The organism is Halorubellus litoreus (genome assembly GCF_037081675.1).
GTDB classification, from domain to species: Archaea; Halobacteriota; Halobacteria; order Halobacteriales; family Natrialbaceae; genus Halorubellus; species Halorubellus litoreus.
Genome location: NZ_JAZAQL010000001.1, coordinates 1111052 through 1330821 on the forward strand (window position 1 = coordinate 1111052; position 219770 = coordinate 1330821).

The following is a 219770-nucleotide window of genomic DNA, read 5'->3' on the forward strand; positions in this document are numbered from 1 at the left end:
CGACCGCGACCACACCGCAACAGCGACCGCGACCACACCGCAACAGCGACCGCGACCACACCGCAACAGCGACCGCGACCACACCGCAACAGCGACCGCGGCCGCCACCGCGACAACGACCGCGACGGCGTGCCAGCAGCGACCCTGGGAGGCGACTGCGCCTGACTGCACCGCGAGGTTTACGTCTCATGTAAACTTCGTCGTCGTGGCGAGCGCGAGTTCACCCGGTCGGTTGCCGCTCGCCGCGTCGATGGGGCTGAGCTGGACCCCCACTGCGACCGCGACCGTACCGGACGCCGCCACTGCGGCCGCGACCGTACCGCACCTGCAGTTCCCCTGCTCGGGCGCGCTTGCGCGGTGCTGCGCGCCCCTCGCGGCCGAGTGGTTGTGGTGGTCGCGAGCGTGGGACGTTCGGAACAGAATTTTATGTTGCTTGGTATCGTCTATCATGGTATGAGCCAGTCCGAGGAGCGCGGCGACGTCAAGTTCGGCACGAAGGTGTACAGCGACGACGGCGAGTTGCTCGGGCACGTCCGCGGGTTCGACGAGCACGGGTTCTACGTGACCGCGGAGGACGGCGTGGAGGGCTGGAGTATCGAGCACTCTCGCGCGGGCCACGACTTCGGTGAGGCGGAGTTGATGTGGCGGTGCTGGGAGTGCGGCGAGATGGGGCGGCTCGACGGCGACCTCCCGGAGGCGTGCCCGAACTGCGGGACCGAGCGCGAGGACATCTACTACTGGACGGAGGACTGAGCGCGACCACCGCAGCGAGCGGGGTCGCCGCGAACTCGGCCCTCGGCCCCGAGGGGACGAGAGCGTTTTTCTTCCCCGACGCCGGTAGCTCCCAGTATGGACATCGTCGTCTTCGGCGCGGGGAGTCTCGGGTCGCTACTCGGTGGGGTGCTGGCGCGCGAGCACGACGTGACGCTCGTCGGCCGCGACCCGCACGTGTCGGCGGTCCGCGACGCCGGACTGCGCGTCGAGGGCGCGTTCGAGGCGACGACGACCCCGGACGCGACGACGGACGGCACCGACCTATCGGGTGACGTCGCGCTCGTGACCGTGAAGGCGTTCGACACCGCCGAGGCAGCGAGTGCGCTCGCGACCGGCGACTTCGACGCGGTCTGCTCGCTCCAGAACGGCATGGGGAACGAGGAGACGCTCGCCGACGCACTCGACTGTGAGATTCTCGCTGGCACCGCGACCTGCGGTGCGATACGCCAGGCGCCGGGCGTCGTCGAGTGCACGGGCCGCGGCGAGATCGTCGTCGGCGCGGCCGACGGCGGCGACTCGCCCATCGCCGAGTCGCTCGCGGCGGCGTTCGACGCGGTCGGCTTCGACTGCGAGGCGGTCGCGGACATGCCGCGACGCCTCTGGGCGAAGCTCGCGGTGAACGCCGGCATCAACGCGGTGACGGCGCTCGCGCGCGTCGACAACGGCGCGCTGCTTTCCGGCGACGCGAACGACCTCGCTCGCGCCGCCGCCCGGGAGACGGCCAGGGTGGCGAGAGCGCGGGACGTCTCGCTGTCGAACCGCGAGGCCGTGGCGCGCGTCGAAGCCGTCGCCGAGGGGACGGCGACGAACACCTCCTCGATGCGCCAGGACGTCGAGGCCGAGCGACGCACGGAGGTCGACGCCATCAACGGCTACGTCGTCGACGCGGCCTGCGAGGCGCGCCGCGAACTCGACCTCGACGTCCCCGTGAACCGCACACTCACGAGCCTCCTGCGGGCGTGGGAGGACGGCGCGGGCGTCCGCGAGAGCTGATCGGCTCGCCGGCGTCCACGAGAGCTGACCGCGGTTCGGCGTCACCAGAACCGGCGGCCGAGCGGCCGCCGGACGCGCTGCAGCCAGTCACGTCCGGTACGTCACCCAGAACGCGGCGACGCCACCGAGGACGAGTGCGAACACGTAGCTCTCGAGGCGGTAGAGCGTCGCGACGGCGGCCGCGGTCCCGTTCGTCGTCGCGGTGAGGCTCACGAGCAGCCCGATGAGTGCGCCCTCGACCGCCGCGAGGCCGCCGGGCGTCGGGACGAGCCCGGCGATCGTGCTCGCGGGCACGATGAACAGCACCATCAGGAGACCGACGGGGGCGCCGACGGCTTCGACCGCGAACCACATCGGGAGCGCGAACAGGAGCCAGCCGACGTAGGAGAACGCGAGCGCGACGAGGAGCTGTCGGGGTTCGCTCGCGATGCGCTCGACGCTCTCGTAGAACCGCTCGATGCGGTTGCGCGCGCCCTCGACCGTGACGCGGCTCGTGACGTTCGTCAGCGGCTTCACGATGGCGAGCACGAGCGATTCCACGGCGTCCCGCCAGTGCCAGCCCGCCCAGACGATACCGGGGACGCCGACCGCCATCGCGCCGAGCGCGACCGCGAGTCCGTCCGCGGTCCCGTTCCCGCCGAACCCCGACGAGAGCACGAGGTACGCCGTCCCGACCGCGGCGAAGTTGAAGAACGGCAGGAGGTTGAGGAGGTCGGCGGTGACGACGCTCGCGAGGCTCTGCTCGTAGTCCGCCTCCGTATCCCGGGAGAGGACGTACGCGATGAACGGCTCGCCGCCGGCCTGCCCGAGCGGCGTGACGTAGTTCGCGAACGTCGCCGCGAAGTACGTCACGACGAGCTTGCGGTACGGCGCGTCGATGTTCCCGACGCGCAGCACGACCTGCCACGCCTTCCCCCACGCCATCAGGCCGAGCGCGGTCGACAGACACCCGAGCGCGACGTAGACGGGGTCCGCACTCCGAAGTTCCGCGAGCGCCGCGCGCCACCCGATCGCGGTCGCGAGGATCGCCAGCAGCGCGATGGCGATACCGAACCCGACCACCATCTTCACGATCGTCTGCCGGCCGAACACGTCCGCGAGCGAGCCCTCAGTGCGCGTCACGAGTGTCGTCCTCCTGGCATACGTTCTCCTCCGTCCGCTGCCGGTCGGTCGTCCGTGCGTCGGTAGCCGTCAGCCAAGGTTACTCGAGGTATCCGAGGTCCTGCAGGCGGTCCTTCGCGTCGTCGCTCATGTCCGAGAGGACGTCGTCGTCCTCGACGGACTTCCACTCGCCGCCGCGGCGCTCCTCGAACGCGGCGAGCGCCGCCTCCGTCGCCTCCATGGCGGCTTCGTCGAGGTCGCTCGCGTGCTCGCGAGCGTCGCCGGCGAGGTCGACGTTCTCGCCGGGGTCGTCCTTGAGCCGGTAGAACTCGTCGGCGATGCGTTCGTTCCGGACGTACTTCGCGTCCACCCGGCGACCGGCGCGCATCCGCGAGTAGAACCGCGAGTCCTCGTCGAGCGTGATGCCCGCCGAACTCGCCTTCTGCTCGAGTTGCTTGAGTTCGACGACGGGCCGATAGTACTCGACGAACGCGTACTCGCCGCGGTCGCGGTCCGCGCCCTCGTACGCCGGCTCGTCGAACGTCCGGTGGTCGTCGCGCAGCAGCGACCGCGTCGCCTCGAAGTCCCGCGCCTGCGGGTCCCGCGTCAGGGCCGCGGGGTCGGCGTCCGCATCCGGTGCGGTCCCGGCGTGGTCGAGGACGGTGTGGTAGAGGTCGAGCATCTCGAACTGCTCGTCGTACCGGCCCGCGCCCAGGTCGGGGTGCTTGACCATACAGGGAACGTTCACGAGCGGGTCGTAGATACAGAACTCGTGGCCGTACAGGTCGTGCTCGCCGAAGAGTTCGCCGTGGTCCGCGCAGACGACGACCATCGTGTCCTCCCAGACGCCCTCCTCGCGCATCCACGAGAACAACCGGTCGAGTTGCGCGTCCATGTGCCGTATCTCGGCGTCGTACAGCCCCTGGAGGTCCGCGAACTCGTCGTCGTCGATGTCGCGGGCGCCACAGTTGTACTCCTTGGAGTTCTGGCAGACCTCCGTGGAGTCGACGCCCGGCGCGAACTCCTCGGCGTACTCCTCGGGCGGGTGATAGGGGAGGTGGGCGTCCATGAGGTTGATGAACTGGAACCAGTTCTCGCCGTCCGCCTCGGCGTCAGCGATGAAGGATTGGGTCTTGTCGATGACCTCGGGCGTCTTCGAGTCCGCACCCTCGCCGCTCGCGGTGTACTCGTGGATCTTGTTCCCGACGCTCACGAGGTAGTCCGCGACCTTCCGCAGGTGGTCGTTGTCGTTCATCGTCTTCCAGACGCTCGCGAGCGGCCCGGAGAGGAAGTCACCGGGCATCACCTCGAAGAAGTTGTCCTGGTCGTCGAACCCGTCGGTGAGGTGCGTGTAGGGCGTGATCCACGCGTTCGACGAGTAACACGCCGACCGATGGGTGGAAGAGAGGGACTGGGCGAGCGTCGTGGCGTCCTCCAGGTACGGGTTCTCCTGGCTGGCGCCGTGCTCGCTCGGGTAGAGGCCCGTGAACATCGACGCGTGCACGGGGAGCGTCCACGGGGCGGGAGAGATCGCTTGCTCGTAGACGGCCGCCTCGTCGGCGAAGTCCTCGAGCGCGGGCGTCGTCGGGCGGTCGTGGTCGTAGACCGAGAGGTGGTCCTTCCGGACCGTGTCCAGCACGACGAAGAGAACGTTCCGCCCGGAGTCGGTGCGGTCCATACCGGCTTTCGAGTGAAGCAACGACTAAGAACTGTTGTTTTCGCCGAGCGTTCGCGCGCCGGCGAGAACACGCGCGTGAACCGCCGAGAGCGCGTCGACGCGTCGGTGAACCGACCATCGCGCCACGGGGATGACGGTCGCTGTCGGGGGTTCGGCGTCGCGAGGAGGAGTGGTCGGCGCGCTCGAAGTCAGAACGGCGCCTGCGGGCCTTCGTCGCCGTCGCCGTCGTCGTCGCCCTCGTGGCCGGGGAACGACGGGCTCATGCCGCCGCCACCGCCGCCGCCGTCCATGCCGGTATCTGCGTGCACGGTCTCGATCTCGGGGATCTCCTTGACCATCCGGGACTTGATCGCCTGGATCGTCATCGGGGAGATACCACAGCCCGAGCACGCGCCGCCGAGCTGGATGGAGACCTCGCCGGTCTCGCGGTCGAGGTCGGTGATGGCGGCGTTCCCGCCGTGCATCTGGATCTGGGGGAAGTTACGGCGGAGGAAGTTCGTCACGCGCTCCTCGAGGTCGTCGCCGTCCTGGGTCTCCGTACTCATGGTGCGGACTAGCCCGTGAACGGGCTTAGGCCTTTGGACTGACGCGTTCGGCTCCGGGGTCTTGGACTGACGCGTTCGGCTCCGGGGTCCGGCCGCATCTCGGGGTCGACCGTCGGCGGTCGGGACGCCCGTGGCGACCGACAGCGCGCTCAGTCGCCGCTCGCGGGTGCGGGCTCGGAATCAACCACTCAGTCGCCGCTCGCGGGTGCGGGCTCGGAATCAACCACTCAGTCGCCGCTCGCGGGTGCTGGCTCGGGGTCGGCACCGGCGCGAGCGAGCGTGCCGCGGATCGTCGGCGTGAGGCGGTACGAGGCGTACGCGAGCCCGAGGCCGAGCGCGAGGTCGGTCAGCCAGTGGATGCCGAGGTAGAGCGTGGACGCGAGCACGACGCCCGTGACCGTCCAGCTCGCGCGCTCGTAGCCCCGTGGGGCGTGGAGGGATGCGCTCGCCGCGAGGCCGGCGTGCAGGCTCGGGAGCGCCTTCTGGAGCGTGTCGACGTTCAGCATGAACGCCTGTATCGGGCCCGTGGACTCGTAGAGGACGGGCTGGACGGCGTCGAGGTAGTAGCCGGTGACGCCGACGGGGACGAAGTAGAAGAACGGTATCGAGACGACGATCGTCATGGTGTACGTGACGACGTAGTCGAGCGCTCGGGACCGTCCCTGCTGGCGCTTCAGCGCGACGTACGTCCAGAGGAGGAACGCGGGGTACGCGAGTAGGTAGCACGCGACGAAGAACGTCGTGAGTGCGGGATGGACGAACGGCTGGAAGAGCGCGACGGTGCCGCCTTCGATGGCGTGCACGAGGTCGGTTCGGAGCGGGTACGGCGACAGTTCCGACGCCATCCCCGCGACGGCGGAGACGAGAAGCGGGACCGCGATGTAACTACAGTCGCGGCGGTCGAGTGGAGGGCGCATCGCTGGAACCTCCTCAGCGGACCGTTGAATATCTGTTGTTTGATTTGTCCAGGCTTCGAGACGAGACCGGGCGCGAAGGCGACGGCCGGTGACGCTCGACCGGTATCAGACGCTGAAGACGCGCTTGAGTTCGGTCTTTATCTCGTCGAGGTACGCGTCGAGGACGGCGTCGAACTTCTCGCGGTCGGCGAGCACGCCCTCCAGGCGGTCGTAGGGGTCGTCGGGGACCTCGATGGTGAACTCGCCGTCGCCCTCGTAGTGCGGTTCGCTCTCGTTGAGGACCTGCTGGTCGATGGCGTGCACGAGCTCGGCGTCGTACTGTTCGTTCACGCGGTTGAACGCGTTCTTGTACGCCTGCTGGAGCTTCGGGAAGTAGTCGACGTACTTCTCCTCCTCGAACGTCTCGGGGTCGAGGTCGGTCATGGTGGCGTGTCGGGGGCCGCGAGTGAAAAGTGAGGCGTTTCGCGCCCCGGCTATCAGGACTCGATGCGGGCGGTTCGGTCGCGTCGAGCGCCAGCAGAGGTGAAATCGTCGTTTCAGCTAGTCTACGTGTTATGGTCGTGGCGGTGCATCCTCGTCGTATGTCCCCGCACAGTAGACGGACGGTCCTCTCGCTCGCGACCGCCGCGACGGCGGCGCTCGCGGGCTGCAGTGGTCGCATCGCAGACCTCCCTTCGTTATCCGACGACGGCGACGGGCGAGGGGTCGACGACTGGCAGTACTCGCCGGGCGACCTCGGCGGCGACGGCGGCGCCGGCGGCGGGTCGAACGTCACGTACCAGGCGTCGGCCGCTGGCGCGTCCGCCGACAGCGCGAGCGTCGGGCTCGCCGCGGGCGGTGCGAAGGACGCGAACACGTTCCGGCGGAACGTCGAGAACGACTACCTCCCCATCCCGTCGTCGCTCTCCTACGAGGGATTGTTCTACGACTACTACTTCGATACCGGCGACGGCGGGGCGTGCAGCGACCTGTTCTGTCCGCGGTACGCGCCCGCGGTCACCGCCGACCCGCTCTCGGGCGAGACGGAACGCTACCTCTCGGTCGGCCTGAACTCTGGGCTGGACGCGGACTCGTTCGACCGGAAGCGCCTGAACCTCGTGCTCGTCCTCGACGTCTCCGGGTCGATGGGGTCGTCGTTCGACCGCTACTACTACGACCAGTACGGGAACAAGCAGACCGTCGAGGACGCCGGTAGCGAGTCGAAGATGGCAGTCGCGAAGGACGCGCTCGCGTCGCTCACGGAGAAGCTCCGGCCGGGCGACCGCCTCGGCGTCGTCCTCTACAACAGCGGTTCCGCGGTCGCGAAACCCCTGAATCCCGTCGACGAGACCGACATGGACGCCATCCGCGGCCACATCCGCGAGGACGTCCAGCCCGGCGGCGGTACGAACCTCGACGCCGGCATGAACGACGCGCTCGACCTCCTCGAACCGCACGCCGACGCGGACCAGACGACGTACGAGAACCGCATGATCGTCCTGACGGACGCGATGCCGAACGTCGGCATGACGAGCGACGAGGGACTGCGCGGTCGCCTCGAGACCGCTGCCGTGGAGCGGAACGCGCACGCGACGTTCGTCGGCGTCGGCGTGGACTTCAACACCGAGATCGTCGACGAGATAACGAGCGTCCGCGGCGCGAACTACTACTCGGTGCACTCGCCCGCGCAGTTCCGCGAGCGCGTCGTCGAGAACTTCGAGTACATGGTGACGCCGCTCGTCTTCGACCTCTCCCTCGAACTCGACGCCGACGGCTACGAGATAGAGACGGTGTACGGGTCGTCGGCGGCCGACGAGTCCACCGGCGAGATGCTCTCGGTGAACACGTTGTTCGCGTCCCCGACGTCGGACGGGAAGACGAAGGGTGGCGTCGTGCTCGCGAAGGTCTCGCGGACCGCCGACGCGTCCGGCGACGCGTCGCTTCGACTGCGCGCGAGCTGGGCGGACCGGACCGGCGAGCGGAGCGAGCGCGAGACCACCGTCGAGTTCCCGAGTGGCGGCCCGGAGCAGTTCGCGAACTCGGGCGTCCGGAAGGCCGTCCTGCTCTCGCGGTACGCCGACCTCCTGAAGAGCTGGATGGTCGCGGAGCGCGAGCGCGACGGCGAACCCGAGAGCGACGGCGTCCCCGTGTACGACGGCGACCACCTCGGCGAGTGGGAACAGCAGAGCGAGCCCCTCACCGTCTCGAGCGCGTACCGCGAGCGCTTCGCGTCGTTCGCGGACCACCTCGAGCGAGAGATGGACGTCCTCGGCGACGACGCGCTCGAACAGGAGCTCGAACTCCTCGAGACGCTCGCCGCGTACGGGACCGCGACCGACTCCCGTCGGGCGTCGTCCCGTGTGTGAGCGACTAGCCGCCGTCGGTCGTGGGGGCGTCGGCGCGCGATTCCGCAGGCTCCGAGCTGTCGGTCGATTTCGCACGACGACAGACGTACGTGCCGGCGAGCCGGTCGCCGAGCGTGCGGTTCCCGCTGGACGCGAGCGCCGTGAGGCCACCAGGGGCGTACGCGAGGAGCGCCCCGGCCGGCCGGAGGAGGTTCCGGACGACCACGGCGCGACCGGACGGGAGGTCGTGACTGTCGTCGACGACGACGAGTCCGAGCAGATACTTGCCGACGGTCATGCCGAACCGCCACTCGAGGAATGCGTGGTAACCGCCGACCGCGAGCATCCAGATGGACAGGATGCCGGCGAGTTGCACGCCGAGCGAGCCGTCGACGAACGGCTCCCCAGCGACGCCGACGAGGGCGACGAGACCCATGAACCACAACGTACCGGCGAGCACGAGGTCGACGAGCGCCGCGACGGCGCGTCGCCCGAGGACCGTGCGTTCGCTTCCCGGGACGACCGCCGGTGGCGTGCGGAAGTCCCGAGCGTTCGGGAGGTCGACGTCGTCGCGCTCGCTCGCCTCGAAGTCCGCGTGCGTCGTCCCGTCGCCGCGCCAGTTCGACAGGTGGACCGACGGCACCGCGAGGCCACGGTCGCGGGCGAGCTGGACGACGCCGCCGACGTGCGCCTTCCCCGTGACGATGACTGCGTCGTCGTAGCCCTCGTCGGCCGAGAGTCGCCTGGCGCGCTCGACCATCGCCTCGTTCCGCCGGTCGACGGTCCGGAATATCGTGACGAGCGCGACGACGAGGGCCGCAAAGAGCACCACGGCGAACACGTTCGAGAGCGCGATCGCCGCGACGACCCCCGCGAACCCGACGGGAACCAGCGCCATCGCGGCGTAGCGGTGGCCGCGCCGCCTGACCAGGACCGGGAGGAGTCCGCTGACGACGACGAGTCCGATACCGACCGGCACGCGGACCGGCTCGAGCGCGAGTGCCGGTGCGAGCAACGCCCAGTTCGCGAGCGAGTGGACGAGGTTCCCCTCGAGGAGTTGGCGGTTCGGGTGGTCGTCGACGGCGTGGAGCGCGACGTCGTGGTCGTCGACGACGCGGCGCGCGGCGACGAGTTCCGTCTGGAACAGGTCGCGGTTGAACAGGAGGTACAGTGGCGAGTACGCGACGGCCTGGAAGGCGAGCATCCCGAGGAGGTAGAGTGGCGCGCGCAGGAGGAGTTCGACGTACTCCAGTGCACTCGCGGGGTCCGTCGGGTACTCGATGAAGATGGCGTCGGCGTCGGCAGTGAACGCCCGCAGTTCGCGCGTCACCTTCTCGGGGTCGTCGACGTGGATGACGCCGAACGGCCGGAGCGCGGCGAGCGAGGACATACGCCCCGTAACGACCCTCGCCCATAAAATCCACCGGGTTCGCCCGCGGAATCATGCGTCGTCGGACTCGACGCTCGTCAGAGCCGTCCGGGCCGGCCACGCCACAGCCGGCTCAAAACGCGACCACCCCATATTCGATATCGCGGCTATAGGTTTATGGAATAGATGGCGTCGAACTGCCCGCACTTGATCGGACCGGCGCGAAACAGCCGACACCCGTCGAAGAACCCGACAGCCGGCAGGCTCGTCGACGATTACGCCACGCCAGCCCATCCACGCAGCACGACCGGCACCAACTGCCCACGAATCCCCCGAGGACCACCCACGATCGACCACAGAGCGCCAGCCGTCCACGGCCGCAGACCACTCCAACTCCGTTCCGCTCCGCCAACGTCAGACAACGTACCCCAACACCTCCGCCCCGACCCTCCACGGCAACCCTTTCCGGCCACGCTCGACCGCTCGACCCACTACGCCCCGACCGCTCCACCCCACTACGCCCCGACCGCTCCAACCCACTACGCCCCGACCGCTCCAACCCACTACGCCCCGACCGCTCGATCTCATCCTCACCCACTCACGTCTCAGTCCGCACGACACCCTGGTCCGACCAGCCGATACCTCCGCAAAACGACGGTCGCTGGAGTCACTCGCCGGGACCGCGCCGATGACCGCCACCTTCGAGTTGCGCGTACTCGCGTCGCTCGGGAAGACCGTCGACCGAGACCGACGACCTCTGGGATTCGCGGCCGCTCTCACGTCCGCATTCGTGGGTTCGAGAACGACGGAGGACCGCGTCGACTCCGATCCCAGTCTCGCGGGGGACGCGGCGAGGAGAGGAGCCACGGCCGGTTCCCGGCCGGGCAGTCCGCGAATCGAGCCGTCCTGGAGCTCGCTCGCGCGAGTCGCGAGTGCTCTCACTTGCGGCTCGCGACCGCAACGAGGCGGCGGCCAGAATCGGCGTTTCGAGGACGTCTGCAGCAGTGCAGACGCGTTCGGGGAGGTTCGCGTGCTGCACCCACCATCGAGCTAATAAACCAGTAGCCGCGATACAGAATCGTCCAGATGGTGGTGTGGGCCGGTCTGCGGGAACGGCGTCGCTGGGGTTCGAGATTGTCGAGAACGAAGGTCTGGGTGCGGCTGGCGGGTTAGACGAGGAGTTGGACGTCCGCGTCCACCATGTCGCCGAGTGCGCTGGCGGCGCCGACGCCGGTGGTGACGCCGTCGAAGAAGTCGTCCTCGTCGTAGTCCATGAGGTCGATCGTCATCTGGCACGCCTGGAACTCGACGCCCATGTCGAGGCTCGTGTCGATGAGCTCCTGGATGGACGCGGTGTCGTTGTCGGCGATGCGTTTCTCCATCATCTTCGTCGTGAGCCGGTCCATGCCGGGGAGTGCGCCGATGGCGTTCGGCATCGGCATGTTCGGGTTCCCGACGGCGCTGAGCTGGAGGTTCTGCGAGCGCTCCTCGTGGAGGATGTCCAGCCCCCAGAACGTGTGGAAGACGGTGACGTCCCACCCGAACGCGGCGGCGGTGCTCGCGAGGATGAGCGGCGGGTACGCCATGTCGAGCGTGCCCTTTGTCGCGATGATGACCATCTTCCCCTGGTCGTCGCCGTCGTCGGTGCGGACGTCGGCGAGCTCGTCCTCGAGTTCGTCGATGCGAGCCTCGAGTGCGGCGACGTCCTCGGGTGCGACGCTGCCCGCGGCGGTCGCGGCGGCGTCTTCCGTCTCGCTGGGGTCGGTGTCGGTGCTCATGTCACTCGGTCTTCCGGACGTAGTGCGTGTACACGTCGTCGCCCTCGACCTGATCGAGGAGTTCGACGCCGTTCGTGGTGTCCGCCCAGCCCGCGATGTCGCTCATCGAACCGGAGTCGGTCGCGACGACCTCGAGGACGTCGTCGACCGCGAGGTCGTCGATGGCCTGCTTGGTCTTGACGACCGGCATCGGGCAGTTCTCTCCTTTCACGTCGAGCGTCTCGGTGGCACTGATGTCTACACTCATCGTTGTGTGTACACCACAATATTGCACTATGCACTAAATATCTGACGGTGCCGGACGAGCGTTCACGGACGCGGGAGAATCACAGGGTCGTCCTCGAGTCGCCCGAATACAACATCTAGAGCCATTCATGCTCGCGTAGAGCGTGTGTTCGGGGGGCGTGCGACGCTGGAGGTGCGCTTCTGAACGAGAGATAGTATTGTGGATGTTGCGTACAACTATCCAAACCGTTAAGTGCGACGGTCGGATACACTCGACCGAAGATGAGCGAGCAACTGTTCCCAGAGACGGACGCTACCGTCGACAGCATCGACGCCGAGACCCTCTTCGAGCAGGTCGAGGACGACGACGACGTGACCCTCCTCGACGTGCGCGCCAGCTCGGAGTACGACGACTGGCACATCGACGGCGAGAACGTCGACGTCGCGAACGTCCCGTACTTCGAGTTCCTCGACGACGTCGACGACGACCTCCTCGACCGCGTGCCCGACGGCGACCCGGTCGTGGTCGTCTGCGCGAAGGGCGGCGCCAGCGAGTACATCGCCGCACAGCTCGAAGACAACGGGTTCGACGCCGTCAACATGGACGGCGGCATGAACGAGTGGGCGCGCCTCTACTTCGCGACCGAGGTCGACGCGGACACCGACGCGACCGTCCTCCAGTACCAGCGGCCTTCGAGCGGGTGCCTCTCGCACATGGTCGTCTCCGACGGCGAGGCGCTCGTCGCCGACCCGCTCCGCGAGTTCACCGACCGCTACGTCGCCGACGCCGCCGACCACGGCGCGGAGCTACGGTACGCGGTCGACACCCACATCCACGCCGACCACATCAGTGGTGCGCGCGAACTCGCCAACGAGGTCGAGAGCGTCGAGGCGGCGTACCCGCAGGCGTCGCTCGACCGGGGCGCGGCGTTCGACCCCGACGTCGTCCTCGAGGACGGCGACGAACTCGCGGTCGGCGACGTCGCCGTCCAGGCCGTGTTCACGCCCGGGCACACGACCGGGATGACGAGCTACCTCGTCGACGACGCCGCGCTGTTCACCGGCGACTTCCTGTTCACGGAGAGCGTCGCCCGCCCCGACCTCGAGGACGGCGACGAGGGCGCGCCCGACGCCGCACGCCTGCTCTACGATTCGCTGCAGACGCTCCGCGAGTTCGACGACGACGTCGTCGTCGCACCCGGGCACTTCTCCGACGCGGCAACGCCTGCCGCCGACGGCACGTACACCGCCACGCTCGGGGAACTGTTCGACGAGATGAGCGCGCTCTCGATGGACAAGGAGGATTTCGTCGACTTCGTCCTCAGCGACATGCCGTCGCGGCCGGCGAACTACGAGGACATCATCGCGACGAACCTCGGCGAACAGGACCCGGACGCCGACGAGGCGTTCGAGCTCGAGCTCGGCCCGAACAACTGCGCGGCCAGCAAGGACGCGATGACCGAGTAGGATGCTCGAGACTCTCTTCCCGAACGGGATCGCGCAGTACGCGATCGGTGGCGCGCTCGTCGGGCTCGGCGTCGTCATCATCTACGTCGGCACCGGTATCATCGCGGGGGCGAGCACGTTCCTGGAGTCGACGTGGTCGTACGTCTCGGACCTGGACCGGTTCCAGCGCCGGAAGTACGTCGCGTCCCGCGACTGGCGCGTGGTGTTCACGCTCGGTATCGTCCTGGGGGCGGCCGCGTACACGGCCGCGACCGGTGACTTCAGTTACTCGACGCGCGTGGAGCCGTGGCGGCTCGTCGTCGGCGGGTTCCTCGTCGGCGTCGGCACGCGCCTCGGGAAGGGGTGCACGAGCGGGCACGGCGTCTGCGGCGTCGGGTCGCTCTCGCAGACGTCGCTCGTGAACGTCGCCACGTTCCTCCTGGTCGCGATCGGGACCGCGCAGCTGGTGTTCGCGATGGGGGTGCGGCCATGAGCGCCGAGCCCCAGGACCGCGGGCTGGCGTTCAACCTGCTCATCCTCGCTGGTGGGCTGGTGTTCGGCGTCGGGCTCGCGGTGAGCGAGATGGCGAAACCGGAGGTCGTCCTGAACTTCCTGCAGTTCGAGGACTTCGGGCTCGTGTTCGTGATGTTCGGCGGGAGCATCGTCGCGGGCGCGTCGTTCTGGCTGCTGAGCAGGACGGGGCGGGCCGCGCCGTTGACGGGCCGCGAGTACGCGCGTCGCCTGAAGTCGTTCGACCGGAACGTCCTCGCGGGCGGCGTCGTCTTCGGCGTCGGCTGGGGGCTCTCGGGTATCTGTCCGGGTGCGGCGTACGCGAGCGTCGGCATCGGGAACCTCACCATCCTCTGGGCGATCGGTGCGATGTTCGCCGGCGCGTACGCGCAGGCGCTCTGGCGGCAGTGGAGCGCGAGCGACGCGGACGCGGCGACGACGACCGCCGACTGACCTGCTACGTCGTTGGACCCGGTTCGGTTCCCTTCTCGCGCAGGGCGCTACGGCTCCCAGTCTCATTCTTCTCCTGATTCCCTGCGTCTGCGCACGGCGTTCGGGATGACCCGGACGTTTCGACGAGCTGCGCGTTCGATCCTTCGACCATCGGTCGCTCACCCGGGTGACCGTCGTATCAGTCGTTCTTGGTCGTTCCATCATCACACTTTCGTGGTGACGAGCGTTCTCGCTGTCGTCGCGGTGGGAGACGGGTCACTGGGACAGGTCTCGTGCGCGCGCCGGTGGTCGCTCGGGCGCGCGGCCGGGCTCCGGGTCTCGCTCGGGCGCGCTCTCGGGCGGGTCGTTCGGGGTGTCGAATCGTCAGTGAGGCGTCGGGTTCGGGCGGTGTAGTCATGCGTAAGTTATGGATGGCGATGGGTTGGGTAGCGAGATATAGTATTGTACGCTCTTCCCAAAACCGTTAAGGCCCGCTGTCGGCTACGGTCGACTGCACAGAAATCCATGCTCCACACAATACTGAAGCAGGTGGTCGTCGATGTTCGGCATTGAGATCTCCCAGGGCGTCGTCGACGGGGCGACGCTCATCGGCATCGTACTGCTCGAAGCGATACTCCTCTACGTCGGCTACGGCGCCCTCGAGAAGCTCCTCGGGCCGCGCCTCACCGCGTTCCTCCGGGGTGACTGACCATGGAGGTCTTCGGGGTCGCACTCTCGCTGCTCGTGATGTTCAGCGGCTTCGGCCTCCTCATCGGCCTCCTCTTCGGGTTCTTCGGGATGGGCGGGTCGTTCCTCGTCACGCCCGCACTCCTCGTCATGGGGTACAAGACCGACGTCGCGGTCGCCTCAGGGCTCGCGTTCGTCTTCGGGACCTCCGTCATCGCGACCCTCAAGCACCGCGACCTCGGGCAGGTCGACTACAAGCTCGGCGTGCTCATGATCGCCGGCACGACCGCCGGCATCGAGGTCGGGAAGATCGGGTTGCACTGGCTGCAGGACATCGGGCTCGCGAACACCGTCGTCAGCGTCTCCTACGTGTTCCTGCTCGGCGCCATCGGGGTGTTCATCACGTACAACGCCGTCAAGGGCGACGACGACGGCGGCGTGAGTCACGACGCCGGCGACGACGAGGAACTGGACGCCGACGACATCCCGGACATCGCGAAGAAGATACAGTCCTACCGCGTCCCGCCGATGATGAAGCTCCGCGGCGGCGTGCGCGTCTCGCTGTGGATGATCCTCAGCGTCGCGTTCCTCACCGGCCTCCTCTCGGGGTTCCTGGGGGTCGGCGGCGGGTTCATCCGGATGCCCGCGTTGTTCTACCTCATCGGCGTCCCGGTGCCGGTCGCGGTCGGGACCGACCTCTTCGAGATCGTGTTCTCGGGCGGTATTGGGAGCTTCCTGTACGCCATCGACGGCGCGGTCGACCTCACCATCGTCGCGCCGCTGCTCGCCGGGAGCGCCCTCGGCGCTCGCATGGGCGCGGCCGCGACGAGCCTCGTCGAGGAGTCCGAGATCAAGGTGTACTTCGGCGTGATGCTCCTGCTCGGCGCGACCGCGGTCGCGGTCCGCGAGATCGGCGGCATCGTCGAGATGCCCGTGCTCGACCTCGTGAGTCTCGCCATCATCGTCGGCGCGGCACTCCTCGTGAGTGGCGCGGTCGTCGTGAGCTCGATCCGCGAGCTCCGCGCCGAGGGGACGCGCCCGACCGCGCAGACCGCGGACTGACCGCGTCGCGCGCGTCGACCACGACACCGTTTCTCGCCGCTTTCTCCGCCGGCAGCCGACGCCATCGTTCCCTCGCGCGGTCGCTCCATCCTCCGGGCTCGACGACGCCCGTGCGCGGTGTTGCACACACCGAACAAGACTTTTAGGCGCAGAGTGCGAAGGCCAAGTAACGATGGCAAACTCGATGCAGGAGTACCTCCAGCAGGACATGGAGTGCGAGGGGCTGCTGGAGTGCATCCACGGACTGAAAGAGCTCGACCGGGAGGTCTACATGACGATCGTGGACAGTCCCGAACCGTTGACCGTCGACGAGGTCGCCGACCGCGTCGACCGCGAGCGCTCGACCGCGTACCGCGCGGTCAAGCGCCTCCAGCAGACCGGATTCGTCCAGCAGGAGCAGGTGAACTACGACCAGGGCGGGTACTACCACGTCTACAAGCCCGTGAACCCGGACGACGTCGCGGACGACATGCAGTCGATGCTCAACGAGTGGTACGCGAAGATGGGGACGCTCATCGGCGAGTTCCGCGAGAAGTACGACGAGCAAGCGACCACGCAGGAAGCGACCGCGGCCGGCGAGTGACGTCCACGGACGGTTCGACGACCAGCGAGTCGTCGTCGGACGCCGAGTCAGCGCCGCATAGCAAGTCGTCGTCGGACGCCGAGTCAGCGCCGCATAGCAAGGCAGCGTCGCATAGCGACGCCTCCGTCGACGATGCTGGCGTGGACCCGACGGCCGGTGCGGCCCGGGACCTCGGCCGCGGGCTGTTCGAGGAGGAGATGGGACCGGGGTCGTCGCTCGCGCACCTCTACCGCGGCGAGATACACCGGATGAAGTTCTGGCGCGAGCGCCTGGACCGGACGACGAACTGGGCGGTGACGACCATCGCCGCCATCCTCACGTTCTCGTTCTCCAGTCCCGACCACCCGCACTATCTGTTGCTCGCGGGGTCGGTGATGCTCGGTATCTTCCTCGTCATCGAGGCGCGCCGATACCGGGGGTACGACGTGTGGCGGAGCAGGGTGCGCGTCCTCCAGGAGAACGTCATCGCGCACGGATTGGACCCGCGAGAGCAGGTGCGGGACGAGCGCTGGCGCGAGCGCCTGAGCGACGACTACCGCGAGCCCACGTTGAAGATATCCGCGGAGGAGGCGCTCGCGCACCGGTTGCGTCGCGTGTACCTTCCGTTGTTCTCGGTGCTCGTCGGCGCGTGGGTGGTTCGCGTGACCGTGATGGCGACCGCCGGGTGGCCGACGAGTGCGGCGATCGGGACGATACCGGGACGCGTGACGACGGCCGTGGTCGTGCTCGCGTACGCGGCGCTGTTCGCGGTGTCGTTCCGGCCGCGCGAGTGGCAGGCGGAGGCGGAGCTGCGGACCGAGGACCTCTCTGCGTGGGACGACCGACACTGACCGCGTTCGTGCGTCCTCAGACGACCGGCACTGACCGCGTTCGTGCGTCCTCAGACGACCGGCACTGACCGCGTTCGCGCATCCCCAGCGTTGACCGTATTCTCGCGCCCCCAGCGCTGACCGCGCTCGCGCTTCGAGCGCTCGCGGCGCGTGCCGTGTTCCTAGTCGACGTCGGCGAGGGCGCGATAGATGCGGTCTCGTTCGAGGTACGCGAGGAGGGTCGCGCCGCCGGCGGCCGCGAGGAGAACGGCGGTCGTGGCGTACGCGTCGGTGGCGACGCCAGCGCCGGCGGTCGTGAGCACGAGGTAGCCCGGGAACCGACCGAGGACGGAGACGAGCGCGACGTCGCGGGCGTCGAGCCCGAGGAGGCCGGCGGCGAAGCAGACGACGTCGTCGGGGACGCCCGGGACGAGGAACACGAGGAACGTCGCGAGGAGCCCGCGGCGGTCGACGATCGCGTCCAGTGACGTGAGCGCGTCGTCGTCGACGAGCCGTTCGACGCGCTCGCGGCCGAGTGCGCTCGCGAGGCGGACGGCGACGTACGTCCCGATGGTCGCTCCGAGGAGGCTGTACGCGACCCCGCGCCACGGCCCGAACAGGTAGCCGGCGAGGAACGCGAACGTCTGCCCGGGGATGGGTGCGACGACGACCTGCATCGCTTGCGCGAGGACGAACGTCGCCGGGGCGAGCGGGCCGGTCGACAGCACGAGCGCGCGGAGGGACTCGAGCGACGTGACGTCCGCGAACGCGCGTCCGAGCGCGGCGACGAGGACGGCGACGAGCACCGCCAGCGCGGCTGCGTACGCGAGGACGCGACCGCGGTCGACGTCCGGCGCGAGGAGCGAGAGACGCGGCACGGGTCCGCGTTCGCAACGCGGGCGCTTGAACGTACGTGCCGAGGAGGGTGTCGAGAAGGCGAGAAGGGTGCCGAGAATGCGAGCGTGCGAGCGACGGCGTTCCGACATCGAGCGGCGCCGGGGTCAGTCGCGGAGGCGATCTGCGAGGTGTCGCGCCGGCTCCTCGAGCGGCCCTCGGCCGAACAGCGCGACGACGACGCCACCGCCGGCGTCGAACACGAGGTCGAGCACGGAGTCCTCGAGGCCGTACACGACGAGCACGGGCTCGAACCCGCCGGCGATGGCGAGCTGGCGCATCGCCTCCTCGCCGACCTCCCAGACGACGCCGGCGGCGAGCGCGAACGCGACGACGTACGCGCCGAGGAACGGTTGCGGGATGTAGATGCGGCGGTCGTGTTCGTCGAACGCGGTGACGACGACGTACCCGACGCCGGCGACGACGCTCGCGGACAGCACGTGCGTGAGGTGGTCCCACCACCAGACGTCGTCGTAGAGCGCGACCATCCCGACGCCGTGCAGGAGGACGGCGACGGCGACGTACGCGGCGGTCCACGGTGGGAGCGGGACGTCAAGGTCGCGTCGGATGACGCCCGGGAGGTACGAGACGGCGAGCGCGCCGGTGGCGTTCACGATGACGGAGACGTTCCGCGTGAACGCGCCCACGACGAGGACCGCGACGATGCCGGCGCGCGCGGCTCGCGTGACCTGTCGCGGGTCCAGGAGCGCGCTGCGGAGGGAGTGCACGCGCTCGGGTACGACACGCGGTGACAAAAAGGTGCAAATACTCGCAGTCCCTACCAGACTATCTATGATGGGGACGACACACGCGTTGGCTGGGGCGTTCCTCGGGGCGGCGATAGCGGTGGTCGCGCCCGAGTTCGCGGCGGTCGTGGTGGTGGCCGCCGTCGCGGGGAGCGTCGCACCGGACCTCGACATCTACCACGGGCATCGACGGACGCTGCACTATCCCGTGTACGGGTGGCTGGTGGCGGCGCCAGCGGTCGCGCTCGCGATGGCGGTGCCGTCCGCGTGGACCGTCGGTGCGGCGACGTTCCTCGCGGCGGCGGCGCTGCACGCCGGCATGGACGTCTTCGGCGGCGGGCTCGAACTCCGGCCGTGGGAAGCCGGGAGCGAGCGCGCGGTCTACAGTCACTATCACGGCGCGTGGCTCGAACCGCGACGCCTCGTGCCCTACGACGGGTCGCCGCACGACCTCGGGCTCGCGGGCGCGTTCGCCGTGGTGCCCGCGACGACGCTCCCGGAGCCGGTTCCGGCGTTCGTCGCCGCGGTCCTCGCGGTGTCGGTCGCGTACGTCGCGCTCCGCAAGCGCCTGGCCGCGCTCTGGGCGACCGTCGCTCGCGCGCTCCCCGCACCCGTCGCACCGTACGTCCCCGAGCGCTTCTACGACTGACCAACGACCTGTCGCGCGCTCACCTTCCTCTCCTCGAGAACGCGACCACCCAGTCGCAACCATGTCTACGTTCCCCACACGTCCCGTCAGAGTCGACCCAACCCATATGACCCGAATTGTGGACTATGAGCGGGGCGTACCCCTATTATAAACCGCTTTAGTCGCTATCGAGTGAGTACTCGGTGATGGCCGACAAGTCACAGCGGGTTGCTGACGTCGTATCGCGGCGGAAGTTCATCGCGACATCCGGCGTGGCCGGTGCCACGGCGGTCGCCGGCTGCATGGGGGACTCGGGCGGCGAAGACACGGAAGCGTCCGACGACGACTCGTCGGGTGGCGAGTCGACGACGGCGCAGAACGACGACTCCGGAAGCGGTTCCTCGTCGAGCGGTCCGACGACGCTGACGTCCGGTGGGTCGTCGACGGTGTACCCGATCATGAACACGGCGGCGTCGTACTGGAACGCGAACCGGCCCGCCAGCGACTCGGAGTACTGGCCCCACGGCGAGTACGGCATCGAGACGGACAAGGCCCTCGCGGACTACTGGGGTGGCCTCTACGGGTTCCAGGGCGAGGACGGCGACCCGCCGTTCCAGTTCACGGTCGGCCTCTCGCACTCCGGGACGGGCGTCGAGAAGGTCATGAACGGCCAGCACGACATCGGGAACTCCTCGGGGAACGTCGAGGACGAACTCCCCGACCGCGACTCCTACGACGACTTCGTCGACCACGTCGTCGGCGTCGACGGCCAGCCGCTCGTCGTCAGCCAGGAGATCGCCGACGCCGGCGTCGACGAGATCACCGGTGACGAACTCAAGGGCCTCTACAAGGGCGAGATCACGAACTGGAGCGAACTCGGCGGCCCCGACAAGGAGATTCAGGTGCTCGGGCGCGTCAAGGGCTCCGGGACGCGCACCAGCTTCGTCGCGAACGTCTTCGGCAACCCCGAAGAGGACACCTCGGTCGCGAACCGCTTCGGGCAGAACCAGCGCCTCGCGCAGGCGATCGCGCAGGCCGACAACGCCATCAGCTACCTCGCGCTCGCGTTCATCGACACCAGCGGTCTCTCACCCATCGCACTCGAATGGGAGGGCACCACCTACAGCTACCAGGACGACCAGAACGGCCTCGACTCCAAGGCCTACCCCCTCTCGCGTGACCTCCACTGCTACACGTGGCAGGGCACCAGCAAGCAGGAGGCCGCCGTCATCCGCATGGTCCTCAGCGACTTCGGCCAGGACACCTTCGTGAAGCCGAACAACTACTTCGCGCTCGGCAAGCGCCGCCAGGAGGAGCAGCTCGCGAAGCTCCCCGAGCCCTCGAACTGAGCAGGCGACCAGCTAGACCGATTCGCGGGCGTCGGTCGTCGCGCCACCACGCGTCATCCCACGTCACCGTGCCACCGCCCGCGCTTCTCTTTCGACGCCAACGCCCCAGAGAGCGACAGCGTCGGTCTCTGCGGTCAGAGGAACCGCGAGGAGGTGTCAGCCGAGTTGCTCGCCGACGATGCGGTCGGCTTCGGCGACGAACGCGTCGCGTTCCCCGCGTGGGATGGTCGCGCCCGCCGCGACGTCGTGGCCGCCGCCGTCGCCGCCGACCGCGCGCGACGCCTCCTGCATGACCGCCGAGAGGTCCAGTCCCTGGCGGACGAGCGCGTGCGTCCCTCTGGAGGACACCTTCACGTGCTCGTCGTCCTCGTTCGCGAACGCGAGGATGGGGCGGTCCCTGGCGACGCCGTCGGCGCCGAGCGCCATCCCGGCGACGATGCCGACGATGGTCTCGCGGATGCGGTCGTCCGCGTCGAACCACTGCAGGTGCTCCTCGTACGTGACGCCCTCGTTCTCCACGAAGTTCACGCCCTCGCTGAGGTTCCGCCGGTGGTTCCGGAGGAGTTCGCGAGCGCGGTCGAGCGCGCCGGTGCGGTCGCCGAGGCAGACCGCGAGCCCGACGTCGGCGCGCTCGTAGCGCGCGGTCGCGTTCAGGAGCGTCGAGAACTCGCTCGCGTCGTGGAGTTCGGTGCCCGTCGACTCGTTCGGGAACGTGTACGCCATCGAGACGAGGTCGTCGATGCGGTGCGACGGGACGCCCCGTCCGATGGCGTGCTTGATGAGTGCGCTCGTGATCGTCTGTCGCTCCTCGAAGGAGAGGTCGACCCACGTCCGCCAGTCACCGTCCCGGTAGCATTCGACGTCCAGTCCCTTCAGGAACGACTGCGCGCCGCGCGCGTCGTTCGAGATGCCAGGGATGTTCAGATCGCTCGCGTACTCGAGGAGCTTCGGGAGGGGCCTTGTCTGCTTGCCGTACACGGCGAGGTCCTTCGCGGTGTCGAGCGCGCCGACCGCCACGCCTTCCTCGACGATGCCGGCGTTCGCGCCGACGAGTTCCCCGCTCTGCTCCTGCATGTCGCCGACCGCGCCGACGACCGCGAGCGCCGCCAGGTCGCGGTTGTCGACGCCGTCGGGTTCGAGCGCGCGAGCGAGGACGTACGCTGCGCCCGCGCCCGAGAGCTCCGTCGCCCCATTGAGCCCCTCCAGGAGCGGGTTCAGGTGGAACTCGGTGTCGGCGTCCGCGGGCTGGTGGTGGTCCGCGATTATCGGCACGAAGTCCCCGTTGGCTTCGTGTTCGGCGATGACGTCGAGCTGGCCGCTCCCGAAGTCCGTGAACAGCACGACGCGTTCGTCGCGGGCGGCGATGCTCGCGATCTCGGTCTCGTCCAGTTGCTTCTTGAACACGACGTCGTGGGGGACGTCGGCGCGCGCGAGCGCACTCGAGGCGACGGCGGCGCTCGTGAGGCCGTCGGCGTCGATGTGCGACGCGAGGAGGACGCGGTCTGCGTCGCGGATGCGGTCGGCACAGGCCGTGGCGCGAGCGTCGAGTTCGGGGACGGGACCTGCCATCACCGGATGTAGTCGCGGCTTCGGGGTTAAACTCCCGGGTCCACGCGCGACGTCGGCCGACCGAGACCGGGCGGCCCCTCAGCGCTCGCGGTCGTGGACGGTCGCGGGGCCGTCGGTCCCCGCGTCGCGGTCGTCGTCGCGCCACGCGACCCACGCGCCGTGCTGTTCGAACGTCCCGAGGTGCTCGCCGCCCGCCGTAGCGTCGTCGTCCACGCGGGCGAGTCGGAGCTGGATGCCGTTGTCGCGGTCGGGGTCGGGGCGTTCGCCGGCGAGGTGGAACGTGGGGGCGTCGCGCTCGGCGGCGAGCGCAGCGACGGCGTCGTGGAACGCTTCGCGCGCGGCGTCGTCGAACTGGTAGAGGACGAGGCTGTGCGAGACGACGAGCGGCGCGTCCGCTGGGAGGCGGTCGGCGACGGCGCGGAGGTCGGCGACGGCGTCGCCTTCGACGACGTCGGGTGGATGCTCGCGGGTGGTGGCGAGGGCGCCGTCGAGGACGCGCCGCCGGTCGTGGTGCTCGGGCCAGACGAGCGCGCGCAGCCAGCGCGCGTCGGCGGAGTCGGTCGGGTCGAGCGGGTTGACGTCCACGCCGACGCGGCCGGCGACCGCGGGCGGGTCGCGTGGAAGCGTCGGGACGACGTCACCGTGGACGTCCGCCTCGATGGTCGCGGACGATCCCGCCGCCCCGACCCTGTGCACGCCGTCCGGGATCCGGTAGGTGTACCCGTAGCGGTCCCAGTTCAGGTTCAGGCCGGCGCTCGACCCGACCTCGAGGAGCGCGAACGGCTCGTCGACGCGGTCGGCGACGGTCGCGTATCCGGGGTAGAGCGCGCTACAGCGCCGCACTGCGTTCGTCTGCACGCGCCGCGAACCGACGCGGTCCCGGAGGGCGGCCTCGTGCTCGCGGACGAACGCACGGACGGTATCAGCGAGGTCCTCGTCGGGTACTTTCGTAGCGTCGACCACCGAGGGATAGTACGCGGCGAGCGCACCGTCGACCGTCTCCGGATCGTTCGTGGCGTCGCTCGCGAACAGTTCCGCCTGGATGGCGGCGAGCAGGAGCTGTGGGGCGGGCTGGCCGGGCGTGTGGTCGGCGGCGACGTCGAGGAGCACGTCGTCGGCCGCGGCGGCGCGACAGAGGCGTTCGTACAGCTGGGAGGACCCCGCACACCACGACTCGAGGTCCTCGAACTCGGCGGCGACGGCGTCGAGGTCGTCTGTCACGATGCAGCGATTCGCCGTACGGGCACCTGAAACCTCGCTTCGCGACGGGCGCTCGGTCAGTCCGGGGTTCGCGGTACTGAACGCATTTCGTATCGTCGGCTATGATTGATAGCGGCTGACGGGCGTCAGACGCTCGCGGACGTCACCGTGGGAAACCGCATGCATGCGGCGGGTTCTCTGGACTTCGCGCGGAGTGCTGTGAGCGTCGCCCGACGACGACCGACCAGTACGCCCGAGGATGCCTCGGCGACCTACGATGAACCTGACTGTAACCCACATCGATGCTGACAGCTCGACCTTGGACCGTCAGGGGTCGCGGCGGCCACTGCGCGCTGAAGCCCGGTCGAACCGGCCGGCTACCCGGAGCGCACCGCAATCGCCGCGGACTGAGCGTGTTCCGGTCGCATGTGCAGGGTTCGAGTGCAAGCGAACGTGTCGAGCGTGGCATCGAGTATCGTCGAAGTGCTCGACCTGGAATCGGCACCCCCAGAGTGCTCGAACTCGAGTCGTGCCCCGTCCCTATCTCGAAGAATTGGCGGAGCATGGTGTCCGGCGTGTTCGCGGGACGATCGGCGTGGTGGTGCGAGCGGCGACGCGGCAGCTGGCCCCTGGACACCGTTGGTGGCATCGATGCGCGTATCAGGAAGTCTGCGCGTGCACGAAGTCAGTCGGGGGTTCCGACGGGAACAACCACCGACGCGGTGGAGTTGATCGAGGACTTGATCGTTTCGTCGTTCGACTGTGGCCCGCGGAGACGGTGGCACCAGTCGGTGACACGTCAGTCAACCGGGTGCTGGCGATTCCATCCCCGGGGTAGTGGGTCGAGGGCATGGCTTACGGGGTCGCGGTCGGATCGTTCCGCAAGCGACCGCCAGAGTCACGACCAGACCGTTCCGCAAGCGACCGCCAGAGTCACGACCAGACCGTTCCGCAAGCGACCAGCGGGATTCCTGGTCGAATCGGTGGATTTCGGACGGTTCGAGTGTTCTCGTCTGGGTCGACTCAGTTCGGGAGAATCCGACCGAACCCAGCCGATAAATCAGATGACGCGATATAGAATCGCCTGTGCGAGGTCGGTGTCGCGAGTAGAGAAGGGGGCGCGGCACAGCAGCCGCACGGCGTCGGTCACTGCACGTTCGAGCTGGATGCGCGCGAGATGAGGTAGACGGCGACGGCGCCGAGCCCGAGGGCGAGTGCGACGAGGACGGCGACGCCGGGGACGATGGTGTTCATCGCGCCGTCGAACCCGGTGACGTCGACGACGGTCATGACGTCGCGGTCGAGCATGATGGCTCGCGCGGCGTCGACGCCGTACGTGACGGGGTTGAAGCGCGCGAACGTCTGGATCCACTCGGGGAGCGCTTCGAGCGGGAGGAACGCCGAGGAGAGGAAGAGGAGGGGGAACTGGAGGAGGTTCGCGGCGATGATGGTGGACTCCTGGTCTTTCGTGATGACGGCGAGGCTGTTCGAGAGCGCGACGAACCACAGCGAGAACAGGACGCCGACGGCGACGATGCCGAGGGCGCCGACGACGCCGAGTTCGATCTCGGCGCCGAGGAGGACGCCGAGCCCGAGGATGATGGCGACCTGGACGGCGATGCGGAACACTTCCGCGGCGGTCTTCCCGACGAACACCGCGGTGCGGTTCATCGGCGACACGAGCACCTTCTCGAACATGCCCTCCTCGATGTCGTTCACGAGCCCGATACCGGAGGTGACGGCGGCGGCGAGACTCACCTGGATGGCGATGGCGGGCACGAGGTACGTCTCGTAGCTGACGTCGCCGAGCCCCTGGCTGACGGCGGCGCCGGCGACGTTCCCGAACACTTCGGTGAAGAGGACGAGGAAGATGACGGGTTGGACGAGTGAGACGACGAGGACGAACGGGTTCCGCACCGCCTTCAGGTTCCAGCGTTTGAAGTTCACCCAGACGTCGCCGAGGAACGTGTTGCTGGAGCGCCTGACCGAGTGGGAGTCAGTGCCGCTCGCAGTGGTGTCGCTCATCGCCCTGCCTCCCCGTCGACGGCGTCGGTCATCGCTCCGTCCGTGACCGCGTCGTCAGTGACGTCGGCGTCGAGGTGCTCGCCGGTGATGGCGAGGAAGACGTCGTCGAGCGTCGGTGCGCGGACGTTGAAGCCGGTGACGACGAGGTCGGCGTCGCGGAGGGCGACGAGGAGGTCGGTGCCGTGCTGGCGCGCGGCCTCGCTCGTCACCGTGATGCCGTCGTCGGTCGTCTCCACGGCGGCGTCGCCGAACACGGCCATGTCCTCGGCGATGGCGGCGGCGCGCTCGTGGGCGTCCGCGCCGTCCTCGAGCGACACCTCAAGGACCTCGCCGCCGACGCGACGCTTCAGGTCCGTGGGCGAGCCGTCCGCGACGATCTCGCCGTCGAGGATGACGGCGAGCCGGTCGCAGAGCGCGTCGGCTTCCTCGAGGTATTGCGTGGTGAGGAAGATGGTGGTGCCGCGGTCGTTGATGTCCTCGAAGTACTCCCAGAGGCGATTCCGGGCCTTCGGGTCGAGGCCCGTGGTGGGTTCGTCGAGGAACACGAGCGGCGGGCGGTGGACGAGCGCGGTCGCGGCGTCCAGTCGCTTCTTCATGCCGCCGGAGAACTCGTCGGCGCGCTTGTCCGCGACGTCCGCGAGGTCGACGAGGTCCAGGAGGTCCGCGATGCGGTCGGCGCGGTCGGCCTTCGGGACGCCGTAGGCTTCGCACGCGAACCGGATGTTCTCCTCGGCGGTGAGCTCGGGGTCGACGCTCGTCTCCTGAGCCATGTAGCCGATGGATTCGCGGACCGCACGCGGGTCGGTGGCGACGTCGAACCCGTTCACGGAGACGTCGCCCGCGGTCGGCGAGAGGAGCGTCGCGAGGACCTTGATGGTCGTCGTCTTCCCGGCGCCGTTCGGGCCGAGGAACCCGAAGAACTCGCCTTCGGGGACGCGCAGGTCCACGCCCCTGACGGCCTGCGTGCCGTCCGCGTACGTCAACTCGAGGCCAGTCGCGTCGATGGCGGCGCGACCGAAGTCGGATGGTTCGTCGGTCGCCTGCCCGGCGACGGTCGCGTCCCCGTCGCGTGTGGACTCGTCCGTCGATGATGCGGGTTGCTGGGTCACGTCAAAGACTACGGCGACTGTAGTGATATGCTTGTGACTTCGAAGCCATAGGCTTACTACAGAACGTGAAGTAAGGTCGCGTCCCGGATTCGGCGCCTCAGATGGTGTATCGCATCCCCCAGTGGTGGAGGTGCGCGAACACGGGGAACAGCGCCTCTGCCTGCTCGGTGGGCGTGTACTCGACGCGCGGCGGGATCTCGTCGTACGCCTCGCGGTCGAGCAGGCCGGCGGCGGTGAGTTCCTTGAGGCGCGCGGAGAGCGTGTTCGGAGCGACGTCGAGTTCGCGTTCGAGGTCGGAGAACCGGAGCGGGCCGTCGGCGAACGCGAACGCGCTCAGGACGGCCATCGCGTGCGTCTTCCCGAGGAGGTCGAGCAGGTCGGCGACGGTCGCCTCGACGCGCTCGCGTTCGGCGGGCGGGATGGCGTCCCGGAGCGCCTGCGCTTCCTCGCGCGTCCGCCCCGCGTTCAGGTCGGGGACGGAGACGTCGTCCGGGAGCGCGTCCAGGTCAACGCCGACCGCGTCGTCCTCACCGGCTGCCTCGCCCGCTCCAGTCGCGTCGTCGTCCCCGCTCGCTTCGTCGGACCGGCCGGAGGTGTCGTCGCTCATGCCCGGAGGGACGCCTCGTGACTGCTTGGTGCTTGCGTTCTCGAAGTAACGTCGAAACGGTCGTTTTGCGGCCGTTACTTCGAAGGTTCGAAGTTGCAAGTTCAAGCACTCTCGGGTCGATAGTGTCGGTATGCGACTCGCAGTGTTCGGCGCGACGGGACGGACCGGCCGCCCGCTCGTCCAGCAGGCCATAGAGCGCGGCCACGACGTGGTGGCGTTCGCGCGCGACCCGAGCGACCTCGACGACCTCGCGGACGCCGCGCTGACGGTCGTCCGGGGGGACGCGTACGCCGGCGACGGCGTCGCGGAGGCGGTCGCGGGCGCGGACGCGGTCGTGTCCGTGCTCGGGCAGACGAAGGCGGGTCCGGACGACCTCCTGACGGTCGCCGGCGACAACGTCCTCGACGCGATGGCCGACGCGGGCGTTTCGCGGTTCGTGACGCTCGTCGGCGCGGGCGTCCGCGAAGACGGCGAGTCCGTGTCGCTGACCGGGAAGGCGATGGGGACGCTCCTGAGGCTCCTCGCGAAGGAGGCCCTCGAGGACGACGCGTACGTCGGCGAGCTGCCGAAGGTGGGGCCGGCATGACCGCGTCGACCAGCAACGACTCCACCGGTGAGGGCGCGGGTCCGGTCCTCGTGACGGCGGCGACCGGGACGGTCGGCCGCGCGGTCGTCCGCGAGCTCGCCGCTGTGGGCGTGCCGGTGCGTGCGGCGTCGCGGGACCCCGAGCGCGCCCGCGAGCGCTTCGAGACCGAGTGGCTGGCGGACGAGAGCGACGGCGACCACGTCGAGTACGTCGCGTTCGACTTCCAGAGACCGGAGACGTACCATCCGGCGCTCGACGACGCGAGCGCGACCTTCCTCGTGCGACCGCCCGAGGTCGGGCGCGTGGCCCGCGACGTGTTCCCGTTCGTGGACGCGGCCGAACGCATGGGCGTCGAGCACGCGGTCGTGCTCTCCGTGCTCGGCGCTGAGAAGAACCCGCTGCTCCCGCATCGCCGCATCGAGAAGCACGTCGCCGCGAGCGGGCTGGCGTGGACGTTCCTCCGCGCGTCGTTCTTCCTCCAGAACCTCCTGGAGGTCCACCGTGCGGACGTCGTGGAGCGCGACCGCATCTTCCTGCCCGCGGGCGACGGCGAGACGAGTTTCGTCGACGCGCGCGACGTCGGCGCGGTCGCCGCCGAAGCCTTCCAGGACGCCTCGCTGCGCTATCGCGCGCTCGACGTCACCGGCGCCGAGGCGCTCACGTACCACGAGGTCGCCGCGGTCATGACGGACGTCCTCGACCGCGAGATAACGTACGCGAACCCCGGCGTCCTCGAGTACGCGCGGACCGAATACCGGCACGGGACCGCGCTCCCGTTCGTCCTCGTGCAACTCGCGGTGTACGGGACCGCGCGCCTCGGGCTCGCCGGCCGCGTCACCGACGACGTCGAGCGCGTCCTCGGTCGCGAACCCCGGTCCGTCCGCGAGTTCGTCGAGGACCACGCCGACGCGTTCGCGCCCGCCAGTGATGCCAACGCGTCCGACGCAGGCGCGAGCGACGCGGCCGCGGCGAGCCCCGGCCGCGACTGACGCGTATCGAACGACTTTTTTCCATGGGCCTGGTTCGTGGTGGTAGTCTTCTCCGCGAGAGAACCGGGTAGCCGCGGCACTGCGACGTCGCACGGACGGTGCAACGCGACGACGTCCGGCGGTCGGTCGCCGGCCCGCGGCTCGACCGAAACCAGCGAACAACGATGCACGTGCACGGACGTACTGGTCGGTCGTACCGGGAGTCGAACGAACGCGAGCGGTCTCGGCGGTGGTCGCGGTGAGCGACGGAACCGCGGCCGTCGACGCGGCCGTCAGGCGATTCTACGCGTACCGGGTGGCGATGGGTGCGGGGTTCACGTCGTCGTTCCTCGTCGCGTTCCTGGCGGCGCGAGACGTGTCGTTCACCGCCGTTGGGGTCGGTATCGCGGCGCTGTCGGTCGTGAACGTCGTCGGCGAGGTCCCGGCGGGGTACGTCGGCGACCGCTGGGGGCGTCGGCTGTCGATGCTGCTCGCGAGCGCGACGTACGCCGTCATCGGCGTCGGGTGGCTGGTCGCGCGGACCGCGCCGGCGGTCGTGGCGCTGTACGCGCTCTCGGGCGTCGCGGTGTCGTTCCAGTCCGGGGCGGCGTCGTCGTGGCTGTACGAGACGCTCGCGGAGTTCGACGCGACCGAGCGCTACAGCGCGGTCGCGGGCCGGAGTTTGTCGCTGCTGCGGTGGACGCAGGTCGTGACGACGCTCGTCGGCGCGGGATTGTTCGTGCTCGCGCCGACGTACCCGTTCGTCGCGAGCGCGCTCGCCGGCGTCGTCGCGCTCGCGGTGACGTGGACGCTGCCCGCGACCGAGCGGTTCCGCGACGACGGGGAGCGGGACCGTTCCAGCGACGAGGTCGAGGACGGTCCGGGCGGTGAACGCGTCGGGCCGCTGGCGGCGGTGCGCGCGATGCGGACGTTCGTCCGCAAGCCCGCGGTGCGGACGATGCTGGCGTTCTCCGGCGCGTTCGCGAGCGCCATCGTCGTCGCGGGCCGGTACGTCCAGCCGGTCGTCGACCGCGCGGTCCGCGCGGACGGACTGGCGGTCGCGAGCGTCGACGTGCCGGGTGTCGTCGTCCTCGGCGTCGTCGGCGCGACGTACACGGCGGCGTCGGCGCTCGTCGTCGACCAGGCGGACGCGCTCGAATCGCGGGTCGGCCGCGGGCCCGCCATCGCGGGGACGTACGGGACGTGCGCGGTGGCGATGCTCGCGCCGGCCGCGGCGTGGTACGGCCCCGTCCCGCTCGTCACGGCGGCGGCGGTCGCGGCGGTCGGGTTCCAGTCGCTTCCGTCGGTCGCTTCGGTCCTCCGCGACGCGTACCTCCACGAGCACGCGCCGTCGCTGACGCGCGCGACGACGATGAGCGCCGTCGCGCTCGCGCTCTCGCTCGTCCGCCTCCCCGTCGTCCTCGCCGGTGGCGTCCTCGCGGACGCGCTCTCGCCCGCCGCCGCGGTGGTCGGTGCCGGCGCGAGCGCGCTCCTCGTCGGCGCCGGCATCGTCGCCGTCGACGGGCCGCTGACGGTCGCGAGCACGGACGGTACCGACGCCAGCGAGAACACCAACGCCAGCGAGAACACCAACGCCAGCGAGAACACCAACGCCAGCGAGAACGAGGGAGGTGAGACGGAGTCGACGGCGGACTAGTCGTGGTACGTGGGCGCGGCGGCTTCGACGACCGCGGTGGCGAGCGCGTCGAAGTCGGCGACGTCGGGGACGACGTCGACGGTGATGCCGTGGGATTCGGCCGCGTCCTTCGTCGGCGGGCCGATGACGCCGACCGTGGCGTCGTTCAGGCCGGCGATGGCGGCCTCGCGGACGCCCTGCTCGGCGGCGGCGTCGAGGAAGTGCTCGACGGTGAGCGTCGAGGTGAAGCAGGCCGCGTCGAGGTCGCCGCTCGCCGCGAGCGCGGCGGATTCGCCGCTCCCGTTCGGTCGCGTGAGTTCGTAGAGGACGGTCTCGTGGACGAACGCGCCCGCGGCCTCCAGGCCGTCGGTGAGGACCGGCGAGCCGTGGTCGCTCCGGGCGACCTCCATCCGCTTGCCGTTCACGAGCGGTTCGAGCGCGGCGACGAGTCCGCTCGACGTGAACTCGTCGGGGACGACGTCGACGTCGTATCCGCGGTCGCGGAGGCGGCCCGCGGTCGTGTCACCGATAGCGGCAACGGTTGCGCCCGCGGCGTCGAACCCCGCGTCCGCCGCGAGGTCGACGCCGGTCTTGCTCGTGAACACGACGACGTCGGCGTCCTCGCGCGGTGCAGCGCCCGTGGCGGCGACCGCGAGCATCGGGTCCGCGACCGGGGTCGCGCCGAGGGACTCCACGAGTTCCGCCGCGGCCGCGAGCCGGCCGTCGTCCGGCCGGAACACCGCGACGGTCGTATCCCGCGTCGTCATTCCGCGCCCTCCGCGTCGTCGTCACTCTCTCCGCCCGTCTGGACGCTCGTGACGCGGTCGTTCGCGAGGAACTCGCGGAGGCGGTCGTGGCTCGCCGCGACCTCGCCGATGACCGTGACGGCGGGCGGTTCGATGCCGGCGTCGTCCCGCGTCGCTTCCGCGGTACCGAGCGTACCGGTGGCGACGCGCATCTCCGGCCACGTCGCGCGTTCGACGAGCGCGAGCGGCGTCTCCGGGTCCATGCCCGCGTCCAAGAGGGCCCGGGAGTACTCCGGGAGCTTCCCGACGCCCATGAGGACGACGAGCGTGCCACCCGTGGCGGCGAGCGCGTCCCAGTCGACTGCGGACTCCTCTTTCGTCGGGTCCTCGTGGCCGGTGACGAACGAGACGCTGGAGGCGTGGTCGCGGTGCGTCACCGGGATGCCGGCGACGCCGACACCGCCGATGGCGGACGTGACCCCGGGCACGACCTCGAACGGGACGTCGTGTTCGGCGAGGTGCTCGGCTTCCTCGCCGCCGCGACCGAACACGAACGGGTCACCGCCCTTCAGACGCGCGACCGTCTTCCCCTCGCGAGCGAGCTCGACGAGACGCCTGTTCGTGTACTCCTGAGGCGTCCACTCGCCACCCGCGCGCTTCCCGACGTCCTCGCGCTTGCCCTCGGGTATCGACTCGAGGATCTCCGGGCCGGGGAGCTTGTCGTGCAGCACGACGTCCGCGGTGTCGATGACCTCGCGCGCTCGCACCGTCAGCAGCCCCGGGTCGCCCGGGCCGGAGCCGACGAGGTAGACCGTGCCGACGTCGCGCTCGGTCGCGTCCTCGTCCTCGCCAGCTGACCCGATTGGAGCGTCCTCGGCCATCGGTCAGTCCTCGCGAGCTTGCGCGACGAGGTCGGCCGCGCCCCGCTCGCGGAGGTCCGCCGCGAACTCGCGGGCCGCGGTCGCGTGCGATTCCACGGGGAGGTCGCGGGTCTCGACGACCGACGTCTCGCCGCGCTCGTCGTACACCGCCGCGGTGACGCTGACGTGCGCGCCCTGCACGACGCCGTACACGCCGATGGGCGCGATACAGCCGCCGTTCAGGCCCGCGAGCACGCTCCGCTCCGCGGTCGTCTCCACGCGCGTCCGGGCGTGGTCGAGGACGCCGTGGATGGCCTCGCCGACGTCGTCGTCGCGCGAGGTCACCGCGAGCGCGCCCTGGCCCGCGGCGGGGACGAACTCGCGGATGGGGAGGCGCTCGGTCTCGACGTGATGCGCGAGCCCGATACGCTCCAGGCCCGCCTCGGCGAGGACGATGGCGTCGAGCTCGTGGTCGGGGTCGCGCTCGGTCGCGCGCCGCTGCACCTCGCTCAGCGAGTCGAACCACTCCTCGACGCTGCGCTCGTACGTGTAGTCCTCGGGGTCGACGTCGACGTCCTCCGCGTCGATACCGTCGATGTCGCCGCCGGCGTCGCCGCGCTTCTCCGCCTCGACCGCGCTCCGGCGCTCGTGCTCGGTCTGGAGGTGCGTCGCGAGGAGCTTCTCGACGCGCGTGTCGACGTTCCCGCGGAGCGGGACGACGTCGAGGTCCGGACGCGTCGACAGGAGCTGGGCCTTCCGCCGGAGCGAACTCGTTCCGACCGTCGCGCCCTCCGGGAGGTCCTCGAAGCTCGTGCCGTCGGGCGTGACGAGCACGTCCCCGGGCTGAGCGCGCTCGGGGATGCCCGCGACGACGAGGTCGTCCGGGCTGTCCGTCGGCATGTCCTTCATCGAGTGCACGGCCGCGTCCACGTCGCCCGACAGCACTTGCTCGTCGAGCGACCGGACGAACGCACCGGTCTTCCCGAGGTCCTGGATGAGCTCGTCGCGAACGCGGTCGCCCGCCGTCGACACCTCCACGAGCTCGACCTCGTACCGGCGGTCCTCCAAGGCCTCCGCCACCGTCGCCGCCTGCCGGCGCGCGAGGTCCGAGCCACGCGTCGCCAGCCGTATCGTCCCCTTGCTTCGCATATACAGAGTCGTCGGCGACGCGCGGGGAAAAGTACGTCCGTTTGCCCGCGGCCACGAGTCACGCTCCCAACCAGACCGCGGATGCGGCCGGCGCACGACCGGTTCGGGGCGCGAGTCGATTCAGGCGTCCGCGGCGACGAACGCCGCCGTCGCCACCACGTACCCGGACGCGATACCCGCGAACGCGGAGATGGCGAGCGCCGGCGCGTACTCCGCGCCACCCCACGCGAACGCGACGCCGACGAGCGCGAACAGCGGCGGCGGCACGTCGTCCAATACCTCGGCCGCCTCCGGGATTCGCTCCGCCACGATAGCGCCGATGAGGCCCACCCCGGCACCGAGCCCGACCGCGAGCGGCCGCCAGAGCCCCCCGAAGTACGCCATCCCCACCATCACGACAGCGACCAGTCCGACCACCACGAGCCGATTCGCCACGAGCGCGCGAACGTTCACACCCCCAGCCAGCACGCGAACGGTCATTCGCGTTCCGGTCCACTCCGCACCACCGGAACCGAGACGAACCGAACCGAGACGAACCGAGACGAAGCAGCGACGGAACGAATCGAGTCCGCGCCAACCGGCTGGCGCGCGCTGGCGTCGCGACGCGAACGGCGGTGAGCGTCGCGACGACGTCACCGTGCGAGGGATGCCGACCGAACGAAGTGAGGGAGAAATCGGTTGGGGAGGGCGAGGCGCAGTGCGGTGCGGTGCAGTGCGGTGCAGTACAGTTGCCACGTGGTCGGACGACGAACCCGACCGACGCCGAAGGGTACAGCAGAGACCGGTACCGAGGTTTACAGCAGACGTAAACCCCACCCGCCCCGCACGCACCGCTCACGACGACGTCGTCGCTCCCGAACATTCACGTACGAAACCGCGGCCACGACCACCGTCACCTGACCACTGCCCGCGAGCGACCGAGACGGTAGCGCCCCGCACCGCCGCGACCCCCAAAACCGACCGCGGGGCCTGCACGCCCCCACAACAGCGACCGCCAACCCCCCGACGGCGACCGCCAACGCACCCGACAGCGACCGACAGGTCGCCCTACAGCGCCTCCCGGTACGCGTCCAAGGTCTCCTCGATGTCGTCCTCGGTGTGCGCGTACGACACGAACTGGGACTCGTACTGGTTCGCGGTGAGGAACACGCCCTGCTCTTTCATCTGCTGCCAGAACACGCGCTCCCAGCGCTCCGTATCACACGCAGCGACGTCCGCGCCCGTCTTCGGACACAGCTCGTAGCGCGGGCAGTCCTCGCGCTGCGTACAGCCCGCGTCGCAGTGCCCCTCGAACTCGTCGGGCGCATCACGCGTGAACAGGACCTTGAACATCGAGTCCGTCCCCACCACCGTGTACTCCGGCGCTTGCTCGCGACAGATCTCCGTGAGGCCCTCGCGGAGCTGCTCGCCGAGCGCGTTCACGTGCTCGTACACGTCGTGCTCCGCCGCGTACTGCAAGTAGGCGTGCCCCGCCGCCATCGTCACCGGATGCCCGCTGAACGTCCCCGACTGGAACACCGGACCGCTCGGCGAGAACTGCTCGATGATTTCGGCTCGCCCGCCGATGGCGCCAACGGGGAACCCGCCGCCGATGATCTTCCCGAACGTCGTCACGTCCGGCGTCACCCCGAACTTCCCCTGCGCGCACTGCAAGCCGCCGACGCGGAACCCCGTGATGACCTCGTCGAAGACGAGGAGCGACCCGAAGTCGTCACAGAGGTCCCGCAAGGTCTCGTGATACCCATCCACCGGCATCACGATGCCCTTGTTCCCCAGGATCGGTTCGGTGAGCACCGCCGCGATGTCGTCGCCGTGCTCCTGGAACACCTCGATGATCGCTTCGGTGTCGTTGAACGGCACCGGAATCGTGTGCTGGGCGAACTCCTGGGGAATCCCGCGCGTCGACGGGTGCACGTGGTCGCCCTCGCCCTCGACGAGCGTCGACTCCTGCGCGCCGTGATACCCGCCCTGCATCACCACGATCTTGTCCCGGCCCGTGTACCCCCTGGCGAGTCGGACCGCCGACACCGTCGCCTCCGTGCCGGAGTTCACGAACCGCAGCATCTCCACGCTCGGGACGTGGCGCGCCACGAACTCCGCGTGCTCCACCTCGATCTCCGTCGGCGCGCCGTACATCGGGCCCTGACTCGAGTGCTTCTGGACCGCCGCCTGCACCTCCTCGGGCGGCGAATGCCCGTACAGGAGCGGCCCGTAGCCGTTCACGTAATCGAGATAGCGGTTCCCGTCCGCGTCCACGACGTGCCCGCCGTCGCCCTTCTGCACGAAGAACGGGTACGGCATCGTCGCGCGCACCGAGGAGTTCACGCCGCCCGCGAGCACCGAGAGCGCGCGGTCGTACAGCCGCCGCGACTCGTCACTGGTCATACCCCGCGGTTCGGACGCACCCCACAAGTGCGTGTCGAGATTTCCGGCACCCCGGGACCCACCCGCGTCCGCGCTCGCGACCACCGCCAGCGACGCGGACCGCCCGGCGGCGTCCATGGTCGCCCCCGGACCGAAGCGCGCGGCGGGAATCGCTAGCCGGCACCGTGCCCGCCAGAATCGTGTTGAGCGTTCCCACCACGCAAACGCTATTGCGGACAGTCCCATCGGTCGAATCGTGACCCGTCACGAGAACGCGCTCGGGTTCCTCGCACTCGCCGCGCTCTGGGGCGCGAGCTACCCCGCCATCACCGCCGCGAAGGCCGGCGTCGACCCGCTCCTGATGGCCGCGCTCCGGTTCGACGCCATCGGCGTCGTCGTCCTCGCGTACGCCGTCGCCCGCGGTCAGCGCATCCGGCCGACCGCCGCGGACGCGCGAGCGGTCCTCGTCGGCGGCATCGGCATCGTCGCCGTCCACAACGGCCTCCTGTTCCTCGGCCAGGCCAGAGTCTCGGGCGCCGTCGGCGCGGTCGTCCTCGCCACCGTCCCCATCTGGAGCGTCGCGTTCGCCGTCGCGTTCCTCGACACCGCCCGCCCCACGCCGGCGCGCGTCCTCGGCATCCTGCTCGGCGCCGTCGGCGTCGCCGTCCTCGCCGTCCCCGCACCCGGCGCCGTCGACTCGCCCGACCCCGTCGGCGTCGCCCTCCTGACCGCTTCAGCGATCGTGTTCGCGCTCGCCGCCGTCGGCCTCCGCCGCGAGACCCCGCGCCTCGGCGTCGCCGCCCGCCAAGGCTGGATGATGCTGCTCGGTGGACCGGTTCTCCACGCCGCCAGCCTCCTCGCCGGCGAAACGCAAGCGATAGTCGTGACGACCGAAGCGGCGGTCGCGTTCGCGTACCTCGTCCTCGCCGCCGGCGTCGTCGGCTACCTCCTGTACTTCGAGCTCCTCGACCGCCTCGGCCCCGTCGAGATCAACCTCGTCGGCTACGTCGCCCCCGTCTTCGCCGCGCTCGTCGGCTGGCTCCTCCTCGACGACGCCATCTCCGTCCAGACCATCGTCGGCTTCACCGTCATCGTCGTCGGGTTCGCACTCGTCAAACGCGCCGCCATCCGCAACGCGCTCGCCGACGACCCGCCGCCCACGACCGGCGATTGAACGCCGAGCCGGGACGAGCGGCCCTCGGCCCCGTCGCGACCATGCCCCAGAATAATGACAACTTATTTATTACTGTTGGCAGTGATGATGACTGCCAGATGACGACATACACCTGTAGCTATTGCAACCAGTCCGTGGACGAGTACAGCAAACCGAGCACGTGCCCGAACTGCGAGAAGTCGGGAACGATGAGTGAAGACGAAGGCGGCTTGATCGGCTGACGGTAGCCCAGAGAGCGGCCCGTTCTCCCCACCACCCAGTACCGTGGCAGGACGTTCGGTCGAGACCCCCGTCCGGGCGTTCTGGACACGACCCGGCTCTTGGCGGGGATACCCGTCAGAGAGGTCGGCGGACGCAGTCTGGCCTCGAACAGTGCTATCGCCTCCGTCCGGCTTCCCCACCGAGAGCAACGGTGGCACGACGCGGCGCGATACGCTTCTACGAGTTTCGACAGCGCTCCTCGAAGAGGCGACTGGGAGCGGTGTGCTCGTGGACGCCGTCCCCGCGAGCGGTCAGTTCGACGCGGTCTCGATGGCGTCGGCGAGGTCCGCGACGATGTCCGCCGGGTCCTCGATGCCGACGCTGAGGCGGACGAGGTCGCCGGTGACGCCGGCTTCCTCCTGTTCCTCCTCGGTGAGCTGCTGGTGCGTCGTCGAGGCGGGGTGGATGATGAGGGTCTTCGCGTCCCCGACGTTCGCGAGGAGGCTCGCGAGCTCGGTGTTCTCGACGGTCGCCTGGGCGGCGTCGTAGCCGCCTTCGAGCCCGAACGTGATCATGCCGCCGTAACCGCCGTCGAGGTACTTCTTCGCGTTCTCGTGGGTCGGATGGCTCTCGAGGCCGGGGTAGTTCACCCACGCGACGTCCTCGTGGTCGTCGAGGTACTCGGCGACCTTCATCGCGTTCTCGCAGTGGCGGTCGACGCGCAGCGGGAGGGTCTCGAGGCCCTGAAGGGTCTGCCAGGCGTCGAAGGGACTCTGTTGGTTGCCGAGGTCGCGGAGGCCGCGCGCGATGGCAGCGTACGTGAACGCCGCGTCGCCGAACGTCTCCGCGAAGTTCACGCCGTGGTACGCGGGGTTCTCCCCGCCGATCTCGGGGAACTTCTCGGCGTGCTCGCCCCAGTCGAACGTCCCGCCGTCGACCACGACCCCGCCGACGGTCGTGCCCGACCCGTGGATCCACTTCGTCGTCGACTGCCAGACGAGGTCCGCGCCGTGCTCGATGGGGTTGCAGAGGTGCGGCGTCGCGAACGTGTTGTCGACGAACAGCGGGACGTCGTTGTCGTGCGCGATGTCCGCGACGCGCTCGATGTCCGGCGTGTCCAGCGCGGGGTTCCCGATGGTCTCCAGGTGGACGTACGCGGTGTCCTCGTCGATGGCCTCCTCGTAGGCGTCGTAGTCGAGCGCGTCCACGAACCGCGTCGTCACGCCGTTGCGCTCGACGCTATGCGTGAGGTAGGTTGCAGTGCCGCCGTACAGCGACTTCGAGGAGACGACGTTGTCGCCGACGTCCGCGAGCAGGAACGTCACGAGGTTCAGTGCCGCCATCCCGGACGACGTCGCGACCGCACCGACGCCACCTTCGAGCGCCGCGAGGCGCTCCTGGAGCGTCTCAACCGTCGGATTCATCAGCCGCGAGTAGATGTAGCCGGGCTTCTCGAGCGCGAACTGGCTCGCCGCGTCCTCCGCGTCGTCGAAGACGTAACTCGTCGTCTGGTACAGCGGCGGGGCGCGCGACCCCGTCGCCGAATCCGGCTCCTGGCCGGCGTGCAGCGAGTGTGTGGCGAATCCGCGGTCGTCGGCGTCGTCGGTTGACTCGTCCGTCATGGAAGCTACCAGGGCGTCGACGCCCTTAGCCGACCTGAGTGTGGTGACTCTTGCCGGCGTCTACGACCAACTGGCGACAACGATGCGACGAACTCGCAGAAGAGACCCGTGGTGGTATCGACGTCGCCGTCAGACCGCGTCCGGCCCGGTCTTCCCGGTGCGGACCTGGTAGGCGTCCTCGACGGGGAGGACGAAGATCTTCCCGTCGCCCTTCTCGCCGGTCTGCGCGGCCTCGGCGATGGCTTCGACGACGTCCTCGGCGGGCGTGTCCGCGACCACGGTCTCGACCTTCACCTTCTGGTGGAGGTCGACGACGTACTCCTCGCCGCGCCACTGGCTCTTCTTCGCGGGCTGACTGCCGCGCCCGGAGACGTCCGTCACCGTCAACGACGGTGCGCCGGTTTCCGAGAGCGCGCGCTTGACGTCCGTGAGGCGGTCCGGGCGGATGATCGCGACGACCATCTTGATGTCAGTCATCGCGCTCACCTCCGGTCGTCGCGTCCGAAGTGTCCACGGTCGTCTCCGAGGCGTCCGCGCCACCGTCGGTGCGGACGTTCGTGCCGCCGTCGGTCGTCACCGTCGCGCGACCCGATTCGGGACTGGCGTCCCCGACGAACTCGGGGTACGTCGAGATGCCGTGTTCGCCCGCGTCCAGGCCGGCTTCCTCCTCCTCTTCGCTGACGCGAAGGCCGACGGTCGCTTCGAGGACGAGGAACACGCCACCGGTCGCGAGCACCGTCCACGTGCCGATGACGGCGACGCCGACGACCTGCATCACGAGCTGGTCGACGCCGAGGAACGCCCAGCCGTCGCCGAGGATGGCCGTTCCGCTGCTCGATGCACCGAAGAACGGGATCAGGATGGTGCCGACGCCGCCGGCCGCACCGTGGACGGCGAAGACACCGCAGACGTCGTCGATCTTCAGCGAGTCGACGGTCCAGCGGTACGCGGGCAGGACGAGTGCACCGCCGATGGCGCCGATGACGAGGCCGCCCCACCACGTGACGTGCGGGACCGCGCCCGTGACCGCGACGAGACCCGCGAGGAGGCCGTTGGCCATCCAGAGCGGGTCGGGTTTGCCCTGCCAGAACGTCGAGACGAGCATCGCCGCGACCGCGCCGGCGCCCATGCCGAGCGTGGTGACGAGCGCGACGCGACCGAGCGCGGCGCCCATGAACGCGACGGAGCCGTCGTCAGCGACCGAGAGCACGGTCGCCTGCGTGCCGACGTTGAACCCGTACCAGCCGAACGCGAGGATGAGCGTCCCGAGAACCGCGAGCAGCATCGAGTGCCCGGGGATGGGCTGGCTGTTCCCGTTCTCGTCGAAGCGACCCTTGCGCGGGCCGACCATCTTCGCGGCGACGAGGCCGGCGAGGCCGCCGACCATGTGGACGACGGTCGCACCGGCGAAGTCGAGGTAGCCGACGCCGAGCGCACTCCCGATGAACCCGCCCGTGCCGTCGGCGGTCGGGCCGGAGAGCAGGCCGCCCGCCCACGTCAGCCCCTGGACGGTCGGGTAGATGAGGGCGGTGATGGCGACGACGAAGAGGACGTACGCTTTGAAGTCCATGCGTTCGGCGACGGCGCCGGAGACGATCGTCGCGGCGGTCATCGCGAACACGGCGCCGAACACCCAGCTGACCCACGAGCCCGCGGAGCCGACGTACGAGAACGCGCCCATGACGTCGAGCGCGGAGCCCGAGGTGAGTGCGCCGACGACGCCGGCGAGGCCGGCGCCGACGAGGAAGTAGACGAGGACGCCGAGCCCCCAGTCGGTCATGTTCTTCATGAGGACGTTCCCGACGTTCTTCGCGCGGACCTGGCCGGCTTCGAGGAGCGCGAACCCGGGCTGCATGAAGAAGATCAGGAAGGAGACGACGAGTACCCAGACGGTGTTGATGCTGTTCGCGACCGCGCTCGGGTCCATCTGGAGGGCGAGACCGTCGAGCATCAGGTCTCGACCTCCGCGAGCGTCGCGAGCAGGTCGTCGTTCACTGCGCGCGTTGCCGCCGTGTCGGGGTCGGTCGTCGAGTCACCGAACCCGCCACTCGTTCCGGTAGTGGCTGACCGTTCGTCCACGATACTGTTAGATTTACACGCGTTCGTGTTCCGAGTCACGGATAGTCGTCATCATAGCACAGTACATAAGGGTTAGCGTTGTTGAACGTCCACAATAACAGTCTCATTATGGACGTTCGTACGAACTTCAATCGAATCAAGTCTGTTTAAGGACGTAAAGCGTCCAGAAGTCGTGCGTTCGCCAGCGTGGAATTCGACGTTCGTCGAGTCCGCGAGCGCGCCAAGCACCCGCCCACAGCGACACGCGCCACCACGGTACGCAGGGACGAGGACGGAAACCGCAAGACGGCGGCGACCCACTCCGTCGGCAAATCTTGCACGCGCGACCGCCCAGAACCCGTCCGACCAGGCACGACGCTGGACGTCGGCGTCGACGGGGCGACGCCCCGCCGCTACTCCTCCAGCCCGATGTCCGTGACGATGATCGTCACGTCAGCGTCCGTCTCCGCGTCCGGCTCGATGGGGAACCCGACGGCGTACGCGCAATCGCCGTTCTCGATGTTCTGCAGTTGGAACCCGCCACCGAGCGTCTGCAGGGACGCACGACCCGTGCCGTCGTCGACGATGACCTCGGACTGCGTCGCCTTCTCGATCGCGCCGACCACGCGCGGCAGCTCCTCGGTCGTCTCCGACCCCGACCCGCTCTCGTTCCCACTCTCCGTCTCTTCATCCTGCTCGCGCGCCCGCTCCGCCAACGCACCGATCTCGTTCTCGCCAGGGCCACAGCTCCCGAGCACGCCACAGCCAGCCACCGATGCCATGCCCCCCGCGGCCGTCGCGGCCCCGGCCCGCTTGAGTACGTCTCGTCGATTCATGTACACACACCGACACCGATTCGACATAAAGCTACCCACCCTCCCGCCCGAACCCGACGCCGACCCTGGAAACGACGGGTGGCCGACGCCACCCCGGAGCACTGGCTCCGCGTCGTCGATAGAGCCCGGGACGGAGCGGGGACGGAGAAGTGTTGTCCAAAAGTAATAAACCAAGTGGATTCTACATGGATGCCGTGAACCGCGTCGATGAGCTCTCAGTTTCGAGAGTTCGGGAGGGGGAATGGTTCGAAAATTTAGATTGGGGTGACGTTCGTGACGTGGCGGACACGCCCAAGTCGCGGACGCCGAGGAGGGAGTCAGCATGAGTCGGGTCGCGGCGACACTCGTCGCGTTGTTGGTCGTGAGCGCGTCGCTCACGGGAGCAGTCGCCACGAATGCGCAGGGCGAAGCGGGCGAACAACAGCGCAGAGGGGGAACCGAAACGGTCACCGACCCCACCGGCTTCGCCGAAGCACCCGAGTCGCAGTCCGCCAGCAGGGAGACGAACGCCCGCACCTACGGATCGCTATCGCAGGACGCTTCAGTCCTACCGGGAAGCGACCAGGAGTTCGTCAACGGAGGGGTCTACACCGCCATCGTCACCGTCAACGTATCCGAGTCGGGACTCCTGCAGGCGAACAAGGTGACCGACCCGGCGCTCCGCGTCGCCGTCGAGTCGACCGCGGGCACCAACGCGTCCATCGTCGGCGTGTCTTCGGGCGCCACCGACTACGACGTGGTACCGTCCAACGCGAGCGCGGAGTGCCCGAACTCGTGCGTGGTGGAGAGCACCGGCTCGTTCGCCGCCGGTTCGACGCACAGCGTCCTCGTCCGGTTTCGCGTGAGCGCCACGGACTCGCCGGGCTCGGTTACGTTGAGCGCGGACCCGACCCCAGGCGACTCGACGAACGAGGACGACGCGAGCGTCACGTACAACGTCACGCGAGGGGTGAACACCTCCGCGTCGATGGCGCGAACGGCCGAGGCGCGGACGACGCTCGCGAGAGGATACACCGCGACGTACGAGCGATTGCTCTACCAGGCAGATTGGGACGAGCGCTTCGAGCGGAGCATGTCGGAGGCGTTCACGGTCGTCGCCAACGACGCGGCGCAGTCACTCGTCACCGGCTACGCCGACGAGGCGCTGGCGGGCGCGACGACCCTCCAGAACGCGAACAACCTGGAGACGCTCCAGAGCACGCAGACCGCTTACGGGCTGACGCAGGGGTCGTACGGAGACGGCACCGTCGGCAAGATAGCCAAGATAAACCACCGGCTCTACCTGAATCTCCTCCGCCGAATGGACGTCGACGCCATTCAGAACGCGGGGAACGCCTCGTACGCGCTCCGAGAGCTCGCTCGGCTCTCGCGGGCGGAGGCGGCAGCGTGGCGGAACGGGAACCGAGAACGAGTGCGCGAAATCCTCCACAAGAAGCAGGTCGTTCTCGTCGGGTTCTCCAAACACGCGTCCGGGTACGCGTTCCAGCGGAACTTCGAACCGCCGCTGTCAGCGCCCGACAACGCGGCGTTGCTATCGCAGGCACGCAGCCAGCGACAAGCCGCGTCTCAGTCGGCGACGCCAGCCATCTACGACTACTTCGTGGCGCTGGAGGAGTACGCCAAAGCCGAGTACCAGTACATCGAGAACACGGCGCTCCCGATGGCGAGAGAGCCACGTCCTCGCGTTTCCATGAACGTCTCCCGGAGCGCTCTGCACGCGAATCTCTCCGACCTCGGCGTCGGCACGGGGGAGACGGTGACGGTGAACGTCACGGTATCGAACGCCGGTCACGGTGGTGTGACCTCGTCGCAAGCTTACCTCTCGCTCTCGCATTCGAACAGTCTCTCGGTCGTCGACGTCCGACAGGTCCGCGGCGACGTGGACTGGTCGGTCACGAACAGTTCGGTCGATGACACCATCAACTTCAGGGATGGGAGTACGGGCCCCGCCAAGTACCCGCTCGTCGACGTCCGCGAGCAGTACGACCCCGGCGAGACGAACACGTACCAGGTGACGTTCGAGCGCGTCAGCGCGAACGAGACGTGGGCGGCGTACCGGACGGCGTTCCAGCCGGTCGTCCACGACGAAGCCGGCGGGCAGGACACGTACGTGCGCTATCCGACCGCCGAACAGGCATCCGGGACCGACCAGCAGAACTTCGCCGCGTGGAACGTGTCCGCTGAGACGACCAGTGGAGAGAACCGGCCGCCCATCGCCGACTTCGTCGTGTCCGAGCGAACCGTCTCGACCGGTGGGTCCGTGACGTTCGACGCGAGCGCCTCGACCGACGACCGTGGCATCACGTCGTACGCGTGGCGCGTGGACGCGAACGGGAACGGCACGAGAGGCGTGCGTCGCGGCGAGCGAGTCACCGTCACGTTCTCCGGCAGCGGCGCCCGGACGGTATCGCTGACGGTGACCGACGCTGCCGGCGAGCAGTCCTCGACGACGGTCAACGTCACCGTCCTCCGACCGTCGAACGTCACCGCGGCGTTCGACGTGAACCGGACCATGGTACAGCCCGGAAACGTCACCGAGTTGCGTGCCTCCACGGCCGCCGAGACGTACGCCTGGGACCTCGACGGTGACGGGAACTACGACGACGCGAGCGGGAGAGAGACAACGTGGCAACCGTCTTCCGCAGGCGAGTACAGCATTGGGTTGCGCGTAAGCGCCGGCGGCCAGCAGTCGACCGTGACCTACAATTACACCGTCCAGTCCGCCGTAGAGCGCCTCTCCGAACCGACGGTAGTTGTTGACGCGCCTCTGACACTCACCGTCGGAGAGACCGGCGTGTTCGACGCGCGAGACTCGTTCGACCGGGTCGTCGTCGACGGAGCGGTCCGCATCGAGAACATAAGTAGCTACGACTGGGACCTTGACGGCGACGGAACCCCCGAATCGACCGCGGCCGTGGCGAGACCCTCGTTCTCGTCGCTGGGGAAGCACAACGTCACCCTGGTCATCCGCGACGGCGAGGGCAACAGCGCCTCCGTCACGCGAACGGTGGAGGTGACGACCGCCACAAACGGTGACGGAACGCCACAGGCCTGTACGCCCGACGAGACCGTGACGGAATGGAGCGCCGTGCATCGGAACGCCGCGCACACGAGTCGAACGATCGGATGCGGCCCCGTCTCGGACGTCCATGTGGCGTGGAACACGTCGCTATCGGACGTCACCGGGAGTTCGCTACTCGGCCGCAACGACACCCTCTACACCGCGGGGTCCAGGACGGTGTACGCGCTGAACGCGACGAGCGGGACGGTCAGGTGGAACGCGACCGTCGGTGACATCAACACCGGCAACGCTGCCGCGTCGACCCGTGGCGCGCTCGTCCTCGCAGACGACCACCTCGTGGTGCCGCTCTCGAACGGGTCGATGGTGAGCGTCGACCCGCAAACCGGCGAACGCCAGTGGCAGACGCCACTCCCGAACGCGACGACGGACGACAACCTGTACGCGCCGATTGCGACCGAGAAGACCGTCGTCGTGACCGGATACAGGACCGGGAACGTCTACGCGTTGTGGCTCGCGAACGGCTCCCGCAGGTGGAACGCGACCGTCGGCAGCGGCGAGCGAGTCCACGTCAACTCCCCCGCGTACAGCGACGGAACCGTGTACGTCGGGTGGTCCGAGAGCACCAGTGGCACCGTGTCCGCGTTCGACGCCACAACAGGCGAGTCCGAGTGGCAGACCGGCCTGGGGAGCCAGGTCCATGGGGTAACGGTGTACGACGACACGGTATACACGTCGTACTGGACGGGAGGCGTCAAGGCGCTGAACGCGTCCACGGGCGCCAAACAGCAGCGCATCTTCGTTCCGACTGCCGCGTCGCCCGCTGTCGGTCCCGCTGGCGACGCCCTCGTCGGCGTCAGGAACGGTAGAACGTATTCCACGGCCGGACTGGAAGCCTGGTCGCGGTCGTCCGGCGAGGAGAAGTGGTCGTTCGGTCCGACCACGTCGAGCACCGCGCCCGTAGCCGCAAACAATGCGGTCTACTTCGGCTCGAATAACGACGACATCTACGCAGTGAATGCCTCGACCGGGGCCGGTCTCTGGAGACTTTCGTTGGAGGAGAGTTCGAACGGTGTCGATCGCACAAGACCGATTCTCCTCAATGGGACGCTGTACGCGGTTACGAACAGCGGTAACGTCTACGCCGTCGAGGGGAACTCGACGTACGACCCGCCCAGCCCCCAGCTCGGTATCGCGAGCAGTGACGCCACGCCGTTCGCTCGGCAGACGGTGACGCTGAACGTCACCGACACGGGTAACGACAGCCTCCGTCCGCTGTACGATACCTACGAGTGGCGGGTCGCGGGGACCAGACAGCTGGGCCGGTCGGCGACGGCGACGTTCAACGAGACCGGGACGGCGAGGGTGACGCTCGTCGCGACCGCCGCGAACGGCGAGCGGTTCACCGTAACGCGGACCCTCGACGTTCGGTCGTTCGACGGCGAGATTGACGAATCGACGGCCTGGCCGACGTTCGGGGGAGCGCCGGGGCACGCTGGACGGACGACCGAAGACCTCCCGTGGTCGCTCCCACCTGCGTGGAACCGCACGGGTGGCACTGCAGACTCCACGATAGCGACGACCACGACCGCCGTCTACGAACTACGTGGGAGGACACTCTGGAAGTTCTCGAAGAACGGGTCGGTTCGCTGGAAGCACCAGCTTGATGCGACCACGAACATCGACGTCGATAACAGTCCGGCCATCGGCCCCGACGGCAACGTCTACGTCTCGCTGTGGGGGTCGTTGATATCACTGGCGCCGAACGGTAGCGTCCGATGGCGGATTGGAGACGAGAGTTACGGAACGAACTGTGGCGGTACGTGCATAGACAGGTTGAGTGACCCGGTCGTAACCGAAGACGGCGTGTTCGTGACCGGCGAGCGTGATGGGTTTGGCGGCCGTCGCCTGTTCAATATCTCCCGTTCGACTGCCGAACTGCGATGGGAGACGCAGGTATCTGATACCGTCGGTCCGGAGCTTCCACCGACTGTCGGCGACGATGGACAGATCTACGTCGCAGTTCCCGGCTCCGGCCTGACGGCGTACTCGTCGGAGGGGAGCGAACGCTGGCATACCGACGTCGACGGGAACGCGACCACGTTCCCGGTCCTCACGCCGAACGGGACGGTACTGCTCAACACCGAGACCTCGCTGATCGCTGTCCGAGATTCGAACGGGTCGGTCGCGTGGACCGTCGAGTCGAGGAGCCGCGTGGCCCCTGCCGTCGACCGAGACGGGACGGTCTACGCGCCCGCCCCGAAGATAAGCGTCGGGAGCTACCGGCTCCGGTACTTGCATCCGAACGGGACGCAGTTCGACGAGGTGTCGTGGCAACCGCGAGATATCATTAACGCACGAAGCTACGGATCCGAATCGCAACCTGTACTCGGCCCTAGCGGGCACGTACTCGTGCTCGTCGGCGACCGCGAGGACGACTACTACGAGAACCGACTGCACGTCGTGACGAAGTCGGGGCAGAAGGTCGACGGCCGCGCCGTCGGGCTGGCGAACGCGGTCGCACCGCTTGCACCGGGATACGTAGCCCTCGTCGGGGAGAGTGGCATGCAGACGTACGGCGACGGCGCAGGGACGAGCGAGCCACTGAATGCGTCGCTCTCGTACGAGCCAGTGGTGCCCAAGCCCGACGACCCGTTGACGCTCTCCGCCGCGGGCAGCAACGGAACGGGGACGCTCACGTACACATGGTACCAGAACGGGACGGAACTGCGCTGTAGCGGCCCGGAATGCACGGTCGACGACCAGTTCTACTCGGTGTATCCGACCGAGGTCACCGTCGAGGTGAAACAGGCAGATGGACGCGTGGACACGGCGAGCGTCGTGGTGAGGGCGTCGTCGATCGGCTTCGACACGTCCGTCGACGGACAGACCGTTCCGGACGACGCGGGCGTCGAACTGCTCACGAACGACACCGTCGCGGTCTCGCTACACGAGGAGACGCTCTCGCACGAAGTCGTGGACGTCCAGTGGCACGTCGACGGCGCGCTCTCCGCGTCTCCCAACGGGGAGACGATTACCGTGTCACCGACCGCCGCCGGTGCCGGCGCGGTCAACGCCACCGTCACGCTCCGTGGTCCGAACGGTGAGACGGCGACGCGGAACGCCTCGCTCGCGGTCGACACGTACCGGTTCCACGGGTCGTCGATGGGGAACTACACGTTCCAGTTCCAGAATACGCCGTCTGGACGCTGGCGAGTCGAGGTCGCGAAACTCCAGGAGCGACTCCCGACCCTCTACCGACGGGTCGCTCAGCGCACGGACGGACTCCCCTCGACGGTCGACGTGACGTTCACGACCTCGGGAGGGATCGACTCGAAGTGCGGAACGGCCCCGTTTGCGTGCGCGAGTAATCCGAACGACGTCTACCTGCCGTACACGCTCTCGCGGGTTCGGTTCGAGGGACGAACTCAGACCGTTCGCCACGAACTCACGCACCTCGCGCAGTTCGAGGTGGACGCGCAGACGAACGGCGAGTGGGAGTTCTTCGCCGAAGGACACGCCGTCTACGAGGAGTCCCCGCTGTTCTGGACGCGGACGGTGGAGAAACCGTCGAAAGCCAGCCTCTTCGAGATGCAGGTGACGGAGACTGAGTACGACGAGGCGGGGAGCTTCGTCGCGGCGTTCGCGGCGACGTACGGTCGCCAGAAGACGCTTGAGATGCTCCGGCGGTCGAGCGACCAGGGGTTCCAGAGTGCGTTCCAGGCTGTAACGGGCGATTCGTTCGATGCGTTCTATCGGACGTGGAAGCCCGCACAGGAAGACGCCGGACCGAACGCCATCCGGTTAGGCGGCGGTGGGAACATCTTCTACAAGCCGATGTTCGAGTACCACGACGGGCGGCTTCGGGTGGTGACGCCCATCGGCTACGACCTCCCCGACCGAATCACGGTGTCCTGGGACACGGACGGCGACGGGACGTTCGAACAGCGCGGACGCACCGTCCAGTGGTCCGCACCCGGCGACGACGTGCAGGCGGTGACCGTGCGGTACGAGACGAGCGCCGGGTCGCTGACGCAGACGCAGCGATTCGGTCCGGGCAGCAGCACCGGTGGCGGCGACGACGGCGGCGACGACGGCGGCGACGACGGCGGCGGTGGCGGCGGTGGCGGCGGTGGCGGCGGTGGCGACGACAACCGCGTCCGCATCGAGTCCGTGACCGTGAGTCCGCAGGACATCGACGTCGGCGATACCGTGACCGTCGAGGTCACGTTCTACAACGAGTACTCGACGGCCAAGACCGTCTCACCGACGCTCTCGGTCGGGTCCGAGGTGATAGACGAACGTGCGGTTTCGGTCGGCGCCAACAGCGAGCGAACCATCACGTTCGAGCACACGTTCGAGGAACCGGGAATGTACTCGGTCCAGGTGGACGGTCGGAGAGGTGGGTTCGTCTCCGTCGCCGAGCGTGACGATGACGCGACGACAGCCCGGTCAACGACGGACTCGACGACCACGTTGCCGACGACGACGGACTCGACGACCACGGTCGGGACGGACGAGACGCGGGCGTCCGCGACGAACCGTTCGACCGATAGGAGGGCGACGAGCGACACCGCGGTCGGCACGACGAGGAACGATAGTGCCGGCAGTCCTGGATTCGGCGTGTTCGTCGCAATCGTCGCGTTGCTGAGCGCGGCGACAGCGGTTCGGCGACGACGGTCGTAGACCGGCGGCGTCTGCGACCGCGAACCGACTCGGGGTCCGGTCCGGGACGGCCGATCAGTCCTCGCTCTCGGCGAGCAGTTCCGCGAAGTACGTCACGACGAGGTCCGCGCCGGCGCGCTTGATGGAGAGCACGGACTCCCTCGCCGTCGCCTCGAGGTCGAGCCAGCCCTTCTCGGCGGCGGCGTGCAGCATCGCGTACTCGCCGGAGACGTTGTACGCCGCCACCGGCCGGTCGAACTCGCGGCGGACGTCCGCGACGATGTCGAGGTAGGGGAGCGCGGGCTTGACCATGAGAACGTCCGCGCCTTCCTCGACGTCCAGACGGACCTCGCGACCCGCCTCCCGTCGGTTCGCGGGGTCCATCTGGTAGTGTCGGCGGTCGCCGAACGCGGGCGCGCCGTCCGCCGCATCCCTGAACGGGCCGTAGAACGCCGACTCGTACTTCGCCGCGTACGAGAGGATGGGGACGTCCGCGTGCCCGGCGTCGTCGAGCGCGCCACGGATCGCGTCGACCATCCCGTCCATCATCCCCGACGGCGCCACCATGTCCGCACCCGCTTTGGCGTGACTCACCGCGACGCTCCCGAGCAACGGCAGCGTCTCGTCGTTCTCGACCGTGAGTTCCGCGGCCTCGTGCGCGTGCGGCTCCAGCACCCCGCAGTGCCCGTGCTCGGTGTACTCGCAGAGACACACGTCCGTGATGACGTACGCGTCCGTCGCCTCGGTCACTCGACGCGTCGCCTCCTGGACGACACCGTCTTCCGCCCACGCCCGCGACCCCCGCTCGTTCTTCGACTCGGGGATGCCGAACAGCATCACCGCCTCCACGCCCGTCTCCAGAACCTCCTCGACGCGCGCCACCGCCTCCTCGACCGGCACGCGCTCGTGGCCCGGCATCGACTCGATGGGCACTCGCTCGTCGGTCGTCGCGTCCACGAACACGGGCGCGACGAGGTCCGTCGCCCTGACCTCGGTCTCGCTCACCAGCTCGCGCACGCCGTCCTTCCGGAGGCGACGCGGACGCTCGATTCGCTCCATACCGGTCACTCCGAGCGCGCCTGAGGTAAGCGTAGCGCTCTCGACGACGACCGCCAGCGACATCCCGGCGGCGACACTCCGCCAGCGACACGCGGCCCGGTCGCCGGTCGCGTCGCGGGCCGCGTGACAAAACGCATTTACCTGCAGACTCGTGACTCTAGGTCGAATGACGACCGACGTCGCCGACGGCACGCAGCCCAAAGAGAACGGCCTGCGATGGCTGCTCGCGGAGTACGGGCCCCTCGCCGTCGCGGTCGGGTTCTGCCTCCTCGCCGTCGCCGGCATCGCGCTGTTCCTCGTCGGCGACGAATCGCTCGCGCGAGCGTTCCTCGACCAGTACGGGATGCTCGCGCTGTTCGCCATCCTCATCCTCGAAGGCGCGATGCTGCTGTACTTCGCGCCGAGCGAGGCGCTCGTCCCGGCGAGCATCCAGTTACTCGCTGCGAGCACGCAGGACGTCGAGACCATCGCTGTCCTCGTCCTCGTCGCCGCCGCGGGCGCGACCATCGGCCAGTACGCGCTGTTCACGCTCGCGAAACGCACCGGCCGCGACTGGCTCTTGGAGCGGACGTGGTTCCGCGTGAGCGAATCCAGGCTCGAGCGCTTCGAAGGCTGGTTCGACCGCTGGGGGCGCGCCGCCGTCCCCGTCTCGAACGCGCTCCTGTTCACGCGCGGGATGCTCACCGTCCCCGCCGGGTTCGCGGAGATGAACGACCTCGAGTTCCTCGCGCTCTCCGCGGTCGGGAGCGTCCTGTTCCAGACGTGGCTCGCGCTCGCGTGGCTCGGCGTCCTCGAACTCGGCGTCTTCTGACGCGCCACGTCACGCGCTCGCACACACCCACAAGGGCTTTTCCGGCACCATCGAATCGTCGCGTATGCCCGGTGCACGCTTCCTGGAGACGGAGCGACTGACGTTGCGGACGATAGAGGAGGAGGACGTGGACTTCGTCCACGAGCACAAGAACCCGCCCGAGGTCCATCGGTCGTACATCTGGCCGTACCCGGAGAACCGCGGCGACGTCGAGGAGTACCTGTTCGAGGGCGACGACGGCACGAGCCTCCTCGTCTGCCGCGAGGGCGACGACGGCGAGCCCGAGCCCGTGGGAGAGGTCGGGATGCACGTCGACGACCGCACGCGCGAGGCCGAGATCGGCGTGTGGGTCGCCGAGCCGTACTGGGGCGAGGGCTATGGAACCGAGGCGTGCGAGCGGTTCGTCGACTACGCGTTCGCCGAACGGAACGTCCACCGGATGATGGCGAAACACATCGAGGACAACGGCGGCTCGAAGCGCATCTGGGAGAAGCTCGGGTTCGAGCACGAGGGCGTGCACCGCGAGAGCGAGTTCATGGACGGCGCGTACCGCGACATGCACGTCTACGGCGTGCTCGCCGAGGAGTGGCGCGAGCGCGACGAGTGAATCCCTGCGACAGTCCCTCATGCCCCCACAACGCCTTTTGAGGCGCTCGCGGAATCGGGTCGTATGCCTGGTGCTGTCTTCCTGCGCGGCGACCGCGTCTCCCTCCACACGATCGAGGAAGGAGACCTCGACCTCCTGAACGAGAACGTCAACGACCCGCGGGTCCGACGGCCGTTGACGTCGGCGACGCCGACGACGATGCGGTCGACCGAGGAGTTCTACGAGGACGTCGTCAGCGACGACGACTCCGTGAACCTCCTCGTCTGCGTCGAGGGCAACGACGGCAATCCGGAGGCGGTCGGCGACATCGCGCTGTTCAAGATCCACGAGCGGACGCGCTGGGGCGAGCTCGCGATCTCCATCCACCCCGACCACTGGGGCGAGGGGTACGGGACCGCGGCGAGCCGGCTGCTCGTGGAGTACGCGTTCGACGAGCGGAACCTCCACCGAGTGCAGGCGCGCGTGATGGCGACGAACGACGCCTCGCGGCGGGTCTGGGAGAAACTCGGGTTCGAGCAGGAGGGGCGGATTCGCGAGAACCAGTTCGTCGACGGCGAGTACGTCGACACGCTCTACTTCGGCCTCCTGGAGTCCGACTGGCGCGCTCGCGAGCACTGAAACCGAACCGTCGCGGGCGGTGAAGTTCTCGGTGAGGAGTCATCAGGAACGTGGCCACCAAGTGTCACGGTAAGTATATCTCTCCGGTCGGCGTATCAGTGGTATGGTCGACAAATTCACACTCCTGGAACTGCACCTCGACGACGCCCGATTCAGCAACGCCGTCGGCAGCACGCCCGAGGAGGCCGCGGACCTGCTCGACGAGATGGACGACGAGATCGACGCCGAGATGGATGACGTCGAGACCGAGGACGTGGAGGAGTCGGGCCGTTCGATGGGTTCGACGCTCCGACGTGCGGCGTTCCTCGTGGTGCTCGCGGTCGGCATCCGGACCATCGCGCGCCGCCTGCTCTCCGACGACATCGAGGACATCGAGGACGTCGTCGGCGAGGACGCGGACTCGGACTCCGTCGCGGTCGACCTCGACGAGCACGTCGAGGCCTGAACCACGCGATAAACATACGATATCGTATATTTTCGAGTTTTCTGTCCACACCTAGTGTCGTCTTTGTAGCCGTTACGTCCGGTTCGATACCGTATACAGACCATACGGCACCCATTTTATTTCTTACACATCTGCCGTCTTTAATACGTCACATGCGGTATTAGGTAACGAGTCACATTATGGCAACCGAAGACATCAATACCGACACGTCCACCACCGAGCACAGCACAGAGACCATCCAGGAACGCTCCAGCACCGGCCTCGACTCGAACGTCGCCGGCGCACTCGCCTACCTCTTCGGCGCCCTCACCGGCATCATCTTCTACTTCCTCGAACCCGAGGACGAGTTCGTCCGGTTCCACGCCGCACAGAGCATCGTCCTCAGCGTCACGCTCTTCGCCGTCAGCATCGGGACCACGTTCGTCTCCATCCTCGTGAGTATCATATCGAGTGCAAGCATCGAAGCGAGCTTCGCCGGCGCGCTCGTGTCACTCGTGTTCTTCCTCGCGTGGCTCGTCATCGGGCTCGGCGCGTTCGCCCTCTGGCTCTTCCTCATGCTCCGGGCCTACCAGGGCAAGAAGACGCGCATCCCCGTCGTCGCCGGGCTCGCCGACCGCATCGCCTGAATCGACCACCCGCCACGACCGCCGCGACCCCCCGCTCTCCGAACGCAGCGCTCTCCTTTCGACGAACTCCCACTCGAGAAGCGACCGCACCGTCAGCAAGACCGCGACAGCGACCGCAGCCGAAACGGAACCGCGACAGCGACCGTGACCGCCCGATATCGCGGTAGCGAGGCCGCCACCGGAACGTGATCGACGGCCGTCAGACCTCGATCTGGTCCTCGGCGCCGATGGCCTCGACGATGAGTTCCGCGACGTCGACGACCTCGATGTCGTCCTCGAACCCGCCGGTCTTCCGGCCGTCCTCGTACATCGTCATGCACATCGGGCACGCGACGACGAACTTCTCGACCGCCGACCCGGCCTCGGTGTCCTCCAGCGCCTCGCGGAGGCGTTCCTCGCTCGGTTTCGTCTCCTCCTCGACCTCCATCCAGAGGCCACCGCCACCGCCACCGCAACAGAACGAATCCGCGCGATTACGGGGCATCTCGTGGAGCTCGCAGCCCGTCGCCTGCACGAGCTCGCGGGGCGCCTCGTACTCGTCGTTGTACCGCCCGAGGTGACACGGGTCGTGGTACGTGACCGTGTAATCGAGTTCGGTCCCGCGGAGCCCGAGCGCGTTCCGCTCGACGAGCTCCTCGACGACCTGCGTCCAGTGCTTGACGTCGATCTCTCCATCGGCGTTCCACTGGCCCTCGAACTCGAAGGGCATCATCGGGTCGTCCGCGAACTCGTCGAAGTCGACCTCCGGGTACTCGTTCTTGAACGTGTTGTAACTGTGGGGGTCCGTGCAGACGAGCTTCTCGAACTCGCAGTCCTCGAAGGACTCCACGTGATGCCCGGCGAGTTCGACGTAGAGGAACTCCTCGCCGACCCTGCGGATGTCGTTCCCGTCGTACTTCTCGTCGTCGAACAGGATACCGAAGGAGACGTCGGCCTCCTGGAGGATGGTCGCGAGCGACCGCGCGACCTTCTTGTTCCGGTCGTCGTAGCTCGGGTAGTCGCCGACGTACCAGAGGTACTCGACCTCCTCCTCGCGCGCGTCCGTGACGTCGAAGTCGAGGGGGTCCGCCCAGTCCGCGCGCTTGCGTTGCGGGTCGCCGAACGTGTTCCCCTTCTGCATGAGGTTCTGGAAGACGTCCTGGAGGTTCGAGTCGATCTCACCGGCGTCGGTGAGTTCGCGGTTCATCCGCGTGAACGACTTCAGGTGCTCGATCTCGACCGGGCAGGCGTCCATGCACGCCATACAGGACATGCAGGACTCCATGGTCTCCGCCTGGATGACCGACGACCCGCCGTCCGCGACGATCGCCTTCTCGTCGCCGCCGGCGTCGAGGTTCTCCCGGTACTGCTTCAGGTCGAGGATGACGTCGCGCGGGTCGAGGTTCCGGCCGCTCGCCTTGGCCGGACACACCGACGAGCAGCGCCCGCACTTCGTGCACGCGTCCTGGTCGAGTATCTCCTTCCAGCTGAAGGAGTCGATGCTCTCCGCGCCCGTGTCCGCGTCGAGGTCCGCCGGGACGCCCGGGAGGCGCTTCCCGGCCTTCTCGTCGCGCGTGACGACGTTCGCGAAGCTCGAGATCATGTGGAACGGCTTCGCGTACGGAATCGCGGCGATGAACACGAGCGCGACGATGGCGTGCGTCCACCACGTGAGCGGGTAGACGGCGGTCGCCATCGACTCGGTCATCCCCGCGGCACTGAACACGTCGGCGACGAACCACCCGACGAAGCTCACGGTCTCGAACTCGGGGCGGCCGGTGCCGAGGATGCGAACGCCCTCGGTGACGTACCCGCCGACGCCGAGGTAGAACAGCGTCCACACGAAGAGGTCGTCCTCGGTGCTGGTGTGTTTGCCCCAGAGGCGGCCGTTCCGTTCGACGTACCGCCGGTAGATCGCCATGCCGACGCCGACGACGAACAGGAGCCCCATCGCGTCCATCACGAACGAGTACGCGACGTAGAAGTCGCCGACGAAGAACGACTGCTTGTCCCCGAGGACGAACTGCGTGAACTTCTGGTAGCCGTCCATGTCGACGGCGAGGATGCCCGTCCCGATGGTGAGCGTGAGGAACCCCCAGAGGATGAACGTGTGCATCACGCCGGCGTAGAGGTCCCTGTCGAACTGTTTCTCGTTCGAGGCGACGATCTTCGTCGCCTCGAGGACGCGACGGCCGAGGTCGTTGGTGCGCTCGAACCAGTCCTCGTCGCCCTGCGCGTAGCGCGCGAACCGGTCGTAGACTCCCCAGAGGAAGACGACGATGGCGACGGCGGCGAGGTAGTAGAACACGACCTCCCCGACGTGACTGATCTGCCAGAACGTCGGGCGGGTCGTCTCTTGGGCGAGCGGTACCAGCGGAACTGTCATAGTCTATCACCCGGACGAGTCGGGCTTAAATCTTGCCACACTCGGTCGGTTGCCCGCTCCCCTCTTGCGAGAATCCTCCCGGAGTTGAGCGTTTCCGGGTTCGGGCGGGCTGCCTTCGTGCGATTCACGACCGAGTCGACGCCCGCTCGCGACCGCGATACGCATCCGAGTAGTCCACCAGTTCCGCGTCGCGCACGACCACCCGTCGTAGCCTGCGGTTGCTCGGCGAGTCGGCGCGTAGAGGAAGGCTACCGGGGTCGAAAGGTGTGGTACGTTTATGTACCGTGAGGGGTTGAGTGTCTCCGTGATGGACCGCAAGACCGAGGAACTGCGTGACATCTTCATGGACGTCGCCGGTGACGACACCGTCACCGAGTCCCAGGAGGAGTCCCGTGGCTCCCTCACAGACCGCCCAGACGTCGACGCCGCCCTCCACGACATCGTCGAGACGCTCCGGGACCGCTACGGGTTCGGGACCGACCTCGACGACGACGAACTCGTCGAGCTCGTCCAGCTCGTCTACGACGACGTGGACGACGACGCCATCGCGAGCGAGCTCGACGCCGACGTCGACGCGTTCGAGGTGTTCGTCGCCCGCACCGACTGTCACCTCGTCGACGACAGCGACCTCCCCGCCGAAGCCGACCTCGACGACGACAGCGACCCTCTCACCGTCCTCCGCGAGGCGCGCGAGGACGACCTGGACGCCGTCGCGGACGCGTTCGACGTCGACGAACGCACCGCCCGGAAGTACGTGCTCGCGCTCGACGCCAGGGAGCGTTCGCGCGCCGCGAACGACCGGTACCGGGACGCGTTCGACGACGTCCTCACGGACGCAGCGCTCTCGACGAACCTCGACGACGCCCGCGAGGACGGCCTCGACGAGGCGACCGAGGGGATGGAGGTCGACGTCGACTTCTAGCCCGCGACGCGCCGCCAGCCACCACGACGCCGCCCGCATCGACGACCACGCCCCGCGGTTTTTGTACGAGACCGCGCGAACGTCGGCGTGCTCGCGTTCAGCGACCTCCGGACAGCCGCGTACTGCCCGCGCCAGCTCTGGTACGCTCGCCAGCGCGACGACCGGTCACCGCCGGAGCGCGTCGACGCGGTCCGCGACCTCGCGACCCGGTACGACGACGCGCTCGCGGACCCCGAAGCGGTCGACGTCAGCCTGCTGGACGTCCCCGTCGAGACGTGGCGCGAGCGCGTCCGGGGCGTCCGCGAGCGCGAACCGCGGTTCCCGGACCTCTGCGACCCCGCAGGGACCGACGTCTTCCTCTCGGGCCGCGAGTGCCACGGCGTCGCGTCGAAGGTGCTCCCGGACCCGCCGCTACCCGCGCTGGTCTCACCCGGGAAGCCGCCCGAGCAGGGCGTCTGGGAGCCCCACGCGGTGTGGGCGGTCGCGGCGGCGAAGGCGCTCGCGTGGGAGCGCCAGACCAGGGTCGACGAGGCCATCGTCGAGTACCCCGCGTACGGCGTGGTGCGGCGAGTCCGCCTCACCACCCGGAAGAAGGCGGCGTACCGGGACGCGATACGGACCGTTCGGGACCTGGGCGCGCCGCCCGAGCGACTCACGGGCGACGCCGCGTCGAAGTGCGAGCCCTGCCAGTACGCCGAGGAGTGCGGCGTCCGGACGAGCACGCTCCGGTCGCGGCTCACCGGGCGCTGACCCCGCGGCTCACCGGGCGCTGACCCCGCGGCTCACCGGAGGATGACTCGGACTTCCGTCGCGACTCACTTAGCACGGCGAGACGTTCGTCCCGCTGACCCGCCGGGTTTCGTTCTCGGTGACGAGGTACGTGGCGTCGGTCGCCACGTCGGCCTCCTCGTCGTCGGTCGCGTACGAGAGCGGGTGCGTGACGTTCACGTAGACGCCGTCGGCGGTCCGATTCAGGACCGTCGCCTCCTCGTCGATGCCGACGTACGAGGTGAGACTCCAGCTCTCGACGCAGGACGCGTTCTCGAAGCGCTCGGTGATGGACGCTTCCTCGGCGTCGAGCGCTCGTTCGGTCGCGTCGTCGTTCGAGACGCCGCCAGCGGTCAGGCAGCCGGCGGTCGCGAGGACGACCAGGAGACAGCAAGAGACGCGAGTCAGTCCACGCATCGACCGGTTCGTCGACCGGTTCGCATGAGTATCTTCTGTCGCAGCGACCCGCAGGGCGGTGCTCGTCGAACCACGCGGCGACAGGTAGGTCAGTGCTCTCGAACCGCGTCGCGCTCGGGCGGTCAGTGTGCGTCGAGCCAGGCTTCGATGGCGCCGGCGAGCGCGCCCTCGCGGACGATCTCGCCGGTCGTCGGGTCGACGACGGTGCTCTCGGCGCCGTCGGTACGGCCGCCGTCGAGCACGCTACTGACCGCGTCCAGGAACTCGGGGTCGAGGTCGTCGGGGTGGCGGACGCTCGGCTCGCCCGAACGGTTCGCGCTCGTCGCCGTCACTGGAGTGCCGGCGGCCGCGTAGAGGTCGAGCGCGAGGTCGTGCGCGGGAACGCGGACGCCGACGGTGTCGCCGCCGGCGACGAGGACGTCCGGGACGTGGTCCGCTCGCTCGCAGAGCACGGTGACGGGGCCGGGGAGGAACGCGCGCATGAACGCCATCGTGTGGTCGTCGGCGTGCACGTGCTCGCGGGCGGCGGCGACGCTCTGCACGCCGAGCGAGAGCGGTTCCGAGCGGTCCCGGCCCTTCGCGTCGAACGCACGCTCGACGGCGTCGGCGTTCAGTGCGTCCGCCCCGAGGCCGTACACGGTCTCCGTCGGGTACACGACGAGGTCGCCCGCTTGGACCGCTGCGGCGGCCGCGGCGACGCTGTCGCCGGGTTCGTCCACGGACTGGTTCCCTCGAGTCATCGCGTGAACGTACCGCGAGGAAGCGGAATAAACTGCTGGTTCGAACCGTCAGTGTAGCGGTTCGCGACGGTCAGGACACCGGCAGTGGCCCGTCACTGCTCGTCGAGCGCTCCCGCGATCTCGTCGTACGGCGGGAAGTCCGGCCACTCGCTCGCGGCCCACGCGTACTCGACGGTGCGCTCCTCGTCGAGCAGGAACACGCTCGGCCGCGGTTCGGTGACGCCAGTCATCCCGTCGAGGTCGTGGACGACGCCGTACGCCTCCGCGACGCCGTTCTGCGGGTCGCTGAATATCGGGTAGTCGATGCCGCGGTCCCGTATCGTCTCGGTGGTGTCGTAGGGGTCGCTGATGGTGACGCCCACGATGGAGACGTCGTGGTCGGCCTCCCAGTCGCGCTCGCGGAGCTCGTTCCACGTGTACGTCGCCGGGAACGCGCCGTTCATCGTCGTGAACACGAGCAATACTGGCCCCTCCTCGGTCAGGTCGTCGAGGCTGCGATCCTCCCAGAACTCGTCGGTGACGAGCGGTCGCGTGAACGCCGGCGCGGTGTCGCCCACCTCGGGGTGGTCGGCCTCGGGGAGGTCCACGACGTCGAAGTCGAGGTCGACCATCAGGCGTCACCCCCGTCGGTCGCGGCGTCTGCGCCGTCGTCGGTCTCGACGTCTCTGCCGCCGTCGGTCGCCGCACGCTCGTCGCCGTACGTCGCGCGCAGGTACTCGACGATGTTCGCGGACTCGCTCATCGTCACGCCCGTCGCCTCGTCGACGAGCGCGGGCGCCGTGCGACTGCCGCTGACGCGCTGGATGACGTTCCGCCGCGAATGCAGCGGTTCGACGAACCGCGAGCGATACTCGAGGTCGTACTCGTCGAGCACGCGCACCACGCGCTCGCAGAACGGGCACGCCTGCAGTCGATAGAGCGTGATCTGGGGGTCCTCGTCCATACGCGTACTCGGAGAGCACGCGACTAAGGGGCTTGGGACGCGGCAGGCAACAGCGCAACGCAGCAAGCGAGAGTGCAGCGCAGGCAGCACAAACTGGCAGGCGGCGGGCGAGAGTCCTCGCGGCGAGCCACGCGAACGCGCCGCCGAGCGAGGTGGCCACGGGCGGTCGCCATCGGTCGCGAGGGCGACGGCGCGCAATCTGCCGGTCAGTTCGGGGGACAAGAAAAGAGTTAATCCGGCAGGATACCAAGGTTCGGCGTTGAATGGGTTCATCGCTTAGTGCTGTATCCCTGGCGACGGCCAGCTGGACCGTCCCGTTCCTCGGTATCGAGCTGGGACAGACCGCCATCGCTGTACTCGGCAGTCTCACGATTCTCGTGCTCATCGTGCTCTCGGCGTTCTTCTCGTCGTCGGAGATCGCGATGTTCTCGCTCGCCGCACACCGCATCGACGCGCTCGTCGAAGACGGGCGGTACGGCGCGGAAACCGTCAAGGAACTGAAGGACGACCCCCACCGGTTGCTCGTCACCATCCTCGTCGGGAACAACATCGTGAACATCGCGATGTCGTCCATCGCGACCGGGCTGCTCGTTGCGCTCGGCGCGAATCAGGGCGAGGCTGTCTTCTTCGCGACGTTCGGCATCACGGCGCTCGTGCTCCTGTTCGGAGAGAGCGCGCCGAAGTCCTACGCGGTCGAGAACACCGAGTCGTGGGCGCTCCGCATCGCGAAGCCGCTGAAGGTCTCCGAGTTCGTCCTCCTCCCGCTCATCGTCCTCTTCGACTACCTCACGCGTATCGTGAACAAGGTCACGGGCGGCCGCTCGGCCATCGAGACGAGCTACGTGACCCGCGACGAGATACAGGACATGATCGAGACCGGGGAGCGCGAGGGCGTCATCGAGGAGGATGAACGCGAGATGCTCCAGCGCATCTTCCGGTTCAATAACACCATCGCGAAGGAAGTGATGACGCCGCGCCTCGACATGGACGCCATCTCGAAGGAGGCACCCATCGAGGAAGCCATCCAGCAGTGTATCCACGGTGGCCACGCGCGCCTCCCCGTCTACGAAGGGAGTCTGGACAACATCATCGGCGTCGTCCACATCCGCGACCTCGTCCGCGACCTGAACTACGGCGAGAACGGCGACCTGGAGCTCGGCGACCTCATCCAGCCGACGCTGCACGTCCCCGAGTCGAAGAACGCCGACGAACTCATGGCGGAGATGCGCGAGAACCGCATGCACATGGTCATCGTCATCGACGAGTTCGGCACCACCGAGGGCCTCGTGACGATGGAGGACATGATCGAGGAGATCGTCGGCGAGATCCTCGAGGGCGAGGAGGAGGAACCCATCGAGCAGGTGAGCGAGGACGAGGTCCTCGTCAAGGGCGAGGTGAACATCGAGGAGGTCAACGAGTTCCTCGACATCGAGCTCCCGGAGGGCGAGGAGTTCGAGACCATCGCGGGCTTCATCTTCAATCGCTCCGGGCGCCTCGTCGAGGAGGGCGAGGTGATGGAGTACGGGCGCGTCCGCATCACGGTCGAGCAGGTGGAGAACACGCGCATCATGAAGGCGCGGTTGACGCTCCTCCCCGAGGAGGAGGCGAACGACGAACCGGACGCGGACGCGGACGTCGAACCCGGCGAAGTCCCGACCGAGTGACAGCGCGTCGGGGCGCTCGCTCCAGCCGAGTGCCTCTCCACCAGCTTTTTTCAGTCTTTAGGTCCCCGAGTTGAACGTGACGTCTCGTACTGGTGTGGACGACGGTCCGGGGCTCGGGCGGATGTACAGGTTGCTCGCGGGTGGTATCGGACTCGGTGCACTCGGGTTCGTGCTCGTCGGTGCGACGATGGGCGTCGGTGAGCCCGGCGTCGTCGCGAAGTCGGGGCTCGCGCTCCTGGGCGCGGGGTTCGCGATGGTCGGGTACGGGCTCGTCCGATACCGCGAGCCGGTCGCGGCGACGGACTCGCGGTACGACTACGGGCCGGTGACCATCGCGACGTTCGGCGTCGTGGCCGTCGCCGCCGGCGTCGCGCTCGGGTACGCTGCGGTCGTCGCGTGACCGACCCGGACGCCTCGAACCGCGTTCCGTCGGCGGCCGCATCGCTCGTCCCGACGGTCGCAGCACCGGAAGCCAGAGTTTTTTACGGAGACGTTAGCCACGTATCGTATGGCGAGTCGAGAGGCTCCGTTGGGGCGGTTCAAGGTGCTGTGGATGGGCGGGTTCGCGGCCGCGTTCGTCGGCATGTTCGTCGGGCTGGGTGCGCCCGACGGCAGTCAGTACGCGGCCGTCGAGCGCCTCGGGTTCCTGATAGCGGCGCTCGGGTGGGGGAGCACGGGGTACGGCCTCGTCCGCTATCGCGACGCGCTCGCGGCCGTCGAGGGGCACCCGCGGAGCGTGTACGGGAGTTCGACGACGACGAACGTCCTGACGAGCGTCCCCTTGTTCTGGTTCGCGTCGGCGTTCGCCGCCGGCGCCGTCCTGTGACCGACTACAGGAGGAGTACGTCGACGAGCCAGAAGCCGGCGTAGGCGACCACGAAGGAGAGGACGAGCGAGCCGATCCACGCGGCGACGGTCTTCAGCATCTTCTCGCGGCTGACGCCGCTGGAGCCGGCGGCGTACCCGCTGCCGACGATGGTCGAGACGATGATCTCGTTGAACGAGACGGGGACGCCGAGGAAGATGGCGACCTGCGCGATACTGAACGCGGGGATGAGCGCGGCGATGGAGCGGCGTGGGCCGAGCGACGAGTAGTCCTGACTGAGTGCCTTGATCATCCGGGGGGCGCCCGTCCACGAGCCGACGAGGAGGCCGAGGCCGCCGGCGAGCAGCAGGACGGTGAGCGGGAGGACGACGGCCTGCCCTTCGCCGACGAGGGGCGTGAGCGGGCCGATGGCGAGGCCGACCTGGCTGCCGCCCGCGGAGAACGCGACGAGGCCGCCGAGCGCGACGAGGAAGTGCTGTTGGCCGGCGGCCTCGTCCGCCCGGAGGTCGAGCGCGAGCACGCCGGCGACCGCGAGCGCGACCGCGGCCGTGACCGCGAGGACGCCAGTGGTCGACGCGACGCCGAGCGCGTCGGCGACGGCGGCGGCCATGGATCGCGTCTCGCCTTCCGGGCCGAGGAGCGTGAACCCGATGTTCGCGACGATGGCGCCGACGATGGCGGCGAGAACGGGGACGACGACGCGCTCGCTGACGCCCTCGGCGCGTAGGAGTCGAGCAGTCGTGTACGCGACGAACCCGCCGACGAACGGGATGGAGACCCAGACCGCGACGAGTTCCTGGTACTTCGATATCGCGGGGTCGCCGCCCATCGCGAGGCCGACGCCGACGACCGCGCCCGTGACGGTGAACGCGGTCGCGATCGGGTAGCCCGTGTAGACGCCGAACGCGACGAGGACGGCGGCGACGAGCAAGCCGACGGTCGCGGCTTCGGCCGACAGCGCGGTGTTCAAGACGAGTTCGGACCCGACGGCCTCGGTGACGTTCGCGCCCTGGAGGACGGCGCCGGCGAACCCGAGGATGCCGACGACGAACCCGGCGCGCATCACGCCGATGGCGTTCGCGCCGACCGCGGGCGCGAACGGCGTCGACCCCGAGGACCCGGCGCCGATCGTCCACGCCATGAACAGACTCGCGAGTCCGGCGACCGCGAGCGTGGCGAGCGTGCCGGCGTCCACCATTTCGTATGGGTTCGAGTGTGGGACGATACAAGTAGGCGTCGCCTCCGGCGTCGACGACCTCGAGATGTGGATTGGGGCGTGCAGTCAGCGCTCGCGGTCGCTGGCGTCGTGGACGATGGAGAAGAGGACGTCGTCGCCACCGACGCTGACGGGCGTGGAGTAGACGTCGACGGCGCGGACCTCGCCGTCGGCGAGTTCGTGCTCGAACTCGAAGTGGTTCTCGTCGCCGGCGTCCGCGGCGGCGCGACGGGCGGCGACCTCCTCGGGCGGAAGGGCGTTGATGTCGTCGACGCGACGGTCGGTGAACGCGTCGGCGTCGTACCCGTAGAACTCGCGGGCGGCGTGGTTCGCGCGCTCGATGCGGCCGGTGTCGGGGTCGACGAGCAGCATCGGGGAGGCGTGCTCCTCGAAGATCGCTTCGAAGCGGTCGGCGCGCTCGCGGAGTTCGCGCTGCGCGCGGTACTCGGAGACCGCGCGTTCGACGCGGTTCGCGAGCAGCGTCCACGCGTCCGCACCGCCCTTCTGGACGTAGTCGCTGACGCCCGCGGAGATGGCGGTGCTCGCCACTTCCTCGCTGCCTTTGCCCGTGAACAGGACGAAGGGCACGTCGGGGTCGTGGTCGCGGACGCGTTCGAGGAACTCGAGGCCGTCGCACGACGGCATGTCGTAGTCGCAGACGACGCACTCGACGTCGTCGAGCGCGTCGAGTGCCGCGTCGGGGTCGGCGTACGTGCGCACGTCGAGGTCCTTCCGTTCGAGGAATCGTTCGGCGAGGTCGAGGAACGCCTCGTCGTCGTCGAGGTGCGCGACGATCGGCTGCTCGACCATACTCGGTCGAGCGCGCGCCGCGACAAAGAAGTTCGGGGGGAGATACGTCGGGTCGACGGTCGTCGCGTCCACCCTGACCTTCGAACCCGAACGTTCGAGTGGCGGCCGGGCGAACCGCTCGCGTCCATGGTCTCCCTCCCCGAGTACGTGCAGGCTGCGTGGGGTCGCGTGCGGTCGGACGCCGTCCTGCTCGTCCTCCCCGTGGTCGGTACCGCCCTCCAGTTCGAGAACGCGCTGCGCGTGCTACGCGCCGGCTCCGGCGGTGGCGTGACGTTCACGTTCCCGACGGGGTTCGCGACGCTGTGGTCGTTCGTGAACGTCCCGACGCCCGACGGCGTGTTCGTGCGGCCGGTCGCGTTCGTCGTCGGCCTGCTCGTGCACGCCGCACTGACGGCGGTGTACGTCCCGCGGGTCGTCGAGCGCGTCCGTCCGGGACGGGGCGAGGCGCGCGTCGGCGCGGCGCTCTCGCGGTACTTCGCGCCAGTGTTCGGTATCGCGCTCGCGCTCGCCGCGTTCGGCCTCGTCCTCGTCGCCGCGGGCCTCGCGCTCGGCCCGCTCGTCCTGCTCGCGCTCCCGCTCGTCCTCGCCGTCGGGTACGCGCTGTACGCCGCGCCGTTCCTCGTCGTCGTCGAGGACCGCGGCGCCGCCGACGCCATCGAGCGGAGCGTCGACCTCGCGACCGACGGCGGCGCGTACGCCAGCTACGGCGGCCAGTACCTCCTCGTCGTCGCCGTCGTCTCGCTGCCCGCGTCGACGGTCGTCCGCGCCGGCGTCCTCTCCATCGCGCTCGCGACGCTCCTCGCCGCGCCGCTGGCCGCCGCGCTCACCGCTGCCACGGCCGCGTTCGTCGCCGACCTCGTCGACGGTCGGTTCGACCGCCACGACCGTGGAGGCGACGACGGTCGGCCGTCGAGCGCGCCCGACCGCGCGAGCGACGACGCCCCCCGCAACCCCAGTGACGGCCGCGACGCTCGCGACGACGAGGGACGCGGGAACCACTGGATGCACGAGAACGACCGCAACAGCCGCGACGAGGACGGCGCCGACCGTAACAGCCGCGACGAGGACGGCGCCGACCGTAACAGCCGCGACGAGGACGGCGCCGACCGCAACAGCCGCGACGACCGCTAGTTCGAGTCCGGCCGGGACCGACCCTCGGTCGTCGAGTGCGGCGGTTCGACGCCTTCCGCGGCCTCGGCGATCTCGGTGTCCTTCTCGGTGTCGACGTGCCAGCGGTCGACGGTGTCCTCGTACTCGTAGAGGCGCTCGGCGACCTCCTCCTTGAGGTCGTCGTCGTTCACGTTCACCTCGAAGACGAACGTGTCGTCGTCACCGCCGGTCTGCTGGATGTTCGCGGACACGAGCGCGTTGTCGAAGTAGTACGGCGCGAGCTGGGTCATCACGTGCTGGTAGACGGTGTCCTCGACCTTCCGCAGCGCCTTCCGGCCCGCGGAGTCCGCGGCGCGCGCGACGTACCCGATGGACTTGCGCCACTCCTCGACGGCGTCGTCGGTCTCGCCGTTCTCCAGGCGCTCGTAGGACTCGCTTATCTTCTCGCCCGCGGACTGCACATCCTCGCCGGGTTCCTTCCCGGCCTTCTCGCCCTCGCCCTCCTCGACGCTCGCCTGGTCGGCGGTCTTCGGCGCGACGTCGTCGTCGATGTCCTCGTGATGCTTCGGTCGCCACTCCTCCCACTCGTCGAACGCGCCCGCGTACTCGTCGTAGGGAACGTCGAGGTCCCGGAACGCCCGCGTGACGCGTTCGCCGTGCTCGACGACGTCCGACCACGACCCGCGGACCTTGAACCCGGAGATGCTCTCTTCCATTCGGTTGGGAACGACGTACGGCGCGAACGCTGATAAGTGTTGTACGCACCCCGATAGCACGGCGCTGGGCGGCCTGCGAGCGCGACGGGGGCGGTGAGACCGAATGGATTTACTTCGCGGGCGTCGCGTTGTCGGGTATGACCATCGAGAACCGGGACGAGGCGTACCTCGTCACGCACGCGCTCGCGAAGGACACGCTCTCGAAGCTGCGGAGCGTCGAGACCGAGCAGGTGGCGTTCCGGAAGGGCCTCGTGAAACTCGGCCGTATCTGCGGGTACGAGATCATCGACGGCCGGATGGAGACGGAGTACGTCCAGATCGAGACGCCGCTCGCGGACACGATGGGCGAGCGCGTCAAAGGGCTCGACGACGTCGTCATCGTGAACGTGCTGCGGGCGGCAACGCCGTTCGTCGAAGGCCTCCTGAAGGCGTTCCCGCGCGCTCGCCAGGGCGTCATCTCCGCGAGCCGCGACGAGGAGGCCGGCCGGAACGAGGACGGCGAGTTCCCCATCACGGTCGACTACGTGAAGCTCCCGGAGATAACCGAGGAGGACACGGTCATCGTCGCGGACCCGATGCTCGCGACGGGGTCGACGATGGGGCGCGTCCTCGAGCACGTCACGGAGAACGCGCCCGAGCCCGAGCACCTCATCGCGCTGTCGGCGGTGTCGGCGCCGGAGGGCCTCGTTCGCGTCGCCGACCAGTGCCCGGAGGCGGACCTCCTGACGGTCGCGATCGACGACGAGCTCGACGAGAACGGCTTCATCGTTCCCGGGCTCGGGGACGCCGGCGACCGCGCGTTCCGCACGACGTAGGCGGTCGAGGTCCGGCCGCCGAGTCGCGGTGGGTCGACTCGCGCGGTGCGGGGGTTTATTACGAGCGGCGTGCACGTAGCGGCCATGACCGAGGATGCGTGCGACGACTGCGGGGACGCGGTGTCCGACGCGCTGGCGCGGACGGTGCGGCTGGCGGTCGACCGCACCCAGATCGACTCCCAGCGACTGTGCCCGGACTGCTTCGCGGGCTGGATCGACCGCTATCAGGCCGAGATGCAGCCGGGTGGGATGGACGAGCCGACGATCGACGACGACGACATCATCGTCGACTAGATTACTGGCTCCGAGCTTCGAGTGGCGAGGCCGTGACGCTCGAACCCCTCCGTTTCCCGTCTAGACCCCCAGCAGGCGTCGAGGTGTCACGCCTGGTTTTCCACCGGAGACGCTCCCCGCGAGTGATGAGGGTCGCTCGGTGTGGTTCGAGAGCGCGATCGGGACGGCAACAGCCACTCCCGTCGAACCCCCTCGTTTCGGGTCCGGAACCGGACGACTCCGGTCGGTTCGAGGCGGCTGTGTCTCGGGCCGAAACCACCCCTCCCTTGGCAACGTAACGCACACGAGTGAGTGAGAGCGGGCTCGTCGACCCACTCACTCGAACCCCCTCGTTTCGACTGTGTAATCGCACGACTACGCCCACGTCCATCCCTCGTACGTTCCGTCCGAAACCCACCCATCATTGCGAATCACCATCACAGTAGCGGTTCGTCGACTGCGACCGAGTCTCGCACCCGAACCCCCTCGTTTCGAGTGAGTGGTCGCCGCCGACGCGACGTCTGACGCGCGTTATCTCCTCACGAAACGCCCCCCAGTAAACTCCGGAGCCAGCGAGGTGTCGCGGTCGAAAGCCGTTTCTCCCGCCGCACCAACGTCCTCGCAATGACAGAGGTGCTGCTGACGAACGACGACGGCATCGACGCGGACGGACTCGCCGCGCTCTACGAGGAACTGCGCGCGCTCGGGGACGTCACCGTCGTCGCACCAGTCGAGAACCAGAGCGGCGTCGGCCGCGAACGCTCGCAGTACGTCACGCGCGAGGAACACCCGTGGGGGTACGCGGTCGACGGGACGCCCGCGGACTGCGTCGCGTACGCGCTCCGCGGCCTCGACACCGAGTTCGACCTCGTCGTCTCCGGCGCGAACCACGGCCCGAACCTCGGCGCGTACGTCCTCGGCCGGAGCGGGACCGTCGGCGCCGCGATGGAGGCCGCGTTCCTCGGGACGCCCGCGGTCGCGGTCTCCGCGTATCACTCGCGGGACTTCCACGTACATCCGCCCGACGACCACGACTTCGACCCGCCGGCGCGCGTCGCCCGCGAGGTCGTCGCGGCCGCGCTCGACGCCGGGGTCTTCGACGACGTCGACGTCCTGAACGTGAACGCGCCCATCGAGGACGCCTCGGCGCGCGTCCGCCTCACGCGACCCGACGCGGACTTCGACCTGCACGTCGAACGCCACGAGGACACCGACGACCTGCCCGTCGACGTCGACGACGACCAGGACGTCATCGGTCTCCGAGACTCGCTGTGGCCGCACGTCGTCGGCTGGGAGAACCCGATGCCGGGCATCGACGAGCACCGCGAGCGCTACCCCGTCGGGACGGAGCGTCGCGCGGTCATCGACGGCGAGGTCGGCGTCTCCGGACTCACCGCCCCGCGGAACGCGCTCGAGACCGACGCGCTCGAACGGGTCGTCCGGTCGGTCGACAGTGCTCGCACCGCGCTCGCGGACGCCGGCGACGAGTAGCGTCGAGGCCGCCGAGGCCGGACCAGGGGCTCACCGCGAGAGCACCGCGACCGCGGCGAGCGCGACGAGCGCGCCGACGAGCGCCGCGAGTAGCGCGGCGAACGCGACCTGGAATCCGAACGCTTCGGCGAGGACGCCGACGGTCGCGGGCGCGACGGCGCCGACGCCCATGATGGCGGTTCGGACGACGCCGAGCGCGCCGCCGGCGACGTCGTCCGGGACGAGTTCCACGAGGTACGCGCCCCGAACCGGCCGGAAGCCGTGACTGCCGAGGCCGAACGCGACGACGCTCGCGCCGACGACGAGGACGCCCGCGGTCGGGAGGGCGACGACGAGCGCGAGCCCGACCGCGGCGAGCGCGAGCGCCGCCGCGATGACGGGGAGGCGGCCGAGGCGGTCGCTCGCCGCACCCGTCGCCACCTGGACGACGCTCACCGCGAACAGCGCCGCGTAGACGGTCCCGGCGGTCGCGGCGGAGAGGTCGGCGGTCTCGACGAGGTACGTCGGGAGGAAGGCGACGGCGCCGTTGTACGTGAACGAGAAGAGGACGGTGACGGCGACGAACGCGGCGACGTCGCGGTCCGCGAACAACGCCGCGTACGCCGAGAGCGACGTTCCGCTGTCGGGGTCGCCCGCGCCGGCGTCGCCGACGCGCCCGGGGACGCGGAGCGCGAACGCGACGGCGAGCACGAGGCCGGTCGCGCCCGCCGCGAGGAACACCGCCGGCCAGTCCGTCGTCGCGGCGAGGGCGCCCGTCGTCACCGCGACCACCGCGACGGGCGCGACCACGCCACCGAACGCCCCGAACGTGTCGAGGACGCCCAGCGCCCGCCCGCGTCGCCGCGAGTAGATACGGGACAGGAGCGGGACGGCGACGGTCTTGTGCGCGCCCGTCCCAACGCCGACGAGGACCATCGCCGCCACGAGTACCGCGAACGGGAGCGGCGAGCCGAGCGCGAGCGGGACGGCGAGCGCGAGCGACGCCACCGCCGCCACCAGCGCCCCCACGGTGACGACGCGCCACCCACCGACGCGGTCCGCGAGCACGCCCGAGGGCAACTGCATCGCCGCGTACGCCAGCATCAGCGCCGTGAACGCCCCGCCGACCACCGCGTTCGACACGCCGTACTCCGCGGTGAGCGTCGGGAACAGCGGCGGGAACAGGTATCGCAGGAACTTCGCGAGGAACCAGATACCCGCCGTCAGCACCAGTGCGTCGAGGCGAGCGACCCGGTCTCGAAACCCGTCAGTCGCGGTCGAGGCCCGCATCGCCGTCGCCTACGCGACCGACCGCCTTGACGGCGGTGGTCCGAAGGACGTCACCGTCGCGTCTCAGCGCGGACTCGAGGGGCTTGCACCGCCGGGGATAGCTGCGCCGCGCAGCGTCACTCGACCTGGTCGCGGGCCGACACCGAGAATAACCGCTCGAACTCGGTCAAGTCCTCGGGATGGTCGTGTCCCGGAGCGGCGACCGTCTCGAAGAAGCCGTGATGGTCCTCGCTCAGCGCCGCTAGAGCCTCGTCCATCTCGTCGGGGTCGACGTCCTTCGGATACTCGTCGCTCTCCTCGTGGAGATAGTACAACGCAGGCTCCGCTGCGTCGAGCCAAGCCGTTTCCCCGTTCATCCCCTCTAATTCCAGTCCACGCTCGAAGGTTTCGCGACGGTCTTCGAGTCCGTCGAAGTGCTCTCGGACCTCCGTCAGGCGCTCCGGATCGAGCCGTAACTTGAACAGCCGTCTGTTCGCCATCGGTTACTCGCACGGAGCAAGTGAATAAAAAGCCAGTGTTCAAATCGTTCGTGCGATCAGTCGCCGAACGGCCCCTTGCCGCCACCCATCCCGCCCATGCCGCCCATGCCGCCACCGCCCTCGCCCTGCATCTTCTTCATCATCCGCTGCATGTCGCCGTCCATCCCGCCCTGGAACTGCTTGAGGGTGCGTTCCATCATCTTGTGCTGCTGGAGGAGTTCGCGGACCTCCTCCTCGGCACACCCCGAGCCGCGCGCGATGCGCTCGACCTGCGTCTGCCCGACCCCGCGCGGGTTCTCCATCTCCTTCTCCGTCATCGAATCCATGATGATCTCGAACCGCCGCATCCGGTCCTGGGTGACGTCCATCGCGTCGTCCGGCAACTGGTCCTTGATGCCGCCGCCCATCCCGGGAATCATGTCCATGATCTGGTCGAGCGGCCCCATGTTGTTCATCGCCTCCAGCTGCTTCTGCATGTCCTTCAGCGTGAACTCGCCCTTCAGCATGTCCTCGGGGTCCCAGTCGTCCTCCTCGTCGCCCGTCTCCTCCATCGCGCGCTCGACGCGCTCGGTGAGTTGCTTGAGGTCGCCCATCCCGAGCAGTCGCGAGATGAAGCTCTCGGGCTCGAACCGCTCGATGTCCTTGACCTCCTCGCCCGTGCCGAGGAAGCCGATCGAGGAGTCCGTCTGGTCGACCGCCGTCAGCGCCCCACCACCCTTCGCGGTCCCGTCGAGCTTCGTGATGACGACGCCGTCGATACCGATGGACTCGTCGAACTGACTTGCCTGGTCCTTCGCGCCCTGCCCGATGGCGGCGTCGAGCACGAGCAACGACCGGTCCGGGTCGACCGTCCGGTCGATCTCCTCGATCTCGCTGATGAGGTCGTCCTCGAGCGCGTGCCGACCCGCCGTGTCCACGATGTGGACCTCCGCGTCGCTCGTCGCTTCCAGTCCCTCGCGAGCGATCTGGACGGGGTCGTCGCAGTCCGGGTCACCGTAGAACTCGACCTCCGCGCGCCGACACATCTCCTTCGCCTGGTCGTACGCACCAGGGCGGAACGTGTCCGTCTGGATGACCGCCGGCCGGAGTCCCTTCTTCGAGAACCACCACGCCATCTTCGCCGCGGACGTGGTCTTCCCCGACCCCTGGAGGCCCGCGAGCAGGATCGTCTGCTCTTCGAGCGGGATGTCCGTGGACTCGCCGACGAGGTCGACGAGTTCCTCGTAGACGATGCGGAGGACGTGATCGCGCGCCGTCGTGCCCTTCGGCGGTTCCTCGTCGAGCGACCGCTCCTTGATGCGGTCCGAGAGGTCCATCACGAGGGAGACGTCGACGTCGGCCTGCAGGAGCGACCGCTGTATCTCCTTGACGACCTCCTCGACGTCTTCCTCCGAGATGCGTGACTTCCCGCGGAGCGTGTCGAGCGTGCCCCGCAGAGAGCTTCCGAGGTCGTCGAGTACCATTATTGGCCGGAGATACGTGACTCCCACCTAAAGGCCTTTTTCTCGCGTGCGAGGACCAACCGAGGCCGCCGCCGAACACCTCACCACTCGGACAGAAACTGTCTTCGCGATAACTTTTTCACGAGGGAATCGCGTACTCGTGAACGCAGCTGGTGCCTCGCCACCGCTGGCTGTGGATCAGTCGGCACTCGACGCTGGCTGTCATCCTCCACTTCCATCACCACTTTCGCACGTCACCCGCGAGCGACCGCGTTCCACGCGACCGAGCCGAAGAGCGCGCTACGCGCGACCGCGATGCGACGAGCGGTACGCCTCGAGCACGGACTCGAAGTCGTCGACGGTCCGCTGCAGCCGGTCCTTCAGTTCGTCGTACTCCTCGACGAGGGACTCCCACTCGGCCTCCCCCGAGAGCGCCATCTCGCGGTGCTCGGCGAGCAACACGCGCCGCTTCGTCTCGAGGCGCAGGAACCGCTGGAGGTCCGCGTCGTGCTCGCGCGCCCGCATCTGGAGTTCGATCGCGTCCACGAGCTCCTCGTGCTGCACGGGCTTGACGAGATAGTCGTCGAACGGCATCTCGAGCACGTCCAGCTCCGGGTCGATCGCCGTCACCACGATGACCGCCGGGTCCGCCTCCCGTCGCTCCAGCATCTCCAGCACGTCGTCGCCCGAGTACCCCGGCATCCGTCGGTCGAGTAACACCACGTCGACGTCCTCGTCCACCTCCGCGAGGAACGCCTCCCCCTCGTAGACCGTGCGAACGTCGTAGTCCGCGCGCAACCAGAGCGTGAACATGTTCGCGAGCTTCTCCTCGTCGTCGACGACGAGCACGGTCGTCTCCTGGTCTCCTGGCATCTGCTATCGAACCACTAACACGTGGAGTGACTTAGCAGTTGTAGCCGTCGCCGCGAGTAACGAACCGCAGAGAAGCGCCCGCGGAGTCCGCGGCCACCGCGCGACCGCTTCACACGACGACCGCGTGGCCGTCGCGATGCGACGGGTTACTCGTCGTCGTCGAGCAGTCGGTCGACCATCCGGTCCGGGTCGAACCGCTCCAGGTGGTCGTACCCCTGGCCGACGCCGAGGAAGAGGATGGGCTTCCCGGTGACGTGCGCGACCGAGATGGCGGCCCCACCGTTGGAGTCCGCGTCCGCCTTCGTCAGGATGGCACCGTCGATCTCCGCCGCGTCGTTGAACTGCTTCGCGCGCTGCACGGCGTCCTGTCCTGCGACCGCCTCGTCGACGAACAACGTCATGTCCGGCCCGACGACCCGCCCGATCTTCTCGAGCTGGTCCATCAAGCCCTCGTTCGTATGCAGTCGACCCGCGGTATCGCCGAGGACGACGTCCACGTCGTTCGCGTTCGCGTACTCCACGGCGTCGTAGATGACCGCCGCCGGGTCACCGCCCTGCTCGTGCGCGATGAGCTTCTTCCCGAGCGCGTTCGCGTGCTCTCGGATCTGCTCGTTCGCCCCGGCGCGGTACGTGTCGCCGTTCGCCAGCACCGACGACATGCCGCGTTCCTCGAAGTACCGCGCCATCTTCGCGATACTCGTCGTCTTCCCGACGCCGTTCACGCCAGTGAAGATGATGACGAGGGGCTTGTCGGCCTCCGCGACGCGCTGCTCGAAGTCGAACTGGCCGACGCTGATGACGTCGTAGAGCGCGTTCCGGAGCGCCTCCTCGACGACCGAACCGGTCGACTCCGTGAACTTCCGCGTCTCCCCGACGAGGTCCTCGCGGATGTTGTCGAGGATCTGCTGGGCGACGCCCATCTCGACGTCAGAGGACAATAGCGCTATCTCGAGCTCCTGGAGGGGGCCTTCGAGGTCCTCCTCCTCGATGACGAACTTCCCCGTGGCGAGCGACTTCGCCTTCCGCGCGAACCCCGTCGACTTCGAGGACTCGTCGTCGTCCGTATCGTCGTCGTCCGCGTCCGCATCGACCGCCGCGGCGCTCGCATCGGCCGCGTCGGCGTCGACCGTCTCTGCATCGGTCGCGCCGACGGCATCCGCATCCGAGGTGCCAGTGTCCGCATCGACGGTGTCCGCGTCGTCGACAGCGGTCGCTGCGTCAGTCGACGCGGTCACGTCGTCGGTCGCCTCACCGCCAGCAGCGGTCTCGTCGCCGTCGACGTCGGCCGCGTCGACGACCTCGCCGTCAGCAACGTCGGCGTCCTCGGGGTCGAGCTCCTCGGCGTTCTCCTCGGCCGCCTCCTCGGCGTCCTTCCGGAAGCTCCCGAGCTTCTCCTTCAGACTGTCGAACATCGAGCCTTACTCGTCGTCGCCTTCCTGCTGCTGCATCTGCTGCATCTGCTGCTGCATCTGCTGCTGCTGCATCTGCTGGGCCTTCTCCTCGAGCTCGCTGGACTCGGCCTCGAGGTCGTCGATGTCCTCGGAGACGGCGTCGATCTTGTCGTCGACGACGTCCTTCTTCGTCTCGAGCGTCTCGATGGCGTCGCCCTCGGACTGCTCGGCCGCGTACCCGCCGCCGAGTCCGACGACGACCTCGTCGAGGTCCTGGACCTCTGCGCGAACGTACGCGTCGCCGCCGAGGGGCACCTGCACCGTCGACCCCGTCTCGAGCGTCTCGAGCGCCTCGATGGCCTCGTCGATCTCGGTCTTCTCGTCGCGGAGGTCCTCGATGTCCGCTTCGAGCCCCTCGATCTCTTCCTGGATCTGCTGGAGTTCCTGGGAGAGCTGCTGGAGTTCACCGCCGCCGCCACCACCCATCATTGTGCTTCGACCTCCTCGATCTCGACCTGGTGACGCGTGCAGCCGTGGCGGCTGCCGAAGTTCGCGTACGTGTGTTCGCGAGCGACGTTCTCGTTCGTCGCGTCGATTGTCGTCTCGAAGTTGTTCCGTCCGCGCTTCGTCTGGAACGTCCCGCGGATAGTGAACTGACTCATGTAGTCGAATCCGTCGCCTAGGGGGAAGAATCTTCTCACTTCAATATCCCGCCGCTGTGGCGTGCTCGCCAGGCGAGCGCCGGGAATATCCGGCGGTACGGCCGCGGGCGGACTGCCGGCGACCGTCTGTGTGGGAGTAGGTCGCGTCTACGGTGGGTTCGGGCGTGGTCGGCGTTCGGTCCCGTCGACGCTGCAGTCGGTCGGTGCCGGCTCTCGTCGCCGTCGGCGGACGCGTCGTTCGCGGCAGCGGTGCGCTCGGTCACGCTGGCGGAGGCGTCGGTCTCGCTGCTGGATGCGCTCCGTCTCGCTCGCGGGACCCCTCCGTCTCGCTCGCGGGACCCCTCCGTCTCGCTGGCGTATACGCTCGTTCCCGTGGCGTATGCGCTCGTTCCCGTCGTTGGAGCCAGCCCTAGCTGGTCTCTAACTAACTCCAATCCTGTCGAGTTGGTAACTATCATGCAGCCGCTCGGATGCAGCCCGCGGCGCGAGCGAGGTCGTGCGGCGGCACCCCTCGTGGGCGTCGTCCTCATGCTCGGGCTCGTCGTCGCCGGTGCAGGCCTCGTGTACGCCACCGGGATGGACGCGAAAGCATCCGTGCAGGACGCCTCCGCGGCCGACAGCGCGGAGACGTCGCTCCAGGCTGCCGGCGCGACGTTCGCGTCGGTCGCGCACGCCGGGGGCGATGCGACCGAGTTCGTCGACCTCGGCGACTCGGCGCGGGACATCCGCGTCGAGAGCGACGGCCGCCTCCGCGTCCAGGTGAACGGCCGCGCGGCGTGTACGGCCGAGACCGAGCTCGGGACGGTCGTCGCCGACACCGGCTCGGACGTCACGGTCGCGTACCAGGCGGGCGCCATCTTCAGGCGGTCGGCGAGCGGGACGACCATCGTGCAGTCGCCCGCGCTCGACTACCGCACCGAGCACGTGAACGGTCACCCGATCCGGACGGTGTCGTTCCCGGTGCCGAACGTCACCGGCGACGTCGACGGCCGCGAGTTCCTCGCGAGCGCCGACCGCGCCGACGACACCATCCAGGACGACCTCTGCCTCACCGACGACGGCGCCGTCGACCTCGAGTACGTGCGCGAGGTCACCATCACGGTCGCGGGCAGCGACCACTATCGCGCGTGGCATCGGTTCTTCGAGCGCGAGTTCGGCGCGGTCGCCGACCACAGCGTCGACCACGGGACCAAGACCGCGTCGGTCACCGCACCGCTGGGTGCGGGCGTCCGCCCGAGCCAGTTCACGTTCGAGGGCATCCAGGTGTACGGCGCGATCTTCTCGACGGCGTCCTCCGGCGAACTCCTCCTCCAGACCCAGCACGCGACCGTCGACAGCTACGACAGCGCGGCCGGCCCGTGGGGTGGCGCCGCGCCGACGTACGAGAGCGACGGCGCCGTGTTCACGCGCGGGAGCGTCGCCGTGCAGGCCAACGGCGCGACCATCGCGGGGAACGTGTACGCGGAAGGCGAGGTCGAGCTCTCGCAGTCCTGTGGCTCCGGCACCGACCAGTGCGTCACCGGGGACGTCTACGTGAACAACTCCACGGCGAGCGGGCCCGTCACCGCCTTGCACCCGTCGAGCGCGAGCGAGCGCGCCGAACGCATCGGCGGGACGTGGGGGAACGGCACGCAGCTCCCGGCGGTTCCGCCGATGGACGCGACCATCGACCGGACGGTCGCGACCGCGAGCACGTACAACACGAACGACGACGAGTCCGCCGTCGACGCCTCGGGCGTTCAGTACGCGGCGGGGAGCGCGACCGTCGAGTCCGGCGTGTACTACGTCGACGACCTGACCGTCCCCGCCGGGAACGAACTCGTGTTCGACACGACCGACGGTGACGTCGTACTCGCCATCGCGGAGGACGTCGACATCGGCGCTGACGCCACGGTGACCGTGAAGGGCGACGGTCGCGTGCACGCGTTCGTCGGCGAGTCGACGACCGCGGGCGACCAGCTGTTCGTCGACGAGGGCGCGACCGTGCGCGTCCTCGACGCCGGCACGCGAACGTACCGGTCGAACGCGTTCGTCGTCGCGTGCAAGGCCGGGTGCAGTGCGACGTTCGCGGACGCCCCGTCGTCGAACCCGACGACGTTCACGGGCGTGCTCTACGGGCCCGGTGACGTCGCCGACGACGGCACCGTCAGTCTCGGGAAGCGCGTCGACGTCTGGGGCGCGCTCGTCGCCGGGACCGTCACGTTCGAGCAGCAAGCGGAGTTCCACTTCGACGAGTCCCTCCGGAATCAGGTCGCCGCGGACGACGACGGCGACGGCGCACCCGACGCGACCGGCGGCGGCCTCAGCTACGTCGACCCGCCCATCGAGAACGGGTACGTCATCACCGTCACGTACGACGACGTCAACGTCACCGACGACACCGCCCGCATCGTCCCCGCCAGCGACGCGCTCGCCGCCAGTCAACTCGGGTCCGTCGGCGACCGGTCCTTCGACTCCGTCGTCGACCGGCGAATCGAGACCGTCGTCGACGCACGACCGACGCCCCGTGCACCGCTCGCCGTCGTCGACCTCGCGTGAAGAAGAAACGCCTCGCGACCCCGAACCGGGGTCAGTCGAGGAAGCCGAGCGTCTGCTCGATACGCGTCAACTCCGGGCCGCTCGTGTCCTCACCGACCACGTACCCGTGGTCGTTCGCGAGCAACCCGGAGCCGACGAGCGGCGCACCGAAGTTCACGGTCCCGACGTCCGCGTGCACGCCGAGGTGCTCGTCGAGCGCCGCGAGCTCCGCCTCCGTGGCCTTCGGGTGACAGAGCACGCCGTCGTTCGTCGCCACCGCCGCCGTTCCGACGGTCCGAACGCCACCGAGCTCACCGCGCTCGACCGGCACGTCGAGCGTCTCCTCGACGATTCCGACGGCGTCGTCGCTCAGCTCGGGGTGGACGTACGCGCCAGTGTCGTTCGCGAGCACGACGTTCCCCGCGGCGTTCCGACGACCCGGGAGCACGCCGACGTCGACGTCCACGGCGTCCTCGAGGCGGTCGCGCTCGCGGTCGCGGATGCGGCCCGTGACCACGAGTCCCTTCGAGTTCCCGGCGACGAGCGACCCGACGGTCGCGGACCCACCGATGTTCGTGGCAATCGCTGGGACCTCGAGCTCGTCGGCGAGCGCGTCGACGAGTTCGTCGTCGACGTCCGGTCGAACGACGAGTACGGTGTCGGTCGCGCGAGCGAACACGCCGACGTACGGCGATCCGACGAACGCGGTGCGTAGCACCGTTATTCTGCGTACTCGGCTTCGACGACGCGGTCGCCGTCGACGTCGAACGGCGCTGCGCGCACGCGAACCTTACTCGGGGGCTTCTTCCGGCCGCGACTCCAGATCGCCTCGTTGATCGAGGGGTCGAGACGGACCTGGTCTTCGTCGACCTTGAAGTGCTGTGCGAGGTGCTCGCGGATGAGCGTCATCGCCTTGTCCGCGCGCTTGTGCTTCGCTTCGGCTTTGGCGTCTCGGAGCGGGACGGTAACGACGCGCTCTTCGAATTCTTCTGCGCTCATCGTTACTCGTCCGTGTCGTTACGCCGCCAGTTCCGGCGCTTGTAGTTCCGCTGGACGTCCATGTCGGTCTTGAGCATGACCCACGCCGGCACCCGACTGTTCTGTCGGTCGAGCTTGGCGAGGCGCTTCTTCTTCGCCTTCGACTTCTTGCTCATAGTGGCCGAGACTATCGCGTGGGACCTTATAGGGTTGTCCTTTCGGTTCGGTGATGGACGCGGTCGGGTGGTTGGGATCGCCTCCGGCGCGTGTCGGCTCGCCGGAACTTTCATTCGGCGGGCGTCTGTCGTGGCGCGTATGCGTTCGACAGCCGCTCCGGTGCTCGTCGCGCTTCTCGTCGCGCTCGCCGGCTGCGGGACGGCCGTGCCCGGGACGAACTCGACGCCGGACGCGACGACGGCCGGTGACGGGACGGCCGAGGCGGCGACGACCGCCAGCGACGACTCGGGTGCGACGACGAGCACCGCCGCGACGACCACGACGACGACCGCGCGGTCGACCGCCGCGGGCACCACGACGACATCGGAGGCGGTCGACGGCGACCTGCCGCCGGGCGTGAACGCGTCCGGAATCGTCGACGCGGGCACGCTCTGGAGCGCGCACACCGAGGTGGCGTACGACGGCGACGGCTACGAGCACGTCCTCGCACTCGCGGGCGACGCGGGGAACCGGACGACGATACGGCTCCGGGCGAGCGCGAACGCGTCGCGGGCGCTGGCGGCGTTCGAGAACGGGACCGCGACCGAGTACGCGTGGTTCGCGGACGGCGGGAACCGGTCGGCGACGTGGAACACGACGTCGCCCGAGCGAGCGTACTACGAGCGAGCGGGGCTGTCCTCGGTCGGGCCGGCGCTGGTCGTCGCGGTCGCGGAGTCGTACCCGGCGTACGTCCTCCGGCGGGTCGCGGTCGAGCCCGCCGGGACCGTCGAGCGCGACGGTCGCACGTACGTCCGGTTGCGAGCGACGGGCGTCGCCGAGAGCGAGACGGGCGGTGGCGTCTTCGAGCCGTCGCTCCCGAGCGACGAGTACGCCGACGCGAACGGGACGGTCCTCGTGTCCCGCGAGGGGTTCGTCGCGTCCATGGACCTCTCGCTCGACCCGGCCGACGGCGGGACGGCGCTATCGGTGACGATGAACGCGACCCGGACGGCGCCGGCGGTCGAGCCGCCGGACTGGCTCGGGGACGCGCCCGCGCTGTCGACGTCGGTCGTCGAGCGGACGGACCGCGGCGAGCCCCTGCTGCTCGCGGTCGAGAACGCGGGCGACGTCGCGGTCTCCACGGGCGCGACGCTCTCGATCGGGAAGACCGGGTTCGACTTCGGGAACGTCACGCTGTCCGAGCCGATCGCGCCAGGCGAGACCGCGTACGTCTCGCTCGACGGGAACTCGACGTTCGACGCGGACGTCGAGGTCGCGGTCGGCGACCGGCCGACGGTCGCGGGCGACGCGCCCGACTTCGGGTCGGCGTCCGGCGTCGTCGTGACGGTCGTGGACGGGAACGTCACGGCCGCGGTCGGCCTGCCGGAGAACGAGACGACGACCGCCGCGGCGGCGGCGGTCGCCTCGGAGCGCGCCGTGGCCGCGACGCCCGCAGTCGAGCGCGCCGCGGGCACCGCGCTCCCTCAGAGTTCGAACGCGCGAAGGGTTTCGTAGCGCGGGCCGTCGTCGGTGAGCGTGCTCTCGGTGAGGTGGACCTCGTCGACGAGCGTAGTGCCGACGGTCGGTTCCTCCTCGATGACGACCGCCTGTACCTGGTCCTTGCCGCCGCCGTGGCGGACGCGAGCGATGGTGGCGTGGGGCGTGAAGTCGTGGTCCTCGGGGTCGTAGCCGAGCGCGGTGGTCTCGCGTTCGACGGCGTCGTGGAGGTGTGCGAGCTCGAGGTCGCCGCGGCGCACGCCGACCCAGATGACGCTGATGTAGTCGAGGCTCGGGAACACGCCGAGGTCGCCGTACTCGACCTCGAAGGGGTCGACGTCGGCGTCGTCGACGGCGTGCTCGACGGCGTCCGCGACCGCGTCCAGGCGGTGCTCGGGTGTCTCACCGAGGAACTTCAGCGTGACGTGGGTTCCTTCGGGGTCCGTGGGGTCGACGCCGGCGGCGTCCGCGAACAGCGATTGGACGTCGGCGACGGCGGGAGCGAGCGCGTCGGGGAGGTCGACGCTCACGAACAGTCGCATACCCCCGAGTCGAGCGCGCGCGACCGTAAACCCCCACGCCCGTTCAATCACCGTCGGGGCGCCCGTACGCCGGTGCAATCCCCGTGCGACGGACGGGGTACGCCGGGGAGTACGCGGCGCTGGGGAGCGCGGACCGTCGCGCTTATTCGACGGCGGTCGGTAAGCCCTTGGCATGGAGTCGTTGCACGCGCGATACCCGTTCTTCGAGAGCGCGCGGGAGGCGGTCGACGACGCGGCCGTGGACCTCGGCGAGCTCGTCGCTCGCGGGGACGCGCCGGCGGTCGACCGCGCGGTCGAGCGCGTCACGGCCGCGCTCACGGAGGGCGACGTGGGCGCGCCGCGACGGCGCACGCGCACGGAACTGCTCTCGTATCCGGTCGCGCGCGTGCTCGTGTCGCTCGTCGACGAGCCAGCGGTGACGCGGACGTACGCGCAGGCGGAGGCGGCGACCGCGGTCGAACGCATCCGCGCGGACGTGACGGAGCACGCGGACCTCTCCTACGGGTCGGGCGGCGAGGTGTCGCTGTCGGGGTTGCTGTCGGAGTTCGGGCTCGACGACGCCGTCGAGCCGGTCCCTGGTGAGGACGCGTACCGCGTCGGCGTGACGGCGTACCTCCGGTTGTCGTCGAACCTCGACGGCGACGCGTGGCGGCTGAACCGCCGCGAGCTCGCCGACGGCGAGGTGCCCGTCGAGCGCGACGAGTTACTCGTCTTGCTCCGGCAAGCGATCGAGGACCGCGTCGCCGACGGCCTCCCGCTGTCGGTCCCCGACGCCATCGCGGACGCGCTCACCGACGCGGTTGGCCGCGTCGAGGAGGTGCTCGCGGACATCGACGTCGCGGTCGACATCGACCGCGTCGTCCCCGAACTGTTCCCGCCGTGCATGCACGCGCTCCTGGAGCGCGCTCGCGACGACGAGGAACTCCCGGCGCACTCGTGGTTCTCGCTGTGCTCGTTCTGCGCCGCCATCGGGATGGACGCCGAGGACGTCCTCGAACTCCTCGACGTCGCCGAGGGCGAGGACCCCGTGCTCGCCCAGCGCGTCCGGTACGGCCTCGAGCGCGTCGCTGGCGAACGCGGCGTCGAGTACCCGCTCCCGTCCTGTGAGACGATGGACGCGTACGGCGACTGCGTGAACAAGGACGACCTCTGCGCGGACGTCCAGCATCCGCTCTCGTACTACGAGGCGCGCGTCGAGTCCGCCGGCGACTGACCGCTCGCAGCGCTCGCGTCGACTCGGGTGCGTTGGGACTTCCGTCGCGGAGAATCCAGTGCGTTACCGCTCGCAGCGCGCTCGTTCGTCGATGTGATTCGTCGGTCGAGTCGCCGGCTGGCCGCGTGCGCCGCGGTCAGGCCGGGTTGCCGTTGTCGTCCTCCTCGCCGTCCTTCGTGAAGTACGCGAGCGCGTACCCGATACCGACCATGAACACCACGAAGAACATGATGGCGCCGGCGAGCGCGAACCCGCCGTCGACGGTGAGGACGCCCTGGGCGTCGCCGTAGGTCAGGCCGATGGCGACGAAGATGGCGAGCATGACGAGAACCGAGGCGATGGAGACGACGACCTCGGTCCAGTCTTGACGGTCCATAGGCGAGTTGAACCGGGGCGGGGACAAAAGGGTGTCTAACTCGCCGTCCGCGCGTTCCAGGGGTGAGCGTGACGTGGATACCTACCGGACGTTCAGGCAGTGAGCGCGAGGTGGCCGCCGGACTCACGCGGTGAGTTCGACGAGGACGTCGGCCGTTCGTTCAGGCGGTGAGTTCGACGAGGACGCCGGTCGTTCGTTCAGGCGGTGAGTTCGACGTCGTCGAACTCGAGGAACGCGGTCTCGTAGCCCTCGTGGCGTGCGACCTGCGCGGGCGTGGTCACGGAGAGCGTGACGTCGTCGTCGGGTTGGACGTCGACGTTCGCGCCGTAGTGGTAGCCGAGTTCGGGGTCGAGGACGCGGTCGAGCGCGTCGTCGAAGACGGTGTCGCCGTCGCGGTCGACGGTCGCCTGGATACCCATGCGGGGGACGACGTAGCCGTTGTACGGCGTGCGCGGGCTGACGGCGAGGTACCGGCCGTCGAAGCGGTCGGCGTCGACGACGGTCGTCGCGAACACCGCGTCGCCGCTCTTCGGTTCGCCGTTCGCGGGGTCGCCGAGGACGCGCCCGGGGAGGTCGCCGGGTGCGGGCGCGACGCCCATCGGCATCTCCATGTCCCTCTCCATGGGGCCGCGCGCCGCCAGCTCGCCGGCTCTGTCGGGCGTCTGCTCGTACGTGATGTTCTCCTTCGTCGCCTCGCTGTACGGTAGTTCCACGGGGATGGTCGCGCCCTCGCTGAACCGGCCGGCGTAGTCGCCGGTCATCGTCACGCCACTCCCCTCGAGCCCGCCGACGGAGACGTTCACGGTGAGCGTCGCCGCGTCGACGTCGCCGAGGTCGAAGTTCGCGCCGTAGTGGAACCCCATCGGTTGGGAGAGCATCGGGTAGATGGTCTCCTGGCTGACGGTCTCGCCGTCGCTCTCGATGTCGATACTGACGCCGGCGTCGGGCAGCACCTGCTTGGTCTCCGGGTCGAACACGCTCACCATGACGTGCGCGTCGTCGCCCTCCTGGATGGGGGTCTTCTCGACGCTCGTCCCGTTGACGTTCCAGAAGCGATGCGGGTACGAGTACATCGTCATCGCGGCGTAATCGCCGGATTTCGCCATCTCACCCATCTCCATGCCTTCGATGTGCGTCGGGAAGTACACCGCGTTCGGGCGGTCCTCGAGCACGGGCGGGGAGCGCGCCGAGCGCGTCTCGAGCAGGCCCATACAGCCCGCCGTCGCGCCGAGCGCGCTCGCCGTCGCACCGGCGCTGGCCGTCCGGAGGAACGTGCGTCTATCCATGTACGAGGGTCGGGGAGTCACGTAAAAGCGGGTTCTGGTTTAGGACTCGAAACCGCGTGGTTCGCGGGTCGAACGTCGAACGCGTCACGCCGGGACGGGGGCTGCGCTCGTCACGCCGGTCGGGGCGTGGGGAGTGCGCGGTGCTCTCGCGGTGGGAGCAGGAAGTTGCCGCGGCGGCGGACGAACGTGTACTCGAGGATGCCGTTGTTGACGCGCTGGCGGATGGCTGGGTTCTCGGTGGCGTCCGTGCCGTTCATCGCCTCCCGGGTCTCCACGAAGTCCGTGATCGTGCGTTGGACGGCGAGGAAGTGCAGGCCGGCTTCGCCGCCGTCGGTGGAGTCGAAGTCCCGGCGGAGGATGCGCGGGTTGTCGTTCTCGTCGCGCGCCATCGCGGTCTTCTGGTTGTGGCCGACGCGCCCGTACTCCTGGGCGGTCTCGTCGAGGTGCGCGGGGCACTCGCTGACCGCGGAGCCGTCGCCGAGGTTCTCGCCGGTGCCTTCGACGACGTCGTTCTCGGCGTGCGCGGGACAGAACATCTCGGCGACGCGATCGTCCTGGTCCTGCTCGCCGTACCAGTCGTCGAGCCGGAGGCGTATCTTCGAGACGTGCTGGGTGGTCGCGCCCTCGAAGGGGCCGGACTGGATGGTGACGGCGTCCTCCGTCGCCTGATTCTTCGTGAAGCCGGACTTGAACCCCATGTACAGCGGGGCGTCCTCGTCGATGTCGGCGTCGTCGGGGATGCCGTCGACGTCGCTGTTCTCCGCGGGGAGGCCCTTGCCGACGAAGCCGGTGCGGCGGTCGGCTTTCTCGAACACGCCGCCGAGGTCGGCGTCCATCTCGCGGTCGTTCGCCGCGTCGCGGTTGCCGAGGAGCGCCTCTTCGGCCTCGAGGACGACCTCGGCGTGGTCGCTCGCGAGGTGCACGACGACGTCCTGCTCGTCGAACTCGGGGTCCTCGAACGACGACAACGGTTCGGGCGCCGGGAGGTCGACGCTCTCGGGTAACTCCTCGTCGAACCGGTCGAAGTACGACGGCGAGTACCCGACCGTGAACAGGAGGCCGTCGTTCGAGTACTCGTAGGCGCGTTCGAGGCTCTGCAGTGCGGTTTCGACGGTCTCGCGCTCGCCGTCGGTCGGCGTGCCGTCGCCGGCGTAGTCGAGGTACGCGAGGACGTGGTGGCGCGCCATGACGTCGTTCCCGTGGTCGTCCGTCGAGAGGAACTCGTTCCAGCCGTGCTGGCGCGCGGGCAACGCGGACGGGTCGCCGCCCGCTGGTATCTCGCGACCGCCGCCGGGGAGGCGGTCGAGGCACGCCGAGAGCGCGCTCGCCCCGCCGATGGCGACCGCCGACTTCACGAACTCGCGGCGGTCGAGTCCGCGACCGTCTCGTGGATCCATGCGCGGCGCTAGGGACTACACTTTCTTGTACTGCGTGGTCCGGTAGTCGAAAGAGCGAGCGGTCGAGCAGGCCCCCGGCCCGCGAGGCTGCGGTCGCGGTGCGGTGGCGCCCACGAGAGCGGGTGCGTCCCCGCGCTAGGACCGCCAGAACGACGGCGTGAGGATGACGAGCACGGAGACGACTTCGAGGCGGCCGATCCACATCAGGAACACCATGTAGAGCTTCCCGGCGTTCGAGAACGGCTCGAAGCTGTTCATGGGGCCGATGGGGCCGAAGCCGGGGCCGACGTTCCCGAGCGTGGCGATGGCGGCGCTCATCGCTTCCAGGCCGGTGAGGGACAGCTCGGGCGTCCGGAGGGTGTCGAGGTAGAGGAGGACCGTCGACGCCGCGAACAACGCGAGGAACAGCACGACGAACGTGAACACACTCAGGATGGTGTCCTCGTCGACGGGTTCGTCGCCGAGACGCACGGGTCTGACGGCGTCGGGGTGGACCGACGTGAACAGCGACCGGACGACCGCCTTCTCGACGAGGACCCAGCGGACGATCTTGATGGAGCCGGCGGCCGAGCCCGCGGACCCGCCGAGGAAGTACGCGAACAGGATGATCGTCTGGGTCGACGCGTCCCACGTGTTGAAGTCCATGCTCGCGTATCCGGTGGTGGTGACGACGCCGATCACCTGGAAGAGTCCCTGTCGGAGCGAGTTCTCGGCGTTCCCGGGGATGACGTCGACGTTCGCGGGGGTGGCGTCGAGGCCGACGCCGACGAACAGCAGCGCGGAGACGAGCGCGCCGAAGGCGACGACGGCGAGCAGGTACGACCGGAACTCGGCGTTCTCGACGAGCCGCCGAGGTTCGCCGCGGAGGACGTACCAGAACAGCGCGAAGTTCGTGCCGGCGACGAGCATGAACGGCATCACCGCCCACTGGACGGCGGGCGCGAACGCCTCGACGCTCCGGGCTTTCGGCGAGAACCCGCCGGTCGGCATCGTGGTGAGGGCGTGCGCGACGGCGTTGTAGAGGTCCATGTTCGGCGCGACGTCGAGCAGGTGGAGGCTGTAGTAGACGACGGCGGCGAGGAGCGTGAAGCCGACGTAGATCGCCCAGAGGACGCGTGCGGTCTTCTGGATGCGCGGCGTGAGTTTGTTGAGCGAGAGCCCGGGGGATTCCTGGTCCATGACCTGCGCGCCGCCGACGGAGAGCTCGGGGAGGATGGCGACCATCAGGACGAGGATACCCATGCCGCCGAGCCACTGCGTGAGCTGTCGCCACATGAGCATCGCGTGGCCGTGACGGGCGACGGAGATCTCGCCGAGGACGGTCGCACCGGTCGTCGTGAACCCGCTCATGCTCTCGAAGAGCGCGTTGACGGGGCCGGCGACGGTGCCGGTGCCGGCGACGAGGTACGGCACCGTGCCGGCGAGCGGGACGACGAGCCAGGCGAGGCTCACGACGAGGAACGCCTCGCGGTTGCCGAGGGCGTCCTCGTCGTTCGTGTCGTGCGCTCGCTCGAAGAGCACGCCGACCGCGAGCATCACCGCACTCCCGGCGACGAACGGGAGCGGGTCCTCGCCGTAGAAGACGGCGAGCAGGAGCGGGAACAGCGGTGCTGCGGCGAGGTACTTGAGGACGGACCCGATGTAGGCGACGCTCACTCGGTAGTCGACGTACGCACTCGTCGGACGGGTCATCTGTCCCGTCATTGTCGTGGGGGATTGAAGAGCGTACCAGTTTCGACGCTGGTATTCGGTCAGTGGCGACCGGTCGATGCCGCGGTGGTCGTTTCCGGTCAGTCGGCGGCGAGGAGGTCGTCGACGAGGCGCGCGAAGCGGTCGACGAGTTTGTCGGAGACGCTGGGTTCGACGGTCTCGAGGAGGTCGGCGGTGCGTTGGGGGCGGGCGAGCGCGAGCGTGACGCGGCCGCGACTGTCGCGCTCTTTCTCGAGGACGCCGGCGGCTTCGAGGTTGGTGACGTGGTGTTCGAGCGTGCTGCGGGCGATGCCGACGCGGTCGGCGACGTCGCCGGGGCGGTTCGAGTCGTCGTCGAGACAGGCCAGCAAGACGTCTCTCGTGGTTTCGCGGCGGACGAGCGCGAGGACGCGCCGCTGGAAGGCGTCGTACTCGGGCGGGTAGTAGTGCGTGCGGCCGAACAGTTCCTCGCGGGCGAGCGCGCCGGCGTCGACGAGGTCGCGCACGTGGTACTGGATCTGTCCGGGGGCGTAGGCGGTGTCGCGGACGAGTTCGTTGAAGTGCACGCCGGGCGTGGTGGCGACGGCACGTTCGATGCTGGTTCTGGTGTCGGTCATGCGTGTCCTGGAGTGTGGTCGGGGCGTGGTCGTGGTCGTCGACGCGTGGTCGTGGTGGTCATGAGGTGGTTGGGCGGATGCTGCGGGCGTACCAGACGGCGGCGACGACGAGCGCGACCATGACGACGTCGAGGCCGTGTTCGGCGGTGTGGTGCGTGGTCGCGGAGAGGCCGCCGACCATCCCGAGCCACCCGAGCGCGCTGCGTGCGGCGAGGGCGACGACGGCGAGCGCGACGAAGAGGTACGGGCTGGTGCGGCGGCGTGCGAACGCGGCGAGCGCGAGGCCGCCGAGTGCGGCGCTCCCGAGGCTCGCGAGGACGAGCACGGCGGCGTACGCCGGCCCGACGGTTGGCGTGGCGTGCAGCGCGACGTCCGCGACCACGGATGCCATCGCCGGCGCGTACGCGCTGGAGCCTCCTGAAGGACTCGGTCGGTCCCGCCAGCGACCCGATTCCGTCAGAGCGGTCGTGCGCGCGTGCTCGCGTGCGTGCGAGGGTTGAAGTCGCTGGAACCCCTGTTTCTAGTCGACGGTTGCGCGGCCCGGACGGGCCGTGCGGCCTGGATACCTATGACGCACACTCGAAACACACCCGCGTCAGGAACTGATCGGTTCGACGACCGTGCTGCGGTGCCGAGCGACCGCGTTCTCGGCGCCGACGGGGGCGTCGATCAAGACGTCTACGGCCCCGTGGACGGTGCGGACGGCGAGCGCTCGAAGTCGGACGTCGACGAGCGGTCGGTTCGGGCGCGCACGGAGGCGATGACGGTGCTCGCGCTCGGGAGCGGCCGGTACGCGGTGCACAGCGAGAGCGGGCACGAGTACCTCGTCGACGTCACGGAGGGGCGGTGTTCGTGTCCGGACCACGCTATCAGGGGCGCGCGCTGCAAGCACCTGCGACGGGTCGCGATCGAGATAACGGCGGGTGCGGTGGCGCCGCCGAGTCACGTGGCGTCGACGTGCGCGTCCTGCGGCGGGTTCGCGCTCGTGCCGCCGGGTGCGCGGGAGCCCCATCTCTGCGACACCCATCGGCTCGCGGTCGGGGACCGGGCGTTAGACCGGGAGACGGAGGAGGTCGTGCTCGTGGTCGCGGTGTCGCCCGAGCGCGCGGACGCCGTGAGCGTCCCCGGACGGGACGTCACGGTCGCGGGATACGAGACGAACGCGGCGTATCCGGCGAGCGACCCGGTCGTCGCGGCGGTCTACCCGTCGGTGCACGTGGGGCGGGAGGGGCCGCGGCCGGGCGAGTTGCGCGTGTACTCGTTCCCGCTGTCGCGCCTGGAGCGCCTCGACGACGAGCGTCGATTGTGAACCTGTGACATCGAAAACCGCACGACAGAGACGGTTTTAGGTCGGCCAAAGAATCGACGGTCTTTTGTGCTTTAGGCCAGCCTAAATCCGAGCATGGGACTCGATAGACGCAAGCTCCTCCGCTCGCTCGGCGCGACAGCCGGCGCGGCGGCGCTCGCAGGCTGCAGTAGCACGTCCGACGACGCGACGAGCACCGACGCCGAGAGCACCGGCGAACCGACCGACGGCGAGAGCACCGAGAGCGACGAGGACGAGGAGTCCAGTGCGGCCGCCGACGTCTCCGCGGAGGTCGCCGTCGCCGCGGAGTGGTCCGCGATGCGCTCGCGGCTCGACGACGCCCGCGCGCTCGTCACCGCCGGCGACTTCGACGCCGCCGCGAGCGTCAGCGCCGAGGTCTTCGCGAACTTCGAGCAAGCGAACGGCGAGTACGGCGCCCACGAGATGCTCGAAGCGACCTCGAAGGAGGACTACGAGGGCTTCGAGAGCGCGCTCGGCACGTTCAAGACGAAGGCCGAGGAGGGAGACCCCGACGGCGCGAAGGACGCCCACGAGACCGCCGTGAATCACCTCTACGAGGCTCAGGAGGAACTCGTCGGCGGGACGACGACGCACGCGATGGACCTCCAGCGGCTCGGCGCTCGCGTCGCGAACGCGCGCTACCTCGCCGCCATGGACAAGTACGCGGCCGCCGCGACCGTCGCCGCCGACACGAAGGCCGCGTTCGAGGGCTCGGGCGCCTACGAGGACGTCGAGATCGCCGCGCCCGAGGCCTACGAGGCGTTCGAGGCCGCCATCGAGACGACCCAGGACGCGACCGGGTCGGGCGACGCCGAGCAGATCGCGACGGCGTCCACGGACGCGCTCGCCGCCGCCATCGAGGGATCGTACGCGATGGCGGGGCACGCGGAGAACGCGGGCGCCGGCCAGCTCGCGACGATGCAGGCGCGCGGGTTCGACGCGGCGACGCTCGCCGGCATGGGCGGCCCGTCGACCGCGTTCGCGCACGCCGCGGCGCTGAACGCCTACCGGCACGCCGCGTTCGACGCGCACTGGCTCGCCGCACGCGGCGAGACCGACGCCGCCGCGACGCTCGCGGGCGACATCTACGCGGACTTCGAGGGCGCTCGCGCCCACGAAGCGCTCGAAGAGGCCGACGCGGCGGCGTACGAGGGCTTCGAGGGTGGCCTGGAGTCACTGAAGGCCGCCATCGAGGACGGTGATTCCGACGGCGTCGACGACGCGGTCGCGTCCGTCGAGTCGAACCTCCGCGCGGGCATCGGCGCGCTCGCCGGCGGCACGGGCGCGGCGGTCCTCCAGGCGTCGTTCCTCCGGACGCGCCTCGAGGACGCGCTCGCGCTCTACGCGTCCGGCCAGAACAACACGGCCGCGAGCGTCGTCGAGTCCGTCTTCGGGCGGTTCGAAGCGGACGAACTCGGGTTCCACGAGGCGTTCGAGTCCTGGGACGCGGAGACCTACGAGACGTTCGAGAGCCACCTCGAATCCCTCCAGGGAGCGATGTCGAACACGAACGACTCGGGCGTCGAGACGCACGCTTCCGGCGCGATGGACGCGCTGTTCGCGTTCGAGGCCGGCGCCGGTTCGACGGCGCAGGTCAGCGCCGCCGCGTCGGGGTACATGGCCGCTCGCGCGTTCGACGCCGCGAACCTCGCGGCGCTCGGGAAGCGCTCGCGCGCCGCGACCGCCGTCCAGGAGGCGTTCGAGTTCTTCGAGGGCGGCGCCGGCGGGTTCCACGAGGCCCTCGAGAGTGCCGACGAGGAGCTCTACGAGACCTTCGAGACGACGCTCGGTGGCGTGACGACCGCCGCGGAGGACGACAGCGACGTGTACGCGGCCGCCGTCGAGTACCACGCGACGGCCGTCGAGGGCGCGTACGCGGTCGTCGAGAACGCCGGCGGGTCCTTCGGTGGCGCCGCGAACGCCATCGCGAGCGACGCGTTCGCCGCGTTCGAGAACGCCGAAGTCCACGAGCTCCTGGAGGACGGCGACGAGGGCGCGTACGAGACGTTCGAGGCGAAACTGAACGCGCTCGTCGAGGCGACGAGCGACGGGAGCGGCGGCGGCAGCGCGGCGTCGGCGTACGCGACCGCGACGACGCGCGCACAGTTCGCGGTCGTCGGCGCCGTCGAGGACGCACCCGTCGACGCGTCCGGCAGCGGCGAGAGCGAGGAGGGGACCGAGCTCGAGGGCGGCCCGAACGTCGTCTCCGGCGTTCCCGAGGACGCGGACCACGTCGTCGACATGAAGGCGGTCGCGTTCGACCCCGTCGAGTTGACCGTCAGCAAGGGCGACAAAGTCGCGTTCGAGCACGTCGGCGGCGAACCGCATAGCGTCACCGCGAAGGCCGACGGCATCCCGAGCGACGCCGAGTACTGGGCGTCGGGCGGCTTCGCGTCCCAGGAGAAGGCCGAGACCGGGTGGGAGAACGGGACGGGCGCGGTCGCGTCCGGCCAGTCGTACCTCCACACGTTCGAGACGACCGGCACGCACGAGTACTACTGCATCCCGCACGCCGCCGCCGGGATGGAAGCGACGATCGTCGTCGAGGAGTAGCGACGACGCGACGACGGCCCCTGGTAGTCACGGCCGCGCCGCGGGCACTCTGGGCCTCTCGGCCCCTGTCATCCCACGTTCCGAACACGCCGATAGCCACGGCGCTCGTCCGTCGGTTCAAGTACGAGAACGCGGCGAGCGTCGACGTCCTCGAACGAGACGTCTCGCCGTCGCCGAGACGGGAGCGCGGTCCACGCGGCGAGAAAACTGCCCGCACGAACGTACGGCCGCCGTCTGGCGGCCGTTCCTCGCGGGTGCTAGCGGGCCGGGGCCGCCTGCTCGCCACTCGAACCAGCGACAGCGATGCCGCGGTCGTTACCCGTCGAAGTCGCCGATGCTCGTCCGCTCGGTGTCGCCGACGAGTTCGTCGAAGTCCGTGCCCTCCGCGAGCGCCGTCTCTTTCTTCACCCTGTAGCTGCCCTTGTCCGTCGTGTAGAGGTCGCCGGGGTGGAAGAAGTACCAGTCCTCGCGGTCGAACCGCACCGCGATACGGGGTTTCGCGCCGAAGTTCCGCGCGAAGTACACGAGCGCCTCCACTTCCTCACCTTCGAGATAGATGGGACGCCCGGACGACGACTTCGCCTCGATGGCGTAGAAGTCGTCGCCGTTTCCCGCGAGGACGTCCGGGAGCTCGCGGTCCGTCGCCGCTCCCGACGCCGGCGCGCGCATCACCGCGAACCCGGCCTCGTCCAGCGCGTTCACGAGCTCGCGCTCCCGACGATTCCCCTTCCGACTCGCGCTCATACGAAGGAGTCACTCACCGACCGGTATAAACCACCGGATGGCGCGGTGGAAGTGGAATCGAGCGGAACACCAGCCACCAGCCCACCTGAAGCGACACCGTCCAAACAACTGGTTTCGCTCGGCTCCAGCAGTCGCCCTGGAGACACGGCGTCTCTCAGTGACCTGGTCGTCTCAGTCACCTCGTTTCGACGGAGAGACCGGCCCGCGAGGACAACGAGCGAACGACGGATACGTGAGGACGGTCTGGTTCCAGTATGCAACGGCTGGATGCGCTCTTGCGACCCTTCGAACGATATGCGGACGCCCTCTCCGCGAAGCGTCACGGTATCGTCGCCACCGTGTCGTTCTGTCTCTTCGTGGGTGTGATCGCGCTGGGGTTCGTGCCGGTGACTCGCCGGATCGAGACGTCCGGCTACTCGACTTCGGACTTGCAGGCTGCGACGACCCGCGCGGAAGTGGACGCGATACTGCAGGCGTTCCAGCCGGTCATGGAATCGGTGATGCTGCTCTCCGTCCTCGATTACGTCTTCATCGTCGCCGGGTTCCTCCTGTTCTTCTCGCTTCATTCGGTCTCCCTGCAGACGCTTGCAGGCCACGACAGACTCATTCAGGTACCGAAGATAGGGATGGGGCTGACGGTCGTCTCGCGCCTCCTCGATTCGCTGGAGAACCTCTGGGTCGTCCTCATCTACACGAACCCCGACGAGTACGCGACCGTCCTGATCGGTCTCATGAACACCTCGGAAGCGCTGAAGTGGATGGTCGTCAGTGTCGAGTATCCGATGCTCGCCGTCGCCATCGCGCTTGCACTGCTGACTCGATTCACCTCGCTGTTCGACAGTCGCTCGGAGAACCCACAGTAGGCAGGACCGACGGCCTCGACCGAGAAACAGTCTCAGGAGCGGCGTCGAATCGAGGGAGCGAGCCGGTCGAACCTGTCAGCGATAACTCTTGAGACCCTTATCACTCGACGCGGCCTATTCCCCGCCAATGACGAACACGGAGTCTGATGGCTACACGCCGATGGAGTACGACGCGGACAGCGAGAACGACGAGACGTACCAGCGGTGTCTGGCGTATCTGCTCGCACACGCACCGATCGACCCCGACGATACGGTGGTGGACGTCGGTACCGGCACCGGTATCGTCGCGCTCGAACTCGCGTCGAAGTGCGACCACGTCGTCGGACGAGACATCTACGACGAGTGGCTCCAGTACGCACGAGAGAAGGCCGAACAGCACGGCATCGAGAACGTCTCGTTCGACCACGGGTCGTTCCGCGAGCCCAACGTCGACGACCCCGTCGACGTCGTCGTCGCAAGCTACGCGCTGTACATGGCCTACGACGAGGGCGGCGAGGAGGAACTACGCGCCGCCATCGACGGACTCGCCTCGCTGGACTCGCGGTGCGTCGTCGTCGCCGACAAGATGCGTTTCGGACCAGCGCAGTCCCCCAGCGACTACGAGACGCTCCCACCGATGGGCACCGTCGCCAACCTCCTCGCGGATGCAGGATTCACGCTCACCGACGTCGAGATCGTCTCCGACGCCGTCGGCGTCCTCATCGCCACCCGATAACACCAGCCGACTTCAAGCAGAAACCACCCACGAGAGCCAGTTCGTTCACCGCATCACCCGAAACGGCCGCCTCGCGGCGCCCGTATGCTCGTGCGGTCAGTTCATCCCACAGCGCTGGAAACGGCCGCCTGGCGGCGGCCGTATGCTCGTGCGGTCAGTTACGTCCCGTGCTGCCAACTCCCCATGTACTCTTCCTGGGTGTCGGTCAGCGAGTCGAAGTCGACGCCTTCGGCCTCCAATTTTATCTCGGCGACTTCCTTGTCGAGGTCGTCGGGGACGTCGTGGACGCCGGCGTCGTACGCGTCGGGGTTGTCGACGAGTTCGCGGACGCAGACGGCCTGGATACCGAAGGATTGGTCCATGACTTCGACGGGGTGCCCGAGCGCGATGGGGGCGGCGAGGTTCACGAGGCGGCCTTCGGCGAGGACGTTCAGGCGGCGGCCGTCGTCCATCTCGTACGCTTCGACGCCGTCGCGGGCCTCGTACTGGTCGACGGCCATGTCGGAGAGCGCGTCGAGGTCGACCTCGATGTCGAAGTGACCGGCGTTCGCGAGCAGCACGCCGTCTTTCATCTGCTCGAAGTGCTCGGCGGTGACGACGTCGCGGTTGCCGGTGACGGTGAGGAATACGTCACCGATCTCGGCGGCCTCGCTCATCGGCATCACGTCGTAGCCCTCCATGTGGGCTTCGAGCGCGCGGCGGGGCTCGACCTCGGTGACGATGACATCGGCGTTCTGCCCGCTTGCCTTCTTCGCGACGCCGCGGCCGCAGTCGCCGTAGCCCGCGACGACGACGTTCTTCCCCGCCCAGGAGAGGTTCGTCGTCATCGCGATGCTCGCGAGCGAGGACTCGCCGGTGCCGTGGACGTTGTCGAACAGTCGCTTCATCGGCGTGTCGTTGACGGCGAAGACGGGGTAGTCGAGCGCGCCGTCGTCGTCCATCGCACGGAGACGGTGGACGCCGGTCGTCGTCTCCTCGGCACCGCCGATGATGGAGTCGATGAGTTCGGGGTAGTCCTCGTGGATGGCGGCGACCATGTCCATCCCGTCGTCGACCGTGATGGTCGGCTCGATGTCGATGACGGCCTCGATGGCGGCGTAGTACTCGTCGTCGTCGACGCCCCGTTTCGCGTAGCTCGTGATGTTCTCGTGGGCGTCGAGCGCCGCGCTCACGTCGTCGTGCGTCGACAGCGGGTTGCAGCCAGTGATGGCCACCTCCGCGCCGCCGTCGGCGAGCAACTCGACGAGGTTCGCGGTCTTCGCCTCGACGTGCATCGCCATGCCGATGCGCTGGTCCGCGAACGGCTGGTCGGCTTCGAAGTCCTCGCGCAGTGCGTTCAGGATGGGCATGTGCTGGCGTGCCCAGTCCATCTTCCGACGGCCCTCCTCGCGGGCGGCATCGGGGTCGTCGAGTTGCGCGGTGATCGACGGATAGTCTGTCATGCGAGATACCAGCGGGAGCGACGCAAAAACCCTACCGAAGCCGGATTCGTTCGCGGCGGCGGGTCAGTCGACGCGGCGCGACGACGTCCGAAGGGGTCAGTCCGCGGGCTGCGGGCTGGTGCCGGGCTCGAACTTGGCCTTGTACTGGCGGGAGACGTACCAGATGGCGGCGCCGCCGATGACGGCGGGAAGCAACCAGATCACGGGCAGGGGGACGCCCGGGAGCTCGCGCGCGTTCGTCGCGACGACCGCGGTGACGGTCGCGATGTACGCGCCACCCATGCGGTTGAGGTGCTCGAAGAACCACGTCCGTGGGTCGAGGTCGGTGGCGCGGAACTGCCGGACGTCGCCCACGGTCGTGGTGAGCGCGATACCGCCGAAGACGAGCATGACGAGACCGAACTGGTTCCCGGAGGTGAGGAACCACGCTCCCATGGCGAGGAGGCCGACGCCGGACGCACCGAAGAGGCCGGTGGCCACCCAGTCGACGGTGCCGGGGGTGTCGATGGTGCGTTTCCGGGAGAGGACGCGATAGCCGGAGAACGCGAAGTAGAAGCTGAACACGGCGACGAACCCGAGGAATATCCGGAGGAGGGACTGTTCGAACGCGAGCAGTTCGAGTGCGGTGACCGGTACGACCGCCATCGCGTACACGTACGTGCGGCCGAGGCGTCGATGCCGCGGGCCGCCTTTCTTCGTGACGATCGCACCGGCGCCGGTCGCGTACAGCGTCGACGACCCACGACGAGAGTATCGGGGCTAGACAGTTAGGTGGGGTGTCTTTGCGGTCCGGTCTACGCATGATACGATATGGACATCAGCGACGACCTCCAGCGACGGATCGGCGTCTTCGTCCTCCTCGCGCTCGGGGTCGTCGTCACGGTCGCGCAACTGTACGACGTGTACGCCGACATCGTCTGGGACGGCGCGTCGGTTCTCATCTCCCTCGTCGAGTTCACCTTCCCCGGACTCCTCCTCGTCGCATTCGGCGTCGTCGTCACCTGGTTGTACTTGAACGACTGGGACGGCGAGCACGTCCTCCGGGTGGCGACGTGGAGTCTCGTCGTGAGCGCTGGCGTGCTCGCGCTCCAGGCGTGGGTGCTCGGCATCCAGTTGTTCTACCACACCGGCACGGACTTCGGCGTGATCGCGTCGAGCAACGCCGCGGTCGGCCTCGTCCTCGGGTCGTTCATCGGGATCTACAGCGTGATGCGGTCGCAGGACCGACGCGAGCTCGAGCGGAGCGAGGAACGGTACCGGTCGATGACGGAGGACGTCCTCGACAGCAGTAACGTCGGTATCATCATCTTGAACGACGACAACGACGTCGTCTGGGTGAACGAAGTGATCGAGGACTACTTCAGCGTCGAACGGTCGGCCGTCATCGGTCGCGACAAGCGCGACGTCCTCCAGGAGAACGCGACCGCGGTCGCGGACTCCGATCGGTTCCAGCGACTCGTCGAAGAGACGTACGGGTCGGACGTCTACGAGAAGCACTTCGAGTTCCACATCCTCCCCGGTCCCGACCGCGAAGAACGATGGATCGAGCATCGGAGTCAACAGATCGAGTCCGGGCTCTACGAGGGCGGACGCATCGAGCACTATACCGACATCACGGAACAGAAGGAGACGACGGCGCGACTCGAGGGCCGCGAGCGCGTCCTCCGCGAACTCCACGACATCCTCCTGGACCGGTCCGCGAGCGTTGACGAACGCATCGCGGCGCTCCTCGAGGTCGGCCGCGAGCAACTCGGCATGGAGTTCGCGCTCCTGGCGCGCGCCGACGGCGAGGACTTCCACGTCCGGGCGGCGAGTCCACCCGAGTGGCCGTTCGTTGAGGGCGAGACGTACCCGCTCTCGGACACGGTGTGTCGACGCGTCGTCGAAACCGAGGAGAGTCAACGGTTCGCGCACCTCTCCACGGAGGCGCCTGAACTCACGGACTCTCTCTCTCACGCGGACGTCGACATGGAATCGTACGTCGGGATGCCCGTGCACGTCGACGGCGAGCTGTACGGGACGCTCGCGTTCTACGGGCCGGAGCCCGGGGAGCCCGTCGACGACTGGGAGATGACGGTCATGGAGTTGATGGGGAACTGGGTCGGGAACGAACTGGAGTTAGTGCGTCAGCGCGACGAGCGCGAACAGGCCCTGCGGGAGACCAGAGAGCAGTTCTCGTCGCTCGTCGGTGACGTCGAGGAGTACGCGATCTTCCGGTTGGACGTCGACGGGCACGTGGCGTCCTGGAATCGTGGGGCGCGCCAGATCAAGGGCTACGAGCCCGACGAGGTCCTCGGCGAGCACGTGGAGACGTTCTACCCGGAGTCGGCGCGCGACGCGGGGCAGGCGGCCAGGTTGCTGTCGGAGGCGCGCGAGCACGGGCGGACGGAGACGGAGGGGTGGCGCGTCCGGAAGGACGGGTCGCGGTTCTGGGCGAACGTCTCCATCACGGCGCTCCGGGACGCGGACGGCGACCTCCGCGGGTTCCTGAAGGTGACGCGGGACATGACCGAGCGCCGGGAGCGCGAGCAGCAGTTGGAGCACGAGCGCGAGCGCTTGGAGTTCATGAACCGCATCATCCGGCACAATCTCCTGAACGGGATGAACGTCGTGGATGCGCGCGCTGGCCTCCTCTCCGGGCACGTCGACCCGGAGGTCGCGGAGCACCTGGAGACGGTGCAGTCGCGCGTCCGGGACATGGTGGACCTCATCGAGACGATGCGGTCGTTCATGCAGGTGTTGACGGAGGAGGACGGCGAGCGCACGGAGCCGGTCGACCTGGACGCGGTCCTGTCGGCGGAGGTGGAGAAGGCGCGGAAGGCGTACGACGATGCGACGGTCGCGTACGACCCGGCGCAGGACGTGCGCGTCGTCGGGAACGACCTGCTGCCGGAGGTGTTCGAGAACTTGCTGTCGAACGCGGTCCAGCACAACGATTCGGCGTCGCCGACGGTCGAGGTGTCGGTGCACGTCGAGGGCGACGAGGCGGTGGTGGCGGTCGCGGACGACGGGCCGGGCGTCGACGAGGCGATGCAGGACGCGATCTTCGAGAAGGGCGAGAAGGGGTTCGATTCGCCGGGGACGGGGTTCGGGTTGTACCTCGTTCGCGAGCTCGTGGCGTCCTACGACGGCGGTATCGACGTCGAGAATCGCCCGGAGGGTGGCGCGGAGTTCACCGTCCGGCTTCCGCTCGCGGCCGGCGCCGCCGAGGGCGGCGAAGAGTCAGAGCTCGTGTCGGACTGACGACCGCACCAGCATACGGCCGCCGTCAGGCGGCCGTTTCCCCGTCGGCTTCCCGGGTGCTCTGACGACTGCACCAGCATACGGCCGCCGTCAGGCGGCCGTTTCCTGTGTGGGGAGCCGTCGCTGTCGGGGTTCCTGTGAGCCGCTGCAGGCGACGCGTCGCTGCCGGGTCGTTGGAGCGTGTGCGCGACGCGGGGGGAGTGCGTCGCGAGAGGGGAGAAGCGGCGTCGCAAGGGGGAGCGGCGACGCCGCGGGGGTGCGGGGACCGCGTGGCGGCGTGAGGGGGTCGGTTGGGCCTGTGTGTTGCGTGCGGTGTCAGTAATCGAACGGCGTCGTCACGGCGACTGCGGCGTGCGCCGCGAAGTCCGCTGCGACGGTGGTCGTGGCGGTGACTTGCTTCGGGCCGTTCCCGTTCCCGCCGCCGTTCCCGTTCCCGCCGCCGTTACCGGGTGCGCCGCCGTCGGTCTCGTTCCCGGTCGGTGCACCGCCCGGCGTTCCGTTCGGCGGGCCGCCGCTGGAGCCGTTCCCTGCGCTCGCGCCGGGCGTGCCCTCGGGCGGGCCGCCGGCGGACGCGTTCGTCTCGTTCGCGGCGCTAGCGCCGGGGGTCCCGTTCGGCGGACCGGCGTGAGCGGGCGCGTTCCCGGGGTTGTTCGCGACGACGTACGACGCGATGACGCGACCGGGCGCCGTCGTGTTCGTGTCGTTCGTCGCGTTCGCGATGACGCGCTGGAGGCCGGCGACGAACTCCTGCATCGCCGCCTCGGAGCTCGTCTCGTTCCCGTCCATCACGTCCTCGGTCTCGTTCCCGTCCGTCGCGTTTTCGTCCGTCTCGTTCTCGTCGAGGTCGGACTCGTTCTCGTCGAGGTCGGACTCGTTCTCGTCGAGGTCGGAGTCATTGTCGTCGGTCGTCTCGTTGTCGGGGCTGATCGCGAAGTCGGCGTCGTCGTCGATGGCGGTGGTCGCTGTCGTGTCTGCGGGTGCGGCGGCGCCGACCATCGGGCCGACGGCGGCGACCAGCATCACGAGCACGCCGAACAACGCGGTCTTTCTGGAGTCTGGCATCACCTGGTAACAACGTGGATACCTGCATAAACCGGGCACCTCGTTCGTTCCGTTCACCACCTCCACGAGACGCCCTCAGAGAAAGTTAGGGCGTTCACGAACGACTCTCGTCGTTTAATTCCGGTCTCCAGGAGAGACGGGGTCGATGGTGACGGGGTGCGCGCTCGTGGCGAGCACGTCAGCGAGCGAACGTTTCATTGCCTTCGCACGAGGAGGTGGTGTATGCGAAAGGGGAGTGGTCGGGGGGCGTCGTCACCGATGGGGTCGCTGCTGATGGTCGCGTTGACGCTCGTGGTGGTCGGCGCGACGAACGCGACCGTTCCCGCTCGCGTCGGTGCTTAGCCGCGGTCGCGGAGCACCGGGAGCGTCCGACGTCAGGCGCGGTCGACGAGCGCCTGCGCGTGTTCGCTGGCGCGCTCGCGGACGCTCGCGGCGTCGAGCGTGGTGAGTTCGCGGTCGCGCATGAGCACCTGGCCGTCGCAGACCGTGTGGCGGACGTCGCTGCCGGTTGCGGCGTACGCGAGGTGACTGACGAGGTCGTGCTGGGGGGTGAGGTGCGCGGCGTCGAGGTCGAGGACGGCGAGGTCGGCGTTCGCGCCCGCCTCGATGCGTCCCGAGTCGATACTGAGGACGTCGGCGCCGCCCTGGGTCGCCATCTCGACGACGGCGTCCGCGGGCACGGCGCTCGCGTCGTCGGCGGCGAGCTTCCCGAGCATCGCGGCGTCGCGCATCTCGTCGAAGACGTCGAGGTCGTTGTTCGACGCGGCGCCGTCGGTGCCGAGCGCGACCGTCACGCCCGCCTCGCGCATGTCTTGGACGGGCGCCATGCCGCTCGCGAGCTTCATGTTCGACGCCGGGCAGTGCACGACGCCAGCGCCGGTTTCGGCGAGGAGGTCGTGCTCGCTCGCGTCGGTGTGGACGCCGTGCGCGAGGAAGTCCTCGGGTTCGAGGAGGCCCTGTTCTCGCGCCCAGGCGAGCGGGCGCTCGTCGTGCTCGTCGAGGATGGGGTCGACCTCGTCGGTCGTCTCGTTCGCGTGGAAGTGCACGGGGACGCCCGCCTCGCGGGCTTCGGCGGTGTACTCGCGGAGGACGTCGGGGTCGACCGTGGTGAGGGAGTGCGGCATGAACGCGGTCGACACGCGGCCGTCCGCGGCACCGTCGAACCGCTCGGCGGCCCGGATGGACTCGCTCGCGTCCTCGCGCGCCGCGTCGTCGTCCTTCCCGACGGTGACGACGCCGTGGCCGACGCGAGCGCGGAGACCCGCTCGCTCGACCGCGTCGACGACCGCGTCCACCTCGAAGTACATGTCCGCGAACGCCGTCGTCCCGCTTCGAATCATCTCCACGGCGGCGAGTTCGGTGCCCGCGCGGACGTCCTCACTCGTCAGCGCCGCCTCCACGGGCCAGATGTCCTCCTGGAGCCACGCGTCCAGGGGCTTGTCGTCCGCGATCCCGCGCAGGAGCGTCATCGCGGCGTGCGTGTGCGCGTTCACGAGCCCCGGCAGCACGAGACAGCCGTCAGCGTCGAGCGTCTCGTCGCCGTCCAGGTCCTCGTCGACCGCCAGAATCGTTCCCTCGTCCCGGTCGACCAACACGTCGGCTCGCACGACGTCGTGGTCCGGGAGCAGGACGCGCCCGCCGGACACGCAGAGCGTACTCATGCCACTCGCTTTTGCACCCCGAGGCATGTGCGTTCCCATCCTGACTGCGACCACGCCGGGGTTTACGTTTCATGTAAACCCCGCGTCGCGGTTCGGGCCGCCTCAGTCACCGGCTGGCGCGCGCTGGCGTCGCGGGGCGAGCGACGGCGAGCCTCGCGACGCCGACATCGTGCGAGGGACGGCGACCGAACGCAGTGAGGGCGCCGTCGGCTGGGGAGGGCGTGGCTGCGGTGCGGTCCGGGCGCGCCGACGCACCACCGTCGCTCCCACCCCAACGCAAACCACGACAACGCAAACCACGACAACGCAAACCACGCCACCGCGCGACTGCCGCGAGGGAAAGCGTATTCCCCACGCCACCGCAAGCAGACGCATGCGCATCGCGGTACCCAACAAGGGCCGGATTCACGACCCCTCGATCTCGCTCCTCGAACGCGCGGGCCTCCCCGTGGTGGACGGCGCCGACCGCAAACTCTACGCGGACACCGTCGACCCCGACGTCTCCGTGCTGTTCGCACGAGCGGCCGACATCCCCGAGTACGTCGCCGACGGCGCCGCAGACCTCGGCATCACCGGACTCGACCAGGCCGAAGAAGCCGGGCACGACAACGTCGAAGCGCTACTCGACCTCGAGTTCGGCGAGTGCCGGCTCGTGCTCGCCGCACCCGAGGACGGCGACGTCGAGACCCCCTACGACCTCGAAGGGAAGACGGTCGCGACCGAGTTCCCGCGACTCACCCGCGAGTACTTCGACGAACGCAACATCGACGCGGAGGTCGTCGAGGTCACGGGCGCAACCGAACTGACGCCGCACGTCGACATGGCGGACGCCATCGTCGACATCACGAGCACGGGGACGACGCTCCAGGTGAACCGCCTCGCGATAATCGACGAGGTCCTCTCCTCGAGCGTCCAGTTGTTCGCGCGCAGCGACGTCGTCGACGACGAGAAGACCGAGCAGGTCCGCACCGCGCTCGCGAGCGTCCTCGCCGCCGACGGCAAACGCTACCTGATGATGAACGCCGACCGCGAGAACCTCGACGCCATCCGCGACGTCATCCCCGGCATGGGGGGCCCGACCGTGATGGACGTCGCCGGCGACGACAAGGTCGCCGTGCACGTCGTCGTCGACGACGCGGACGTCTTCGAGACCATCAATCGCGTGAAGCAAGCGGGCGCGAGCGACATCCTCGTCACCGAGATCGAACGCCTCGTCGAGTAACCCGAGCGAACGCCTCGTCGAGTAACCCGAGCGAACGCCTCGTCGAGTAACCCGAGCGAACGACGTCGCCCGACGTCGTCCCGTCGCTCGACCGCGCGCCACCACCGAGTCCTCAGAACTGCTTCTCGAGGAGGCCGGCGGTGACGAGCTGGACGACACCGAGCGCGACCAACAGGCCACCGACGACCATCCCCGAGAGCGTGAACGCGTCGCTGAGCGCGATCCCGACCGCGGCGACACCGGGCGCGAACCACACCGCGCGCACCACGGGCTCGCTCGACAGCACGACCGCGACCGCGAGCGCGAGCGACCCACCGACGAGGCCCGCGTACAGCGACGGCGACGATTCCACACCCAGCACCGCGAACGCGACGACGAGGAGCCCACCGACGAGGAGGAACACGCCACCGCGCGCGAACTTCGCGCGGTCGTCAGCGTCCATCTCGACCTCTGACGTACTCATGGCGCGACCTACGGCCGGTACCGTACAAAAAGCCCGGCGTTCCGGGTGAACGGGTGACTGCGTTCCGGGCGAGCGCGCGACCGCGCGCCGGGCGAGGCGCGCTCAGACGGGTGCGGTCTGGAGGAGCGCGACGAGGTTGAATATCGTGATGCCGGCGATGACGGCGACCGTGTAGTGCGCGACCGCGACGAGCGCCGTCGACTTCCAGGAGAGCCGGTAGACCGCGGAGATCGCGAACGCGTCCAGGCCGAGCGTCACCGCGATGACGATCGCTGGCTCGTAGCGCTGGAGGAGCATCGACGCGACCGCGAGAATCACGCCGACGACCACGGCGCGTTTCAGTGGCGCGTCACCGAGCACGTACCGCGCGGCGACGAACAACGTCAGCGAGTAGAATACCGCGGCGACGAGGAACGTACCGACGAACGCGACCGGGCTACCGGCGACCGGGTCGAGTTGCGCGGGCGAGAGCACCATCACTCGACGTGAGGGGCCGACGGGTTTTCAGTCCAGCCCTTCCGGAGTCGGCGGGTGGAGGCGACGCCAGCGGTCGCGGCGGCGAGCCGCGCTCACCGGAGCTGGTCTATCTCGTTGCGAACCGTTTCGGGGTCGGTGATGCTGCGGAACGTCACGGACGTCGACGGCGACCGCATCGTGACGGTGCCGGCGTCGACGAGCCGTTCGATGCGGGAGTCGGTGCGGTTGACGCCACCGACGGCGTCGATGTCGACGTCGGACCGGTCGACGCTGAACATCCGGTACTCGCGGATGGCGCGCTCGGTCGTCACGTAGTACGTCGTCAGGCTGTTCCGGTAGTAGGTCGCGCCGCCGCTGACGAGGAGTGCGAGCGCCACCAGGCCGGTGACCGTCGGGTAGACGTACGGCGTCCGCGTGAAGTACAGCAGGTAGCCGGTCGCGACGAACCCGAGGACGCCCAGGGCCATGGTCGCTATCGCGGGCGTCTGCACGGGGTTGTACTGGAGGACTTCCTCCTCGCCGTCGCGGTACGTCGGTCGTTCGGGTGCGAGCTGGTTCGCGCGCACGCCGACCGCGAACACGAGCAAGCCGACGAGCAGGAGGGGCGTGCCGAGGCCCGGCGGGAGTGGCGTCTGGTCGAACTGGACGCCCAACCCGAGCGCGGCGAGCAACGCAGCGATGAGGCCACCGACGGCCGCCGGGCGACCGCGCGCCATCAGTCGTCACCTCCGCGGAGTTGCGCGATGGTGCCGAGCGTCCCGACGAGCCCGATGAGGAGACTCAGCGTCGTCGTCGACACCGACTCCTCCAGGGACTTCGCGTCCTCGCCGTTCGAGAAGAACCCGCGCGTCGGGCCGTCGTCCGCCGAACTCGTCCGCGTCGCGTCGCGCTCGCCGTCCATCGACGTCGACGTGCCCTGGTCGTCCGTCGACCCGGACGTCGACGTGCTCGAGTCGACCGAGGACGACCGCGTCCCGTCGGCGCCATCGGACTGTTCGTCGTCGCCCGCGGCGGTCGTCGCCGTCGTCGTCCCCTCGCGCTCGTTCGCGGAGAGGTCGTACCCGAGGAAGGCCGCACCGACGTGGTTCCGCTCGCCGAGCGCGAGGACGTCGCCGTCGACGGCCGGGCGCGTCATCCACGTCCGCGACGTCGCGTCGCCGAGGTCGAGCGCGAACTCGACGACGCCCGTCTCGGCCGCGTACGCTCGAACGACCTGCGTCTCGTTCTCCTCGCCCGCCACGTACAGCGTGCCGTCCCGGAGCGTCGGCGTCCCGGCCTCGCCCGACCCGGTCCACGCCGTCGACCCGTCACCGGCCTGCAGCGCGAACACGCCGCCGTCCTGGAAGTCACAGAAGTAGACGTGCTCGCCGTCGGCGACCGCACCGGACAGACGCGTTCCGACCGACCGCTCCCACTCAATCTCGCCGGTTCGGACGTCGACGCTCGCGACCTGGCCTTCGTGTCCGGTCACGTACGCGCTCCCGTCCGCGACCGCGACGACGTTCTGCGTCCAGCGCGTGGACATCGACGCCGACCAGCGCTTCGCGCCGGCGTCGCGGCCGTACGCGAGCAGGCCGCCGTTGTTCTGGAGGAGGACGAGGTCGTCGGTGACCGCCGGGACCACGGGACCGATGCGGTCGAACGAGCGCGCCGACTGCTGCCAGCGGACCTCGCCGGACGTGGCGTCGACGACCGCGAGCGTCCCGGACGTCGAGGTGACGAAGAACGCGCCGTCCTCTCCGATGCTCCCGGAGACTGCGCCATCGAGGGCGCGCCGCCAGCGCGCGTCGCCGGACTGGGCGTCGAACGCTCGCAGGTCGCCGCTCTCCCCACCGAGGAGCACCGTCCCGGTCGCGGCGTCGCTGGCGGCGGCGACGGCGGCGCTCCCGAGATCGCTCGTCCACGCCTTCGTCCCGCTCGCGACGTCGACCGCGAACGCGGTGCCGTCGTCGGTGCCGACGACGGCGCGGTCGTCGAGGACGGTCGTCGCCATGCTCCCCTCGGGCACCTCGTACCGCCACGTGGGCGTCGGTTCGTCGCTAGCCGTCGACGCACCGACGGCGCCGCCGGCGATCGAGAGTCCGACGGCGCCGCCCGCTGCCGTCGCGAGCACCCGTCGACGAGTCAATCCAGACATGCCTTAGCGAACGAATAATCGCGCCTAGTAGAATAAAATTTTCAATCTTCCCCGTAGAAATATCTCGCCGGCGTCGGTCCTGCGTCGTCGACGGTCGTGGAGAAGTGGTGGAGTGGAGCCGCGTGGCCGTCGTCAGGAGTCGAGGAGGCCGAGGTCCTCGAGGCGCGAGACGATCTTGTCGACGGCGTGCCGGGCGTCGTCGGGCTTCTTCCCGCCGGTGATGACGAGCTTCCCGGAGCCGAACAGGAGCGCGACGACCTCGGGGTCGTCGAGCCGGTAGACGAGGCCGGGGAACTGCTCGGGCTCGTACTCGATGTTCTCCAGGCCGAGGCCGATCGCGATCGCGTTCAGGTTGAGGTTCCGCCCGAGGTCCGCGCTCGTGACGATGTTCTGCACGACGATCTCGGGGTCGTCCTGCACGTCGATCTTGAGGTCGCGGAGCTTGTCGAAGACGATGCGGAGGCTCTCGTGGACGTCGTCGGTGCTCTTGGCGCCCGTGCAGACGATCTTCCCGCTGCGGAAGATGAGTGCGGCGGACTTGGGTTCCTGCGTCCGGTAGACGAGACCGGGGAACTGCTCGGGGTCGTAGTCTGCGCCTTCGAGGTCCATGGCGACGGACTGGAGGTCGAGCTCCTGGCCGATGCCGGTGGAGGCAACGACGTTCTCGATGTTGATGGTGTCCTTGGGGTCGTCGTCGGTCATCGTTCGCTCTTAAAGTCGTATTTAAGGCTTATAAAGGTTGGTGCTGCGGTGAACGTGCCGCGACCGACCGACACCCCGGTTCTCGGCGAGTTCGCACGCACGAACCCGGTCTTAAGGGGTACTTGAGGCGGTGTTCGAACGCCTTTTGGGCGACGGCGAGGTACGGGCGGTCGTGTACCTGCTGGAACTCGGCGGCGAGGACGACGCGTTCGCGCGCCGCGAGGCGGCGACGGCAGCGACGGGCGTCGAACGCCTCGGCGTCGGCCTCGCGACCGCGGACGCGGTCGTCGCCGAACGCGTCCGCGGGCTGGCGTATACCCGGCGCGCGAGCGAGCTCGTCGGGACCGGCGACGCCTCGGTCGCGTCGGCGCGCGCGCTCCTCGACGCCGCACCGCTGGCGCGCGAGGGCTCGGTCGCGGTTCGCGCGCGGGACGTCCGCGGCGCCACGGGCGTGTCGACGAGCGACGCGGAGCGCGAACTCGGCGGGGTGCTCGTCGACCGCGGGTTCGACGTCGACCTCGACGACCCCGACAACGTCCTGCGCGTCGCGTTCGCGCCGGATGACGAGGCGCCGCGCGCCTCGGACAGTCGAGCGGGCGACGCCCGCGACGCCGTCGACGAGGCGGGCGACGGCGACACCGGCGCGGAGCGCGCGCCCGGCGACGCGGCGCGTGGCGACGGAGGCGTCTGCGCGGTCGGCTGGGAGACCGCGGCGTCGGTCCGTGACTTCGGCGACCGGAAGCCGACGGACCGCCCGTTCTTCCAGCCGGGGAGCATGGACCCGCTGCTGGCGCGCGCGATAGCGAACCTCGCCGGCGCGCGCCCCGGTGCGACCGTGCTCGACCCGATGTGCGGGACCGGTGGCGTGCTCGTCGAGGCGGGGCTCGTCGGCGCGGACGTCCTCGGCGTCGACGCGCAGTCGAAGATGGCGCGCGGGGCGCGCGAGAACCTCGCCGCGTTCCTCGACGGCGACCGTGCTCCTGCCGACACCGCGGACCGCCCGAACCCGGGCGACTGGGCGACGATGCGCGGCGACGCGACCCGGCTCGCGCTCCGCGACGACGCCGTCAGCGGCGTGGTGTTCGACGCGCCGTACGGCCGCCAGTCGAAGATCGAGACGCACGCGCTCGACGACCTCGTCGCGGGCGCACTCCGCGAGAGCCGTCGGGTCGCGGACCGCTGCGTGCTCGTCGCCGACCGCGACTGGCGCGACGCCGCCCGGGACGCCGGCTGGACGGTCGACGCGGCGTTCCAGCGGCGCGTGCACGCGAGCCTCGACCGGTACGTGCTCGTGCTCGACGACGACGACGGCGTCGACGCCCGCGCCGTCTGACCGCAGTTCCGGCGACGGTTTCTGGGCCGTGAGCTACGCGTACCGGCCGTAGCCCGCGGCGACGACCACGCCACCGAGGCTCGCGACGGCGAGCACGAGCACGCGGTAGCCCGCGTCGTCGAGGAAGACGTTCGACGCGACGAGCACCGCGATGCGGCCCTCGGGCGCGAGCGAGACGAACGGGACGGCGACGAGCCACGCGCCGAGCGCGAACGCCCACACGGTCTCGTACGCGAGGACGCCCGTCGTCGCGGCGACGACGCCCGCGAGCGCGCCGAGTGCGAGGACGGCGACGACGAACGCGGTCCGAGCGTCCGTCGCGACGGCGTCCGCGAGGAGCGCGACGACGAACACCGCGACGAGCGCGACGCCCGCGGCGACGCCGACGCGCTCGAAGCGACCCAGGTCGGTCATGCGACCCCCTGCGAGAGCGCGCAGAATAGGTCTTTTGTCGCTCGACGCGACCCGCGCGCGGATCACGATCACGCCACGCTGTCGCGCGCGGTCGCCTGCAGCTCGCGTTCCTCCTCCGAGTCGACGTCGAGCGCCGGCACGCCCGTCGGCTTCCCGTCCTCGTCGACGGCGACGAACGTGAAGCACGCCGCCGTGGTCTTCGCGGTCTCGCCCGTCAAGGGGTCCTCGCGGTGCGCGCGCAGGAAGACGCGGACGCTCGTCCGGCCCGCGTCGAACACGTACGCCTCGATGACGGCAGTGTCACCGACCGGGATCGGGCGTTCGAAGCTGAACTCGTCGACGGCCGCGGTCACGCACGGCGCGCCCGCGAACCGCATCGCGCTCATCGCCCCCACCTCGTCCATCCACTTCATCAGGTTCCCGCCGTGGACGGCGTCGTAGTTGTTCGCGTGGTTCGGCTGGACGCGCTGGCGGTTCTCGATGTACGTCTCGGCGAGCGTCGGCATACCTCGACCGTTCGCGCACCCACCGCAAAAACCCCGGGCGCGGCCGCGGCCCACCGTAAAAACCCCGGGCGCGGCCGCGGCCCACCGTAAAAACCCCGGGCGCGGCCACGACCAGCCGACGCAACCGCGCTCGCCCCGGTCGGACGCCTCGCGAGTCAGTCGTCGACGCGGTCGACGCCCCGGAACTCGAAGCGCGCGCCACCGTCGACGCTCTCGGCGAGATGGACGCGCCAACCGTGACCGTCGGCGACGCGTTCGACGATGGCGAGCCCGTACCCCGTCCCGTCGCCGGCCGTCGAGTACCCGGACTCGAACACCGCGTCGCGGTCGCTCTCGGGGATGCCCGGGCCGTCGTCCGCGACGAAGAACCCCGCGTCGTCGTCGATCACACCGACGGTGACGCGGACGCCGGGCGCGTCGGTCGCGCCGCCGTCCGAGCGCGTCCCGGTCGCGCCGTGCTCCATCGCGTTCCGGAACAGGTTCTCGAACGCCTGCAGGAGCCGCGACCGGTCCGCGAGCACCACCGCGTCGTCGGTCACGTCGAGCGTCCCGGCGTCGGTCTCGACGGACTGCCACGCGGACCGGGCGGCGGCGGCGAGTTCGACCGGCTCCGGGTCGACGGCGTCCCGGTCGTTGCGCGCGAGCGCGAGGACGTCCTCGACGAGGTCGTCCATCCGGTCGAGCGCGCGCCGGACCTCCTCGATGGCGTCCTCGTCGCCGGTCTCAGCGGCGAGCTCGGCGTACCCTTTCGCGACCCCGAGCGGGTTCCGGAGGTCGTGACTGACGACGTTCGCGAACTCGTCGAGTTGCTCGTTCCGGCGCTCCAGGAGGCGTTCGCGTTCGGTGCGCTCGGTGACGTCCCGGAGCACGAGCAGCGACCCGCGGCGGACGTCGTACGGCCCGAGCAGCGGCGAGACGTTCACGTCGTACACCGCAGTCTCGGTGACGTCGTCGGGCGCCGGTAGTTCGACGCTCTCCCCGGACTCGACGGCGGCCGCGACGCCCGGGAGGACCGCGGCGAGTTCCCGGTCGATGGGGTCGCCGTCGACGAGCGCCGCCGCGGTCGGGTTCGCGTCGACGACGCGGTCGTCGTCGTCGAGGACGAACACGGCGTCCGTCATCTCCGCGATGAGCGTGTTCGCCGCGAGCGGGCCGACCGTCAGGAAGTCGAGGCGGAGGAGCGCCCACCCGATGACGACGCCGTTCAGGGCGAACGCGAACGGCGTCGGGTCGAAGTACTGCCAGTTCCCGCTCCCGGCGAGGTTGAACGCGACCGCGACCGCGCCGGCGAGCGTCACCGTCGTTCCGAGGAGGACGGCGGTGGTCTGCTCGCGGTAGACGTTCCGCGCCGCGAACGCGTACCTCGCGAGGAGTACGACCCCGTAGAGGACGGCGCCGACGACGAACAGGAAGTGCAGCGTGAACGCGAGCGACGGCACCTGCGTGAGGACGGTCAGGCCGTCGACGGTCACGGCACGCACCTCCTCGGCGAACAGGAGCCCGTGCCACGGTTCGGTGGCGTACACGACGGTGTAGCCGACGACGTCGACGGCGAGCAGGAGCCTGAGCGGTCGTTCCAGGCGGTCGCGGTGTCCCGTGTAGTTCGCGACGAACAGCAGGAACAGCCACGCGGTCGCCGTCGCCGTCGTCGCGCGGAGGACGTCGAACGCGAACGCGAGAGGCGTGGTGGGGCTGAGGAGCACGAGCGCGTACGCGAGCCCCCACGTACCGCCCACGGCGACGTAGCTCGCGTACCCGCGGACCCGTGGCGCGTCGGCCTCGCGACGCCACGCGACGTAGCCGACGGCGTAACTCAGGGCTGCACCCATGAGCGTCGCGCCGAGCGCGAACCACGCGACTGGCGTCGTCGGGAGCACGAACGTACGCTGTCGCTAGACGAACCTAATCGTGACGGCGAACCGCCATGAATATGCAAGCCCAGAGTTGGTTTCGAGCGGGTCCGAGCGCTCTCGAAGTGACGGCACCGAGGCGCCAGGAGTCCTCAGGCGTCGACGCGCGGCCCGTCCTCGCGGCCGAGTTCCGCGAGCAGGTGCGAGAGGTGCACGCGGTCGCTCGACCCCTCGGTCATGTCGAAGTCGATCTGGCCCGCGAGCTCGTACAGCGTCGCCAGCCTGTCGCCGTCGTACCGCGACCTGGCCTCGTCGAGCACGACCTCGAGGACCTCCCCGCCCTCGTACCCCTCGTCGACGAGCAGGTCGTCGAGCACACCACGAGCGTCCGTGAACTCGCCGGCTTCGGCGGCGTCCAGCATCTCCTGGACCTGCTCCTCGTGCGCGACGTCCCCGAGCGTCTCGTACGCCGCCTGCATCGACACCTCGCCCTCGCCCTCGTACGTCGTCTGCGCCGCCAGCACCGCCTCGCGGACGTCACCGTCCGCGAACCCGGCGACGTACTCCAGGCCGTCCGCGTCGTACTCGACGCCCTCGCGCTCGCAGACGCGCTCGAGGACGTCCACGAGCGCGCCGTGACTCGCCGCCGGCATCGACACCGGGAAGCACCGCGAGCGGATCGGCGGGATGAGCTTCGTCGGCTGCCGCGTCGTCACCACGAACTGCGTCGCCTCGTGGTACTGCTCCATCACGCGCCGCAAGGCCTGCTGGAAGTCGATGCGGACCGCCTCCGCGTTATCCAGCACGACCGTCTTGTAGTGCCCCGAGACCGGCTGATAGCTCGCACTCTCCTTCAGGACGTGATTGATCATGTCGCGCTTCGACAGGTGGGACTTCCCACGGAGGAACGACGCGAACCGCGGGTCGTTCGTGATCTCCTTCTTCGTCCGGTCGAAGAAGTCCGCGACGTTGATCTCCACGAGGTCGTTCTCCGGGTCAGCGTGACTCTCTCGCGCGAGCGCTCGCGCAGCGGCGGTCTTCCCGACGCCCGCCGGCCCGTACAGCACGAGGTTTATCGGGTCGTCCACGGCGTGCTGGAGGTACTCGCGAGCGTCCTCCTGCGGGAGGTCCGCGAGCGTCGGCGCGTGTCGGTCCGTCCACAGCGGCGCGTCCATCACGACGACGTAGTCGCGGCCGCGGTACGAATCTGTCGGTTACGTCACGGCGTCGTCGTCCACCGAGTCGACGCCGCGCGCCCGCACGGAGTCACCGCGCGCCGCGACGCGCCGCTGTGGGGTCGTGGAGAACGGAAGAATACGCGGGGACAGGGCGTCGTTCGCGGTTAGACCGCGGCGAGCGCGTGCCCGCCGAGCGATTGCGCGGTCACGCTACCGTTGCCGTTCCCGCCGCCCGCACCGCCCTTCACTTTGCGTTCGAGTTCGACCTCGGCGTCGCCGCTGGTCACCGTCACCTCGAGCTCCTCGGTGTCGGGAACCTCGAACGCGAGCGTTCCATCGGAACTGGTCTCGCCGACGGTCTCGCCGTTCACGGCGACGGTCGCGTTCGCGACCGACCCGTTCGCGTCCGTCACCGAGAGCGTCACCGTCTCGCCGGCGCGGACCTTCCCGTCGAGCGTCGCGTCGAGCGCGCGCTCGGTCTCGGACTCGTCGTCCTCGGTCTCGTCGCCGTCGTCGTCATCGTCGTCGCCCTTGTCCTTCCCCTTCGCGCCGCTGTTCCCGGGGTTCTCGGGCTTCCCGTTCTTGTTCACCTTCTCGATCGCGACCTGGTCGCCCGTCCCGGACTCGCTCACGACCGGCCGGAGGATGTACTTCCCGGAGTTCCCGGCCTTGTGGACGTTGATGTCGAACACGAAGTCCGGCGACGAGTTCGCCGACAGCTCGAAGTTCTTGTTGATCTGGAGCTTCGAACTCGGGAGCTTCACGTTCACGGACTCGCCGTTCGTGAGCGTCGCGTTGATGTCGCTGACGTACACGAACACCTTGTCGTACTCGCCGGCGGGCACCGAGACGTTCGAGATGGCGGTCGCGTTCGCGCCCTTGAGCTTCGTCAGGTCGACCGTCTCGTTGTCGACGTCGTGCATCACCCAGCCGTCCTCCTCGGAGTCCTCGGCGTCGTCGTCCTCGGATTCGGCTTCCTCGGACTCCTCGCCTTCAGACTCCTCGTCTTCGGTCTCTTCGGGCTCCTCGGTCTCCTCGGGTTCCTCCGTCTCTTCGGGCTCCTCGGTCTCCTCGGAGTCCTCGGTCTCGGTGTCGTTCATCTCGACGGTCGTCTCGTTCGGGTCGTCGACCGTCGTGGTGTCGACGTCGCCGACGTCGGCGTTCGCGTCCGCCTCGGTCGTGTCGTCCGCCGACTCGCTCGTCTCGTTCGCCGACTCGGTCTCCTCGGCGTCGTCACCGCCGGCCTCGTGCAGGCCGATCTTCGTGATGGTGACGTTCAGGTGCTCGAAGTCCTCGATGGCGCCCGGGCGGTCGCTCACGTAGAACGTGAGGGCCGCCGAGTCGCTCGCGTCCATCGAGCCGGCCTCGCCGTCGTCGGTCGTCGCCTGTGCTTGCGTCGTCGTGCCCGGCACGGCCGTCGAACAGCCCGCCAGGACGAGGAGGGCTGCCACGGCGACCGCACCGATCGCCTTCTTCGTGGTCATCGTCGAGAGTACGTAGTGCCTACTTGGTCATAACCTGGCCAGAACGTTCGGCCCAATTCAGTAGGCGTGAACGGTTTGAACGGACGCGAACCGTCCGCGAAACCGGGCGGCGCGGCGGCGGTCCGCTCCGCGAGCCCGGTCGGCGGGTTCGTTCCGATACGGGTTTCCCCGTGGCCCCACGAGAGTCACGCGAGCATGTCGTTACGCGTGACGTTCCTCGGGACGAGCGGGGCGATCCCGACCACTGAACGGAATCCGGCCGCGCTGTTCGTGTCCCGCGAGGGCGACGACCTCCTCTTCGACTGCGGCGAGGGCACCCAGCGCCAGATGATGCGGTACGGCACCGGGTTCGGCGTCGACCACCTGTTCGTCACGCACACGCACGGCGACCACGTCCTGGGGATTCCCGGCCTCACCCAGACGATGGACTTCAACGAACGCGAGCGACCGCTCGCCGTGCACGTCCCGGCGGGCGAACGCTCGACCGCGAAGCGACTCCTGAACGCGACGGGGAACACCCCGAGCTTCCCGGTTCGCGTGAAGGAGGTGCGCGCGGGCGACGTCGCGCTCGACGGCGACGGGTACGAGGTCCGCGCGTTCGACGTGAATCACCGGACGAACGCGGTCGGGTACGCGATCGTGGAGGACGACCGGAAGGGCCGGTTCGACCGCGAGAAGGCCGAGGAGGAACTCGGTATCGAACCCGGGCCGAAGTACTCGCAGCTCCACCGCGGCGAGTCGGTCGAACTCGAGGACGGGACCGTCGTCGACCCGGACGCGGTCGTCGGCGACCCCCGCCCTGGCCGCACCGTCGTCTACACGGGCGACACGACGCCGACGGGGAGCACGGTCGAGGCGGCCGCGGACGCGGACCTGCTCGTGCACGACGCGACGTTCACCGACGAGTGCGAGGACCGCGCCGCGTCGACCGCGCACTCGACGGCCGCGCAGGCCGGGAGTATCGCCCGGCAGGCGGGTGCGAGGCGGCTCGCGCTCGTCCACATCTCCTCGCGGTACGCGGGCGACGTCTCCGCGCACGAAGCCGAGGCCGCGGGCGAGTTCGACGGCGAGTCGTGGGTGCCGAGCGACGGCGAGACGTTCGACGTGCCGTTCCCCGACGCCGACGACTGACCGTCGAGCGCGGCCGGTCGTCGCTCGAAACCGCCACCCCCGCGGAACTTATCTGCGTCTCGCCCCTACGCCCGGGCAGTGAGTGCGAGAACCAGCGCACTGGACAGCGTCGTCTTCGGCGTGGACGTCCAGAGCGGGGACGTGCGCGGGGACGCGCCGTCGTACGCGCTCGTCGTGCTCGAGTCGAGCGCGGACGGCGACGGGTACGACGTCGAGCGCGACGTCGTCACCCTCCGGAAGCTCCGGCGGCGCATCGCCAGCGAGGAGCCGGGTATCGTCGCGACGGACAACATGTACGAGCTCGCCGCGGACAAGGACGCCCTCGTGCACTTCCTCGGCGAGCTCCCGGCGGGCACGAAGCTCGTGCAGGTCACGGGCGCCGAGCAACCCGAGCCCCTCTCCAGGGTGGCGAAACGCCACGGCGTGCCGTACGGGAAGGATCCGATGCAGGAGGCCGAGGCCGCAGCTAGGCTGGCGGCGGCGAACGTCGGCGTGGAGGTGTCCGCGTTCACCGACGAGACCACCGTGAAGGTCTCGCGCGGCCGCTCCACGGGGAAGGGCGGTTGGTCCGAGGACCGGTACACGCGGCGCATCCACGGGAGCGTGAAGACGCGGGCTCGCGAGGTCGAGCGCGAGCTCGACGGCGCTGGCCTCGAGTACGAGCGCGAGGTCACCGAGAAGTACGGCGGGTTCTCGCAGGCGCTGTTCCACGTCGAGGGCCGCCCGCAGGACATCCCCGTGAGCCGGCATCGGTCCGGTGACGTCCGCGTGGAGATCGAGCGCGAGCGGCGCGATGGCATCGAGTTCGAGCCGCTCGCGAAGCGCCGCGACCACGTCATCGTCGGCGTCGACCCCGGGACGACGACCGCGGTCGCCATCGTCGGCCTCGACGGGAGCGTGCTCGACGTCCTCTCCACGCGGACCGCCGATACGGCGGCGGTCATCGAGTGGATCGTCGAACGCGGGCGCCCCATCGTGGTCGCGGCGGACGTGGAGCCGATGCCGAACACGGTCGAGAAGATACGGCGGAGCTTCGACGCCGCCGGGTGGATACCGAGCAGCGACCTGCCGGTCGACGAGAAACAGCATCGGACGCGTTCGGAGGGGTACGAGAACGACCACGAGCGAGACGCGCTCGCGGCGGCGTTGTTCGCGTTCGACGACCACGAGGACCAGTTCGAGCGCGTGGCCCGGAAGACGCCGCCGCGACTCGACCGTGGCGAGGTCACGGCGCGCGTCGTCGCTGGGGAGGAGTCCGTGGAGGCGGTCGTCGCGGACCTCACCGACGACGGCGGTGACGGCGACGGCGGCGACGACGGGAGCGAGCACGTCGAGCGCGAGCTGAGCGCGGAGGAGAAGCGCATCAGGACCCTGGAGCGCCAGGTGGAGCGCCTCCAGGACCACGTCGCGAGCCTCGAGGAGACGGTCGACGAGAAGGACGACCGCATCGAGGAGCTGGAGGGGGAACTGGAGGAGTCCCGCCGCGAGGAGCGCCGGGACGCACGCGAGCGCCGGACCGTGTCGCGGCTGAAGCGCCGGAACGACGCGCTGGAGCGCGACATCGACGAGCGCGACGACCGCATCGACGAACTAGAGGGGAAGCTCGCGCGCCTCAAGGAACTCTGGAAGCTCGACCACTCGAACTTCGCGGACGTCGAGGAGAAGAAGAAGGGCCTGGTGCCCGTCAAGCCCGTGAACGAGTTCACGAAGGCCGCCATCGACGACGCCCACGAGGCCTACGGGTTCGCGACCGACGACGTCGTGTTCCTGCGGAACGCGGCGGGCGCCGGGCGGTCGACCGCGGAGAAGCTCGCGGCCTTCGACCCGCGCGTGGTGCTCGTCGGCGACGGCGGGCTGTCGGACGCGGCGGATTCGGTGCTGTTCGACGCGGAGATACCGGTCGGACCCGCCGAGGACGTCGCGATGCAGGAGGTCGACGAGCTCGCGGTCGCCCGCGAGGACGACGTCGAAGCTGTCGTCGCGGACTGGCACGACCGCGCCGAGGAACGTCGCAAAGAGCGGAAGGCCGAGCAGCTCGACCAGCTCATCAGCGAGCATCGCGCGGAGACGAAGAAAGAGCAGCGGCGGAGCTAGACGGCGCGGCAGGCGAGTCGCCGGCGGCCGCCAATCTGCGGGTGCTTACTTCCAGGGGCTCGGGGCGACGCCGAGCCGGAGGACGACGGGACGGTACAGGAACGCGAGTGCGACGACGACGGCGAGTTCGCCCCAGAAGCCGATGTCGCCCACCGCCGTTCGAAGAACCGTGAGAACGCCGAAGACGAGGATGATCATCGCGAGGTAGTGCGGAACGAGTTCCTTCAACTGGTCGGTGTCCATACCGTCCTCTAGGCGAGGAACGGTATCAAACCACCCTCGGCGGCGAAACGAAGTCGCTGCTCGGCGTCGACGCCGCGATGACCGTCGACGACCGAACCGGTAGACGCGACCGGTCGACGTGACGAGGCTACCTCGCATGTGTCGGCCGCATCAGCCGACGAACGTTGCGAGAGCCGAGACGAGGACGGCGACGACGGCCCCGAGCAAGAGCCCGATGACCGCGGCTAGGATTACCGAAACGTACAGTGACGAGGCCGTGACTGCCACAGTCACAGCGATAACCACCGGAAGCTGCAGCGCGAACCGGGGGAGAAAACCGGACGTCGCTTCGGATGGAGAGTCCATACTCGGAGGATGTGATATCCAGGCGAAAAAACCACCGAATGGACTGGTTCGTCGGCGTAAGTATCGGTTGCTTCGCCGCGAGAGGGTTCCGTTCGCGGTCCGCACCGAGGCGGAAAGCGCGGCGTGAGAATAGCTTCGTCGAGCCGATACGGCGCACTCGACCTGCGTCACATCATGCCGCCCATACCCATCATCCCCATGAGGCCGGAGACGAGGGCGCGGACGAACAGGCCGAGGCCGGCGAGGACGAGCGCGACGCCGCCGCCGATGATGAGGTTCTGGCTGGCGATGGCTGCGATGCCGCCGAGGATGCACAGCAGGCCGAGGAATCCGGAGACGCCGAGCATCTTCCCCATGCGACCGAGACCGCCACTTCGTTGACTCATGTCCCCCGATTGCTTGGCGGGACGGCCTAAACCTGCCGGTCCACGGTCGGACGCCGGGGCGGTTTGACGGTGCCGCACGCGGGGGGTGCGTCGACCGCGAGCGAATAGTTAAAAACGTCGCGTGAGAAGCGGAACGTATGAGCGACAACGACGACGGGGGACGGAACGACCTCCGGATGCCCGACGACGACGAGGTGTTCGCTACCGTGACGGATATGCTCGGCGCGAACCGGGTGAAAGTCAGGTGCGCGGACGGCGTGGAGCGCACCGCTCGCATCCCCGGGAAGATGCAGAAGCGCGTCTGGATCCGCGAGGACGACGTCGTCCTCGTCGACCCGTGGGACTGGCAGGACGAGAAGGCCGACATCACGTACCGGTACGAGAACCAGGACGCCGACCAGTTGCGCGAGGAAGGCCACATCAACTGACTCGTTCTCGACGCGTGGTCGCGCTCGCCGAGGGATAGCGACCGGAACTGCGAGCGTTTTAGGCGGATGCGGGCGTAGCGACGGGTAGTGACTTCGAGCGACGCGAGCGAGACGACGGCGGACGGTGATGGGGGCGAGGACGACGGCGCCAGCGACGCCGGGACCCACGGCGCCGGGACCGGTGACGCCGGTGACGTGCCGGTGGACAATCCATACGTGGCCGACCCCGACACCGCGTTCGAGCCGGTCGAGGAGCTCGACGAGGCGGCGGCGCGCGAGCAGGCCGAAGCGCTCCGCGAGGCCATCCAGTTCCACGACTATCGGTACTACGTCGACCACGACCCCGTAGTCGCGGACCGCGCGTACGACCGGTTGTTCCAGCGGTTGCTCGACCTGGAGGCCGCGTTCGACCTCGCTGTCGAGGGGTCGCCGTCGAACCGCGTCGGCGGCGAACCCGTCGACGCGTTCGACACCGTCGAGCACGTCGCACCGATGCTCTCCATCGACCACACGGACGACGCCGCGGGCGTCCGCGAGTTCGACGACCGCGTCCGCCGGCAGGTCGGCGACGTCGAGTACGTGCTGGAGCCGAAGTTCGACGGCGTGAGCCTCGAGGTCGTGTACGAGGACGGCGAGCTCGTGCGAGCGACCACGAGGGGCGACGGCTACGAGGGCGACGACGTGACGCGGAACGCCAGGACCATCGCCGCCATCCCCCAGCGGCTCCGGGGCGACTACCCCGAGTTTCTCGCGGTCCGCGGCGAGGTCTACATGCCCCGCGAGGCGTTCACCGAATACAACACGGAGCGCGTGGAGCGCGGCGACGACCCGTTCGCGAACCCGCGGAACGCGACCGCGGGAACGATCCGTCAGCAGGACCCGACGGTCGTCGCGGAGCGCCCGCTCTCGATCTTCTTCTTCGACGTCCTCGAGTCGAGCGAGCCGTGGGACACGCACAGCGCGGCGCTGTCGGCGTTCCGCGAACTTGGGCTCCCGGTCTGCGGGCGCGTGGAGACGGGCGCGGACGTCGCCGCCGCCGTCCGGTACCGCGAGGACCTGCTCGCCGAACGCGACGACCTGGACTACGAGATAGACGGCGTCGTCGTCAAGGTCGACTCGGCGGCGAAGCGCGACGAGTTGGGCGCGACGGCGCGCGCGCCGCGGTGGGCGAAGGCGTACAAGTTCCCCGCCAGGGACGAGGAGACGCCGGTCGCGAACGTCACCGTGCAGGTCGGACGGACGGGGCGACTCACTCCCGTGGCGCTCCTGGAACCCGTGGACGTCGGCGGGGTGACGGTCTCCAGGGCGAGCCTCCACAACTTCGACGAGGTCGAGGACCTGGGGGTCGGCGTCGGCGACGTCGTGCGCGTGCAGCGCGCTGGCGACGTCATCCCGTACGTCGCGGAGGTCGTCGAACGCAACAGCGACGGCCCGTACGAGCTCCCCGATTCGTGCCCGGTCTGCGGGAGCGTCGTGGAGCGCGAGGGCCCGATCGCGTACTGCACGGGCGGCCTCGGCTGTCCAGCGCAGCTCCGCCGCTCCGTGGAGTACTACGGGAGCGAGAAGGGACTGGACGTCGAGGGCCTCGGCGAGGAGACCGTCAGCCAGCTCGTCGACGCGGGCCTCGTCGCGGACGGCGTCGCTGACCTCTACGAGCTCACCGAGGACGACCTCCGCGAACTGGAGGGCTGGGGGGAGCGCAGCGCCGAGAAGCTCGTCGCGGAACTGGACGCGACCCGCGAGCCCGCGCTCGCGGACTTCCTCGCGGCCCTGGGCATCCAGGAGGTCGGCCCGGAGCTCGCCGACCGGCTCGCGCGCCACTTCGAGACGTTCGACGCGCTCCGCCAGGCCGCCGCGACCGACGACCGCGACGCCCTCACCGCGGTCGACGGCGTCGGCGACGCGGTCGCCACCCAACTCGTCGACTTCTTCGCGAGCGACGCGAACGCGGCGGTGCTCGACGACCTCCTCGTGCACGTGTCTCCACTGGAAGCGGAGGGGGTCGCGGGCGAGGAACTCGACGGGCTCACGTTCGTCTTCACCGGCTCGCTCTCGGCCTCACGGAGCGCGTTCGAGGACGTCGTCGAAGCCCACGGCGGGAGCGCGACCGGGAGCGTCTCCGGGAACACCGACTACCTCGTCGTCGGCGACAACCCAGGCGCCAGCAAGACGAGCGACGCCGACGACGAAGGCGTCCCCACCATCGACGAAGCCGAACTCCGCGAGGTACTCGAGGAGCGCGGCGTCACCGAGTGGCCCGGCGAGTAGGCGCGACTAGTACGGGTCGGTCGGGCTCGCGAGTCGCGTGACCGTCTCGACGCGGTCGAAGTCGTCGTCGAACGAGTACAGGTACTCCTCGCCCGTTCGCTGCGCGACGGCAACGATGGTCGCGTCGACGAACGAGAGCGACGGATACCGTCGGAACAGTGCCTGTGCAGCCGTGAAGTCGGCCTGGGCTGCGTGCCGAATCTCGAAGTGAGCGCCCTCGATCAGTCGATCCAAGAGCGCGTTCGCGGCGTCGGGGCCGAGTTTCTCGCGCGTGAGGTTGAGCGTCTCCGCGACGACGTAGTTCGTGACGATACCGGTCGGGAGGTCCCCGTGGTCGATGCCGACGACGATCTCGCTCGCGGTGTCGTGGTGGACGTCGCCGGCGCTGGCGGTGGCGAAGAGGACGTTCGTGTCGAGAAGCACCGGCATCTACTCGTCCCCGAAATCGCGCTCGGCTTCGACGGCGTTCGTCCGGCCGACGTCGACCGGTTCGAAGTCGTCGAAGACGCCCTCGCGCTGGTGGACGACCTCCACGGAGAGCGCGCCGTCGCTCGTGACCTGCCAGCGCAGTTTGTCGCCCTCGTCGATGTCGAGGTGACGACGTATCGCAGCGGGAATCGTCACCATCCCCCGCTCGCTGACCTTCGTCTCCTCAGGTGCCTCTCCCGTAGCCATACGTGCACGTACCGTCCACTCACTGTTACATGTTGCGCCACATGTGGCCGGCATCGTCGACCGTCCATCCGAACCGGCGGCCCGGCGGCCGCCGGATGCTCGCGCAGTCAGAAACACCCCGAACCGGCGGCCCAGCGGCCGCCGGATGCTCGCGCAGTCAGAAACACCCCGAACCGGCGGCCCAGCGGCCGCCGGATGCTCGCGCAGTCAGAAACACCCCGAACCGGCGGCCCACCGGCCGCCGGATGCTCGCGCAGTCAGTAGACGTCGTGGTCGTCGGGTTCGTACGCGACCGGCGGTCTGCTCGTGCGGTCGGCGGCGAGGCTGGCGAGCCACGCCCAGTCCTCCTCCTCGAGCGCGGCGGTCAGCGCGTCGTCGTCGAGGTCGGCGACGAGTTCCCGGACGCGCTCGCGGGGGTTGCCCCGGATAGCACCCTCGCGGAGGACGGTGTCGGGGTCGGCGACGTCCGCGAGCTGCTGCGCGTAGAAGTGGAGTTCGTCGAGCGGTCGGTAGTCCGCGCCGTACTCGCGCTCCAGGCGCTCGCGGAGCCCGGTCGGGTCCCGAGCGGCGTCCAGGCCGAACTGGCGCTTGATCGCCGCGTGCGCGTCGCTGCCCGCGTCGCCACCATCGCCGAGTTCCGCTGCGAGGCGCTGGAGGCCGCCGCCGTCGCGGCCCTGGTAGACGTACCCGAGTTCGACGCGCTCGCCGTCCTGTTCGGTCGCGACGATGGCCGCCGCCCGTTCGCCGGGCTGGAGGACGTTCCCGGCGAGGACGCGCGCGTTCGGCTCCGTCCCCTCGGGGAGGTGGACGACGAGGCGGTCGTCGCCGTCGACCACGACGACGCCCGGCGTCGGGCCGACGTAGGCGCGAGCGCGGAGGCGCGCGAACCGCCGACGGCGCTCGTCGTCGAGGAAGCACGTGACGGTCGCCGTCACAGGTCCGCCCCCTCGAAACGCTCGAGTGCGACGTACAGCGGCGCGGTCGCCCAGACGACGAGGACGACGAACCCGACCGCGGGTTCCGCGAGCAGCGTCAGTTCCGTCGGCGGCGTCCCGCCGAAGTACCCGAACGCCCCGCCGATGTTGGGGTAGACGCCGACGACGAGGTTCCGGAGCGCGGTGAACGGCCCGAACTGCGCGACCGCCGGCAGGAGGGTCGCGGGCGCCGACTGCGTCCCGTACACGCCGTTGACGAGGAGCCGCCAGAGGATGTCGTGGAGGCGGAACACGAAGAACAGGTAGACGCCGACCGCGAGCACGGCGGCGCGCGTCGTCCCGGACACCGCCGCCGATATCGCGGTGCCGAGCGCGACGAACACGCCGGCGAACGCGACGAGGACCGCGAGCGCGGCGACGAGTCGGAGGAGCGGGATGGGCGCGAGCATGAGGGCGGCGACCGCGGTCGCGAACGCGAACAGGCACGTCACGACGGTCGCAGTCACCGCGAACCGGCCGGCGAGACTCCCGAGGACGACGTCGCGGCGCGAGAACGGCATCCCGAGGAGGACGACGAGTTCCCCGCGACTGCGTTTGTCGACGACCCGGCCTTGCGCGAGCATGATGGCGGCGATGGGTGCGAGGAACAGCGCCGCGCCGACGAGCACGCCGAGGAATCGGAGGCCGGGCCGGTCGACGTACGCGGGGTCGTAGCTGCTCGCGTAGATGTAGCCCGCGACGAGGCCGACGACCGCGAACAGGCCGACGCCGACGTGGAGTTGGCGTTCGCGGACGCTATCGCGGACGTCCTTGCGCGCGATGAGCCGCCACATCACTCGTCACCTCCGCGAGTCGGTGGGGAGGCGTCGCCGACCGCGGAGCCGTCGGTGTCCGCGGTCGCGTCGCCGACCGTGGCGGTCGCGTCGACGGTCCGGCCGGCCGAGCCGGTCGCGCTGGCGTCGCCGCTCGTGTACGCGACGAACAGCTCCTCGAGGCTGGCTTCGCGCGTGTCGACGTCGCGGACGTCCGCGCCGTCGTCGTAGCACGCTTTGACGACGCGACCCTTCGCGGCGGGCGTGCAGGCGGCGTCGACGACGGGGCGTTCTTGCTCGTCGGTGTCGACGGTGACGTCGGTGACGCCGCGGAGACCGGCGACCGCGTTCCGGAGCGTGTCTGGGCGTTCGTCGAGCGTGACGGTGACGCCGCCGGTCGCGCCCGCGGTCTCGCGGAGCGCGTCGATGCTGTCGACGGCGACGAGTTCGCCGCCGTAGAGGATGCCGACGCGGTCCGCGACCGCCTCCACCTGCCCGAGGATGTGACTCGAGAAGAACACGGTCTGGCCGTCGCTGACGGCGTCGTCGATGACCTCCCGCATCATCCGCGCGCCGGCGGGGTCGAGCCCCGTGGTCGGTTCGTCGAGCACGAGGAGGTCGGGGTCGCCGACGAGCGCCATTCCGAGCATCAATCGCTGCGCCATGCCCTTCGAGTACGTACGGACCTGGCGGTCGCCGTCGCCCGCGAGGCCGACGCGCTCCAGGACCTCGTCGGGGTGCTCGCGGCCGCGCCGCGCCTCGATGGTGAACTCGAGTTGCTCGCGGCCCGTCATCCGCCCGAGCGACCCGTAGCCGTCCGGGAGGATGCCGACGCGCTCGCGGACCTTCGTGGGTTCGGCCTGCGCGTCGTGCCCGAACACGCGAGCGGTCCCGCTCGTCGGGCGGACGTAGTCCATGAGGATGTCGATGGTCGTGGACTTCCCCGCACCGTTCGGCCCGAGGAACCCGAACACCTCGCCCTCCTGAACCTCGAGGTCGAGGCCGTCCAGGGCCGTGACCGTCCCGAAGCGCTTGGTCACGTCCCGCAGTTCGATAGCAGCCATACCCTCCACGTGTCGAGGAGCGCACAAGATACTACCGGAGCGCGGAACGACGACGGAGCGTGACCCATCGTCGCGTCGTCAGTCGGGGAGGTCGTAGCCGAGGACGCGCCCGAGGGCGGCCAGTGCGCCGAACACCCAGCGTTGCGGGCCGGCGACGACGAGTTCGTCGTCGTACTCCGCGAATAGCATCGCGAGGAGGATCGTCGAGCGGAGGCCCTCGGGCGGCATCGACACGCCGCGTTCGGTCTTCAGGGCGTGGAACCGCCGGAAGAACGCCTCGATGCGCATCGCGGGACGGTGTACGTTGCGCACCGTGGCGGGCCCGGGGTTCCGGAACGCGTGCTCGGTCCCGGCGGGGACGACCATGCGGTCGCCCGCTGCGAGCGTCGACCACTCGCCGTCCACGCGGACCTCGATCTCGCCCGTTTCGACCTCGTAGACCTCCTCGGCGTGCGGGTGGACGTGCACCGGGAGCTCCGACCGCTCGTCGAGGTGCATCCTGGTCGTGAGGCGCTCGCCGTCGGTCTCCGCGGTGGTCTCCAGTATCTCCCAGCGACCCGGGAACCCCTCGAAGTCGAGGACGTAATCGGACGCCCCCGGTGCCTTGGAGGATGCCATATGCTAGCGTTCGTCACGGCCGGCCAAGCCGGTTCTGACCAGAATGCGACGACTCGACGTGGTGCGTGACCGACGAGACCAACTGGCAGCGAAAATCGAGACCGAGCGGGAGCGAGCCGACCGTCTCAGAGGTCGGCCTGGGTGAACTTGCCGTACGCGAGGGCGAGGGGGACGATCGCCCAGACGGCGAGCCAGACGAACCCGAACCAGGGTTCGAGGTAGACGGCGTCGCTGCCGGCGAGCCCGCCGCTGCTGGTGGCGTCGACGACCGCGGCGACCGCGGACTGGTAGGCCGCGGAGGGCACGAAGCTGACGAGCCCGAAGTACCACTCGGGGTACTGCGCGACGGTCGCCGGCAGCGTGAAGCCGTTGGCGACGTAGACCGCGCCGGTGGCGACGAGACTCCAGACGAGTTCGAGGACGACGAACGCGCCGAACGCGAGCGCGCTGGCGCGACTCGTCGTCGAGACGCTCGCGGAGATGGCGACCATGAGGCTGACGTACGCGAACGCGAACAGGACGGTGACGCCGACGAACAGCGCGTAGTCCACGAGGTTCACGGCGCCGAGCAGCCAGAACGCGAGGCCGAGCGCGAGCCCGAACCCGAGGAGGACGGGGATGGCCATCGTGAGGCTGCGGCCGAACACCTTCCCGATGACGACGTCGCGTCGCGAGTGCGGGAGGCCGAGCAGGAGCTTCGCGCTCCCGGTGTCGCGCTCGCCAGCGACGGCCTTGTACGCCACCACTAACGCGGTGATGCTCACGAACAGCGCGGCGCTGGCGGCGAGGAAGTCGTAGAACCCGAGCGCGGCGAGGTCGGGGTCCGCCCCGACGCCGCCGGCTTCGAACTCGCTGAACGCCCACACCATGAACGCCGCGAACAGCACGAACAGCGCCGTGAGGAGCCAGAGCGCGCGCGAGCCGCGGGCGTCCTGGAAGTCCTTCCGGGCGATGGCGGTGACGCTCATCGCGACACCTCCGAGGGCTCGGCCGCGTCAGTTTCGGTCGCGTCCTCGGAATCGGTCGCGTCCTGCGTCGATGCATCGGTCCTACCGGTCGCGTCGGTCGTGGTCGCGTCCGTGGTCGGTGCGTCGGCCGCGGCGCGGTCGGTTTCGGCGGCGGTCAGTTCGTCGTCGGTGGCGTGGTTCGTGTACGTCATGAACAGGTCCTCGAGGCTGGTGCGTTCGGTGGCGAAGTCGCGGACTTCGACGCCCTGCGCTTCGATGGCGTCGAGGACGCGCGTCTTCACGCCGGGGTCGCACGCGACGGTGAGCGTCGAGTCGCTCGCGGTGACGGCGGTGACACCGGTGACGGCTTCGACGGCGGTGATGACCTCCGGGGTGGGGACGGCGTCGAGTTCGACGGTCATGCGGGCGTCGGCGTCGACGCTGTCGCGGAGGTTCTCGATGGTGTCGATGGCGACGACGCGGCCCTCGTCGAGGATGCAGACGCGGTCGCAGACCGCTTCGACCTGTTCGAGGATGTGACTCGAGAAGAACACGGTCGCGCCGCGCGCGGCCTCCTCGCGGATGATCTGGCGTATCTCGCGGGCGCCGTTCGGGTCGAGGCCCGTGGTGGGTTCGTCGAGGATGAGGATGTCGGGGTCGCCGACGAGCGCCATCGCGAGCACGAGGCGCTGCTTCATGCCCTTCGAGTACCCGCCGGCCTTGCGGTCGGCGGCGTCGAGGATGTCCACGCGCTCGAGGAGCGCGTCGACGTCCTCCTCGACGCGCTTGGAGTCGACCGCGAACTGGACGTGCTGGCGGCCGGTGAGGCGGTCGTAGACGTGGAAGCCGTCCGGGAGGACGCCGACGCGCTGGCGGAGCGCGACGCCCTCCTTCTGGGGGTTCATGCCGAGGACGCTGACGGTCCCCGACGTGGGGCGGACGAAGTCGAGGAGGACGTTGATGGTCGTGGACTTCCCGGCGCCGTTCGGGCCGAGGAACCCGAATATCTCGCCCTCGTGGACCTCGAGGTCCACGTCCTCGAGGGCGAGGACATCGCCCGGGAATCGCTTCGTGAGACCGGCGATGCTGATGGCTGAAGACATATACCAGATAGACGACCGCCGAGTACTTATAGATAGACTGAAACTTCGTGTCATAGGTTCCTGTCGGCTTCTACGTGCAGTTAGACGCAGTCTATCGGAACCAATCGTTGGAATCGGACACGTTCCGACGGCGGGGCGGCCGGCCCGTCCCAGTGGCGAGGCGACCGTCCCGTTCCGGTCGCGGCCCCGTCGCCTACAGCGCGTCGTCGGGCGCGTGACTCTCGCTGGTGCGTTCGACCTCGGTCGCGTACCGGTCGCGCGTCGCCGGGTCGTCGACCGGCTCGAGTTCGTCGACCTCGACGTCGACCGCGGCGGTGACGTCCTGGCGCGCGAGCATGTTCGAGGAGCGCTGCATGACGGCGGCGCGCTCGCCGCCCGGTTCGGCGTACACGAGCGTCACCAGGCCCTTGTCGGTGTACTCGCGCTCCACGAGCCAGCAGCGCACGTCGTCGGCGTCGGAATCGGTCATCGCTAGGGGATTCCCGGAGCGCGGGTTTGTATCCTCGGGAAGTCAACCGGTGCCGCGACGGACGAGCGCACGAATCGAGTCCGACGGTTCTGCGACGAGCGAGCGCACGAGCCGGGTCAGACGGCGCTCGCGACCTTGTAGAGGCCGCCGGACGTCCCGGACGCCCCGGACTCGTCCGCGAGGTAGGTCTCGGACGCGCGGTCGGTGAAGTAGACCGCGCGGTCGTGGACGAGCGGCGTGCTCGTCACGCGACCGACGCCGCTCGACCCCCACGTCGGTTCGCCGTCGGCCTTCGAGACGACGTGCAGGGTCTCGTCGTACGCGCCGACGAGGACGTGCTCGCTCGTCACGGTCGGACACCCGATGATGGCGCCGTCGGCGTCGAACGTCCACGTCTCGTCGCCCGACGCGGCGTCGAGCGCGTACAGCGTCTCGTCCTTGCTCCCGACGTACACCGTCCCCGTCGCGGCGTCGACCGACGGCCCGGACATCACGAGCCCGCCCGTCCGCTTCGTCCACTCGACCGAGCCGTCGTCGAGCGCGACCCGGTACGCGTTCCGGTCCCACGACCCGAAGAACGCGCTCCCGTCGTAGGTCGCGACCGGGCCCTTGATCGGTTGCTCGGTCGGCGTCTTCCAGACGAACTCGAGGTCCGGGTAGGACCACGCGTAGAGGTAGCCGTCGTTCGACCCGACGACGAGCCGGCCCGCGTCCCGGTCGATCGCGCACGTCGAGTGCGGGTGGTCGGTGACGCGCTGGTCCTCCCAGACGACGTCCCCGCTCGACGCGTCCAGGCCGAACATCGCGCCGCTCGGGTCGGCGTACTCGACGGCGATGTAGACGACGCCGTCGTGATACCCCGGGCTCGACCCGATGGCGTCCCCGAGGTTCGCGCGCCACGCGAGGTCGCCGGACTCGACGTCGAGCGCCGTCATCACGCCGTCGTACGCGCCGATGAACGCGACGCCGTCCGCGACCGCCGGCGTGCCGTGGATGCCGCGGGACGCGTTCGTCACCTCCGTCTGCCAGACGACGTCGCCCGCCGGGGTCACGCGCCAGAGCGAGCCGGAGTCGCCGGGGACGAGCAGGTCGCCGCTCGCGAGCGCGACCGGGCTCGCCTTCGCCGCGGTGTGGTCGCCCGTGTTCACGCCCCGGAGCGTCCACGCCGGCCCCGCCTCCGTCGGCACCCTGGCGTCCGGGTAGACGCCCTGACGTTGCAGCCCGCCGCGGAACTGCGTGGTCGCGGTCGTCGACGTGACCGCGACGCCATCACCGACCCCGAGCGTCCCGAGGCAGCCTGCGGTCGTACCGACGCCGACCGCACCGAGTGCGGCGAGCGCGTCGCGTCGAGAGACTCCGTCGTTCACGCCTAGCGTCGGGACGCCGACCACCATACGGTTTACTCCCCGGTCGCGCGAGGACGCGACCGGTCGCGGGTCGACCACCGGCCGCCGACGGAACCCCGGCAGCGTCAGACCGCCAGCCCGAAACGCTATCCGCGCGGCCGCGGTACGATGGCGGTGATGTCGTGGCGCGACCGCGTGAACGAGTTGCTGTACGACGGCGAGACCGTCCGGGAGACCGTCGACGTGGGCGCGAACCGCGTGTACGTGACGAGTCATCGCGTCCTCGCGTTCCCCGCCGCGACCGCGGACGACGATGCCGCGAACTTCCGGCACGTCGACCACCCGAACGTCGAGGGGGTGACTGCGGGGGCGGAGAGCGACCGCGGCGCGCTCGCGAGAGCGGTCGCGTGGAGTATCGCGGGCGTGCCGTTCGTCGTCGCGGGCGTCGTCGTCGAGGTCGGCGACTGGTTCTCGCTCCCCGAGAGCGTCCAGTCCGGCGGCGTCGCCGGGACCGGCGGTATCGTCTCGCTGTTCGCGGACGTCTTCGGCGCGCTCGCGCTCCTCGACGAAGCAGTCGCGCTCGCCGGCGCCGGCTTCCTCGCGGTCGCCGCGTGGTACGGCGTCCGCTACTGGCGGTCCCGCGACCGCGTCGTCACCCTCGGCGTCGCCGGCGACACCGACGTCCGGTTGCGCGTCGACGCTGGCGAGGAGGAGGGAGCGCGGCGGCTCCGGGACGCGATACGGTCGGCGTGACCGGTCGACGCCGGCGTCACCCGATGATCGTCCGCGCGCCGAGGTAGACGAGCGCGAGCGCGGGGAGGCCGAACGCGCCCGCGAGGAGGGCGTTCCGGGCCGCGTTCACGGCGGCGACGAGCGCGAAGAGCCACGGGCCGCGCGTCGAGACGACGCCGTCCCGGACGACGACGCGACCGTGGCCGCTGCGGTCGACGTCGCCGAGGACGTGGACGACGTCGCCGGCGTCGAGTCGTTTCAGGTAGACGACGCCGGTCCCCTCGGGGTCAGCGTCGGTCGTGGCTGCGCGAACGCGGTCCGGGACGGTCGGCGCCGTCGGCGAGCGAACGGCGTCCCAGGCGCCGAGCGGCGAGCGCCCGTTCCGGTACCGCGCGAGCGCGACGAGCGCGACTGGCGTCCCGACCGCGGCGGCCGCGATCGGGGTGCGAGCGAGGAACGCGATCGCACGAGTGAGGAACGGGAGGAAGAAGAAGTTCAGGACGACGGGGACGATCAGGGTCGCGAGTACCGCGAGCGCGACCAGCCAGGGGACGAGCCCGTGGTTCGGTTCGATGCGCTGCACGGGATACGCGTCGTCGTCGAGTTCCAGCGTGCAGCGGTTCCCGTCGGCGTCGACGTCGAGCGGCGTCGGCGAGATTGCGCCCGCGCGGCGCCGGTCGGCGCCGTCTCGGAGTTCCTTGCGGTCGTGGTCGCGGAGGAACAGCGCGCCACCGAGCATGCTGAACGCGTTCGACCCACCGCCCTCCGCGACGAGGACGCGCTGCCACCAGTAGTCGAAGCGGTCGACGCCGAGCGCCAGCACGCCCGGTTCCGCGGCGGTCGCGGCGTAGAGGCCCTCGTCGTCCCGATGCGCGTCGGCGAGCGACGCCGGCATCCCGCGAACCGCGAGCCAGAACCGTCGCAGATCCCGCACCCACCACTTGACCGCGACCAGTGCGAGCACGCAACCGACGATCCCCGTCACGCCGAGGACGAGGCCAGCGACGAGCGACATCGTCCCACCAGTCGTCGTTCCGACACTTGACTGGTTCGGCTGCACGCTGTCGGCGGGTGCGCGACGCCCGACGAGACGAGCGAGCGGACGCGGAACCGGCGAGGTCGCCCGGGACGCGTCACGCCTAAGCGCGCGAGGCCGCTAGGGGCTGGCGATGGACGCGGCGACGGTCCGCGAACGCGCAAGCGACCTCTCGACGGAGCCGGGCGTCTACCAGTTCCACGGCGACGACGTGGTGCTGTACGTCGGGAAGGCCGTGGACCTCCGCGCTCGCGTGCGGTCGTACGCGGACCCGCGGTCGGCGCGCATCCGGCGGATGGTCGAGCGCGCGGACGCCCTGGAGGTCGCGGAGACCGACACGGAGACACAGGCGCTCCTGTTGGAGGCGAACCTCATCAAACGCCACCAGCCGCGGTACAACGTCCGCCTGAAGGACGACAAGTCGTACCCGCTCGTGCAGTTGACCGACCACGAGTTCCCGCGCATCGAGGTGACCAGGGACCCGGCGGACGACGCGACCGTGTTCGGGCCGTACACGGACAAGGGCGACGTGGAAACGGTCGTGAAGGCGTTGCGGGAGACGTTCGGCGTGCGCGGCTGTAGCGACCACAAGTTCTCGAACCGCGAGCGACCGTGCCTGGACTACGAGGTCGGCCTCTGCACCGCGCCGTGCACCGGCGAGATCGGCGAGGCCGAGTACCTCGGCGACGTCGAATCAGTGACGCAGTTCTTCAAGGGCGAGACGGGCGTGCTCGCGGACCCGCTACGGAGCGAGATGACCGCGGCGTCCGCTGCCCAGAACTTCGAGCGCGCCGCGAACCTCCGGGACCGCCTCGCGGTCGTCGAGTCGTTCCACGGCGCGGGCGGCGAGGCGGTGTCGGCCGCGGGCGGCGACGGCGACGACTACGAGCGACACGTCGACGTCCTCGGCGTCGCCATCGACGGCGACCGGGCGACCGTCGCCAGACTCCACGCCGAGGGCGGCCAGCTCGTCGAACGCGACCGGCACCGCATCGACGTTCCGACGGCGGACCCGGCGACCAGTGGTGTGGACGACGAGCCGGTGCCGGCGGTGCTGGCGGCGTTCCTCGTGCAGTACTACGCGGAGCGCGACCTCCCGGACGCGATACTGTTGCCGGAGGCCCACGGCGACGACGAGGTGGCGGCGTGGCTCGACGCCGAGGGCGTGGCGGTTCGCGTCCCGGGTGCGGGCCGGGAGGCGAAGCTCGTCGACCTCGCGCTGAAGAACGCGCGGACGGCGACGGGGACGCGCGACGCGGGCCGCGAACTCGCGGTCGCGCTCGACCTCGACGCCGCCGACCGCATCGAGGGGTTCGACGTGAGTCACGCGCAGGGGAAGGCGGTCGTCGGGTCGAACGTCGTCTTCGTGGACGGGAGCGCCGAGAGGGCGGATTATCGCCGGAAGAAGCTCACCGACGAGAACGACGACTACGCGCGGATGCGCGAACTCGTCGCGTGGCGCGCCGAGCGCGCGGTCGAAGGACGCGACGACCGGCCGGACCCGGACCTCCTCCTGATAGATGGCGGACGCGGGCAGCTCGACGCCGCGCTGGAGGCGCTCGACGAGGCGGGGTGGGACGTGCCCGCGGTCGCGCTCGCGAAACGCGAGGAGACCGTGGTGACGCCGCGACGCGAGCACGACTGGGACGGCGACGCGAAGCTCCAGCTCCTGCGGCGGGTGCGCGACGAGTCCCATCGGTTCGCGGTCCAGTACCACCAGAGCGTGCGCGACGACGTCTCGACGGTCCTCGACGACGTCCCGGGGGTGGGGCCGGCGACCCGGAAGCGGCTGCTGGGGCGGTTCGGGAGCGTCGAGAACGTCCGGGCGGCGAGCGTCGAAGAGCTCGCGACCGTCGACGGCGTCGGCGAGAAGACCGCGCGCGCCATCGACGAGCGGCTCTGAGTCGTCGCTCGCACCCCGCAAATCAAGTGAACTTGTTCTAAGTTAATTCGAGTGGTTTTAGGTGGTCGCGGTGGTCGGATACGCGTATGTACGACCACGACTCAGACACCGCCAGCCTCGCCGAGTCCTACACCGAGATGTCCGAGATACTGATGCCCGACGACACGAACAACCTCGGGCGCGCGCTCGGCGGCGCCATCCTCCACTGGATGGACATCGCCGCCGCCGTCGCCGGCCGCCGGTTCGCGCGCGAACAGGTCGTCACCGCCGCGATGGACCACGTCGACTTCCGCGCCGCCATCGACCTCGGCGACATCGTGACGGTGCAAGCGTACGTGTTCGCGACCGGCGACACCAGCATGGACGTCAAGGTCGACGTCCACAGCGAACGCCCCGAGACCGGCGACTACGAGGCGACGGCGACGTCGTTCTTCACGATGGTCGCCGTCGACGACGACGGCACCAGCGCCCCCGTCCCGCACCTCGAATGTCCGACCGAAGCCGAGGTCGCGCTCCGCGAGACCGCGCTCGAAGGCCGCCGCGAACGCCGCCGGGACCTCCTCGACGCCGCCACCGCCTGAACGGTTCGAACGGTCGACCGCGAGCCACGACCGGTCGAGCAGGCCGTCGGTTCCGGCGGCTACCAGTCGAGTTGGCCGCCGGACTGGTACTCGGTCACCGTCGTCTCGAAGAAGTTCGCCTCCGTGTTCAGGTCCGCCTGCTCCGCCATCCACGGGAACGGGTTCTCGGTGCCGTACGCGGGCTCCAGGCCGAGCTGGTCGAGTCGCCGGTCCGCGACGTACTCGACGTACTCCGCGAACGCGTCCGGACTCGTCCCGAGGACGTCCTCCGGGCACGCCTCGCGCGCGTACCGCTGCTCGAGGTCGACCGCCTCGGTGACGAGGTCCGCGAGCTCTCGCTCGAACGCGGGCGTCCACGCCCCCGGGTGTTCGTCGCGGATCGCCTGGACGAGGTCCACGCCGAAGTTCAGGTGGAGGCTCTCGTCGCGCATGATGTACGCGAACTGCTCGCCGACGCCGACCATCCGGTTCCGACGCTTCAGCGCGAGCATCATCGCGAACCCCGCGTAGAAGAAGATCCCCTCCATGATGACGTAGAACCCGACGAGGTCGCGGAGGAGCGCGCGGACGTCCGCGTCCGTCTCCACCGAGAACGCGGGGTCGTCGACGACCCTCGTGAGGTCGACGACGAACTCGTCCTTCGCTTCGATGGCGGGGATGCGGTCGTACATCCCGTACAGGTGCTCGGGGTCGAACCCGAGCGTGTCACAGCAGTAGATGAACGTGTCCGTGTGGATGGCCTCCTCGTACGCTTGCCGGAGGAGGTACTGGCGGCACTCGGGCGCGGTGACGTGGTCGTACACCGCGAGCACGATGTTGTTCGCCGTGAGGCTCTCCGCGGTCGAGAAGAACCCGAGGTTCCACTCGACGAGGCGGCGTTCGGCGTCGGTCAGGTCGTCGCCGTTCCACTGGGAGACGTCGTCCTGCATCGGGACCTCGCTCGGCACCCAGTTGTTCGCGACCCCGGCCTCGTAGTACTCGCGAGCCCAGGGGTAGTCCATCGGCAGTATCTTGTTCGGGTCGTGGCCGTCGGTTTCGAGCAGTGGCATCGATGTGTCGTGGTGGTGAGTCGGTCGGCTGGTCGGTTCGCTGCCGTCACTGGCAGGCGTCGCACGTCGGGTCCTCGACGGTCGGCAGGTCCGAATCGTCGCGAGTACGGTCGGTGTCGGTCGACTCGTCGCGAGTACGGTCGGTGTCGGTCGACTCGTCGCGACCGCGGCGCTGGGTGTCGTCGTACTCGGAGACGTCGAGCGTCGACTTCTCGAACTGGGAGGCGCCGAGCGTCCGCAGGTAGTACGTCGTCTTCAGGCCGAGTTCCCACGCGTGCTGGTAGATGTCGGCGAGTTCGCTCCCGTCGGTGCTCGGGAAGAACACGTTGTGGGACTGGGACTGGTCGATCCACGTCGCTCGAGCTGCCGTGAGGTCGAGCTGGTGGCGTGGGTCTATCTCGAACGCGCCACGGTACAGTTCCTGGAGGTCGTCGGGGACGCGGTCGATGGGCTGGACGCTGCCGTCGTGGTACTTGAGCAGGTCCCGGGTCTCGTCGTCCCACAGCCCGCGAGCTTCGAGGTCGGCGACGAGGTGGTCGTTCAGGCGCGTGAAGTCGCCGCTCATGTTCGACTGGACGTGGAGGTTCGCGTACACGGGCTCGATGCTCGCGGTCGTCCCGGCGATGGTGGAGATGGTCGCCGTCGGCGCTATCGCCATCGTGTTCGAGTGCCGCATCCCGTGCTCGTCGACGCGCTCGCGGAGTGCGTCCCAGTCGAGGCGCTCCGTGACGTCGACGGGTATCTCGCGGCCGCGTTCGCGTTCCAGCAGTTCGAGCGTGTCCTGCGGAAGGAGCCCGCGGTCCCACTTCGAGCCCTCGTAGGAGTCGTACGTGCCGCGTTCGGCGGCGAGGTCCGTCGACGCGCGGATGGCGTGGTACGCGAGCAGTTCCTGCGCGCGGTCGGCGAAGTCGACGGCCTCGTCGCTGGCCATCGGGATGGACTGCTCGAACAGCGCCTCGTGGAACCCCATGACGCCGAGACCGACCGGGCGATGCCGCGTGTTCGACCGTTCGGCGTTCTCCGTGGGGTAGAAGTTCAGGTCGACGGTGTCGTCGAGCATCCGCATCGCGGTCGAGACGGTGTCAGCGAGGCGGTCGCGGTCCACGCCGTCGGCGTCGACGTGCCGCGCGAGGTTCACGCTCCCGACATTGCAGACCGCGGTCTCGTCGCCGCTCGTGTTCAGCGTCACCTCCGTGCAGAGGTTCGAGGAGTGCACGACGCCCGCGTGGTCCTGCGGACTCCGGACGTTGCAGGGGTCCTTGAACGTCACCCACGGGTGGCCGGTCTCGAACAGCCTGGTGAGCGTCGTCCGCCAGAGGTCGCGGGCGTCGACGCGCTCGTAGTGCTCGATGTCGCCGTCGTCGGCGAGCGCGTCGCGTTCGGCGGCCTCGTAGCGCTCGACGAACTCGCGACCGTACGTCTCGTGGAGTTCGGGGACGTCGTCCGGCGAGAACAGCGTCCACTGCTCGTCGGCGCGAACGCGCTCCACGAACAGGTCGGGGATCCACGCGGCGGTGTTGAGGTCGTGCGTGCGACGACGGTCGTCGCCGGTGTTCCGCCGGAGGTCGACGAACGCCGGGTAGTCCAGATGCCAGATGGCGAGGTACGCGCACGCGGCGCCGCGGCGCTTCCCCGAGCGGTTGATGGCGGCAGTGACGTCGTTGCTTATCTTGAGGAACGGGACGACGCCCGTGGATTCGACGCCGGTGGATTCGATGGTGGCGCCGTCGGCGCGTAGCGGCGTCCAGTCGTTCCCGAGGCCGCCGGACCACTTCGAGAGCTTCGCGTGGTTCCCGTAGTTCTCGAAGATGTCGTCGAGGTCGTCGTCGACGGTGGTGAGGTAGCACGAGGAGAGCTGTGGGTGCGTGGTGCCGGCGTGGAAGAGCGTCGGCGTGGAGTGCACGAACCGGAGCGTCGAGAGGACGTCGTAGAACTCGCGAGCGCGGTCGTGACGCTCGCTCTCGGGTTCGGCGAGCGCGATACCCATCGCGACGCGCATCCAGAACGCTTGCGGGAGTTCGATGGGGGCGTCGTCGACGCGGAGGACGTACCGCTGGTGGAGCGTGGTGACGCTCTGGTAGTCGAGGCGGTCGCTGCGTGCGGGGTCGAGGGCGTCGGCGAGCGCGTCGAGGTCGTACTGCGCCATGCGTTCGTCGAGTTCGCCGGCGGCGACGCCGCGGTGGATACCGTCGACGAACGCTTCCCGGATGGCGCTCGCGTCGGCGGTGTGCTCGGGGTCGGCGGCGTCCCTCGGGACGGTGCCGGTGACGTCGTGGTGGAGGCGTTCGCGGGCGACGCGGGCGGCGACGGCGTCGTACGCGGGGTGGCGTTCGACGCGGGCGGTGAGTTCGCCGAGCAGTGCCTCGTAGCGTTCGTCGACGGTGGCGTCGTCGTAGCCGCTGCGGTGGGCGGCGGTGACGAGTTCGTCGGTGACGGCGTCGGTGACGACGTGGTCGTGGCCTGTGCGTGCGCGGTCGAGGACCGTGCGGTGGTCGAGAGCGTCGGCTGTTGCGTGACTCATGCGTGTGGTAGTGTCGCCACTGGGCGGCGACGTCGGGCGATTCCGATCGAATCGCCGTGGACGTAGGTGCGGGACGCCCGACGCAAAAATCTTTCCAACAAGCGTTGATGTAATTCAAGTTGGTTTGTTTTATGGTGCGTCGTCGGGGTAGGTCTCACAAGCCGATTACTCTGAGAAATACCACGCTGAGGCCGACAACGCGCCGAAACTCGCCACTCGTTGGACCACTCGATGGCCGCCACAGGCCCCGAGACCCCAGCCAACGGGAGATAGCACCAACTTTTATGACGTTACACACTCCATGTCACACACGTCCTTTGTATGAGCCACAAAAATGACCCAGCCGGGGTACGTGGACGAGGCGACGACCGTGCGAACCGAGGGCCGCTTCGCGCGCTCGTCGACCGGTTGCGCCGCCACGACCGCGAATGGGCCGACCGCTACGTCCGGATGCGGTTCGACGCCGGCCGCTAGCCGGCCACCAGCAGTCACGCACCGCCGATAGAACGAGTTCGCTTTCACCACCGCTCGCCCGCGACCACACAGCGACGCGTCCGTCGACCGACTGCGAGTGAGAAGACAGCGACAGCGCCGTCGACCGAGCAGGAGCCTACTCGTCGAGTCGCACCGACAGCACGGGCGCAGCGGACTGCCTGACGACCTTCTCCGTGACGCTCCCGATGAGGTAGTGGTCGAGGCCGGTTCGGCCGTGCGTTCCCATCACGACCACGTCGACGTCGGCGTCGTCGACGTACGCGACGATCTCCTCGTGGGGGACGCCCTCGCGGAGGACGCGGTGGACGTCGACGTCGTCGCCGAGCGCGTCGACGGTCGCGTCGATAGCGGCCTCGGCCTGATCGCGTTGCGCCTCGTCCCACGCCTCGGGTGCGATACCCGACGTCGGGCTCTCGAAGCGGTTCCGCGAGTCCGCGACCGACAGCACGTGCACGGTCGCGTCGTACGTCGACGCCAGCTCGGCGGCGTGCGTCGTCGCCGCCGTCGTCCCCTCGCTCCCGTCCGTCGGCAGCAGGATGTCGTCGTACATCAGAACCCACCCGTCGCCATCCCGAACAGGGCCAGCGAGATGATCGCGAACAGGCCCGCGACGAACTTCTTGATGGTGCTCGTCTCGAGCGCGTTCGACACGTACGGCGCGATCTGACCACCCGTCACCGTCGCCGGCACCGTGAACGCGACCATGTTCCACGGCGTCGACGCGATGTCGAGCGTGTGCGCGTCCCCGAAGATCGCCGGGAACATGTCGACGAGGATACCGCCGCCGAAGACGTGCATGAGCGACGCGAGGATGGCGGTCGTCGCGACGATGATGTGGTTCGTGCCGATGGCGACCCGCACCGGGACCTTCGTCCCGAGCATCGACACGATACCGAGTTCACCCGAGCCGAAGCCGGCGAGGCCCTGGAACGTCCCGCCGACGCTGTAGTTCGCGAACCGCCGGAGGTACCCGCTCCGGGTGTACTCGTAGTCGTCGCCGCCGCGGTCGACCCGCGTGACCGTCCCGTCGTCGTCCGTGCGGACGCCAGCAGGCCCGAGCTTGTCGTCGTCGTCCGGCAGGTTGCGGTCGGCCGTACCACCGTCGGCCGCGGCCGTCGTCTCGCCCGCTGCGGCGTCGTCCTCGCCGGGTTCTTCGTGGTCGAGGTCCGCGCGCATCAGGAGGTACGCGGCGGCGGTGAGCGCGAGCCCGAGCAGGAGGTGGAACACCCACGCCGGGATGACGAAGGAGATGATAGCGCCGAGGATGACGAACGGAACGCTCCCGCCGACGATGGTGAGCGCGAGTTTCCGGTCGACGAGCCCGTACTGGATGAACGCGATGGACGACGACGACAGGCCGAACGCCTCGCTGATGAGGCCGACCTTGACGAGCGTCGTCGGTTCGAGCACGTGCACGCCACTCCACGCGCTCGGGTCGAGGCTCCCCGAGGAGAAGATGGGGAACAGGAAGATGAGGAACGGCACGAACAGCGCACTCCCACTGATACCGACGGTGTTCACGATGGTCGCGCCCGTGAGGAAGACCGGGAACAGCCACCAGTACTCGAGCCAGTAGCTCGTCCCACCCGCGCCACCGGTGGGTGCGAACAGGAGGACGGTCGCGACGAACAGGACCGGGGCCGCGAACACGAAGAAGTGCTGGTACTTGAGGAAGTTCTTCTGGACGGTCGCTTTCGATGGCGTACTCATACGTTCAGTCCTCCGTGATGGGCGCGGTCACCGGACGCGACCGAACGGTACCGCGAGCGGTTGCTGTGCGGTCGGTCGAGGTCGTGCGAGAACGAGCGGGTCGGCGGTCAGCGCGAGTGCAACGACGGCGGGGCATCCTAGGAGATCCCCCCGGGTGGTTCGCTGTGGAGCAGTTGCGGCGCTGGCTCGTCGCGGGTCGCGAAACGCGTCATGGTGAGCGTGGCCTAACGAGGATTCGAATAAAAGCCTTGAGGTTCGCGAGCCGCTTGCCACGCCGCCACACGCGAACGTTGCCGGTACGAGGGCCGGGCAACGCCAGTCGCGACCCACGCTGCTTTTGCGTGCGCGGCGACTACGAGCGTGCCATGACCGATATCGCGGCGAAGGTCGAGGCGATGCGCGCGGACCTCCGCGAGCGCGACGGCGTCCTCGTCGCGTTCAGCGGCGGCGTGGACTCGAGCGTGGTCGCGGCGGTCGCCCACGACGCGCTCGGCGACGACGCGGTCGCGTGCACCGCCAAGAGCGAGACGCTGCCCGACGCCGAACTCGACGATTCGCGGCGGGTCGCGGACGAGATCGGGATCGAGCACGACGTCGTCGAGTTCAGCGAGCTCGATTCGCCGGACTTCGTCGCGAACGACGGCGACCGCTGCTATCACTGCCGAACGATGCGGCTCGGTCGGATGTTCGAGCGCGCGACGGAACGTGGAATCGACGTGGTGTGCGACGGGACGAACGCGAGCGACGCGGACGGCGGGCACCGCCCCGGCCTCCAGGCGGTCGACGAACTGGACGCGTACTCGCCGCTCCTGGAACACGACTTCACGAAGGAGGACGTCCGCGCCGCCGCGGACGAGTACGGCCTCTCGGTTGCGGACAAACCGTCGATGGCGTGCCTGTCCTCGCGCATCCCGACCGGCATCGAGGTCACCGAGGAACGCCTGAGTCGCGTCGAGAAAGCGGAGGCGGCGCTCCGCGAGTGGGGGTTCTCGCAGTTCCGCGTCCGCGACCACGACGGCCTCGCACGCATCGAAGTTAGCCCCGACGAACTCGACGTCGCACTCGATCGCGACTTCGCCGAAGCCGTCCGCGAACGCCTCTCGGACCTGGGATTCGAACACGTCACGCTCGACCTCCACGGCTACCGGACCGGGAGCGTCAGCCCCGAAAGCGACGACGCAGCGATCAACGGAGAGGACGGCGACGACGAGCCCGTGGTCGCGAACGTCTTCGAGCAGGAGTACCCGCAGTAGCGGACGAGGCCGCGGCGAACCGAGCGATGCTCGCCGCGTGGAACGGTGGATGAACGAACGGGGCTTGCTGCCCGGCTACCGATAGCTGTTCCTCGAGTTCCGTCCAACTAGACACCGTTGTATACGGACCGGTAATGAGTAGCTAACAGTAAAAGCGATTTCTAACGGTCATTGTCGTTTATTACACGTGGGTTTGTTGCACGACGTCGTGGGCGCCATCCCACAGTCCCCAAATGAAACGACAGAGACAGGAAGTCGATGCGGACACGGCGGACGACGGACCGGACCGGTACGACCGCACGGACGCAGCCGAACTCGACGAGGACGCGTTCGAGGGCCGGGGGGGAATCGACCGGCGGACGTTCCTCGGCGTCGCGGCCGCCACCGGCGCAGCCCTCGCACTCCCCGGCACCGCGAGCGCCGACGTCACCGACGACTCGATGACCGACCTCGCGGAGTTCGTCGTCAACGCCACCCCCGACGACTACGAGGCCGCGCTCGCCATCGAGTTCGACGACGCCACCTCGCTCGACGCGTTCGACGACGAATACGGGGAAACAGACTGGGACGTTGACCAGGACGACCGACCGCCGAAGGTGGTGACGCGCGACGCACCCAGTCCCTCCGCACACGCACACGTCACGGCACAGGAACTCGCGTTCACGCTCGACGAGATCGGTGGCGTCGAGCACGTCGATTACTCGCCGGGCGCCAACCCGTTCTGGAAACTGGACGACCCCTACGCGGACGGCGTCGTCCCCGACGTCGAGAACGCCCGCGACTGGATCTCTCACCCGGAAGCCGGCGCGGCGCTCGAACACCTCGAGACCGAGCACCCCGACATGGTTCGCCTCGAGCGGATCGGTCAGGGTCCCGGCTGGGAGAACAGCTACACCGGCGAACGCCCCGACCCCAACGACATCTACGTCGCGGAGCTGACCAACGACGTTCGAGACGACGCGACGTTCCAGGAGAAGGACAAGGCCGTCTTCATCACCGGGATTCACGGGAACGAGCGTGCCGGCGTCGAAGCGGGCACCCGGATCATCGAGGACGCAGTCACCGGCGACGCCGAGGCGTTCACTCACCTCCTCGACGACATCGTCATCGTCTGGGTATACATCAACCCGGACGGCTGGACCATCCGGAAACCACAGTACGGCCCCCACCCGTACGCGGGATTCTTCGGGTCGCCGTTCTACGGGCACTATCGCGGGAACGCGTCGCTGGTGGACACGAACCGCCAGTACCCGACCATCGGATGGACGAACCCAGCGTTCTGGCCGGCCGACCACGGGAACGCACCCGACGTCCGCCCCGGCTACGACGTCGGATACGACGACGTCGTCCCGGACGCGCTGGCGACCGTCGGACACCTCCGCGAGTACGACAACGTCGAGTACCTCTGCGACTACCACATGATGGGGTTCGCGGACACGATGGTGCTGAACCTCGAATCCAACGCCGCCTACGAGCACGACGGCACGCACGACCTCGACGAGGTGAACCGACGCATCGACGACGCGATGACCGACCGGTGGGGGAGTCCGGAAGCGATCGCCAGCGACACGATTCGCGCGGGAAAGGACACCATCTTCGGCGACCCGAACGACTACGTCCCGGACGAACTGCTCGACTACGGGTCTATCTACGACTCCCTGGGGTACAACGTGACGGGCGGCCTCCTCGGGTGGGCCGGGCAACCCGAGGAGTTCGGCGGGCTCGGCGCCGTCACGGTCGCCCCCGAGCTCGCGATGCGAGCCTGGTCGAACTGGCGCCCGTACATCGAGCGCCACCTCGAGACCGCGTACCGCCTCTCGATGCGCGAGTTCGCGGAGCTGACCGCCGCCAGTACCGACGCGACGGTCGCGACCGACGGCCAGGACACGGCGTACGTGACCACCAGCGAGTTGACTCGTTCCTCCGCGGACCTCTCGCATACCGACGAGAGTCCCGGAAACGGCAACGGTCGCGGCCAGGAGCGCGCGACCGACGTGCAGCGGCGCCACGAGACGGTGCAGCCCGGCCCCGGCGGTCGCGCGGACGTGAGGTCGGCCGGGCGGACGCACTCGCTCGCTGCGGTCGTCAACGACCGCGGGCACGAGTCCGGCGTCGTGCAACTCGTCAACCCCGGCAGACAGGTCGTCCGCACGCTGGACCTCGGCGAGACCGACGAACGCAGTTTCTACGTGCCGAACCCGGCGTCCGGCGACTGGTCGGTCGAGTTCGACGGCGACGGCGACGTCGGCGTCGAGTTCGTCACGGTCGACACCGACGGGGACCACCCGGACCCCGAAGAGGCGTACGGCTACTCTCAAGAGGAGTACGTCGTCAACCCGATGCAGTTCTTCGCGGATCTCGAACCCAATCTGGAGTCCGGGAGCATGGACGGGGTCCGCGTCCACGACGTCCGCGTCGGGAAGCTGCTTCGCGGGAACTCCGGGAAGCGCCGCTACGACAAGGTCGTCGTCTCTCACGACGTGGGGCGCGACGACCCGCGGTACGTCGACGAACTCGAGGCGTTCGTGGACGCGGGCGGCGACCTGGTGTTGACCGACACGGGGCTGCACCTGCTCGCGGACCTCGACGTCGGCGAGGCCGCGGCCATCGAGGACGACGACCTCCAGTCGATCCGCGTCGGCATCGCGAACCTCGTCGACCGGAACTTCGACCACCACATCCTGGCGGACATCCGACCGCTCCAGTTCGAGATGTGGAAGAGCCCGCAGGTCGGGTACGTGCCCAACGAGCCCGACCAGCCGGCGACGGTCGTCGACGACGACGCGTTCGCGGACGCGGGCGGTGACGTGGCCGGCCGGATGACGGGAGCGCTCGCGGACGGCTCGGAGGCGGGCGGCGTCGCCGCCGGGTCGCTCGCCGCCGGCGACAGCGAGATAAACGTCCTGGGGTCGGTGCTCCCGCCGGCGAACCAGCGGGAGCTCCATCCGTTCGGGATGGCGGACTACGCCGTCTCGTTCATGGGGCACACGATGATCTGTAACGCACTCGGCTTCCAGCAGCGCCGGTTCGTCGAGGGCGAACTCGTCGGCACCTGGGGCGAAGTCCGATAGTCAGGGCGCGACGCTCGCCGTCGACTACGCTCTCGGCGTCGAACCGGTCGGCGTTCGAGCGCGACTCAGCGGCCGGTCCACCGCAGCAGCGCGAGCGTCCCTTCGAAGAGGACGATCATCGACACTGCGATGATGAACGGCGCCATCCCGGTCGGGTCGGGCGCGAACAGGAACGCGATACCACCGAAGGCGCCCCAGAAGAGGAGGCGGCGGGATTCGAGCCACTGGCGCGAGGTGACGCCCATCATGATGGCGAGCATCACGAACAGCGGGATCTGGAAGACGACCGCCTGCAGGCCCATGAGCGCGACGATGAGGTTGAACGTCGACTGGAGGCCGTACGCGATGACCGCGTTCCCCTCGGTGTAGTAGTCGAAGTACTGGAAGAGTCCGGGGAGGACCGCGAAGTACGCGAACGCCATCCCGGCGACCGCGAGCACGAGACTCGTCGGGACCGCCGCGAGGTAGTACCGGCGCTCTTGGGGGTAGAGCCCGGGTCGCATGAAGAGATACGACTGGTAGACGAGCACGGGTAAGGCGATGAGGACGCCCGCGAGGCTCGCGACCTTGATCTTCGTGAAGATGAACTCCAGGGGCGCGTAGAGGTGCGGGCGCGCCGCGTCCTCGCCCGCGGGGAGGATGTCCGTCCACATCTCCATGACGAGGATGTCCGAGTAGAGGTACATGAGGATGGTCGCGACGGCGCCCGCGAACACGACCGCGGCGAGCCGCAGCATCATCTCCTCGATGTGGTCCGCGAGCGGCATCTCCTCGTCGTCGGGCGGCCCCTCGAACAACTCCTCGTCGTCCTCTATCGTACGGCCGCCGCCCGCGCCAGTCCCGGTGCCCGTTCCGGCGCTCGCGCCGGCACCTGCCGGCGTCGCCTCACCCGGGTTCGGTGCGCCGGCGGCGTGCCCGACCGGGACGTCCGACGGCGCGCTGTTGTCGCGCTTGTCCGGGTGCTCCGGCCGATGCTTCTCCGGCGCGTCCTCCGGGCGCTCGAACCCCGCCTCGACGCCGCGGTTCGGTACCTTCTCCTCGTCCGCGACCACGCCGTCGTCCGGTCTCGCCATCTCCTCGCCCTCCTCGGGGAGGTCGACGTGCCGCGTCCGCGGCTCGACGCGCTCCAACCCGCCCGAATCCTCGTCCTCGACCTTCTCCAACCCACCCGAATCCTCGTCGGACGCATCGTCGTCGGACGCCTCGTCGGCGTCAGAACCGTCGGCGTCGTCCGCCTCGTCCGCACTCGTCGACTCGTCGACGTCCGGCGCATCTTCGTCGTCGCCAAGGCTCTCGTCGGACGGCACCTCGGCGTCGTCCGTCTCGTCTGGCGAGGCATCCTCGTCGGTCGAGTCGTCCGCGTCGGGAGCATCCGTCGTCTCGTGAGAATCGTCCGCGTTCGTGGTCGAGTCGGCTGTGGCGTCGGTCGCGTCGTCGCCAGCGTCGCCGACGGCGTCGCTCGGCGCGCCGTCGTCGTAGTCGTCCGACTCGTCCGGCATCTGTCGGAAGTAGACGGGTGTGGCGTTATAGGCCTTTTTCTCCGTCGCGCTCGCGAGCGAGCGGGGAGAAGAAGATTGATGTTTCCGAGGTAGGTAGCCTCCCGCAACTAATGAGTTCGGTCATCAACGAGGACACCGCCCGGACCATCGACGCCGGGCGCGAGACGATCGGGGCACTCCTCCGCGCGGCCCAGAAGGAGCTCCAGAAGGTATTCATCGTCTCCCTCGTCGGACTGCTCGGGACGATCTGGGCGCTCCGGACGTTCCTCTGGAAGGCGCTGAAGGTCAACACCAAACAGCGCATGCCGCCGGAGATCGCCGCGCAGGTCGACATCATCGCGCGGACGCCGTTCGACGTCATCCTCCTCCAGTTCAAGATCGGCGCGGTCGTCGGCATCCTGTTCGGCCTCCCGGTCCTCCTGTACTACGCGAAGGAACCGCTGAAGCGCCGCGGCTGGACGCCCGAGGTTCCCGTCTCGCGAGCGCAACTCGCCGGGTTGAGCGTGCTGATGGTCCTCCTGTTCGTCGGTGGCGTGGCGTACGCGTACATCGTGTTCTTCCCGTTCATGTTCGAGTTCCTCGCGCAGAACGCGATCAACGCGACGCTGAAGCCGACGTGGGACATCACGATGTGGACGCAGTTCCTCTTCCTGCTCACGCTCTCGTTCGGGCTCGCGGCGCAACTCCCGCTCGTGATGTCGTCGCTGTCGTACGCGGAACTCGTACCGTACGAGACGTGGCGGGACAAGTGGAAGTTCGCGGTCGTCGGCATCTTCGCGTTCGGCGCGATCGCGAGCCCGCCGGACCCGCTCACGCAGGTGATGTGGTCGATTCCGCTGTGTACGCTGTACGCGGCGTCGCTCGCGCTCTCGAAGGTCGTCGTGAACCTCCGGCGGCGCGGCGAGGGCGCGGCCGAGGCGGACGGCCTGCTGCGGATGCGGATGCTACAGTTCGGTGGGTTTTTCGCGGCGCTCCTCCTCGGGGCCGTGCTCGCGATCCGCGTCGGCGTGGTCGCGACCATCGACGCGGCGGTCGTCCCGGCGCTCCCCGGCTTCCTCCAGCCCGCGAACCCGCTCGCGTCGGGTGGACTGGCGCCGGAAGCGGGCTTGGTCGCGCAGGGACTCATCTCGATGCAGATCGCCATCATCGTGTCGCTGCTCGTCCTGCTCGCGTACACGCTGAAGGTCCTCCGGAGCCCCGTCGTGCCGCGCGCCGGCGGTCGCGGCATGGACCCGGCGGACATCGACCTGGACGTCCTCGACGAGGCGGGCGTTCGCGCCGCACCGCCGGAGGTGTTCGCGGAGATGACCGAGGACGAGGCGCTGTCGAAGGCGAGCGCCGCGATGAACGCGGACGACCCGGACAAGGCGCAGGCGATCCTCGACCGGTTCGACCAGATTCAGGAACAGCAAGCCGCGCAGGAGGCGGCCGAGGCCGCGGGCGCTGGCGCGGCCGCTGGCGAGGCGACGAGCGCGACGAGTGACGGCCACGAGTTCGCGGCCGGCCCGCCGGGCGACACGCCCGTGACTGACGTCGACGCGATGAAAGGCAACACGGACGCGGCGAGCGACGACGACGGGAACGTCCTCCAGTCGACCGCGGCGGGCATGATGGACCCGTTCACCGAGGAGGAGACGACCGAGGACGACATCGGCGGGTACTACTACGACATCACGTTCGTCCTCCAGTCGCTCACGTCGAAGGTCTTCAGGCTGGTCGCGGTGTTCATGGCGACGCTCGCGGGCGTGTTCTTCTGGCTGTACCGCGGCGGCCTCGGCACCATCAAGGAGCAGTTCCTCTCTCGGGTCCCGCCGGAGGTCCGCGGCGACCCGAACACGCTCCCGTTCGCGGAGAGCGTGGAGACCGCGAACGCGTTCGCGTCCGCGATGACGACGATGCCCGGCGGAACCGCGGGTGCGACCGCGGGACCGTCGAGTCCGACGACGATACTGGACGTGTTCCCGACCGCGGAACTGCTCGCGAACATGGGTGGCGTCGGCCAGATCGGGATCGTCGTCGCACTCCATCCCGTCGAACAGCTCATCTTCGCGGTGAAGGCGAGTACGATACTCGCGGCGGCGGTGACGCTCCCGCTCCTCGGGTACTACGCGTGGCCAGCGGTCAAGGAACGCGGGTTCGGCGGCGACGGCGACTCGTCGGCGTTCCTCCTCTGGGGTGGCGCGATGTTCCTCGGGTTCGCGGTCGGGAGCGCGCTCGGCTACCTCGTGTTCGCGCCCGCGGTCGTCTCCTACCTCGTCGAGGACGCCATCCGCGCGAACATGGTCATCTCGTACCGCGTGAACTCGTTCATGTGGCTCATCGCGTTCATGACCGTCGGCATCGGCATCCTGCTCGACATCCCCGTGTCGATGGTGCTGTTCCACTACGCGGACATCGTGAGCTACGACGCGATGCAGCGCGCGTGGCGCGGCGTCGTCCTCGCGCTGTTCGTCGGCAGTGCGTTCATCACGAGCAGTAGCGTGCTGTCGATGCTCCTGTTCGCACTCCCGCTCTCGGTCGCGTACGGGTTCGGTCTCCTCGTCCTCCGCGTGCTGACCGTTCCGGAGCGGCTCTTCGGTGGCGGCGGCGGGTCCGAGGTCGAAGGCACGGCCTGATTGCGCGCGAACTGGTCGACGCGAACTGGTCGTCGTCGACCCGACGCGCCGAGAACTCCCTGCAGGAAACGGCACCAATCATAAGAGGTGCCCTCGCGAATCTTCGAGTATGCCAAAGATAAGCGTCGAGGTGCCACAGGAACTCCTCGACGACCTGGACGACCACGTCGGCGGGGAGGGGAAGTTCGTGAATCGAAGCGAGGCCATCCGTGCGTCCATCCGGAAGACGCTGGATACGCTCGACGAGATCGACCAGCGGCACGGTCGGTTGGACGACGAGTCGTAGGCAGCACCGAGTCCGCGTCGGTTACTCGTCGACGGGTTGGGCGAACGCGAACCGGGGTTTGACCTGGTCGATGCGGACGTCGAGTTCGTCGCCGACGTCGGCGCCGGAGACGAACACCGTGAAGTCCTCGACCTTGGCGACGCCGTCGCCTTCGCTGCCTTCGTCCTCGATGGTGACGGTGACGACGTCGCCTTCGCGGACGGGCGCGGTCAGGCGGTGCTTGCCGACGATGTAGACCTCGGAGGACGAGTCGCGGGAGGCTTCGGGGACGACGGTGCGGGCGTACTGGAACTCCTCGTCGACGTCCGCTTTGAAGTCCTCGAGGTCCTGGCCCTGGAAGACCTTCACGGCGAAGTCGCCGCCGGTCCCGAGGACGTCCGTGGCGACGTCGAGCGCTTGCCGCGCGAGGTGGACGCTGCGGGCGTGGTCGAGGCCGTACTCGCCGGTCATGTTCGGTGCCATGTCCGAGAGGACGACGTCGACGTCGCCGCCGGCGACGTCGCGAACCTCGGCCTTCGTGTCGTCCTCGGTCATGTCGCCGCGGACGAATTTGACGGTCGCGTCGACGTCGTCGAGGTCTTTGATGCGCTGGAAGTCGACGCCGATGACGGTGCCGCCTTCGCCGACCTCTTCGGCGGCGACCTGCAGCCAGCCGCCGGGGGCGGCGCCGAGGTCGACGACGGTGTTCCCCGGGCCGAAGAGCCCGGTTTCGCGGTCGAGTTGCTGGAGCTTGTACGCGGAGCGCGTCCGGTAGCCCTCCTGTTTCGCTCGGTTGTAGAATCGGTCTTTCCGCGTCATTCGATTGGGAACGCGTACGACGCGGGGGCGGTTAGGGCCTTCGTCTCGGTGGCGCCGGTGTCGCGAGCGAGCGTCGCCGCGGGCGGCGGCCTGCTGTCGGCGTCGCGTCGCGACCGAGCGGCGGTCGCGCTCGGACCGGCGTGCGGGGCGTCGTCGGTCCCGGCAATCCCGGGCGTTGGCGGTACCTACAAGCGCGGTGCGACCGCATTCTCGGGCATGGATACGGATGCGTTCCTCGCCGAGGTACGGGAGGCGAACGAGACGGCGCTGTCGCGGCTCGGGTCGTCGAAGTCGCTGTACGCGTTCACGGACGGGGAGTTGGAGGCGGCGGCGGTCGCGTCGGTCGCGGCGAACGTCTCGCACGCGGCGGCTGCGGCGCTGGAGGCGTACGCGGCGAACGCGTCGAGCGACGCGGCCGCGGAGGCGTTCACGGCGTTCGGCGACCTGTCGGCGGAGCACGCCGGGACCGCGGAGAGCATCAGCGACGACGTTCCGGCGCTGGAGTCGCACGACGCCGTGGCAGCCCTCGGCGAGTACGGCGACGGCTCGGGCGCGACCGACGCTGAGCGACTGGGCGCGCTCGTCGGGTACGCGCTCGTCGCGAAGAAGATCGCCGAGCAGTCGACGGGGTTCTTCACGGGCGAGGCGGACCCGCAGACCGCGAGCACGTTCCGGTCGTACGGGAGCGACGTGGAGGCGCGCCGAGACGACGCGCTCGACGCGCTCGCGGTGGTCGTCGACGGCGACGCGGACCGCGAAGCCGCGCTGGCGGCGGCGACGGCGGTCGTCCAGGGCGCGTACGAGGAGTACACCGAGCGACTGGAGGCGATGGGCGTGAACCCGAAACCAGTCTGCTAAGACCGAGTTTTCTGCCTCGAACAGCGTTTCAGGCGGTGTAGCGGGCGAGTGCGACGCCGGCGAGTGCGAGCGCGCCGCCGGCGAGCGCGAGGTACGCGCCGACGCCGGGACTGCTCGTCGCGACGTGCGCACCCGGTGGTGGACCGTCGCTCGCGAAGTCGGTGATCGCTTCGAGCGCGAGCCCCGTCGTCACCGCGGCGAGGACGCCGACGGCGAACTGGCTGCGGCGCGACCACTCGCCGACGGCGACCGTGACGACCGCAGCGCACGCGACGAGCGCGTACACGCTGTGGACGTCGAGTTCGAACCCGGCGGCGGCGACCCACGGCAGGACCGCGCCGAGCACGCCGACGGCACCGCCGGCGACGGCCGCGGCACGGTATCGCTCCGAGGACATATCCACGGAGTTGGACGCCCAGTGCGTAAAAAGACTCGTGTGACTCGCGTCAGACGCCCTGTGAGAATCCCGGCGAGTGGGGTTAGTCAGACGCCGTCGACGGTCGAGCGGTACGCGCGGACGGCGTCGATGGCCTCGTCGATCTTCGACGCGACGGTCCCGCCCTCGGCTTCGGCGATCTCGGTGAGGATGCGTTCGTGGCGCGCGAGTCGACCGTGGTCGGGGCCGCGCTCGCTCTCGGCGTGACTCGCGAACTCCGCGGCCTGCTTGCTGAGGCGCTCGGTGGCGTCCTCGTGAGTCGCTGCGTCGGCTGCGGCTTCGAGCAGCTCGCCCGCCCGCTGGAGGTTCTCGTGTACCATGGGAGAAGAGACGACGCGACCGGGCTTAAAGCTCGGTTCGCTCGCAGGTTCGGCCGGTGTCTATGACGCCCGCGGGAGGCTCGTCCCGGCGTTCCCGCCGGTGGTCGCGGTGGCGTTCCCGCCGGTGGTCGCGGTGGCGTTCCCGCCGGTGGTCGCGGTGGTGTTCGCGCCGTCGACGGCGACCGTGACGGCGCCGGACGTGCCACTGATGGCGAGGTCGGCGACGAATCCGGGGGTGCCGACCGCGAGGACGAGCGTCCGGTTCGCGGGGCGGTGGAGGGTCGCATGCGAGTTCGGGAGGCGCCAGCGGGGGATGGGCGTCGACGTGGAGGGGGCTGCGTCAGCGGGTGGTCGTTCGTCACGGGCACGGTCGCCGCGCGCGTCGAGGACGGCGGCGAGCGCGCGCTCGGCTTCGGTCGCGTCGCGGGCGGTGTCGAACCGGAGGACCCACGCGTGGTTCGCGGTGCCGTCCTTCCGGAGGACGACGAGCGCGTCCTCGCCCCAGCCGGCGGCGGCGACCCTTGGGGCGGGTGCGGTCTCGGTACCGTCGCTGGCGTTGCGTGGCGCGTTCGCGAGGGCGACGCGGAGGAACGCCTCGCCGAGGCGGTCGGCGACGCCGCCGCGGTACGCGGTTCCGGCGGTGTCGACGGTGACGTCGAGCGCGACGGGCGCGTCGCGGGTCGCGTGCAGGACCTGTTCGCTCGTCTGCGGCGGGTCGGCGTAGACCGCGGTGGCGTTCGCGGGCTCGTCGAACCGATGGGTGACGTCCCGGTAGCCGGCGACGTAGGGATGCTGGCGGTACCGGAACGCGCTCCCGCGGGGGAGGCGGTCGAGCGCGCGCTCGCTGCGCTCGATGCCGGTCTCGCCGTTCGGTCGGTACCGCCGGACGTACGCGGTCTCGACGGCGACGGCGACGCCCTCGACGACGGCGCGGCGAACGAACCACGCGTCGGTCGTCCGCGGCCGCGAGACGTTCCCGGCGAGCGTCGCCGCGCGCCCCTCGCGGAACTGGACGTAGTGCGCGAACTCGTGGGCGAGCACGGCCGCCGCGCTCGCCGCGGTCGCGTTCTCGCCCGGGTACACCGCGACCGTGCCGTACGAGACGGTCGCGCCGTTCGGCCCCACGACGCGCGAGCGGTTCACCGCCCGAGCGAGGCCGAGTGCGCGCTCCAGGCGGTCGTGACCGCTCGCGGACGCCATCGTCGACCCCGACGCGTTCCCGTAGAACGCGGTCGCGTTCGTCACGCGCACCGACGCCGGCGCGGTGACGTTCGCACCCATGATACGCTCCACGTGCTCGAACACCCGGGTCGCGTTCACGGGGAGCTCGCCACCCCGAACCGCAATCGGCGACTGCGTCTCTCCCACGCCCGACGGCGCGGCGGTGGTCGACGACGCGACAGTGGCCGCCGACGCGACAGTGGCCGACGCCGACGTGGTCGTCGTCTCCGGAGACGAAGGCGGACCCGTGGACGCGGTGGTCTCCGGGACCGCGTCGGTCGCGAACGGCGCGGAACAGCCCGCGACCGCGAGCACGACGGCGACGGCGACCGCAGCGAGCGAGGGACGCATAGAGGTCAGGGCTGCGTGCCGTTGATGGGCGTCGCCTCGCTCGCCTCGTCGGGGAGCGACACCGTCACCGGCCCGTAGTGGATGAACTGGCGGGTGACGTCCGTGACGACGGTGACCTCCTGGCCGTACGCGTTCTCGACCGTCCGATTGAGGTGCATCGTCGCCGCGTGCACGCGACCCGTCTCCGGGTCGACCGCGAGCGTCCCCGAGAGCGCGTTCAGCGACTCGGCGTCGACGCGGTAGCCGCTCAGGGTCGCGAGCGCGCTCGCGTTCACGTCGAGCGCGAGCACGACCGCGCCGTCGCCGTCGACCGTCGTCTCGCCGGCGACCGACGCGTCGGAGGCGTTCGCGAGCCGCGCGACGACCGCGGTCGAGGACGCGTTCACCCACGCGCCGTCGGCCGGCACGCGCACCCACTCGGTACCGTACTCGCGCTCGTACGCCGGCGACCGCTCGAAAACCGTCCCGTTCACGAGGTACGTCGCGGTCTCGACGCGCTGGCCGTTCGCGCGAACCGTCCGCTCGATGGCGAGCTCGCGCGCCGCGACGTCGTCGCGCTCCGTGAACGCGACCTCGACGGTGGTCGCGCCGCTCGCGGTGCGGACCGTTCGCGTCACGTTCCCCTCGACGACGACGCCCTCCGCGGTCGCGAGCGACGACGCACCGGCGGACGCGAGCGCGTCCGCGTCGACGTCCTCGAACTCGCTCCCCGCGTCGTCATCACTCGTCGACCCCGAGCCGGTCGTCGCGACGGTGCTCGACCCAGCGGTCGTCGCTGCGCCAGCGTCGGCGTCGGTGGCCGCGGTGGCGTCGGTCGTGGTCGATACGGTCGTCGTCTGGCCGGTCGTACCGACGCACCCGGCCGCGAGGAGCGCGAGCGCGAGTGCGACGGCGACGAGCGCGTGTCGCGTCATCGGCACCCGGCACTACCGGGTCGATAGCAATAGGGGGACTAGGGGCTTTTCTCGACCGGAAAATCCGCTCGTGCGTCCTCGTCGGAGATGCCGTACTCGCGGACGGCGGTGGCGGCGAGGAGCGCGTACCCGAGGAGCGTCAACGCACCGAGTGTGACCATGAGGAGGCCCGTTCCGGGTTTCAGGCCGCTCCCCACGGCGGCGTGGGCGTCGGGGATGTCGATCCACGTCATGCTGGCGCTGGCGAGACTCGTACTGCCGACGAACAGCGAGACGACGACGTGCGTCAGCAGGTCGTTCGAGACGAACAGCAGGAAGAGGGCGACGATCGCGAGCAGGAACACGATGTGCGCGCCGTTCGCGAACCCGTGAATCGTCTCCGAGGCGACCGCCGACGGGTCTCGGAACCACGGGAGGAGCGAGCCGACGGCGACGAGTAGCGACCCCACGAAGCCGGCGGCCGATTTCGGAGATAGCAGAACCATGAATCAGCGAATAGTGTGGTGGAAGAAACGCGTTTCGGTCCGCGGTCGCCAGACGCCGGGAGGCGTGCGCGTCAAGTGCCTCCGCGCCCAAGCGAGTTCCAATGACCGACACCCCCGAGGACGCCGACGCGGAGCGCGAGCGCGCCGAGCCGGACGGTCCGCTGTCGCCGGACCGGCCGGAGGCCGAGCGGCCGTTCCGGGTGGACGCGCCGTTCGAGCCCGCGGGCGACCAGCCCGAGGCCATCGAGGCGCTCGTCGACGGCTTCGAGTCTGGGATGACCGAGCAGACGCTGCTCGGCGTCACTGGCTCCGGGAAGACGAACACCGTCTCGTGGGCCGTCGAGGAACTGCAGACGCCGACGCTCGTCATCGCGCACAACAAGACGCTGGCCGCACAGCTCTACGAGGAGTTCCGGGAACTCTTTCCGGACAACGCCGTCGAGTACTTCGTCTCCTACTACGACTACTATCAGCCCGAGGCGTACGTCGAGCAGACGGACACGTACATCGACAAGGACGCCTCCATCAACGACGAAATCGACCGCCTCCGGCACTCCGCGACGCGCTCGCTCCTCACCAGGGACGACGTCATCGTCGTCGCGTCGGTCTCCGCGATCTACGGGCTCGGTGACCCGCGGAACTACGAGGACATGAGCCTCCGCGTCGAGGCCGGCGAGCAGGTCGGCCGGGACGAACTGCTCGCGCGGCTCGTGGACCTGAACTACGAGCGCAACGACGTCGACTTCACGCAGGGCACCTTCAGGGTGCGCGGCGACACCGTCGAGATCTACCCGATGTACGGCCGGTACGCCGTCCGCGTCGAGCTGTGGGGCGACGAGATAGACCGCATCGTGAAGATGGACCCGATGCAAGGCACCGTCGTCAGCGAGGAACCAGCCGTCCTCCTGCACCCCGCGGAACACTACTCGATACCCGAGGAACGCCTCGAACGGGCGATGGACGAGATCCGCGAGGACCTCGACGACCGCGTCCGGTACTTCGAACGCCAAGGCGACGCGGTCGCCGCGCAACGCATCGAGGAGCGCACGACGTTCGACCTGGAGATGATGCAGGAGACCGGGTACTGTTCGGGCATCGAGAACTACTCGGTGTACCTGAGCGAGCGCGAGATCGGGGACGCGCCGTACACCCTGCTCGACTACTTCCCGGACGACTTCCTGTGCGTCGTCGACGAATCCCACCAGACGCTCCCGCAGGTCCGCGGGCAGTTCGCGGGCGACAAGTCCCGGAAGGACTCGCTCGTCGAGAACGGCTTCCGGCTCCCGACGGCGTACGACAACCGCCCGCTGACCTACGAGGAGTTCATGGAGAAGACCGACAAGCGCCTGTACGTCTCCGCGACGCCCGGGGACTACGAGCGCGAGCACTCCGAGCAGATCGTCGAGCAGATCGTTCGCCCCACCCATCTGGTCGACCCCGAGATAGAGACGGCGCCCGCGACCGGGCAGGTCGACGACCTCATGGACCGCATCGAGGCGATGCCCGACGACGAGCGCGTGCTCGTGACGACGCTCACGAAACGGATGGCGGAGGACCTCACGGAGTTCTTAGAGGAGAACGGCGTCGACGTCGCGTACATGCACGACGAGACAGACACCCTGGAGCGCCACGAGCTCGTGCGGTCGCTGCGATTGGGGGACATCCAGGTCCTCGTCGGTATCAACCTCCTCCGCGAAGGCCTCGACATCCCCGAAGTGTCGCTCGTGGCTATCCTCGACGCCGACCAGGAGGGCTTCCTCCGGAGCGAGACGATGCTCGTGCAGACGATGGGGCGCGCGGCGCGGAACGTGAACGGGAACGTCGTCCTCTACGCGGACGACCCGAGCGACGCGATGAAGGCCGCCGTCGAAGAGACCGCGCGCCGCCGCCGCATCCAGCGCCAGTACAACGAGGAGCACGGGTACACGCCGACGACCATCGACAAACCCGTCGGCGAGACGAACCTCCCCGGGTCGGAGACGGACACGAGCGGCGTCGCCGGCGACGCGCCCGCGGACGCCGAGGAAGCCCAGGCGCGAATCGAGCGCCTGGAGGACAAGATGCAGGAAGCCGCGAACAACCTCGAGTTCGAACTCGCCGCCGACATCCGCGACCGCATCCGCGAACTCCGCGAAGAGTACGACGAACTCGTCGGCCCGGATGAGGACGGCGTCCCCGTCGAATCCGACCCCGAGTTCTAGTCGGGAGCCGGCCAGTCAGGCGTCGAAGGCGTCGTCGAGAGGGGCAGGCAGGTCGCGTCCGAGTGGGAGGGCGTCGCGCGCCGCCTCGGGAGCGTCGGCCGCGAGCGTCGCGACCACCTCCCGGATTCGGTCGCGCTGGGCGTCGGTCTCGGCGACGCGAGCGGCGGCGTACGCGACGCAGGCGCGAGCGTCGGCGTGCTCGGAGTCGAGGGCCCCGATGACCGCGTCGGCGTGCGGCCGCAGCCAGTCGGGGTGGTCGTCGGCGAGGTCGACGAGGACGCGCGAGGCCGACCCCCTAGTCGCGGGCGTCCCGCCGAGGCCGACCGCGCCGTCGGTCCGGTCGTCGCACGCCGCGAGGAGCGCGTCGACGACTCGCCCGGGGTCGGGGTGGTCGAGGAGCGGGTGGTGGTCGAGCCCGCCGGCCTTCGCGAGGGCGTGCGCGGCGCGCTTGCGAACGACGGCGACGTCGTCGTCGAGCCTCGCGACGAGGCGGTCCGCCGCCTGCCGCACGAGGTCCGGAGCGTCCCAGTACGACGCGACGGTCCGAAGCAGGCTCTCGGGGAAGACGCCGACCGCTGACTGGCGGACGGCCGGGTCGGGGTCGTCGAAGAGGTCGAGGAACGCGCGGAATGCGGCGCGACCACGGTCGGTCCGGGCCGCGTCCGCGTCGTACGTGAACGGGACGTGGACGAGCGCCCCGCGGACGCGCGGGTCGGGGTCGGCGAACGCTCGCTCGGCGAGCGCGCGGAGGACGGCGGCGTGCTCGTGGTCGTCGAGCGTCGCCTGCCGCCAGACCTCGACGACGTGCCGGCGGACGGGTGCGTGCGGGTCGTCGAGCGCCGCGGTCAACGTCCGTGCGCGCTCGGTGACGAGACGATCGCGGACGCCGGTATCGTCCAGGGAGAACCGCAGGAGAGCGGCCGCGGCCGCGCGTCGTTCGGCGTCGGGCGCGTCGAGCGCCGCGATGACGTCGTCGAGCGCGCGGTCCGCGAACCGGTCGACTGGTTCGTCTATCGCGTCGTCGACCCGGGTCGCGGTGCGCTCCTGGAGCGCGGCCCGGGCATACGCTCGCGTCCGCGGGTCGGGGTCGTCGACGACGCGAGCGAGCGTCCAGAGGACGTCGACCGCAGTGCTCGCTCCCCGGTCCGGATCCGTCGCGGCGTCGCGGAGGACCGCGGCGGCGTCCCCGCGCACGTCCGGGTCGGCCGCAGTCAGGCGGTCGCGCCCGGCCCGGACGGCGTCGTCAGATGGCGACATCGACCCCGTACTCGCGAGCGAAGTGGTCGACGAGCAGTCGCGAATCCCACCCCTCGCCGGTCCCGTGCACGTCCACGGTGAGCACCTCGCCGTCGTGGCGCTCGTAGTAGTAGCCGGCCGAGTAGCCGGTCGAATCGACCTCCCAGGCGAGGGACGCGCGCTCGACCGCGTCGCCGGCCGCGTCGAGCGCGTCCTCGACGTGGACCTGGTCGCCCGGGCCCACGAACACCAGCGCGTCGCCGTGCTCGCACGCCAGCGAGAGCCGGTTGTCGTCGGTGACCACGGTCGCGAGCGCGTCGCGATCCGCGCCCGCTTCGGGTTCGACCGCGAGGTAGAGCCAGTTCGCTCCCATGCCGGCCAGTCACCGCGACCGACGAAAAGCGTGCGGGGCGACGGCCGCGGCCGGGCGGCCGACTCCGAGAAGCGCGACGCTGGCCGCCGCCCCGACGACGTGCGACGGCGGGCCGAACGCCGGACGGGACGACCGCGTCAGTCCGCGAGCGCCCCCGGGGCGACCGGGACCTCCTCGGGTTCGACCTCGTCGGTGAGGTCGTCCACCGAGTCGACGGGCCCGCGGACGAACAGCCCGTGGCCCATGATGCCGACGGCGACGAGGCTGGTCGCGGTGACGCTCGTCGTCGCCGCGACCGGCGTCGCGACCCCGACGACGACGCCCGTGGCCATCGCCGCGACGATGCCGAGCAGCACGAGGTCGTAGTACTGCCACTGGTAGTCCATACGTCCACGCACGGGAGCGTTCGACTAAAGCGTTCGCACGGGAGATAAAACGCCTCGTCACCGGGTCGAGCCGGGGAATACGCCGGTCGCTGTCGCGACGTCGCTGCGAGGGTTCAAGTACGATGGCGCGGCGAACGGCGACGTGCCCGAGTAGCGGGGTCGCGTCGACCACGGCGGGAGCGTGGCGCATCGACGCGACGACGACCGTGTGCGCCACCTGTTCGCCAACGATACCCGAGAGCGACAGCGCCCGCCCTACAGCGCCGCGAACGCCGAGAGCACGGCGCCCGGGAACGCCGCGAGGACGGCGCCGAGGACGCCGAGCGCGGTCGAGACGACGAAGAGGAGGTCCGCGACGACGACGCCGAACACGAGCAGCGCGGCGACGAGGATGAGGACGAGTCCGAGCAGGCGGAGGTACGGCTCGTACCCGCGCTTCCGTCCGCTGCCGGTGCGTTTGCGTCGGTGACTCATACGTTCATGACGCGCTCGGAGACCGTAACTGTTCCCAGCGGGAGTTTTTTGCTCGCCGAATGGGTAGGGGGGCGCAGGATGGAACTGTCGGCGATTCCGGGCGTGGGCGAGAAGACCGCCGCGGCGCTCGCGGACCTCGACGACCCCGAGGGCGCGCTCCGTCGTGGGGACGTGGCGACGGTCGCGACCGCCCCCGGTATCTCCGAGGGCCGCGCCGCACGCATCGTCCGCGGCGCGATACGCTACGAGCACGACGACCCCGGCGGGTTCCTCGCAACCGACCGTGCTCGCGAAGTGTACAAGGAGGTCCTCGGTCTCCTCAAGGACCGGACGGTCACCGAGTACGGCGCGAAGCGCGTGGAGACGTTCTACCCGAGCGCCGCCCCGTCGCGCGTCGAAGAGGTCCAGGCGTTCGTCAGCGAAGCGATGGCGCGCGACGTCGACCCCGAGGCGCGAGCGGCGCTGTCGGACGTCGAGCCGCTCGCCGCGCCGAACGACGTCGTCGTCCGCGACCGCTGCCTGGCGACGACGGACGCGGAGGTGTACGCCGAGGCACGCGAGGCGATCCCGGAGGTCTCGGTAGAAGTCGTCGAGGACGCCCGCGGGCTCGCCGAACTGGCGCGGGGGTACGCGACCGTGGTCGCGCTCGACGAGGCGTTCGCGGGCATCGACGTCGAGGGCGACGTTCGCGTGGAGCCGGACGCCCTGGAGCGACCCGCGGCGGTCGTTCCCGAACGCCAGCTCGCGTTCTTCGCCGTGAACCGCGACCGACTGCGGGCGGCAGCGGAGGTCCACCGCGAAGCCGACCTGGAGGCGCCCACGGACGTCGAGGACCTCCTGGCGTCGCTCGACCGCCTCCGCGAGGACGGGACGGTCGCGGACGACGACGAACTCGACCGCCTCCAGGACGCCGTCGACGACCTCGACGCGGCGGTCGGGATGGCGGAGAACGTCGCGAACGACCACCTGAAGGAGGCGATACAGGAGCGCGACGTCACCATCGAGGGCGCGGACCTCCTGAGCCTCGTCGAGCGCGGCGCGGGCGTCGACTCGCTGCTCTCGCGGGAGCTCGCCGACGAGTACGCGCAGGCGGTGGACGCGGCCAGGGACCACCTCGTGGACACGCTGGACCTTCGCGGGGACGAGGCGGAGATGGCTCGCCGTGCGTTCGGCGACGAGCCGACGTACCCCGTGGCCCGCGACGACGAGGTCGTCTCGCGGCTCCGCGAGTCGCTCACGACGGCGCGCGACCGGCGGAGCGCGCGATTGAAGCGCGAGCTCGCGAAGGACCTCGCCGACCACCGGGACGGCGCTCGCGACCTCGTGCACGCGGCGCTCGAACTCGACGTCGAGTACGCGGTCGCGCGGTTCGCCGCGGACTACGCGTGCACGATGCCCGAGTTCGTGGAAGCTGGAGACGACGGGAACACGCCTGGGTTCGCCATCGAAGGCGGTCGGTCGCCGCTCCTGGACGTGCCCCACGACGAAGTCGACCCCGTGGATTACGCGGTCGACGGCGTCGCGCTGCTGTCGGGCGTGAACTCGGGTGGGAAGACGTCGACGCTCGACCTCGTCGCGACCGTCGTCGTCCTCGCACACATGGGGTTACCGGTACCCGCGGACTCGGTACGGCTCGGGTGGTTCGAGGACCTGCACTATCACGCGAAGACGCAGGGGACGCTGGACGCGGGCGCGTTCGAGTCCACGGTCCGCGAGTTCGCGGACCTCGCGACCGGCGGCGCCGGCTCGCTCGTGCTCGTGGACGAACTGGAGTCCATCACGGAACCGGGCGCGTCCGCGAAGATCATCGCGGGCATCCTCGAGGCGCTTTCCGGGAACGGCGCGACGGCAGTGTTCGTCAGTCACCTCGCGGGCGAGATACGCGAGATGGCGGACTTCGACGTGACCGTCGACGGTATCGAGGCGGAGGGCCTCGAGGATGGCGAACTCGTCGTGAACCGGTCGCCGGTGAAGGACCACCTGGCGCGGTCGACGCCGGAGCTCATCGTCGAGAAGCTCGCCGGCGAGTCCGGCGACGGGTTCTACGACCGGTTGCTCGCGAAGTTCTGAACGCGAGCGCCGGTCGGCGGCGCCCACGCCGTTCGCTGCGTCGGCTCGCCCGGTCCGTCGAGCGCATGTCGGTACCCGACCATGTTGTGGTAATCGTTATGCAGGCACATAGCGAACGGCGTGGTATGGGAACCCTCGCACGGCCGGCTCGACGAGGTGGCACGGCGTGAAGTACGCGTACCAGTGCCCCCACCACGGGTGCAAGTTCACGCTCGAAGCGAACGACGACAGCGCGCTGGAACGTCGCGTCGCACGACACGACGCCCGCGAACACGGCCGGAAGTTCGACCGCGCGCGGTTCGAGGACCGACTCGAGGTCTCCTGACGCGACGCCCGACGGCGTCGTGACGCGGTCGACTGGACGCGTCTCGACCACTCACCCGACGGCAGCCTCGTCCGACGCGTGGCTGCCGAACAGCTAAGTGCCCTGGGCAGCAGGGTGAAAGTGATGTCCGAGGACCCCGAGGAGGGGATGCTCTCGTGGGACGAGTCCGTGTTCCGGGACGAGCGCGTGTTCGAGATCGATTACGTCCCCGAGACGTTCCAGCATCGAGAGAGCCAGATGCGGACCCTCCAGTACACGCTGCGGCCGGCGACCCGCGGCAGCCGGCCGCTGAACGCGATGGTTCGGGGCCCGCCGGGGACCGGGAAGACGACCGCGATCCAGAAGCTCTTCGGGGAGCTCCGCGCGGAGACGAGCGACGTGCACACGGTCCGCGTGAACTGCCAGATGAACGCGACGCGGTACTCGGTGTTCGCGCGCCTGTTCGAGGGGATCTTCGACTACGAGCCGCCCGCGTCCGGCATCTCGTTCAAGAAGCTGTTCGGGCAGGTCACCGAGAAGCTCGTCGAGGAGGACGACGTGCTCGTCGTCGCGCTCGACGACGTGAACTACCTGTTCTACGAGAACGAGGCGAGCGACACCCTCTATTCGTTGCTGCGAGCGCACGAGGAGTACTCGGGCGCCCGTATCGGCGTCATCGTCGTGAGCTCGGACCCGAGCCTGGAGGTCATCGACGAGCTCGACTCGCGCGTGCAGTCGGTGTTCCGCCCGGAGGACGTCTACTTCAACGTGTACGACCGCGAGGAGATCGCGGGCATCCTCCGGAATCGCGTGGAGCGCGGGTTCCACGACGACGTGGTGTCGACGACGGTCCTGGATTACGTCGCGGAGAAGACCGCCGAGAGCGGCGACCTCCGCGTCGGCATCGACCTGCTGCGGCGCGCGGGGTTGACCGCGGAGATGCGCGCGTCGAAGGTCGTCGAGAAGCGCGACGTCGACGAGGCGTACGAGACGTCGAAGTTCGTGCACCTGTCGCGGTCGCTGGAGAGCCTGAGCGAGTCGGAGACGGAGCTCCTGGAGGTCATCGCGGAACACGAGGGCAAGCAGGCGGGCGAGGTGTACGAGGAGTTCCAGGCGGTCTCCGGCCTGGGGTACACGCGGTACTCGGAGATCGTGAACAAGCTCGAGGACCTCGGTATCGTCGCGACGAACTACGCGGAGGTCGACGGCCGCGGGCGCTCTCGGGAACTCCACCTGGAGTACGAGCCCGAGGCCGTGCTGTCGCGACTGGAGTAGGCGCGAGGTCGCGAGCGGTCGTGCGACGTGGTTGCGGTCGAGCGGAACGGCCTTCCGGTGCGAGGGCGAATTCTGGGGTATGAGTGAGACTGCGGAGTTCGACGTGGACGCGTGGGAGCGCGAGCTGGAACAGAATCGCGAGGAGAAGGACGAGTTCTTCGGGAGTCACCCGCATTCGCCGATTCCGAAGGAAGAACGCGACGACTTCGAGGGCCTGGAGTACTTCGCGCCGGACCCCGCGTATCGCGTGACGGCGACGGTGCATCTGACCAGCGGGGACGACGAGGACGTGTACCGGATGGAGACGTCGACGGGCGGCGAGCAGCGGTACCTGAAGGTCGCGGAGTTGACGTTCGAGCTCGACGGGGAGACGCACTCGCTGGCGGGGTACCGTCAGGAGGGCGAGGACCGCGAGTCGCTGTTCGTGCCGTTCCGCGACAAGACGACCGGCCAGCAGACGTACGGCGCGGGCCGCTACATGGAGTTGGAGGCCGAGGGCGAACTCGAAGACGGCCAGGAGATCCCCGTCGACTTCAATCTCGCGTACAACCCGTTCTGTGCGTTCTCGGACGCGTACGCGTGCCCGCTGCCGCCGGAGGAGAACTGGCTGGAGACGACCGTCGAGGCCGGCGAGAAGGACTGGGAGTGACCGGTCAGTCAGCGTCGCTGGTGACGAGTTCGTAGCACGCGAGGGCGGCGGTGCCGGCGGCGATGGCGACGGTGCCGAGGAACGCGAAGAAGACGAGGAGGTCGGGGAGGGCGTCGGTGGTGGTGATGGTGCCGGCGGCGACGAGCGCGAGGCAGCAGACGGCGAGTTCGAGGAGGACGTCGTGTTTCGTGCTCGTGCGCGGTCGCTGGTCGGCCTGCGAGGCTGGAGCGGCGGGGCGGTCGCGCTTGCTGGGCATGCGCGTGGCGTCCGCTGCGCGTCGTGAAAGTCTTGTGTCTGGTCGGAGCGGTCCGTGTGGCCCGCGTCGAGGGCGGTGTGGTGGTCAGAAGGAGACGCACTCGTGCCCGTAGACGCTGCCGGGCGTGGTGGGGTCGCGGTCGGAGTAGCCCTTGCGGCCGATGGCGCGCTCGCAGACGCCGGCCTGGAGGGTGTGTTCGACCTCTTCTGGCGTGTGGAACGTCTGGTCGCCGAATCGCTGGAGGATGTCGGCGATGGTCTCGGTGCCTTCGGCGAGGTCGAGTTCGTCGTCGCCGATGGCGTCGGTGAGGTCGTCGGTGGTGAGCGGGTACGTCTGGTTCGCGATGGCGTCGCCGGTGCCGTTCAGGCGCATACCCAATAGCGTGTGAAAGATAATTATAAACATTGTCCACTAACGTCCTTGGTGGGTTGGGTAGTGGTTATATTCCTTAAGGACCGCGAGCGAGGGATTCCGACCGACCCGTAGTGGACAGGTCCTTGGTGGTCGCCCCGCAAGCGCGAGCATGCCCTACGCCGACCTCCACGCGCACACCACGAACTCCGACGGCACGCTCGAACTCGACGAGGTGCCGGCGGCCGCGCGCGACGCCGACGTGTCGGTCGTCGCCGTCACCGACCACGACCGCACCCACCCCGGCCTCGACGCACCGGTCGTCGAGCGCGACGGCGTGACGCTCGTCCACGGCATCGAACTCCGCGTCGACGCCGGCTTCGGGCGCGTCGACCTCCTCGGGTACGGCGTCGTCGAGACCGACGCGCTCGCCGCGCTCGTCGACCGCGTCCAGACCGACCGCGCCGAACGCGGGCAGCGCATCATCGACAACGTCGAGGACCACCTCGGGGTCGAACTCGGCATCGAAGGACGGCCCGGGCTCGGGCGGCCGAACGTCGCGCGCGCCGTCGCCGACCACCCCGACACCGACTACACGGTCCAGGGCGTGTTCGACGACCTCATCGGGAACGACGGGCCGTGCTACGTCGCGCGCGACGTCCCGACGTTCGACGAGGGCCGCGAGGTCCTCGCCGAGGCCTGTGCCGTCGTCGGCCTCGCGCACCCGTTCCGGTACGACGACCCGGAGCGCGCGCTCGCACTCACCGAGACACTGGACGCGGTCGAACGCGACTACCCCTACGGCGACGGCGTCGACGCGGACCTCGCCGCGGTGGACGCGGCCGCGACCGAGCACGACCTCCTCGTGACCGCCGGCACTGACGCGCACGAGCGCAAACTCGGCGTCTGCGGGCTCGACGAAGCCGACTACGAGCCCCTCCGCGAGCGTCTCGCCGCCCACGGCGACGCCTGAGGGGCCGGCACGACCACCGGCCCTGCAGCGTCGCCTGGAACGCAGCCTTCAATGCCTCGCAGCCCCAATAACTGAACATGAAGTGTCACTACTGCGACGACGAAGCCGCCTTCGCCGCGTCGACCGAAGGCGTCAAAGTCGGACTCTGCGAGGTTCACTTCCGCGAACGCCTGGAGGAGCTCTCGGACGCGGACGAGCTGCAGGCGCTCAAGGAGCACGTCGACGTCGACCGCGCCTGACTGCGGCCACGACGACCACCGTTCTCCGCGCGCCGGTTCGCGAGCGACCGCGTTCGACGCCGGATTTAGTACGTGACCGGTCGTCGTCGCGGGTATGAAGAAGGTCTCCGTCGACGAACTGGAGTCACGCATGGGGCCCGGGTCGGTCCGGGCGTCGCTCGCGAAACCGCTCGGGCTCGCGAACCTGGGCGCGAACCACTACGAGCTCGAACCGGGCGAGAGCCTGGCGTTCGGCGTGCACGCTCACGAGCGCCAGGAGGAGGTGTTCGTCGTCCAGGAAGGCGCGGTGACGTTCGAGACGTACCCGGACCGCGACGCCGCACTCGCCGGCCCCGACGGCGACGACGCGGAGACGGTCGTCGCCCAGGCTGGCGAGGTCGTCCGCGCGGCACCCGGCGAGTACCAGCGCGGCCGGAACGACGGCGACGAGCGCGCCGTCGTGTTCGCCGTCGGCGCACCCCAGGACCCCGGCGACCTCGACCTCCTCCGCGACTGCGAGCCCTGCGGCGAACGAACCGCGCACCGCATCGAACTCACCGACGACCGCGACGCCATCCTCGCCGTCTGCGAGGACTGCGACGGCGAGACCGCGCGGTACACGTAGGTCGACGCTAGCGAGACCGCCGGCGTTCCGTCGCGACGACACTGCTGGGGGCGTACGCCAGTCCTTTAGGGCTCGCCCGCCAGACCTAGTGGTAGATGACAGGCGAGTACGGTCTCGTGGACCCGAGCGAGGCCGACACACCGGGTGACGAGTGGGAGGAGATCGACGTCTCGGACACCGACGCGGACCGCATCGCGCGCAAGCGCGACCGAGAGTTCAACGAGTTCCGCAAGCGCATCAAGGACGCCGACCAGTTCAAGGTCGAGGCGTCGGTGTTCGACGACGCGACGTACGCGGCGCTCTACAAGCTCGTCCAGGACGGCTGGCTGTCCGCGTTCGGTGGTCCGGTCTCGACCGGGAAGGAGGCGAACGTCTACACCGCGCTCGGCGGCGACGAGGCCGCCGATGCACTCGACGAACCGGAACCGGAGGTCGCGGTGAAGGTGTACCGCATCAACGCGAGCGACTTCCGGGACATGCGGGATTACCTCGCTGGCGACCCGCGCTTCGAGGGCATCGGCGGGAAGAAGAGCCAGGTCGTGCTCGCGTGGGTGCGCAAGGAGTACGCGAACCTCAAGCGCGCCCAGAAGGCCGGCGTCCGCGTGCCGAACCCGCTCGCGGTGGAGCGGAACGTGCTCGTGATGGAGTACATCGGGACCGACGAGGGCGGGCGTGCCCGCCGGCTCGCGGAGGTGAACGTCGAAAACCCCGAGACCGCCTATCACGTCGTCCGCGAGTACATCCGCCGGCTCTACACGGCGGGACTCGTCCACGGCGACCTCTCCGAGTACAACATGGTCATCGAGGACGGCGAACTCGTCGTCATCGACCTCGGCCAGGCGGTCACCGTCCATCACCCGAACAGCGAGGACTTCCTGAAACGCGACTGCCGGAACGTCGCGAACTTCTTCTCACGGCAAGGCCTCGACGTCACGGGCGAGGAGTGCTACGAGTTCGTCGTCGAGCACTCGGACCCGTCGAGCGACGGCGACGACAACCGGAACGCCCGCTAGCCGTCAAGAGTCCCGGCGACGGCGGGACGCACCCACGAGGACGACCGCGAGCAGCGCCGCGGCCGCGACCCCGGCGCCGAACCCGGGAATCGGGTCCTCGGCGACGGGCGTGGTGGGGTCGACCGTCGGCCGCCCGCTGGTCCTGGTCGCGGTGGTCTCGGTGTCATCGCCGAGGATGGGCGTCTCGTTGTACGTGGTGGTCGGTGGCGTCGTCGTGTTCGTGGTCGGTGGCGTCGTCGTGGTCTCGGCCTCGAACGTGATGGTCGCGCTGGCGCTCCCGTTCGGGTAGCGCTCGCCGTGCGTGCCGTCGTCGCGGACGCGGTACGCGACGACGCGGTACGTGCCGTTCGCGGCGGCCGCGGGGAGCGAGAACGTGACGGTCTGGTCGACGCCCGCGTCGAGGACGGTCGTCTGGTCGACGACGCCGGTGTCGTTCCGGAGGACGAGCACGCCGCCGTGGCTCAGGTTCGCGCGCGCCGAGACGTACCCCGTGGACGTCGTCTGGTCGTCGAACTCGATGACGGCGCGCCGTTCGCGGACCGCGAGTGTCGCGGGGGCGCGGGTGAGCGTCCGCGAGCGGTTCGCGGCGAGCGCGACCGTGACGTTCACCGTCGTGGGGGCGTCGACGCCTGCGAGGTCGAGCGTCGCGTCGTACCGCCCGCGGTCGTCGACCGTGGCGACGGCGGTCGCGACGACGCCGGCGTCGGTCCTGGCAGTGACCGCGAGTTCGGTGCCGGGCGCGACCGTCGTCGTGCCGGCGACGGTGACGTTCGCGCCGGGTTCGAGCGGGCCGGTCGTGGCGACGAACGCGGCCGCGGGGCGGAACTTGACGCGACGGCTGGTCGCGGCGAGGCCGCTGACGCTGTCGTTCGCGTAGTACCGCGCGGTGTAGACCTCGTACGCGTCGAGGCCGTCCTCGAAGAGACCGTCGAAGCGGTAGTCCTCGTCGTCGTCGCGGTACTCGGCGGCGACCGCGCTCGGATCGTCGAACGGGCTGGCGTGGACGGCGAGGACCTTCGACGGGTCGACGACGAGGCGGTAGCGGTCGTCGCCGGCGACGTCGCGCGCGTCGACGTTCGTCGCGTTCAGCCAGAGGCTCCTGGACTGGCGCTCGGGCGTGGTGGTGTCGGTGGTCTGCCGGACCGCGAAGTGCCCGCTCTCGTTCAGCGCGGCGAGGACGCGCGCGGTCAGGTTCGCGGACGCGTTCCCCGAAGCGTTCGCGACGCGAGCGTCGAGCCCGGGGACGGTGACGTCGACGACGAGGCGGTCCCGCGCCGTGACGTTCGTCGCTTCCGCGGTGGGGTTCCGGAAGCTCGCGACTTCGCTCTCGCTGGCGTTTGCGACGTCGACGGACTCGGGGACGCGCCAGGTGTCGACGGTTGCACTCTCGTTGGACGGGTAGACGAACGCGACCGGTCGGCTCTCGGCGACGACAGGGTCGTCCGAACGCTCACGATAGTTCGCCGCGAACGTCCGAGTCTCCTCTGTCCAGCTCTCCTCGAAGAACCCGAGGACGTTCGAGGTACCCACGTGGTCCTCGTAGGCACCCGCGAACGACCGGTCACCGTCGAGCAGATGGCCGTCGCGGATACCGATCGTCTCGTCGACGTCGACGACGAGGACGTATCGGTCGGCGGTAGATCCGTCGACCGCACGGGTGTTCGACGCGTTCAGCCAGAGGACACCAGGTTGGAGGGATACCGGGGTCGTCTCCACGGTCTGGACGAGCGTTAGCCGACCGCTGTCGGTCAACGCGGCGAGCACGCGCTCGGTCACGTTCCCGCTTCGGTCAGCGACGGCGGCGTCGAGGTCGGGAGAATCGACCGCGACGGCAAGATAGTCGTCGCTGGTCACGTTCGTTCGAACGCCCGGTTCGTGGTAGCTCGCGAGTTCGCTCGCGCTCGCGTTCGCGGCGTCGACGTAGCCGGGGACGCGCCAGGCGTCGACGGTCGCGTTCTCGGCCGAGGGCGTTGCGGCGTCGAGCGAGTCGCCGTCGGACGCGTGGTCGGTCGCGGTCGCGTCCGTGGCGGCTATCGCCGGTGCGACGCCGGCGAGGACCACCAGCGCGGCGACGACGACGGCCGTGGCTGGTCGTGGAGGGCGGAGCATGGGGGCGTGTTGTCGGGATTCCGGCAAGTGCTTTCCCCTGGAACGCCAGCCTCGACGGCGCCAGCGCGGGCGTTCGTGGTGCGCGGTCAGTTGGCACGCCGTCGTAACGCTCTTGTCGACGCGTCGTGGACGTGCTGGTGATGGAGTCCGCTCCCTGCTGGCGCTGGCGCACGCAGTCCTCGGGAGCGGACAGTGTGGTCTGCGTGCGTCGCCGGACGTAACTCGGCGTCGCGGGCGGTCGCGCTCACTCGTTCTCTCGACGCCGCACCGGACAGCCGACCGCACGCGACACAGCTACGACACACATGCCAGCGCACGACGACGGCGCGACAGCCGAATCGACGACCGAACAGCCGAACGAGACCGACGCGGGCGACGGCGACGGGTTCGTGGTGACGCCGTACGAGGTCTCCGGCGAACTCGATTACGACAAGCTCCTCGAGGAGTTCGGGGCGGACCGATTGACGGCCGAGGACGTCCGGCGGTTCCCGGACCATCCGATGCTGCGGCGAGGCATCTACTACGCGGGCCGGGACGTCGACGCGTACCTCGACGCGGCCGCGGGCGACGCCGTGACGGCCGACGCCGCGACGGCCGACGTCGACGCGGCCACGGGCGAGGACGGCGCGGGCGGGACGCATTCCATCGTGACCGGGGTGGGGCCGTCGGGGCCGATGCACCTCGGGCACGCGCTCGTGTTCTACCTCGCGAAGGAGCTGCAGGACGCGACGGGCGCGACGGTGTACGTCCCGCTGTCGGACGACGAGAAGTACCTCTCGAAGGACTTGACGTTCGAGGCGGTGGGTGAGGCGACGCGGGAGAACCTGCGGGACCTCCTGGCGATCGGGTTCGACCCGGAGCGCACGCGGTTCGTGCTCGATTCGGCGGACGCGGACGTCGTGTATCCGCTCGCGGCGACGTTCGCGAAGGACGTCACGATGAACCAACTGGAGGCGACGTACGGGCGGCCGGACAACGTCGGGATGGGGTTCTATCCGGCGGTGCAGACCGCGCACCTCCTGCTCCCGCAGTTGGTGGAGGGCGCGCATCCGACGCTCGTGCCGGTCGCGGTCGACCAGGACCCGCACGTTCGCGTGAGTCGCGACGTCGCGGCGAAAGCCAGGTACCCGGTCCGGAAGCCGGGTGCGTTGCTCGGGAAGTTCCTCCCGGACCTCGCGGGGCCGGGGAAGATGAGTTCGAGCGAGGGCGCGGCCATCTACCTGACCGACGACGCAGAGACCGTCCGGGAGAAGGTCCTCGAGCACGCGTACTCGGGCGGTCGCGACAGCGTCAGCGAGCACCGCGAGCACGGCGGCGACCCGAGCGTCGACGTCGCCTTCCAGTACCTCCGATACTTCTTCGAGCGCGACGACGACCGGCTGGCGGAACTGGCGACGCAGTACCGTGAGGGCGAGTTGCTCTCCGGCGAGCTGAAGTTGGAGGCAGTTGACGCCATCACCGAGTTCCTCGAATCGCATCAGCGGCGGCGCGACGCGCTCGGTGACGTCCGCGACGAGCTGGAACCGTACCGGTTGACCGAGGCGGAGCGCGAGCGTGCGCTGGATGCGGCGGGCGTCCCGCGCCTCTAGCGGGCGCTCTCTCTGGACTGGCGCGAACAGAACGAGATTTCTGTTCCGTCCCCTACAGAAGTGTAATTCTGATTACCTATATCCGGATGGGTGGCGTCTCGGATACCATGCGCTCGCTCCTCTCCAATCGGAACTTCACGCGGCTGTTCGCCGGTCGCCTCGTCACGAACGCCGGCGACAGCCTGTACTTCATCGCCGCGATGTGGCTCGTCTACGACCTCACCGGCAACGAGTTCTACAGCGGGCTCGCCGGATTCCTCACGATGGCACCGCAGGCGCTCCAGGCATTCTCGGGGCCGCTCGTCGACCGCTGGAACGTCAAGCACCTGCTCGTCGCCACCCAGCTCGTCCAGGCCGTGCTCATCCTCGCCATCCCCATCGCAGCGTGGACCGGGAACCTCACCGTCTGGGTCGTCCTGACAGTGATGCCGCTGCTCTCGCTGCTCAACCAGTTCGTCTACCCCGCCCAGTCCGCGCTCCTCCCGCGCATCGTCGACGACGACGAACTCGTCGCCGCGAACTCCGCGTTCTCCATGGCGTACCAGGGCGTCGACGCCGCGTTCAACGCCGTCAGCGGCCTCCTCGTCGCCGTCGTCGGCGCGACCGTCATCTTCCTCCTCGACTCCGCGACGTTCGTCGCCGCCGCACTCCTGTTCGCCACGCTCGCACTCCCCGACCGCGACGCCGCCGACGTCGAGACCGGCGACGCGGCAACCGAGGGCGACGCGGACGCGGACGCCGGCGCGGTCGCGACCGACGGCGGCGACGCGGACCCGCACTCGAGTGCGGCCGACGACGCGGACGCCGACGCGTCGCTCGGCTATCTCGAGTCGCTCCGCGAGGGCGCGGCGTTCGTCCGCGGGAGCGTGCTGTTCCCGATGCTCGCCGGGTCGCTCGTCATCAACTTCACGTTCGGCGCGGCCATCGCGGTCCTCCCGAGCTACGGGGACGTCGTCGGCGCGGCGAGCGGGCCGCTCGCGGGCGTCCTCGGCGGTTCGGTCGGCGGTGCGAGCGCGTACGGGCTCCTGATGGCGGCACTCGGTGGCGGGATGTTCGTCGGCGCACTCGCCGCGAACGCCGTCAGCGACCGCGCGTTCGGCCGGCTCGCGGTCGTCACCATGGCCGTCGGTGGCGTCGCGTGGCTCGCCGCGGTGTACGCGTCGACGCCCGCGGCGACGGTGCCGCTGTTCGCGCTCGCACTCGTCCCCGCCGGTATCACGAACGTCCTCATCGTCTCGATGATCCAGTCGCTCGTCCCCGACGCGCTCCTGGGCAGAGTCATGGGCGTCGTCGGGAGCGTCTCCGCGTTCGCGACGCCGTTCGGCGCGCTCGCCGGCGGTGCCGTCGCCGCAGCCTACGGGCCGACCGTCGTGATGTACGCCGGCGGCGTCGGCCTCCTGTTCCTCGCCGCGTACAACCTCGCGGTGCCGAGCATCCGCCGACTCCCCGCGGTCGGCGACGTCGAGACGCTCTCGACGTGACCACGGCATGCAAGACGGTGTCGGGCGAGAATCGGCGGGCTCGCACCCCGAGCGCCACGGGACCACGTGACGCGGGCGCGAGGGGTGCCGAAGTCTTAAGCGTCGCGAGAGCCCATTTGTGGCGTATGCAGCACGTGAAGATTCCGCAGGACCGCATCGGCGTGCTCATCGGCGAGGGTGGGGAGACGATGCGACGCATCGAGTCTCGCGCGGGCGTTCGTCTCGACATCGACTCCGAGAACGGGAAGGTCGCCATCGAGCAGGTCGGCGACCCCGTCGACGCCCTGAAAGGCCCCGATATCGTCGAAGCCATCGGTCGCGGGTTCGCGCCCGAGGACGCACTGACGCTCCTTGACGACGACATGCGGATGTTCGACCTCGTCGACATCGGCGCCGTCGCCCGGAACAGCAAGGACATGAAGCGAAAGAAGGGTCGACTCATCGGCGAGAACGGCCGCACCCGCGAGCTCATGGAGGAGTTGACGGGTGCGATGGTCGTCATCTACGGGTCGACGCTCGGCATCATCGGGTCGCCCAAGCAGACGAAGATCGTCCGCGAGGCCGCCGAGCGCCTGCTCGACGGCGCCCCGCATGGCTCGGTGTACTCGTTCCTCGAACGCAAGCACAACGAACTCAAGCGCGAGGGGCTGGACTACCACCGCTACCCCGGCGGCACCTGAACGCCGATAGCTCCCTCGTCGTTCTCGCGCGTTACCCGTCCCGAGTACCGACGCGTCCGCTACAGTCCCCCCAGTGGTACTTACTTTTGTCCGACAGGTTGTCTTAAATTAGCGCCGTCATAAGCCAACGCAATTAAGATTCCGTAGGGATTGCGATTGGTGCAACAGCATGGATAGGAGAACATTGCTCGGAGCGATTCCAGCGGCGGCACTCTCGGCTTCCGGCGTCGCTGCGGGCCGTCCGAGCAGGTGGCAGCGAGGCGTGGGGGGCGACGCGACGGCAGGACAGGCACCCGCGGGCGAACGGACCGGGACGGTCGTGGACGTCCAGGACGGCGACACCATCACGGTCGAGTTCGAGGACGGGACGACCGAGGACGTCCGGCTCCTGGGCGTGGACGCGCCGGAGCGCGCGGTCAGCCGACAGTTCGAGCGTCCCGAGGAGTGGGAGGGGCTCGCGTACCGCGAGGACCGGAGTCTGCTCCAGCTCCGGTTCGACTCGGTGTCGTCGCTACACGCACCCGACGGGACGCCGCTGTCCGACGACTCGGTGGTCGCGGTGCGGTCCGAGTCGACGGCGCGCGTCGAGGACACGGACGGCGAAGGACCGACGGTCGCCACCGACGGCGAGATACCGCTCGTCGCCGTCAGCGGTCGCGTCGTCGGGTTCGGCGCCATCATGGTGGACGGCGCGCCGAACTTCGACGAGGACAACGAGGAGTTCCTCCTGAACGTCTGGGACGAGGTCGTCGGCTCCGGAACCGTCCTCTGGGACGAAGGCCACGACCAGTTCTTCGACACCGAGGAGGTGGAGGCGTTCCCCACGCACGCCGAGGACCACGGGTACTCGGTGCGGGGGACGACGTCGCTCGTCGACGACCTCCCGGACGCGGACGCGCTCGTCGTCACGTCGCCGTCGAAGGCGTTCTCGGACGCGGAGCTCGACGCCGTCGCGTCGTTCGTCGACGACGGGGGTGCCGTGTTCCTCCACAATCAGGCGGACTACAACGACTTCGACGCGACGGGGAACCACAACGCGATCGCGGACGCGCTCGACCTCGAGTTCCGGTTCGGCGACGACCAGGTGCTCGACGACGAGCACAACGGCGGGCAGCCGTTCGTCCCGACGACGCGGAACTTCTCGTCGGCGTTCGCGTCGTTCTTCCGGGACCGCGAGGGCATCGACGGCGTGCCGGCGCGGTCCAGCGAGCACCTGCTCGCGGCCGCCGAGGACGCGACCGCGTTCGCTCGCGACCGACTCGCCGACGAGACGGTCACGCTCGCGTTCGACGGCGACGAGCCGACGCGCGACGGCTCGGACCGCCTGCTCGCGTACGTCCGCTACGAGGACGACGACGGCGAGCAGCGACGGTTCAATCGCGAACTCGTCGCGAACGGGCTCGGTCGCGTGTTCGACTCCGGGTTCGCCGCGCACCGCGAGTTCCAGCGGTTGGAGCGCGAGGCGCGCGCGGCCGGTCGTGGCGTCTGGACGGAGAGCGACGTGTCGAGCGCGCCGTCGTACCGGAATCGGCGCGTGGAGTCGCTTTACTTCCCGGCGCCGGCGAGCGTTCGCACGATGGACGGCCAGCTCCCGCGGGACCGCGCGCCGGTGCGGGCGATGTCGACCGCGACCCAGGACGGATCGCCGGCGGTACCGTACGACGTCGGCATCCCGCTCGTCGGCGTGGACCCGGAGTCGCGGGTCGCGCTCGTCGGCGCACCGCTCGTCGACGAGCGTTACGAGGCGCTCGAAGGGTACGGCGTCGACACGAGCACGTACGAGAACCACGCGTTCCTGACGAACCTCGCGGCGGCACTCGCCGACCGGGACGGTGACGTCCTCGTCGACGGCGCGCACGGACAGTACGCGGCGGCGCACGCACCGGCCGCGGAGCAGGCGGCGTACTACCAGCGGTACCTGGAGGGACAGGGCCTGAACCTCGAACAGCGCAACGAGGTGACCGCGGAGACGCTCGGTGACGCTCGCGCGCTCGTCGTCGCGACCCCCGCGTCGTCGTTCTCGCCGGCGGAGCTCGACGCGCTCGCATCGTTCCGCGACGCCGGCGGTGCGGTCGTCCTGCTCGGGTCGGGCGCGGTCGAACGCGACCGCCTCGAGTACCTGAACGACGTCGCTGGTGGGCTCGGGAGCGACCTTCGGTTCAACGCGGACGCCGTCACCGACGCCGCGAACGGGCTCGGCGGCGACCCGGCCGTGTTCGAGACGCGGTCGTTCGCGCGCCCCTACGGCGGGCTGTTCGAGGCGTTCGACGGCACCGCGTCGCTCCCGGGGCGAGCGGCACAGGGCGGGTCGACGCCCGGGACGACGCCCGAGACGACGAGTCCGGCGACGACGACGTTCCCCGCCGTCGACGCATCCAGTGGCCCGCTCGACGGACTGCTCGTGCCGGGTGCCGTCGCGGCGGGCGGACTCGCGACGGTCCTCGCCGCGCTCGGCCTCCGGCGCGGCGGCGGGGCGCGCGACGACGAGGCCGTGACCGACGGAGGTGACGCGCGATGAGCGACGACGGCGCGACGACCGACGACGCGAGGAGCGACGACGGCGGGCGGCTGCTCGCGCTCTCGCGCACGATAGTCCCCGAACGCATCCGGCGGAGTTACGCGCTCAAGTTCGGGATGTGGTTCGTCGTGCTGACGATAATCGTCGGCGTGGCAGGCCTCGGCGCGACCTCGTTCATCGCCGACGGCGCGACCGGGGACGCGAACCAGGACCTGCTCGGCGTGACGAGTCAGACCGCGAACAGCATCGAGAACTGGAACGACCGGAACCACAACCTCGTCGAGATCGTCGCGCGGAACGTCGACGAGAACGCGACGTACACGCACGTCGAACGCGAGCTCGAGTCCGAGTCCCTCGCCGCGATGCCGGCGTACGTGACCGGCATCCACTACGTGGATCTCGACGCCGAGCGCGTGCTCGCGAGCACGACCGACCGGAACGAGGTCGGGGAGCGCCTGGCGAGCGTCGCGTCGAGCACCACGCCGAACTCCCGGCAGGCGTGGGCGGCCGAGTCGAACTACGCGTTCGAGGGGACGACCGGAGTCTCCGACGTCTACACCCACGACGACACGACGAAGGTCGCGTACTATCGTCGGGTCTCGAACGCGACCGCGGCCGACGGTGGTCGTGCGCTCGTCGTCGTCGCGGACCTGGAGGCGGCGGACATCGGTATCGGGTCGGACGCGAGCGAGGACGGGTTCGTGCAGGTCGTCGACGAGGACGGCGTCGTCGCGTTCGACGAACGCGACCGTCGGTACGGGAAGGCGTACTACGGCGGCGCCTCGTCTGCGGTCGTCGAGACCGCGCAGTCGTCGACCGCGGGCGTGAACCGCTACAGCGCGAGTCCGGCCGTCGAGTACGCGCTCTCGACCGACGAGTACCTCGTCGCGCACGAGCGCGTCGACGGCACGAACTGGGTGGTGCTCCGCCACGAGAACCCGGCGTCCGTGTACGGGTTCGCGTCGAGCGTCGAGCGTCTCGGGCTCGTCGGCACGATCTCGCTCGTGTTCGTCGTCGGCGTGTTCGCGACGACGCTGAGTCTGCGGACGTCGCGGTCCATCGACCGCCTGAAGCGCAAGGCCCGTCGCGTCGAGGACGGCGACCTCGACGTCGACTTCTCGACGGCGCGCGTCGACAGCATCGGCCAGCTCTACGGCGCGTTCGACGCGACCCAGCGGTCGCTCCGCGAGCAGATCCGGCGCGCGGAGGCCGCGCGCGACGACGCCGAGCAGTTGAACGAGCACTTGGAGCGGAAGGTCTCCGCGTACAGCGAGGTGATGCAGGCGACGAGCGACGGCGACCTGACGCGACGGATGGACCCCGAGTCCGAGAACGAGGCGATGTCGACGATCGCGGAGGAGTTCAACGACATGATGACGGACTTCGAGCGCGCGGTCGTCGAACTCCAGTCGTTCGCGTCGGACGTCGCTGCGGCGAGCGACCGCGTGAACGAGAACGTCGACGAGGTCGACACCGCGTCGCGCCGGGTGACGGAGGCGATACAGAAGATCTCGGACGGTGCTGAGGAGCAGAACGCGCGGTTCCAGGACGTCTCCGCGGAGGTCGACGAGCTGTCGTCGACGACCGAGGAGATCGCGAGCACGTCGAGCGAGGTCGCGGACCTCGCGGAGCGGACGGCCGAGACGGGTCGCGAGGGCCGGGAGGCCGCGGAGGCGGCTATCGAGAGCGTCGAGGAGATAGAGCAGGGTGCGTCGAACGCGGTCGCGGAGATCGAGCGCCTCGACGACGAGATGGAGAAGGTCGACGAGCTCGTCGCGGTCATCTCGGACCTGGCGCATCAGACGAACATGCTGGCGTTGAACGCGAACATCGAGGCGTCCCGCGGCGGTGGTGGCGACGAGGGCGGCGAGGGGTTCTCGGTGGTCGCGGGCCAGATCAAGGAGTTCGCGGCGGAGTCCAAGGAGGCGGCCGCGGACATCGAGGCGTCCCTGGAGCAGATCCGCGAGCAGGCGGACGCGGCGGTCGACGAGGTGAAGGGGGCGTCGGCGCGCATCGCGGAGAACGAGCAGTCGGTGCGGGACGCGGCGGCGGCGCTGGAGGACGTCGCGGATTACGCGGAGCAGACGAACGACGGCGTGCAGGAGATCACGGAGAGCACGCAGTACCAGGCGCGGTCGACGGAGGAGATCGTGCCGATGGTCGACGACGCGGCGCGTATCTCCGAGCGGACGAGCGAGGAGTCGGAGACGGCGGCGGCGGCGGCCGAGGAGCAGACGGCGGCGTTGACGGAGGTCAGCGAGTCGATGAGTTCGCTCGCGGCGACCGCCGAGGAGCTCGACCAGGAACTCGGTCGGTTCGAGGCGTCGAAGTTCGAGCGCGCGATGCCGGCGGCGGACGACGACTGACGGCGTCCGCGGTGGTCCCGTCGGGATCGTCGTCGCTCTCGTCGACGACGTTCCGGTGGATTCGACGCCGACCAGGCAGTATATAAACCCCTTCGTTTGCGAACGTTTCGCACGGTTATTCGGGTGCCCCGTGGGGCGTTCTTGCGGATCCAATCCAGTACTTTTTTATAGAATCACAATCAATCTTCCAGATACCTATGTCACAGCAGATGGGCGGCGGTCAGCCCCTCCTCGTACTCAGCGAAGACTCGCAGCGCACATCCGGAAAGGACGCGCAATCCATGAACATCACGGCCGGGAAGGCCGTCGCGGAGTCCGTCCGCACGACCCTCGGCCCGAAAGGCATGGACAAGATGCTCGTCGACTCCAGCGGCGAGGTCGTCGTCACGAACGACGGCGTCACCATCCTGAAGCAGATGGACATCGAGCACCCGGCGGCCAACATGGTCGTCGAAGTGAGCGAGACCCAGGAGGACGAGGTCGGCGACGGCACCACGAGCGCCGTCGTCATCTCCGGTGAACTCCTCAAGAAGGCCGAGGACCTCCTCGAGCAGGACATCCACGCGACCACGCTCGCACAGGGATACCGTCAGGCCGCCGAGAAGGCCAAGGAGATCCTCACCGAGTCCGCGATCGAGGTCTCCGAGGACGACCGCGAGACGCTCACGCAGATCGCCGCCACGGCGATGACGGGCAAGGGCGCGGAGTCCGCGAAGGACACCCTCAGCGAACTCGTCGTCGACGCCGTCCTCGCCGTCAAGGACGAGGAAGGCATCGACACGGACAACATCAAGATCGAGAAGGTCGTCGGTGGCTCCACGGAGAACTCCGAGCTCATCGAGGGCGTGCTCGTCGACAAGACGCGCGTCCACGACAACATGCCGTACTTCGTCGAGGACGCGAACATCGCCGTGCTCGACGACGCGCTCGAAGTGAAGGAAGCCGACATCGACACCGAGGTCAACGTCACCGACCCCGACCAGCTCCAGCAGTTCCTCGACCAGGAAGAGGCACAGCTCAAGGAGATGGTCGACCACCTCGTCGACGCCGGCGCCGACGTCGTCTTCGCGCAGGACGGCATCGACGACATGGCCCAGCACTACCTCGCGAAGGAAGGCATCCTCGCGGTCCGCCGCACGTCCAGCGACGACGCGAAGCGCATCGCGCGCTCCACGGGCGCCCGCATCGTCTCGAACCTCAGCGACATCGAAGCCGACGACCTCGGGTTCGCCGGGAACGTCGTCGAGCAGGACGTCGCCGGCTCCACGAAGATCCTCATCGAGGACGTCGAGGACGCGAAGTCCGTCACGATGCTCCTCCGCGGCGGCACCGAGCACGTCGTCGACGAGGTCGAGCGCGCCATCGACGACTCGCTGGGTGTCGTTCGGACGACGCTCGAGGACGGCCACGTCCTCCCCGGCGGCGGTGCGCCCGAGACCGAGCTCTCGCTCGCCCTCCGCGACTTCGCGGACTCCGTCGGCGGCCGCGAACAGCTCGCAATCGAGGCGTTCGCCGACGCCGTCGAGGTCATCCCGCGCACGCTCGCGGAGAACGCCGGCCTCGACTCCATCGACAGCCTCGTCGAACTCCGCAGCAAGCACGACGCCGGCGACGCCGACGCTGGCCTCGACGCCTACACCGGTGACGTCATCAACATGAGCGACGAGGGCGTCGTCGAGCCGCTCCGCGTCAAGACGCAGGCCATCGAGTCCGCGACGGAGGCGGCCGTGATGCTGCTCCGCATCGACGACGTCATCGCGGCGGGCGACCTCTCCGGCGGTCAGGTCGACCCCGACGACGGCGGCGACGGCGGCGGCCCGCCCGCTGGCGGCCCCGGCGGCATGGGCGGCATGGGCGGCATGGGTGGCATGGGCGGCGCGATGTAAACGAGGGAGGAAAACGCGAGCCGCAGGCGAGCGGCATACTCCCTCGATATCGAGCGGGCGTAGCCCGCGAGATGACTTCGGCTTCGGTTACACGCTCCCCCACCCCGATTCGTCTCGTCCCGCTCGCAGACCGACTTGCGGTTCTTTGCTTTCGACGCTGGTCGCGTAGTGGCGACGCTGTCTACGGGTTCTCGTGGTCGACGCTGGGTGCGAGCGGAGTGGTGTCGTCCTCGAGTCACGATGGCCGAAACACACCTAACCGCGGGGGAGAGACAACAGGCAATGTTCGTCGAGTCGGTGATGACGACGCCGGTCGAGACCATCGACGCGGACGCCACGATGACGGACGCGCTCCACGAGATGCTCGAAGCGAAGGTCGGGAGTCTCGTGGTGACGACCGGAACACCACCGCGGAAGACCGGTATCGTGACGGACGCGGACGTCAAGACCGCGCTCCACGACTTCGAGCACCCGCTCGAGGACGCGTCCGTGCTGGAGCGGTTCATGTTCCTCCTGCGTCGCCCGATCACTGGTGCGCCCGTCCGCGAGTACATGAGTTCGCCGCTCGTGACGGTCCAGCCGGACGCGACGCTCTCGGAGGCGGTCGCGACGATGAACGACCACGAGATCAAGCACCTGGTCGTCACGAAACACATGCGCCTCGAGGGTATCCTGACGTCGTCGGACGTCGCCGCCGCGCACGACGACATCGTGAGCGAAGCCAGGGAATCGAGCACGCGACGCCCGCACTGGGAGCGCTGAGGAGCGACGCGAACCCGGCGCATCATCGGGGACGGGGCGTCGTCTCGCGGCACAACTTGAACCACATCCCTACCGGTTTAACTAAGTGGAGTGCCGGGGTACCTTCGGCGCATGGACACACTGCTGCTGGACAGTTCTGACGTCGACGAGAACGCGCAGATGGGTGACGTGGTGGCTGCGGTCGAAGCCGCGTTCGCGGCCTACGAGGAGGGGCGGACGAAGATGCCGGCGAAGTCCTACGTGGACCTCCCGAAGTACAACGGCGACTTCCGGTCGATGCCGGCGTACATGGCGGCCGACGACTGGGACGCCGCGGGCATCAAGTGGGTGAACGTTCACCCCGACAACCCGGAGAACTTCGACCTCCCGACGGTGATGGGGACGATGATCTACTCGGACCCCGAGACGGCGGTGCCCCTCGCCATCATGGACGGCACCGAGTTGACGATGAAGCGCACGGGCGCAGCGGCCGCGGTCGCGACCGACTACCTCGCGGTCGAGGACGCCACCTCGCTCGGTATCGTCGGCGCCGGCGTGCAGTCGTACACGCAACTGGACGCCATCGCGCAGGTCCGGGACATCCAGACGGTCGTCGTGAGCGACGTCCGCGACGAGGCCGTCGAGCGCTTCAAGGACGTCTACGGCGACGACTTCGACGTCGAGCGCGGCGAGATATCGGACGCGGCGCACTGCGACATCGTGTCGACGGTGACGCCCGTCGAGGACCCCATCGTCACGCCCGATGACGTCGGCGAGCACACGCACATCAACGCGATGGGCGCCGACGCCGAAGGCAAACACGAGCTCGCGGACGACGTGCTCCTCGACGCGAAGGTCGTCATCGACGACTTCGAGCAGTGCACGCACTCCGGCGAAGTGAACGTCCCCTTCAGCACGGGTGTGATGGACGCCGACGACATCTACGGCGAGATCGGCGAGATCGTCACGGGCGTCCGCGACGGCCGCACCAGCGACGACGGCGTCACGGTGTTCGACTCCACCGGGCTCGCCATCCAGGACGTCGCCGCCGCGCACGTCGTCTACGAGCACGCGTTCGAGAACGACAACGGCACGCCGTTCGAACTCATCCAGACGTAGACGCCTCCGTTCGAACGCATCCAACGTAGGTGGGCGACGTGGCAGTCGCTGTGGTGCTGCCCGCGGTCGTTCTTGGTTTCGATGGTGGCGGGTTGCAAGAATACATGTTCCTGGGAGCGCGTGCTCCGGACGATGGTCGACGAGGAGGTGGTGGCGTACGGGGTTCGGCTGCCGCGGGTCGTTGACGCGCCAACGCGGTTCGCGCTCGCGGCGCTCGTCGGGAGCGACCGGTTCTGGATGACGGTGTTTCTCGGCGTCCCGCTCGGTTCGGTGGTCGCCGCGAGCGTCCACGACGGTCTCGCGTCGCTCGCGGCCGGCGTTCCGGTCGTACTCTCGCTGTGCCTGCTGTGGCTGAGCCACGAGTTCGTCGAGCCGACGCTCGCGGTCGACCGCGAGCGAGGGACGGTCGCGAAGTCCAAACCGTACGGGAACGGCGAGTACGACGCGTTCGCGGCGGACGACCTCGTCGGCGTCGAGATTCTCTCGTTCGAGGACGTCGCCCTCGTCCGGTTCGAGCACCCGAACGCGCTTCCGTCGAAACCGCAGTCGACGGCGGTCGACGCGGCGGACGTCGCCGCGCTCGCCGCGGACCTCGACGCGATGGGCGTGGACGTCCGGACGCGAGAACGCTCGCTGTGGCGACTCTCGGGGGAACCCGTGCACGCGCGCGTCCTCGGCACGCCGCTCATGCTCGTCAAGACCGTGCTCGCCGTGGCGACCGCTCACGGCGTCGGCGCGTTCGCGACGGACGCCGTCGTCGTCCCGGGCGTCGTCCTCGTCGCGTTCTGGCTGTACGGCGTCCACTGGACGAATCAGGTGCTCAGCGAGGGCGAGTGACGAGGGAAAACGCAGCAGAGCGACGGCGGACGCGCCATCGCGTCGCCGTCTGAGGTGGGGAGTTACTCGATGTGGACCGCGGGCCGGTAGGGCTGTGCGCGGTCGGCCTTGTCGGCGGGGTCGACGACGTCGTCGCCGTCCTCCGCGTACACTTCGACGTCGGCGTCGAACTCGCGGCCGAGGAAGTCCGCGGCCGCCTCGTAGACGCTGCGTTCGTCGACCGACTCGAGCGCGTCCAGCGATTCAGCGTCGCGTTCGCGGACGAACTCGACGAGGTCCTGCGCGAGGTCGTTCACGGTATTGCCCTTCTCGCGGAGGTCCGGGTCGCTCATGACCTCGCTCATCACCTGGCCGACGTTGCTGCCGACCTCTCGCACCGTATCGAGGACGTCGTACTTCCACTCCGCGGCGGCGTACACGCGGATGACGTCGGGGTCGGTGTCGGTGACGTCGACGATGTCGTTCACGTCAGCGGTGAGGTCCTCGACGAGGCGCTCCTCGACGAGCACCGACTCGTCCACGAACTCGTCGTCGACCGCGGGCCACGCCGCGTCCTCGGCGGGTTCGCCGGCGAGTTCCTCGTGGAGTTCGTTCGCCATGAACGGCGTGAACGGCGCGAGCAGCTTCAGGCGCGTCTCGAGGACGCGGCGCTGCGTCCACCGCGCGCCCGGCGCGTCGAGGTCGCGACGCCGGCGGTACCACCGCAGGTCCTCCTCCAGGTTGTAGAACGCCGCCTGGCTCGCGGTGCGCGTCTCGAAGTTCTCCATCGCCTCCGTGACCGTGTCGACGGTCTCCTGGAGGCGCGCGAGCAGCCACCGGTCGGCCTGCGCGAGGTCCTTCTCGCCCGCTGGCCCGTCGACCACCTCCTGGGCGCGCCGCCAGAACCGCTGGAGCTGGTCCTGGGTCGTCTCGACCTGGTCGTCGCGCCAGTCGTAGTCCTGCCAGGGCTCCGCGGAGTTCATCAGGAAGAACCGGACGGTGTCCGCGCCGTAGTTCGAGATGGCTTCGCCGGGAAGGACGACGTGCCCCTTCGAGGAACTCATCTTCTCGCCCTCGAGCAGTCCCATGCCCATGACGGTGATGCCCTCCGGCCAGTTGTCCGGGTCGAACAGCTCCGCGTGATGGAACAGGAAGAACGTCAGGTGGTTGTTCACGAGGTCGTTCGCAGAACACCGGTAGTCGACGGGATACCAGTAGTCCCACTCCTCGCGGAGTTCGAGCGCCTGCTCGGGCGCGTCACCCTCGACCGCGTCCGCGCCGTAGAACAGCGCGTCGAAGAACTCCTGCGTGAGGTCCTCGACGGGCACGTCGCTGATGCGGTGGGCGATCGTGTAGTACGCCATGTAGATCGTCGAGTCCGACAGCGGCTCGATGACGAAGTCCTCGTCCCACGGCAGTCGCGTTCCCAACCCATAGTTCCGGATGCACGGCCACTCGTTCAGCCAGTCGACCGTGTGGTCGTACTGCTCGCGGGTGTTGTCCGGGATGGCGTCGAGCTGGGCGACCGCGTCGTGGGCCTTCTGCTTCCAATCCTGGTCGTTGTACCGGAGGAACCACGTGTCCTGCTTCGCGACCTCGACGTCGCCACCGCAGCGGCAGACGACCTCCTCGCTGAACTCCTGCATCGTGTCGAACGCCTCGCCGAGGTACGCCGCCTTGAACTCGTCGCGGACGTCCTCGACGACGCCGCCGGCGAACTCGCCGTAGTCGTCGTGGAGTTCACCGGAGTGGAACTCGGCGTTGTAGAGGTCCTGCGTGACCTCCTTCAGCGCGGGGTCCTCGCTCGACTCGATGCCGGCGTCCTCGACCGCGGACTTCGCGGGAATCTCGCCGTAGCCCTCGATGTCGAGGATGGGAATCGGTTCGATGGCGTCGACGGCCGCGGGGTCGATACCGTACTGCTCCATGCGGGCGTCGTCGGCCTTCGCCTCCTGCAGCGCGAGGTAGTCGTCCGGCGAGTGCGCGGGGACGCTCATCACGACGCCCGTCGCGTTGTCCGCGTCCACGAACCCGGCGGGCAGCACGAGGACGTCGTCGCCCGTCACGGGGTTCGTCACCGTCTCGCCGACGAGCGCCTCGCCGCTGTACTCGTAGCGGACCTCGACGTCGCGACCCTGGAGTTCGAGCTTGCGCGCCGCCTGCGCGGAGACGAACCAGAACTCGCCGTCGACCTCCGCCACGACGTAGTCGGCGTCGGGGTCGATGTACGCGTTCGTCACTCCGCGAACGGTCTCCGGGCGGAGCGTCGCCATCGGCACCGTCACGGCCGCGCCGTCGATCTCGGCGCCGAACTCGACGAGCGTGTACTCCTGGAACTCCGCCTCCTCGCCCTCCAGGATGTCGTGGGTCGTGACCGGCTGGTCCTCGTTCGTACAGTACTTCACCGGGTGCAGGCCCTTCTCGAGCAGCCCGCGGTCCTTGAGGGTGCGGTACTGCCAGGTGATGAACTTCGAGTACCGGTCATCGTTCGTCGTGAACTCCCGGCGCCAGTCGATGCTGAGGCCGAGGTCCTGCATCCCCTTCTTGTAGTGCTCCTCGATGAAGTGCCGCGCGAACCCCATCGGCGTCTCCAGGTCCTGGAGCGTGTCCTCGTCGACGTTATAGGTGTTCTTCAGGACGTCGAGTTGCTCCTCCTCGCCCTTCTTCAGGCGCTCGACGGCGCCGATGATGGGCGTCCCGGTGACGTGCCACGCGATGGGGAACAGGACGTTGTCGCCCTGCAGTCGCCGGTAGCGGGCGTACACGTCGGGGACGGTGTAGGTGCGGGCGTGCCCGATGTGCATCCCACCGCTCGGGTAGGGGTAGGGGACGGTGACGAACGTCGTCTCCTCGTCGCCAGCGGGGTCGGCCTCGTAGCGCCCCTGCTCGCGCCATCGCGACCGCCACTTCGACTCCAGTTCCTGGGGGTCGTACTCGCTCATACACGGTCGTGCGCGGTCGACCGTCAATAAACGACCGATAGCACGTCGGCAGGGTGCGCGACGGCGTCCCCGACGCGACCGCGACGCCTGTGGCGTGGTAGCGCGTGGCAGTTCTTGCCGGAGGCTGACAGCGCGACCTGTCAGCCCGAGTGTCCTTAGGGTGTGGCTCTCGTCGAGTCGGGTATGACACGGCCATGAACCGAGACGGTTCGACGACGACCGGCGACGCCAAGGACCCCGGCACGACGCCCGAACCGGCCGCCAACGACGGCTACGACCACGAGCGCGTCGAGCGCGAGTACCAGACCGCGTGGCGCGACGCGGACGTGTTCGAAGCACCCGACGACCCGGACCCGGCGTCGGCGGCGTACGTGCTCGCGATGTTCCCCTACACCTCGGGCGAACTGCACATGGGGCACGTGCGGAACTACGCCATCACGGACGCCTACGCCCGATTCCGGCGGCTGCAGGGCGACGACGTCCTGCACCCGATGGGGTGGGACGCGTTCGGGCTGCCGGCGGAGAACGCCGCGCTCGCCGCTCGCGAGGACGACCCGGACGCCGACGTCGACCCCGAATCCTATACCAGGGAGTGCATCGCGTCGATGAAGGCCGCCTTCGAGGACCTGGGGATGGGCTTCGACTGGTCGCGCGAACTCGCGACCTGCGACCCCGATTACTACCGGTGGAACCAGTGGCTGTTCACCGAGTTCCGGGACGCCGGGCTCGTCGACCGCCGGGAGCGCGCGGTGAACTGGTGTCCGGACTGCGAGACCGTGCTCGCCGACGAACAGGTCGAGGAGGTCGGTGGCGGCGCGAACGCGACCGAGGTCTGCTGGCGGTGTGACACCGGAATCGAGGAACGAGACCTGGAGCAGTGGTTCTTCCGTATCACCGAGTACGCGGACGAACTCCTGGACGACCTCGACGCCCTCGACGACTGGCCGGCGAGCGTCCGCGACCAGCAACGCAACTGGATCGGGCGCACCGAGGGCGCCGCGGTCGACTTCGCCGTCTCGGTCCCGGGTGGCGAAGATGGCGACGGCGACGACGCCGACGACGAGCACGCCGTGACGGCGTTCACGACGCGCCTGGACACCATCCACGGCGCGACGTTCTTCGCGCTCGCCCCCGACCACCCGCTCGCCGAGGCGGCCGCCGAGCGCGACCCCGCGGTCCGCGAGTTCGTGGAGGAAGTCGCCGACCCCGAGGGCGACGAACCGCAAGGCGTGGCGACCGACATGACCGCCACCAATCCGGCGACGGGCGAGGAGATACCGGTCTACGTGGCGGACTTCGTCCTGAGCGACGTCGGAACTGGTGCGCTGATGGCGGTGCCGGGCCACGACGAGCGCGACCACGCGTTCGCGAGCGAGCACGACCTCCCCATCCGGCAGGTCGTCGCGCCCGCGCCGGACGACGACGCCGAACCCGCCGACGCCGACGACGTGGACGTCCAGGAGGCGGCGTTCACCGACGACGGCGTCCTCGTGAACAGCGGCGAGTACAGCGGGCTGGAGAGCCAGGCGGCGCGGGACGCGCTCGTCGACGACCTGCCGTCGGCCGCGTCCACGACCCAGTACCGTCTGCGGGACTGGGGGGTCTCCCGGCAGCGGTACTGGGGGACGCCCATCCCGATAGTGCACTGTCCGGACTGCGGACCGGTGTCGGTCCCCGAGGATGACCTGCCCGTCGAACTCCCCGAGTTCGTCGCGAGCACGGGGAACCCGCTGGACGCCGCCGACGAGTGGCGGGAGACGACGTGCCCGGACTGCGGCGGCCCCGCGGAGCGGGAGACTGACACGATGGACACGTTCGTGGACTCGTCGTGGTACTACGCGCGCTTCGCCGGCGGCGAGGACGCCGCCGACGCGGCGCCGTTCGACGCTGACGCCGCCGCACCGTGGCTGCCCGTCGACGAGTACGTCGGCGGGAGCGAGCACGCCGTCATGCACCTGCTGTACGCGCGGTTCGTCGCGAAGGCGCTGCGCGACCTCGGGCACCTCGACGTCGACGAGCCCTTCGAGGGGCTGACGACGCAGGGGATGGTGCTCGGGAGCGACGGCGCGAAGATGTCGAAGTCCGGGGACAACGGCGTGGCGCCCGAGCGCATCGTCCGCGAGTACGGCGCGGACACCGCTCGCGCGTTCGCCCTGGGGGCGGCCGAACCGGAGCGCGACTTCGCGTGGGACCCCGACGGCGTCGAGCGGCGACGACGGTTGCTCGACCGCGTGCATGCACTCGCCGAGGACGTCGCAGCGAGCGAGGGGGACGCTCCCGCGGGCGTCGACGCCGCCACCGCCGACCGCGACCCGTCGCCGACCGACGAGTACGTCGCTCGCGAGGTGGACGCGGCCGTCGAATCGGTCACGGCGGCGTACGACGCGATGCGGTTCGACCGCGCGCTCCGGGACGTCGACGCGCTCGTGTCGCTGCTCGCGCGGTACCGGGACGAGGCGGCCGCCGACGCTGGGGTGCTCGCTCGCGGGGCGTCCGTGGTCGTTCGCGTCCTCGCACCCGTCGCGCCGCACGTCTGCGAGGACGCGTGGAGCGCGCTGCAGGGGACCGCGGTCGCCGGCGACAGCGGCGAATTCGTCGCGACCGCGCCGTGGCCGGTCGTCGAGCGCGACGTCGACGACCACGACGCCGCGTCCCGGTTCGTGGAGCGCACGCGCGAGGACGTCCGGGACATCGTCGACACCGCCGGTATCGACGACCCCGAGCGTATCGTGGTCGTCGTCGCACCCGAGTGGACGTACGACGCGCTCGCGCTCGCTCGCGACGCGGTCGGCGACGACGGCGGCCGACCCGGCGAGGTGACGAGCGCCGTCATGCAGGACGCCGCGATGCGCGAGCGCGGTGACGCCGCGGCCGAGTACGCTCGCGACCTCGCCGACGGCGGGACGCTCCCGGCGAACCTCGGCGCGGCACGCGAACGCGCGGCGCTGGAGCGGGCCGCGTGGCTGCTCGAACGCGAGTTCGGCGCGGCTATCGTCGTCCACGCGGCGGACGAGGCCAGCGACGACCTCGCTGGGCGAGCGCGGCCCGGGCGGCCAGCCATCCACGTCGACTGACTCGACGCCCACCCGGCCGAGTCGGCCGATTCCGCGAGCCACCCAGATGCCTCGACCGCTCGGGCGTGCTAGCATTCCTCACTATACTTTCTTGTCGCCCGGGTAGAATTTTCGGTCGAGAGGTCCACGAAAGATGACAGACGACGCGACGGCGGCGGCCCGAGTTGAATCGCTCGCTGACCCCGAGGCGCTCCACGAGCGCGAAGACGTGCCGTACGAGGAGGACGAACGCGACCTGCCGGCCGAGAAGTTCGAGGCGCTCCGCGAGCGCTACGAGCAACTCGCGGGCGTCACCCAGTTCGGTATCACGAACGACGACGGCGGGGTCCTCCTCGCCGGGGACGAGTCCTACGCGCCGCTCGGGGGGAACGTGCGCCCCGACGACGACTGGGTCGCTGCGACCGAGCGTGCCGCCAGCGCGCTCTTCGCGGTCGACGTGCGCGTCGACCACCCGACGATGGTCGAACGGACCGTGTTCCGGCACGAGGACGACCCAGACCGGGCATTCGTCGCCGACAGCGTCCTCTTCGAGGCGAGCGTCGTCCCGACCGACGACGGGCGCGTCGACTCGTTCCTCGCGACGCCGTCGTTCGTCGACGACCTCGACCACCCGATGTACGGCGGCGACGAGACGACCCTCGCGTGGTTCGACGCGGTCACGGACGACGTCCACGAGAACCACCGCGGCCACGTCGAGCGCTTCCTCGACTGACTCCGGCGTCCGGTCGCCCGCCGGGACTAAGTGTGGTGCCGGCGAGCTCCAGCTCGTGGGCGAGTTCGCGCGCACGCTCCAGACCGCCGTCCGCGACGGCCTCGCGGCCCGGACGACCGGGTTCGCGTGGCACGAGGAGTACGACGTCGGCGGTACCCCGGTCGACGTCGCCGGCGTCTCCGACGAGAGCGACGGCGACCGAGGACGCGGCGGCGACCCGGCGCACGACGACGGCGCGACTGGCGAGGCCGCCGCGACCGTGCTCGTCGCGGTGGAACTCGAGGTTCGGCGCGCGGACCCGGCGAACAACACCGTGAAACTCCTGCGAGCGCTCGAGAACGGCGTGCTCGACCGGTTCGATCGCGTCGTCGTCTGCCAGGTCTTCTCCGCGTACTACGACCTCGCGAGGGGTGGCGTGAGCACGAAACGCGAGAACGCGACGTTCGTCGGGCGACTCGCCGCCGACGCACACGAGCACGTCGCCTACCACGCCATCGACCTCCCCGTCGACCCGCCCAAGCGCGGGAACGACCCGGCTGAGGGATGGGAGGCGGGCGTCCAGGAGGCCGTCAGAACGGTTGCATCTGTCCTCGACAGCGGCGACGCTAGTTGATGTCGATGCTGTGCCCGTCGACCTCGTCGGTCGCCTTCGGGAGCGTGACGGTGAGTGTCCCGTTGTTGTACGTCGCGGCGATCTCGTCCTCGACGACCGGGTCCGGTACCCGGACGACTCGACTCGCGGATTCGCTGCGCTCGCGGTGGACGTACGTGCCGGCGTCCTCGTCTGTCTCCTCTGATTCCTCCTCGCGCGAGGCGTCGATGCGGAGGTCGCCGTCGGCGAACGTCAGGTCGATGTCGTCGACGGCGTACCCGGGGAGGTCCGCGACGACGGTGTACTCGTCGCCGTGATCCTGCATGTCCACGGGGACGGCGTTGAACTCGCCGAGGTCGCCGGTCTCGAGTTGGCGGCTCATCCGGTCGAACATGTCCTCCAGTTCGTCGAAGGGATTCCGTCGCATGACAGAGGACAGTTCGACGCCGGGCGACATAAATCTCTTCCCGCGAACCGTTCGAGCGCCGGCGGCGTCACGACACGGCTGACGCGGCCGCGGGCGGCGTCACGACACGATCGTAGCGGCAGCCGGAGCCGTCACGACACGACGGTCTTCACGTCGTACGACCCGAGTTCGCGCACCCAGCCGTTCTCGCAGAGGTCGCGGACGACCGCCAGTGCCTCCTGGGTGCGGTCCTCGTAGAGCCCGCCCTCGACGTCGAGGTGGAAGCAGTAGTCGCCGAGGCGCTCGCCGCTCGGCCGGGACTCGACGCGCGTGAGGTTCACGTCCCGCTCCGCGAACGGCTCCAGGAGTTCCAGGAGCAGCCCCGGGTAGTTCGCGTTCGGGTACACGACGAACGTCGACTTCCCGCCCGCCTCGGACTTCTCGCCGGGGCCCGCGATGACGAAGAACCGCGTCGCGTTCGACGTCCGGTCCTGGACGTCCTCGGCGAGCACGCGCAGCGCGCCCTCGCCGGGTTCGTCGTCGGCGTTGTCGGGGTGGGCGATGGCGGCGACCGACGGGTCCTCGCGAGCGCGCTCGACGCCCGTCGCGGTCGACGCCACCGCCTCCTGGTGGACGTCCGGGTACGCGTCTTCGAGGAACCCCCGGCACTGCGCGAGCGCCTGCGGGTGACTCGCCACCACGTCGAAGGCGTCTCGCTGGGCGAGCAACGCGTGCTTGATCGGCGTCACGACCTCCTGCGTGACGGCGACGTCGTAGTCCGCGAGCGCGTCCAGCGTCTCCGTCACCGACCCCTCGATGGAGTTCTCGATCGGGACCACGCCCCGGTCCGCGTCCCCGGACGCGACCGCCTCCACGATGCTCGTCACGGACTCGCGGAACGACACGTCGCCGTCGCTGACGGCGCGCGCAGCGCGATGCGAGTACGTCCCCGACGGACCGAGCGTCACAGTCGACATACGCCCCGCTACCGCGGCGGGCGAGAAAAGCCCGTCGGGGCCGACAGGATTGACCGGCGGACCCGACGCGAGTGCCCGAGGAGAGGCGGTCACCGCTTCCGAGAGCGCGTCCTAGGCGACGCCAGCGGCGCGTTCCCGGAGTTCCGTCGCCCAACCGTCGAATATCTCGTCGACCATCGAGGGCGCTCGCGACGCCAGCACTTTCGAGACGAGCCACCCGACCGGCCCGTACTTCGTGTCGTAGTCGAACGCCACCGTGACCCGAGTCCCGTCACCGGTCGACTCGAGCCGCCACTCGCCCTCGAACCGCGAGAAGAACCGACGATGGAAGCCGCTCGACGCGACGTCGACCGCCATCCCGAACCCCTCGCCGTCCGTCCAGTACGTCGCCGCCTCCGTCCACTCGTTCCCGTCCGTGTCGACGCACCGACGGACCGTGTCCCCACCGGTGCCCTCCAGGACCTCCACCACGTCGAGGTTCGGCGCGACGCGCTGGTAGACGTCCGGGTCGCTGACGACAGCCCAGACGGCCGCTCGCGGTGCATCGTACGTCCGGTCGAACGAGAGCTGAGGCATGAGAGAACCGGTTCGTGCTACGCTCCGTGCCGAGATGAACGTACGGTGACTGGACGAACCGCGCGTCCAACCTCCAGGGGCGCCTCGACGACGACAGAATCAGGGACGCCAGAACCGGTTACGGCAGCGCTAGCGTGTGGCTCAAGCGTCGTCCTCGACGCCGCCCGCCGGAGCGTTCTCGCGTTCCGCGTCCGACCGCCCCTCGCCAGCGTCAGCCTCGCGGAACGCGAACGCGAGCGCGAGGAACACGACGCCGAGCGTGACGAACGTCGACCACACGATACCGCCAGCGACCGTCGAGGAGGCGACGCCGACCGCGAGGAACGCGACGCCGACAGCGAGGAACGCCTTGTTCATGGCCCGAGTTGGTTCGACGGACGCATAGCCGTTGCGTCGACGGTCGCGACCGGCAACCACCCGCCACGGGCCGCCGGTGCGCGAGCGTTTTTCGCGCTGGCCGCCGAACCCGAGCGCATGGATGTCGTTCCAGAAGCCGCGGTCGAGAGCACCGAAGCGGTCGACGACGTACACTTGAAACTCCTCGCGGGCGGAGAGCACGCTAACGTCCAGCACTTCCGCATCGACCCGGGCGCGGTCGTCCCCGAACACAGCCACCCGAACGAACAGCTCGGCTACGTCGTCTCGGGGACGCTCGAGTTCCACGTCGACGGCGAGACGAGGACCGTCGAACCCGGCGACTCGTACGTCCTCGCCGGCGACGAACCCCACGGCGCCGAGAACACCGGCGACGAACCAGCCGTCGGCATCGAGGTGTTCGCGCCACCGCGAGAGAACCCCGACTGGCGGAACTGACGGAGGGGTCGCCGCGTCCACCGACTGTCGTCGCGCTCAGTTCACCGCCTTCGAGAGCTCCGCGCCCGCCTTGAACTTCACGACGTTCTTCGCGGCGATCTGGATCTCCTTCCCCGTCTGGGGGTTGCGTCCCGTCCGCGCGGACCGCTTCGAGATGCTGAACGCGCCGAAGCCCGGCAGCGAGAGGGTGCCGTCGCGTTTCAGGACTGTCGCGGCGGCGACTGGGAACGCGTCGAGGAACGCCCGCGCCGCCTCCGGCGAGAGCCGCGCTTCGGCAGCGAGGTCGTCGGCATCTATCGGACAGCCGTCGACGGGGTCGCAGGAGCCGTCGCGGCCGCGTCGGCGCTTGCGCCGTGCACGATGCCGGCGTTCGTCGCCCGCGCCCGGGACGAGGTCGAGCGCGGCGGCGAGTTCGTCGCCGCACCGGAACCCCACCACGTTCGTGGTCGCCCCACCGGTTCGCTTGCCGGTCTGGGGGTTCCGGCCCGTTCGCGCCGACCGCTTCGAGATGCTGAACGACCCGAATCCCCGCCACGCGAGGCGGTCGCCTTTCTTCAGCGCCTTCGTGGTCGCGGCGACGAACCCGTCGAGCGCGCGCTTCGAATCCGCCTTCGACAACCCGCTCTCCGTCGCGATGGCCTCGACCAGTTCCGGCCGCTCGCCCGCTGCGACCTGGCCCGTCGCCGCCGGCAGTCCGAACCCGAGGACGACTGCCGCCCCGACGCCTCGCCGGAGGACGGTGCGACGCGAGACGCTATCCTGATCGATGGTATCGTGCTTCACGCTGTCCAGTCGCGCCATAGAACGATAAGTATAGCAGGCGTATCCGCAGCAATCCGGGCAGTTACCGGTTGAGCGTGTGGATGGCGTGCCCGAGCGCGTTCTCGGCGGCCTCCATCACGGCCTCGGCGAGCGTCGGGTGCGTGTGCACGGTCGACGCGACGTCCTCGAGGGTCGCGCCCATCTCGATGGCGAGCGAGAGTTCGGCGACGAGTTCGCTCGCTTCCGGGCCGACGATCTGCGCGCCGAGGATGAACCCGCTGGGTTCGTCGGCGACGATGCGGACGAACCCGTCCGTCTCGCCGGTGGTGAGCGCGCGCCCGCTCGCCTGGAACGGGAACTTCCCGACCGCTGGCTCGAAGCCCTGTTCTTCGGCCTCGGCCTCGGTGAGCCCGACGGTCCCGATCTCGGGTTCGGTGAACACCGCGGCGGGCATCGCCTGGTAGTCCACGGCCGACGGCTCGCCCGCGACGACCTCCGCGGCGACCTGCCCTTCCTTCGAGCCCTTGTGCGCGAGCATCGGTTCGCCGGCGACGTCGCCGACCGCCATGATGTGCTCGACGTCCGTGCGGCAGCGGTCGTCCGTCTCCAGGAACCCCTGCTCGTTCGGTTCCAGGCCCGCCGCTTCGAGGTTCAGGGTGTCAGTGACCGGCGAGCGGCCGACGGCGACGAGGACCTTGTCCGCCTCGAGTTCCAGCGCTTCGGCCTCGTCCTCGGCCTCCGCGGCCTGGCCGCCGTCCGCAGCGGCGGGGCTCGCGGTGACGACGATGCCGTCGTCGGTCTCCTCCCAGTCGCTCGCGGAGTACCCGAAGTGGAACTCCACGCCGAGGTCCTTCGCGTGCTTCTTCACGACCCGGCTGACGTCGGCCTCGTACGGCGGGAGGACGTCGTCGAGCATCTCGACCACGGTGACGTCCGTGCCGAGCTTCGCGTACACCGACGCGAGCTCCATGCCGATGTAGCCCGCGCCGACGACGACGAGTTCGTCCGGCACCGACTCCAGGCTGAGCGCGTGCTCGCTCGAGAGGACGTGCTCGCCGTCGAACTCGAACCCCGGAATCTGGATGGGGCGCGAACCCGTCGCGACGATGCAGTGCTCGAAGTCCAGGCTCTCGGAGCCCTGGCCTTCGCCGCCGTGAACGATACGCACGGAGTTCTCGCCGGAGAACTCCGCGGTCCCCTCGATGAGGTTCACGCCGTTCGCCTTACAGAGCTTCTCGACGCCCCCGGTGAGGTTGTCGACGACGTCGTCCTTCCAGGACATCATCTGGGTCATGTCGACCGCCGGGTTCGCGTGGATACCCATCTCCTCGGCGTTCGCCGCGTCGTGCTTCAAACTCGTCGCGGTGATGAGCGCCTTCGAGGGGATGCACCCGCGGTTCAGGCACGCGCCACCGTACGCGTCCTTCTCGACGAGCGTGACGTCGAGCCCGAGCTGTCCCGCGCGGATCGCCGCGACGTACCCGCCGGGGCCCGCGCCGATTACGAGGAGGTCCGTGCCAGTTGTGACGTCTCCAACGACCATATCGATACCACCGCCAGCAGGCATAAGAAACCCCAAGTATTGCCAGCGCCGTGGTTCGCCGTTCCACGACGCGCACTCCGCCGACGAAGTCGGTGCCGCGAGAGAAGCGTTTTGTTCGTCGCGGTTCGACGTGTACGCATGCGTCGACGAACCGTCGTCGCCAGCGCCTTCGGCGGGGTCGGACTCGCGAGCTGTAGCTCGTTTGCCGAGCGCGAACCGCCGGTCGGACTCGGTCGCATCCGGTTGGTGAACGCGACCGACGACGTGATCGAGGTCGTCGTGACCGTCGAGCGCGAGGGACGACGCGTCCACGAGGACGCGTTCGAGCTCGAATACCGCGGCGTGCGCGAGGTCGTCGACGAGACCATGGGTCACCGAGTGCCCTACGCCGTCACCGTCTCCGTCCCGGGAGACTCACGCGCCGGAACGACGTCGTGGGAGCGTCTCGACTCGCTCGTCTCGAACTGGGGGGACATGACCTGCTACGAGCTCTCGTTCACGGTCGACACCGACGAGATAACCACCGCGTTCAACGCCGACGGCGTCGAGTGTCCGAGCTGAACGCTCGTGGACGCTCAGTCGTCGCCGGGGCGCGTGAGCGTCGAGTGCGGCGGCGGCAGGAGGAGTTCGCTGTCGGGGTGCTCGTCGCGCCACGCGCCCCACGTCGACATCTCGAACGCGCGAACGCGGAGCCGTTCCTCGCGCTGCGGGCCGCAGATCGCTTGTCCGAGTAGCTGCGACCAGTAGGATTCGGTGGCGCGGTCGTACATGACGAGGTTCGCGGTCGGACTCACGCCCTCCGCGCGGTCGCTCTTCACGCGCTCGTCCGCCTCGCTCGCCGCCGCCCAGATCCGCGGGGGCTGCCAGAGCGTCCCCGTCACGTCGAACACGGTCGGTTCCCCGGCGACGGTTCGGTCGGCGACGAACCCGCTCCGACACAGCGGACAGAACGACACCAGGAGCGGTCCGCCGAAGTCGTCGTTCACGATCTCGTTCACGGCGAGAATCGACAGCGGGTACGCTCGTGCCCGACCATCTGGGAGCGCGACGCCGACGACGGCCGAACCGTCCGTGACCGGCCGGTACGGCGGGCCGACGTCGTCGGGCCACTCCGTTCCGAACGCCGGCCGCTCGATGGCGACGATGTCGCTGTCGCCGATGGGGCGCTCGCAGACGTCCGCGGGGCGGCCCGTCGCAGCCAGCGAATAATCGACGACGCCGTCGGTCGCGTCACCGTCATCTGGTCCATCCGCGCCGGCCGCCGCGTCCGCCAGGTCGCCCGAGCGCGTGAGCGCGCCGCGACACCCGGCGGTCGCGACGACGCCCGTCCCGAGCGCGGCGAGCAACTGGCGGCGGCGAGTCATACCCGGAGAAACGACGTGTGGCGAGTTAACGTGCCCGCGGCTGTGCGAGTTCCGAGCACGGGCAGCGCAGGTGCTCCCCGTTCGGAACGTCCACGAAAACTGCCGCCGCGTCGCCCGGTCGCGCAGACCGTCGAAGGTGGGTCCGCGAGCCGCCCGAGACTACTCCAGCAGGAGCAGTTCGGGGTTCTCGAGGTACTTCTTGACCTCGTTCGTGAACCGTGCGCCGTCCGCGCCGTCGATGATGCGGTGGTCGAACGACAGCGAGAGCGTGAGGACGTGCCGGATCTCGATGGAGTCCTCGCCGTTCTCGTCGGTCATCACGCGCGGCTTCTTCTTGATCTCGCCGAGCGCGAGGATGGCGCTCTCGGGGTGGTTGATGATCGGCGTGGCGTACTCGCCGCCGATGCCGCCGATGTTCGTGATGGTGAACGTCCCACCGCGCATCTCGTCGATGCTGATGGTGCGGTCGCGCGCCTTCTGGACCTTCTCGTTCATCTCCGAGGAGAGCTGGAGGAGGCCCTTCCGGTCGGCCGCATCGATGACGGGCACCATGAGGCCGGCCTCGGTCGCGGTGGCGACCCCGATGTTGTAGTAGTGCTTCGTGACGAGTTCCTCGTTCTCCTCGTCGAGCGAGACGTTCATCTGCGGGTACTCCTTGAGCGCCGCGACGACCGCCTTCATCACGAACGGCATGTACGTCAGGCGGATGCCGCGCTCCTCGGCCTCGCCCTTGAGGCGCTTGCGGGTCTCCACGAGCTCGGTGACGTCGACCTCGTCGTGGTGGGTGACGTGGGGCGCGGTGTACTTCGAGTTCGCCATCGCGTCCCCGATGGTCTTCCGGACGCCCTTGTACGGCTCGCGCGTCTCGCGCTGGCCGTCGGCGCCCATCGACTCGCCCGCCGCCATCGCGCCGGCGTCGGCCTCCTGAGCCTGCTGCATCGCTTCCGCGTACTCCGTGACCGCTTCGGGCGTGACGAACGCCTCGCCGTCGCGGGTCTCGTCGGTCGGGACGTCGTCGATGTCGACGCCCTTCTCGTCGGCGAGCTTCCGCGTCGCCGGCGCCGCGAGCGTCTTCTCGCGACCCGCCGCCTCGACGCCCTGCGGGGACGGTGCGCTCTGCGTCGTCTGCGCCGACTGCGCGCTCGCCGTGCTGCCGCCCGCGGCCGCCCCGCCGGCGTCGCCGCTCTCGGCGGTCGCGGGCTCCGCGGACTCCTCCGCGGCCGCATCGTCCGCCTCGCCAGCGTCGGCGTGCGCCTGGACGTCCGCGTCCGTCACGCGACCGCTCGGGCCCGTGCCGTCGACCTGCGAGATGTCGACGCCGAGTTCCCGGGCGAGCTTCCGCGCGCTCGGCGGCGCGAACACGCGCCCCTCGGGCGTCTCGACCTCCTCGGTCTCGCCAGCGTCCGCGCTGGCCGCAGCGTCGTCGCCGGCGTCCGCGGCAGCCGATTCGGCGTCGGCGTCCGCGGCGGCGTCCGCGCTCGAACTCGTGTCGTCGAGGTCGTCCTGGCCTTCGACGTTGTACACCATGATGACGTTCCCGACCGGCACCATCTCGCCCTCCTCGGCGAGCAGTTCCTTCACGGTGCCGTTGTACGGCGACGGAACGTCGACGAGCGCCTTGTCCGTCTCGACCTTCGCGACCGCCTGGTCCTCCTCGACGGTGTCGCCGGGCTCGACGAGCCACTCAACCAGTTCCCCCTCGGCGACCCCTTCGCCGACGTCGGGGAGCTTGAATTCCTGGGGCATCTTAGAAACTCACCGCGTCGCGGATGCCCTTCTTGATGCGCGCCGGCTCCGGGAGGTAGTAATCCTCGAGCGCGTACAGCGGGAACGGCGTGTCGAACCCGGTGATGCGCTCCACGGGCGCCTCCTGGTACATCAAGGCCTCCTCCTGGATGATGCTCGCGATTTCGCCACCGAGACCACCGGATTTCGGGGCCTCGTGGACGACCGCCGCACGACCCGTCTTCTTGAAGGACTCCACGATGGTGTCCTTGTCCAGCGGCGACATCGAACGCAGGTCGACGACCTCCGCGTCGATACCGTTCTCCTCCGCGAGCTCTTCGGCGGCCTCCATCGTCGGGCGCGTCATGGCGCCCCACGTGAACACCGAGATGTCGCTCCCTTCGCGACGCACCGCCGCCTCGCCGAGGGGAACCTCGTAGGAGTCGTCCGGGACCTCCTCGCGGAACGCCCGGTAGATGAGCTTCGGTTCGAGGAACACGACCGGGTCCGGGTCGCGGATCGCCGCGATGAGCATCCCCTTCGCGTCGTAGGGCGTGCTCGGGATCTGGACCTTGAGGCCGGGCTGGTGCGCGAACATCGCCTCCGTCGACTCGGAGTGATGCTCGGGCGCGCGGATACCGCCACCGTAGGGCGCGCGGATGACCATCTGCGCGGTGAACCGGCCGCGACTCCGCGTGCGGAGGCGCGCGGCGTGACTCACGATCTGGTCGAACGCCGGATAGATGAAGCCCAGGAACTGGATCTCCGGCACGGGCTTCAGGCCGTACGCGGCCATCCCGATGGCGGTGCCGACGATGCCGGCCTCGGCGAGCGGCGTGTCGATGACGCGGTCCTCGCCGAACTCCTCGTAGAGCCCGTCGGTCGCGCGGAACACGCCGCCGTTCTTCCCGACGTCCTCGCCCATCACGAGCACGTCCTCGTCGTCGCGCATCTCGCTCTGCAGGCCGTCGCGGACGGCCTGTACGAGCGTCAGGTTCTCCGTCTCACCGTCGATGTCTTGTGCTTGCTGACTCATGTTAGTCCTCCAGTAGGGCGTCGTCGCCGAACTCCTCGCGCACCTCGTTGAACCAGTCCAGTTGCGTCTGGAGGCGCTGGGGCATGTCGGCGTACACGTGGTTGAACATCTCTACGGGGTCCGGGCGCTCCACTTCCTCCGCCGCCGAGATCGCTTCGGCGACGTCGTCCTCGATGCGCTGCGTGATCTCGTCGTCGAGTTCGTCGTCGAGGATACCTCGTTCGCGGAGGAACGTCTCCATCCGCGGGATGGGGTCCTTCTGCTTCCAGCGCTCGACCTCGTCGTCGTCCCGGTAGACCGAGGGGTCGTCGGCGGTCGTGTGCGCGCCGAACCGGTACTGGACCGCTTCGATGAGCGTCGGCCGGAGCTCGTCCTCGTCGGGGTCCTTGGCCTTCTCGACGGCCTCCTTCGTGACCTTGTACACGGCGAGCGGGTCCATGCCGTCGACCTGCACGCCCTCGAAGCCGTACGCGTTGGCCTTCTGGGCGATGGTCTCGCTCGCGGTCTGCTTCTCGCGGGGCACCGAGATCGCCCACTGGTTGTTGTTACAGAAGAACACCGCGGGGGCGTCGAACACGCCCGCGAAGTTCAGGCCCTCGTGGAAGTCGCCCTCGCTCGTCGCGCCGTCGCCGAAGTAACAGAGGAACGCCTTCTCCTCGCCCTTGAGGCGCGACGCCCACGCCGCGCCGGTGGCGTGCGGTATCTGGGTCGCGATGGGGACCGCGACCGTGAACAGGTTCACGTCCTCGGGAATCGCGTTCCCCTGTTCGTGACCCATCCAGTACAGGAGCGTGCGTTTCAGGCCGAACCCGCGGACGAGTGCGGCACCGTGCTCGCGGTAACTCGGGAACATCCAGTCGTCGGTGTCGAGTGCATGTGCGCTCGCGACCTGCGCGGCCTCCTGGCCGGACAGGGGCGGGTACGTCCCCATGCGGCCCTGGCGTTGCAGGGACACGGCACGCTGGTCGAAGTGCCGTGCGAGCTTCATCTGCTCGTAGATCTCGAGGAACTCGTCGTCGGAGAGGTCCGGCACCTCCGCGTCGTCGAGCACTCGACCGTCGTCGTCGAGTACCTGTACGCGGTCTCGGGGGTTTCGTTCTAGCGTGCTCACGGGAAGACGCACCTTCGCATGACCGATACGTCTCTTGCTCGCGTTATATGATTTTCGTAAAAACGTTACTATCAAGCGTATTCTTGCCACACCTTCGCATTGAACGTCCGGGAATCCCCGCGAGAACTGTAACCTTTCAGTTTTCCACCGGTGTATCGAACGCTTCGAACGTTCCTCACGGTTTTTCCACCGACATTCTGGACGAACGGGCGAGAGTAGTGAACGGGTACGGGGCCCCGCAACGACCGACACGGGCGAATCGAGACACGTGACCACACCGCACACCCCGGTCGCGGCGTCGCGGGAACACGTCACCGAACCGAACGACCCCACGAACGGCCGGGCGATCAGTGTTCGACGGCGCCAGAACGGTTAATCGTCCACGCTCCGTACCCGGACTACGTTGCTCGCAGTCCTGTACGGAGCGTTGCTCGTGCCCGTCGTCGTCGGGCTCGGCTGGCTTGCGGTTCGACTCCACCGCGACCACCACGACCAGCCTGGCGCAACCGCACTCGCGGTCGCACTCCTCGGCTGCGGCGGGTACGCCGCGATGGACGCCGCCGAGGCCGCCGCCACGACGACCGCGTGGAAGTACGTCTTCCTCGTCGCTCAGACCGTCCCCTACGAGTTCATCGGCCCGGCGATACTCGTGTTCGCCCTGGAGTACACGGGCGCGAACCGGTACGTCTCCCGACGACTCGTCGCGGTCCTCGCGGTCGTCCCGACGATAACGGTGCTCGCCCTCCTCGCGTGGCCACTCGCGGACGTCGGCCTCTACCTCAGCGACCCGGTCGCGGAACCGTACGCGGCCGGGATGCTGACGCTCTCGTACGACCCGGGGCCGTGGTTCTTCGTCGACGGCCTCTACAGCGTCGCGCTCGCCGCCATCGGCGCCACCCAGTTCCTCCTCCTCTGGGTCCGGTCGACCGGCATGTACCGCCGACAGGGCCTGTTGCTGTTCGCCGGGTTACTCGTCCCGCTCCTCGCCGGGTTCGTGAACATCGTCGCGTTCCCGGACGCACCGATGGATCTGGCACCGCCCGCGTTCGCCGTGACGTGGCTCGCCATCGGGTACGCGCTCTTCAGGTCGGAGCTCCTCGCGGTCGTCCCGGTCGACTGGCACTCGCTCATCGACCAGCTCGCCGAGGCCGTGTTCGTCGTCGACCCACAGGGCCGCATCGTGCAGGCGAACGCGGCCGCCGCAACCCTCCTCGCAGCCCCGGAGCGCGTCCACAGCACGGCCAGTGACGGGGCCGGCATCACGGGCGTGGCGGCGGACGGCGGGGCGCTCGTCGGTGCGTCCGCCACCAGCGCGGTCGCCCGCGCGTTCCACGTCGACGAAGCCGAGATAGACGACGGTGACGTCCTCGCGCTCGACGACTCCCCCAAGGGAACCGACGGTGGCGTCGAACGCTCTCGCCGCGACGTCGACGACGCTGCGACGGACGAACGCGACGCGACGCACGACGACGAGGCGACCGTATCCGTCGAGTCCACGAGCGTCGACGAACGACGGTTCGAGGCGCGCGTTCGCACCGTCGATGACGCTCGCGGTCGACAACGCGGCCGGCTGTTCCTCCTCTACGAGGTCACCGAACGCGTCGCGCTCGAACGACGCACGCGCAACCAGTACGACCAGCTCTCCGTCCTCAACCGCCTGCTCCGGCACGACATCCGGAACGACGTCGCCGTCGCCATCGGGTGGGGCGAACGCCTCGAAGCCGACCTGGAACGGGACGTGACGGACGCCGACGGCCAAGCCGACGCCGGCGGGGACGGCTCGACGCCCGCCGCGCACAGTCAGGACGGACTGACGCCCGCCGAGCGCGTCGACCACGCGGACGCGGTCCTGACCGCGAACCGCCACATCGAGGAGTTGACGCTCGTCGCGCGGGACATCGCGGAGAGCGTCGCGAACGACGCCGACCTCGAGCTCGCGAGCGTCGACGTCGGGACCGTCCTCCGAGACGCGTTCGAGACCGCCGTCGCGTCGTACGAGACCGCCACGTTCGACCCGCCGGCGTCGTACCCGTCGGTCGTCGTCGAGGCGAACGAGACGCTCGGGTCGGTGTTCACGAACCTCCTGAACAACGCCGTCCAGCACAACGACGGCGACGAACCGACCGTCGACGTCACCGCGAGCGTGGACGAGACCACGGTCACCGTCCGCGTCGCGGACGACGGCCCCGGCATCCCCGACGACCGCAAACGGTCGGTGTTCGGTCGCGGCGACAAGGGCCCCGAGAGCACGGGCTCCGGACTCGGCCTCTACCTCGTCGACCGACTCGTCGACGAGTTCGACGGGAGCGTCCGCGTGGAGGACGCCGCCCTCGGCGGCGCCGCGTTCGTCGTCGAACTTCCGCTCGCGGACGGAGCCGACGACTGACGGCGACCACGCTCCCGGAGAGAACGCCAATCCGTTCGCTCAGTCCGATGCGACCCGACGCGCCTGCTCGCGGGCTTCCTCGACGCTCTTGCCGTCGCGCAGCACGGCGTCGACGAACAGCTCCCCGGCCTTGTACGACGACCGCACCATCGGGCCGGAGGCGCAGTAGAGGAAGTCCATCTCGTCCTCGGCGACCGCACGCCACGTGTCGAACTCGTCGGGCGTCACGTACCGCTCGACGTCCAGGTGCGTCCTGCTGGGCTGGAGGTACTGGCCGAGCGTGACGACGTCCAGGTCGATCTCGCGGAGGTCGCTCAGGGTCTGATAGATCTCGTGGTGGTACTCGCCGACGCCGAGCATCAGGCTCGTCTTCGTGTACACGTCGCTCTCCTGGCTCACCTGTTCGAGCACGGAGAGGGACTGCTCGTAGCCCGCGCGACGGTCGCGCACGGGGTGTTGGAGGCGTTCCACCGTTTCGACGTTGTGCGCGAACACGTCCGGGCCGGCGTCGATGATCTTCCGGACGAGTTCGGGGTCCCCCTGGAAGTCCGGCGTGAGGACCTCGACGAGGATACCGGGGTGGCGGCGCTTGATCTCGCGGACGGTCTCCGCGAAGTGCTCGGCGCCCTGGTCTGGGAGGTCGTCGCGGTCGACCGACGTGAGGACGACGTAGTCCAGCCCGATCTCGGCGATGGCGTCCGCGACGTTCGCGGGCTCGTCGGGGTCGAGCGGCTCCATCCCGCCGGTCTCGACGTCGCAGAAGTTGCAGGTGCGCGAGCACCGGTGGCCCATCAGCATGAACGTCGCCGTGCCGCCGTCGCCGGACCCGTTCCGGCCGCTCCAGCACTCCCCGAGGTTCGGGCAGTTCGCCTCCTCGCAGACCGTGTTCAGGTCGTGCTCTCGGAGGGTTTCCTTGATGTCCGTGAACTCACGGCCCGACGGCGGCCGCATCTTCAGCCAGTCGGGCTTCCGCGAGCGACTCATGACGGAAACTGCGGGATGGGATGGGTTAAAGCGTGGGGTTCCTCGCGTCCGCGTTCGCCGCGAGCCAGTCCGCGGGCGCGTTCGCGAACGCGGTGACGGCGTCGCGGACGTCGTCGCCGTGCCCGAAGACGAGGTGGCCGCCGGTGTCGTACGCGCGGAGCGCGGCGTTCGGGGCGCGCTCGGCGAACGCTTCGGCGTCCGCGAAGTCGGCGAGCGGGTCGTCTCGGGCGTGGACGACGAGCGTCGGGACGGTGAGGTTCGCGGGGTCGTACCGGTCGGGGTACTCGGCGACGTGGGGGTTCGTGAACTCGGTGTCGAGAGCGATGCCCTCGCGGCGCGGGGCGACGGGGAACAGCGTGTCGAGGAGGGCGTCGACGCGGTCGCGGTCCGCGTCGGTGGCGAGCGCCCAGTCGTCGCCCGAGACGCCGAACGTGCGGCGCAGGAGTCCGGGTGCGCGCGAGCGCACCAGCCAGAAGACGGGGTCGCGGAGGAGCGGCGCGGGTGGACCCGTGGGGCCGTCGCGGTCGCGGTCCCGGTCGTCGTCGGGCGCGAAGGCGGACGCGGGCGGCGTCCCGGCGGCGAGGAGGACGAGGCCGCGCGTTCGCTCGGGGTGGTCGAGCGCGAACCGGATGGCGGCGGGTGCGCCCGCCGAGGTGCCGACGACGACGGCGTCGTCGACGTCGAGGTCGTCGAGGAGTTCGGCGAACGCGCGCGCCTGCGTCGCCGGCGACGGGTACGTCGGGATCTCGGAGCCGAGGTACCCGAAGCGCGACGGCGCGACGATGCGGGCGTCGTCGACGAGACTGCGCCCGATCTGCATCGCCTGGTCGCAGCCGCCGACGATGCCGTGCGAGACGAGGACCGGTACTCCGCTGCCGCGGTCGCGGTACTCGACGTCGCCGACGGGCGTGTCCGCGACGCGGTGCTCGGTCGGGGCGACGCGAGCGTACGCGGCGTCGCGCTCGCTCCGGTAGGTGGCGTAGCCGCGACTGAGCAGGGCGAGCGTGGTCGCGCCAGCGGCGACACCGACCGCCATCAAGCCGGCCGTCCGGGTCTGTTCGCTCGGCAGCACGTCGATGGTGTCGTCGTCGCCGCCGTCGTCGTCGCCGACGTCGGCGGGCGTCTCGTCGGAACGGAAGCGGCCGGCGACGCGGTCGAGGATGGACCGCGGGAGCGCGAGACGCTCGGAGCTGGCGTCGTCGGAGCCGGCGCCGTCGGGGGTGAAGCGGTCGGGTGTGGGGCGGTCGGCGGACATCGTCGTTCGCGTATGTGTTGGACGCGAGAGCGTGTAGGTCGTTCGCGTGATTCCCGCCGCACGGGAACAGCGACGGCCAGTTCGTTCACAGTTCGAACTTGCCATGTCAAGTCGAATAGGGTCGTGATAAATCCAATCGCGATTTCCGATAGAGTTTAGTGGGTGGTGTGCACCATATTGCCAAAGGCAATGCTAGACGTCTCCACGGAGGAGATCACCGACGGGTCCATCCTCCGCTCCCTCCTCCTCCTCGCCACCCCATTGGTCCTCCAGAACGTCGTTCAATTCGCCCAACTGATCGTCGACGCGCTCTTCCTCGGTCGCGTCGGCGAGACAGCCGTCGCCGCCGTCGGGTTCGTCTACCCGCTCACGAGCGTGATGCTCGCGGTCATCATCATGCCGTTCGTCGGGACGCAGGTCGTCGTCAGTCAACGCGTCGGCGGCGAGGACAGGTCCGGCGCCCGTCGCGTCGCCGTCAACGGCGTCGCGCTCGCGCTCGTCGTCGCCCTCCCCGTGCTCGCCGGCGTCCTCCTCGTCGGCCCGTCGCTCGTCGACGCCGCCGTCGCGTTCCTGAACCCGACCGACGGCATCGCCGACCCCGCGAGCATCTACCTCGTCACGTACGCGCTCGCCGTCCCGTTCATCGCGGTGTCGGACACGCTCGAAGGCGCGTTCGTCGGGTGGGGTGACTCGCGCGCGGCGCTGTACGTGAACGTCGTCGCGGTCGCCGTGAACCTCGCACTCGACCCCATCCTCATCTTCGGATGGGACGCCATCGGGCTGCCCGCGTACGGCGTGCAGGGCGCGGCGCTCGCGACCGCTATCGGGTACGCCGCCGGGATGGCGCTCGTCCTCGGGTTCTCGCTCGGCCTCCGGGACACGTTCACGCTCTCCCGGAGCGACCTCGCGTTCGACGCCGACGCGTGGCGCGAGCTCGTCGACGTCGGGTACCCGAACTCGCTCCAGCGCGTGTCGAAGGACGGCGTGAAGGTCGCGATGGTCGCGCTCGTCTTCTACGCCGGCGGTGGCGCGGCGATGGCGGCGTACACCATCGGCGTCCGCGTCTCAGCCATCGCGTGGATTCCAGCGAGCGGCCTCCAGCAGGCCGCCCAGAGCGTCGTCGGCCAGAACCTCGGTGCGGGGAATCCCTCGCGCGCGAAGGAAACGACGTGGGTCGGCGTCGCCATCGCCGCGGTCGGCCTCGGCGGCATCGGTATCGTCCAGTGGTTCGTCCCGGAGGCGCTCGCGAAACTGTTCATCCCCGGCGTCTCCGGGGACGCACTCCGGTACACGGTCGCGTACCTCCAGATCCTCGCGGTCGGCTACTGGGCGATCGGCGCGAGCTACCTCCTCCAGGGCGGGTTCAACGCCGCGCGACGCACGAGGACGAGTCTCGTCGCGAGCCTCGCCCAGAACTGGGGCGTCCGCCTCCCCATCGCGGTCGTCGGCATCGTGCTCCTCGGCGGCGGCGCCATCGCGGCGTTCTGGGCGGTGACGCTCTCGAACGTCGCCGTCGCACTCGGCCTCGCCGCCTACTACCGGTACCAGACGAGTCACGGCATGCTCGACCGCGCCGCCGAGACCGCGGAAGCGAGTGGCGCCTGACGGCTCGCACCGAGGACGGCATCGAATCAGTCCCACACCAATCAACAGCGACAGGCCAAATCGGTGAACCGCCCCGGGGTCAAGCCCCGAGGCACTCGCCTTGTTCATCTGTAGATACAGAGGATGTATCCCTCACTGTGAGGCTTGAATCCGGAACTCTGCAGCGAGATACGGCTCAGTAAACGTCCAGAAACTGGCGTCAGACACCCGTCTCATACTGTTCTGCCCGTGTATCTGGTCTATCCTGTAGCCTATGCTGCCCCAGATCGGGAGATGGACAACAAGATTCGGTCCAGCCGGCGGAAAAAAGTAGTTCAAGTACAAGTTACGAGTTGAGAACGTCATGGTAGCCAGGCTGGACCGAGTGGTGCGGCTGTACGGTCGATACGGACCGACACGGTTACCGCTCGGGGACCGACAGGACGTCGGGGCCGGCTACAGTATGGCCGCCGGTGTCCTCGCCGGTGGCATCGTGTTTGCTCCGGTGAGTACGCTGCTTTCGGGGACGGTGGGTTCAGCAAGGGTGATTCTGTCTGCGACCCCGGTGTACATCGCCACGGGATTCGTGGTCGGGGCGCTCACGTGGCGCTCCCTGCCGTCGAGTGTCCCATACTACAGTGCCGTCGCAGCGTTGGTCACGGTCGCCGGGAACTACCTTGCCGGAACTGCCGTGTGGTTGCTACTGGCTCCGGTGTACGGCTACGAGTTTGTGAACCCATACGGGGGAGTTGACCCGCCGACCTCGCTCACCGAGTTCCTCGGAGCGTTCTTTGAGGTGTACCCCGATACCATCTTGGTAGTGGTCGTGTGGACGATCTGGATAGCCGTCCCACTCAGCCTCGTTTTCAGCTACGTCTACGAGCGCAGTCGTAGCGGAGAATAGCCGATACGTTCGCACACCTACTGAACGGCTGGTTCAGCAGTTCGTCAACGGAGCGAACACCGGTAGAATCGGTCTATGACGACCTTTCTCACACCAGTGTGGGGCGGGTGACGGAGTAACGTTTCTGTGGTGGGGCTACTGGAGCGTCGAGTGGTTGGACGGCCGATACGACTATACTCGTCGCTGTCCGGTTGTTAATGAATGCGAGATAGGGTGTGTCCGATCGAGGAGTGTGCGGCGACAGTGCGTTTCGACGCGGTGGTGGTGGAGGTGACGCCGCGGTATCGCCTGCACGACCTCGGGGAGGTCGACGAGTTCGCGACGTGCCCGGAGTGCGATGCGGAGGTCGCGGGGTACTATCCCGAGGAGGAGGACGACGACGGCGACGTGGAGCTCATCCTCGACATCGACGACGAGGACGACAGCGGGGACGACGATGCTGACGCGACCGCGGACGAGCGCGGAGCGGCCGGTGGCGGGTTCGATGCGGCGACCGACGCCTTCGACGACCCGGACGACGTGCTCGACGAGGCCGCGGGTGACGGGGACAGCGACGAGGCGTCCGACGGGGACGATGGGGACGCGGGCGACGACGACCTCGTGTTCGGATAGCCCGGGGAGCGAGCGTCGTCGTCGCGTCGGTGGCGGCGGCGCGCTCGCCCGGGAGTGGTCGGTGCGCGACTCTGGACGGAAACGCCTTTGCCGCGTGCTCTCTCCGTACCTATCAGGATGGAGGTTGCCGAGGTCGTCCCGGAGTTCGCCGACGCGTTCGCGTTCGAGGAGTTCAATCCGATGCAGCGCGAGGCCCTGCCCGCGTTGCTCGAACGCGACGAGAACGTGGTCGCGAGCGCGCCGACCGCGAGCGGGAAGACCGCGCTCGCGGAGCTCGCGATCTGTAACGCGCTCGCCGACGACGGCACCGCGCTGTTCGTCGCGCCGATGCGCGCGCTCACGAACGAGAAGGAATCGGAGTGGGAGCGCTTCGAGGACCTCGGGTACTCGGTGTACGTCGTCACGGGCGAACGCGACCTGAACCCGCGTCGGGCCAGGCACGCGGACGTGCTCGTGATGACGCCCGAGAAGCTGGATTCGGCGACCCGGAAGCACGACTCGGCGAGATACGACTTCGTGACGGACGTGGACGTCGTCGTCATCGACGAGGTCCACCTGCTGGACTCGGACAAGCGCGGGCCGGTGCTGGAGGTGACGATATCGCGGCTCCGCCGGCTCTGCGATCCGCGCGTCGTCGCGCTGTCGGCGACGATGCCGAACGTCGAGGACGTCGCCGCGTGGCTCGACGCGCCGCCGGAGTGCACGTTCGAGTTCAGCGAGAAGTATCGACCCGTGGAGTTGAACGCGGGCGTGAAGACGTACACGCACGGCGACAACTCGTTCGCGGACAAGTACCGGCGGCTCTACCGGGCGCTCGACCTCGCGGAACCGCACGTGCGCGAGGACGGACAGGCGCTCGTGTTCGTGTCCTCGCGCCAGGACACCGTGCAGGCCGCGAAGAAGGCGCGGGACGAGGTCGCCGAGCGCGACATCCCGATGGGCGCACGGGGCGACTACGACTTCCACACGGACGCGAAGGAACTGCAGAACGAGACCCTCAAGAACAGCGTCCTCGACGGGGTGGCGTTCCACCACGCGGGCCTGTCGAAGGGCGACAAGGACCGCGTCGAGCAGTGGTTCAAAGAAGGGAAGATCCAACTCTTGTTCTCGACGTCGACGCTCGCGTGGGGCGTGAACCTCCCCGCGCGGTGCGTCGTCATCCGCGACACGAAGCTCCACGACCCCCTCGAGGGCGAGGTGGACATGAGTCCGCTGGACGTCCTCCAGATGCTCGGGCGCGCCGGGCGCCCGGGCTACGACGACGTCGGGTACGGCTGGGTCGTCTGCGACCGCGCTGACGCCGACAAGTACCGGCGCCTGCTCAGGGAGGGCAAGGACATCGAGAGCCGGCTCGCGGACAACCTGGACGCGCACCTGAACGCCGAGATCGCGATGGGCACTATCAGGGACCTCGAGGACGTGATGTCGTGGCTGGAGACGACGTTCTACTACGTGCGGGCGTCGTCGGCGCCCGACCGCTACGACTTCGAGGGGCTCCGCGAGTACGTCCGCGAGAAGCTCGAGGGGCTCGTCGACGGTGGGTTCGTGGACGCGAGCGAGGACCTGTCGCTGTCGGCGACCTCGCTGGGGATGCTCGCGTCGAAGTTCTACCTGCGACTCGACACGGCGGCGCGGTTCCGCGAGCTGGCGACGCGCGACGGGAGAATCGACGAGGACGCGGTCCTGGGTGCGGTGGCGACGGCGACCGAGTTCGATTCCGTGAGTGCGCGCCAGAGCGAGAAGGAGGCCGTGGATGCGGTGCTCGTCGGGCGGGACACGGGCGACATGGACCCCGGGCAGCGGAAGGTGCTCGCTATCGTCCAGTCGACGATGACGGGGTCGACGCCCGCCGAACTGCGGTCGGACGCGTGGGTCATCAAGCAGAACGCGCTCCGCTTGCTGGGGGCGTGCCGGGCGTTCCTGGAGCGGTTCGCGGACGGGCACGCGGCGAACGTCGCGGAGCGCGTCGCGGCGAGAGTGGAGAACGGCGTCTCCGGTGACGCGGTCGGCCTCACTGCGGTGGACGGCGTCGGGTCGGGGCGTGCGAGCAAGCTCGCGAAGGAGGGGTACGCGACGCCGGGCGACCTGACCATCGGGGGCGTCGAGGACCTCGTGAACGCGGGGCTCTCTGAGGGCGTCGCGGAGCGCGTCCACGAGTCCGCGAGCGAGCTTCCCGCACCCCGCGTCGAGTGGGGGGCGTTCCCCGAGCGCATCGCGCGCGGCGAGAACGACCATCGGGAGGTCCGCGTGGTGAACGGCGGCGGCGGCGCGAACGCGCACCTCCGCGTCACCGTGAACGGCGTGGAGATGACCGAGACGGAGACGTACCTCGGCGACGACGCGACGCTCCCGGTCGCCGTGTTCGGTGCGAACGACGACGAGCTCACCTACGAGGTGTCGGTCGCGTTCCCGGACCACCCGCTCGTCCCGGTCGCGGAGACGCGGACGGTGGAGGTCGAGTAGTCGTGGGGGCGGCCGACCCGGGCGACGAGTCCGCGACGGACCGCATCACGGCCGCTGACGAGGATGCGCCGGCGACGGACGCCGAGGAGCGCGTGGACGTCGTGTGGTTTCCCGCGGACGACGACTACGTCGTGGTCGCCGCGGGCGACGGCGACCGCGCGGTCGCCTTCCACCGGTACGGCCGTCTCATCGTCGCGGGCATCGGCGCGCTGTTCGCGGCGCTCGGCGTCGTGATCCTCCACGGGTTCGTCACCGCGAACACGAGCCTCGCGTGGCCCACGTCGGGCGTCGTCTTCGGTGTCGGGGCGCTCGCCGCGACCGCGTACGTCTACTGGCGGTACGACCCCGAACCGGCGCCCGGGGTCGTCGCGCGCGACGAACCCGTCGACAGCGCACGAGACGAGTTCGACTTCGAGGACTGACCGACTCGCTGGCATACGGCGACCGCCAGGTCGCCGTTTCTGCTGACACCTGCCTCCCGAGCGTACGGCGACCGCCAGGTCGCCGTTTCTGAGATGCACTGAGTCGACTCGCAGGGTGTCTCTGTTACTCCGCGGCCGTGTGCTCGACGAGGTCGTATCGCTTGACGAACACCGGGTAGTCGATGGTCCACGTCTGCTCGTGGAGCGGCACGGTCACGGAGACGGTCTCGGGTGCGCGCTCGACGAGTTCGGTCGTCGAGAGGTCGGGGTCTATGGTTCCCGTCTCTCGGGGGGCGGTCGGTCTCGTCTGGTGGTGCACGTTCAGGTGCCGTTCGCGACCCTGACCCGCGGGATAGAAGACGATGCCTCGTCGCTCGTGGAGCGACGGGTCGAATCGGTTCGCGACGACCTGTATGGCCGTGTCTTCGCCGACCCAGGCCGCCCACACCGCGGCGTCGGTGTACGCCTCCGTCCCCGAGTCGTCGGTGTCCCGGACGGTGTCGTTCGCGGGGACGTACGCGTGGTCGGGTGGCCAGCCGTCGAGCGTCCGACTGGCGGGGTCGCCGATGGCGCGCATGCGGTCGCCGTGTTCGAGCGGCGGGTCGTCGTCGAGGACGCGGGAGACGCAGCCGCTGGTCGCGGCGAGCGCGCCGCCGAGGAGGGCGAGGGCGCGGCGGCGGGTGGGCATGCGCGACCGATGCGACCGCGCTGGCGAAGTGTTTTGGGGTGCACCGAGTGGTGGTGGTCGCCAAGCGAGACGAGAGGCGGGGCGTGCGGGACCGCAACCTACACGCCGCGGGCGCGTCTCGGCCCTGGTATGTCGCCGACCGTCGACGACCTCCGGAACGAGATCCGCGCCGCGACCGGCCGTCACGAACGCCTCGTCTCCACGGGGTTCACGAAGGAGGCGCTCGCCGCCATCTGCGGCGAGTTGGGGTACGACGTCGGTGACGGGCAGTTGCCGGCGAAGGAGGTGATGCGCGCGGAGATTCGAGCGCGCGTCGGGCTCGCGGACGACGCGGACCCCGAGACCGAGGGGAGCGCGTTCCGGAAGGCGGACCTGGAAGCCATCGCGGACGCGGTCCGCGAGGAGTAGCTGCGAGTCGAGTGCTCGCAATCCCCGTGTTGTCGTTCAGCAGACCTTGAGAATCCACGCCGGGGCTCTTTGTCGGAAGCGGCAGATACCAGCATACGTATGTGTTCAGGCACTGATTCGAAGATGGTTGATGCGCTGCATCGGTGTCTCGAGCACCCGCTCCGTCGCGCGGTCCTGTGCACGCTGGCGGCGCAGCCCGACGAGGTGACGACGCTCGAAGCGCTCGTCGACGCGCTCGACGAGACGATGGTGGGCGGCGAGGACCGACTCCGGATCGCGCTCCATCACGTGCATCTGCCGAAGCTCAGCACGCTCGACGCCGTCGAGTTCGACTACCGGAGCGGCGACGTCCGATACCGCCCGGAGTCGACGACGTCGCAGTTCGTCGAGCGGGAGTTATCCTAGTCCTGAGTCGGTCCGAGCGCGACCGCGACCACCCGAGGTTTACATGAGACGTAAACCCGCGATGACGGCGCTGGTGCCCTTGTCGGCGCGCGAGCCGGTAGCGGCGCGATGGAGTCGTGGCGACTGATCGCCGTCAGTACGAGACGCCCTGGTCGGTGACCTCGACGCGGAGTCCGTAGTAGGCGCTGCCGCGTTCGAGGTACGCCATCGTGTCCGACTGGCGCTGGAGGTGTTCGCGGACGCGGACGACGAAGCGGTCGAACGCCGCGCTGGGGTCGCACGTCGAGTAGCCGCCATCGGTCGTCACGACGTCGAGCAGGTCGCGTTCGGCGTCGCTCAGCGCCACGAACCGGACGGGTGCGTACCCGCCGTCGAGGCTCGTCGTGGTGTGGTCGACGGCGATGGTGCTGTCGTAGTGTTCGTCCATCCCGTCGCGTTCCTCGCTGGTGACGCAGTCGGGCGTGTGGTCCCACGCGGTCAGGTTCCCCGGCGCGGTGTGCTCGCTCTCGGTCCCGCCGCCGATGCCGCGCGTGGAGAGGCAGCCGCCGAGTGCGGCGGTGGCGGCGGCGACGCCAGCGGCGGCGGTCTGGAGGAGTCGTCGACGTGGAACGTCGGTCACGGTACGCTCGTCGGGGTCGAGACAGGAAAGGGTGGTTCTAGCTGAAACGCGCGTTTCGCGGCCTTGAGTCGTCTAGTCGTCGGCGGTGGTGGGGGTCTCTTCGCAGGGGTCGGTGGCGAACCGGCGGGCGTCGCGGACGACGGCGTCGCCGAGGTCGCGGAGGCGGGATTCGATGTCGGGATCGGTGACGGCGCGGTCGTCGAGCGCTTCGGGGTCGGGCTGGAACTTGCTGGAGGCGTTCCGGATGCCGACCTGTTCGGGGACGACGTGACCGTGGACGCCGCGGACGGTCGCTCGCATGTGGTCGAGCGTGCTCGCGTAGCTGCCGCCGCCGGCGGTTGCGACGAGGCCGACGACGGTGTCCTCGTACTCGTCCCAGCCGCAGTGGTCGTGGAAGTTCTTGAGGGCGCCCGTGAGGCTGCCGTGGTAGACGGGCGAGCCGAGGAGGACGGCGTCGGCGTCCTCGACGGTCTGGAGGAGGTCCGAGACGCCCTGGTCGTCGACGTCGGGGTCGTACATGGGGACGTCGGCGGTCCGGAGGTCGAGCAGGGTGGTGGTGGCGCCGCACTGCTCGGCTGCGTCGAGCGCGTACGTGAGTGCGGTTCGCGTGTAGGACGTCTCGCGGAGGCTCCCGCAGACGGCGACGACGGAGACGGCTGTCATTGGCTCGCCTTGGGGATGCGCGTGGTTAAGCCCCGCGTCATCCGGAGAACCGTCGGAGTCGCACTGCTGTCGTGTGGTTTGTGGCGCAGTCGTCGGGGTCGCGGCGCGGTCGTGTTGGGGCGACGACGCGTCGAGAAAGTTGTATGGTACCGAAGCGCATGCTTTGGGTATGGAGTCAGCCGGTCCATACGCGGACGCCGAGAACCGGCACGTCGCGACGCGCGTCGTCGACGCAATAGACAACGGGAGCGACCCGACGGCCGCACTCGACCTGCTCGCCGAAGACGTCCGGATCGTCCAGCCGGGGCGGGGCGTCGACGAGCGCGGCCGAGCGGCGGCCGTCGACTGTTGGACGCACTGGCACGCTGGCCTCCCCGACTACCGCGAGGACGTCGAACAGGTGGTCTGCGACGGCGACACCGTCGTCGTCTTCACCACCTGTCGCGGCACGCACGTCGGCGAACTCGACGGCATCCCGTCGACGGGGCACGCCGTCGAGGTCCCGCGCGTCCACCGGTTCCGCGTGACCGACGGGCACGTCGTCGAGTGGTGGACGCTCACCGACCGGCGTGCGGTCGCCGAACAGCTCGGCGTCCAGCCGACGAGCCTCGGCGGCCTCGCCCGCGTCGGCATCTCCGCCATCAAGCGCGCCGTGAAGCGGTGATGGACGAGGTATCGAGATAGTAGCCGGCGTCGCCGTTCGCGTCGTGGAGCTGTGGCTGTGGCGACACGGTTATTGGCGTGCGAAGAACACACACGCGTAGGTTCCGCTCCGGGAACCCACGGCGCGTCGCGACGGCCGCCCTACCGGCCGTCGCGGTCGTTCGCGTTCGATGCGTCACCGTCGCTGGACGCGAACACGGCGACCGCGAGCAGGACGTACCCCGCCTCGTTGCCCTGCGCGAGCAGGGACACGGCGCCGGTCGCCAGCGTCATCCGTACCTTCGTTCGTATCGAGAGACACCTCCGCCGGCGGCTGTTTCCGACGCAGAGCGGCGTGCGTCGCGCCCGCGTGACCGATTCGACGTCGACGGCCGAGCGCGCGGACTCGCGCCGGGTGGCGCTATCGGTGATTACGGACGGTGGTCGGAAAAGGGCGAGCGTAGCGCGGTGAAAGTGAAAGTGGAACCGCGAACCGCACACAGCAAGCCGCTGGCCTCAGCCCAACGGCCGTATCCCGTGGTGGGGTTTTTTCGCGTCGGCCGGCCTTCGGTCGCACATGGACGCCATCTCCTTCGGGACCGACGGCTGGCGTGCGACGCTCGACGAGTTCACCGACCGACGCGTCCGCATCGTCGCACAGGCCGTCGCCAGTCACCTCCGCGAGACCGGCCGCGAGGGCGAGACCGTCGGCGTCGGCTACGACGCCCGCGAGACCAGCGAGGGCTTCGCCGAGGAGCTCGCTCGCGTCCTCTGCGCGAACGGCTTCGACGTCCTCATGCCCGAACGCGACCGCCCGACACCACAGCTCGCGTGGGCCATCAAGGAACGCGAACTCGCTGGCGGCTGCATGATCACCGCGAGCCACAACCCGCCCGAGTACAACGGCGTGAAGTTCGTCACGGACGACGGCTCGCCCGCCCTCCAGGACGTCACCGACTCAATCGTCTCCCACCTCGCCGAGCCCGACGCCCTCCCCGAGGACGAGTGGGGCGACGTCGAACGCGTCGACATGGTCGGCCCGCACTTCGAGCAATGCAAGCGCCGCGTCGCCGACGTCGCCGACGCCGACCCCGACAGCGAGTTCCTCGACGGCCTCCACGTCGTCTACGACGCCATCCACGGCTCCGGGCGCGACGTCACCGACCGCCTGCTCGAAGAGGCCGGCGCGACCGTCGACCGCCTGCGCTGCGAGCGCGACCCGACGTTCGGCGGCGCCCACCCCGAACCCAGCGAGGACAACCTCCAGGGGCTCGTCGACGCCGTCGAAGCGCGCGACGCCGACATCGGGATCGCGAACGACGGCGACGCCGACCGCATCGCCGTCGCCACCCCCGACGGCTTCCTCGACGAGAACCTCTTCTTCGCCGCCGTCTACGACTACCTCCTCGAATCGAGTAGCGGGAGCGCGGTCAGGACGGTGTCGACGACGTTCCTCGTCGACCGCGTCGCCGACGCGTACGGCGAGACCGTCCACGAGACCCCGGTCGGGTTCAAGTACGTCGCCGACGCGATGCGCGACCACGACCCGCTGATGGCCGGCGAGGAGTCCGGCGGATTCGCGGTTCGCGGCCACCTCCGCCAGAAGGACGGCGTCTTCATGGCCTTGCTCGCCGCCGCCGCAGCCAGCGAACGCTCGCTCGAAGACCGCGTCGACGCCCTGCTCGCCGAACACGGCGAGATACACCAGGGGAAGGTGAGCGTCGACTGCCCGGACGACCGCAAAGAAGGCGTCCTCGGCGACCTCGAGGACCACATCCCCGAATCGGTCGCGGGCGAACCGGTCGCGGACGTCGTCACCGTCGACGGCTTCAAGCTCCTCCTCGAGGACGGCTCCTGGACGCTCATGCGACCGAGCGGCACCGAACCGAAACTCCGCGTGTACGCCGAAGCCGGCAGCGAGGCGCGCGTCGAGGAACTGCTCGACGCCGGGCGCGACCTCGTCGAACCGCTCGTGTAAACCCCGACCCGAACCCCACGGTTGGCGGAACTGTTTTATTCCCGACCGCTCTCCATTCCGACATGACCGCCGGAGATGGCCTCGGCGAGATGCAGCGACTGCTGTCGGGCGACCTCGACACGCAGACCGCGCACGGCGCGCCGAACAGCCTCCCGCTCGTCTTCCTCGGCCTCGTCGTCGCGGGCGCCCTCGGCTGCATCGTCGGCTACGTCGGCCCCGGCCTCCCGGCCGGCCACAACGTCAACGTCGCCGTCCCCTACGCCGCCCTCGCCGCCCTCCTGTACGTGTTCGCGGTCGCCGCCGGCCCCGTCCACGTCCTCGAACGACTGCTCGCCGGCGCCGTGACGTTCACGTGGTTCTACGCGATGGCGCTCGACGACCACGTCGTCAGACAGACCGTTTCCGCCGACCCTACGCTCTCGGTCCTCGTCCCCGGCACGGTCGTCACCGTCGCCGTCGCGCACCTCACCTGGCGCGCCGGCGTCCTCGACGGCCTCCGCTGGCCACGCGACATCTACCCCCGCACGCGGAACCTCGCACTCATCTACGCCCCCACCATCTACTTCGCGACCTCGACCCTCGTCCTCGGCCTCTGACCACCCGCCGAACGACGGTTCCTCTCCCGGCAATTCAAGTCCGATACCGCGGCCAGGCTCCACGTGCCCACTCGTCGGGCGTGCGAGGAGTCGAGACGGGAGCGGTGGACGCCCTCGCACGCCGCCGTCGTCCACCCTGCTCGCCACTACCGATTCAGCGACCGCTCGGCCCACAGCCGACCGTCGCTTCCTGTCCCTTCGTCGACGACGTCGAAACCGAGCGCGTCGTAGAACGCACGAACACCTGGGTCGAACGCGACCGTGAGCCGCCGCTCGCGGTCGAGCGCCGCCGAGACGAGCGCGCGCCCGACGCCTCGTCCACGCCGCCGCCGCCTGACCGCGACCGCGTCGACGTGCATCCCGACGTCGCCACCCACCGCCTCGGGGAGCGCGACGTCGTCCAACGGCACGAGCACGAGCGCACCCACCACGCGCTCGTCGTCGACCGCGACGAACGCGTCACCGCGAGCGACCGCATCGCTCACCGCGTCGGTCTCCAGCATCGCGCCGTCGAGCACGCGCCGAACGTCCAGTTCCGCCTCGACGGTCGCCTCGCGAACCACCACGTTCGGGTCGCCAGACGCCGACACCGTCACCCCTCCCGATGCTCGTCGATAGCGCCGAGGAGGTCGTCGACGCTCGGCCGGTCGAACGTCGACCGACCCGCGTACGACCACACCACCTCCGGGCCAGCGTCGGCGTCGCGACAATCGACGAGGACCGCCTCCGGCATCCGGCCGAGGAAGTCGCTCCACTCGCCGAGGAACCCGAACCGGACCGGCTGGTCGTACGCCTCACCGACCGCGACGTCGGGGTCCGCGAGCAACGGGAACGGGAGGTCGTAGCTGTCCTGCCACTCCTGGACGTTCTCGCGTGGCTCCGGGACGACCGACACCACCTCGGCGTCTCGCTGCTCGAACTCGTCGTAGCGGCTCGCCACCTGCTGGACTTGCTCGCGGCAGTTCGTACAGTAGTGGTCGCGCTGGAGCAGAACGAGGACGAAGTCGTGGTCCGCCGCGAGCGCCGACAGCGAGCACGGGTCCGGCCCGGGACCGACGTTCGCGAGTTCGAACTCGGGTGCACTCGTCATCGCGCTATCCTCCCTTCACGAGCCGCAGGACGGTCACGTGGTCGACGCTCACGGGTTGGTCCTCGGGGACTGGACGCCCGTCGACGAGGACGGTGACCTCGTGCGGACTCAACTCGACCGCGGACAGGAGGTCCGCGTACGTCGCGTCCGCGCCAGCGTCCACCTCGAGAACGTCCTCGCCTTTCACGTCCACCGTCACCTGCATACCCCACGGTATCGGGCGAGCGCGCTTCAGCGTGTCGGGAGTGACGCGTCGAGAACGAGGTCCGTGGGACGAAAAGTGGAACGAGTCCGGTACCCGAGTCCGGACTCGGTACGGTTCGGGTCAGGCGGTGGGCGCGTCGGTCGTCGCACCGCGGCGAGCGTTCCGGCGGTCGCGGCGGTAGCCGTCGAGCACGAGCGCGATGGCGCCGAGGCCGACGAGGAACACCAGGAACGTCAGGACGCCCCCGAGGATCGGGACGAGGCCGACGACTGCGGCGACGAGGAGGCCGACCGCGAGCGCCGCCCAGTCGTTCTCGACGTCCAGCCGCCCGAGCGTCCACGACGCGGCCGCGAACCAGCCGTAGACGACCGCGGTCCACGCCAGGAGCGCGAACAGCATCGCGCCCAGGATCGTCAGCGGGATGCCGACGATGGTGATCGCGAACGCGACGAGCACGACGGGGACGGCGACGAGCGTCACGAACCCGAACGCGCCGGCGCGAACGGGCGTGTCGGCGACGGTTCGAGCGATCTTCCGCGTGGTACCGGGGAACGCGACGAGGAGGACCGCGCCGAGCACGAGGTTCGCGAAGAACCCGTAGATCGCGCCGACGCCATCGGGGACGGGCGAGAACTGGAACTCGGCCCCGCCGATGGAGTCGTCGCGGACGACGTCGCCCGCGATAGCGGCGCCACTGCGTTGCGTGAGGTCGCCGTCGTACCGGAGCTCTCCGCCGAGAACGGCGGTGTCGGCCACGAGGATGGTGTCCGCGCCGACCGTGACGTCACCGTCGACCTGCCCGGCGAGCGTCGCGTCGGCGGCGCCGACGTTCACGCTCCCGGTAACGACCCCGCTGTCGCCGAGGGCGAACGTCGCGACGCCGGTGTTGACGTCACCACGGACCTCGCCGTCGATGCGGAGGGTCGCAGCGGCGACGTTCACGTCGCCGTTGACGACACCGGTCTCGCTGATGCGGACCTCGGCGGCGACGCCGTCGATGTTCCCGTTCACCGTCCCGTGAACGATGACGGACGCGGCGGCGACCTCGAGGCCGTCGATTGATTCACCGGCCTCGACGGTCACCGTCGAGCCGACGCGTGTCTCTGCAGCGGCCAGTCCCGGACCGGCCGCGAGCACGAGCGTGAGGACCATGACGAGCGCGAGGGCTCGTCGAGCGAATAGAGTGCTCATACCTAGAGAGACGCCGGACGTGACGATAGCAGACGTCGCTGGTTCTCGCTCGCAGAGAACTGCGCGCATGGATAGACAACCACTCGGTCGCGAACCGCGACCAAGCCACCGCCGTCGTTCCGGCGTCTCGGGGGCTTTATCAGCGCCAGGGCCGTGCCTCGTCGTATGAGCGAGTCCGCGGACGAAGGGGACCGACCCGCCGGGAAGACCGAGGTCTGGATCGAGAAGTACCGGCCGGAGTCCCTCGCCGACGTCGTCGGGCACGAGGACATCATCTCGCGTATCGAGAGCTACGTCCGGAAGAACGACCTGCCCCACCTCATGTTTGCAGGGCCAGCAGGCGTCGGGAAATGTGCCACGGGAGAGACGCCGGTTCTGACGAACGAGGGCGTCCAGCGTATCGAGGACGTCGTCGGTGACGTCGACGGGTTCGCGTCCCCACGAGCGGACCTCGAGGTTGCGACGTTCACCGAAGGCGGCGAGTTCGCGTTCGTCGAACCGAGCGAAGTGTTCAGTAAATCGACCGACGCGCTGGCGGCCGTCGAGACGAGAGACGGCGGACAGTTGCGCGTGACTCCGGAGCATCGCCTGCTCGTGGTCGACGAGGACGGACTGACGTGGCGGGAGGCCGAGAAGTTGGAGGCTGGCGACAGGGTGGCTCGACCGCTCGAGACCCCCACGCCGGATGCTGACGACGAGTTGGAGTGGCTCGCAGCGATCAACGGGAAGCGGTACGTCGCGACGGTGGCGGAGTCCTTCGCCGCCGAACACGAGATTCCGGCCGAAGAGCAGTTCGTCGGCGCGAAAAAGCGCATCGTCCGAGGACTCCGAGAAGACGACGTCGATGGCGTCGACGCCAGCGGCTCCGTGACCGTAGAGACCATCGAGGCGTACGCCAACCGACTGTCGGACGTCGACGTCGACTCGTACTCGACGGTCGCCTCGGTCGAGTTCCTTCGGTCCCTCGACGTCGACGCCGCTACACTCGAGTCGAACGTCGAGTCCCTCCAATACGTTCCGAGGAACGGACAGGAAACGCAGCCGATCACCCCACCCTGGACCGCTTCCGCGGAGCTTGCAGAGTTCGTGGCGTGGGTCGTGAGCGAGGCGCGCGTCGATAGCGGACGAATCCGGTTCTACAACACGGACGAGTCAATCATCGAGCGGTTCGAGTCACTCGCCGAGGACCTGTTCGGCGTCGAGACCGAACGGATGGAGCGGAAGGGCGTTCCGTTCGTTCGAATCCGGTCGCGGACGCTAACCGGCTTCCTCGAGGCGTGTTTCGACGTGGTGTCGTCTGACGGCATCGGGTCGACGCTCGTCACGGCGCCGTCGGACGCCAGGGAGGCCTTCCTCCGTGCGATGTTCGACGCGGAAGCGCACGTTTCGAAGAACGGTATCGTGGAGTTCACGCAGAAGGACGGGGACGTGGTCTCGCTCGTCTCGTATCTCCTCGGGTCGCTGGGGATTCCGAGTCGACGGAAGACCGAGCAGAAGGCGGCGACGAACGGCAGCGGTATCGAACGGACGTACCACACGTTGTACGTCTCCGGCGCGAGCGCCCTGTCGCGATTCGAGGAGCGCATTGGCTTCTCCATCGACGAGAAGACCGAACGGCTGGCGATGGCGACGGCTCGTGACTCGAACCCGAACCACGACACGATACCGACCCAGCGTGCCGTCGACGACCTCTGTGACGTGCTCGCGCTGAACAAGACCGAACACGTGCCGACGACCACGAACCCGGACTCGCCGGGGCGGGAGCGATATCTCGAATCCGTCGAGTCGGTTCTGTCCGCGGCCGTTTCGAAGGTCGAGACGGCCCAGCGCGTCAAGGAAGGGGTTCCAGCGGACCTGGACGCTGTCGTCGCGACACCCGCAGCGTGGGTCGGGGAACGCGAGCGGTTGGAGCCCCTCGAGACGCGGAAGGACGTCGCGGCCGAGACCGGGGTTCGGTCGGACAGGCTCCTGGAGTACGCGGACGGACGGCGGTCGCCGACCGCCGAGCGAGCGCAGCAGTTACTCGTCGAACTCGACGGCTCGGCGCGTGGAGACGTCGCGGCCGTCCAGCAGACGCTGTCGTCGTTCATCGACGACCTCGGTGTGTCGTACAATCGCGTCGCTGAGAGCACTGGCCTCCGTGGAACCGACGTGAAGAACCTCCTGGAGAACGACGACCACGACCTCGAGTCGCTCCCGCGGTTCGCCACCGTCGCGGACCGGATTCGCGCGGTCGCCGACGAGATGCTCTCCGGTGACGTGCTCGAATCGCTCTCGATGCTCGACTCGCTCGCGAGCGAGTCGCTGTACTTCGACGAGGTCGTCTCGGTCACCGTCGAGGACGCCGACGAGCGCGTGTACGACGTGACCGTTCCGCAATCGCACAACTACGTCGCTGGAGCCGTTCCGACGGTGATGCACAACACGGCCACGTCGGTGAGCATCGCGAAAGAAGTCTATGGCGACGATTGGCGAGAGAACTTCTTAGAGCTGAACGCGTCGGACCAGCGCGGTATCGACGTGGTTCGCGACCGTATCAAGAACTTTGCACGTTCGTCGTTCGGGGGGTACGAGTACCGCATCATCTTCCTGGACGAGGCGGACGCGCTCACGTCGGACGCGCAGTCGGCGTTGCGGCGGACGATGGAGCAGTTCTCGAACAACACGCGGTTCATCCTGTCGTGTAACTACTCGAGTCAGATCATCGACCCGATCCAGTCGCGGTGTGCGGTGTTCCGGTTCTCGCCGCTTGGGGACGAGGCGGTGGCGACGCAGGTTCGGAAGATCGCCGACGAGGAGGGGTTGGAGGTGACCGACGACGGCGTGGACGCGCTCGTGTACGCCGCTGACGGTGACATGCGGCGGGCCATCAACGCGCTGCAGGCGGCGTCGGTGACGGACGAGGTCGTGGACGAGGCGACGGTGTACGCGATCACGTCGACGGCGCGCCCGGAGGAGGTCGAGGAGATGGTGCGGCTCGCCATCGACGGGGACTTCGTGGCGTCGCGGTCGCGGCTGGACGAACTCCTGACCGAGCGCGGGCTCGCGGGTGGCGACATCATCGACCAGTTGCATCGGTCGGCGTGGGAGTTCGACCTGGACGACACGGCGACGGTGCGGCTCATGGACCGGCTCGGGGAGGCGGACTTCCGCATCACGGAGGGCGCGAACGAGCGCATCCAGTTGGAGGCGTTGCTCGCGTCGCTCGCCCGATAGGACTCCGCACCTGCTGGAGCGGCCGTTTGGGTTCGCGAGCTCGGGGTCGCCCGCTGGCGTTCGCTCGGTGGTAGCACCCGGGATTCGTTCGTTCACGGGGATGTCGCGATGATTTTACGCCGGACCATGATTTCCGGCCGAGAGCTTTATCAATCGTTCTAGCAACGGTTGTGCTGAACAGTATCTACCATGACGGATGACACGTCGGTCCTCGTCGTCGAGGACAACGTCGAACTCGCCGGGCTGTACGCGTCCTGGACGCCCGCGGAGTGGTCGGTGGAGACCGTGACGAACGGCGAGGACGCGGTCCCTGCGGTCGACGAGTCGACCGACGTCGTGGTGCTCGACCGACGCCTCCCGGGGTGTTCGGGCGACGAGGTACTCGAACGAGTTCGCGATGCCGGGTACGACTGTCAGGTCGTCATCGTGACGGCGGTCGACCCGGACTTCGACATCGTCGAGATGGGGTTCGACGACTACCTCGTCAAGCCCGTCGAACGGGAGACGTTCGAGCGCACGCTCGAACGGTTGCTCGCGCGTTCGGCGTACGACGAGGAGTTGCGGGCGTACTACGCGGCGGTGTCGAAGCTCGCGGTCCTCGAGACGCACAAGACGAGCGAGGACCTCGCGGCGTCGACGGAGTACGACGACCTCCAGGAGCGCGTGCGACGCCGAGGCGGTCGTGCGGACGACCTCCTCGACGACCTGCTCGCGGATTCCGTTGCGAACTCGCAGGTGTTCCGCGGCCTCCTCGAGTCGGCGACGCAGTGACCCGTTCAATCCTGATGGCCTCGGCGCAGTGACCCGTTCAATCCTGATGGCCTCGGCGCAGTGACCCGTTCAATCCTGATGGCCTCGACGCAGTGACCCGTT

General features: G+C 69.2%; 210 protein-coding genes. 90 read left to right on the plus strand and 120 right to left on the minus strand.

Translation table 11 applies throughout. The features are described 5' to 3' along the window. Positions 1–186 precede the first annotated feature (186 nt). Positions 187–450 carry a hypothetical protein gene (locus tag VYJ16_RS05605; protein WP_336349315.1) on the minus strand — a complete coding sequence of 88 codons (264 nt, stop codon included), beginning with the start codon at positions 448–450 and terminating at the stop codon, positions 187–189. Between the two features lie 3 nt (positions 451–453). On the opposite strand from VYJ16_RS05605, the gene VYJ16_RS05610 reads away from it, so the two are divergent. Beyond that, a complete protein-coding gene (locus tag VYJ16_RS05610) occupies positions 454–753 on the plus strand; it encodes a DUF7130 family rubredoxin-like protein (RefSeq protein ID WP_336349316.1) in 300 nt (99 codons plus the stop codon). 96 nt (positions 754–849) lie between these two features. Continuing rightward, the gene (locus VYJ16_RS05615) at positions 850–1767 is read left to right on the plus strand and encodes a ketopantoate reductase family protein (RefSeq protein ID WP_336349317.1); all 918 of its coding nucleotides are present in this window, start codon (positions 850–852) and stop codon (positions 1765–1767) included. An 87-nt stretch (positions 1768–1854) separates the two neighbouring features. Here the strand turns inward: VYJ16_RS05615 and VYJ16_RS05620 are convergent, their stop codons facing one another. The 5 genes from VYJ16_RS05620 to VYJ16_RS05640 form a co-directional block, all read right to left on the minus strand. Beyond that, positions 1855–2889 carry a lysylphosphatidylglycerol synthase transmembrane domain-containing protein gene (locus tag VYJ16_RS05620; RefSeq protein WP_336349318.1) on the minus strand — a complete coding sequence of 345 codons (1035 nt, stop codon included), beginning with the start codon at positions 2887–2889 and terminating at the stop codon, positions 1855–1857. A 79-nt stretch (positions 2890–2968) separates the two neighbouring features. Further along, a complete protein-coding gene (locus VYJ16_RS05625; RefSeq protein ID WP_336349319.1) occupies positions 2969–4546 on the minus strand; it encodes a sulfatase family protein in 1578 nt (525 codons plus the stop codon). A gap of 188 nt (positions 4547–4734) precedes the next feature. Next, the gene (locus VYJ16_RS05630) at positions 4735–5091 is read right to left on the minus strand and encodes a NifU family protein (RefSeq protein WP_336349320.1); all 357 of its coding nucleotides are present in this window, start codon (positions 5089–5091) and stop codon (positions 4735–4737) included. Between the two features lie 227 nt (positions 5092–5318). Beyond that, positions 5319–6008: a phosphatase PAP2 family protein gene (locus VYJ16_RS05635; RefSeq protein ID WP_336349321.1), complete on the minus strand. Its 690-nt coding sequence runs from the start codon at positions 6006–6008 to the stop codon at positions 5319–5321. Positions 6009–6113: 105 nt separating this feature from the next. Beyond that, complete coding sequence (locus VYJ16_RS05640; protein ID WP_336349322.1) at positions 6114–6431, minus strand: DUF5783 family protein; 318 nt, start codon at positions 6429–6431, stop codon at positions 6114–6116. Positions 6432–6589: 158 nt separating this feature from the next. On the opposite strand from VYJ16_RS05640, the gene VYJ16_RS05645 reads away from it, so the two are divergent. Then, a complete protein-coding gene (locus VYJ16_RS05645) occupies positions 6590–8353 on the plus strand; it encodes a vWA domain-containing protein (RefSeq protein ID WP_336349323.1) in 1764 nt (587 codons plus the stop codon). 4 nt (positions 8354–8357) lie between these two features. Here the strand turns inward: VYJ16_RS05645 and VYJ16_RS05650 are convergent, their stop codons facing one another. From VYJ16_RS05650 to VYJ16_RS05660, 3 genes are all read right to left on the minus strand, one after another. After that, positions 8358–9722 (minus strand): RDD family protein, encoded by a 1365-nt coding sequence (locus VYJ16_RS05650; protein ID WP_336349324.1) that lies wholly within the window; start codon positions 9720–9722, stop codon positions 8358–8360. A gap of 1148 nt (positions 9723–10870) precedes the next feature. Continuing rightward, positions 10871–11479, minus strand: coding sequence for a DsrE/DsrF/DrsH-like family protein (locus tag VYJ16_RS05655; RefSeq protein ID WP_336349325.1), 609 nt, complete (start codon positions 11477–11479; stop codon positions 10871–10873). 1 nt (position 11480) lies between these two features. Further along, positions 11481–11726, minus strand: a complete 246-nt coding sequence (locus VYJ16_RS05660; protein WP_336349326.1) for a sulfurtransferase TusA family protein — start codon at positions 11724–11726, stop codon at positions 11481–11483. A gap of 260 nt (positions 11727–11986) precedes the next feature. Here VYJ16_RS05660 and VYJ16_RS05665 point away from each other — a divergent pair, with 260 nt between their 5' ends. From VYJ16_RS05665 to VYJ16_RS05695, 7 genes are all read left to right on the plus strand, one after another. After that, positions 11987–13171 carry an MBL fold metallo-hydrolase gene (locus VYJ16_RS05665; protein WP_336349327.1) on the plus strand — a complete coding sequence of 395 codons (1185 nt, stop codon included), beginning with the start codon at positions 11987–11989 and terminating at the stop codon, positions 13169–13171. Between the two features lies 1 nt (position 13172). After that, positions 13173–13643: a YeeE/YedE family protein gene (locus tag VYJ16_RS05670; protein WP_336349328.1), complete on the plus strand. Its 471-nt coding sequence runs from the start codon at positions 13173–13175 to the stop codon at positions 13641–13643. Beyond that, entirely contained in the window at positions 13640–14113 is a 474-nt protein-coding gene (locus VYJ16_RS05675; protein WP_336349329.1) for a DUF6691 family protein, read from the plus strand. Before VYJ16_RS05670 ends, VYJ16_RS05675 begins: the two co-directional genes overlap by 4 nt. A 538-nt stretch (positions 14114–14651) precedes the next feature. Continuing rightward, a complete protein-coding gene (locus VYJ16_RS05680) occupies positions 14652–14801 on the plus strand; it encodes a DUF7512 family protein (RefSeq protein ID WP_336349330.1) in 150 nt (49 codons plus the stop codon). A gap of 2 nt (positions 14802–14803) precedes the next feature. Next, positions 14804–15841 carry a sulfite exporter TauE/SafE family protein gene (locus VYJ16_RS05685; RefSeq protein ID WP_336349331.1) on the plus strand — a complete coding sequence of 346 codons (1038 nt, stop codon included), beginning with the start codon at positions 14804–14806 and terminating at the stop codon, positions 15839–15841. Positions 15842–16013: 172 nt separating this feature from the next. Further along, entirely contained in the window at positions 16014–16424 is a 411-nt protein-coding gene (locus VYJ16_RS05690; RefSeq protein WP_336349332.1) for a helix-turn-helix domain-containing protein, read from the plus strand. Positions 16425–16564: 140 nt separating this feature from the next. After that, a complete protein-coding gene (locus VYJ16_RS05695) occupies positions 16565–17254 on the plus strand; it encodes a DUF2270 domain-containing protein (protein ID WP_336349669.1) in 690 nt (229 codons plus the stop codon). A 161-nt stretch (positions 17255–17415) separates the two neighbouring features. Here VYJ16_RS05695 and VYJ16_RS05700 read toward each other — a convergent pair whose 3' ends face one another. Continuing rightward, positions 17416–18111, minus strand: a complete 696-nt coding sequence (locus VYJ16_RS05700; protein WP_336349333.1) for a TVP38/TMEM64 family protein — start codon at positions 18109–18111, stop codon at positions 17416–17418. 123 nt (positions 18112–18234) lie between these two features. Beyond that, positions 18235–18855 carry a DUF2238 domain-containing protein gene (locus tag VYJ16_RS05705; protein ID WP_336349334.1) on the minus strand — a complete coding sequence of 207 codons (621 nt, stop codon included), beginning with the start codon at positions 18853–18855 and terminating at the stop codon, positions 18235–18237. A 64-nt stretch (positions 18856–18919) separates the two neighbouring features. On the opposite strand from VYJ16_RS05705, the gene VYJ16_RS05710 reads away from it, so the two are divergent. Both VYJ16_RS05710 and VYJ16_RS05715 read left to right on the plus strand, forming a co-directional pair. Next, positions 18920–19522: a metal-dependent hydrolase gene (locus tag VYJ16_RS05710; RefSeq protein ID WP_336349335.1), complete on the plus strand. Its 603-nt coding sequence runs from the start codon at positions 18920–18922 to the stop codon at positions 19520–19522. A gap of 185 nt (positions 19523–19707) precedes the next feature. After that, a complete protein-coding gene (locus tag VYJ16_RS05715) occupies positions 19708–20850 on the plus strand; it encodes a PstS family phosphate ABC transporter substrate-binding protein (RefSeq protein WP_336349336.1) in 1143 nt (380 codons plus the stop codon). A gap of 156 nt (positions 20851–21006) precedes the next feature. Here VYJ16_RS05715 and VYJ16_RS05720 read toward each other — a convergent pair whose 3' ends face one another. From VYJ16_RS05720 to VYJ16_RS05740, 5 genes are all read right to left on the minus strand, one after another. Continuing rightward, complete coding sequence (locus tag VYJ16_RS05720) at positions 21007–22419, minus strand: RecJ family nuclease (RefSeq protein ID WP_336349337.1); 1413 nt, start codon at positions 22417–22419, stop codon at positions 21007–21009. Positions 22420–22497: 78 nt separating this feature from the next. Further along, positions 22498–23640 carry a DUF2332 domain-containing protein gene (locus tag VYJ16_RS05725; RefSeq protein ID WP_336349338.1) on the minus strand — a complete coding sequence of 381 codons (1143 nt, stop codon included), beginning with the start codon at positions 23638–23640 and terminating at the stop codon, positions 22498–22500. A gap of 1125 nt (positions 23641–24765) precedes the next feature. Next, positions 24766–25644: an ABC transporter permease gene (locus tag VYJ16_RS05730; RefSeq protein ID WP_336349339.1), complete on the minus strand. Its 879-nt coding sequence runs from the start codon at positions 25642–25644 to the stop codon at positions 24766–24768. Further along, on the minus strand, positions 25641–26648 hold the full coding sequence (locus VYJ16_RS05735) for an ABC transporter ATP-binding protein (RefSeq protein WP_336349670.1): 1008 nt from the start codon (positions 26646–26648) through the stop codon (positions 25641–25643). The genes VYJ16_RS05730 and VYJ16_RS05735 overlap by 4 nt, the downstream gene beginning before the upstream one ends. A 202-nt stretch (positions 26649–26850) precedes the next feature. Continuing rightward, on the minus strand, positions 26851–27360 hold the full coding sequence (locus tag VYJ16_RS05740; RefSeq protein ID WP_336349340.1) for a winged helix-turn-helix transcriptional regulator: 510 nt from the start codon (positions 27358–27360) through the stop codon (positions 26851–26853). Positions 27361–27490: 130 nt separating this feature from the next. On the opposite strand from VYJ16_RS05740, the gene VYJ16_RS05745 reads away from it, so the two are divergent. The 3 genes from VYJ16_RS05745 (at position 27491) to VYJ16_RS05755 (ending at position 30571) form a co-directional block, all read left to right on the plus strand. Continuing rightward, on the plus strand, positions 27491–27946 hold the full coding sequence (locus tag VYJ16_RS05745) for an NAD(P)-dependent oxidoreductase (protein ID WP_336349341.1): 456 nt from the start codon (positions 27491–27493) through the stop codon (positions 27944–27946). Continuing rightward, positions 27943–28935: an NmrA family NAD(P)-binding protein gene (locus VYJ16_RS05750; protein ID WP_336349342.1), complete on the plus strand. Its 993-nt coding sequence runs from the start codon at positions 27943–27945 to the stop codon at positions 28933–28935. The genes VYJ16_RS05745 and VYJ16_RS05750 overlap by 4 nt, the downstream gene beginning before the upstream one ends. 238 nt (positions 28936–29173) lie before the next feature. Beyond that, a complete protein-coding gene (locus VYJ16_RS05755) occupies positions 29174–30571 on the plus strand; it encodes an MFS transporter (protein WP_336349343.1) in 1398 nt (465 codons plus the stop codon). Here the strand turns inward: VYJ16_RS05755 and VYJ16_RS05760 are convergent. From VYJ16_RS05760 to hemL, 5 genes are all read right to left on the minus strand, one after another. Then, entirely contained in the window at positions 30568–31317 is a 750-nt protein-coding gene (locus VYJ16_RS05760; RefSeq protein ID WP_336349344.1) for a uroporphyrinogen-III synthase, read from the minus strand. The two genes, VYJ16_RS05755 and VYJ16_RS05760, sit on opposite strands and share 4 nt — an antisense overlap. Continuing rightward, positions 31314–32177: a uroporphyrinogen-III C-methyltransferase gene (gene cobA, locus VYJ16_RS05765; RefSeq protein WP_336349345.1), complete on the minus strand. Its 864-nt coding sequence runs from the start codon at positions 32175–32177 to the stop codon at positions 31314–31316. The genes VYJ16_RS05760 and cobA overlap by 4 nt, the downstream gene beginning before the upstream one ends. 3 nt (positions 32178–32180) lie before the next feature. Beyond that, positions 32181–33305, minus strand: a complete 1125-nt coding sequence (gene hemC, locus VYJ16_RS05770) for a hydroxymethylbilane synthase (protein WP_336349346.1) — start codon at positions 33303–33305, stop codon at positions 32181–32183. A gap of 120 nt (positions 33306–33425) precedes the next feature. Continuing rightward, complete coding sequence (locus tag VYJ16_RS05775) at positions 33426–33758, minus strand: hypothetical protein (RefSeq protein ID WP_336349347.1); 333 nt, start codon at positions 33756–33758, stop codon at positions 33426–33428. A gap of 594 nt (positions 33759–34352) precedes the next feature. After that, entirely contained in the window at positions 34353–35690 is a 1338-nt protein-coding gene (hemL, locus tag VYJ16_RS05780; protein WP_336349348.1) for a glutamate-1-semialdehyde 2,1-aminomutase, read from the minus strand. Positions 35691–35925: 235 nt separating this feature from the next. Between hemL and VYJ16_RS05785 the strand changes: the two genes are divergently transcribed. Next, complete coding sequence (locus VYJ16_RS05785) at positions 35926–36843, plus strand: DMT family transporter (protein ID WP_336349349.1); 918 nt, start codon at positions 35926–35928, stop codon at positions 36841–36843. 512 nt (positions 36844–37355) lie between these two features. On the opposite strand, the gene VYJ16_RS05790 is transcribed toward VYJ16_RS05785, so the two are convergent. The 5 genes from VYJ16_RS05790 to VYJ16_RS05810 all read right to left on the minus strand — a co-directional run bounded on the left by VYJ16_RS05790 (position 37356) and on the right by VYJ16_RS05810 (position 41560). After that, positions 37356–38666: an O-acetylhomoserine aminocarboxypropyltransferase/cysteine synthase family protein gene (locus VYJ16_RS05790; RefSeq protein WP_336349350.1), complete on the minus strand. Its 1311-nt coding sequence runs from the start codon at positions 38664–38666 to the stop codon at positions 37356–37358. 129 nt (positions 38667–38795) lie between these two features. After that, positions 38796–39143, minus strand: coding sequence for a nitrogen regulatory protein GlnK1 (locus VYJ16_RS05795; RefSeq protein WP_336349351.1), 348 nt, complete (start codon positions 39141–39143; stop codon positions 38796–38798). After that, positions 39136–40617 (minus strand): ammonium transporter, encoded by a 1482-nt coding sequence (locus tag VYJ16_RS05800; protein WP_336349352.1) that lies wholly within the window; start codon positions 40615–40617, stop codon positions 39136–39138. Before VYJ16_RS05800 ends, VYJ16_RS05795 begins: the two co-directional genes overlap by 8 nt. Further along, a complete protein-coding gene (locus VYJ16_RS05805; RefSeq protein WP_336349353.1) occupies positions 40617–40784 on the minus strand; it encodes a hypothetical protein in 168 nt (55 codons plus the stop codon). The genes VYJ16_RS05800 and VYJ16_RS05805 overlap by 1 nt, the downstream gene beginning before the upstream one ends. A 353-nt stretch (positions 40785–41137) precedes the next feature. Continuing rightward, the gene (locus VYJ16_RS05810; RefSeq protein ID WP_336349354.1) at positions 41138–41560 is read right to left on the minus strand and encodes a hypothetical protein; all 423 of its coding nucleotides are present in this window, start codon (positions 41558–41560) and stop codon (positions 41138–41140) included. A gap of 322 nt (positions 41561–41882) precedes the next feature. Here VYJ16_RS05810 and VYJ16_RS05815 point away from each other — a divergent pair, with 322 nt between their 5' ends. Next, positions 41883–49265 (plus strand): outer membrane protein assembly factor BamB family protein, encoded by a 7383-nt coding sequence (locus VYJ16_RS05815; protein ID WP_336349355.1) that lies wholly within the window; start codon positions 41883–41885, stop codon positions 49263–49265. A gap of 54 nt (positions 49266–49319) precedes the next feature. On the opposite strand, the gene hemB is transcribed toward VYJ16_RS05815, so the two are convergent. After that, positions 49320–50303: a porphobilinogen synthase gene (hemB, locus tag VYJ16_RS05820; RefSeq protein WP_336349356.1), complete on the minus strand. Its 984-nt coding sequence runs from the start codon at positions 50301–50303 to the stop codon at positions 49320–49322. 166 nt (positions 50304–50469) lie between these two features. Here hemB and VYJ16_RS05825 point away from each other — a divergent pair, with 166 nt between their 5' ends. The 5 genes from VYJ16_RS05825 to VYJ16_RS05845 all read left to right on the plus strand — a co-directional run bounded on the left by VYJ16_RS05825 (position 50470) and on the right by VYJ16_RS05845 (position 53410). After that, the gene (locus VYJ16_RS05825) at positions 50470–51114 is read left to right on the plus strand and encodes a DedA family protein (RefSeq protein ID WP_336349357.1); all 645 of its coding nucleotides are present in this window, start codon (positions 50470–50472) and stop codon (positions 51112–51114) included. A 64-nt stretch (positions 51115–51178) separates the two neighbouring features. Beyond that, the gene (locus tag VYJ16_RS05830; RefSeq protein ID WP_336349358.1) at positions 51179–51721 is read left to right on the plus strand and encodes a GNAT family N-acetyltransferase; all 543 of its coding nucleotides are present in this window, start codon (positions 51179–51181) and stop codon (positions 51719–51721) included. Between the two features lie 63 nt (positions 51722–51784). After that, entirely contained in the window at positions 51785–52339 is a 555-nt protein-coding gene (locus tag VYJ16_RS05835) for a GNAT family N-acetyltransferase (RefSeq protein WP_336349359.1), read from the plus strand. Positions 52340–52442: 103 nt separating this feature from the next. Further along, on the plus strand, positions 52443–52784 hold the full coding sequence (locus tag VYJ16_RS05840) for a hypothetical protein (protein ID WP_336349360.1): 342 nt from the start codon (positions 52443–52445) through the stop codon (positions 52782–52784). 179 nt (positions 52785–52963) lie between these two features. Next, positions 52964–53410: a DUF4870 domain-containing protein gene (locus VYJ16_RS05845; RefSeq protein WP_336349361.1), complete on the plus strand. Its 447-nt coding sequence runs from the start codon at positions 52964–52966 to the stop codon at positions 53408–53410. A 199-nt stretch (positions 53411–53609) separates the two neighbouring features. Here VYJ16_RS05845 and VYJ16_RS05850 read toward each other — a convergent pair whose 3' ends face one another. Beyond that, the gene (locus tag VYJ16_RS05850; RefSeq protein ID WP_336349362.1) at positions 53610–55775 is read right to left on the minus strand and encodes a heterodisulfide reductase-related iron-sulfur binding cluster; all 2166 of its coding nucleotides are present in this window, start codon (positions 55773–55775) and stop codon (positions 53610–53612) included. A 307-nt stretch (positions 55776–56082) separates the two neighbouring features. Here VYJ16_RS05850 and VYJ16_RS05855 point away from each other — a divergent pair, with 307 nt between their 5' ends. Both VYJ16_RS05855 and VYJ16_RS05860 read left to right on the plus strand, forming a co-directional pair. Beyond that, a complete protein-coding gene (locus tag VYJ16_RS05855; protein ID WP_336349363.1) occupies positions 56083–56697 on the plus strand; it encodes a conditioned medium-induced protein 4 in 615 nt (204 codons plus the stop codon). Between the two features lie 87 nt (positions 56698–56784). Continuing rightward, the gene (locus VYJ16_RS05860; RefSeq protein WP_336349364.1) at positions 56785–57447 is read left to right on the plus strand and encodes a CRISPR-associated protein Cas4; all 663 of its coding nucleotides are present in this window, start codon (positions 56785–56787) and stop codon (positions 57445–57447) included. A 69-nt stretch (positions 57448–57516) separates the two neighbouring features. On the opposite strand, the gene VYJ16_RS05865 is transcribed toward VYJ16_RS05860, so the two are convergent. The 4 genes from VYJ16_RS05865 to VYJ16_RS05880 form a co-directional block, all read right to left on the minus strand. Then, positions 57517–57882, minus strand: coding sequence for a hypothetical protein (locus tag VYJ16_RS05865; protein ID WP_336349365.1), 366 nt, complete (start codon positions 57880–57882; stop codon positions 57517–57519). 122 nt (positions 57883–58004) lie between these two features. Continuing rightward, on the minus strand, positions 58005–58622 hold the full coding sequence (locus VYJ16_RS05870; RefSeq protein ID WP_336349366.1) for an L-threonylcarbamoyladenylate synthase: 618 nt from the start codon (positions 58620–58622) through the stop codon (positions 58005–58007). Between the two features lie 92 nt (positions 58623–58714). Beyond that, positions 58715–59233, minus strand: coding sequence for a peroxiredoxin family protein (locus tag VYJ16_RS05875; protein WP_336349367.1), 519 nt, complete (start codon positions 59231–59233; stop codon positions 58715–58717). Beyond that, on the minus strand, positions 59233–59565 hold the full coding sequence (locus tag VYJ16_RS05880; RefSeq protein ID WP_336349368.1) for a glutathione S-transferase N-terminal domain-containing protein: 333 nt from the start codon (positions 59563–59565) through the stop codon (positions 59233–59235). The genes VYJ16_RS05875 and VYJ16_RS05880 overlap by 1 nt, the downstream gene beginning before the upstream one ends. Positions 59566–59828: 263 nt before the next feature. On the opposite strand from VYJ16_RS05880, the gene VYJ16_RS05885 reads away from it, so the two are divergent. From VYJ16_RS05885 to VYJ16_RS05895, 3 genes are all read left to right on the plus strand, one after another. Then, positions 59829–61229 (plus strand): hemolysin family protein, encoded by a 1401-nt coding sequence (locus VYJ16_RS05885; RefSeq protein ID WP_336349369.1) that lies wholly within the window; start codon positions 59829–59831, stop codon positions 61227–61229. 76 nt (positions 61230–61305) lie between these two features. Next, entirely contained in the window at positions 61306–61629 is a 324-nt protein-coding gene (locus tag VYJ16_RS05890) for a hypothetical protein (RefSeq protein WP_336349370.1), read from the plus strand. 108 nt (positions 61630–61737) lie between these two features. Further along, positions 61738–62055, plus strand: coding sequence for a hypothetical protein (locus VYJ16_RS05895; protein WP_336349371.1), 318 nt, complete (start codon positions 61738–61740; stop codon positions 62053–62055). 4 nt (positions 62056–62059) lie between these two features. Here the strand turns inward: VYJ16_RS05895 and VYJ16_RS05900 are convergent, their stop codons facing one another. Then, on the minus strand, positions 62060–63253 hold the full coding sequence (locus VYJ16_RS05900; protein WP_336349372.1) for an inorganic phosphate transporter: 1194 nt from the start codon (positions 63251–63253) through the stop codon (positions 62060–62062). 84 nt (positions 63254–63337) lie between these two features. Continuing rightward, positions 63338–64081, minus strand: coding sequence for a response regulator (locus VYJ16_RS05905; RefSeq protein ID WP_336349373.1), 744 nt, complete (start codon positions 64079–64081; stop codon positions 63338–63340). Positions 64082–64207: 126 nt separating this feature from the next. On the opposite strand from VYJ16_RS05905, the gene VYJ16_RS05910 reads away from it, so the two are divergent. After that, complete coding sequence (locus VYJ16_RS05910) at positions 64208–65212, plus strand: hypothetical protein (RefSeq protein WP_336349374.1); 1005 nt, start codon at positions 64208–64210, stop codon at positions 65210–65212. Here VYJ16_RS05910 and VYJ16_RS05915 read toward each other — a convergent pair. After that, the gene (locus VYJ16_RS05915; RefSeq protein WP_336349375.1) at positions 65209–65907 is read right to left on the minus strand and encodes a DUF5828 family protein; all 699 of its coding nucleotides are present in this window, start codon (positions 65905–65907) and stop codon (positions 65209–65211) included. The genes VYJ16_RS05910 and VYJ16_RS05915 overlap by 4 nt on opposite strands. A gap of 137 nt (positions 65908–66044) precedes the next feature. On the opposite strand from VYJ16_RS05915, the gene upp reads away from it, so the two are divergent. The 3 genes from upp to surE all read left to right on the plus strand — a co-directional run bounded on the left by upp (position 66045) and on the right by surE (position 68486). Continuing rightward, positions 66045–66722, plus strand: coding sequence for a uracil phosphoribosyltransferase (gene upp / locus VYJ16_RS05920; RefSeq protein WP_336349376.1), 678 nt, complete (start codon positions 66045–66047; stop codon positions 66720–66722). Between the two features lie 84 nt (positions 66723–66806). Beyond that, on the plus strand, positions 66807–67016 hold the full coding sequence (locus tag VYJ16_RS05925) for a DUF7569 family protein (protein WP_227134008.1): 210 nt from the start codon (positions 66807–66809) through the stop codon (positions 67014–67016). A 603-nt stretch (positions 67017–67619) separates the two neighbouring features. Next, on the plus strand, positions 67620–68486 hold the full coding sequence (gene surE / locus VYJ16_RS05930; RefSeq protein WP_336349377.1) for a 5'/3'-nucleotidase SurE: 867 nt from the start codon (positions 67620–67622) through the stop codon (positions 68484–68486). Positions 68487–68516: 30 nt separating this feature from the next. Here the strand turns inward: surE and VYJ16_RS05935 are convergent, their stop codons facing one another. From VYJ16_RS05935 to rpl18a, 7 genes are all read right to left on the minus strand, one after another. Continuing rightward, a complete protein-coding gene (locus VYJ16_RS05935; RefSeq protein WP_336349378.1) occupies positions 68517–69755 on the minus strand; it encodes an MFS transporter in 1239 nt (412 codons plus the stop codon). 116 nt (positions 69756–69871) lie between these two features. Further along, entirely contained in the window at positions 69872–70234 is a 363-nt protein-coding gene (locus VYJ16_RS05940) for a DUF6176 family protein (protein ID WP_336349379.1), read from the minus strand. 56 nt (positions 70235–70290) lie between these two features. After that, complete coding sequence (locus VYJ16_RS05945) at positions 70291–71697, minus strand: signal recognition particle protein Srp54 (RefSeq protein WP_336349380.1); 1407 nt, start codon at positions 71695–71697, stop codon at positions 70291–70293. 279 nt (positions 71698–71976) lie between these two features. Further along, entirely contained in the window at positions 71977–72549 is a 573-nt protein-coding gene (locus tag VYJ16_RS05950) for a response regulator transcription factor (RefSeq protein WP_336349381.1), read from the minus strand. A gap of 146 nt (positions 72550–72695) precedes the next feature. Continuing rightward, positions 72696–73961 (minus strand): signal recognition particle-docking protein FtsY, encoded by a 1266-nt coding sequence (gene ftsY / locus VYJ16_RS05955; protein WP_336349382.1) that lies wholly within the window; start codon positions 73959–73961, stop codon positions 72696–72698. A 6-nt stretch (positions 73962–73967) separates the two neighbouring features. Continuing rightward, the gene (gene pfdA, locus VYJ16_RS05960) at positions 73968–74426 is read right to left on the minus strand and encodes a prefoldin subunit alpha (RefSeq protein WP_379762019.1); all 459 of its coding nucleotides are present in this window, start codon (positions 74424–74426) and stop codon (positions 73968–73970) included. After that, the gene (gene rpl18a / locus VYJ16_RS05965) at positions 74426–74602 is read right to left on the minus strand and encodes a 50S ribosomal protein L18Ae (protein ID WP_336349384.1); all 177 of its coding nucleotides are present in this window, start codon (positions 74600–74602) and stop codon (positions 74426–74428) included. The genes pfdA and rpl18a overlap by 1 nt, the downstream gene beginning before the upstream one ends. Positions 74603–75058: 456 nt before the next feature. Here rpl18a and VYJ16_RS05970 point away from each other — a divergent pair, with 456 nt between their 5' ends. Next, positions 75059–77140 (plus strand): DUF7289 family protein, encoded by a 2082-nt coding sequence (locus VYJ16_RS05970; RefSeq protein ID WP_336349385.1) that lies wholly within the window; start codon positions 75059–75061, stop codon positions 77138–77140. 31 nt (positions 77141–77171) lie between these two features. On the opposite strand, the gene VYJ16_RS05975 is transcribed toward VYJ16_RS05970, so the two are convergent. The 3 genes from VYJ16_RS05975 to VYJ16_RS05985 are packed head-to-tail and all read right to left on the minus strand — an operon-like array spanning position 77172 to position 78273. Next, the gene (locus VYJ16_RS05975) at positions 77172–77837 is read right to left on the minus strand and encodes a translation initiation factor IF-6 (RefSeq protein WP_336349386.1); all 666 of its coding nucleotides are present in this window, start codon (positions 77835–77837) and stop codon (positions 77172–77174) included. 2 nt (positions 77838–77839) lie between these two features. Further along, positions 77840–78118: a 50S ribosomal protein L31e gene (locus tag VYJ16_RS05980; protein WP_227134018.1), complete on the minus strand. Its 279-nt coding sequence runs from the start codon at positions 78116–78118 to the stop codon at positions 77840–77842. A gap of 2 nt (positions 78119–78120) precedes the next feature. Then, the gene (locus VYJ16_RS05985) at positions 78121–78273 is read right to left on the minus strand and encodes a 50S ribosomal protein L39e (RefSeq protein WP_227134019.1); all 153 of its coding nucleotides are present in this window, start codon (positions 78271–78273) and stop codon (positions 78121–78123) included. Between the two features lie 139 nt (positions 78274–78412). Here VYJ16_RS05985 and VYJ16_RS05990 point away from each other — a divergent pair, with 139 nt between their 5' ends. Continuing rightward, positions 78413–79768: a hypothetical protein gene (locus VYJ16_RS05990; RefSeq protein WP_336349387.1), complete on the plus strand. Its 1356-nt coding sequence runs from the start codon at positions 78413–78415 to the stop codon at positions 79766–79768. On the opposite strand, the gene thpR is transcribed toward VYJ16_RS05990, so the two are convergent. Continuing rightward, entirely contained in the window at positions 79738–80292 is a 555-nt protein-coding gene (gene thpR / locus VYJ16_RS05995; protein ID WP_336349388.1) for an RNA 2',3'-cyclic phosphodiesterase, read from the minus strand. The genes VYJ16_RS05990 and thpR overlap by 31 nt on opposite strands. A 172-nt stretch (positions 80293–80464) precedes the next feature. On the opposite strand from thpR, the gene VYJ16_RS06000 reads away from it, so the two are divergent. Continuing rightward, positions 80465–81505, plus strand: a complete 1041-nt coding sequence (locus VYJ16_RS06000; RefSeq protein ID WP_336349389.1) for a DNA primase large subunit PriL — start codon at positions 80465–80467, stop codon at positions 81503–81505. A gap of 136 nt (positions 81506–81641) precedes the next feature. Here VYJ16_RS06000 and VYJ16_RS06005 read toward each other — a convergent pair whose 3' ends face one another. The 6 genes from VYJ16_RS06005 to VYJ16_RS06030 form a co-directional block, all read right to left on the minus strand. Further along, positions 81642–81881 (minus strand): DUF7472 family protein, encoded by a 240-nt coding sequence (locus VYJ16_RS06005; RefSeq protein ID WP_336349390.1) that lies wholly within the window; start codon positions 81879–81881, stop codon positions 81642–81644. Positions 81882–82078: 197 nt separating this feature from the next. Then, a complete protein-coding gene (locus VYJ16_RS06010; RefSeq protein WP_336349391.1) occupies positions 82079–83167 on the minus strand; it encodes a DUF7350 domain-containing protein in 1089 nt (362 codons plus the stop codon). A gap of 110 nt (positions 83168–83277) precedes the next feature. Next, positions 83278–84564: a DUF7405 family protein gene (locus tag VYJ16_RS06015; protein WP_336349392.1), complete on the minus strand. Its 1287-nt coding sequence runs from the start codon at positions 84562–84564 to the stop codon at positions 83278–83280. A 135-nt stretch (positions 84565–84699) separates the two neighbouring features. Beyond that, entirely contained in the window at positions 84700–86256 is a 1557-nt protein-coding gene (locus VYJ16_RS06020) for a TrkH family potassium uptake protein (protein WP_336349393.1), read from the minus strand. Positions 86257–86354: 98 nt separating this feature from the next. Beyond that, on the minus strand, positions 86355–86870 hold the full coding sequence (locus VYJ16_RS06025; protein WP_336349394.1) for a winged helix-turn-helix transcriptional regulator: 516 nt from the start codon (positions 86868–86870) through the stop codon (positions 86355–86357). Between the two features lie 58 nt (positions 86871–86928). Further along, complete coding sequence (locus tag VYJ16_RS06030) at positions 86929–87261, minus strand: DUF7471 family protein (protein WP_336349395.1); 333 nt, start codon at positions 87259–87261, stop codon at positions 86929–86931. A 177-nt stretch (positions 87262–87438) separates the two neighbouring features. On the opposite strand from VYJ16_RS06030, the gene VYJ16_RS06035 reads away from it, so the two are divergent. After that, on the plus strand, positions 87439–88179 hold the full coding sequence (locus tag VYJ16_RS06035; RefSeq protein WP_336349396.1) for an SWIM zinc finger family protein: 741 nt from the start codon (positions 87439–87441) through the stop codon (positions 88177–88179). Positions 88180–88272: 93 nt separating this feature from the next. Beyond that, positions 88273–90750 carry a DUF5059 domain-containing protein gene (locus VYJ16_RS06040; protein ID WP_336349397.1) on the plus strand — a complete coding sequence of 826 codons (2478 nt, stop codon included), beginning with the start codon at positions 88273–88275 and terminating at the stop codon, positions 90748–90750. Between the two features lie 315 nt (positions 90751–91065). On the opposite strand, the gene hjc is transcribed toward VYJ16_RS06040, so the two are convergent. Then, positions 91066–91494, minus strand: coding sequence for a Holliday junction resolvase Hjc (gene hjc, locus VYJ16_RS06045; RefSeq protein ID WP_336349398.1), 429 nt, complete (start codon positions 91492–91494; stop codon positions 91066–91068). Positions 91495–91748: 254 nt separating this feature from the next. On the opposite strand from hjc, the gene VYJ16_RS06050 reads away from it, so the two are divergent. Both VYJ16_RS06050 and VYJ16_RS06055 read left to right on the plus strand, forming a co-directional pair. Further along, positions 91749–92357, plus strand: coding sequence for a hypothetical protein (locus tag VYJ16_RS06050; RefSeq protein ID WP_336349399.1), 609 nt, complete (start codon positions 91749–91751; stop codon positions 92355–92357). Between the two features lie 127 nt (positions 92358–92484). Beyond that, complete coding sequence (locus VYJ16_RS06055) at positions 92485–93072, plus strand: class I SAM-dependent methyltransferase (RefSeq protein ID WP_336349400.1); 588 nt, start codon at positions 92485–92487, stop codon at positions 93070–93072. 158 nt (positions 93073–93230) lie between these two features. On the opposite strand, the gene VYJ16_RS06060 is transcribed toward VYJ16_RS06055, so the two are convergent. Then, entirely contained in the window at positions 93231–94514 is a 1284-nt protein-coding gene (locus VYJ16_RS06060; RefSeq protein WP_336349401.1) for an adenosylhomocysteinase, read from the minus strand. A 96-nt stretch (positions 94515–94610) separates the two neighbouring features. After that, positions 94611–95159, minus strand: coding sequence for a hypothetical protein (locus VYJ16_RS06065; RefSeq protein WP_336349402.1), 549 nt, complete (start codon positions 95157–95159; stop codon positions 94611–94613). Positions 95160–95324: 165 nt separating this feature from the next. On the opposite strand from VYJ16_RS06065, the gene VYJ16_RS06070 reads away from it, so the two are divergent. After that, a complete protein-coding gene (locus tag VYJ16_RS06070) occupies positions 95325–97757 on the plus strand; it encodes a PAS domain S-box protein (RefSeq protein ID WP_336349403.1) in 2433 nt (810 codons plus the stop codon). 315 nt (positions 97758–98072) lie between these two features. Here the strand turns inward: VYJ16_RS06070 and VYJ16_RS06075 are convergent, their stop codons facing one another. Together VYJ16_RS06075 and VYJ16_RS06080 are read right to left on the minus strand one after the other, a co-directional pair. Further along, positions 98073–98819: a hypothetical protein gene (locus VYJ16_RS06075; protein ID WP_336349404.1), complete on the minus strand. Its 747-nt coding sequence runs from the start codon at positions 98817–98819 to the stop codon at positions 98073–98075. A gap of 374 nt (positions 98820–99193) precedes the next feature. Further along, on the minus strand, positions 99194–100480 hold the full coding sequence (locus VYJ16_RS06080; protein WP_336349405.1) for an amidohydrolase: 1287 nt from the start codon (positions 100478–100480) through the stop codon (positions 99194–99196). Between the two features lie 373 nt (positions 100481–100853). Between VYJ16_RS06080 and hisG the strand changes: the two genes are divergently transcribed. Next, entirely contained in the window at positions 100854–101702 is an 849-nt protein-coding gene (gene hisG / locus VYJ16_RS06085; protein ID WP_336349406.1) for an ATP phosphoribosyltransferase, read from the plus strand. 112 nt (positions 101703–101814) lie between these two features. Here the strand turns inward: hisG and VYJ16_RS06090 are convergent, their stop codons facing one another. From VYJ16_RS06090 to VYJ16_RS06110, 5 genes are all read right to left on the minus strand, one after another. Continuing rightward, positions 101815–102165: a hypothetical protein gene (locus tag VYJ16_RS06090; RefSeq protein ID WP_336349407.1), complete on the minus strand. Its 351-nt coding sequence runs from the start codon at positions 102163–102165 to the stop codon at positions 101815–101817. Between the two features lie 102 nt (positions 102166–102267). Then, positions 102268–102642, minus strand: a complete 375-nt coding sequence (locus VYJ16_RS06095) for a DUF7473 family protein (protein WP_336349408.1) — start codon at positions 102640–102642, stop codon at positions 102268–102270. Between the two features lie 92 nt (positions 102643–102734). Continuing rightward, positions 102735–103358, minus strand: coding sequence for a PH domain-containing protein (locus tag VYJ16_RS06100; RefSeq protein WP_336349409.1), 624 nt, complete (start codon positions 103356–103358; stop codon positions 102735–102737). Continuing rightward, entirely contained in the window at positions 103358–104779 is a 1422-nt protein-coding gene (locus tag VYJ16_RS06105; RefSeq protein WP_336349410.1) for a PQQ-binding-like beta-propeller repeat protein, read from the minus strand. Before VYJ16_RS06105 ends, VYJ16_RS06100 begins: the two co-directional genes overlap by 1 nt. Positions 104780–104911: 132 nt before the next feature. Next, entirely contained in the window at positions 104912–105481 is a 570-nt protein-coding gene (locus VYJ16_RS06110) for a TATA-box-binding protein (RefSeq protein WP_323674213.1), read from the minus strand. Positions 105482–105653: 172 nt separating this feature from the next. Between VYJ16_RS06110 and VYJ16_RS06115 the strand changes: the two genes are divergently transcribed. Continuing rightward, complete coding sequence (locus VYJ16_RS06115; protein ID WP_336349411.1) at positions 105654–106814, plus strand: TIGR01177 family methyltransferase; 1161 nt, start codon at positions 105654–105656, stop codon at positions 106812–106814. 33 nt (positions 106815–106847) lie between these two features. On the opposite strand, the gene VYJ16_RS06120 is transcribed toward VYJ16_RS06115, so the two are convergent. The 5 genes from VYJ16_RS06120 to VYJ16_RS06140 all read right to left on the minus strand — a co-directional run bounded on the left by VYJ16_RS06120 (position 106848) and on the right by VYJ16_RS06140 (position 112246). Next, positions 106848–107228 (minus strand): hypothetical protein, encoded by a 381-nt coding sequence (locus tag VYJ16_RS06120; RefSeq protein WP_336349412.1) that lies wholly within the window; start codon positions 107226–107228, stop codon positions 106848–106850. Positions 107229–107296: 68 nt separating this feature from the next. Next, a complete protein-coding gene (locus VYJ16_RS06125) occupies positions 107297–107734 on the minus strand; it encodes an acyl-CoA thioesterase (protein ID WP_336349413.1) in 438 nt (145 codons plus the stop codon). Positions 107735–107889: 155 nt separating this feature from the next. Next, positions 107890–109611 carry a sensor histidine kinase gene (locus VYJ16_RS06130; protein ID WP_336349414.1) on the minus strand — a complete coding sequence of 574 codons (1722 nt, stop codon included), beginning with the start codon at positions 109609–109611 and terminating at the stop codon, positions 107890–107892. A gap of 125 nt (positions 109612–109736) precedes the next feature. Further along, positions 109737–110759 (minus strand): AAA family ATPase, encoded by a 1023-nt coding sequence (locus VYJ16_RS06135; RefSeq protein WP_336349415.1) that lies wholly within the window; start codon positions 110757–110759, stop codon positions 109737–109739. Between the two features lie 167 nt (positions 110760–110926). After that, positions 110927–112246, minus strand: a complete 1320-nt coding sequence (locus tag VYJ16_RS06140) for a DUF4382 domain-containing protein (RefSeq protein WP_336349416.1) — start codon at positions 112244–112246, stop codon at positions 110927–110929. A gap of 195 nt (positions 112247–112441) precedes the next feature. Between VYJ16_RS06140 and rnz the strand changes: the two genes are divergently transcribed. Together rnz and VYJ16_RS06150 are read left to right on the plus strand one after the other, a co-directional pair. Continuing rightward, a complete protein-coding gene (rnz, locus tag VYJ16_RS06145; protein ID WP_336349417.1) occupies positions 112442–113377 on the plus strand; it encodes a ribonuclease Z in 936 nt (311 codons plus the stop codon). Between the two features lie 78 nt (positions 113378–113455). Continuing rightward, positions 113456–115471, plus strand: a complete 2016-nt coding sequence (locus VYJ16_RS06150; protein WP_336349418.1) for a DUF460 domain-containing protein — start codon at positions 113456–113458, stop codon at positions 115469–115471. Positions 115472–115516: 45 nt separating this feature from the next. On the opposite strand, the gene VYJ16_RS06155 is transcribed toward VYJ16_RS06150, so the two are convergent. The 3 genes from VYJ16_RS06155 to VYJ16_RS06165 form a co-directional block, all read right to left on the minus strand. Then, positions 115517–115714: a hypothetical protein gene (locus VYJ16_RS06155; RefSeq protein WP_336349419.1), complete on the minus strand. Its 198-nt coding sequence runs from the start codon at positions 115712–115714 to the stop codon at positions 115517–115519. A 150-nt stretch (positions 115715–115864) separates the two neighbouring features. Beyond that, complete coding sequence (locus VYJ16_RS06160; RefSeq protein ID WP_336349420.1) at positions 115865–116059, minus strand: hypothetical protein; 195 nt, start codon at positions 116057–116059, stop codon at positions 115865–115867. A 167-nt stretch (positions 116060–116226) separates the two neighbouring features. Next, positions 116227–116445: a DUF7470 family protein gene (locus VYJ16_RS06165; protein ID WP_336349421.1), complete on the minus strand. Its 219-nt coding sequence runs from the start codon at positions 116443–116445 to the stop codon at positions 116227–116229. A gap of 137 nt (positions 116446–116582) precedes the next feature. On the opposite strand from VYJ16_RS06165, the gene eif1A reads away from it, so the two are divergent. After that, a complete protein-coding gene (eif1A, locus tag VYJ16_RS06170; protein WP_336349422.1) occupies positions 116583–116873 on the plus strand; it encodes a translation initiation factor eIF-1A in 291 nt (96 codons plus the stop codon). Positions 116874–117068: 195 nt separating this feature from the next. Further along, entirely contained in the window at positions 117069–119141 is a 2073-nt protein-coding gene (gene ligA / locus VYJ16_RS06175; RefSeq protein WP_336349671.1) for an NAD-dependent DNA ligase LigA, read from the plus strand. 6 nt (positions 119142–119147) lie between these two features. Here the strand turns inward: ligA and VYJ16_RS06180 are convergent, their stop codons facing one another. The 10 genes from VYJ16_RS06180 to VYJ16_RS06225 form a co-directional block, all read right to left on the minus strand. After that, entirely contained in the window at positions 119148–119570 is a 423-nt protein-coding gene (locus VYJ16_RS06180) for a type II toxin-antitoxin system VapC family toxin (protein WP_336349423.1), read from the minus strand. Further along, positions 119571–119816 carry an AbrB/MazE/SpoVT family DNA-binding domain-containing protein gene (locus tag VYJ16_RS06185; RefSeq protein ID WP_336349424.1) on the minus strand — a complete coding sequence of 82 codons (246 nt, stop codon included), beginning with the start codon at positions 119814–119816 and terminating at the stop codon, positions 119571–119573. Positions 119817–120073: 257 nt separating this feature from the next. Then, entirely contained in the window at positions 120074–120751 is a 678-nt protein-coding gene (locus VYJ16_RS06190; protein WP_336349425.1) for a hypothetical protein, read from the minus strand. Next, the gene (locus VYJ16_RS06195) at positions 120748–121584 is read right to left on the minus strand and encodes an ABC transporter permease (RefSeq protein WP_336349426.1); all 837 of its coding nucleotides are present in this window, start codon (positions 121582–121584) and stop codon (positions 120748–120750) included. Before VYJ16_RS06195 ends, VYJ16_RS06190 begins: the two co-directional genes overlap by 4 nt. Further along, on the minus strand, positions 121584–122627 hold the full coding sequence (locus VYJ16_RS06200) for an ABC transporter ATP-binding protein (protein WP_336349427.1): 1044 nt from the start codon (positions 122625–122627) through the stop codon (positions 121584–121586). The genes VYJ16_RS06195 and VYJ16_RS06200 overlap by 1 nt, the downstream gene beginning before the upstream one ends. A 78-nt stretch (positions 122628–122705) precedes the next feature. Next, positions 122706–123245, minus strand: a complete 540-nt coding sequence (locus VYJ16_RS06205; RefSeq protein WP_336349428.1) for a cupin domain-containing protein — start codon at positions 123243–123245, stop codon at positions 122706–122708. A gap of 125 nt (positions 123246–123370) precedes the next feature. Continuing rightward, positions 123371–124213, minus strand: coding sequence for an ABC transporter permease subunit (locus VYJ16_RS06210; protein ID WP_336349429.1), 843 nt, complete (start codon positions 124211–124213; stop codon positions 123371–123373). Beyond that, positions 124210–125295 carry an ABC transporter ATP-binding protein gene (locus VYJ16_RS06215; protein WP_336349430.1) on the minus strand — a complete coding sequence of 362 codons (1086 nt, stop codon included), beginning with the start codon at positions 125293–125295 and terminating at the stop codon, positions 124210–124212. Before VYJ16_RS06215 ends, VYJ16_RS06210 begins: the two co-directional genes overlap by 4 nt. Before the next feature lie 193 nt (positions 125296–125488). Then, the gene (locus VYJ16_RS06220) at positions 125489–125764 is read right to left on the minus strand and encodes a DUF7967 family protein (RefSeq protein WP_336349431.1); all 276 of its coding nucleotides are present in this window, start codon (positions 125762–125764) and stop codon (positions 125489–125491) included. A 116-nt stretch (positions 125765–125880) separates the two neighbouring features. Then, entirely contained in the window at positions 125881–127131 is a 1251-nt protein-coding gene (locus VYJ16_RS06225; RefSeq protein WP_336349432.1) for an outer membrane protein assembly factor BamB family protein, read from the minus strand. A gap of 156 nt (positions 127132–127287) precedes the next feature. On the opposite strand from VYJ16_RS06225, the gene VYJ16_RS06230 reads away from it, so the two are divergent. Next, entirely contained in the window at positions 127288–127863 is a 576-nt protein-coding gene (locus VYJ16_RS06230) for a hypothetical protein (protein WP_336349433.1), read from the plus strand. Positions 127864–127879: 16 nt separating this feature from the next. Here the strand turns inward: VYJ16_RS06230 and VYJ16_RS06235 are convergent, their stop codons facing one another. Further along, the gene (locus VYJ16_RS06235) at positions 127880–128857 is read right to left on the minus strand and encodes a hypothetical protein (protein WP_336349434.1); all 978 of its coding nucleotides are present in this window, start codon (positions 128855–128857) and stop codon (positions 127880–127882) included. A 154-nt stretch (positions 128858–129011) separates the two neighbouring features. Here VYJ16_RS06235 and VYJ16_RS06240 point away from each other — a divergent pair, with 154 nt between their 5' ends. Both VYJ16_RS06240 and VYJ16_RS06245 read left to right on the plus strand, forming a co-directional pair. Further along, positions 129012–130781 carry an excinuclease ABC subunit C gene (locus VYJ16_RS06240; protein ID WP_336349435.1) on the plus strand — a complete coding sequence of 590 codons (1770 nt, stop codon included), beginning with the start codon at positions 129012–129014 and terminating at the stop codon, positions 130779–130781. A gap of 86 nt (positions 130782–130867) precedes the next feature. Next, positions 130868–131362: an acyl-CoA thioesterase gene (locus VYJ16_RS06245; protein WP_336349436.1), complete on the plus strand. Its 495-nt coding sequence runs from the start codon at positions 130868–130870 to the stop codon at positions 131360–131362. 59 nt (positions 131363–131421) lie between these two features. On the opposite strand, the gene VYJ16_RS06250 is transcribed toward VYJ16_RS06245, so the two are convergent. Beyond that, on the minus strand, positions 131422–132411 hold the full coding sequence (locus VYJ16_RS06250; protein ID WP_336349437.1) for a ribonucleotide-diphosphate reductase subunit beta: 990 nt from the start codon (positions 132409–132411) through the stop codon (positions 131422–131424). A 46-nt stretch (positions 132412–132457) separates the two neighbouring features. After that, positions 132458–134932, minus strand: coding sequence for a ribonucleoside-diphosphate reductase subunit alpha (locus VYJ16_RS06255; protein ID WP_336349438.1), 2475 nt, complete (start codon positions 134930–134932; stop codon positions 132458–132460). A 321-nt stretch (positions 134933–135253) separates the two neighbouring features. Between VYJ16_RS06255 and VYJ16_RS06260 the strand changes: the two genes are divergently transcribed. Further along, entirely contained in the window at positions 135254–135406 is a 153-nt protein-coding gene (locus VYJ16_RS06260; protein WP_227134063.1) for a hypothetical protein, read from the plus strand. 136 nt (positions 135407–135542) lie between these two features. On the opposite strand, the gene VYJ16_RS06265 is transcribed toward VYJ16_RS06260, so the two are convergent. Together VYJ16_RS06265 and VYJ16_RS06270 are read right to left on the minus strand one after the other, a co-directional pair. Continuing rightward, positions 135543–135977 (minus strand): universal stress protein, encoded by a 435-nt coding sequence (locus tag VYJ16_RS06265; RefSeq protein WP_336349439.1) that lies wholly within the window; start codon positions 135975–135977, stop codon positions 135543–135545. After that, positions 135977–137137, minus strand: coding sequence for a sulfite exporter TauE/SafE family protein (locus tag VYJ16_RS06270; protein ID WP_336349440.1), 1161 nt, complete (start codon positions 137135–137137; stop codon positions 135977–135979). The genes VYJ16_RS06265 and VYJ16_RS06270 overlap by 1 nt, the downstream gene beginning before the upstream one ends. Positions 137138–137502: 365 nt before the next feature. Between VYJ16_RS06270 and larE the strand changes: the two genes are divergently transcribed. Together larE and VYJ16_RS06280 are read left to right on the plus strand one after the other, a co-directional pair. Next, on the plus strand, positions 137503–138390 hold the full coding sequence (gene larE, locus VYJ16_RS06275; RefSeq protein WP_336349441.1) for an ATP-dependent sacrificial sulfur transferase LarE: 888 nt from the start codon (positions 137503–137505) through the stop codon (positions 138388–138390). A gap of 233 nt (positions 138391–138623) precedes the next feature. Then, positions 138624–141461 (plus strand): M14 family zinc carboxypeptidase, encoded by a 2838-nt coding sequence (locus tag VYJ16_RS06280; protein WP_336349442.1) that lies wholly within the window; start codon positions 138624–138626, stop codon positions 141459–141461. A gap of 65 nt (positions 141462–141526) precedes the next feature. Here VYJ16_RS06280 and VYJ16_RS06285 read toward each other — a convergent pair whose 3' ends face one another. Then, entirely contained in the window at positions 141527–142960 is a 1434-nt protein-coding gene (locus VYJ16_RS06285; protein ID WP_336349443.1) for a twin-arginine translocase subunit TatC, read from the minus strand. A gap of 110 nt (positions 142961–143070) precedes the next feature. On the opposite strand from VYJ16_RS06285, the gene VYJ16_RS06290 reads away from it, so the two are divergent. Next, on the plus strand, positions 143071–145575 hold the full coding sequence (locus VYJ16_RS06290; protein ID WP_336349444.1) for a twin-arginine translocase subunit TatC: 2505 nt from the start codon (positions 143071–143073) through the stop codon (positions 145573–145575). Between the two features lie 109 nt (positions 145576–145684). Further along, positions 145685–145861, plus strand: coding sequence for a ribbon-helix-helix domain-containing protein (locus VYJ16_RS06295; RefSeq protein ID WP_336349445.1), 177 nt, complete (start codon positions 145685–145687; stop codon positions 145859–145861). A 21-nt stretch (positions 145862–145882) separates the two neighbouring features. On the opposite strand, the gene VYJ16_RS06300 is transcribed toward VYJ16_RS06295, so the two are convergent. Continuing rightward, complete coding sequence (locus tag VYJ16_RS06300; RefSeq protein WP_336349446.1) at positions 145883–146659, minus strand: 23S rRNA (uridine(2552)-2'-O)-methyltransferase; 777 nt, start codon at positions 146657–146659, stop codon at positions 145883–145885. Between the two features lie 48 nt (positions 146660–146707). Here VYJ16_RS06300 and VYJ16_RS06305 point away from each other — a divergent pair, with 48 nt between their 5' ends. Then, complete coding sequence (locus tag VYJ16_RS06305) at positions 146708–147517, plus strand: rubrerythrin family protein (RefSeq protein WP_336349447.1); 810 nt, start codon at positions 146708–146710, stop codon at positions 147515–147517. A gap of 28 nt (positions 147518–147545) precedes the next feature. On the opposite strand, the gene VYJ16_RS06310 is transcribed toward VYJ16_RS06305, so the two are convergent. The 5 genes from VYJ16_RS06310 to VYJ16_RS06330 all read right to left on the minus strand — a co-directional run bounded on the left by VYJ16_RS06310 (position 147546) and on the right by VYJ16_RS06330 (position 151244). Beyond that, a complete protein-coding gene (locus tag VYJ16_RS06310; RefSeq protein WP_336349448.1) occupies positions 147546–147914 on the minus strand; it encodes a hypothetical protein in 369 nt (122 codons plus the stop codon). Positions 147915–148000: 86 nt separating this feature from the next. Beyond that, on the minus strand, positions 148001–148273 hold the full coding sequence (locus VYJ16_RS06315) for a DUF7553 family protein (RefSeq protein ID WP_336349449.1): 273 nt from the start codon (positions 148271–148273) through the stop codon (positions 148001–148003). Positions 148274–148333: 60 nt separating this feature from the next. Next, positions 148334–149845: a hypothetical protein gene (locus tag VYJ16_RS06320; RefSeq protein ID WP_336349450.1), complete on the minus strand. Its 1512-nt coding sequence runs from the start codon at positions 149843–149845 to the stop codon at positions 148334–148336. A gap of 5 nt (positions 149846–149850) precedes the next feature. Continuing rightward, positions 149851–150759, minus strand: a complete 909-nt coding sequence (locus VYJ16_RS06325; protein WP_336349451.1) for a LolA-like protein — start codon at positions 150757–150759, stop codon at positions 149851–149853. A 38-nt stretch (positions 150760–150797) separates the two neighbouring features. Next, entirely contained in the window at positions 150798–151244 is a 447-nt protein-coding gene (locus tag VYJ16_RS06330; protein ID WP_336349452.1) for a hypothetical protein, read from the minus strand. Between the two features lie 101 nt (positions 151245–151345). On the opposite strand from VYJ16_RS06330, the gene uvrB reads away from it, so the two are divergent. Further along, positions 151346–153445 (plus strand): excinuclease ABC subunit UvrB, encoded by a 2100-nt coding sequence (gene uvrB / locus VYJ16_RS06335; protein WP_336349453.1) that lies wholly within the window; start codon positions 151346–151348, stop codon positions 153443–153445. Between the two features lie 15 nt (positions 153446–153460). Here the strand turns inward: uvrB and VYJ16_RS06340 are convergent, their stop codons facing one another. The 4 genes from VYJ16_RS06340 to VYJ16_RS06355 all read right to left on the minus strand — a co-directional run bounded on the left by VYJ16_RS06340 (position 153461) and on the right by VYJ16_RS06355 (position 155914). Then, the gene (locus VYJ16_RS06340) at positions 153461–154702 is read right to left on the minus strand and encodes a hypothetical protein (RefSeq protein ID WP_336349454.1); all 1242 of its coding nucleotides are present in this window, start codon (positions 154700–154702) and stop codon (positions 153461–153463) included. Beyond that, positions 154689–155054 (minus strand): hypothetical protein, encoded by a 366-nt coding sequence (locus tag VYJ16_RS06345; RefSeq protein WP_336349455.1) that lies wholly within the window; start codon positions 155052–155054, stop codon positions 154689–154691. Before VYJ16_RS06345 ends, VYJ16_RS06340 begins: the two co-directional genes overlap by 14 nt. A 137-nt stretch (positions 155055–155191) precedes the next feature. Then, on the minus strand, positions 155192–155440 hold the full coding sequence (locus tag VYJ16_RS06350) for a DUF8015 family protein (protein ID WP_336349456.1): 249 nt from the start codon (positions 155438–155440) through the stop codon (positions 155192–155194). Positions 155441–155695: 255 nt separating this feature from the next. Beyond that, on the minus strand, positions 155696–155914 hold the full coding sequence (locus VYJ16_RS06355) for a hypothetical protein (protein WP_336349457.1): 219 nt from the start codon (positions 155912–155914) through the stop codon (positions 155696–155698). A gap of 78 nt (positions 155915–155992) precedes the next feature. Here VYJ16_RS06355 and VYJ16_RS06360 point away from each other — a divergent pair, with 78 nt between their 5' ends. The 4 genes from VYJ16_RS06360 (at position 155993) to VYJ16_RS06375 (ending at position 160212) form a co-directional block, all read left to right on the plus strand. Next, on the plus strand, positions 155993–157984 hold the full coding sequence (locus VYJ16_RS06360; RefSeq protein ID WP_336349458.1) for a MutS-related protein: 1992 nt from the start codon (positions 155993–155995) through the stop codon (positions 157982–157984). A 166-nt stretch (positions 157985–158150) separates the two neighbouring features. Beyond that, positions 158151–158309, plus strand: coding sequence for a hypothetical protein (locus VYJ16_RS06365; protein ID WP_336349459.1), 159 nt, complete (start codon positions 158151–158153; stop codon positions 158307–158309). 123 nt (positions 158310–158432) lie between these two features. After that, positions 158433–159563 carry an ORC1-type DNA replication protein gene (locus VYJ16_RS06370; RefSeq protein ID WP_336349460.1) on the plus strand — a complete coding sequence of 377 codons (1131 nt, stop codon included), beginning with the start codon at positions 158433–158435 and terminating at the stop codon, positions 159561–159563. Positions 159564–159642: 79 nt separating this feature from the next. Then, positions 159643–160212: a DUF1684 domain-containing protein gene (locus VYJ16_RS06375; RefSeq protein WP_336349461.1), complete on the plus strand. Its 570-nt coding sequence runs from the start codon at positions 159643–159645 to the stop codon at positions 160210–160212. Positions 160213–160216: 4 nt separating this feature from the next. On the opposite strand, the gene VYJ16_RS06380 is transcribed toward VYJ16_RS06375, so the two are convergent. Further along, positions 160217–160468, minus strand: a complete 252-nt coding sequence (locus VYJ16_RS06380) for a hypothetical protein (RefSeq protein WP_336349462.1) — start codon at positions 160466–160468, stop codon at positions 160217–160219. 84 nt (positions 160469–160552) lie between these two features. Further along, a complete protein-coding gene (locus tag VYJ16_RS06385; RefSeq protein ID WP_336349463.1) occupies positions 160553–160840 on the minus strand; it encodes a DUF5789 family protein in 288 nt (95 codons plus the stop codon). A 151-nt stretch (positions 160841–160991) separates the two neighbouring features. Here VYJ16_RS06385 and VYJ16_RS06390 point away from each other — a divergent pair, with 151 nt between their 5' ends. From VYJ16_RS06390 to rio1, 4 genes are all read left to right on the plus strand, one after another. After that, on the plus strand, positions 160992–161792 hold the full coding sequence (locus VYJ16_RS06390; protein ID WP_336349464.1) for a PHP domain-containing protein: 801 nt from the start codon (positions 160992–160994) through the stop codon (positions 161790–161792). A gap of 77 nt (positions 161793–161869) precedes the next feature. Continuing rightward, complete coding sequence (locus VYJ16_RS06395; RefSeq protein WP_227134088.1) at positions 161870–162031, plus strand: DUF6757 family protein; 162 nt, start codon at positions 161870–161872, stop codon at positions 162029–162031. Positions 162032–162125: 94 nt separating this feature from the next. Continuing rightward, positions 162126–162635 (plus strand): cupin domain-containing protein, encoded by a 510-nt coding sequence (locus VYJ16_RS06400; RefSeq protein WP_336349465.1) that lies wholly within the window; start codon positions 162126–162128, stop codon positions 162633–162635. Between the two features lie 95 nt (positions 162636–162730). Then, positions 162731–163648 carry a serine/threonine-protein kinase Rio1 gene (gene rio1, locus VYJ16_RS06405; protein ID WP_336349466.1) on the plus strand — a complete coding sequence of 306 codons (918 nt, stop codon included), beginning with the start codon at positions 162731–162733 and terminating at the stop codon, positions 163646–163648. Between the two features lie 3 nt (positions 163649–163651). Here the strand turns inward: rio1 and VYJ16_RS06410 are convergent, their stop codons facing one another. After that, positions 163652–165757: a BGTF surface domain-containing protein gene (locus VYJ16_RS06410; RefSeq protein WP_336349467.1), complete on the minus strand. Its 2106-nt coding sequence runs from the start codon at positions 165755–165757 to the stop codon at positions 163652–163654. Between the two features lie 305 nt (positions 165758–166062). Here VYJ16_RS06410 and trpS point away from each other — a divergent pair, with 305 nt between their 5' ends. The 9 genes from trpS (at position 166063) to VYJ16_RS06455 (ending at position 178974) form a co-directional block, all read left to right on the plus strand. Beyond that, on the plus strand, positions 166063–167346 hold the full coding sequence (gene trpS / locus VYJ16_RS06415; protein WP_336349468.1) for a tryptophan--tRNA ligase: 1284 nt from the start codon (positions 166063–166065) through the stop codon (positions 167344–167346). Positions 167347–167453: 107 nt separating this feature from the next. Next, complete coding sequence (locus VYJ16_RS06420; protein ID WP_336349469.1) at positions 167454–168827, plus strand: MFS transporter; 1374 nt, start codon at positions 167454–167456, stop codon at positions 168825–168827. Positions 168828–168952: 125 nt separating this feature from the next. Continuing rightward, positions 168953–169507, plus strand: a complete 555-nt coding sequence (locus VYJ16_RS06425) for a KH domain-containing protein (RefSeq protein WP_227134093.1) — start codon at positions 168953–168955, stop codon at positions 169505–169507. 262 nt (positions 169508–169769) lie between these two features. Continuing rightward, positions 169770–172025, plus strand: a complete 2256-nt coding sequence (locus tag VYJ16_RS06430) for a DUF4350 domain-containing protein (protein ID WP_336349470.1) — start codon at positions 169770–169772, stop codon at positions 172023–172025. Then, positions 172022–174391 carry a methyl-accepting chemotaxis protein gene (locus tag VYJ16_RS06435; RefSeq protein ID WP_336349471.1) on the plus strand — a complete coding sequence of 790 codons (2370 nt, stop codon included), beginning with the start codon at positions 172022–172024 and terminating at the stop codon, positions 174389–174391. The genes VYJ16_RS06430 and VYJ16_RS06435 overlap by 4 nt, the downstream gene beginning before the upstream one ends. 197 nt (positions 174392–174588) lie before the next feature. Then, positions 174589–176277: a thermosome subunit alpha gene (gene thsA, locus VYJ16_RS06440; RefSeq protein ID WP_336349472.1), complete on the plus strand. Its 1689-nt coding sequence runs from the start codon at positions 174589–174591 to the stop codon at positions 176275–176277. Between the two features lie 282 nt (positions 176278–176559). After that, positions 176560–177039 carry a CBS domain-containing protein gene (locus tag VYJ16_RS06445; RefSeq protein WP_336349473.1) on the plus strand — a complete coding sequence of 160 codons (480 nt, stop codon included), beginning with the start codon at positions 176560–176562 and terminating at the stop codon, positions 177037–177039. A gap of 111 nt (positions 177040–177150) precedes the next feature. Then, the gene (locus tag VYJ16_RS06450; protein ID WP_336349474.1) at positions 177151–178137 is read left to right on the plus strand and encodes an ornithine cyclodeaminase family protein; all 987 of its coding nucleotides are present in this window, start codon (positions 177151–177153) and stop codon (positions 178135–178137) included. 132 nt (positions 178138–178269) lie between these two features. Beyond that, entirely contained in the window at positions 178270–178974 is a 705-nt protein-coding gene (locus VYJ16_RS06455; protein WP_336349475.1) for a hypothetical protein, read from the plus strand. A gap of 62 nt (positions 178975–179036) precedes the next feature. Here the strand turns inward: VYJ16_RS06455 and leuS (VYJ16_RS06460) are convergent, their stop codons facing one another. Further along, positions 179037–181895, minus strand: a complete 2859-nt coding sequence (leuS, locus tag VYJ16_RS06460) for a leucine--tRNA ligase (RefSeq protein WP_336349476.1) — start codon at positions 181893–181895, stop codon at positions 179037–179039. A gap of 194 nt (positions 181896–182089) precedes the next feature. Between leuS (VYJ16_RS06460) and leuS (VYJ16_RS06465) the strand changes: the two genes are divergently transcribed. From leuS (VYJ16_RS06465) to VYJ16_RS06475, 3 genes are all read left to right on the plus strand, one after another. Further along, entirely contained in the window at positions 182090–184969 is a 2880-nt protein-coding gene (leuS, locus tag VYJ16_RS06465) for a leucine--tRNA ligase (RefSeq protein ID WP_336349477.1), read from the plus strand. Positions 184970–185102: 133 nt separating this feature from the next. Continuing rightward, complete coding sequence (locus VYJ16_RS06470; protein ID WP_336349478.1) at positions 185103–185681, plus strand: hypothetical protein; 579 nt, start codon at positions 185103–185105, stop codon at positions 185679–185681. Between the two features lie 55 nt (positions 185682–185736). Further along, positions 185737–186294 (plus strand): hypothetical protein, encoded by a 558-nt coding sequence (locus VYJ16_RS06475; protein ID WP_336349479.1) that lies wholly within the window; start codon positions 185737–185739, stop codon positions 186292–186294. Here VYJ16_RS06475 and VYJ16_RS06480 read toward each other — a convergent pair. The 4 genes from VYJ16_RS06480 to VYJ16_RS06495 all read right to left on the minus strand — a co-directional run bounded on the left by VYJ16_RS06480 (position 186287) and on the right by VYJ16_RS06495 (position 188589). Further along, on the minus strand, positions 186287–186700 hold the full coding sequence (locus VYJ16_RS06480; RefSeq protein WP_336349480.1) for an Hsp20/alpha crystallin family protein: 414 nt from the start codon (positions 186698–186700) through the stop codon (positions 186287–186289). The two genes, VYJ16_RS06475 and VYJ16_RS06480, sit on opposite strands and share 8 nt — an antisense overlap. Before the next feature lie 131 nt (positions 186701–186831). Continuing rightward, on the minus strand, positions 186832–187656 hold the full coding sequence (pheA, locus tag VYJ16_RS06485) for a prephenate dehydratase (protein ID WP_336349481.1): 825 nt from the start codon (positions 187654–187656) through the stop codon (positions 186832–186834). A gap of 111 nt (positions 187657–187767) precedes the next feature. Beyond that, positions 187768–188232, minus strand: a complete 465-nt coding sequence (locus VYJ16_RS06490; RefSeq protein ID WP_336349482.1) for an SRPBCC family protein — start codon at positions 188230–188232, stop codon at positions 187768–187770. 141 nt (positions 188233–188373) lie between these two features. Beyond that, entirely contained in the window at positions 188374–188589 is a 216-nt protein-coding gene (locus VYJ16_RS06495; RefSeq protein ID WP_336349483.1) for a hypothetical protein, read from the minus strand. A 117-nt stretch (positions 188590–188706) separates the two neighbouring features. On the opposite strand from VYJ16_RS06495, the gene VYJ16_RS06500 reads away from it, so the two are divergent. Beyond that, positions 188707–189045, plus strand: coding sequence for a cupin domain-containing protein (locus VYJ16_RS06500; RefSeq protein WP_336349484.1), 339 nt, complete (start codon positions 188707–188709; stop codon positions 189043–189045). A gap of 36 nt (positions 189046–189081) precedes the next feature. On the opposite strand, the gene VYJ16_RS06505 is transcribed toward VYJ16_RS06500, so the two are convergent. Both VYJ16_RS06505 and lpdA read right to left on the minus strand, forming a co-directional pair. Further along, positions 189082–189828: an HU family DNA-binding protein gene (locus VYJ16_RS06505; RefSeq protein WP_336349485.1), complete on the minus strand. Its 747-nt coding sequence runs from the start codon at positions 189826–189828 to the stop codon at positions 189082–189084. A 61-nt stretch (positions 189829–189889) separates the two neighbouring features. After that, a complete protein-coding gene (gene lpdA / locus VYJ16_RS06510; RefSeq protein WP_336349486.1) occupies positions 189890–191350 on the minus strand; it encodes a dihydrolipoyl dehydrogenase in 1461 nt (486 codons plus the stop codon). 138 nt (positions 191351–191488) lie between these two features. Between lpdA and VYJ16_RS06515 the strand changes: the two genes are divergently transcribed. Further along, positions 191489–191911 carry a hypothetical protein gene (locus VYJ16_RS06515; RefSeq protein WP_336349487.1) on the plus strand — a complete coding sequence of 141 codons (423 nt, stop codon included), beginning with the start codon at positions 191489–191491 and terminating at the stop codon, positions 191909–191911. A 14-nt stretch (positions 191912–191925) separates the two neighbouring features. Here VYJ16_RS06515 and VYJ16_RS06520 read toward each other — a convergent pair whose 3' ends face one another. The 4 genes from VYJ16_RS06520 to pdhA form a co-directional block, all read right to left on the minus strand. Further along, positions 191926–192714 carry a DUF3179 domain-containing (seleno)protein gene (locus VYJ16_RS06520; protein ID WP_336349488.1) on the minus strand — a complete coding sequence of 263 codons (789 nt, stop codon included), beginning with the start codon at positions 192712–192714 and terminating at the stop codon, positions 191926–191928. Between the two features lie 159 nt (positions 192715–192873). Next, on the minus strand, positions 192874–194460 hold the full coding sequence (locus tag VYJ16_RS06525) for a 2-oxo acid dehydrogenase subunit E2 (protein ID WP_336349489.1): 1587 nt from the start codon (positions 194458–194460) through the stop codon (positions 192874–192876). Position 194461: 1 nt separating this feature from the next. Then, positions 194462–195475, minus strand: coding sequence for an alpha-ketoacid dehydrogenase subunit beta (locus VYJ16_RS06530; RefSeq protein WP_336349490.1), 1014 nt, complete (start codon positions 195473–195475; stop codon positions 194462–194464). A gap of 1 nt (position 195476) precedes the next feature. Beyond that, the gene (gene pdhA, locus VYJ16_RS06535; protein ID WP_336349491.1) at positions 195477–196586 is read right to left on the minus strand and encodes a pyruvate dehydrogenase (acetyl-transferring) E1 component subunit alpha; all 1110 of its coding nucleotides are present in this window, start codon (positions 196584–196586) and stop codon (positions 195477–195479) included. Positions 196587–196989: 403 nt separating this feature from the next. On the opposite strand from pdhA, the gene VYJ16_RS06540 reads away from it, so the two are divergent. Beyond that, positions 196990–198972, plus strand: a complete 1983-nt coding sequence (locus VYJ16_RS06540; RefSeq protein WP_336349492.1) for a sensor histidine kinase — start codon at positions 196990–196992, stop codon at positions 198970–198972. Between the two features lie 39 nt (positions 198973–199011). Here VYJ16_RS06540 and lipA read toward each other — a convergent pair whose 3' ends face one another. Next, positions 199012–199956 (minus strand): lipoyl synthase, encoded by a 945-nt coding sequence (gene lipA, locus VYJ16_RS06545; RefSeq protein WP_336349493.1) that lies wholly within the window; start codon positions 199954–199956, stop codon positions 199012–199014. A gap of 25 nt (positions 199957–199981) precedes the next feature. Beyond that, positions 199982–201211 carry an alpha/beta fold hydrolase gene (locus tag VYJ16_RS06550; protein WP_336349494.1) on the minus strand — a complete coding sequence of 410 codons (1230 nt, stop codon included), beginning with the start codon at positions 201209–201211 and terminating at the stop codon, positions 199982–199984. A gap of 189 nt (positions 201212–201400) precedes the next feature. Between VYJ16_RS06550 and VYJ16_RS06555 the strand changes: the two genes are divergently transcribed. The 5 genes from VYJ16_RS06555 to VYJ16_RS06575 all read left to right on the plus strand — a co-directional run bounded on the left by VYJ16_RS06555 (position 201401) and on the right by VYJ16_RS06575 (position 207196). Further along, positions 201401–202816, plus strand: coding sequence for an MATE family efflux transporter (locus tag VYJ16_RS06555; RefSeq protein WP_336349495.1), 1416 nt, complete (start codon positions 201401–201403; stop codon positions 202814–202816). Between the two features lie 343 nt (positions 202817–203159). Continuing rightward, positions 203160–203699 carry a hypothetical protein gene (locus VYJ16_RS06560; RefSeq protein WP_336349496.1) on the plus strand — a complete coding sequence of 180 codons (540 nt, stop codon included), beginning with the start codon at positions 203160–203162 and terminating at the stop codon, positions 203697–203699. A gap of 243 nt (positions 203700–203942) precedes the next feature. Further along, positions 203943–204311, plus strand: a complete 369-nt coding sequence (locus tag VYJ16_RS06565; protein ID WP_336349497.1) for a hypothetical protein — start codon at positions 203943–203945, stop codon at positions 204309–204311. 117 nt (positions 204312–204428) lie between these two features. Further along, a complete protein-coding gene (locus VYJ16_RS06570; protein ID WP_336349498.1) occupies positions 204429–206774 on the plus strand; it encodes a DEAD/DEAH box helicase in 2346 nt (781 codons plus the stop codon). 2 nt (positions 206775–206776) lie between these two features. Next, positions 206777–207196, plus strand: a complete 420-nt coding sequence (locus VYJ16_RS06575) for a hypothetical protein (RefSeq protein ID WP_336349499.1) — start codon at positions 206777–206779, stop codon at positions 207194–207196. A gap of 124 nt (positions 207197–207320) precedes the next feature. Here VYJ16_RS06575 and VYJ16_RS06580 read toward each other — a convergent pair whose 3' ends face one another. Beyond that, positions 207321–207884, minus strand: a complete 564-nt coding sequence (locus tag VYJ16_RS06580; protein WP_336349500.1) for a hypothetical protein — start codon at positions 207882–207884, stop codon at positions 207321–207323. A 129-nt stretch (positions 207885–208013) separates the two neighbouring features. On the opposite strand from VYJ16_RS06580, the gene VYJ16_RS06585 reads away from it, so the two are divergent. Together VYJ16_RS06585 and VYJ16_RS06590 are read left to right on the plus strand one after the other, a co-directional pair. Beyond that, positions 208014–208292 carry a hypothetical protein gene (locus VYJ16_RS06585; protein ID WP_336349501.1) on the plus strand — a complete coding sequence of 93 codons (279 nt, stop codon included), beginning with the start codon at positions 208014–208016 and terminating at the stop codon, positions 208290–208292. 99 nt (positions 208293–208391) lie between these two features. After that, complete coding sequence (locus tag VYJ16_RS06590) at positions 208392–208697, plus strand: DUF7344 domain-containing protein (RefSeq protein WP_336349502.1); 306 nt, start codon at positions 208392–208394, stop codon at positions 208695–208697. A 133-nt stretch (positions 208698–208830) separates the two neighbouring features. On the opposite strand, the gene VYJ16_RS06595 is transcribed toward VYJ16_RS06590, so the two are convergent. Both VYJ16_RS06595 and VYJ16_RS06600 read right to left on the minus strand, forming a co-directional pair. Next, entirely contained in the window at positions 208831–209316 is a 486-nt protein-coding gene (locus VYJ16_RS06595) for a hypothetical protein (RefSeq protein WP_336349503.1), read from the minus strand. Between the two features lie 72 nt (positions 209317–209388). Next, entirely contained in the window at positions 209389–209979 is a 591-nt protein-coding gene (locus VYJ16_RS06600) for an NADPH-dependent FMN reductase (RefSeq protein ID WP_336349504.1), read from the minus strand. Positions 209980–210148: 169 nt separating this feature from the next. Between VYJ16_RS06600 and VYJ16_RS06605 the strand changes: the two genes are divergently transcribed. Beyond that, a complete protein-coding gene (locus tag VYJ16_RS06605; protein WP_336349505.1) occupies positions 210149–210643 on the plus strand; it encodes an ester cyclase in 495 nt (164 codons plus the stop codon). Between the two features lie 140 nt (positions 210644–210783). Here VYJ16_RS06605 and VYJ16_RS06610 read toward each other — a convergent pair whose 3' ends face one another. After that, positions 210784–210915 (minus strand): hypothetical protein, encoded by a 132-nt coding sequence (locus VYJ16_RS06610; protein ID WP_336349506.1) that lies wholly within the window; start codon positions 210913–210915, stop codon positions 210784–210786. A gap of 283 nt (positions 210916–211198) precedes the next feature. Between VYJ16_RS06610 and VYJ16_RS06615 the strand changes: the two genes are divergently transcribed. Both VYJ16_RS06615 and VYJ16_RS06620 read left to right on the plus strand, forming a co-directional pair. Then, positions 211199–212599 carry a phosphoglucomutase/phosphomannomutase family protein gene (locus VYJ16_RS06615; RefSeq protein ID WP_336349507.1) on the plus strand — a complete coding sequence of 467 codons (1401 nt, stop codon included), beginning with the start codon at positions 211199–211201 and terminating at the stop codon, positions 212597–212599. 62 nt (positions 212600–212661) lie between these two features. After that, complete coding sequence (locus tag VYJ16_RS06620; RefSeq protein ID WP_336349508.1) at positions 212662–213195, plus strand: hypothetical protein; 534 nt, start codon at positions 212662–212664, stop codon at positions 213193–213195. Positions 213196–213341: 146 nt separating this feature from the next. On the opposite strand, the gene VYJ16_RS06625 is transcribed toward VYJ16_RS06620, so the two are convergent. The 4 genes from VYJ16_RS06625 to VYJ16_RS06640 form a co-directional block, all read right to left on the minus strand. Continuing rightward, positions 213342–213785, minus strand: a complete 444-nt coding sequence (locus VYJ16_RS06625; RefSeq protein ID WP_336349509.1) for a GNAT family N-acetyltransferase — start codon at positions 213783–213785, stop codon at positions 213342–213344. Between the two features lie 2 nt (positions 213786–213787). Next, positions 213788–214285 carry a peroxiredoxin family protein gene (locus VYJ16_RS06630; RefSeq protein WP_336349510.1) on the minus strand — a complete coding sequence of 166 codons (498 nt, stop codon included), beginning with the start codon at positions 214283–214285 and terminating at the stop codon, positions 213788–213790. A 4-nt stretch (positions 214286–214289) separates the two neighbouring features. Continuing rightward, positions 214290–214490, minus strand: coding sequence for a ubiquitin-like small modifier protein SAMP2 (samp2, locus tag VYJ16_RS06635; protein ID WP_336349511.1), 201 nt, complete (start codon positions 214488–214490; stop codon positions 214290–214292). A 120-nt stretch (positions 214491–214610) separates the two neighbouring features. Next, positions 214611–215681: a bactofilin family protein gene (locus VYJ16_RS06640; protein WP_336349512.1), complete on the minus strand. Its 1071-nt coding sequence runs from the start codon at positions 215679–215681 to the stop codon at positions 214611–214613. A gap of 165 nt (positions 215682–215846) precedes the next feature. Between VYJ16_RS06640 and VYJ16_RS06650 the strand changes: the two genes are divergently transcribed. Next, positions 215847–218897, plus strand: coding sequence for a replication factor C small subunit (locus tag VYJ16_RS06650; protein WP_379761910.1), 3051 nt, complete (start codon positions 215847–215849; stop codon positions 218895–218897). Positions 218898–219086: 189 nt separating this feature from the next. Then, positions 219087–219668 (plus strand): response regulator transcription factor, encoded by a 582-nt coding sequence (locus VYJ16_RS06660; RefSeq protein ID WP_336349513.1) that lies wholly within the window; start codon positions 219087–219089, stop codon positions 219666–219668. Positions 219669–219770 lie beyond the last annotated feature (102 nt).

Bases quoted from the DNA above. Each gene is read 5' to 3' on its own strand.
- VYJ16_RS05750 (WP_336349342.1), top strand. From the start codon at position 27,943: ATGACCGCGTCGACCAGCAACGACTCCACCGGTGAGGGCGCGGGTCCG.
- VYJ16_RS06200 (WP_336349427.1), bottom strand. From the start codon at position 122,627: ATGGCTGCTATCGAACTGCGGGACGTGACCAAGCGCTTCGGGACGGTC.
- VYJ16_RS06160 (WP_336349420.1), bottom strand. From the start codon at position 116,059: ATGGACTCTCCATCCGAAGCGACGTCCGGTTTTCTCCCCCGGTTCGCG.
- VYJ16_RS05845 (WP_336349361.1), top strand. From the start codon at position 52,964: ATGGCAACCGAAGACATCAATACCGACACGTCCACCACCGAGCACAGC.
- VYJ16_RS06315 (WP_336349449.1), bottom strand. From the start codon at position 148,273: ATGGTACACGAGAACCTCCAGCGGGCGGGCGAGCTGCTCGAAGCCGCA.
- leuS (WP_336349477.1), top strand. From the start codon at position 182,090: ATGAACCGAGACGGTTCGACGACGACCGGCGACGCCAAGGACCCCGGC.
- VYJ16_RS05795 (WP_336349351.1), bottom strand. From the start codon at position 39,143: ATGACTGACATCAAGATGGTCGTCGCGATCATCCGCCCGGACCGCCTC.
- VYJ16_RS06285 (WP_336349443.1), bottom strand. From the start codon at position 142,960: ATGCCGGACGAGTCGGACGACTACGACGACGGCGCGCCGAGCGACGCC.
- pfdA (WP_379762019.1), bottom strand. From the start codon at position 74,426: ATGGGTGGTGGCGGCGGCGGTGAACTCCAGCAGCTCTCCCAGGAACTC.
- VYJ16_RS06435 (WP_336349471.1), top strand. From the start codon at position 172,022: ATGAGCGACGACGGCGCGACGACCGACGACGCGAGGAGCGACGACGGC.
- VYJ16_RS06605 (WP_336349505.1), top strand. From the start codon at position 210,149: ATGGAGTCAGCCGGTCCATACGCGGACGCCGAGAACCGGCACGTCGCG.
- VYJ16_RS06165 (WP_336349421.1), bottom strand. From the start codon at position 116,445: ATGAGTCAACGAAGTGGCGGTCTCGGTCGCATGGGGAAGATGCTCGGC.
- VYJ16_RS05610 (WP_336349316.1), top strand. From the start codon at position 454: ATGAGCCAGTCCGAGGAGCGCGGCGACGTCAAGTTCGGCACGAAGGTG.
- VYJ16_RS05680 (WP_336349330.1), top strand. From the start codon at position 14,652: ATGTTCGGCATTGAGATCTCCCAGGGCGTCGTCGACGGGGCGACGCTC.
- VYJ16_RS05745 (WP_336349341.1), top strand. From the start codon at position 27,491: ATGCGACTCGCAGTGTTCGGCGCGACGGGACGGACCGGCCGCCCGCTC.
- thsA (WP_336349472.1), top strand. From the start codon at position 174,589: ATGTCACAGCAGATGGGCGGCGGTCAGCCCCTCCTCGTACTCAGCGAA.
- VYJ16_RS06210 (WP_336349429.1), bottom strand. From the start codon at position 124,213: ATGAGCGTCACCGCCATCGCCCGGAAGGACTTCCAGGACGCCCGCGGC.
- eif1A (WP_336349422.1), top strand. From the start codon at position 116,583: ATGAGCGACAACGACGACGGGGGACGGAACGACCTCCGGATGCCCGAC.
- VYJ16_RS06265 (WP_336349439.1), bottom strand. From the start codon at position 135,977: ATGTACGACGACATCCTGCTGCCGACGGACGGGAGCGAGGGGACGACG.
- VYJ16_RS05950 (WP_336349381.1), bottom strand. From the start codon at position 72,549: ATGCCAGGAGACCAGGAGACGACCGTGCTCGTCGTCGACGACGAGGAG.
- VYJ16_RS06345 (WP_336349455.1), bottom strand. From the start codon at position 155,054: ATGGGAGCGAACTGGCTCTACCTCGCGGTCGAACCCGAAGCGGGCGCG.
- VYJ16_RS05675 (WP_336349329.1), top strand. From the start codon at position 13,640: ATGAGCGCCGAGCCCCAGGACCGCGGGCTGGCGTTCAACCTGCTCATC.
- leuS (WP_336349476.1), bottom strand. From the start codon at position 181,895: ATGAGCGAGTACGACCCCCAGGAACTGGAGTCGAAGTGGCGGTCGCGA.
- VYJ16_RS06255 (WP_336349438.1), bottom strand. From the start codon at position 134,932: ATGAGTCACGCAACAGCCGACGCTCTCGACCACCGCACGGTCCTCGAC.
- VYJ16_RS06585 (WP_336349501.1), top strand. From the start codon at position 208,014: ATGTCGCCGACCGTCGACGACCTCCGGAACGAGATCCGCGCCGCGACC.
- VYJ16_RS05940 (WP_336349379.1), bottom strand. From the start codon at position 70,234: ATGGCGAACAGACGGCTGTTCAAGTTACGGCTCGATCCGGAGCGCCTG.
- VYJ16_RS05760 (WP_336349344.1), bottom strand. From the start codon at position 31,317: ATGACGACGCGGGATACGACCGTCGCGGTGTTCCGGCCGGACGACGGC.
- VYJ16_RS06015 (WP_336349392.1), bottom strand. From the start codon at position 84,564: ATGGATCCACGAGACGGTCGCGGACTCGACCGCCGCGAGTTCGTGAAG.
- VYJ16_RS05810 (WP_336349354.1), bottom strand. From the start codon at position 41,560: ATGAATCGACGAGACGTACTCAAGCGGGCCGGGGCCGCGACGGCCGCG.
- VYJ16_RS05925 (WP_227134008.1), top strand. From the start codon at position 66,807: ATGACCGAGGATGCGTGCGACGACTGCGGGGACGCGGTGTCCGACGCG.
- VYJ16_RS06055 (WP_336349400.1), top strand. From the start codon at position 92,485: ATGACGAACACGGAGTCTGATGGCTACACGCCGATGGAGTACGACGCG.
- VYJ16_RS06090 (WP_336349407.1), bottom strand. From the start codon at position 102,165: ATGAGTACGTCAGAGGTCGAGATGGACGCTGACGACCGCGCGAAGTTC.
- VYJ16_RS06185 (WP_336349424.1), bottom strand. From the start codon at position 119,816: ATGGCTACGGGAGAGGCACCTGAGGAGACGAAGGTCAGCGAGCGGGGG.
- VYJ16_RS06495 (WP_336349483.1), bottom strand. From the start codon at position 188,589: ATGAACAAGGCGTTCCTCGCTGTCGGCGTCGCGTTCCTCGCGGTCGGC.
- VYJ16_RS06070 (WP_336349403.1), top strand. From the start codon at position 95,325: ATGGACATCAGCGACGACCTCCAGCGACGGATCGGCGTCTTCGTCCTC.
- VYJ16_RS05645 (WP_336349323.1), top strand. From the start codon at position 6,590: ATGTCCCCGCACAGTAGACGGACGGTCCTCTCGCTCGCGACCGCCGCG.
- VYJ16_RS06455 (WP_336349475.1), top strand. From the start codon at position 178,270: ATGGTCGACGAGGAGGTGGTGGCGTACGGGGTTCGGCTGCCGCGGGTC.
- rnz (WP_336349417.1), top strand. From the start codon at position 112,442: ATGTCGTTACGCGTGACGTTCCTCGGGACGAGCGGGGCGATCCCGACC.
- lipA (WP_336349493.1), bottom strand. From the start codon at position 199,956: ATGAGTCGCTCGCGGAAGCCCGACTGGCTGAAGATGCGGCCGCCGTCG.
- VYJ16_RS06010 (WP_336349391.1), bottom strand. From the start codon at position 83,167: ATGGATAGACGCACGTTCCTCCGGACGGCCAGCGCCGGTGCGACGGCG.
- VYJ16_RS05895 (WP_336349371.1), top strand. From the start codon at position 61,738: ATGGCGAGTCGAGAGGCTCCGTTGGGGCGGTTCAAGGTGCTGTGGATG.
- VYJ16_RS06640 (WP_336349512.1), bottom strand. From the start codon at position 215,681: ATGAGCACTCTATTCGCTCGACGAGCCCTCGCGCTCGTCATGGTCCTC.
- VYJ16_RS06080 (WP_336349405.1), bottom strand. From the start codon at position 100,480: ATGAGTACGCTCTGCGTGTCCGGCGGGCGCGTCCTGCTCCCGGACCAC.
- VYJ16_RS06480 (WP_336349480.1), bottom strand. From the start codon at position 186,700: ATGCGACGGAATCCCTTCGACGAACTGGAGGACATGTTCGACCGGATG.
- VYJ16_RS06450 (WP_336349474.1), top strand. From the start codon at position 177,151: ATGGACACACTGCTGCTGGACAGTTCTGACGTCGACGAGAACGCGCAG.
- VYJ16_RS06110 (WP_323674213.1), bottom strand. From the start codon at position 105,481: ATGACCGACGACGACCCCAAGGACACCATCAACATCGAGAACGTCGTT.
- VYJ16_RS05670 (WP_336349328.1), top strand. From the start codon at position 13,173: ATGCTCGAGACTCTCTTCCCGAACGGGATCGCGCAGTACGCGATCGGT.
- VYJ16_RS06280 (WP_336349442.1), top strand. From the start codon at position 138,624: ATGAAACGACAGAGACAGGAAGTCGATGCGGACACGGCGGACGACGGA.
- VYJ16_RS05825 (WP_336349357.1), top strand. From the start codon at position 50,470: ATGACGACCGACGTCGCCGACGGCACGCAGCCCAAAGAGAACGGCCTG.
- VYJ16_RS06400 (WP_336349465.1), top strand. From the start codon at position 162,126: ATGAAGAAGGTCTCCGTCGACGAACTGGAGTCACGCATGGGGCCCGGG.
- VYJ16_RS06230 (WP_336349433.1), top strand. From the start codon at position 127,288: ATGTCGTGGCGCGACCGCGTGAACGAGTTGCTGTACGACGGCGAGACC.
- rpl18a (WP_336349384.1), bottom strand. From the start codon at position 74,602: ATGAGTCAGTTCACTATCCGCGGGACGTTCCAGACGAAGCGCGGACGG.
- larE (WP_336349441.1), top strand. From the start codon at position 137,503: ATGACCGATATCGCGGCGAAGGTCGAGGCGATGCGCGCGGACCTCCGC.
- VYJ16_RS05650 (WP_336349324.1), bottom strand. From the start codon at position 9,722: ATGTCCTCGCTCGCCGCGCTCCGGCCGTTCGGCGTCATCCACGTCGAC.
- VYJ16_RS06470 (WP_336349478.1), top strand. From the start codon at position 185,103: ATGACAGACGACGCGACGGCGGCGGCCCGAGTTGAATCGCTCGCTGAC.
- VYJ16_RS05690 (WP_336349332.1), top strand. From the start codon at position 16,014: ATGGCAAACTCGATGCAGGAGTACCTCCAGCAGGACATGGAGTGCGAG.
- VYJ16_RS05910 (WP_336349374.1), top strand. From the start codon at position 64,208: ATGGTCTCCCTCCCCGAGTACGTGCAGGCTGCGTGGGGTCGCGTGCGG.
- VYJ16_RS06180 (WP_336349423.1), bottom strand. From the start codon at position 119,570: ATGCCGGTGCTTCTCGACACGAACGTCCTCTTCGCCACCGCCAGCGCC.
- VYJ16_RS06340 (WP_336349454.1), bottom strand. From the start codon at position 154,702: ATGTCGCCATCTGACGACGCCGTCCGGGCCGGGCGCGACCGCCTGACT.
- VYJ16_RS06490 (WP_336349482.1), bottom strand. From the start codon at position 188,232: ATGCCTCAGCTCTCGTTCGACCGGACGTACGATGCACCGCGAGCGGCC.
- VYJ16_RS06550 (WP_336349494.1), bottom strand. From the start codon at position 201,211: ATGTCCGCCGACCGCCCCACACCCGACCGCTTCACCCCCGACGGCGCC.
- VYJ16_RS06005 (WP_336349390.1), bottom strand. From the start codon at position 81,881: ATGGACCGTCAAGACTGGACCGAGGTCGTCGTCTCCATCGCCTCGGTT.
- ftsY (WP_336349382.1), bottom strand. From the start codon at position 73,961: ATGTTCGACAGTCTGAAGGAGAAGCTCGGGAGCTTCCGGAAGGACGCC.
- VYJ16_RS06300 (WP_336349446.1), bottom strand. From the start codon at position 146,659: ATGACGCGGAAAGACCGATTCTACAACCGAGCGAAACAGGAGGGCTAC.
- VYJ16_RS05850 (WP_336349362.1), bottom strand. From the start codon at position 55,775: ATGACAGTTCCGCTGGTACCGCTCGCCCAAGAGACGACCCGCCCGACG.
- VYJ16_RS06530 (WP_336349490.1), bottom strand. From the start codon at position 195,475: ATGAGTCAGCAAGCACAAGACATCGACGGTGAGACGGAGAACCTGACG.
- VYJ16_RS06615 (WP_336349507.1), top strand. From the start codon at position 211,199: ATGGACGCCATCTCCTTCGGGACCGACGGCTGGCGTGCGACGCTCGAC.
- VYJ16_RS05985 (WP_227134019.1), bottom strand. From the start codon at position 78,273: ATGAGCAAGAAGTCGAAGGCGAAGAAGAAGCGCCTCGCCAAGCTCGAC.
- VYJ16_RS06320 (WP_336349450.1), bottom strand. From the start codon at position 149,845: ATGCGTCCCTCGCTCGCTGCGGTCGCCGTCGCCGTCGTGCTCGCGGTC.
- VYJ16_RS05605 (WP_336349315.1), bottom strand. From the start codon at position 450: ATGATAGACGATACCAAGCAACATAAAATTCTGTTCCGAACGTCCCAC.
- VYJ16_RS06350 (WP_336349456.1), bottom strand. From the start codon at position 155,440: ATGGACTACCAGTGGCAGTACTACGACCTCGTGCTGCTCGGCATCGTC.
- VYJ16_RS06065 (WP_336349402.1), bottom strand. From the start codon at position 95,159: ATGGCGGTCGTACCGGTCACCGCACTCGAACTGCTCGCGTTCGAACAG.
- VYJ16_RS06390 (WP_336349464.1), top strand. From the start codon at position 160,992: ATGCCCTACGCCGACCTCCACGCGCACACCACGAACTCCGACGGCACG.
- VYJ16_RS06370 (WP_336349460.1), top strand. From the start codon at position 158,433: ATGTCCGAGGACCCCGAGGAGGGGATGCTCTCGTGGGACGAGTCCGTG.
- VYJ16_RS05665 (WP_336349327.1), top strand. From the start codon at position 11,987: ATGAGCGAGCAACTGTTCCCAGAGACGGACGCTACCGTCGACAGCATC.
- VYJ16_RS05730 (WP_336349339.1), bottom strand. From the start codon at position 25,644: ATGAGCGACACCACTGCGAGCGGCACTGACTCCCACTCGGTCAGGCGC.
- VYJ16_RS06630 (WP_336349510.1), bottom strand. From the start codon at position 214,285: ATGACGAGTGCACCCGAGTTCGAACTCGCGAACGTCGGTCCCGGGCCG.
- VYJ16_RS05815 (WP_336349355.1), top strand. From the start codon at position 41,883: ATGAGTCGGGTCGCGGCGACACTCGTCGCGTTGTTGGTCGTGAGCGCG.
- VYJ16_RS06290 (WP_336349444.1), top strand. From the start codon at position 143,071: ATGAGTTCGGTCATCAACGAGGACACCGCCCGGACCATCGACGCCGGG.
- VYJ16_RS06140 (WP_336349416.1), bottom strand. From the start codon at position 112,246: ATGACCACGAAGAAGGCGATCGGTGCGGTCGCCGTGGCAGCCCTCCTC.
- VYJ16_RS05885 (WP_336349369.1), top strand. From the start codon at position 59,829: ATGGGTTCATCGCTTAGTGCTGTATCCCTGGCGACGGCCAGCTGGACC.
- VYJ16_RS06100 (WP_336349409.1), bottom strand. From the start codon at position 103,358: ATGGCGCGCGGTCGCCCGGCGGCCGTCGGTGGCCTCATCGCTGCGTTG.
- VYJ16_RS06050 (WP_336349399.1), top strand. From the start codon at position 91,749: ATGCAACGGCTGGATGCGCTCTTGCGACCCTTCGAACGATATGCGGAC.
- VYJ16_RS06385 (WP_336349463.1), bottom strand. From the start codon at position 160,840: ATGCGCCTGAACGGCACCGGCGACGCCATCGCGAACCAGACGTACCCG.
- VYJ16_RS05685 (WP_336349331.1), top strand. From the start codon at position 14,804: ATGGAGGTCTTCGGGGTCGCACTCTCGCTGCTCGTGATGTTCAGCGGC.
- VYJ16_RS06155 (WP_336349419.1), bottom strand. From the start codon at position 115,714: ATGGACACCGACCAGTTGAAGGAACTCGTTCCGCACTACCTCGCGATG.
- VYJ16_RS06355 (WP_336349457.1), bottom strand. From the start codon at position 155,914: ATGAGTCACCGACGCAAACGCACCGGCAGCGGACGGAAGCGCGGGTAC.
- VYJ16_RS06240 (WP_336349435.1), top strand. From the start codon at position 129,012: ATGGACGCGGCGACGGTCCGCGAACGCGCAAGCGACCTCTCGACGGAG.
- VYJ16_RS05905 (WP_336349373.1), bottom strand. From the start codon at position 64,081: ATGGTCGAGCAGCCGATCGTCGCGCACCTCGACGACGACGAGGCGTTC.
- VYJ16_RS06235 (WP_336349434.1), bottom strand. From the start codon at position 128,857: ATGTCGCTCGTCGCTGGCCTCGTCCTCGGCGTGACGGGGATCGTCGGT.
- VYJ16_RS06075 (WP_336349404.1), bottom strand. From the start codon at position 98,819: ATGCCAGACTCCAGAAAGACCGCGTTGTTCGGCGTGCTCGTGATGCTG.
- VYJ16_RS06600 (WP_336349504.1), bottom strand. From the start codon at position 209,979: ATGACAGCCGTCTCCGTCGTCGCCGTCTGCGGGAGCCTCCGCGAGACG.
- rio1 (WP_336349466.1), top strand. From the start codon at position 162,731: ATGACAGGCGAGTACGGTCTCGTGGACCCGAGCGAGGCCGACACACCG.
- VYJ16_RS06610 (WP_336349506.1), bottom strand. From the start codon at position 210,915: ATGACGCTGGCGACCGGCGCCGTGTCCCTGCTCGCGCAGGGCAACGAG.
- VYJ16_RS06425 (WP_227134093.1), top strand. From the start codon at position 168,953: ATGCAGCACGTGAAGATTCCGCAGGACCGCATCGGCGTGCTCATCGGC.
- VYJ16_RS05880 (WP_336349368.1), bottom strand. From the start codon at position 59,565: ATGGACGAGGACCCCCAGATCACGCTCTATCGACTGCAGGCGTGCCCG.
- samp2 (WP_336349511.1), bottom strand. From the start codon at position 214,490: ATGCAGGTGACGGTGGACGTGAAAGGCGAGGACGTTCTCGAGGTGGAC.
- VYJ16_RS06620 (WP_336349508.1), top strand. From the start codon at position 212,662: ATGACCGCCGGAGATGGCCTCGGCGAGATGCAGCGACTGCTGTCGGGC.
- VYJ16_RS06380 (WP_336349462.1), bottom strand. From the start codon at position 160,468: ATGCCCAGCAAGCGCGACCGCCCCGCCGCTCCAGCCTCGCAGGCCGAC.
- VYJ16_RS06375 (WP_336349461.1), top strand. From the start codon at position 159,643: ATGAGTGAGACTGCGGAGTTCGACGTGGACGCGTGGGAGCGCGAGCTG.
- VYJ16_RS05720 (WP_336349337.1), bottom strand. From the start codon at position 22,419: ATGGCAGGTCCCGTCCCCGAACTCGACGCTCGCGCCACGGCCTGTGCC.
- VYJ16_RS06260 (WP_227134063.1), top strand. From the start codon at position 135,254: ATGAGCCACAAAAATGACCCAGCCGGGGTACGTGGACGAGGCGACGAC.
- VYJ16_RS05830 (WP_336349358.1), top strand. From the start codon at position 51,179: ATGCCCGGTGCACGCTTCCTGGAGACGGAGCGACTGACGTTGCGGACG.
- VYJ16_RS06570 (WP_336349498.1), top strand. From the start codon at position 204,429: ATGGAGGTTGCCGAGGTCGTCCCGGAGTTCGCCGACGCGTTCGCGTTC.
- VYJ16_RS06420 (WP_336349469.1), top strand. From the start codon at position 167,454: ATGCGCTCGCTCCTCTCCAATCGGAACTTCACGCGGCTGTTCGCCGGT.
- cobA (WP_336349345.1), bottom strand. From the start codon at position 32,177: ATGGCCGAGGACGCTCCAATCGGGTCAGCTGGCGAGGACGAGGACGCG.
- VYJ16_RS06060 (WP_336349401.1), bottom strand. From the start codon at position 94,514: ATGACAGACTATCCGTCGATCACCGCGCAACTCGACGACCCCGATGCC.
- VYJ16_RS06330 (WP_336349452.1), bottom strand. From the start codon at position 151,244: ATGGTTCTGCTATCTCCGAAATCGGCCGCCGGCTTCGTGGGGTCGCTA.
- VYJ16_RS06205 (WP_336349428.1), bottom strand. From the start codon at position 123,245: ATGGCATCCTCCAAGGCACCGGGGGCGTCCGATTACGTCCTCGACTTC.
- surE (WP_336349377.1), top strand. From the start codon at position 67,620: ATGACAGAGGTGCTGCTGACGAACGACGACGGCATCGACGCGGACGGA.
- upp (WP_336349376.1), top strand. From the start codon at position 66,045: ATGACCATCGAGAACCGGGACGAGGCGTACCTCGTCACGCACGCGCTC.
- VYJ16_RS06000 (WP_336349389.1), top strand. From the start codon at position 80,465: ATGGAGTCGTTGCACGCGCGATACCCGTTCTTCGAGAGCGCGCGGGAG.
- VYJ16_RS06220 (WP_336349431.1), bottom strand. From the start codon at position 125,764: ATGACCGATTCCGACGCCGACGACGTGCGCTGCTGGCTCGTGGAGCGC.
- VYJ16_RS05630 (WP_336349320.1), bottom strand. From the start codon at position 5,091: ATGAGTACGGAGACCCAGGACGGCGACGACCTCGAGGAGCGCGTGACG.
- VYJ16_RS05915 (WP_336349375.1), bottom strand. From the start codon at position 65,907: ATGGAAGAGAGCATCTCCGGGTTCAAGGTCCGCGGGTCGTGGTCGGAC.
- VYJ16_RS06445 (WP_336349473.1), top strand. From the start codon at position 176,560: ATGTTCGTCGAGTCGGTGATGACGACGCCGGTCGAGACCATCGACGCG.
- VYJ16_RS05870 (WP_336349366.1), bottom strand. From the start codon at position 58,622: ATGACTCGAGGGAACCAGTCCGTGGACGAACCCGGCGACAGCGTCGCC.
- VYJ16_RS06590 (WP_336349502.1), top strand. From the start codon at position 208,392: ATGTGTTCAGGCACTGATTCGAAGATGGTTGATGCGCTGCATCGGTGT.
- VYJ16_RS06660 (WP_336349513.1), top strand. From the start codon at position 219,087: ATGACGGATGACACGTCGGTCCTCGTCGTCGAGGACAACGTCGAACTC.
- thpR (WP_336349388.1), bottom strand. From the start codon at position 80,292: ATGCGACTGTTCGTGAGCGTCGACCTCCCCGACGCGCTCGCTCCCGCC.
- pheA (WP_336349481.1), bottom strand. From the start codon at position 187,656: ATGTCGACTGTGACGCTCGGTCCGTCGGGGACGTACTCGCATCGCGCT.
- VYJ16_RS05900 (WP_336349372.1), bottom strand. From the start codon at position 63,253: ATGGTGGACGCCGGCACGCTCGCCACGCTCGCGGTCGCCGGACTCGCG.
- VYJ16_RS05835 (WP_336349359.1), top strand. From the start codon at position 51,785: ATGCCTGGTGCTGTCTTCCTGCGCGGCGACCGCGTCTCCCTCCACACG.
- VYJ16_RS05855 (WP_336349363.1), top strand. From the start codon at position 56,083: ATGGACCGCAAGACCGAGGAACTGCGTGACATCTTCATGGACGTCGCC.
- VYJ16_RS06360 (WP_336349458.1), top strand. From the start codon at position 155,993: ATGGAACTGTCGGCGATTCCGGGCGTGGGCGAGAAGACCGCCGCGGCG.
- VYJ16_RS05635 (WP_336349321.1), bottom strand. From the start codon at position 6,008: ATGCGCCCTCCACTCGACCGCCGCGACTGTAGTTACATCGCGGTCCCG.
- VYJ16_RS05715 (WP_336349336.1), top strand. From the start codon at position 19,708: ATGGCCGACAAGTCACAGCGGGTTGCTGACGTCGTATCGCGGCGGAAG.
- VYJ16_RS06195 (WP_336349426.1), bottom strand. From the start codon at position 121,584: ATGTGGCGGCTCATCGCGCGCAAGGACGTCCGCGATAGCGTCCGCGAA.
- VYJ16_RS06020 (WP_336349393.1), bottom strand. From the start codon at position 86,256: ATGACCCGTCCGACGAGTGCGTACGTCGACTACCGAGTGAGCGTCGCC.
- hemB (WP_336349356.1), bottom strand. From the start codon at position 50,303: ATGGAGCGAATCGAGCGTCCGCGTCGCCTCCGGAAGGACGGCGTGCGC.
- VYJ16_RS06105 (WP_336349410.1), bottom strand. From the start codon at position 104,779: ATGTCTGGATTGACTCGTCGACGGGTGCTCGCGACGGCAGCGGGCGGC.
- VYJ16_RS05840 (WP_336349360.1), top strand. From the start codon at position 52,443: ATGGTCGACAAATTCACACTCCTGGAACTGCACCTCGACGACGCCCGA.
- VYJ16_RS06555 (WP_336349495.1), top strand. From the start codon at position 201,401: ATGCTAGACGTCTCCACGGAGGAGATCACCGACGGGTCCATCCTCCGC.
- VYJ16_RS05660 (WP_336349326.1), bottom strand. From the start codon at position 11,726: ATGAGTGTAGACATCAGTGCCACCGAGACGCTCGACGTGAAAGGAGAG.
- VYJ16_RS05655 (WP_336349325.1), bottom strand. From the start codon at position 11,479: ATGAGCACCGACACCGACCCCAGCGAGACGGAAGACGCCGCCGCGACC.
- VYJ16_RS06215 (WP_336349430.1), bottom strand. From the start codon at position 125,295: ATGTCTTCAGCCATCAGCATCGCCGGTCTCACGAAGCGATTCCCGGGC.
- lpdA (WP_336349486.1), bottom strand. From the start codon at position 191,350: ATGGTCGTTGGAGACGTCACAACTGGCACGGACCTCCTCGTAATCGGC.
- VYJ16_RS05945 (WP_336349380.1), bottom strand. From the start codon at position 71,697: ATGGTACTCGACGACCTCGGAAGCTCTCTGCGGGGCACGCTCGACACG.
- VYJ16_RS06520 (WP_336349488.1), bottom strand. From the start codon at position 192,714: ATGACTCGCCGCCGCCAGTTGCTCGCCGCGCTCGGGACGGGCGTCGTC.
- VYJ16_RS05800 (WP_336349352.1), bottom strand. From the start codon at position 40,617: ATGCTCGACGGTCTCGCCCTCCAGATGGACCCGAGCGCGGTCGCGAAC.
- hjc (WP_336349398.1), bottom strand. From the start codon at position 91,494: ATGAGCGCGAGTCGGAAGGGGAATCGTCGGGAGCGCGAGCTCGTGAAC.
- VYJ16_RS06270 (WP_336349440.1), bottom strand. From the start codon at position 137,137: ATGAGTACGCCATCGAAAGCGACCGTCCAGAAGAACTTCCTCAAGTAC.
- VYJ16_RS05640 (WP_336349322.1), bottom strand. From the start codon at position 6,431: ATGACCGACCTCGACCCCGAGACGTTCGAGGAGGAGAAGTACGTCGAC.
- VYJ16_RS05980 (WP_227134018.1), bottom strand. From the start codon at position 78,118: ATGAGCGCAGAAGAATTCGAAGAGCGCGTCGTTACCGTCCCGCTCCGA.
- VYJ16_RS06295 (WP_336349445.1), top strand. From the start codon at position 145,685: ATGCCAAAGATAAGCGTCGAGGTGCCACAGGAACTCCTCGACGACCTG.
- VYJ16_RS06035 (WP_336349396.1), top strand. From the start codon at position 87,439: ATGACGCACACTCGAAACACACCCGCGTCAGGAACTGATCGGTTCGAC.
- VYJ16_RS05790 (WP_336349350.1), bottom strand. From the start codon at position 38,666: ATGACGGACGAGTCAACCGACGACGCCGACGACCGCGGATTCGCCACA.
- hemL (WP_336349348.1), bottom strand. From the start codon at position 35,690: ATGACCAGTGACGAGTCGCGGCGGCTGTACGACCGCGCGCTCTCGGTG.
- VYJ16_RS05990 (WP_336349387.1), top strand. From the start codon at position 78,413: ATGCGTTCGACAGCCGCTCCGGTGCTCGTCGCGCTTCTCGTCGCGCTC.
- VYJ16_RS05740 (WP_336349340.1), bottom strand. From the start codon at position 27,360: ATGAGCGACGACACCTCCGGCCGGTCCGACGAAGCGAGCGGGGACGAC.
- VYJ16_RS06095 (WP_336349408.1), bottom strand. From the start codon at position 102,642: ATGGTGCTCTCGCCCGCGCAACTCGACCCGGTCGCCGGTAGCCCGGTC.
- hisG (WP_336349406.1), top strand. From the start codon at position 100,854: ATGCGCATCGCGGTACCCAACAAGGGCCGGATTCACGACCCCTCGATC.
- VYJ16_RS05710 (WP_336349335.1), top strand. From the start codon at position 18,920: ATGATGGGGACGACACACGCGTTGGCTGGGGCGTTCCTCGGGGCGGCG.
- trpS (WP_336349468.1), top strand. From the start codon at position 166,063: ATGCCAGCGCACGACGACGGCGCGACAGCCGAATCGACGACCGAACAG.
- VYJ16_RS05935 (WP_336349378.1), bottom strand. From the start codon at position 69,755: ATGCGGGCCTCGACCGCGACTGACGGGTTTCGAGACCGGGTCGCTCGC.
- VYJ16_RS06125 (WP_336349413.1), bottom strand. From the start codon at position 107,734: ATGCCGACGCTCGCCGAGACGTACATCGAGAACCGCCAGCGCGTCCAG.
- VYJ16_RS05625 (WP_336349319.1), bottom strand. From the start codon at position 4,546: ATGGACCGCACCGACTCCGGGCGGAACGTTCTCTTCGTCGTGCTGGAC.
- VYJ16_RS06325 (WP_336349451.1), bottom strand. From the start codon at position 150,759: ATGACGCGACACGCGCTCGTCGCCGTCGCACTCGCGCTCGCGCTCCTC.
- VYJ16_RS06025 (WP_336349394.1), bottom strand. From the start codon at position 86,870: ATGACCGACACCAGAACCAGCATCGAACGTGCCGTCGCCACCACGCCC.
- VYJ16_RS06500 (WP_336349484.1), top strand. From the start codon at position 188,707: ATGGATGTCGTTCCAGAAGCCGCGGTCGAGAGCACCGAAGCGGTCGAC.
- VYJ16_RS05970 (WP_336349385.1), top strand. From the start codon at position 75,059: ATGCAGCCGCTCGGATGCAGCCCGCGGCGCGAGCGAGGTCGTGCGGCG.
- VYJ16_RS06310 (WP_336349448.1), bottom strand. From the start codon at position 147,914: ATGTCCTCGGAGCGATACCGTGCCGCGGCCGTCGCCGGCGGTGCCGTC.
- VYJ16_RS06250 (WP_336349437.1), bottom strand. From the start codon at position 132,411: ATGCCACTGCTCGAAACCGACGGCCACGACCCGAACAAGATACTGCCG.
- VYJ16_RS05875 (WP_336349367.1), bottom strand. From the start codon at position 59,233: ATGGTCGACCTCGACTTCGACGTCGTGGACCTCCCCGAGGCCGACCAC.
- VYJ16_RS06395 (WP_227134088.1), top strand. From the start codon at position 161,870: ATGAAGTGTCACTACTGCGACGACGAAGCCGCCTTCGCCGCGTCGACC.
- VYJ16_RS06030 (WP_336349395.1), bottom strand. From the start codon at position 87,261: ATGGCATCCGTGGTCGCGGACGTCGCGCTGCACGCCACGCCAACCGTC.
- VYJ16_RS06515 (WP_336349487.1), top strand. From the start codon at position 191,489: ATGCGTCGACGAACCGTCGTCGCCAGCGCCTTCGGCGGGGTCGGACTC.
- VYJ16_RS06580 (WP_336349500.1), bottom strand. From the start codon at position 207,884: ATGCCCACCCGCCGCCGCGCCCTCGCCCTCCTCGGCGGCGCGCTCGCC.
- VYJ16_RS05865 (WP_336349365.1), bottom strand. From the start codon at position 57,882: ATGCGTGGACTGACTCGCGTCTCTTGCTGTCTCCTGGTCGTCCTCGCG.
- uvrB (WP_336349453.1), top strand. From the start codon at position 151,346: ATGACCGACACCCCCGAGGACGCCGACGCGGAGCGCGAGCGCGCCGAG.
- VYJ16_RS06120 (WP_336349412.1), bottom strand. From the start codon at position 107,228: ATGACCGACCTGGGTCGCTTCGAGCGCGTCGGCGTCGCCGCGGGCGTC.
- VYJ16_RS06650 (WP_379761910.1), top strand. From the start codon at position 215,847: ATGAGCGAGTCCGCGGACGAAGGGGACCGACCCGCCGGGAAGACCGAG.
- VYJ16_RS06040 (WP_336349397.1), top strand. From the start codon at position 88,273: ATGGGACTCGATAGACGCAAGCTCCTCCGCTCGCTCGGCGCGACAGCC.
- VYJ16_RS06410 (WP_336349467.1), bottom strand. From the start codon at position 165,757: ATGCTCCGCCCTCCACGACCAGCCACGGCCGTCGTCGTCGCCGCGCTG.
- VYJ16_RS05615 (WP_336349317.1), top strand. From the start codon at position 850: ATGGACATCGTCGTCTTCGGCGCGGGGAGTCTCGGGTCGCTACTCGGT.
- hemC (WP_336349346.1), bottom strand. From the start codon at position 33,305: ATGCGAAGCAAGGGGACGATACGGCTGGCGACGCGTGGCTCGGACCTC.
- VYJ16_RS06560 (WP_336349496.1), top strand. From the start codon at position 203,160: ATGGTAGCCAGGCTGGACCGAGTGGTGCGGCTGTACGGTCGATACGGA.
- VYJ16_RS06245 (WP_336349436.1), top strand. From the start codon at position 130,868: ATGTACGACCACGACTCAGACACCGCCAGCCTCGCCGAGTCCTACACC.
- VYJ16_RS06135 (WP_336349415.1), bottom strand. From the start codon at position 110,759: ATGGACGCGCCGCTGTGGACGGACCGACACGCGCCGACGCTCGCGGAC.
- VYJ16_RS06525 (WP_336349489.1), bottom strand. From the start codon at position 194,460: ATGCCCCAGGAATTCAAGCTCCCCGACGTCGGCGAAGGGGTCGCCGAG.